The organism is Acinetobacter sp. ANC 4178 (assembly GCF_004331175.1).
Lineage (GTDB): Bacteria > Pseudomonadota > Gammaproteobacteria > Pseudomonadales > Moraxellaceae > Acinetobacter.
In genome coordinates this window covers 57,672-288,357 of the sequence record NZ_SJOD01000005.1, presented here as the reverse complement: position 1 = coordinate 288,357, position 230,686 = coordinate 57,672, and the positions used below count along the sequence as shown (strand labels likewise).

Sequence of the window (230,686 nt, the reverse complement as noted above, 5' to 3'; positions counted from 1 at the left end):
CGCCGTAGGGGGTCGGTTGTTCTAGATTTTTAGCAATAATGGTATCAGGGGTTGAACCTGTATAACGTGCAGCAAAACCAATCGGTTGATTTCGTTGCCAGCCATGTTGTGCTAAATAGTTTGCAATAGAACCAATGGCATCGACGGCTGAATTTCTCAGGTCAATATGACCATTACCATCGTAGTCCACACCATATTTAGGAATGTTACTGGGCATAAATTGTGGATAGCCAATTGCACCAGCATAAGACCCTACAACAGAGTTTGTCGGCACACCGTCTTTATACGTCCATGCAATCAGTGCAGACAGTTCATCTTGGAAATAGGCAGCGCGACGTTCATAGCCAAATGCAAGCGTTGCTAATGCGTCTCGGGTAATGAAATTACCTTTATTGGCACCAAAACCTGTTTCTACGCCTAAAATGCCCAAAATTACCGATTGTGGAACACCAAATTGCTGTTCAGCTCGGTTTAATGTGTCTGCATATTGATTTTTGAATTGAACGCCACGTTGAATGGTGCTTTCCGACATGAAATTGGTTTTATAGTCATACCAGGGTTTACTTTCACCTGGTCGGTTCATAATATTGATAATGTTTGGAAGATTGCGGGAGCCATTCATTGCCCAATCGACTTGCTCAGCAGTTAAACCATAGCTTTGCATGGTTTTTTGTTTAAAACTGGAATATTGAGGATCATTTGCAAAATCATTGGCTTGGCAAAAACTGGTAGCTGAAAATGTACCAATAAGTAAAAATAAACGCTTCAGTTTTTTATTAATAGACAAATGTGTCATATAGGTTAAATCCTAAAAAATTATCGATGTGTATGAATTGACATCACAACGCCAAAAGTGGCCATTAAAGTAATAATTGCAGTACCGCCATAACTCATAAAAGGTAAAGGCACACCCACTACGGGTAAAATACCACTGACCATGCCCGCATTGACAAAGACATATACAAAAAATGACAAAGCAAAACTGCTTGCCACTAAACGGCCAAAGTTATGAAAACTGTTTAATCCAATTTGAAACGTTCGGCTAATGATCGCAAAGTACAATACAATCAATATGATAATACCAATTAGCCCAAATTCCTCAGAAAATGCAGCAATAATAAAATCGGTATGACCTTCTGGTAAAAAATGTAAGTGCGATTGAGTGCCTAATAAATAGCCTTTACCCGAAATGCCGCCAGATCCAATCGCAGTTTCTGATTGAATAATATTCCAACCTGTACCCAGTGCATCGGCTTCGGGATGGATCAAAGTTAACACCCGTTGTCGTTGATAATCATGCAGTAAAAATTGCCAAGCAATAGGAATAATCAGTGCTGCGAGTCCGAATGCAGTTGCAATTAAACGCCAAGATAAGCCACTGAGGAATAAAACAAAGATCCCACTGGAAAGTACCAATAATGACGTACCAAGATCGGGCTGTTCAGCAATTAAAATAAAAGGGATGCCAATAAAGATCAGACAAATGCCAATCTGCCCAATTTTTGGGGGTAGTGGTCGTCTTGCTAAAAACCATGCAATCATCAAGGGCATGGCAATTTTCATAAATTCACTGGGTTGTACGCTACCTAGCCCAGGAATGTCAATCCAGCGTTGTGCACCTAAACGTACTTCGCCAAAGAGTTTGACCCCAATAAGTGACAACAGTGCCACTATATATAGATAAGGTGCAAAAGATTGATAAACCTTTGGTGGAACTTGAGCCAAACCTAACATGGTGAAAAAACCAATGGTGAAACTAATGGCTTGTTTGGACACTAAACCCCAATCTTGCTCTGAAGCGCTATAGAGCACCGTTAAGCCTAATAGTGCAGTGAGCAATAAATAGAGGCATAACCATGGGTCGAGGTGCAATTTGTGCCACTTCGAAGGTAATGAAGTTGTACTTAAGCCGTCACGGGGTGCATGACGTAAGAATTTGGACTGTGGAGGAGTAGTCATGGAAGATATGGATAGAATAAAGTTTTAGACAGTATTTTTCGCCTGCTACCTTATACCTGTGTGTACAGACTGTATATCAATATTTAGCAATAAAAAAACCTAGCAAAAGCTAGGTTTCCGATAGTTTAATTTTCTATCAATGATGGAATAGAGTATCGTGATACTCTGCCAAAATAGTGAGTTCTTCCTTGGTTAAGTGAGGGAAGATTTTATCAATTGCGATATGCACTGCTTTAATAACCGCTGCAGAGCCAATATCCGCTGCTTTACGTTTAATCATGCCTAAATCGAGGGTTTTGTTAAAATCATTCATGAAATGACGTACAGTCGCTTCTGCGAACTGTTTGTACAATTCAACCAAAACGGCTTTATTGGTATCACCACCTGCACGAATATCAGCAAACGAGGTCTTTAAATTAGTCACCAAGCTGGCATCTAAATTTTCACCTACGCGATATTGACCTTGTGCATCTTTGAACAAGCTTTTTTCAGAAAACTCAATCGATTGTTTCACCACATCATTGGACGCTTTACTTAAAAGTTGTTTCAAGAGCACCGCAACAGTTGATTTAATGTAACCTGCCAATTTTTCCGCAGTATCACGTTTATCACTCGGCGGAAAACGACGAACTAACTCCGTTAAAATGGCGTCAATAATTTCATCATTAATCAATAAAGCAGTTTGGTCACGTAAAGGGTAGAGCACTTCACTCGAATTTTTCTTTTGCTGGCCAGTTTGAATACTATTTAATAGTGTTTCAGAAGGGACAAAACCAAAAAAAGGCATTGTTATTTAACCTCAGTATTATTCATTTTATTGTCGCGCCAAGCGAATTGGGCGAGGCATCCATGTTAAATCCGATACTCGACAAGGGTTGATGTCTAAACCACCTCGGCGGGTATAAGCTGCATAAACCATAAGCTTTTCAGGCTGTAGATTTTGCCAGATATCGGCAAACATCTGTTCAACACATTGCTCATGGAAACCATTATGCTGGCGGTAAGAGATAATATAGGCTAAAAGTGAACGATAACAAGGCTTTTTACCCTGATAACGGATAAATACCGTACCCCAATCGGGTTGACCTGTCACAGGGCAGTTACTGCGCAGTAAATGTGAATAGAGTTGTACTTCTAGATTGTCTGTATTTTCACCATCGAAACTGAGCAGGGAAGCATCGGGTTGATTTTCCAAACGTTCAGGGACGAAGTCATCAATACAGATGCCTTCGGGCTGATGAATGGCTAAATCATCCACTTGGAACAATTGAATTGTTACTGTAGCACCTGCTGCCGCAGATAAATCTTTTTCTACAGTAGCTATAAATGTGGCTTCAGAGTCGAATTGGGTAAAGTTAAGACTATTAAAATAAAGTTTGAGTGATTTGGACTCAATTAAATTGGGTGAAGATGCTGGCAGCGTTAAGCGACCAATCGCAACTTGTGGAATACCTTGCGCATTGAGCCAAGAGATTTCAAACACATGCCACCAGTCTTTGCCCTGTTGAATGCCTTCAATATGGGCATAGCTTGAACGTGATTGTGCACGAGCAATCGGAAAAAGAATATCTGGTTGATATGTTGATGGATATTGGGTGTCTTTACCGAGTAAAGAATGTTCTACACTCATTATTCACGCATTCCTGAGCCACGAGAAAGTAAATAATACGCTATACCATAAAGGACAGCGCAACATAAAGTCACTACGGTGAGTGAAATAGAAACGTTCACATCACTATGACCTAGAATTCCGAAACGGAAAGCGTTGACCATATATACAATAGGGTTAATTAAAGAAAGATTCTGCCAAAATGGGCTAAGTGCACTGATGGCATAAAACACACCGCCTAAATAAGTTAAAGGGGTGAGTACAAAAGTTGGAATAATGGAAATATCGTCAAAAGATTTGGCATAAACAGCGTTAATAAAGCCGCCGAGTGAAAAGAGTAATGAGGTCACAATCACTGTATAGATAGTCACAAACCAGTTGGTAATATATAAGTCAGTAAAAAATAAGCTCATGGCGGTGACAATAATACCCACCAATACTCCGCGACATAATCCGCCCAACACATAACCCCAAAGGACTAAATGTAAAGGGACTGGACTCATAATCAATTCTTCAATACTTTTTTGGAATTTGGCACTGAAGAAACTAGAAGAAACGTTGGCATAGCTATTGGTAATCACCGCCATCATAATTAAGCCGGGTACAATAAATTGCATATAGCTAAAGCCGCCCATTGAACCAATCCGTGAACCGACTAAATTACCAAAAATCACAAAATATAGACTCATGGTAATGGCTGGTGGTAATAGGGTTTGCGGCCAAATTCGCATAAAGCGGCGAACTTCTTTATGCACTAATGTGAAAAGGGCAACACGCATTTGAGTCATGTTCATGGTGTCGCTCCTTCCAAATTTTTCTCCACAAGTCTGACAAACAGCTCTTCTAAGCGGTTAGATTTATTTCGCATACTACTCACTTGAATACCTTGTGCTTCAAGTAACTGGAATAATTGATTTAAGGTGTGGGCTTTGTCCATGGTGACTTCAAGGGTGACGGGATCAATTAAATTGAAGCGTACCCCAATAATATCAAGATGTAGGGGTTGAATTGGCTCAGCCAAGTCAAAAATAAAGGATTCTTCGTGTAATTGATTAAGGAAGGCTTTCATTGTGGTGTCTTCTTTAATCACGCCACGGTCAATAATCGCAATGCGACGACACAACATTTCAGCTTCTTCTAAATAGTGTGTCGTTAAAATGATGGACGTCCCATTTTCATTCATTTCAGTCAGAAAGTCCCACATTGAACGACGTAGCTCAATATCGACACCCGCAGTAGGTTCATCCAAAATCAAAAGTTTTGGTTCATGCATCATGGCACGAGCAATCATCAGTCGGCGTTTCATACCACCTGACAACATTCGACCTTGGGTATTACGTTTTTCCCAAAGCCCTAATTTTTCTAAATAATGTTCGGCACGTTGCTCAGCAATTTTACGAGGAATACCGTAATAGCCTGCTTGAGTCACCAAAATATCGAAGGTTTTTTCAAACTGACCAAAGTTAAATTCTTGTGGCACAACACCTAGGCATTGTTTGGCATGTGATGGGTGCGTATCAAGATTATGACCAAAAATTTCGACAGTGCCCGCGGTCTTTTTGGTTAAAGAACTAATGATACCGATGGTCGTCGATTTGCCAGCACCGTTCGGTCCAAGAAGTGCATAAAACTCACCTTCTGGTACGGTTAAATTAATTCCTTTAAGGGCTTGAAAGCCATTACGATAAGTTTTGGACAAATCTCTGATCAGTAATGCATCGGTCATGAAGTTCTCACAGCATATAGAGTGTGACTATTGTGAGCGATCTTGATGAATAAACCAAGTAAATTACAGGGAATACTGCGTTGCATGCTTAGAACATTGATTAAACTCTAAGCATAAAAATGAATGATTTATATATAGTTGCTTTCACTTCTTTATTTTTTTGCTATCATGTGCACGCGCGCTCATAGCTCAGTTGGATAGAGTACAAGTTTCCGAAGCTTGGGGTCGTGGGTTCGATTCCCGCTGAGCGCACCATATATCATTATAAAATCGATAATTTAATACTACTTTGGCGTAGTGGCGTAAAAGTAGCAATAAAAAACCCCGCTAAATTTTGCGAGGTCTTCCAGTCCGTATTTTCAAATCTTACACTTAGCTATTTCAGCCCCTTGAGCTAAATTCCATCATCTGCCTTTTGCTATTTCGGTGATGTACCGTAGTTTTGGAATTCCTTTTAGGCACATAATAGATGTTGTGAGATAACTCATTTCGCAGACTTAAAAGTTTGCTGGATTTAAAAAATAGGCTTAATCATAAATGATTAAGCCTATTTTTTATGTATCAAAGGAAAGTGTAAAACTACTTTGCTTTTTTCTTATTGGTTTTTTTAAATTCTGCATAAGCTTCTTCGGCAAACCGACGTAAAGAGCTTCCAATTGCAGCATATTGAAACTCATTTAAATTTGCCAATGATGCTCGAGCAGATGGATGTTGAACGCCAAAACCAGAACCAGGTAACAGGACTACACCAGTTTCGTCAGCGACACGGAATAATAATTCTGTTGGATTCTTATTTTTCATAATCCACTCAGCAAATTCATCGCCATATAAGGTACGAGAGGTCTTTTCCAAATTCACCAATGTGTAGTAATCGACAGCATTTGGATCCTGTGGAATTTCTACACCAAGTTGACGATACAGGGCGGCATCACGTTCACGAACCACGGATTTAACCGCTTTTTTGTAGTTTTGGCGTGAATCCATCATATTAAATAGTGCAAAAAGCACCATTTGAACTTGTTGTGGTGTTGATAAGCCAGCAGTGTGATTTAATGCGACATTTCGACTATCGGCTACAAGGCGATCAATAAATTTGATACTCGAAGGATCGGTTGTAAGTGAGGAATAACGTTCTTCGAGTTCTAACTTATCTTTTTTAGAGAGGTCGGCAATTTTCTTATCTAAAATATTATTGTTACTGAGTGCAATAACACCAAGTCTCCAGCCTGTAGCTCCGAAATATTTCGAGAATGAATAAACTAGAATGGTGTTGTCAGGGCATATCGCAAATAAGGATTTAAAATTATCTGCAAATGTGCCATAGACGTCATCTGTAAGAATAATCAGGTCAGGTCGTTTTTTGACAATATCCGCCAAAATCGCTAAGCCTTCATCACTCATTTTTACAGATGGTGGGTTACTTGGATTCACTAAAAAGAATGCTTTGATAGACGGATCTTCCAGTTTTCGTAATTCAGACTCTGGATATTGCCAGCCTGCATTTGGATCGGCTTCAATCAGGACTTCTTCCAGTTGGTAATCATTGAGTTTCGGAATTTCAAGATAAGGGGTAAAAATTGGAGTACCAATTGCGATACGGTCTCCTGTAGAAATGATTTTGTTTTCTTTTAAGGAGTTAAAAATATAGGCCATTGCAGCCGTGCCACCTTCAACTGCAAACAAATCTAACCCTTCTTTAGGCATTCCTTGTACGCCCATTTCACGTAACACATATTCTTTAATGATTTCTTCACTAACTCTAAGCATTCGATCTGGCACAGGATAATTACAGCCTAAAATCCCTTCGACCATTTCAAGTAAAAATACATCTGGATCTAGTCCTAACTGATCACGGACATAGGAAATTGCTTTACCTAGAAACACAACACCGGGTTTGTCTCGATTTTCGAGTACGAAATGGTCAAAGCGTGATTGCAAGCCTTCAGATCTAGGAAAACCACCTAAACCTTCTGGCATATAGGAGAATGAAAATTCTGACTCAGTTGCTGAGAACAAGCCAAGCTGAAAAAAAGCACGGCGTGGTACCGTTGCAAGAAAGTTTGGATTTCCGCGCCCCGCATTGAGCATCATACGGTCAGTATGGCTTTGTGCTAAAGCAATGAGTTTATCTTTAAGTTCAAATGGGCTTAGTTTTGCATATTTTGAGTAATCAACATTCCCCATAGGAAGTCTCCTTAATTATCGTGAAGTGTAAACGTTTTAGATATAAAAAATTGTTTAAGCCAAACCTACAATGAGTGGCCCGAGTAAGGTTAAAAATACATTCGCTAGTGCATAGGTAATGGCAAATGGTACGGTTGGAATAGAGTTGCCTGCTTTATCAAGTATTCCACCGAATGCAGGATTGGCACTACGCGCACCTGAAAGAGCACCTGCCATGACTGCCACATTGTCATAACGAAGCACATAGCGTGCAAAGAACATAGAGAGTATTAACGGTACAAGGGTAACAACGACACCAATCATAAATAAAGAAAGACCGCTTTCTTTAATGGTTTGAATGGCTTGTAAGCCAGACTGTAAACCGACTGCGGCAACAAAGCCTGCTAGGCCTAAATCTTTCAGCAATTGTGATGCTGCTAAAGGCATATTGCCGTGAACTTTATTACGACTACGGAGCCATCCAAATAACAAACCAGACAAGAGCGCGCCACCACCTGCACCAAGCGTCAGAGGAATATCGCCAACTCGAACCACAAATAAGCCGATCAGTAAGCCAACGACTAAACCTGCACCATGAAAAATCCAGTCTGTTTTAAGGCTTTCAGGTAATGCTTTACCTGCTTCTTTGATTAAACGTTCTAAATCGCTTTTAGTCCCGTAAACCGTAATAACATCACCTTGTCGAAGAATTGTGTCATCACTTAAAGTTTGGGTTTCTTCGTTGCGCTTAATGCCAAGAATATAAATGCCGTGTTTGAGATAGGCAGGGGTGTTGGCTTTGACATCTCCGAGCGTACGGTCAATATATTTAGAATTTCTAAGAATGACGTCTGTTGTTTCCATGACCATCTCCATTCCTGAAGAGGACTGGAGTTCGCTACCAATATGATCTGCTATAGAAACGACACTGGCACGACGACCAACTATTAGGACCACATCATCAGTTTGAAGTGTAATTTCGGGGCTAACATCAAGCAGCTCATCTTTTCGTTTTAGCCGTTCAATTGTGGTACTTGGCGCTTTGGCTTCAATTTCAGCAACAGTTTGTCCTACACCTTGTTTAACTTTATAAATTCGCCCCACAATTTCTGGCATTGCAAGTTCTTGACCAGGTGCGAGTTCAAAAGCACCTTTTAGACGCTCGGCTTCTGCTTTTAAAGCAGCATCGTGAATTTCTTGCCCCATAAATTTTGGCAAGATATTCACACAGATAATAATTGCGCCCAGTGAGCCAAAAATATAGGTCACGGCATAGCCAATCGCGACATTGGCTTGAAGTTTCTGGATTTCTGCAAGAGGTAAGTCTAGTCGAGACAGGGCATCACCAGCCGTACCAATAATTGCAGATTGAGTCATACCGCCTGCAGCTAAACCTGCGGCTAAGCCTTTATCTAAATTAAAAATCTTTGCCATCAGCAAAACAGTAATCAGTCCACTAATGGCCATAAATACTGCAAGTAAAATTTCTTTTAAGGATTGTGGTCCCAGTGATTTAAAAAATTGAGGTCCACTTTCAAAACCCACGGCATAAATAAATAGTGCGAATAGAATCGCTTTTACGCCATTATCAACGGGTACACCAATTAAACTTAATACAACAGCGACGAGTAAAGAACCAGCCACACCTCCAAATTGGAATTTTCCAAATTGAAACTGACCAATCCAAAAACCAATAGCAAGGGATAAAAACAACAGTATTTCAGGACTATGCTTTAATTCAGTTTGTAACCATTCAATCATGTGGATAGTCTCACTTTATTATTGGGTCAATATACTTCGTTAAAATCTATTTATTTTTCGAGTTTTTTAAAAATACGCTGTGAATAAGATTTCCGCAAATGAATTTCCAGTTACATTTTTTGATTGTGGTTCATATGGGTTTTGATTAATTGTTTATTTTTATTCTACTATTTATTTTAAATGGATGGCTTTTGAAGACCTGTAATTTTTAAATTTATGATTTTAAATGCTTTATTTGATTATATGTTTTAAATTGATTAAATTTTAGGGTTCTAAATTTATTGCGGATTTTTGTTCCATTAATTTTATATTAAATACTTGATATTAAATATTTAATTATTTATTAATGGGTGGTAAAGTATGATGAATTGTTTTAAAAATGTATCATTTAGTAAACAATAGGTAAAAGTGAGTAAATTGAGTATTTTATACTTTATATAATTTGATCTTATTGTAATAAATAAAAAACTTTTATAAATATAAGCATGAATATGAATAAAGTGTAAAAGATGATGCGAAATGTACTTTTGGTCGCTTGAGTTGTAGTTATTTGAAATAAAAAGAGATAAATAACTGAATAAAAAGTTCAGCTCACATATTTTTTATTTTAATTTTGGCGGGGTACTAGTACATGATATTAATTAAAAATTGAATGTGAATGGTAATTTTTGGTAGTGAATTAAATAAAAATCAAAACAATTTAAAGACTTAAGTCATCTGGTGAATGCTGCGAATACAGTTTTGACACCAAATGCCTCAAGTGCAGACAATGAAATCACTTGATTAATAATTATTCAATATGTTTTTAATATGCTCCTTGTAGCTTAATGTCACAGTGACTTGTCAAATAAATGGCATAGACTTATAGTGAAACTACAGTAGCTAGCAACACAAAGAGCTACGAAGTAGTTGGACGGATCATTGACAGCTAATTGAATTTGCAACGTTAAGTTCAAATAAAAAATCAGCACTAGCCATCCAACATAAAAGAACTCGCAGAAATGCGAGTTCTTGCTGTTTTAAGGCTTTATATTTTACAACAGCATGTATTGCATAACTTATAACAGGCATCAATCTTTAATTTTATTCTAACTCAACGTCCACATCATATTTTTTCAGTTCTAAAATCAGACTATTCATCATTGTAACTACATCCGTATGGAATTGTTCAGAATGCAATTCTTTTAAATGTGTTCCATCAAAATAACTGATCGAAATGATTTCCCAATGTTGCATTACTTCAGTTTGTTGAATCTCTAAACTTTGCAGTTGCCACTGTCTGTTCATTTGTGGTGGAACAACACTGCGAATAATCAGTTGTGAAGTGCATTCCAGAGCTGAATCAGCTGGAAAGGTAATAACCCAATTGCCAACTTTTTTAAGATGTGCAGGATGCTCATCTGGATGAAAAACTAAAATGTGTGGCATTATTTTAGAACCTAAATAGCTCTATTTCATCGAAATTTAGGTTTAAAACTATATGACTTAGGTAGGGAAATAACCTACAAATAATCCAAATATTGGACATATCAACTGATTGTTTGGCACCAATTTGTTGATTTATCAGATAATTTTTCAATTCGTTTATTCATAAGTAAAACACTATTTATAATAGCCTAAAACAAAATACGTCTTAGAATTTCACGCTGGGTTAAGTCGTTGCAGTGAAAAATTAATTTGATGCAAAATTCGATTCAGTTCTTTGGGCGGGATGCGAGTTTCCTGTAACTGGGTAATCCATTGCATCTGGCATAATTTGAGCGCACGAATATCCTCTGATCCTTGAATGCGCAGAATCAGTTGTTTTGCCATGAGCCCACAGTATTTTTGCAGTAGTTGCGCCATCAAATATTTAACATCATCAAAATCCAGAGCGACTAAATCTTCAAATTTAACTTCATCTTCTATAGGTAAGTTAGGTTGAACGATTTGCTCTTCACTGAGTTGTACAGTCTGTGGTTTGGGTTCAGTAATTTCTAATTGAATAGGCTGTTGCATTTTTTCAGTTAGACTACGGGTAAACGTATTTTGCTGAGCTGTATGAAGTGTTGTAGTTTGAATTTGATCGGTGGTCTCAGCCAAGGACTGAATACTGGAAGCCATAATTAGCCCCATTTCACTCAACTGTTCAATGAGTTCTGGTGGGGCAAGGCGCTGTTTGAAGATTTCGTTCATGGCGTCAAAATCTTCAGTTCCGATAAGAACCAGCAAGCGACGCTGTCTTGCATTTAATTGCAAGGTACGTTGTTTTAGTGCGGCATGTCCTAGTTGTGTTTTAGAATAGTGAATCATGTCTTAATTTATTCCATGAGATAAATTAAGCAGACTATACTGCGTGAAAATTACACTATTGTTAAAATTTAATTACAAATCATTGATTTATAATGTGACTAAATTCGCATTTTCTAATGCCTTACGTAGGTAGGGATCAAGCTCATCTTGACGGAGTAACCATTGGATATAGTCCGCAGGTAGATCTACAATATTGGTACCGCGATGTTTGCCAAAGTTAATGCTTCGTGGAATTCTCGCATCTTCAGAAGCGGCATAAAGTTCTTCAATACTATTAATATTTAGTTGATGAACAATGTGCATTAAAATGTTGGCAGTCAGAATAATGTCCATATCCGCACGGTGTGCTTTTTTAATCATTTCTCGGGCTTTTTCACTGCCTTTACTGATCATATAAATTAACGCTGAGATATTATGTGCTTCAGCATCCGGCCAGACGCGACGCGCCAGTGCCAATGTACAAATTGCTTTAATTGAACTGGTATCGACACCACATTTTTCAATTGCACGAATATCATAATCAACATTATGACCAATAATATAGTGTGTATCCGTCGGGAGGGTAAAGGAGCTGTAATGAGGGCGATCAATCAGGTCGGATTCTAAAATATGATGCACTGCCATAGCTGCAAAAGAGATTGGCTCATCCACGCTATAGAGTTGGTCGAATAGTTTAGATTTATCTAAAGTCAGTTTTCCATTTTCAACTTCAATAGGCGCATATGCAATTTCAATGGGTTGACCATTTAAGGTATGAGTTTCTGTATCCAAAATAATGGCATGCATATAAAAATCCTAAAGTGCAGCAGAATGCCTCAATTTAACATTTTCAGGACTTATGAAACAAATTTAATATGCCGATGGGCGCGGATCATTTGGGGAAATGTCGAAAATATTTTTAAAATTTAAGTTGTATAACTTGAATAAAAATAAAATTGAACAAGCGGATAAAAAAGAGTAAAAATAAAGGCTTGCTGAGTACCTAGCAAAAACAATAAAAAACTGAATAAGGATATAAATGATGCAGAGAAAAATGCTGATCGCCGTTTTGACCAGTACGGCTATGCTACTAAGCGCATGTCATGATGATGATCATGATACTTATAATTCGGGGGATAATATTCCCAAAAATAACATTGCAAATCCCGTTGTAGCTACACCGACCGCTTATAACCTTACTGACATGTCTGCCACAGCGGGTCAAAGTGTAGTCATGACTTATAAAATGCTCGGTATTAATAATAAAGAAGTGCAGGCCACGGCTTTAGTTTTTACCCCAAAAACAGCACCACCTGCCAAAGGTTGGCCAATTGTGGTGTGGGCGCATGGTACGACGGGCGTTGCGGATATTTGTGCGCCTAGTCGTAGTCAATTAAATAGCTATATTAAAGCGATGATTGATGGTTTGTTAGCAGCAGGTTATGTAGTGGTTGCGCCTGATTACGAAGGTTTGGGTGAGCCAGCAAATAATGAATTACATCCTTTCTTAAATGTAAAAAGTGAGGCATTTTCAATTACCGATGCCGTTGTGGCAGCGCGAAATTATTTAGGCAACAAAGTGTCGAATCGCTGGATGACTGTCGGGCATTCGCAAGGTGGGCACGCTGCTTTGAGTGCAGCGCAATATCAGTCTAGAGCACAACTGGACTATAAAGGAACCGTAGCGGTTGCACCTGCGTCCAATCTTCAATTGATCTTGCTTGCAGGGGAGAGTCTTGCAGCTCAACAAACCGATTTAACCGATAAAATTACCACGCTGGCTTCCTTAGATACTTTTACCGCTTTAATTACTGCGGGCTTACGTAATCCAAATCCAAGCTTGCAATATAGCCAAGTGTTTAAGTCCCCAACCGATAAAATTGCCGACAATGCTGAAACGGATTGTTACCCCTCTTTGGAGCAAGAGTTTGGTGCAGATATGAATACTTATGCAAAAGATAATGCAGATGATATTACCAACTACCCAAGAACACAAAGTGGCTTTATGACCTTATCTCCTGTGAAAAAGTTCTTAGATACAGATTCACAGCCTCTTCAGGTTAAAATAAGTACGCCTATTATTATTTATCAAGGCGTGTTGGATACTACGGTTCCAAAAGTTGCAACCGATACGCTGTTAAGCGGAGAGGCTGCGAAAAACTCATCTATTTCTTATCGGACAGGTGCAACTTGGGATCATGGTACAGCTTATGTGCTAAATATTCCGAATATTTTGACAGATGTACAAACATTAATGCCAATTCAATAAGTTGAGTTGAACAAGAGAAGCTTATGTTTTTTATCGACATGAGCTTTTTTTTATGTAAAACAGAGCAAACATCGTTCTCAATATTTGCAAACTTCGTGCTACAATACGCGCCAATCTTAGCACGGCTTAAAAGCCCTAAATATATAGGACCTCGCTAATGTTTGCCAATATCTCTATTGCTGAATTTGATCCAGAATTAGCTCAAGCAATTTCTAACGAAGACGCTCGTCAGGAAGCTCATATTGAGTTAATCGCATCAGAAAACTATTGCTCACCAGCAGTGATGGAAGCTCAAGGATCAAAACTCACTAACAAATATGCAGAAGGCTACCCAGGCAAACGCTACTATGGCGGTTGTGAATATGTAGACGTGATTGAACAATTAGCAATTGACCGTGCTAAAGAGCTTTTTGGCGCAGATTACGCAAACGTGCAACCACACGCGGGTTCACAAGCAAACTCTGCGGTTTACTTAGCGCTTCTTAACCCAGGCGATACAGTTTTGGGTATGAGCTTGGCTCACGGTGGTCACTTGACTCACGGTGCTAAAGTTAGCTTCTCTGGTAAAACATATAACGCAATTCAGTACGGTTTGAACCCTGAAACTGGCGAGATCGATTACGAAGAAGTTGAGCGTTTAGCTCTTGAACACAAGCCACGTATGATCGTTGCTGGTTTCTCTGCATATAGCCAAATCGTTGATTGGCAGCGTTTCCGTGACATCGCGGACAAAATTGGCGCTTACTTATTTGTAGACATGGCACACGTTGCTGGTCTAGTTGCTGCGGGTGTTTACCCAAGCCCAGTGCAAATTGCTGACGTAACAACAACAACGACGCATAAAACTTTACGTGGTCCACGTTCTGGTTTAATCCTAGCAAAAGCGAATGAAGAAATTGAGAAAAAACTTCAATCAGCTGTATTCCCAGGAAACCAAGGTGGCCCATTAGTTCATGCAATCGCAGCAAAAGCAATTTGCTTTAAAGAAGCGATGGCGCCTGAATACAAAGAATATCAACAACAAGTCGTTAAAAATGCTCAAGCAATGGCTGAAGTATTAATGGCTCGTGGTTATGATGTTGTTTCTGGTGGTACAGAAAACCATTTGTTCTTGTTATCTTTAATTAAACAAGACATTACTGGTAAAGATGCAGATGCTTGGTTGGGTGCTGCTCACATCACTGTGAACAAAAACTCTGTACCAAATGATCCACGCTCTCCGTTTGTTACTTCTGGTATCCGTATTGGTACACCAGCAGTAACAACTCGTGGCTTTGGTGAAGCAGAAGTTCGTGAATTAGCAGGCTGGATTGCTGACATTCTAGATTCAAAAGGTAGCGAAACTGTGATTGCGACAGTTAAAGCGAAAGTTGAAACTGTGTGTGCTAAGTTCCCAGTATATGCAAAATAATTAGCAATATGCTTGAGAAGCCTCCCTCAAGGGGGGCTTTTTTTATATCTATACAAAATGCTTATCATCATCATTCTTCATTTTCTGCTATAAATAAATCAGTAAGTGAAAATAAAGAACAAACAAATCATTACTTCAACATGATTTTTTAAAGAAGGACGGTTTTATGGATAAACCTACCATTATTGTTTCTGAACAAGACCTGAATCGTTTAGAGACCATGTTAGAACACCAATCAAAATTAACGCCAACTATGGAACATTTGGAAGAAGAGTTGGCACGTGCAAATGTTGTCGCTCCCCAAGATGTTCCTGCCAATGTCGTGACGATGAATGCACGTGTGTTGGTAACCATTGCACCAGATACAACGGCTACAGAAATTACCTTGGTTTATCCGCATGATTTTCGTGGCGACAAAGGACAGGTCAATGTGTTGGCGCCAGTAGGTGCAGCAATTTTGGGATTGTCTGAAGGACAGGAAATTCAATGGCCGCAACCTGATGGACATTTAATGAAAGTTAGAATCGAACGTGTATTGTATCAACCTGAACGTGAAGGCGATTATTTATAGGTTTGGTACTCAACGCATGGAATTAGGTCAAATCTGGTCTGTCGAAAAGCCATCATAATGTTATGATGGCTTTTTTATGAAATCTTAGAATTTATCTCTAGATGGATTCTCTAAACAGTTGTGGAAAGGCGTTTTTATGCGTGGTTTATACCTCATTACCAATGATGATCCGTTAAATGTATTGCTAGAAAAATTACACGCAGCTTTGGCAACGGAACAGGTTGCAATTCTTCAGTATCGCCGTAAAAAAATAAGTCAGGCGGATCAGCCTGCAGAAGTTGAGCAAATTAAAGCAGTATGCGAGCAGTACACTGTGCCTTTTGTGATTAATGATGATTTGGCTCTTGCACAACAATACGGATTGGGTGTGCATTTGGGTCAAGATGATGGTGAAATTGCCGATGCAGTTGCTCGTTTGCCACAAGGGGTGATTATTGGGCGTACCTGTTTAAATTCTATGGAATTGGCTGAAAAGGCGATTTCAGAGGGCGCGACATATGTGGCATTTGGTGCTGTCTATGCAACTGCAACCAAGCCAGAAGCAGGTAATGTAGGTATTGAAGTGATTGCACAGGCAAAGCAGAAATTTGCAGTGCCGATTTGTGCAATTGGTGGTTTAACTGTTGAAAATTCAGCACCTGTGATTACTGCGGGCGCAGACCTTTGCGCGGTCATAAGTGATATATTAGCGCTGAATGTAGCTGACATCCCATCCCGTGTGCATGCATGGGCTCAGTTATTTGCGAAAACAGCATAATGTTGTAAGTCGATTATTTTCTATTTAGGTTGAGTAAATTCATGAGTTTATCTCCAAAGCAAGAACAACTATTTAAACAAGCCAGCAAACATATTCCAGGTGGTGTGAATTCTCCTGTACGTGCATTTAATAGCGTGGGCGGTACACCCATCTTTATTGAAAAAGCACAAGGGGCTTATTTGTTTGATGTGGATGGTAAGCGCTATGTGGATTATGTTGGCTCTTGGGGGCCAATGATTCTTGGTCATGCCCATCCCGCTATTATTAAAGCGGTTCAAGAGGCTGCGGTAGATGGTTTGAGTTTTGGTGCACCGACAGTACATGAAACGACTTTGGCTGATGTGATTTGTGAAATTATGCCATCCATTGAAATGGTGCGTATGACCAACTCAGGTACTGAAGCAACCATGACTGCGATTCGTTTGGCACGTGGCTATACAGGTCGTGACAAAATCGTGAAGTTTGAAGGCTGTTACCACGGTCATTCTGACTCATTATTGGTAAAAGCGGGTTCAGGTTTATTAACCACAGGCGAAGGGGAAGCAACCTCTGCGGGCGTACCTGCTGATTTTGCCAAACATACCTTAACCTTACCGTATAACGACATTGCTACCTTAAAAGAATGTTTTGCTAAATTTGGTTCTGAAATTGCTGGAGTAATTGTAGAACCTGTAGCGGGCAACATGAACTTGGTAAAACCTGTGGAAGGTTTCTTACAAGCCATTCGTGAAGTCTGTGATGAACATGGTTCAGTGTTCATTATTGATGAAGTAATGACAGGTTTCCGTGTTGGTTTGGGTGGTGCGCAAGCGCATTATGGTGTAACTCCTGATTTAACCACTTTAGGTAAAATTATTGGTGCGGGTTTGCCAGTAGGTGCTTTTGGCGGTAAACGCGAAGTGATGGAATGTATTGCACCTTTAGGTAAAGTGTACCAAGCGGGTACATTGTCGGGTAATCCACTCGCAATGCGTGCGGGCATTGAAATGTTCAAACATTTACGCCAACCTGGCTTCTATGAAAACTTAATCGCTCAATTAGAAAAGCTTTTGGCAGGATTACAACAAGAAGCTGATGCTGCTGGTATTCCTTTCAAAACTCAACAAGCGGGCGCAATGTTTGGTCTTTACTTTACCGATCAAGAAGACATCACCAGTTTCGATTCAATGCTGAAATGTGATATTGCCGCATTCCGTAAATTCTTCCATGGTATGTTAGACCGTGGCGTGAACTTGGCGCCATCTGCATTTGAAGCGGGCTTCATCTCAAGTGCACATAGCGATGAAGATATTGCATTTACGATTCAAGCTGCAAAAGAAACTTTTGCTGAAATGAAAGCATAAATTGTAGTGAAAGTTGAAAAAGCCTGTAACCCTGTTGCAGGCTTTTTTATGTAAGGAAAATAAATGAAAACAAAATATTGTTTAGAGTTGGCCGATGCTGAATTGATTTTAAATGCAGCCTATGAATATGCCTTACAACATGGCTTTGCGGTCAGCATTGCAGTCGTTGATGAAACAGGTTGTTTATTGAGTATGAAGCGTATGGATGGAGCATCCCCAATGACTGCGCGGCTGTGTCACGAAAAAGCACAATGTTCAGCAGTTAGTCAGCGTCCAACCAAATTGTTTGAAGATTTAATTCGCAACGGACAAGATGGATTTCTGACAGTTGAGAGTCTTTCAGGAATGCTTGAAGGTGGAGAGCCCATTTTATATCAAGGGGAGCTCATTGGTGCCGTAGGTATTTCTGGCGTTAAATCATTTCAGGATGCAGAAATTGCCCAATATGCCATTGAGCAGTTTTTGGCACAGGTTCAGCTTTAAGCTTTTTCACTATTTCCTAAAATGATCCGACTTAAATTTTTTAAAGAGAAATGAACACTGAGCTTTACACAAGATTCTTAGCCATAGATTTTCCCGAGCCAACAATTTTCAGTTAGATAAAGATTTACTAAGAATTAAAGATTCAGTGCTAAATTCCAATCGTTAAGGGATTTGACACGCTTATTGGGGATTTAGACCGGATGCATTTAGTTAGAACTCTTGGATAAGTCACAGCCCACATTGATATATTTTATGGATGAATAAATTTACATCGTGTGCATTGTTGATTGAGATAGGGACGACTGGGCCGACTTTCGAATGAAGTTTGGTTTAATACATGCTTTAAATACCTATGTTGTTGATTCTATAGATGTGATGTCTATAGGAAAATGATGGCAGGTTAATGCTGCCAATCTTCAAGACAAAGATGTGAAGCACAGCCCAAATTTCAAAAAAATGATTTAGTCCCAGACACACAATTCTTATTGTGAGTTAAATCGGGACTTTTTTGAATAAAATCGTAAAAAACGCTGACTTTTGTCGATTTTTGCATTGTAATTTATAAGGGAGCTTCTTATTATTGCCCGCTTGTTTGCACAGTCAGCTTGGAATATCTCTTGAGTCAATTTCTGAATGAACATCTGATCCACCGTGATGAGGATTTTATGGTAATCCATAAACCCGCGGGAATTCTTACAGTGCCAGGGAAAACGGCTGACTTACAAGATTGTGTCATTAATCGGTTGCTCCAAGAAGAGCCGAGAACTTTGCTGATTCATCGTCTAGATCGAGATACCTCAGGTATTTTGGTCTTCGCACTTTCTAAATTCGGACAAAACCGAATTTCGCGTCAGTTTCAAGAACGCCAAACGTCAAAAATTTATCAAGCTGTAGTGGCTGGGCATTTGCAAGGTGAAGGCACTGTGGATGTGCCTGTGATATATGATCCGACACGTCCGCCTTTGCACATGACAGACCCGAGCCACAACAAGCCCGCATTGACACACTGGAGAGTGACGGAGCATTTTGAAATGCAAGGTCAAGCTGTAACTCGTGTTGAACTGACTCCCATTACAGGTCGTTCGCATCAGTTACGTGTACATATGCAGTACTTAGGTCATCCAATCGTAGGGGATACGCTGTATGCCGCACCCGAGCAGCTATTGTTGGATCGTTTATGTCTACATGCAGAGCGTTTGAGCTTTCTACATCCTAAAACAGAGCAGTTAGTAGAATTCTACTGCCCAGTGCCGTTTTAAGTCGAAAAAATTACGCTTCAGATTCGAATAAGCTCACTTTTTTAGTGAGCTTTATGTCAAAATATATTGCTTAAAGCCATGAAAATTTGTTCAAATAATATTCTCTTTTGAGCAATTATTTCTTGGTCTACATTTGAGATAAAGGTGGAAAAATTGCAGCAGTTTGCTATTGGTCAACGTTGGTTATCTGACACAGAAACAGAGCTTGGCTTAGGGGTATTAATTGACGTTGATGAACGATCAATTAGCATCTTATTCCCAAAAAGCGACGAAACGCGAGTATATGCCCGAAACAATGCCCCTTTATCTCGTATCGTATTTAATACGAATGATGAAGTGCATGATCAAGAAGGAACACAATGGCTGGTCGAGTCATTGGAGCATCATCATGGTGTGGTGCGCTATGCTGTCGTGCGTAGCTTAGAAGATGGTACGCAAGAACGTAAAACCCTGAATGAGACTCGTATTGGTGCTCAAATTCAATTATCTAAGCCTTTAGATCGTTTACTAGCAAGCCAAATTGACTATAAAGAATGGTATGACCTGCGTATTGAAGCCATGTTGATGCAAGCCAATATGCAAAGCAGCCCATTACGTGGCTTGGTTGGTGCGCGTGTGGGTTTAATTCCGCATCAACTTTATATCGCGCACGAAGTCGGTAAGCGTTTTGCACCACGTGTTTTACTGGCAGATGAAGTTGGTCTGGGGAAAACCATTGAAGCGGGTCTGATCATTCATCAGCAATTAAAAACGGGTCGCTCTGAACGTATTCTGATTTTAGTCCCTGATTCTTTACAGTATCAGTGGATGATTGAAATGCGCCGTCGTTTCAATTTAGCTTTCTCTATTTTTGATTTAACCCGTACCGCGTCTATTAAAGAACACGACCCTGAACTCAATCCATTCTTAACTGAGCAATGCATTATTGCCAGCGTTGATTTGATGATTGACCATGATGACTTACGTGAACAAGCGTTGGAAGCTGGTTTCGATTTGTTGGTCGTGGACGAAGCTCATCACTTGATGTGGAATGAAGAAGACGGTGGCAACGATCGTTATGATTTGGTCGAAGAATTAGCTGAACAAACACCGGGTGTGTTGTTGTTAACAGCAACCCCAGAGCAACTGGGTGTCGAAAGTCATTTTGCCCGTTTACGTTTACTCGATCCACAACGTTTTAGTTCATTAGAGCGTTTCTTGGATGAAGAAGAAAAGTATCAACATACCGCAAAAATTGCAGAAGTGTTGATGTCGAATTTACCGCTAGAAGACAGCCATTTAGCGGCAATTGAACAGTTATTGGGGCATCGTATTACCGATGAACCAGAACAACGTTTCCGTGCCATTCATGAATTGCTTGACCGTCATGGTACAGGTCGTATTTTATTCCGTAATACCCGTGAAGCCATTCAAGGTTTCCCAGGACGTGATTGCCAACCTGCACCACTTCCAGCACCAGAAAACTGGTCTAAAGATGGCAAATTGCGTGAGCAAATGTGGCCTGAAGAAGCACAGCTTGATGGCGCTTGGATGGAATTCGACCCACGTGTGGGCTGGCTCATGGAAATGCTCCGCACGCAGTTAAAACACAAAAAAGTGTTGCTGATTGCGCGTAGCGGTCCTGTAGTAGAAGCGTTGGAAAATGCGTTGCGTTTACATGCAGGCATTCGCACTGCTATGTTCCATGAAGGTATGAGCTTGCTTGAGCGTGACCAAGCTGCGGCATATTTTGCTGAAGATTCTTATGGTGCGCAGATTTTACTCTGTTCTGAAATTGGTTCAGAAGGGCGTAACTTCCAGTTTGCTTCTGACTTGGTGTTATTTGACTTGCCTGCCAATCCAGACGTATTGGAACAGCGTATTGGTCGTTTAGATCGTATTGGTCAAGAAAACCGGATTCAAATCCATGTGCCATACTTAGAAGGTACTGCGCAAGAGCGTATGTTCCGTTGGTATAACGAAGCACTGAATATTTTTAGTAATATTTCACCGACTGCACAAACGCTACAAGAAAACTTTATTGTCCATTTAAAAGATTGCCTGCTTAGTGATATGGGGCAGCAGTTTGAAGATTTGCTTGAAGAAGTTAGTGTACAACGGGAAGCATTAGAGGCGGAATTACAAGCAGGTCGTGACCGCTTACTAGAATACAATTCATGCCGTCCGATTGTGGCGCAAGAAATTGTACAAGCGCTTGAAGATTATGATGACAACACCACTTTGCCAATGTTTATGAAGCGCTTTATGGCTTCAACCAACATTGATTTTGATGAGCAAAGCAATGGTACAGTCATTATTAAACCGACAGATCAAATGCAAGTTCAAGGTTTAACCTTGGATGAAGAAGGCATGACTGCGACCTTCTACCGTGATCAGGCCCAAGTTCGTGAAGATGCACAATATTTGACTTTAGAGCATCCATTCACTGAAAGTGTTATGGAAATGATCAATACGCAGGCCTTTGGTAGTACCAATGTCGCGATTTTAAAGTCGAATGCATTAAAACAAGGTTCTATTCTGTTAGAAGTTTGGTTTAAGGTCGATGTAATTGCACCGAAAGCATTGAACTTGCCATCAAGCTTGCCACAACAATTGATTCGCGTATTACTCAGTGAAACTGGGCAAGATCTATCGATGAAGATTGAACCAAGCATTCTTAAGCCGTATTTACACCATCTAGACAGCAACAGCTGCCGTCAAGTGGTGAAAGCACGTCGTGATGTGATTGAAGAGCGTTATCAACAAGCCTTGAATATTGCCAAAACTGCTTTACCTGAAATGAAGCAGCAAGCCAAAGAAATCTATGGTGGCAAATGGCAATATGAAATTGACCGTTTAAGTTACTTAAAGCAATTTAATCCAAGTATTCGTGAAGACGAAATTACACGCTTACAAAAATTGCAAAAGGAAGGTATTGGTTTATTGGATGGTTTATCGGTAACGCCAGAAGCTATTCAAGTGTTGGTGGTGGTTAAACCTTAAGGTTTAACTTTCAAGCGAGCAATAAAAAAGCACCATTTGGTGCTTTTTTATTGGGAATTCTAATGGCCAATCTATTTAATGAATTTGCGATTCATCCAAATGACGCGCACCTTCCAAAATCATACGAATCATAATCATGGTTTGTTCCGCCATCGCTTTACGTTCTTCATTCGGTAAATCAATGACTTTGGCCCCCATATTAAATACCAGTTGAGTAATCGCTTTGGCGGCTAAGTCAGGGTGGGCCATTTTACTGTGATTGAGACGTTCTAAACGAATCAGGTCATCTTTCAGTTCTTGCTGAAAATAGTTAAGTTGCCGATCTACTGCAAGTTTATACGAGGCAGAGCCTGTATAACCCTCACGGAGTAACAGACTTAAATTGCCTTCATCAGTATTTAACTGTTCAATAAATACTTCGACCGAACTACGAATAATGCTGCTTTGCTTGATCGCTTTTAAACGTGCTTCATGCAAAATTTGGCGTAACACAATACCTGAACGGTCTATCAGCTCAATGGCAAGCTCATCTATATCTTTGAAATGTCGATAAAAACTATTTGGTGCAATACCTGCTTCACGCGCAACTTCACGTAGACTTAAAGAGGCAATGCTTTTTTGCGGTCCAATCAGTTTGAGCGCTGCTTGGAACAATTCATCTTTCGTAATGGTAGCTTTACGACCGACAGAACGAACTACAACTGGTTCATGCACCGTTTTAAGGTCATGAGTCGTAGTGTCGTGTTTTGTTTTGATCGAAGGCTGGTTCATATTTTTCAATAGATTAAATGCTTTTTTGCATTATAGCCTTTACTGCCTGTGATGTGAAATGAATAAAAAAATACGAATATATATACAAATATATATACATGTGTATAATAATTAAAAGTCAATTGCGTGGTCTTAAAGATGTTCATGCTAAAAAAATCAAATTCTCCCCTTAATTTTTTAGTCGAAAGTGTTGTAGATCAACACTCTTTGAATTTTTGGTTGCAAAAGGTCAATCCACTTTGGTCTGTTGACCAAGCCCTCGGCAAGATTGTTCAAAAAGACAATACCGCTGAAGAGATGGTGAGTTTGAAAATTGCAGTCAACCGTCATTTCAAAATGGGTCAAGCGGGCCAGCATCATCCTGTGATGGTAGATGTTAACGGTGCGCGTTATGAGCGGACTTATAGTTTGACTCAGATTGATGCCCAGCATGTGTTGCTCAGCGTTAAAAAAGTAGAGCAAGGTAAAGTTAGTAACTGGTTAATTAACCAAGCTAAAATTGGTGATGTACTTGAATTTGGTCAGCCTTATGGCGATATGTTGTTGCCTGAACAAAATCAACCATTGATTTTGTTGGCCGCAGGTAGTGGCATTACCCCAATGTACAGTTTATTGACGGCTTTAACTCAGTCAGAGCAATTACGTGAGCGTAAAGTTCATGTGATGTACTGGGTGAAGCACTATGTAGATTTCGCGTTCAAATCTTATTTTGAACAGTGGGCAAAGCAATATCCGCAATTTTCTTATCAAGTGTTTTATACCCAAGAAGAAAATGCAGATGCACGTTTAAATGCGGCTCAGGTTGAGGTATTGACTGATATTGATCAGGCAATCGTGTATGCCTGCGGTCCTTCAGGTTTTGTTCAGCAAGCAGAGCAATTGTTTGCTCAAGCGCAACTGTTCCAAAGTGAAGCATTTAGCATGACGCCTGTGGTAAATGATGATACGGGCTTTGTGAATGTGACTTTAAGCAAATCTAATAAAGTGGTTGCAATTCCACGTGGTCAATCGATTTTAGTTGGGCTAGAACATGCCAACGTGAAACCGACTTATGGCTGCCGTATGGGTGTTTGCCATAAATGTGTATGTAATAAAGTACAAGGCTCAACGCAAGACATGCTGAATGGTCAACAAAATAGCGAGCCAAGTAATCCATTAAAACTGTGTGTAAGTTCTGCCAAAACAGATCTTGTGATTGATTTATAAGAGAGTTCAATATTATGAATATGCCAGTAAAAGCACAATATTTTAAGAACCCAAAAAATCGTGAACTTACTCAATTTGAGTTAGATGAATTGGCACGTGAGTTGGACGCGATCAAACAAGAAGTGTTGGATGATATTGGTGAAAAAGATGCCAAATACATCCGTCGTGTTTATTCAACCGTACAGTACGCTTCAATTGCTGGGCGTGCCTGCTTATTTGCAGGTTGGTTCCCACCAGCATGGATTTTGGGCACAGGCTTATTAGGCTTTGCCAAAATCATGGAAAACATGGAATTAGGGCACAATGTCATGCACGGTCAATATGACTGGATGAATGATCCTAAATTCAGTGGGCAAAATTACGAGTGGGACATTGTCGGTACGTCTGATAACTGGCGTCAAACCCATAATTATAAACATCATACCTATACCAATATTAAGGGTATGGATGATGATATTGGTTACGGTTTGCTGCGTTTATTCCCAGAACAACGTTGGAAACCAGGCTTTTTATTACAGCCTTTGTATAGCATTCCATTCTGCTTAATGTTTCAGTGGGGCGTAGCCATTCAAAATCTTGAAATTGGTAAAGTGTGGTTTGGACGTAAATCTAAACAAGAGCTGAAAGAAGAGTGGAAGCCGTTACAACGTAAAATTGGCAAGCAATTGTTCAAGGATTATGTATTCTTTCCATTGATTGCAGGTCCAGCGGCATTGCCTGTATTTACAGGGAACCTTGTGGCAAACGGGATTCGTAATATCTGGACTTTTAGTGTGATTTTCTGCGGTCACTTTACCAAAGATGTTGAAGTATTCCCGAAAACGGTATTGCAAAATGAAAGCCGTGGTCACTGGTATATGCGTCAGATTCGTGGGTCTTCAAACTTGACGGGTTCAGAAGCATTCCATATTTTGACTGGGCATTTAAGTCATCAAATCGAACATCACTTGTACCCAGATGTACCTGCGCGTCGTTACCGTAAAATGGCGCCTAAAGTACAAGCCGTGTGTGAGAAATATGGTTTGAATTACAGCAATGCCAGTTTGGTCAAACAGTACGGTAGTGTGATTAAACGTATTGTGAAATATGCGTTTCCATTCAAAAAATAATTGAACATACTCAACCACTTCTTCGGAAGTGGTTTTTTTCTGCGCTCTTTTTGACGTGATGTAGATAAAAATACAATAACTTTAACAGATTGAATTTCCAAACCAGATTGAATGATTTAGCATGAGATATCGCAGATTATTGTAGAGTGCAACGATGTTAGAGCGTGGTATATATCAACATTATAAAGGTCAGTTGTATCAGGTATTTTCTGTAGCAACGCATAGTGAAACAGAAGAAAAACTGGTGGTTTATCAATGCTTATATGGCGACTACTCTTTATGGGTACGTCCTTTGAGTATGTTTACTGAGCAAGTGACTTTAGGCGATGGAAAAACAGTTCCTCGCTTTCACTTGATACAAAAAACTGGTATATGAATAGAAAACGAATGAAATAAAAAATGAAAGTTAATATATCGTTAATTTAAAAACAGGGATGTCTCGATGAGTTTGAGCCAACAATTTAAAGCAAGAATAAATGATTTATATGTTTCTTTTAAAAAACATGACGTGACTCAGAAAGACCGATTACAACGTTACCGCAATATTGAACCCGATTCTGCCCAATTTTTAGCGATGCAAATTCGGATTCAGAAATCCAAGAACGTCTTAGAAATTGGAACATCAACGGGTTACTCCACTTTGTGGCTGGCAGATGCTTTGCAGGTCACACAAGGACAGCTCACGACTTTGGAAATTGATGCAGCGCGAAGTCAGCAAGCACAGCAGTTCGCACAGGAATTTGGTTTTGATTCATTGATTCAATTTTGGGTGGGAGATGCCAAAGATTATTTGGCTGAATGTACCGAAAAATATGATTTGATTTTGCTCGATGCAGAACGTGATGCCTATGTGGATTATTGGTCAGATTTAAAACGCTTATTGTCTAAACAAGGCGGAGTTTTGATTGTAGATAATGTAATTTCACATGCGGAAGAAGTGAAAGCATTTACCCATTTGGTAAAAGAAGAAGGTAACTATTTATTATCCACCTTACCTTTAGGTGCAGGTTTATTGGTCATTACTGCTAAAGATTATGATGTTTAAGCGGATACGCAGGCTTCGTATGAAAAATCAGGGCTTACCCTGATTTTTTTGTTGTTATTTATTGGATGGTAATGCGTGTGAAGTGCAAGTCGTATTCTAGGTATTTGTGTACAAAAGCGGCTTTATCACTACAACGTAGCATGTTGGCGTAAACAAATTGGGGCACAGGGTGGTAGAGTTCTCCAGAACCATTATTATAAAAAATTTTTAAGTATCTTGAAGTCGCATTGTATTTCCAAGAAGTCACGGCAAGCATTATTCCCATACATACCTCCTTGAATTTGTGAATAAACTCAATGGACCTTTCTGTTTAATTCAAGGTAAATAAAACAAAAGGCTTACTTCAATGTATAGCAGAAATTACAAGGACTTCAAATATTTTCTAAATAAAATTACATGAAATTAAATTGTAAAAAAACCACGCATAAGGCGTGGTTTTTTTGATTCAATCTAATTTTAAAAAATTAGATTTTACCGACTAGGTCGATAGACGGAGCAAGTGTTGCATCGCCTTCTTTCCATTTAGCAGGGCATACTTCACCTGGGTGAGCATGAACGTATTGAGCTGCTTTAACTTTACGAAGAAGTTCTTGCGCATCACGGCCAATACCACCAGCGTTGATTTCAACGATTTGGATTTTGCCTTCAGGGTCGATAACGAAAGTACCACGGTCAGCAAGACCAGCAGCTTCGATTAATACTTCGAAGTTTTTAGAAAGTGTCCAAGTTGGGTCGCCAACCATTGGGTATTCAATTTTCTTAATTTCAGCAGAAGAATCGTGCCAAGCTTTGTGCGTGAAGTGAGTGTCAGTAGAAACTGCATAAATTTCAACGCCTAATTTTTTGAATTCAGCGTAGTTGTCAGCAAGGTCACCAAGCTCAGTTGGGCATACAAAAGTGAAGTCTGCTGGATAGAAGAAGAATACAGACCATTTGCCTTTAAGATCAGCTTCTGTAACTTCAATGAACTGACCGTTCAAGAAAGCTTGTGCTTTAAATGGTTTAACTTCGGTATTAATTAAGCTCATCATTGTCTCCATGATTGAGGTTAGTCTTTGAATTTGGAAGTAGAATATCGAAATTTTTATTATTGCTGAAACAGTATTTTTACATCACAGGCATCGGAAAAACCGAATTAGAGATTTAAACACCATTTCACCCAATATCACCATGGTTCATTACAAATGAATTTGATGATGAAAAAATGACAATACGTCACAATCAAATTGTCGTATTTAAATCGTTATTCAACATGCAGCCATCTGTCTCGAATTTCAAGGCTAAAATTGAAAAAAGATATTTTAAGTGGATGTAATTGTCTATTTTTCTGACAAATTTAACTTTGCAATGTCGTAAAAAGTGTTTAGTCCACATCTATATTCAGCTTTTAACCTTAGCGATGACTGCATGAAATGGGGTGAAATATAACCATATTTCATGACCAGATTCACGATCGTGTTGAAGAAGCTTTCTCTATGGCAGCTTAAAGCGTAAAATGGGCGATTCAATTTTTACTGGGATAACTCATCTGTGCAAAGTCATTTAAATATCGATCAATGGGTTATGGCCCGCGACCGTCATCGTTTAAATCGACTACGCCGTAGCAAAGATGGTGATCCACAACAATATCAAGAGCTGTTTGAACAGTCTAATCTTAAAGTACGCGCGCGTTTTTCACGTCTTCCACAAATTAAACTGAACCAAGACTTACCAGTTACACAATCTGCTGAACAATTGATGGTTGCAATTCAACAGCATCAGGTGATTATTGTCGCGGGGGAGACAGGTTCGGGTAAAACCACGCAGTTACCCCAAATAGCCATGCTGGCAGGGCGTGGGTTAACAGGTATGATTGGACATACCCAGCCGCGTCGTTTGGCCGCTCGTAGCGTTTCACAGCGTATTGCAGAAGAAGTGGGAGAAAAGCTCGGGGAATCAATCAGTTTTAAAGTCCGTTTTAACGAGCAAGGTTCGCAAGACTCGATTGTGCGCTTAATGACAGATGGTATTTTACTGGCAGAACTTTCGCATGACCGCTATTTAAGTAAATACGATACGATCATTATTGATGAGGCACATGAGCGCTCTCTTAATATTGACTTTATCATGGGTTATTTAAAGCAGTTATTGCCAAAACGCCCTGATTTAAAAGTCATTGTGACTTCTGCAACTTTAGATGTGCAACGCTTTAGCCAATATTTTTATGGCGCGCCTATTTTTGAAGTGGAAGGGCGCAGCTTTCCTGTCGAAGTCCGTTATCGTCCAATTTCCGAGTTAAGCATTGGCGGCAGTGATGATGATGAATTTGATGATTTTGAAGAGAATTTGCCACGTGCGGTGGTGCAAGCGGTAGAAGAATGTTTTCAAGATGCACAGGAAAAAGGTCATCCTGAACATGCCGATATTCTAATTTTTGCCAGTACCGAGCAGGAAATTCGAGAATTACAAGAAACCTTGCAAAAGTATGGTCCACGTCATACCGAAATTTTACCGCTTTATGCGCGTTTGGCTTTGGCAGATCAGCAAAAGATTTTTAATGCTTCAGGCGGTGGTCGACGCATTATTATTGCGACCAACGTAGCTGAAACCGCTTTGACAGTACCGAACATCCGTTATGTGATTGATAGTGGTTTTGCCCGTATTTCGCGTTATAACTATCGTTCACGTGTGCAACGTTTACCGATTGAAGCAATTTCACAGGCTGCAGCCAATCAACGTAAAGGGCGTTGTGGACGTATCGCACCGGGTGTGTGTATTCGTTTATACAGTGAAGAAGATTTTCAAAGTCGTCCTGAATTTACTGAACCTGAAATTAAACGCACCAATTTGGCTTCTGTTATTTTGCAAATGCAAAGTCTGAGGTTAGGTTCGCTCGAAGCCTTCGATTTTATTGAACCGCCAGATCACAGACTTGTGAATGATGGTCGTAAACTCTTGGTTGAACTGGGTGCGATGACTGAGAAAAATCCGCCTAAGGCCTCTTTGGATAAAGAAGGACTTGAAAAAACGCCTCTTTCTAACAAAGGGGGTGAGGGAGATGCGCTCACGAAAATTGGTCAACAAATGGCAAAAATGCCAATTGACCCACGTTTAGCCCGTATGATTTTGGGCGGTGCACATTTTGGGGTTTTAAATGAAGTGCTGATTATTGTCGCGGCTTTGGCAGTACAAGATCCTCGTGAGCGCCCTGCGGATAAGCAAATGCAGGCAGATCAAAAACATGCTTTATTTCGTGAAGCGGACTCTGATTTCCTGTTTTATTTGAAGTTATGGGAAGCGATTCATGACCCTGTAGAGTCCATGAGTGAAAACAAGCGTCGTACTTTCGCGCGGCAGCATTTTTTGAGTTGGTTGCGTCTACGTGAGTGGAAAAAAACTCATGAACAATTGTTGGATTTAGCCAAAGGCTTAAACCTTTCCTTTAATGATAAAAAAGCCAGTTATGAAAACTTGCATCGTGCTTTATTGACGGGTTTATTGTCGTTTATTGCCAATAAAACTGACGAGCGCAACGTTTTTATGGCTGTTCGCCAACAGAAAGCGCGTGTATTTCCTGCTTCAACTCTGCATAAGAGCAATACGCCGTGGATTATGGCGTTTGAAATGGTGGAAACCTCACAGGTTTATTTACGTACCTTAGCCAAAATTGAACCTGAATGGATTCTTTTGGCCGCACGTGATTTATTGAAATACCATTATTTTGAACCGCATTGGTCGAAAAAAGCAGGCATTGTGAATGCTTATGCGCAGATTTCTTTATTTGGTTTGATTATTGAGCCAAAACAAATGATCAATTATGAAAAGGTTGATCATCTTGCTGCGCATGAAATTTTCCTGAGAGATGCATTGACCACGGGTAATCTGGGCATACTTCCGTCATTTTTAAAACATAATTTATTAAAATTGGAAGAAGTAGAGCGGGTTGAAGACAAATTGCGTCGACGTGATTTAGTGGTCGATGAAGAAACCATTTATCAGTTCTATGCGGCTAAAGTCCCAGTTGAAATTGCCAGTCGTCGCAGTTTTGAAGACTGGCGTGCCACCATTGAGCCAACACAGCCACGTTTCTTATATGTAGAAGACGATGCATTGTGGATGAATGATCGTCCAACCACGCAGCAGTTCCCTGATTATTTGCATAATGGCGAGCTACGTTTAGCCGCGAGTTATCGTTTTGACCCAAGTCATGATGAAGATGGGGCTACGGTTAAAATTCCAGTGCAGGCTTTACCACAAGTCGATGAAAACATTTGGTCTTGGGGAATACCAGGTTGGCGACAAGACTTGATTGAAGCCTTATTAAAAGCTTTACCAAAAGATAAACGTCGTAATTTAGTCCCGATTCCAGATACTGCAAAAAAAATCATGCAGCGTATAGATGCGGTACACTTACGCGAGCATTTATTTAGCTTCTTGGCATTTCAACTCCGTGGTGAGCAGATTACCGAAAAAGATTTTTCCTTTGAAAAAATTGATCAATATTTGTTGCCTTTCATTAAAGTGATTGATGAAAAAGGACGTGTGATTGAAAAAGGTCGTAATCTGGCGGAATTAAAAGCACGTTGCCGTACCGAAACCCATAGCCCCGTCAAGCAAGCCAAGGGACAGTTTCAGGTTTTCCCTGAAGATTTTGTGTTTGAAGCTTCGCATAAAGTCACAGGGGTTGTCGTCAAACAATATCAAGCATTGGTTCCTGTTAAAGTTTTTGCAAATTTAGATGCTAAAGATAATTCAGGCATCGTGATACAGACCTTTAATGATCAGAATGAAGCGATTAAGCAGCACCGTGAAGGGATTATTCATCTGATGCATTTACAATTGGGAGACTTGGTCCGTCAATTGAAAAAGCAAATTTCCAAGCCGATGGCGCTGGCATATTCGCCACTAGGTGACAAGGCAAAACTGGAACAGATGTTGGTTTATGCCACGCTACAATTAGCCATTACTGAACTGCCGATTAATCAGGCGGAATTTCAGCAATTACTCTTAACGGTTAAACAAAACTTTTTAACGCACGGTCAACAGGCGTTAAAAATGATGAGTGATATTTTTATTCAGTGGCAGAGCATCCGCCAGAAATTATTAATGCTAGATGCGGATATTTTTGGGCGTAGTATGGATGATATTGAAGATCAGCTAGACCTAATGCAGTTGGCGAATTTTGTCTATAGCAAACCCGTCGATGTGTGGACTGAGTATTCACGATATTTAGCAGCTTTGCTATTGCGTTTGGACCGCTTGCCCAATAATCTCCAACGAGATATTGCTGCCATTGGACAAATTGATCCGTGGATGGATAAATTATTTAAATATAAAAATGACGTTCGTTTGAAAGAATTGTATTTCATGATCGAAGAGTTGCGTATTTCGTTGTTTTCTCAACCGATGAAAACCAAGATGCCTATTTCTGCGACACGGCTACAAAAGCTATGGGAACGTCTTAGTATCGGTTAAAATTGAGCGAATTCAGAGAAGGAGTTTTACATGGGCATCCGTATTACAGGTACAGGCTTGTTCCACCCAGAACACGTCATTACCAATGAAGAGCTAGTCGAAAGTCTAAATGCTTATGTGGAACAGTATAACCAAGACCATGCTGAACAAATTGCAGCAGGCGAGTTAGAAGCACGTCGTGGTTCTAGTGCCGAGTTTATTGAAAAGGCGTCTGGTGTAAAGCGCCGTTACGTTGCTGAAAAAACAGGTGTATTAGATCCTAATCGTTTACGCCCACGTTTAGCTGAGCGTAGCGATGAAGAGTTATCTATTCAGGCAGAGTGGGGCGTGATTGCTGCAAAGCAAGCCATGGAAAATGCAGGTGTAACGGCAGAAGATATTGATGTCGTGATTTTGGCATGTTCAAATTTACAACGTGCCTATCCAGCGGTTGCGATTGAAATTCAGACGGCACTGGGTATTCAAGGTTATGCTTATGACATGAATGTGGCATGTTCTGCGGCAACTTTTGGTTTAAAACAAGCCTATGATGCCATTAAGTCGGGTGCGCGCCGTGTGTTGTTAGTCAACGTTGAGCTAACTTCAGGTCATACGGATTACCGTTCACGTGATTGTCACTTTATTTTTGGTGATGTTGCAACAGCTTCAATTATTGAAAATACAGAGACAAAAACAGGCTTTGAAATTTTAGATACCAACTTATTTACGCAATTTTCAAACAACATTCGTAATAACTTTGGCTTCTTAAACGGTTCTGAACTCACTTCACGTGATGACAAGCAATTCCGTCAAGATGGACGTAAAGTATTTAAAGAAGTTTGTCCACTTGTGGCAAAAATGATTACCAATCAGCTTGAGAAGAATCAGATTAAACCTGAGCAGGTTAAGCGTTTTTGGTTGCATCAAGCCAATCAGAATATGAATGAACTGATTTTAAAATTAGTCGTGGGTAAAGAAGCGGCTGAAGCAGATCCGGCTTTAGTTCCAATTATTCTAGATGAGTTTGCCAATACTTCTTCTGCGGGGGTCATTATTGCATTACATCGTTCTGCACACGAAGTGAACGATGGTGAGTATGGCGTACTGTGTTCGTTCGGTGCGGGTTATTCTGTAGGATCAATTTTGGTTCAAAAGCACGTTGCTTAATGTTGTAGCCTAAAAGCCTGCATTTTTGGCTTAGCGTTATAGACTCGAAAACATCCTCTCATATTCAGGGTTATAGACTTGAAAGATGAGGGGATGTTTTTTTATGTCGAGTTAAAATAGAAAGCAGTAATTTTTATTTTAAATGAATCACATAAGGTTAAAACTTAAAACCATCAAGCAGCCTGAGTCAGTTGAAGGTTTTAAGTTTCACATGAAAATCTTGGTTTAGAATTTTTTCTCTACGCTGAACAATATGCTAGGAATGGCTTGGCTTGTACGTGCTTGATAGAGGCTACCATCGGATTGATAATTCAGGCGTTCTTTGTAGTCGGTACTTAACAGATTGCGCGTGCTTAATGTAGTCGCCCAACCTTTTTTAAAGCGTTTGGTTGCGCTAATGTCCAGATTGACTCTTTCATTACTGGTGCGATCATAAGGTTGATTTTCTAGTACACGAGTAAATTCTGGGGTATAACTGAGGTTGGCACTGGTCGAAAGTTGCCACGGCTGATAGTTATAAGAAAGCCCCATACTGGCTGTATAAGGTGCAACATCGCTGGCTAAACGCTCTTGGTGCGTAATATCATCTTCGACTTTGGCACGAATGGTCGAGAGTTGACTATTGAGCATCCATGAATGTCCTTGAGCATTTTGTTTTAATGCATAACGTCCAGAGAGCTCGACACCATAGGTGGTTGCATGATCTTGGTTTTGTGGACGCTTTACGTAACGTCCATTTTCTTGTTGAATGACCGACTCAATATAGTCATCAATTTGACGATAGAAGCCCGTAACATTAACACCGCCAGCAGATGTATTAAATCCTAAAGTGGATTCATATGCCGTGATTTTTTCTGGGCGTAAAAATGGATTGCCACCACGGTCAGGGTTATTCAAGCTGCCTGCATCACTGTCTGTAGAAATAGATACTGCCGGTAATAAATCGTCAGCCTTCGGACTACGAAATGCTTGACTAATATTGGTTTGAAGTGACCAGCGATCATCAAAATCATAGCGATGTGCAACGACAGGGCTGAGGTTTTGGTCGTCATAATCGACTAAGCCTGTACGATGTACCCATTCTTGACGTAAACCAACAGTCAAAGTTTGTTGGTCGGTAAAACGCCAACTGCCTTCGCTATACAGGGCATAACGTTGCTCATCTAAAGTTTCGGCTGTATTGCTTTCTAAGCTGTTTGAACGTGTATCTAAGCCAAACTTAATTTGACGATTTTCATCAAATTGACGAACACCATCATAAGCTAACCCTAGTTCTTCAATTTGCTGATCGATATATAAGGAAGAAAGTGGAGAGCGGGTAAGTTCAGTTTCATTTTGTTTTTCATAAGACAAACGGACTTTGTCCGAGTTCTTATTCACTTGACGTTCGAAGCGCGTATTTAGGCGCATACTGTCATTTTTGTCTTGCTGAACTTGGTCTAAGCGTGAGCCATCCCGTTCATAATTGCGATAAAACAGCTCTGCCACGACTTTCTTTTCGTCATCAATTTCATACTCAAGGCGTGGGCTGATCATTGATCCTTTACGTTCAGCGACATTTTTTTGTAAACGAGTTTGGTTTGCTGTTTGAGTTTCTGTAATTGAAGTGCTGTCATCCCAATTTTGGTTGGCAGATACGCTGTATAGCCAAGGACTATTACGCCCATCCATTTGTAAAGAGACATTTTTACGCTCTTCTTCTGAGGCTTCAGAGTGGTTAAATCCATAGCCTACACGTGCTGTTCCACTTAAACGCGAACTTTGTAATGGTTCTTTTAAAATAATATTAATCACGGCAGAGGCAGCGACCGAAGCTTGAGTCACACTTGGTTGTTTGGTGATTTCAATCCGTTCAATCATGTCTGGCGTAAGGGTATCAATAATGGACATGCCGCCGCGCGGACCGCCTTGTACAGGTTCACCGTTGATCATGAAAATAGGCGCACCGCCGCCACGGAAGCGCATACCTGATGCACCGCCTAGACCACGCGGGCCAGTAGCAGATGGCATTTGAAAACCTGCTGCGCGTCTTAAAGCATCACTGACAGATTGATCGCCATATTTCAGCATTTCTTCACGATTGATAATGGTTTTGGCAATGGCACTAATATCGTTATTCTTATTTGCTGAGGAGTCTGCTTGGAGCTTTAATGTCTTTAGAACTTGTACAGGTTCTGCTGTAGCGACTTGTGCGTTATCGGCAGCCCAGCCTGTAATTGAGACACCCAAAAGAGCGAAAGTAAGTGCACTAAACTTCCAAGAAGGCTGTAACGCATCCATAACTTTATGTTTCCAAATGTAATGTTGCGTAAGATTAAACTAAAATTATGGAGAAAGATTGTGGAGTTATTGAATTATTCTCTTGGCGAATAAAAAGTTGGCCAGTTTGATGAATGTATAAGTTTAGTTTGTTGTTATTTTCGGGGAATGGTTTTTTTAATCGATTGTAATTTATTTATTGTTTATTTTAGATCCCGACAATTGGCTGCTTTACCTTGATATAAAAAATACAGAGTTGATAATTTTAATGGCTATGATACAACAGAGATGTACTGGTCATGATCTAAATTGCAATGCAAGTTACTGAACTGATTCCTTTATCTGAAATAGAGGTCAATCGACAGGACATTTTAGCTATTCAACGGAATGAATTAGTGCCGATTTTTGATAATCCGGCATTGTTGGCTGGCTACGCTGAACAGATTGTTCAAGCTCAGTCTGTGTTGTTACAAGGCGTCGATCCATTGCTGACCCAGCAGTTTAGGCAAAGTATTGAAGAGCTTATTCAAGCCTTATCTCAATCGAATAAATACCTAAAAAAACGCAGATTTAATGCTTTGCAAAAGTGGCTTGGTATAGACATTGAGCATGGTTCAGGACAAATCGATTACTATAAAAATCTTGATATGTTGTTGGACCGTTGCCAGCATTTAAGTCAAAAATTACGCTTAGAAATACAGAAATCAGAATCGAGATTTCAGCAATTATTGGGCTTACGTTTAAGAATGGCGAATTACGTGGTTGCGGCACAAGAGTTTGTGCAGGAGTATCCTAACATGCTCCGTACGCAGCATCCTTTAGATCAATTTTCTGATCGTTTATCTAAGAAAATTCACAGTTTGCAAACCGTACAAGCCAGCAATGATATTGCCATGCAGCAAATACAGCTTTCTCAGCAATTGTCCTTAGGTTTACTTGACCGTTTTACTGAAGCACAACAGGTGTTAATTCCAGCTTGGCAATATCATGTCAAACAAAGTCAACAGACAGACTCGACTTCCGAGCTATTAAAGCTAGATAATAGCCGTGAAAAATTGATTAAAACTTTAAGAAAATCATTAGAGAAACCTTCGGGAAACTCTTCATAAAATTAGGTGAATTATGACCAAGTCTGAGCAAAACCATTTAAGTGTAATCATGACGCCAGAGATGGCTGAACAACAGTTTCAGCAACTGAATTTAAAAGAGCTAGGTTTGCAGCCTTCAGATTTGGCTGAGGTGATGACTGCAACCAAAGAATTGGAAGAGATGAGTCATCAGAGTGTTGCGGAATATGGTAAGCATATTGCCACGCAAACCTCGACGTATACGGATGAATTGCTAGGTTTGGTACAAAATAAAGATTTAGATGCTACGGGACAAAAACTGAATCAAGTTGTACAAGTGGCACAGCAATTAAACAGCAGCAGTATTTTGAATCAGTCTAAAAGCTCAGGTTTTTTGGGCAGTATTTTAAGTAAATTCAAAGGTGCGAAGCAGAGTTTTGATCAGCACTTTAATACCACCAAGGAGCAAATTGATGCTTTGGTTAAAGAAATCGAAGCGTCACAATCTGGCTTAAAAGACCGAGTTAAAACCCTCGAACACATGTTTGATTCAGTGCAAGATGAATATAAACAGTTAGGCGTTTATGTGGCTGCGGGCAAGATTAAGCAGCATGAAGTTCAGCAGCAAATTGCTCAACTCACCACACAAGAACAAGATCAGACTATTACCCAGAAAATTTACGATCTGAATCATCTATCGAATAATTTGGAGAAACGAGTCAGTGATTTGCAGGTGCTACAGCAATCTGCAATGCAGACTTTGCCTATGATTCGAATTATCCAGTCGAATAATTTAATGCTGGTAGATAAGTTTTATGCCATCAAAAACATTACATTACCCGCATGGAAAAACCAGATTAGTTTGGCTATTTCCTTACAAGAGCAAAAAAATAGTGTGCAGTTGGCAAACACGATTGATGATGCGACCAATGACTTACTGCGCCGTAATGCCGATTTACTCCATCAAAATTCTGTCGATACAGCGCGTGCCAATCAGCGATCGGTGATTGATATTGAAACCCTTGAGCATGTCCAAAATACCTTAATCCAAACGGTGAATGATGTACTTCAAGTGCAAAAAGAAGGGATGAAGAAGCGCGAAGAAGCAGCACAGCGGTTACGTAATTTACAAAGTAATTTGAGTCAGTTGGTATTAGAGTCGAATCAACGCTAAATTGTTATTTTAGAATTTTGCAGGAGGTCCCTTGTCCAAATTAGAAGATGAATATGCAGTCAATACCGCCAATATTCAGCAAGGTGTGCAGACTTTAAAACGTCGGCAAACACATCTGATGCGGTGGTGTATATTCACAACCAGTTTGGCGCTTGTGGCTTTGGTTAGTTATTTTCTACAACAGGAGATACTTTACAGTTGGTTTGGCATTAGCCTTGAGGTCAAACAACTGCATATTCCTGTATCGGCAGATCGTACTTTGATGCAGTTTGGGCAAGCACCAAATTACTTTTTTAATTTATTGTCTTGGTTTGGTTGGTTGTTCTTAAAAATAACCAGTGCTTTTATTGGTGCTTTTTTTGTCATTCACTTTCTCAAGAAAATCCGCTTTTTTGCTATACGCTTTCAATCTTTTGTACTGAAATTTGTAGGCTGGATCATCGCATTTATATGTATTTGGTCCGCTCTGACCTATGTTCAATATGATTGGAATGATGAAGCAGCAGATCCTTATGCAACTGCGATTGAGTATAAAAACAGCTTACATGAAAGTGAATTGGCTCAATATTTAGACCAAACCGAACTTGCACCACCCGTCAAAGCCTACGTACTGGCGCAAATCGCATTGTTGCATGCACCTGCCGATGAAAATGCCGCGATTCCTTATGTCTTAACTTTGGTTGAAGCCGAGCAAAACGATCCCAATTTTATACAATATGGTTTTAGCCCTTCACAAGTGTGGGCGATGCAGCAGCAACTTTATGGCAAAGCGATTACACCCTTAGCAAAATCCATCTCTCCACAAATTGAACAGGCTCAAAAGTGGGGAAATATTTTACAAGTTGTGATTATTTCAGTGTTTATTCTAAACGTCATTTTAAGTTTAATTTTCTATTCATTCTCGCGGTATTTTTCTGCAAGAACACGTAGAATTGAGCAAAATTTAAAAAATGTCAGGTAAGTAATTCATGTTATGTAAGATTTTTATCAATTATCTAATAATTCGATTGTGATTATAAATACAAACTGTTTTACCAATTTTATGTTTTTTACTATGATGTCTTCATCAACTTAATTATCTCTCCACTGGAGTCGTTAGCAATGTTAGATCAAAATACTACTGCTCAATTAAAAACACTTTTAGAACGTCTTGAAAGCCCAATCGAAATTATCGCGTCTTTAGATGCTTCAGAAAAATCTGAAAAAATTAAAGAGCTAGTGACAGAAATTGCGGTGTTATCAGACCAAGTGACAGCACGCTTTGATGGTGAACATACACGCCGTCCAAGCTTTGCAATTGCCAAAGCAGGAGAGCAACCTCGTGTACACTTCGCGGGCTTGCCAATGGGACACGAGTTTACCTCACTCATTCTTGCATTGTTACAAGTATCAGGTTACGCACCAAAAGTTTCTGAAGAGGTGTTAAATCAGGTTAAAGGTTTAAATATTAAATCTAACTTTGATGTGTTTGTATCGTTAAGCTGCCACAACTGTCCAGATGTCGTGCAAGCTTTGAACCTGATTGCCATCTATAATCCAGATTCAACTGCAACCATGATTGATGGTGCGTTCTTCCAAGACGAAGTTGAACAACGCAAAATTATGGCTGTGCCAATGGTTTTCCAAGATGATCAGCATATTGGTCAAGGTCGTATGACGTTGGAAGAAATCATTGCCAAACTGGACACCAATTCTGCTGACAAAGAAGCAGCGAAGTTAAATGCTAAAGATGCTTTTGATGTCTTGGTAATCGGTGGTGGACCTGCGGGTGGTACGGCTGCAATTTATGCGGCTCGTAAAGGGATTAAAACAGGTATTGTGGCTGAACGCTTTGGTGGACAGGTCATGGACACCATGGACATTGAAAACTTTACCACGGTACAGAAAACAGTGGGTCCGAAATTCGCACAGGATATGGAAGCACATGTTCGTGAATACGGTGTGGACATCATGAATTTGCAACGTGTGAATAAAATTACTGGTGCAGATCAAACAGCAAATGGTTTGGTGGCTGTTGAACTTGAAAATGGCGCAAAACTTGAATCGAAAACGGTCATTCTTTCGACTGGTGCGCGTTGGAGAGAAATGAATGTACCCGGCGAAGCAGAATACCGTACTCGTGGGGTTGCATACTGCCCGCACTGTGATGGTCCTTTGTTCAAAGGTAAACGTGTAGCAGTGATTGGTGGAGGTAACTCTGGTGTAGAAGCTGCAATTGACTTGGCAGGTATTGTTGAGCACGTGACTTTGGTGGAGTTTGATACTAAACTGCGTGCCGACCAAGTGTTACAAGACAAGTTAAACAGCTTACCAAATGCCACAGTGATCATGAATGCATTATCTACTGAAGTTATTGGTGATGGTGCTCAAGTGACTGGCTTGAAATATAAAGACCGTGCAACTGATGTAGAACACACTGTTGAGTTATCTGGGATTTTCGTACAAATTGGTTTGTTACCAAATACGGATTTCTTAAAAGAGAGTGCAGTTGAACTCACTCAACGTGGTGAAATTGTGATTAATGAACGCAATGAAACCAATGTGAAAGGTGTGTTTGCTGCGGGTGACTGTACCACTGTTCCATACAAGCAAATTATTATTGCGACGGGTGAAGGTGCAAAAGCGTCACTATCTGCTTTTGATTACATGATCCGTTCAGGTCAGTAATAAAAAAGAGCCAACATACACTGAGTTATGTTGGCTTGCTATTAAACTTTTTACTTTTTATAGGAACTGAGGACGCTAACACCGATGTTCCTTTTTTTATTGTTTATTGTTTTCCCCCAAGACTTGGTTAAAACAGTTTTTATTTTAAATAATATTCAGCGCTTTAAATTTCTCCTCTAATGTCGCTTTGCTTTCAATGTGTTCAGGATGAACTTCAATACAATCGATCGGGCAGACTGCCATACAGGTTTGATGTTCATAAAACCCCACGCACTCTGTACAGCGTGCCACATCTATCTCGTAGATTTTCTGACCTTCATAAATGGCATCATTGGGACATTCTGGTAAGCACATGTCGCAATTGATACAAGCATCCGTGATTCTCAAAGCCATGACTTAACCTGCTACATAGGCCAGTGAAGATGCCGAAATATCGATTTCTGAGTTTGGCAGATTACGGATCAGCAGGGCATATCGCATATCGACATCGGCAGGAATAGGAACATCAACAATATGACCTGAGCCTTTGGCATAGGGAATGGAGTTGCCTTTTTTGTCTAAAATCTCGGTCAGTACAAATTGAATATTGCCTTGTGGGGTCATGAGTTCCAGCGTATCACCCACAACAAAGCGGTTCTTTACATCAATTTTAATGTAGTCCCCTTGACGTTCTAATACTTCACCACAAAACTGTTGATGGTCAAAACGTGAAGAACCTGTTTCATAATTTTGGTATTCGCTATGCACATGGCGACGTAAAAAACCTTCGGTATAACCACGGTTTGCTAAGCCTTCCAGTTGTAGCATGAGTGATGGATCAAAGGGTTTACCTGCCAGTGCATCATCAATGGCTTTGCGATAAATTTGTGCGGTGCGTGCGCAGTAGAAATAAGATTTGGTACGACCTTCAATTTTGAGTGAATGAATACCCATTTGGGTCAAACGCTCAACATGTTGTACTGCGCGTAAGTCTTTAGAATTCATGAAATATGTGCCGTGTTCATCTTCTTCTACGGCAAACATATCTTCTTCATTACGTTGTAACAGTACCGGTTCAGCGCATTGATTTTGCGCTACAGCATGTTGTTCATCTACATCACTATTGCAACACTGGTTTTCTTGGACTTGATGCACAGGAATCACATCACCTGTTTCGTCTTCTTGCGCTTGGTGCAGTTTGTAATCCCAACGACAAGCATTGGTGCAAGCACCTTGGTTGGCATCACGTTTATTCATATAGCCTGAAAGGAGACAACGTCCAGAATAGGCCATGCACAATGCGCCATGCACAAACACTTCAATTTCCATGTCTGGAACATGATTTTTAATCTCTTCAATTTCTTCCAGTGACAGTTCACGCGACAAAATCACGCGAGTGAGCCCCATGTTTTTCCAGAACTTGACGGTTGCCCAGTTCACAGCATTGGCTTGTACTGAAAGATGCACAGGCATGTCTGGAAATTGCTCGCGTACCATCATAATTAAGCCAGGGTCCGACATAATTAATGCATCTGGCTGCATGGCAATGACAGGTGCTAAATCACGAATGAAGTTTTTGAGCTTGCTGTTGTGCGGTTGAATATTGACCACGACATAGAATTTTTTGTTTAAAGCATGTGCTTCCTGAATCCCAATCGCGAGATTGTCATGATCAAACTCATTATTACGAACACGTAAGCTATAGCGCGGTTGTCCTGCATAGACCGCATCGGCTCCATAAGCAAATGCGTAGCGCATGTTTTTTAAAGAACCAGCAGGAGAGAGAAGTTCAGTGACGTGGTGAATGCTCATGACAAAATAAAGGCATACAAATAATATGACTTTATTGTATGGATATAAAAAAAGGATTCAACCCAGTAAATTAGTCGGTTTTATTCTGATAAACCTAGATTTTTCAAAATTTGACAGTGATCAATGGTGGTATTGCTAGAACAGGATTGACGTAGTTCCTGTAATTGACTTTGAAATGAGATCAATTCGGCAATGTTTTTTTCCACTTGTAGAATATGCTGTTCGATCATTTGATCGACAACTTGGCACCCTTGTTGTGGTTGTTTAATGAGATCAATCAATTGTTGAATTTCGGCAAGTGACATATCTAAGCCGCGGCACTGTTTGATAAATTGCAGCCGTTTTAAGGTTGCTTCATCATAATATTTATAATTATTTTCGGCACGGTAGCTAGGAATAATCAGATGCTTTTTTTCATAAAAGCGTACTGTATCAACAGGTAATTGCGTTTTTTTTGCGAGTTGGTGGATTAAATAATGCTGCATGGCTTGACCTTAGAGCGAGTCCATAGTTTTAAATAAGCATAATATAGATCAAGGAGTATGGAAATGGCTTGTAGCTGTAGTCATGAACCCGCACCAGTCAAACCCAATAGTAAATTTAGAACAGCTTTATGGATTGCACTGATTATTAACCTGATGATGTTTTTTGTTGAACTGATCGGTGGGGCTTATGCGCACTCTTCAGCGCTCTGGGCAGATTCACTCGATTTTTTTGGTGATGCAGTCAATTACGCCATTTCACTGGTGGTATTGGGGGCAAGTTTATATTGGCGTGCCACTGTTGCGTTGCTGAAAGGGTTTACCATGGCGAGTTTTGGACTCATCGTCATTGCAAAAACAGGGTATAGCTATAGTCAAGGTATTCCCCCTGAAGCGATTACCATGGGGATGATTGGCATTTTAGCTTTAATTGCTAACGTGATTTCAGCCGTGATTCTTTATGCCTTCCGTGATGGCGATGCCAATATGCAATCGGTTTGGTTGTGTAGCCGTAATGATGCAATTGGCAATATTGCCGTGATTTTTGCTGCGATTGGGGTGTTTGGCACAGGTAGTTTAGTTCCAGATTTAATTGTGGCTTTAATTATGTCAATGCTTGGTTTAACTGGAGGATATCGTGTCATTAAACAGGCATTGGCAGAGCGACAAGCCAGTAAAACTGTAAGTAGTTTGGAAGAGTGTTAATAAGTAACGTCGAATTGAATAGTCGATCTAGTAACTTGTGATGATTGTGGATTTCATCACAAGTTGAATTATGTTGTAAATTTTCTATTAAGATTTATTTATATTTCATTGATTTTTATCTATAATTTCTCAAATTTACTTTTTATAAAACCATAAATTTTTAAATGGTCAGGGATAGAATGTGTGTATTGTTGAGTGAAAAATAAAAAAAATGGAATTTCTTTTTTTATTTAAAGAAGAAAAATTGGTGACATCAATAAAATTTCAAAAAGAGGAAGTATGCCACAAGTTTTTAAAAGTAAAGCTGGTTGTATTTATTTGCTATTTCAAATTATTTTTTGTTTTATTTTTTTTGATAGTTTTAATACATATTTATTAATTTTTAATCTATGTGTATTTTATTCAATTTACTCTTATTCTGAAGATCAGAAATTTCAATTTTTTTTAATATTTATGGTAATGGTTGGGGCATTTATCTATTCATGGGTGTCTTTTTTTTATAAAAATCCCAATCTTTATGTTAAAAATAACAATTATATAGAGGGTTATTATTTGGTTGAAAGAAAAGCAAAGAGTACTCGTTCGGTAGGTGAATTTATGAGTAGGGATAGTTTGATTGAACCTTCATCATTGAGAAGTTTGAGATTGAAAGATGAAAAAACTAATTCAAAAATTATAATTGAATGTTCAATTTCAGAGTTGGGTTGTCCATTTTATAAAGATGTTGGGAGGAAGGTGTATGTGAAATATGTGGTAAGTGAATTTTATTCAAGAAAATATGCATTCTATCTTGATGATGGTGATATTTATAATGAGGATTATTTTAAAGAAAAATATGAGAAAGAGAACTATAAAAAATTATTCTTCATTATTTTTTATATGGGAAGTTGTTTTTCTTTTGTCTTATTTTTTGTTCGAAGGAAAGTTTTAAATTAGCCATATTTAAATCATTAGGGTTTATTTTTATTTATCTAATTAATGAATAATTTTCTAGTTGGCTATTAGTTATTTCATAAATTTATATGAAATAACTGCCTTGTAATAAAAAATGCTCTCTTTTTCTACCGAATAACTTGTGGTGGTAGATAAATGGTGAATTCATTGATCGGTTCAATCAGAACACTATACGGATTTAACTGATCTGCGAAAGAAACCAAATTCAGTCGATCCAGCAAGTCAAATTTTGCATGAAGCAATTGGGCTGGTTTTAACTGAAGTTGATCGTGCCAAACGCGATAAGTCCCTAATTGACCATCACGACGATGATAAAAACCTGCGAGGGGATAGGTGAGATAAACCAAATGACTTTCTAGGTCTGGGAAGCCTGTATAATTCAATTGGTCATCTTTGGATTGCGTGAGTTGTAATTCAGCATTTGCCCATGCTGATTGGGTCTCCATCTTATATTGGCTGTAGTAGCCATGCTCATCTTGATGACAATCAAAATTGAATACTGCGGAATGCCAAGGGAGCTGCCATAAATAGCGAGGAACAATGAGTGTCCATGAATCTAAAGTGGTTCCTAAAAACCAAACGCAACGTTCTTGCGTGTGCAGATCTATGACATAGACGCGGTAATCGGTTTGTCCCATGCTGAAATTGGGAAAAGGAAAAACAGCAGAGCTAAAATCAACATTGATAAATGGCACAACTGACATGAGTACTTGCTCTTTACCTTGATATTCGATGGTATCGAGCTTAAATCGAGGCGGGATAATGTCATTAAACTGTTCTGGATCAATGGCGTAGCTAATGATTGCAAAATGTTGCAACTTACATTGTACATCTATGCCAGTCGGTTTCGGGCGTGGATGTAAAAAATCTTTAAATTTTAGGTATGGAAAAACCATTGAATTTTTTAGAAAGTTTATTGTAATTGTGGTTATTCTAAGTAAAGTCGCTCATGCCGTAAAGCCATCAACCAAAGATAGGTCGACGTGAACATGACATGATAAAATTATGTACTGAGTAGATGCATTTTATTCCAAAACTTTGCCCAAAGATCTAGATATTCCTGTACGACTGTCTGATATTCGTGACTTTGATGGCCTTGGTAACTTTGAGTGAGGAGTGACCAAATATCATCTTCATGATTATCATCATTGGCTAATCTATAACTATGATCAACAATGCCGTGGCAATCATAATAACCTTCTGTTAAACGCGAATCGTATTTCTCTAAATTGATACGTAATGCTTCGCTATATTTAATCACTTGTAATTCTGCACAGGCTAAAATTAACAGTAAGTGTTCATATGAGTTTAAATGTAACTGAATAAACTGATTGAGTTCATATGCTTCCTTGCATACATTCTGTTCATTCAATGGATCAATTTCTAAAGCTTGAAGTAACTCCATGAAATAAACCAAATGCGATTTACTCGGAGAACTGAGTTGTAATTGGTAGGTGTTGAACCCTAACTCATCAATCAGATTCAGCGACAATAAGTAACGTGCATAAGCTTTCGCATGCACACGCTGTTGCATATGAATATTGGGGTGATGCTCTAGTTGGTATGCTTGATAAATAAGCATACTTAACGCATCGGTAAAGACTTTTACAATGGCAGCGAAATAATTGATATGAATCAACTTGAGCTGCTCAAGTGAAAGCGCTTGATGGTGTAAGCGGTCTAGAATTTGTTGTTGAAATAATGGATGTTCAATACTGCGCTGTTTGAGTGTGCTCACTTGCTCGACATGTTGATGCCATAAAGACGCTTCAACTGAATGTCGAATAAAATTTAAAGCTTCCAATCGGGCATTTTCTGATTGTGTAAAAGCAAGTGTACTCATGTTTGAGATGTCAAATTTTGAATAATTTCATCATAGTAAAAAAAAGTTAAATGCGCTATAAAGATTTAAGCAAGATGCTTCACTTTTATTGATTTATTATTATAGAATAGGCACATACGAAACTTTACGTATGAGTTCAATCATCAGATATAAATAATGATATAATATAACTCACCTGTTTCTTTACTTAAAAAAGATGCCCCTTTTTTTATTCCATTTTGAACCACTTCTGCTTAAAGATAAGTTTGGTAGGTAAATAGCATGTCCAAAAAAGACGACATTATTAGTACTGCGCTTCATCTTTTCAATTCTTATAGCTATAACTCGATTGGGATTGATCGAATTATTAGTGAATCGGGTGTCGCTAAAATGACATTCTATAAATATTTTCCGTCCAAAGCTAAACTAATTGAAGAGTGCTTACACCGTAGAAATATGAACTTACAAGAATCTTTAGATGCAGCAATTGCTCAGTGCCAAGCTGAGGAGTATTTAGACCATATTAAAACCATTTTTTACTGGTACCACGCGTGGTTTCAGATGGAAGATTTTAATGGGTGCATGTTTCAAAAAGCTGTTGAGGAAGTCTCTAAGGTTTATCCTTCAACGATGCAACCAGCAATGGAATATAAAGAATGGTTAACTGAACGTATTCGTTTTGCATTGGCAAAATTAGGGGTAACTCAGTCATCTCAGCTGGCCAGTATTTTGGCAAGTATTCTGGATGGTATGACCATACAAGCTCAAATGGACAAGGGACTAGTCAAAATTGATGAGTATTGGAAACGAGTCTATAAACTAATTCAGCTTGAGCTTATGGAAGCCTAAGAGGCTTCCACTGGGCAGATAAGTGAAGGCACTAAAACAGGTATGCAAATAAAAAAGCGTGAATACCGTAACGGTATTCACGCCTCGCTGATAGTTCCCTGATATTAATATTTTAGCCGGCCCCGAGCAGAAGCTGTCTAAAATATTAATGTTTTAGAGGAGCTTGGAATCTCCTTTCTTATATCGTTTATAATAATTATTATAAAGTACCCTCTGGATTGATTATAAATTACATCAGCTCAACAAAGTCACATCTAGAACTAGACAGACCTGTCTGTTCTTGATTCGAATTATAGGGACTTTTATTGATTTCGACAACACATTTTAGTCGATTTATTGGAGTTTATGACGAAATTTTGCGCTTTAGGTTAAAGATTGTACATTTTAAGTAAAAATTAACTCACTGAAAAATAAAAAAAACCGAGGGATTTCCTCGGTTTTAACTTGAAAAGAAGATTACTTCTCAACAAATGCACGTTCAATGACATAATCGCCTAAAACACCCATACGTGGTGATTCTTTAAGACCATGTTGATCTAAAAGTGCAGCGACATCATCAAGGAATGCTGGGCTACCGCAAAGCATTGCACGGTCAGTTTCTGGGTTGAAACGTGGTAAACCAATCTTTTCAAAGATTTCACCCGTTTCAATGACTGTCGTAACACGGCCTTGGTTTGGATATTCTTCACGAGTTACTGTTGGGTAGTAAACTAACTTGTCTTTAATACCAAGTTCTTCGAAAAATTCGTTGTTTGGCAACTCATTTAGAATAAGGTCTTGGTAAGCCAATTCAGAAATGAAACGTGTACCGTGTACAACAATAACTTTTTCAAAGCGTTCGTAGGTTTCAGGGTCACGAATAGTCGACAAGAATGGCGCAAGACCTGTACCTGAAGAAAGAAGATATAAATTCTTACCAGGGTTTAAGTCATCAAGAACCAATGTACCTGTTGGTTTTTTAGAAACCAAAATCTCATCGCCAACTTTAACTTGTTGTAAAATAGAAGTTAAAGGACCATCTGGTACTTTAATTGAGAAAAACTCAAGTTCTTCTTCGTAATTTGCACTTGCAATAGAGTAAGCGCGCATAAGTGGCTTACCATTGACTTCAAGACCAATCATCACAAATTGACCATTTTTAAAACGTAATGCGGTATCACGCGTCGTCTTAAAACTGAAGAGTGTGTCATTCCAGTGGTGTACGTGAGTAATCTTTTCGACGTTAAAAGCAGCCATGAAAGGTCTCAATAAATTATCAAATTAGAACAGCTTGCTATTCTAATCTAAAATCATTCTCGATAAACTGAATATATTTAATTGAACTTATCAGAAAAAGTGATTATGTCTGAAATTCAGCTCCCTATTATTGGAATTATGCATTCACCGTATCAGGAAAAATTTGGAATTCCGCGGCAGCCTAATTTGGTTCAAGTTCAGTCTTATATAGAGATGCAAGCGCCTTATAATGATCTGGCTGCGTTTGAAGGAATTGATGAGTTTAGTCATTTATGGCTGGTCTGGCAGTTTCATGACAATAAGAATCAGCAAAAAAAAGACCAGTTCCGTGCACAAGTCCGTCCACCACGTTTAGGTGGAAATCAAAAAATAGGGGTTTTTGCTACACGTAGTATGTATCGACCTGCGCCAATAGGATTGTCGGTTGTAAAATTACAAGCCGTGAAAAAAGACGGTCGGTCTGTCAGGGTGTATGTCACAGGGAGTGATTTGCTGGATGGAACGCCCATTCTAGATATTAAACCCTATATTCATTATTCTGATGCCGTATTTGAGGCGCAAAGTGGTTATGCACAACAAGAGCCAACCCGAATGAACGTGCATTGGTCAGAGTTCGCTTTATTAGAAAAGCAGCGCTTGTTGGTACAGCAATTGATAGCACAAGCGCGATTTGATGAATTAGATCAGGTATTGTCATTAGACCCACGCCCAGCCTATCAGCAAGATAGTGATCGAATTTATAAAATGAAATTTGCTCAGCTCGATGTGAGCTTTGTCATTCAGGGTCAAAGCTTAGAGGTGATTGCTTTAGAGTCCGTTCACGCAGTCTAGTGGCGCTTTAGTTTATCTAGGTACATGTTTTTGTCGGCTTGTAAGCAAGCAGTAAGAATGCCATCACTTGGCTCGCGTAGTGCAAAGCCAATTGCGGCACTAATTTGTTTTGTTTGTAGGTTTTGAATGATTCGTTCTAGGTGAGTTTGAGAAGATTCTAAGTCATTTTCTACGGTTAATATGGCGAATTCATCTCCACCTAAACGTGCAATGATATCGGTATTACGGCAGCTCTCAGTTAAAACGGCTGCTGTTTGTCGAATCAGTTCATCGCCTGCAGCATGCCCATGTGCATCATTCATGAATTTGAGATCATTTAAATCTAACATAAATACCGTGGCATGATGTCCATAGAATTGGCAGCGCTCTTCCTCGGCAAGGATAAATTGATCCCAAGCCCGACGGTTATATAGCCCTGTAAGTGGATCACGTAGCGCTTCGGCCTGTAAACGTTCATTTTTACGGGTCTGTTCAATTTCTCTCAGTTCGGTTTGTAATATTTGACTGAGTAAATCGCCCAGTAATTCAATTAAACTTTGCTCTTCTTTAAGGCTCTCAGATTTTGGTTCTGGATCAATCGCACATAGTGTTCCAAACAGACTGCCATCTTCTTTGGTCAGTGGTTGACCAATATAGGCTTTAATCTTAAGTTGCTGTGCAATGGGTGCTTGACGATAAGCTGGAACATCATCGGAGGAGGGGGCAATTTTAGGGCCATTGCCCAAGACCATCTGAGAACAAAATGAATCGGCCCAATTAAAGACTTGCCCTGCATGTACATTATAAGCATGATCTTCTGTTTGTAAGATAATCCAGTCTTCGCCTTCAACACGGGTAATCATCCAAAGACCAAAACCGAAGCGTTGATATAAAAAACTAAGAACAGCTTGTCCTGCATCATGAAAGCTTTTAAAACCAATGTCGTTCATTGCACGAACCTTTAACAACAGAAAATAGGGAAATAAGTTCAGGTATTATTCTAAATTATTATTAATTAATAATTGGTTGTATCACATAATAATGTAAAAATGAATCGTTTTAAAATGCGTTTTAAATCTCGTTTTAAATAATTAATGTCAACCATTCTGGTTATTGCTCTTTTTATAGAATAAAGGATTTTGCCAAGTGTGAGTCTCAATCCTGCTTTTAGTGGAAGAGGATAAATCATATAAGCCGAACAATTTAAGAAATCATCCACCATAAAATCGAAATAAAAACCAGCATATGTAAAATCTGAGCAGGCGCAAAGGCAAGGGCATATTGATGTCCTCCAGTGAGGCTAGCATTGATAGATTTGGCGACTGCATGGGCCACCATTCCTAAAATGAGGGCATAGACAAGCGTGTGATTGGTGGGATCCCCTTGTACAATAATTGCAGCCATTGCGGCATGAATTTCAAATAAAGAGGCTAAAAGCGTCCCTATAATTAAGCCTGCATCGCCTAAGAGTAAGCTCAAGCCATAAACGACCGCCTGAATAATTGTTAGTGTTGCTGCAATAATGGCGGCTTCTTTTAGGCTAAACATGCGTCCATCAGGATGTTCTGTTGGAGTAGAGGGTTTAGTTTTACGCATGAGCCAAAGTGCCCACAGTATCAAAATACTCATGGCTGCAAATGCTGGCAGAATAATCAGCTTGAACCAATTTAAATTAATTCCTGCGACAATCAGGAGTAATTGTAAAAGGGTCGCTACACAAGATAATAATGCAGCTCCAGCATTGGGCACAGCTTCGGCACGTCCTGCACGCACCTCCATTCCTAAACTGGCAATAGTGGCTGTACTTGATACAAAACCAGAAGCCAATGCAGATAAAATGAGGGCATTTTTTGCCGAAAGTAAGCGCTTTGCAATATGGGCAAGTGCTTGAACAGCGAGAATTAAAGCCAACAGTTTGAGAATAATGTGAGGGTTTAATACAGTACCCCAAAGTGGCATGTTGGGGGTTAGTGGCAATGCAACCAGAATCAGGGCAAGTAAGAATAAGCCATCTCGAAATTCGCGTTCCGTTATCCATTGGCTAACAAAGCCATGAATTGGATGTTTGAGCATTAAAATGATGGTGAGTATGACTGATAGTCCTGCTGCGAAGGGCGCATGCCAGATACAAAGTGCCCCGATAAAATAGGTCATTACAAAGGCTAATTCAGTTGTTACACCAGGGTCATCTACTTGGTTACGCAGTGAAAATACTGTTATTGCTCCAATAATTATGGCACCCACAATCCCAATAATCGTGCCCAAGGCAAAACATAGCGCACCCATCAAGGCACATATTGCAAAAGAACGTACTCCAGCAAAACTGTTTGGGTTTTCACGTTGTTTACTTCTTTCTCTTTCTAATCCGATCACTAAGCCGCAGCCCAAAGCCACTGCCATTACAGTCAACAGCTCTTGAAAAGAGGCTTGTTCTAAGGTCTGGTTAAAGAGGAGATTGGGCATGAGTCATTTAAAACCTTGTTATTGTGAGTCTCAATTTATGTGAATAATGAATTTTTTTATACTTTTCCCCTTAACTGAGGATATTTTATTCTTTATAGCATAATTCAGACAAAAACTCTGAATTACATCATCAAGATTAAATATTTAAATAGGGAGATATCAATATATTAATCAGTAGTTTTAACGATTTAAGTCGATGAACATCCGAGAAATAAAGTCTGTTATAGTGTCGCTAGAAATTGAGGCTTAGAATAATGAATTTTAATTTTGAAATTGATACGACGTGGTGTTTAGAGCAATTATTTAAAGATGGTCGCATTGATGAGCGTGAAAAATTATTAGTACAAACCACGCACCGTCAACGTGAGCAACTAAAATGGCATCCGTTACAGTGGATTGCCAATTTTAATTTGAAAGATCAGCTTCATCCTCAAGCGACTTTATCCCTGAATCGTTTAATGCAATGGCTGGCAGATAAATCTAATCTCCCTTTATATGTAATCGATCCTCTAAAAGCCGATGTTGGGGCACTGACGAATGTAATGTCGCAAGAGTTTGCGGTTCGCAACAGAATTCTTGCAGTAGAAGTAAAAGCGGATGAAATTTTAATTGCGACAGATCAACCCTATAAAACGGAATGGGTCGGAAATTTAGAGCGCAGTTTGTTGCCTAAAAAGATTCAACGGGTTCTACTCAGCCCAGACCAGTTACAGCGTTATTTGGTTGAATATTATCAAGTCAGTCGTGCTGTATCGAACTCGCAGAAGTCCAGTACTTATGATCGTGAAAATAAAGGGGTGGAAGCCTTATTACAATTAGGGGATACACAAAACCCTGATGCCAATGATCAGCATATTGTGAAATTGGTCGATTGGATTTTACAGTTTGCATTTGAACAAAGTGCCAGTGATATTCACATGGAACCGCGTAAAGATACGGGTAAAGTCCGTTTTCGTATTGATGGCGTGTTACATACCATTTACAACATGCCTGCCAATACCCTGACGGCTGTGATTTCTCGAATTAAGATTTTGGGTCGCATGAATGTTGCGGAAAAGCGTAAACCGCAAGATGGACGTTTAAAAACCCGTACCCCCAAAGGGCAAGAAACAGAGCTACGTTTATCCACTTTGCCTACAGCGTTTGGTGAAAAGTTGGTGATGCGTATTTTTGATCCTGAAGTTTTGGTTCGTAGTTTTGAGCAATTAGGTTTTGAAGGTGGCTTGTTAAGCGATTGGCAAAGTTTAACTTCACATAGTCATGGCATTATTTTGGTGACAGGACCAACAGGTTCGGGTAAAACCACGACGTTATATTCTTCCATGAAGAAATTAGCAACGGATCAAGTGAATGTATGTACCATTGAAGATCCGATTGAAATGCTTGAACCGAGTTTTAACCAAATGCAGGTAAACACTGCCATTGAGCTGGGTTTTGCAGATGGCGTGCGAGCACTTATGCGACAAGACCCTGATATTATTATGGTGGGGGAAATCCGCGATCATGATACAGCCAACATGGCAATTCAGGCAGCATTAACGGGGCATTTGGTGCTTTCAACCCTACATACCAATGATGCGCCATCAAGTTTGACCCGTTTGCATGATTTGGGCATACAACCGTTTTTAACTGCGGCAACCATTTTAGGTGTGTTGGCACAACGTTTGGTGCGTAAACTGTGTCCACATTGCAAAAAAGAAAACCATATTAATGAAAGTGAATGGGAACATTTAACATTCGACTATATTATGGAAATGCCAGAGAAAGTTTATAGTGCTGTAGGTTGTGAAGCGTGCCGTCATACTGGCTATAAAGGGCGTGTCGGTATTTATGAATTTATGCCACTCAGTTTAACTACTAAGCAACTTATTGGTGCAAATGCAAATTTAACCGAGTTACGTCAACAGGCAAAAAAAGAAGGCATTGAACCTTTACGTATTGCAGGTGCACGTAAAGTGATTGCGGGCATGACCACCTTAGAAGAAGTCTTAAGAGTTGTGCCGTTGAATTAACATGTATTTGTGAGTCATTCTATTTAAATGAATGCCTATATTTGATCGTTAGGTACACGTTCTGCTAACTTTATTTGAAGATGCGGTATTGAGAGAATCTTAAGATTCCACTCATGTTATTTTGTTTTAATGGCTTTAATCAAATCAAGACATGAATATGTGAGGGTGAAGTAATGAAGGTAATTTCTAAAATAACGGTAGTTGCAGCTTTGGTGGGCGCAGTGAGTAGTTTTGCATTTGCCAATACAGCAGTAGTGAATCAGCAGGCAATTGCTCCAACACAAATTACCGTTAAGCAGGCATTAACTTTAAAAGATGATACACCTGTAAAACTTAAAGGCTATGTTGTTAAAGCTTTGGGCGATGAAAAATATCAGTTCCAAGACCAGACAGGTAGTATTACGGTCGATATTGATCATAAATTATGGCGTGGTCAGCCTGTATCGGCTAAAACCCCCGTTACACTCACAGGTGAAGTTGATATTGACTATCTGCCAACAAAACGTATTGAAATTGATGTTGATACTTTAACTTTTTAATTAGTCATCTATTGAATAAAAGCCACATGCAAAACATGTGGCTTTTGCATTTTAAATAAGATCAAGGCATGCTGAGATTAAGCACGTAATGTGAGTACATGATGCGAATTTTATTAGCTGAAGACGATCACTCCCAAGCCGAAAGTATTAAAACTTGGCTAGAAATGGACGGTTATAGTGTGGATTGGGTGGATCGTGGAGACTACGCGATTCATGCCATAAAACAGCATCAATATGACTGTATCTTGTTAGACCGAGGTTTACCGCAAGCCACAGGAGATGACATTCTTAAAACCATAAGAACACAACAGCAAGGTATTCCCGTCATTTTCATTACGGCAAGAGATAGCATTCATGACCGTGTTGAAGGTTTAGATTTAGGGGCCAATGACTATTTGGTCAAACCGTTTAGCTTGGAAGAATTATCAGCGCGAGTTCGTACCCAATTACGTTTGCAGCAATCATCGGCGGGTCAGTATTTATCTTTTGCCAACTTGCAACTCGACCCGCAAGCCAAAATTGTTCAGCAAAATGGACAGGTGATTCATCTCACCGCGAAAGAATTTCAGATTTTATATAAATTAATGCAAAAACCTGAACATATTGTGACCCGAGAACAACTCGAAGAGTCGCTGTATGCGTGGGGCGAAGAAATTGAAAGTAATGCCATAGAAGTATTTATTTATCAATTACGGAAGAAAATAGGATCGGATTTGATTAAAACTGTTCGAGGGCTAGGCTATCGTATGAATCAGGATACTTAAATGGCTGCCAAGCATATTTCGATGCAAAAGAGACTGGTTAAGACGTCTGTACTGAGCTCAGTCGCAGCGGGCGCCGTTGCCTTCGTTTTGCTGGTGAGTATTTCAATTTATCAAAGTATGACCATGCAAGACGAAATCATAGATGAAATTGCTGATGCTTTACTGCTTGTTCACCCCAATCAAAATGAAGGAGCACATATTACGCAACTCAGTGATGAATTTGATCTGCAATATCAGTTGATTCATCAGCAAAAGGTTGTGCTTCAATCTGATTCATTTGAATTGGCATCCGTGGTCAACTTTTCAAATATACAGCATGAGCATTTTGATTATGTCTGGGTTCACCATGCCTTATGGCGAAGTTATCAATCCTTTGATCAGGCTACTCAGACGCAGGTGGTGATTTATCAACCCTTAAAAGTTCGTTTTGAAAAAATCTTGAGTAGTTTTGCGATATATGCTGTTTTGTTAATGGTCTTGTGGTTATTACAGTGGTTATTTTCACATTTTGCGATTGCACGTCAGTTCAAAGTTATGCAAATGTTATCTAAAAAAATAGCGGATAAAAGTGCACAGGACTTAACGCCGATTACGCAGAGTGAACCGATCATTGATGAGCTTCAGCCTATAGTTTTACAATTGAATCAGTTGTTACAGCGCCTAGATCAATCCTTGCAAGCAGAGCAGCGCTTTACCGCAGATGCTTCGCATGAATTACGTTCACCACTGTCTGCAATTCAGTTGCGTTTGCAGGTACTCCAACGGAAATATCAAGATCAGCCTCAATTTACGCAGGAATTACAACAAATTCAGCAAGATGTTAGTCGTGGTACACAAGTTTTAGAGAATCTATTGCTGCTCGCACGTTTAGATCCTACGCAAACGACAGATTTACCATTAGCACAGCTGAACTTAGGTCAACTGCTGATGGAGGTGTGGAATAGTCTGGAGATATTTAGGCAGCAGAAGCAGATCCAACTGGTGTCCAATTTGGAGCCTTGTTGGATTGAGGTAAATCCTGAGTTAATGACAGTTTGCTTACGTAATCTTTTGGATAATGCCATACGTTATAGCCAACCTCGTGGGCATGTTTATATACAGGTAACAGCCGAGCAACAACAGGTGTATCTATGTATTGAAAATGAAGGTGAAGGGGTAGATAGCGACACGATCTCGCGTTTGGGTGAGCGTTTTTATCGGGTTTTGGGCAGTAAAACGACAGGTTCTGGCTTAGGGCTTTCGATCTGTAAAAAAATTGTGCAACTACATCACGCGAGCATAGATTTTTCGGTATCTTCTTATGGTGGTTTAAAAGTAGAGTTGTACTTTAGAAAATTTGAAACACCTGAAATTTGAGAGACCGTTATATTCAGTCTGCAAATAAAAAAGCAGTACGCGCTGACATACTGCTAGTTCCCACGTTTATTATTATCAGTTTATTTTGTTTTTATTTCGTGAGAATAAGGCGATTATTCCGAGTTAAACGTAGACGATATTCTTCACCTGCATGCATGATGCGAATTTCACGTCCAAGGGCAAAAAGATTGTTGGAATGTAGCATTGGTAGTGCGTGTGCAGATTCGGTGTGACGTGTAAATAAGCTAAAAGGTGCGTTCATTTTTGTTTGCTCCGTGGTGTATTCTTGAGTGGTTTAAATGATAATCATTATCGAATAGATCTGTCAACGGAAATTTTAGCAATTTATAAAAAAACAAAATTTACTTACACTGACACTAATTTAAAGTGATGGAACCAGTTATGTCCAAGCCGAATATTCATGTCGCTATTGCCTTATTACTGCATCAAAATAAAGTCTTGGTTGGATGGCGCAATGCTGAACAACATCAAGGAAATAAGCATGAATTTCCTGGGGGAAAAGTTGAAGCGAATGAAACACCTTTAGAAGCTTGTCGCCGTGAAGTTTTTGAAGAAGTTGGAGTAGGGCTGAATGACTGGCATACGTTTGATGTGATTTGTCATGAATATGATGATGTAGTGGTAAATTTACATTTATTTCATGTCATTGTGCCTGAAGCATTATTGAATGAAATTCAACAACCATGGACATGGTATAGCCGTGCAGAATTGCTGAGTCTGAATTTTCCGAAAGCCAATTTTAGTATTTTGCAACGCTTGTATTGGCCAAATCAAATTAAAATTTCTGAACATTTGAATGATTTGGAACAACTTAAACCGCAGCAATTACTGTATTGGCGCGTTGAACATACAGCAGCGGATCTGGAAGATTTAGAACAACTTACTGAACAACAAGCAGGTCATTTGATTGTGAATGTACAAGCATGGCAACAATTGACGCTGCCAATGCAGAGCAAAGTAGCGGCAATTCATCTCAAACAGCATCAGTTGATGGCATTGAAGCGTGGAGAACTACCTGTGGGTTTTCGTTTCATCGCAGCTTGTCATGATGTCGTGGCCATACAACATGCGCAAAATATTGGTTGTGATGCCATCATTTTGAGTCCAGTTTTGGCAACAGCGACCCATCCTGATGTAGAACCATTAGGGTGGGAACGGTTTCAAGAATACGCCCAGCAAGTGGATATTCCCGTGTTTGCTTTGGGGGGGATGCATACAGAACTGTTACAACAAGCGCAGTCACATCATGCTTACGGTATTGCAGGGATTCGATATCTTTAAAAAAGCGTTGGCAACTTATTCATAAAATGTAGAACAAGCAGGCATTAAAGTGATTTTAATGCCTGTTGCGCTTGCTGTACGGTTTTGCTGTTATTTTGCTTTTGCCCCGCTTTGGCTACGGCTCCCCAAAGTTGCTTTTTCATGGCTTGGGTTTGCGCATAGCTTAAACCACGACGAGCTAAGGCTTCTGCGTTGGCAGGCTGATTTTTCTGATTTGCAACTAAAGCCAGAAACAAGAAAGTTTCTGCTGACTGCGGTGCTAGACGTTGTGCACGTAAGGCAGCCGCTTCAGCATCATTCCAACGCCCTTGTTTATAAGCTTGCTGTGTTTGTTGCATTAATTGTTTAAAGGCTGGAAGTGAGCGTCCATCTTCAAATTTCTGCTGAGTTTTTTGTTCAGGAACGATGACTTGCACTTGTTGCCGTTTAATTTCTGGTTGATCGTATGGGGTAATGACCACACCAGAAGATTTTGGTTGTTCAGCTTTAGGTTTTTCGGTTGTAACAGCCGGTTTAGCAAGCTCAGGCTCTGGTAGGCTTTGGCAGCCTACTAAAGCCATAACAGCAGCAGAAAGGAGAATGGGTCTCAGCATGTGCAATTAAAATTCCTTAGTTGGCATACGTTCCGCTTGAAATGACACGACCTGAATTTTGATCCAAGTCATTTTGCATGTCACTTTCACTCTCGCGGATATAGTTGTCCATACTATCGGGTTGCGCTGGTTGGTTCTGGTTCATTTCCGTATCAGGTGTGTAAACTGGTTCCACTTGGTAGTGAGGAAAGCCGCATGCTGTAGCACGACGTGGTACAGCACTCCTTAATAACGGTATATACAATGCACCTTCACAACCCTGAGCCGATAAGTTGCCTGAGCCACTATCGATCCATTGCCATTGCACATCGTCGGTTTGACGTAAATTGACTGGTTTTTGACGTAATTGACTCATGACATTGGTCCACACAGGTAAAGCACCTGAAGAACCTGTCAGTCCAGTGACTTTATTGTCATCTAAACCTAGCCAAACCACACTGAGATAATTGCCTGAGTATCCTGCAAACCATGAGTCACGGGTATCATTGGTGGTGCCTGATTTACCAGCAAGCTTTAATGAACTTGGCAAGGTGCTGTAAGCAGAACGACCTGTACCAGAGTTCATCACCTGTTGTAGGCCATAATTCACAATATAGGCCGCCGCAGGATCGATGGTTTGTTGCACGGTTAAACTATAACGCTCTAAAACACGACCATTAGAATCGACCACTGAGCGAATCGATTTAATTGGGTATTTGAAACCACCTGTAGCAAAGTTTCCATAGATGCTCATGACCTCCATTGGAGACATGTCTACCGCACCCAAGAAGATAGAAGGGTAGGTTGGAATGTTGGAAGTGACACCAAATTTTTTCAAATGATTACTAAAGCTGGCCACCCCAAATTCTTGCCCTAGACGAACTGCAGACAAGTTATAAGAGTTAGATAGGGCTTGTACCATTGGTACGACACCATGTTCACCACCACTATAGTTTTTCGGCGTCCAAGATTTACCTTCACTTGGAATGCTAATGCTGCTGTCTTCAATTGGGCTAGCCCAGTTGTAACGTCCAGACTCTATCGCACTGAGATAAATCACTGGTTTGAGTAATGAACCAACTTGGCGTTTAGCATCGAGTGCGCGGTTAAAACCTGTAAAATCTTGGGTTGACCCTACCGCAGCAACCAGTTCACCATTTTCAGGATGAGAAACTAATACCGCACCCTGTAAATCTTTTAATCGATTTGGATTGTTTTTTGTTAAGCGCTCAACTGAATCTTTAAATGCAGTCTGGATGTTGGTTTGTGCAATTGGGTCAAGCGTGGTGAAGATTTTTAAACCTTGGTTGGTTAAATCAGACTCTTGATATTCGGTCCGTAATTGACGACGTACAATATCTAGAAAATCAGGGAAACGCGCAGGTCCTAATGTTGGTTTTGCTAAAACATTCAATGGACGGGCAATTTCACGTTCATATTGTTCTTGCGACAAATAACCCATGACCAACATGTTATTTAACACGATATCACGACGCTTTTTAGCACCTTCAGGGTTACGCCAAGGATTGAATAACGAAGGACCTTGTACTAAACCAACCAAATAGGCTTGTTGTGAGGTATTGAGTTCACGTAGCGGTAAACCAAAATAGAATTGTGAGGCCAAACCATAACCATTAATAGAATAGTTACCATTTTGTCCCAAATTCACTTCATTTAAATATGCTTCGAGAATTTCATCTTTGTTGTAATGTAGTTCAACCAAAAGCGCCATTAAGGCTTCGTTGACTTTACGCTTTAAAGTACGTTCTGGACTTAAATAGAAGTTTTTAACCAACTGTTGCGTAAGCGTAGATCCACCTTGGCGTTTTCCTCCAGTCACATTACTGACCAAAGCACGCGCAGTCCCTCGAACAGAAATACCATGATGCTTATAGAAGTTACGGTCTTCAGTTGCAATTAAGGCTTCAATTAAGGGTTTCGGCACATTGGATAATTTAATCAGGACGCGATCTTCATTGTGCTGCGGGTAAATACCACCAATCAATAAAGGTTCTAAACGCGCAATCCCTGTAGAAGAAGGCTTGGTCGCACTTACTTCACTGATTTGGTCATTCGCAAAACTGACTTTTAAAACTTGTTCAGGTTCGACACTATCACCGAAGTCAAAGCCACGGGTGTGCACATATAAAGTATCTCCCGAGCTAACATAGCTACCCGATTTCGCATAACTATCCGCATTGTTATAGCCCAAAAGTTTCAATTCTTGATTGAAGTCTTTCTGGTTAATCGATGCATTGGTATAGATTTCTAGCGGACGAGCAAAAACCTTCGCAGGAATATCCCAGCGCTTACCTTCAAACTTTTCTCTCACAATATTATCTAGACGAATCAGGTAAAAACTAAATGCTAGAAAAATACCAATGACCAATATGGAGAAAATAAGTGCGAATAATCCTATGCCACGTTCAAACTTCATAAAAAGTGATAAGATCCTGATAAATTTTGCTAATCATGCGAAGCTTTTTCCCAATTTGCAATAATAAATCTGTCACAGATGCGAAAAGCCAGATAAAAGCTTGAGCTAATCAGGCTATTTATAAGGTTTTTTATTTCAATCGGGTTAATGGTATTATAAGTCAGAATCCTAACGGAGCGATCACATAGGTGCAACTTTCACACAAGTCTTTTCGGAATATTGGATTAATTGGTCGACCAGACAAATCTTCTGTTGTTGAAACTTTAAGCCTCATTCACGATCATCTTATGAGCTTGGGCTTACATCCTGTTTTTGATGCAGAAACTGCCGAGCTTGTTCCGTATAAGAATACACAAACGGTCAGCCGAGCATTATTGGGTGAGGTTGTAGATTTGGTCATTGTGGTTGGGGGTGATGGTTCTTTATTGCATGCTGCGCGCTCTTTGGTGAAATACAATACGCCTGTGATTGGTGTAAACCGTGGACGCTTAGGGTTTCTGACCGATATTAAACCGACTGAAGTTATCTATAAGCTTGATCAAGTCTTACAAGGTGAATTTCAGCAAGACCGCCGTTTTTTGTTGGAAATGGAAGTTCGCTCCAAAGGTGAAACGATTCATGATGCAATTGCCTTAAATGATGTTGTGCTACATTCGGGCAAATCTGTACACATGATTGACTTTGATTTAAACATCGATGGGCAATATGTGTACCGTCAGCACAGTGATGGGCTGATTGTTTCTACCCCAACGGGTTCAACTGCCTATGCATTGTCGGGCGGTGGTCCAATTGTACATCCGAGTATGGATGCAATTTCCTTAGTCCCAATGCATCCACATACACTCTCATCACGTCCAATTGTTGTGGGTGGGCATAGTGAAATTAAAATTCTGATTCGTGAAAATCGTGTATTGCCAATGGTCAGCGCCGATGGGCAACATAGTGTTTCACTCAATGTGGGAGATAGTTTGCATATCCGCAAACATCCATTTAAATTAAACCTCTTGCATCCGCCTGGGTATGACTTTTATATGGCTTGTCGTACCAAATTAGGTTGGAATCGTGATTTTGATTCATTGCAACAACAGGATTAAATATGAATATTGAACAAATGCTGGCTGTACTCGATCCTGATATTGTTGGTCGTTTAAAGACTGCGATTGAAATTGGGAAATGGCCAAATGGTGTTGCATTAACCAAAGAGCAACGTGAAATTTGTATGCAAGCCGTGTATGCATGGGAAATGAAGCATTTACCAGAAGCGGAGCGTAGCGGTTATATTGATCGTGGCACCAAAGAAGAAGGTGAAGAGTGTGATGACGATCATCACAAAAATGAGCCTGAATTTAAGCCAATTCGTTTTGTTTAAGCCAAAAAGTTTTGCTAAAACAAGATATATAAAAAAGGACTCTAAATTGAGTCCTTTTTGTTAATTGTCATATTTTTGTCATTACATTGGAATGGCAAAATTAAAAACGATTTAACCAAAGCTTTTTCGCTTTTAGCATCGCGTCAGGGTAACTTTCACAGACTCCCATCGTATACAAAGCAATGCCTATAGTTTCTATGACCGCAGTTTCACCATATTCATGCTGTTGCTGACCTTGCCAGACAGATTTAAACACTGCCAAATCAAGTTCTTCTTCGACAGGACTTCTATTATCTGTCAGTTTAGGAAGCTCGTGTTCATAGAGTTCCCCATTTTTAATGCCACAAATTAAAGTTTTGGCATCAGGGTTGCGCTCGAATTCACCGCCTTCACCTTTAATGACAGCACTATTTTGATAACCAAGTTTAAAAGCAGCCTGTTGATGAGAACTACGATACGCAGGATGGAAAATGGCTTGTAAAGTGGCTTTGGCATTAAACGGATTAATCAGTCGCGCCAAGGTATGAATGGGTGAGCGTAATCCCATGACGTTGCGTAATGCAATCAGTTCACTCAGGATGGGTGAAATAACCTCTAAGGGTAAATAGGCAAAATTACGTTGTTGTAGTTGCTGTTCAACATCATCTTGATTTTGGCAGATGGGGAAATCTAAATATTCAAGCACTTGTTCGGTATACACACGGTTTAAGGTGTGCCCCGCAGCACCATGCATGACAATTTTATAGCCGTGATGCGCTAATGTTAATGCTGCCAATAAGAACCAAGGATAATGTTTACGTTTCCCTGCATACGAAGACCAATCTAAATCGACTTCAAGGGCTTTAAAATTTAACGAGTCACGTGTTGCTTGTACAAAACCAGCCAATTCATCTACAGATTCTTCTTTTACACGTAACAGCATTAAAAAAGCACCCAATTGCACATCTAGGACTTCACCATTCAAAATCATTTTGAATGCTTGATAGGCTTCATCATAAGTGAGTGAACGTGCACCATTCTTGCCTTTACCGACAATACGGACAAATTGGGCAAAAGGATGCTCAAAATCTTTGTATAAATTTCTTTTGGTTGTCATTCGCTCAGATCACTGTGTAATTTCGTATTTTGGGGAGAAAAGTTTAAATTGATAATAGAAAGATTTTGATGTAAAAGAAAGAAAAATGATGGCTTGGATATACGACCAATGTCTAATAAAAAAAGAACATAATTTAATCGAATTTAAAAATATATGTAGATTTACTGTTCAAAAATTCGGTAGAATCCCAACAAATAAGGATGACTGTTAAGTTTTTCTTATGAGTTGTTTTTTCTATCATATTGAAAATACTCATTTTCAATAGTCTAACTGCGACGGAATCGCGGATATTATTATTTAGTTTAATGAGAAGGTATTAAGATTGACTTAATACCTCTAGCCTTTTGTAGTGATTATAAAAGGAATTTTTAAGGGCTGTGTATTCTTAGGAATAGACAAATATTGGATGTTTCTAGTTCTAGAAATATGTTTAGAAGTAACGCTATGGCTAAAAAACCCATCTATAAATCACTGTATTTCCAAGTGATTGTTGCCATCATTGCAGGTATTCTGGTTGGTCATTTCTCTCCAAGTGGAACCCAGATTGTAAATGGTGCTGAACAATATGTCCCAGGTTTAGGCGAACAGCTGAAACCTTTAGGTGATGCATTTATCCGATTGATTAAAATGATCATCGCTCCAGTGATTTTCTGTACAGTTGTTAGCGGTATTGCTGGCATGGAAAGCATGAAATCAGTGGGTAAAACGGGTGGTATTGCTCTCCTTTATTTTGAAATCGTTTCTACTATTGCCTTACTCATTGGTTTATTGGTAATTAACATTGCCAAACCAGGTGTAGGTATGAACATTGACCCTGCATCTTTAGATGTATCGGGTATTTCTAAATATGTAGAATCAGGTCAGTCACAAAGTACTGTCGATTTCTTAATGAATATCATCCCACATACTGTGGTGGGTGCCTTTGCTGAAGGTGAAATTCTTCAAGTATTGTTATTCGCTATTTTGTTTGGATTCGCACTACATAAATTAGGTGATTCTGGTAAACCAGTTCTGAAGCTAATTGACCAAATTTCGCATGTCTTCTTCAATATTGTAAATATGATTATGAAGCTTGCGCCTATTGGTGCTTTCGGTGCAATGGCATTTACCATTGGTAAATATGGTATTGGCAGCCTAGCGCAATTGGCTCAGCTAATTATCTGCTTCTACATTACCTGTTTATTGTTCATTTTTATTGTACTGGGTTCTATCAGCCGTTTTTGTGGTTTCAGTATCTTGAAAATGATTCGCATGATTCGCGAAGAATTATTGATTGTTTTAGGAACATCATCTTCAGAATCAGTATTGCCACGTATGTTGAAGAAGCTTGAAATTGCAGGTTGTGAAAAATCTGTAGTGGGTCTTGTGATTCCAACAGGTTATTCATTTAACCTAGATGGTACTTCAATTTACTTGACTATGGCGGCGGTCTTTATTGCTCAAGCAACCAATACTCAATTAGATATTTCACATCAAATTACTTTGTTATTGGTGTTGTTGATTTCTTCTAAAGGTGCTGCGGGTGTAACGGGTTCAGGCTTTATTGTTATGGCGGCAACTTTGTCTGCGGTAGGTCATATTCCTGTTGCTGGCTTGGCCTTAATTTTAGGTATTGACCGTTTCATGTCTGAAGCACGTGCATTGACAAACTTAGTGGGTAACTCATTGGCAACAATTGTAGTTGCAAAATGGGTGGGTCAATTAGACAAAGACAGACTAGACTTTGCTTTAGCGAATCCTGAAGAAGTGGATAAGCTTATGCTAGAAGAAAATAATCCATCTCATGCTTAATTATGAGTAATTTAAAAAGGAAGCTACGGCTTCCTTTTTTTATGCCTATAGAATTGACCATATTGCTGTAAATAAGACATAACATGTATATGACAGCAATAAGTAAATTGCCTAGCATGGCAACGTATAAAATTTAAAACAACAAAGGAAGAATGATGTTAGCACATGATGCAGATTTGGAACTTTTTAAAGACAATTTCAAGCGATTTATGCAAGAGCATATTGCCCCAGACTATGACCAATGGGAGCGCGAAGGCATTATGCCACGTTCGGTATGGAACAAATTGGGTGAAAATGGCTTTTTATGTGTAGATGTGCCTGAGCAATATGGTGGTTATGGTGTACCGACCCATTATTCTTTGATGTTGGTGGAAGAGTCTGCCCGTGCAGGCTATGGGGCACTTTCTACTGCGATTTCATGTCATTCTGAAATTGCGGCACCTTATATTTTGCATATTGGAACAGAACAGCAAAAACAATATTGGTTACCCAAAATGGTCGCAGGTGAAGTCGTGGGTGCGATCGGAATGACTGAACCTGGTGCTGGCTCAGATTTACAGGCAATACGTACCACTGCAATTTTGCAAGATGACCATTATGTACTAAATGGTTCGAAAACCTTTATTTCAAATGGACAACATGCAGACCTTGTGGTTCTTGCTGTGAAAACCGATCCGCAAGCACGAGCTAAAGGAGTGTCTTTACTTTTATTAGATACCCATTTAGATGGATTTAAGAAAGGAACCAATTTAGACAAGATTGGGTTGCATTCTCAAGATACCTCAGAGTTATTTTTTGATAATGTGAAAGTACCTAAGGATCAATTATTGGGTCAAGCAGGGCATGGATTTAACTCTCTTATGCAAGAGTTGCCGCGTGAAAGAACAGCGATTGCTGCCACAGCTTTAGGTGCTATTCGTGGGGCACTCGATGTGACCACCCAATATGTCCAAGAACGTCAGGCTTTTGGACAAAAGATAGGTCAATTCCAAAATACTCGTTTTGTGCTGGCACAAGCAAAAATTGATGAACTTGCCACAGCAGCCTTTTATAACCAAAATGTAGAACTTTATATGCAAGGCAAACTTGATGTAGAAACGGCCGCAGCACTCAAAAGTTTTTCAACCGACATGCAAATGAAAGTTGCAGACCAATTATTACAATTGTTTGGGGGCTATGGGTATATGACGGAATATCCAATTTCCCGCTTCTTTGTTGATGCTCGAATTCAACGGATTTATGGTGGAACCAACGAAATTATGAAAGAAATTGTCGCACGCGGAATGATTGGGCGTTAACAATATAAAAGAGCCGAAAGGCTCTTTTTAATGACTTAAAGCTTGAGCACAGTCAAACTTTCACGAATAAAGGCGGGTAAATCTTCTGGAGAGCGCGAAGAAATATACAAGTTATTGTCATTTACAACGGCTTCGTCGTAAAACACTGCACCTGCATTGAGTAAATCAATAATGACAGATTTCATGGTGGTCATACGCCGACCTTTTACCACGCCTGCGTTAATCAGTAATTGTGGCCCATGACAAATACTCATAATCGGTTTTTGTGCATTGGCAAAGCGACGTACAAAATCGACATAGCGTTCATCTGCTCTTAAGTGATCTGGTGAATAGCCACCGGGAATAAGCAGGGCATCAAACTCGTGCACAGTCACATCATCGATACTGAGATCAATGGTGACAGAATATCGGCGTTTTTTTCCATAAACAATATTGCCTGCTTTGTTTTCAATATTGATTACACTATGGCTCGCAGCACGAAAGGCTTCAACGGGTTCGACATATTCCATGTCTTCAAAGTCATGCGTGACTAAAACTGCAATTCTTTTTGGCATTTTTATTCTCCGAATAGCGTTTTTAAAATTAAAATAACAGACAAATTGTGAAATACGTCATATTAAATTGTGGTTAAATTGTGATCTAAAGTAATAGGGCTTGATCATGTCATATTCTTAGTGAAATTTTCTAGTGCTATGTTTTAAATAAAAATAATAAAGATAACGTGATTCATCAATTTTCAGGGTTGTGTGGTATTGATGATGACATTTCATGGAGAGTTTCTATCGTATGAGTCCATGTCTTTAAATCATCTTATTCTCTAGATTGCTAAGCCAGATGCTCTATCTATTCTACAACTCAAAACTTTAGTTAGATTTTGGCAAATATTACGGGCTAGTGGCTTGAAAACAGGGTAAATCCAAAGTTTATTGCCTACCATTTAATTGAACTCTTGATATACTGTCGGCATTCACGTTTTCGAAGGGCGAAATAACAATGATCAACGACGATCAAAACACTACGACTTCTCTGGACTTGACCAAGATTCGCGAAGATATTGATTCTGTCGATCAACAGATTCAACAACTGATTAATCGTCGCGCGCGCTTGGCCGAAGCAGTAGCAAAAGCAAAGTTTGCTTCTGAAGAGAATCCAATGTTTTACCGTCCTGAACGTGAAGCACAAGTTCTGCGTAATGTGATGGAGCGTAATGAAGGGCCTTTGTCCGATGTAACAATGGCACGTTTATTCCGTGAAATTATGTCAGCATGTTTAGCACTAGAAGCACCGCAAAGCATTGCTTTCTTGGGTCCTGTGGGAACATTTACACATTCTGCTGTACTGAAGCATTTTGGGCAGGATGCGGTGGTTCGCCCATTGCCAACAATTGATGAAGTATTCCGTGAAGTTGAAGCGGGCAGTGCACACTATGGTCTAGTACCAGTCGAAAACTCATCTGAAGGGGTCGTGAACCATACTTTAGACTGTTTTAAATCATCGACATTAAATGTGATTGGTGAAGTGGAATTACGTATTCATCATCAATTCTTAATTTCTGAAAATACGCGTAAAGACAGTATTAAGCAGATTTATGCGCATCAACAAACCTTGGCACAGTGCCGTAAATGGTTGGATGCACATTACCCAGGTGTAGAACGTGTTGCACTCAATTCAAATGCAGAAGCGGCGCGCCGTATTCGTAATGAATGGCATTCGGCTGCGATTGCATCTGATGTGGCTGCAAGTATTTATGAGCTAGAAATTCTGCACAGCAATATTGAAGATAATCCAGAAAATACCACGCGTTTCTTGGTAATTGGTCGTGAAAAAGTACCACAAAGTGGCAATGACAAAACCTCTTTGTTGATTTCGGCACATGACCGCGCGGGTGCATTACTTGAAATCTTAGCACCTTTTGCAAAACACCAAATTAGTTTGACCAGTATTGAAACGCGTCCTGCTTTACCAGAAAAATGGGCTTATGTGTTCTTCATTGACCTTGAAGGGCATATCGAACAAGAAAATGTGAAGGCGGCAATTGAAGAAATTCGTCCTTTAGTGAAAGAAGTACGTGTATTGGGCTCTTATCCAATCGCTGTGCTATAACATTCGCTATAAAAGATGGTTTGCTGTCTCGCATGATTGAAGCTTAATTTTGATTAGCTCAATAATGTCGAGACTGCTTGCAAAAATCTTTAAGTTAAAAAAACTTAGACATGATCATATCGTTGAAATGCACTTGCCAAAGTGTGGGGTTTAGAGGCGAAAGCATAAAAGATGACACAGCCATTATTTGAAAAAGTTGCATTTATTGGACTTGGCCTGATTGGTTCAAGTCTGGCTCGTGTAATAGTTGCTGAAAAATTGGCGAAACAAATTGTCGCATCAACACGTTCAAGCAAGACCTTGGAAGATGCAAAAGCTTTAGGCTTAATTGCAGAGGGCTTTAGTAATCCAGTCGATGCTGTTCAAGGTGCCGATTTAGTGGTACTTGCTTTGCCTGTACGAGCGACTGAAAAAGCTTTAGCGACGATTAAGCCTTATTTATCTGAAAACTGCATCATTACCGATGTGGGCAGCACTAAAGGAAATGTTGTCGATGCAGCCAAAGCTGTTTATGGCGAAACGCTTCCTGCTGGTTTTGTGCCAGGTCATCCAATTGCGGGTGCGGAACATACAGGTGTTCATGCAGGTAAAGTCGATTTATTTGCACATCATAAAGTTATTCTGACACCACTGCCAAGCAGTGCACCCTGGGCGGTTGAAAAACTAATTACCCTTTGGCAAGCGGCAAAAGCTGAAGTCATTTGCATGGATGTGGAAAAACACGATGAAGTGTTGGCGCATACCAGTCATTTACCGCATTTGATGGCATTTAACTTGGTCGAACAATTGGCCAATCGAGCAGATAATCTGGATATCTTCCGTTATGCTGCGGGTGGATTCCGTGATTTTTCGCGTATTGCGGCCAGTGATCCGCAAATGTGGCATGACATCTTTTTTGCCAATAAAAAAGCTATTTTGAATGCTGTGGATGGCTTTGAACAACAACTTGCTGTACTCAGAAAACTGATTGAAGATGAAGATTCGCCAGCCTTAATGGGTTTGCTTGGCAATGCTCAAGCTGCACGACAACATTTCAATCATATGTTAGCCAAGAAACCCCTGATGGAGAAAAATAAGGTGACACAACAATTTACCATTTTACCAGGCCCTAAAACGTTCCAAGGTAAGTTTACCGTGCCTGGAGACAAGTCTGTGTCTCACCGCTCTATCATGTTTGGTGCGATTGCAGAAGGCACAACCCATGTAACAGGCTTTCTTGAAGGTGAAGATGCTTTGGCAACACTACAAGCCTTCCGTGACATGGGGGTGAGTATTGAAGGTCCTAAAAATGGTGAAGTGACTATTCATGGCGTTGGTATGCAAGGTCTAAAAGCACCTGCAAGCGCGTTGTATATGGGCAACTCAGGCACCTCTATGCGTCTTTTATCAGGAATGCTTTCTGCACAAAAATTTGATTCAGTTATGACGGGTGATGCTTCGTTGTCAAAACGTCCGATGGAACGAATTGCGAAACCCTTACGTGAAATGGGTGCACAAATTCAAACCACAGGTGAACGTGGTACACCGCCAGTTTCGATTACAGGTAGCCAACCGCTAAAAGGTATTCATTACGATTTGCCAATGGCTTCTGCTCAGGTGAAATCAGGTATTCTATTGGCAGGTTTGTGGGCAGCGGGTGAAACGTCTGTGACTGAACCAGAGCCAACACGTGATCATACCGAGCGCATGTTACGTGCTTTTGGTTATGAAGTAAAAACTGAAGGTAATCGTATTTCACTGCAAGGTGGTGGTAAGTTAGTTGGTACTGACATTCAGGTGCCATCTGATATTTCTTCTGCGGCATTCTTTATGGTGGGTGCTGCCATTACCGAAGGTTCAGATGTAACGCTTGAAGCTGTGGGCATTAACCCAACACGTACAGGCGTGATTGAAATTTTGAAACAAATGGGTGCTGATCTCACTGTTGAAAATGAGCGTATTGCAGGTGGCGAACCTATTGCAGATATTCGTATTCGCGGTAGTCGTACTTTAAAAGGTATTCATATGCCTGAAGACCAAGTACCGCTAGCGATTGATGAGTTTCCAGCATTGTTTGTTGCCGCGGCATGTGCCGAAGGTCAAACTGTGCTGACAGGTGCAGCAGAATTGCGTGTGAAAGAATCTGACCGTATTCAAGTCATGGCAGATGGTTTGAAAACCATGGGCATTGATTGCACACCGACTGATGATGGCATCATCATCGAAGGTAAAGGTCAATCTGGAGATTGGTCGGCAATCTTTGCGGGTGGTGAAATTGAATCACATCATGACCACCGTATTGCGATGAGCTTTAGTATGGCTGGTTTACGTAGTTCAGGTGAAATTAAAATTCTGGGTACAGAAACTGTTGCAACCAGTTTTCCGACATTTACAGAACTTGCCAATCAAGCAGGCTTAGCCATTCAGGTGACTGAATAAGTCTTGTGACTCAACAAGTCAATTATTTATGATTCAACAGCCAAGCAAATGCTTGGCTGTTTTGTTTTTATTGCTTATGCTAAACCCATAAAACAAGAATGCCTTTAGGTCGAGCTATGCGAAAATTACAATTCACTGCCAATTGCGAACAGCATCAACATGTCATGGACGCAAAGAACCAATGTCATATTACCCAAGAATATGTGGCGGATTTATTGGTCGGCAAACTCAATCAATATGGCTTCCATACCTTGCCACAAAGTGGTGATCATGTTGCTGTAAGTGTCGATAATCATGCCTTGCCTTTGTCGATTACCTGTCAAAGTTCAGATCAAGAAGGGCATTTGGTTTGTGAGATTACCTCATACCCAACGGAAGATCAGGATTGGCTGGATCGTATCAATGAGCGCAGTTTATTAAATCAATTGGCACAAGCTGTTGAAAATGCATTGAAAACTGATGAGAGTTTCAGCGGATTTGAGTGGTTGTGAAAGCCAAGAGTAAGGTTTGTGTATAACAAGAGACAGTTTGAACCTACTTTAACTCAGTAGTAAGCGGCTTGAACTCGACGGCTTTCAAGAAAAAGATGCATCTGAAGCCTATGCAGCAATTACTCCAAATCTGGCGCGACATATGGCATGGGATGTGCCTGAGTCTGAGGAAAAGTTTCGTGAAGTGTGGCTTTCATGGTTGCATAAGATGCAAACTCAGGATGAATTGGTTTTTGTTATAAGAGATCAAATCACTAGTGAATTTAGAGGTTTATGTGGGTTACATCGTTTAAAGAGTGAAGCACCGACTGTTGGAATTTGGGTGAAAGAGTCGCAGCATGGGCATAAATTTGGACGAGAAGCTGTTGAAACTCTGATTAGATTCGCGTTTGAAGACTTAGGATTATGACAGCTCTATTATCCAGTCGCTGAAGAAAATTGGGCAAGTCGTAAAATTGCGGAAACTCTCGGGGGGAAGATCATCAAGCACTTGGCTCAAAGAAAATATATGGCCGTGATTTATGAAATTCGCCAGCCTTCGATTTAGAGTTTTGCTCGATGAGAAAGCAGAGCTTATTTTCAATTTTTAAAAAATCTGCTGAATGTAAGATTGCTCATTCAGCAGATTGATATTTTTATTGGGTAGACTTCTGAGCTCAAGTCAAAACAACGCAATAAAGTTGAGATTAGACTCTTACTCTACACGTAACCAAGTCTGGCTACGTCCTACAGCAGAAACCCCGAAATAGCCACGTAAAAACAGTTTTTTACTATTCGCGCTGATCTTACCTTTTAAGCTATACATCTTTCCAGAAACAGGATCAAGGATTTTACCGCTGCTGTAATTAATTTCATCTGTAGTTTTTAAACCCGAGATGACTTGCATACCCACAATAGGCTTATTTGTAAAAGGGGGTGGGCAATGAGTACAAAATTCTTTTGGCGTATAACCTGGACGAGGTGTCAGTTTGAGAACAGTACCTACATAAGTGTTATTTGATTGCTTTTCAATTTTCACCAAACCTTTAGGTTCGCCAGTTTTATCATCAATATAACGCCAAGTTCCTGTAATGTCCTGAGCATAAGTAGATGTAGTGACTAAAGCGAACAAAATTGCCCCGAGTATCGTTTTCATAAAATCCTTGAATACAATGTAAAATAATGACGAATGAATAGCCGACCCAAGCTAAGACGTTGATTATATAGTTCATTAGAAAAATGATGATGTACATAAAATGCCAAAAAAATAGCTGAAATAAGTATTTTTATATCAGTTGTCGCCAATGATTTATTGGTGTGAGATTAAAAATTACTTTTTTGGGGGAATAATAAGATTTAGATGAAATATAGAGTCAGGAAAAGTTGATAGTTGTGGTTCGGGCAAAAACAATTTTGCTTAATTTTGAGCTGTATTGGATACTTTATGAATCCAATATTAGTATAAGTATTTGGAAGAAGATGGGTGGTGAAATTAAAATGACTTAGGTAAAAGAGGGGGATTCAAGAAAGAAATCATATGAAATAAGACAATGATCTCTTTCTCGATATTTGTAGATTAAACCAGTAGGAAGCGTGAAATCGCAATACGCAACTGTTTTAAATACCCAGTAAAGAAGTGATTGGCACCAGGTAAAACGGTGACCAAATGACGTTGTGGCTTTGCCCAAGCAATCATATCTGAGAGTAAAGTGACTTCGTCTGCTTCACCATGAATAAATAGAATATCACCTTTAAGATCAGGTGTTTGGTAGTGACGAACACCTGCAACAGTTGCAGTTGGCAGACCACACAAAATGGTTTGAATTGATCTGAGTTCACTTGGTAAAGCATCGTAGCATTTTGCCATGACATGTGCGCCAAAGCTAAAGCCGCCTGCATAAAATGGTAAGCCCACATGTTGTAAACGTGCGTGATGAATGACTTTTAATACATCGTCAGTTTCGCCGTGTCCTTCATTATGAACACCTTCACTTTGACCTGAACCACGGAAGCTTGGACGATAAACCACACAGCCATTTTCAACTAAAATTTGAGCCAAAAGTGCTGGAACTTTATGTTGTGGCGTACCGCCTTGCAATGGATGAGGGTGGCAAATTACCGCGAATCCTTTCACTTCGCCTTGTGGGTAATCAACGAAAACTTCAATTTGACCCACTGGACCGGGAATGAAAATTTGCTCGGACATAAGATAAATGGATTAATAGCAGGAGAATCCGCTATTTTACCGATTATGATCAGTAAAAACACAGATTGGAAAAAAAATAAGTCTACTGTTATAGTTTGTTTAATTATTTTTTAATCAAATTGTATATGCTCGCCTTAATTTCTCCTGCTAAGACTTTAGATTATCAATCTGCACTTCCAACTGATCAACACACTTTACCAAGACTGTTAGAGCATTCACAACAACTTATAGACGTAAGTCGTAAACTATCTGCTTCAGAAATCGCCAGTTTAATGAGTGTGAGTGAAAAAATTGCACAATTGAATGTAGCTCGGTTCAGTGACTGGCAACCTGAATTTAATTTTTCCAATGCCCGTCAGGCTATTTTTGCCTTTAAAGGGGATGTCTATACCGGTTTAGATGCTTACGATTTAACTTTGCAAGACGTTGAATTTGCACAAAACCATTTACGCATGTTGTCGGGGCTTTATGGTTTATTGCGTCCCTTGGACTTGATGATGCCATACCGCTTAGAAATGGGCACTAAATTAGCCAATACACGTGGTCATAATTTATATGAGTTTTGGGGGGATCAGATTACGCAATTGGTCAATGCTGATTTAGCACAGGCGAATTCTGACTTATTGGTGAATTTGGCTTCGGATGAATACTATAAGTCCGTAAAACAAAGCAAAGTTCAAGCGGAAATTATTAAACCTGTATTCCTAGATCAGAAAAATGGCAAATACAAAGTCATTAGTTTTTATGCGAAAAAAGCACGTGGCTTAATGGCGCGTTATATCATTCAGAATCAATTGAATCGTGTAGAAGATTTAAAATCATTTAATACTGATGGTTATTATTTTGATGCAGTGAGCTCAATTCAAGGTGAGTTGGTCTTTAAGCGTGATGAACAGGCAGCTTAAAAAGCTGAGGATCACGTTTGCGTGATTATTGCTGGTTTTTTTATAAATTACTGTTGAAAAATAAGCCCCTTTATCTAGGGGCTTTTTAATTTAACCGACCCAACCACTTGGCGTATCTTGAATAAGCGGTTGTGTAGACGGAGGAGGAGGTGTTACTGCCCCTTGGCAGCCAACCAAGTAATATGATGTAAGTAAGACCACTAGAAATGTACGCATAAGCACCTCATTTAAGGAAACAAAAGAGATTTCATCTACCCCCTAGATTGCCTTGTTCGCTAGATGCTTTATATACAGTTGTACCGATTGATGAAGCTGTAAATGCACTGTTAAGTGCATATAAAACTCACGATTCCGTCAGAGAAGATCTGGTGAAACTCATCACTTACCAAGCGTTTGACCACACGTCATGTTGTTGTATGCGAGCAGAATGCAAGTCTACAAAACAGCATACCTCATATGAAGATCTGACTTTTGGGAGTGGTGGAATATCACCAATCAGAATCTTTGAGCAAGATCATACTTTAGAGAAAGATTTGCTCAATGTAAGTAAAGCAAACTTGATTTGGACTAAGTTTTAGTCTGGGGAGACATCAAGTTGTTTAATCTAGGAATTAACTCAGCACGAATCTAATCGTCGAAAGATTAGATTCGAAAAGAATATAGCTGGGTAGATTAATGAATGAAGTATAACATGAAAATTCATGTATTAATCGTTTATTAATAGAGCGCTTTCATATTGTTTTACATATGATGAGCAACACTTTGAAAATGCTGATAAAGAAACTTTAGCGTACTTGATCAGCTAAATGGATTAGATACCTTTAAAGGCTTCAATTGCCCGCTGACGACTAGATTTTAAATCTACAATAGGATGAGGGTAGTCTAGTTTCAAGTTTGGATTTTTCGCAAATGGTTCATGAATGCTCTTGGCATCAAGATGGGCCAATTCAGGAACCCATTTACGAATATAGTCGCCATTGGCATCAAACTTTTGTGATTGGCTAATCGGGTTAAAGATACGAAAATACGGCACAGCATCTGTACCTGTAGATGCACACCATTGCCAACCACCATTATTTGCGGCTAAATCACCATCAATTAAATGTTGCATAAACCATTGCTCACCCAGACGCCAGTCAATCAGTAAGTTTTTACACAGGAACATTGCTGTGATCATACGGACACGATTGTGCATCCAGCCCGTAGCAAGCAGCTGTCGCATTCCTGCATCGACAATCGGGATACCAGTACGCCCTTGCTGCCATGCAGCTAAATCTTCAGGTGCATCGCGCCATTGAATATATTGTGTACTTACTTTGAAAGGTTGGTGCTTAGAGACTTGTGGAAAGTCATACAGAATATGCTGATAAAACTCACGCCAAAGCAGTTCATCTAACCATGTTTGCTGTCCTAAATTTTCAGGGAGAAAATGTCCGTGTTGCTTACGAAATAAAGCTTGAATGCATTGGCGAATGGAAAGCAAACCAATATTCAGATAAGGAGAGAGCTGACTGGTGCCTCGTAAATTTGGAAAGTCTCTTTCATTATGATAGTGACTAACTTGGTTTTCGATAAAATCGTCTAAGTGTTGTAAGGCATACTCCTCACCAACAGGCCATTGAGTGTCAAAATCAGACTTAAGGGTTTGGCAGCCTAATTCCGCAAGTGTAGGAATATTGCTGTCCACCACGAGATTGATAGGAGCCTGTGCCGTAGGTGTCGGGTAACATTGCGGCAGACTTAGACTGAATTGTTCATAACAATATTTTTTAAATGCACCAAAGACTTGATAGGGGTGCTGTGATTTATTTCGAATGGAACCAATTGGGAAAAGGGTACGATCTTGATACAGCTCTAATGATTTCTTATGTTGTTGGAGTAGATTTTGAGCTGCGCGATCACGCTTTAATTCATTCACACCCAACTCGATATTGGCGTGAATCGTTTGCGCTGCATATGCTGTACTTAAATCCAGTAAGGTTTGCGGAATATCTTTCCATAAGGCCACTTGGTGAATAAGCAGTGGAATATTCAGTTGATGGAGTTGTTGTTTGAGCGCGTGTAATTGGCGTAGATAAAAATCTATTTTTACAGAAGCATCATGGTGAATTGCCCATTGTTCGGGAGACAAGATGACCACCGCAATACAGGAGTCGGTTTGCGTGGCATACCAAAGTGCAGCATGGTCTTGTATACGTAAATCTTGTCGGAACCAAATCAATTGCATGAGCTTAGTGCTTGAATAAACAACTTATCTTGATTCTAAAACGATTTGCTAAAATTCAGTAGAACTAGATGTATAAAAATAAAACACTAGGCATAAAAAAAGGGCAAAGTTAAATTTGCCCTTTTCCGATCGGTCGATCTTAGTGGTGATGACCACCCGCACCGTGTACGTGACCGTGATCTAATTCTTCTTGAGAAGCTTCACGGATTTCTACGATTTCAACTGCGAAAGTTAAGTCTTGACCAGCAAGTGGGAAGTTTGCATCAACAATTACGTTGTCGCCTTCAACTGCTTTAACAGTAACGATTTGAACGCCGTCATCAGTTTGAGCTTGGAATTGCATACCCGCTTGAATGTTGTCAACGCCTTGGAACATTTGCGCTGGAACTTCTTGTACTAGGTCTGGGTTGTATTCGCCATAGCCTTCAGCAGCAGGAACGTTAACAGTGAATTTTTCGCCTACTGTTTTGCCTTCAAGTGCTTTTTCTAAACCTGGGATAATGTTGCCCGCACCGTGCAAATATGCAAGTGGTTCACCTTGAGATTGGTCGAGAGTTTCACCCTCTGCGTTAGTCAATGTGTAGTGGAAAGAAACCACGTGGTTATTTGCAATAGCAGTCATGTTATTGATCCATTCAATTTTTAAGGGTATATCATAAAGTGAAAAGCAGAATTTGTTGACTGTATTTCATCAAAATTCTGCAATTTGTACTTTTTTACGACATTTTTTAGTTAATAAGGGCAATTAAAAAAATTTCAATGCGATTTAATATTAGGTGCCAGTTTTTTGTTCATTGCATCTTTTGCCATAAAATAAGCGGTGCGGGTATATCCATGTATGGTTGCTTGATGCATACGATACAAAGAGATATAGAGTGATTTTGCCACCCAACCTTGCACATTCACTTGCCCGAGCAATTCTCCTACAGCTTTATGATGACTTAATGACACCAATGAGCCTTTATCGGCAAATTTGAACATCGGCTGTGCCTTATTTTTAATGCGTGCAGACATTGCACTGACCAAGAAATGCGCTTGTTGACTGGCGACTTGTGCACGAGGTCCAAGTACAGGTTCATCGGCAATGGGTTGGCAATGTGCGCAATCACCAAAGGCAAAAATATTTGGGTCAGTTTTTGTTTGTAGGGTCGCGTAGACTTTTAAGCGATTCAAATGATCTTTTTCAAATTCCGTCAGTTGTTGAAATACTTTCGGCGCTTGAATCCCTGCACACCAAACGCTTAGGTCTGTGGGAATACTGGCACCATGTGTGAAATAAATCTGTTTTTCATCAATTTTACTGACTCGTTTATGGGTCAAAACTTGAATGTTGGCATGATGGAGTTCACCTAAAGTATGTTGCGATATTTTCTCAGACAGTGCTGGTAAAATTCGGTCAGCGGCTTCAATGAGTGAGATCTTTACACGTTTAGGATCGATTTTATTGAGCCCATATTGATGAAAGCTTTGTGTACTTTGTACCAGTTCTGCCGCCAATTCTACGCCAGTTGCACCCGCGCCAATAACGGCAATATTCAAATCCGTAGGCGAAGATTGGGTTTGCGCGGCCACATATAGGTGCAAAAGTTGTTGCTGAAATTGTTCTGCTTGCACACGATTGTCTAGAAAATGGCAATGTTCACCTACGCCTTCAGTATTGAAATCATTTGAGGTTGAACCAATAGCAAAAATAAGGGTGTCATAGCTAAGGGAATAGTGACGTTGATCTTCATTCACCACAGAAAATGGCTGTTCTAATAAAATGCTTTTTTTGCTTCGATCTAAATCAGTAAACCGGCCTAGAACAAACTCATAATCATGTTGTGCTGCATGAGCATAATAATTCAGTTCTTCGGTGTGGGCATTCAATGCACCAACTGCAATTTCATGTAAAAGCGGTTTCCAGATATGCGTTAGGTTTTGGTCAACCAAAGTAATTTTAGCTTTTGTATGTTTGCCGAAATGTTCTCCCAATAATGTGGCAAGTTCTAATCCTCCAGCGCCACCACCCACAATGACTATTTTATGTAGTTCGTTCATTTTGACGGGCCTATTTTATTATTAAAAAAAAAGAAGATGGCTTAACATGCCATCTTCTTTTATCTGATGTGTTGGAATTTTTTTACAAGTTACAACAACTTACATAAACCAGACTAAAGCATTCAACTTTAATGAAGCGGATAAATTTTCACTTTAAAATCATCTGAACCAAAAAAGGGAAGAATGTGTTTGATCCAGAGCAGAAAGCGTTCAAATACATTGGCTTCTTCAATTTGAACATCGTCTTCAATTGCAATCGTACGGATGAGTTGATTGTTCTGATAAACATGTACAGTTGCCAATTGCATGACTTTCGCCAACGGAGCAGTTAAAGCATGCTCATTCATTTCAATATTTAAATGTGTTTTTGTTTCTGCCAAAGGATCAACGGGGTGTAAGCTGCCATCACCTGTATTGAGCATAATACGCTGATTAATCTTGTCGTAAGTGCTTAAGTCAATTGCATAAGGTTGGTCGTACAAGGATGTTGTAATGAGTTCAGGTGCTTGTGTTTGGACTTTAAACATTTTTAGGGTGGATTTCACCACAGGCAATTCTGCAATGAGTTGCTTGTCTTTAATAGCAATTTCATTACGGGTGTAGGTATAGGCCAAATTCATCAGGTCATAAGCCACTTCAGCACGTTTTGCAGCACTTTTGGTGCCCATAACCACAACCACTAGACGACGATTGGGTGCGTCAGGATTCATGCTTGGGCGGTTCGCCGTTAAGGCAAGGTTATAGCCTGCAGCTTTGGTGTAGCCAGTTTTTAAACCATCAACGGTAGGATCCATTTTCAGGACTAAATTGGTCGCATGGTGATAGCGTTGATTATAGCTAAAGCTTTGTTGCTTGGAATAATAAAAATAGTCTGGCGTTTGCTTACTAATTGCTTGTCCCAATTGTGCTAAGTCATTTGCAGAGGAATAATGCTCAGGCATGGTAATGCCTGCTGGGTTTTGAAAGTGCGTGTCTTTCATACCGAGTGCTTTTGCTTCCTGATTCATGCGCTCTACAAACTTTGGAATACTGCCTGAAATGCGCTCAGCAAGGGTTACGGCAGCATCATTTGCAGACATGACCACTAAGCCTGCCAAAAGTTGATCTACCGAAATTTTCTCGCCTTCTTTTAAGTACATTTGGGATTCATCCCACATGACTGTTTTCACTACGGGCGTTGCAGTGAGTACCTCGTCTTTACGTAAATGACCTGCTTGAATTTCTTTTAACGCAATATAACCAACCATCATTTTGGTTAATGAGGCAGGCGCGCGTTGTGCATGACTATTATGTTCGGCAATGACCTGTCCAGATTGTGTGTCTAAAATCGTCCATGATTCGGCTTGGACACTTTCGGGAACTAAGTTAAGGAGTGTTGCATTTGCGAAAGAAGTGCAGAGCAAAGCAAATAAAGCGACGAGGTAAGTGAAACGTTTCAAAGGTATTCCTATCAAGCTAATCCATCAGCAAGAAACTGACAAAACAAGGGGAATGCTATGCCTTTTTTGAGCAGATGGCTAGTCCGAGTTGCAGACAAATAACACAGTTCTGCATCGACTTTGAAAAAAGTGCTAAGCTAGCTGGCAAGATTATTTATTTTATTTTGAACTGCCTATTATGTTGCATTATCAAATCGAATTTGACGATTATCGTCAGCATCTTGTACATGTCACACTGCGTTTTTTGGCAAACCCAACTCAAGTCCTTTCTCTCCCAACATGGATTCCTGGCAGCTATCTGATTCGTGAATTTTCTAAGCATATTGAATCGGTACGTGCTTATGATGAGTCAGGACGCATTCTGAAAATTCAGAAATTTGAAAAGAATAAATGGCGCCTGTTCAATACGGATCATGAATTTATTACGGTTGAATATGATGTGTATGCCTATGACCTGTCGGTGCGTGGTGCCTACGTCGATCAAAACCGTTTATATGTCAATCCTGCATGTGCCTGTTTAGGTTTGGATGGTCAGGAAGACAAAGAAATTGAAGTTGAACTGTTCCTGCCAGATGAGTTAAAACATTTCCAGTTAGCTACAGGCTTGGCATCTAAAAGTTTGGTCAAAGGCCGCTACACGCTAAAAGCCAAAAATTATGCAGAACTGATTGATGCACCATTTGAGTTGGCAGAGCAAACTCGTTTTAGCTTTAATGCTGAAGGCATCGCACATGAATTTGTGGTTTCAGGGCAACATGCCATGAATGCTGAGCGTATGCAGCAGGACATTGAAAAAATCTGTGCCACTGAAATTAAAATGTTCGGTTCGGCACCGTTTGCCAACTATACCTTTATGACTATGGCCACGGGCAATAGCTATGGTGGGTTAGAACATCCAAATAGCACCAGTTTGATTACGCCGCGTAATGATTTACCAAAAGTTGACGAACCTGTAGAACCGTCTGAAGATTATCAGCGCTTTTTAGGCTTGTGCAGCCATGAATATTTCCACACTTGGTTAGTGAAGTTTATTCGCCCTGAAAATTTGGTCAATTACGATTTAAATAAAGAAAGCTACACCACCTTGCTTTGGGTGTTTGAAGGCTTTACTTCATATTATGATGATTTGATTTTGCTACGCAGTGGCGTGGTATCACAAGAATCTTACTTAAAGTTATTAAAAACTCAGATTGATCGTTACTTGCAGAACCCAGGTCGTCATGTGCAAAGCGTAGCAGAGTCTAGTTTTGATGCGTGGATCAAGTTCTATCGCCAAGATGAAAACTCGAACAACGCAGGCACCAGCTATTACAACAAAGGTTGTTTAGTGGCATTGTGCTTGGACTTAGGTCTGCGTTTACGGGGTTCAAGCTTAGATGCCTTAATGCGCAAATTGTATGAAAATGCGCAAAAGGGTGTACAGGTACACGAACGTACGATTGTTGAACTGTGTAATGAGCTGACAGGTGATAATTGGATTGAGCAGATTAACCATTTAATCAATACAGTTGATGAATTACCGCTCGATCAATTATTCCCAGAATTTGGCTTAAGCTATAGTTTAAAAAATGATAAATCATTGCCATTTGGTATGAAGGTTGTAGACAAGCCAGAAGGTGTGCTGATTCAGCAAACTCGCCGTGATGGTGTCGCTGCAAAAGCAGGACTTTCTGCCAATGATGTCATTCTTGCGATTGATGGTCTAAAAGCCAGTGAAAAGCTCTTGGCGCAATATGCGAAACGTAAAGAGACGTTCACTATCTTTGCTTTCCGTCGTGATGAATTGATGCAATTTGAAGTCCAAGGTAGTGAAACTGGTCTAACCACAGTGGAATTCAAAGTGGAAGATCAGGCAAAAGCAGATGCTTGGTTAAAAGCTTAAGCTGTCGGATTTAAATAGAGTTAAAAAAACGATGCCTTATGGCATCGTTTTTTTATCTTGATGCAGTAAACCTGCTTCGAAGCATCAGTTTCCACGGTAGGTTGAATAACCATAAGGGCTAATCAAGAGTGGAATGTGATAATGCTCAAGTGAACCATCAATCACAAATACTACGGGAACCTCAGGAAAGAACGAACGTTGATTCTTTTGACGGAACCAGTCACCTGTTTTGAAGGTAACTTTATAGATGCCTTTCTGTAAAGCTGTGACCTTGGGATAAAGCTCAGTGATTCGACCCTGTTCGTTGGTCGTGCCTGAATTGATCTCGACCCATTGATTGTTTTGTTGCGTTTCTAGCACAACTTTCACATTCGCAGAGGGTAAGCCATTATCCAAATTGAGTACATGCACACTCAAGGGATTTTGTGCAAAGCAGAAAGTAGAGAAACTGAGTCCAACAAGTGGCAAGAAATATTTAACCATCTGATTGATCCTAAAGCTTAAAAAAGATCGAGTTTAAACAATCAATCAGAAATCAACATTTCATTATGTAACCATAATCCAGCATGACCAAAAGTTGCTAACAATAGTTTTTCAAGAAGCATCTCGCTAAAGCTGTTCTTTTTGAGCAGGAACCAACATGCGCGATACACCTCTGAACTCTGCAATAGTTTCGTGCTTTTGGTTCACTACTTGAATGTCGTAAAATTCGGAACGACCTGCTTGAGAGCGTAACTCCGCAGTTGCAGTGAGGACATCACCTATTCGTCCAGGTTTAATGTAGCTGATATTGCAGTGCTGTCCTACGGCAGGGTAATCGCCTGTATTACAAGCAATGGCAAAAGCACCATCGGCTAACGTGAAGATAATTCCGCCATGACAAGTGCCGTGACCTTGGGTATGTCGTTTTTCGACCAAAAGTTCTACTTTGGCATAGCAGTCTTTGTAGTCGACCAAGCGGGCCCCCATGTCTTGCATGACCTGATCATTGTTAAATAATGTATGTCCTTTTGCGATGTCCATGCCTTGTCCTTTTTTTGATACAGTATTAATAAATATTTATTAAATTTGAATCATAATTAGCATTATCATTGAGCTTGATCAAGTTGTTTTCATAAAAATGAGAAATTTGAAAGTTCAACAAATATTCAAGACTCAGCAGGAAATAGATCATCATTTAAGATGAATTCGCTATAGCATCGCCATATCTTGGATTGCATATGAACATTAGCGATTTGAAAGAATAACGATCAGAATAAAGAGTGCAGGAGATATTTTGTTCTCTATGTAAATGATTGACTTTAAAAAACGTTTAAAAAAACCACATAAGCTGTTGGGTATTTTCTGACGAAATGTCGTTATCACAAGATATATCGTTGACTGATAAGCGTTGAGGGACGATACTCTCAGGGTTTATTCAAGCAATCGGTTCGTAGGACTGGGCCAAAAGTCTGGTTCTCAAAACTCAATTTAACACAAGGGGCTATATATGGCTGGTGGAAAGTCAAACATCATTTACACACTGACTGATGAGGCGCCATTGTTGGCGACTTATTCGCTACTGCCGATCATTGAGACCTTTACTAAATCTGCTGGTGTAGAGATCGTTAAAACGGATATCTCTGTTGCCGCACGTGTTCTTGCAGAATTCTCTGAATGCCTAAAAGAAGAGCAAAAAGTGCCAGACAATCTTGCAGAACTAGGTCGTCTTACACAAGATCCTGACACAAACATCATCAAACTTCCAAATATCAGTGCATCTGTTGCTCAGTTAATAGCATGTATCAAAGAGCTTCAATCAAAAGGCTATGCGATTCCTGACTATCCTGAAAACCCAACCACTGAAGATGAGAAAGCGATTAAAGCACGTTATGGTAAGTGCTTAGGTTCAGCTGTAAACCCTGTCTTACGTGAAGGTAACTCTGACCGTCGTGCACCTGCTGCAGTAAAGAACTATGCTAAAAAACACCCGCATTCTATGAGCGAGTGGAAGCAATGGTCACAAACTCACGTTTCACACATGGAAGAAGGTGACTTCTATCATGGTGAAAAATCGATGACACTTGATCGTGCGCGTAACGTGAAAATGGAATTGATCACCAAGTCTGGTGAAACCATCGTACTTAAGCCAAAAGTTGCGCTTCAAGATGGCGAAATCATCGACTCTATGTTCATGAGCAAGAAAGCGCTTTGCGATTTCTATGAAAAAGAACTAGATGATTGTAAAGAAGCTGGCATTTTGTTCTCTTTGCACGTGAAAGCAACCATGATGAAAGTTTCACACCCGATCGTTTTCGGTCACTGTGTGAAAATTTACTACAAAGATGCTTTTGAAAAACACGGTAAATTGTTCGATGAGTTGGGTATTAACGTAAACAACGGTATGGCTGGTCTTTACGAGAAGATTGCAACTTTACCGACATCTTTACGTGAAGAAATCATTGAAGATTTACACGCTTGCCAAGAACACCGTCCTGCACTTGCAATGGTTGATTCTGCGAAAGGCATCACAAACTTCCATTCACCAAACGACGTGATTGTAGATGCTTCTATGCCTGCAATGATTCGTGGTGGCGGTAAAATGTGGGGCGCTGACGGCAAACCTTATGACTGTAAAGCAGTAATGCCTGAGTCAACTTTTGCACGTATCTACCAAGAAATGATTAATTTCTGTAAATGGAATGGTAACTTTGACCCACGTACGATGGGTACTGTACCTAACGTTGGTTTGATGGCGCAAAAAGCTGAAGAATACGGTTCACACGACAAAACTTTCGAGATTTCTGAAGCCGGTGTTGCAAACATCACTGACTTAGAAACTGGTGAAGTGTTGATGTCACAGAACGTAGAAGAAGGTGATATCTGGCGTATGTGTCAGGTGAAAGACGCACCGATTCGTGACTGGGTAAAACTTGCAGTAAACCGTGCACGTAACTCAGGCATGCCTGCGATCTTCTGGCTTGACCCGTATCGTCCACACGAAAATGAATTGATCAAGAAAGTACAAAAGTACTTGAAAGATTATGACACTGCTGGTTTAGACATTCAGATCATGTCTCAAGTACGTGCAATGCGTTATACACTTGAACGTGTAGCGCGTGGCCTAGATACGATTTCTGTAACAGGTAACATTCTACGTGACTACTTAACTGACTTGTTCCCAATTATGGAATTGGGTACTTCAGCGAAAATGTTGTCTATTGTTCCGTTAATGGCGGGCGGTGGTATGTACGAAACTGGTGCGGGTGGTTCAGCGCCTAAACACGTACAACAACTTGTAGAAGAAAACCACTTACGTTGGGATTCTTTAGGTGAGTTCTTGGCACTTGCTGTCTCGCTTGAAGAGTTAGGCATTAAAGAAGATAACGCTCAGGCTAAACTTCTTGCGAAAACTCTAGACCAAGCAACGGGTCAGTTACTGGACAATGATAAGTCTCCATCACGCCGTACAGGTGAGTTGGACAACCGTGGTAGCCATTTCTACTTAGCGAAGTTCTGGGCTGAAGCTTTGGCTGCTCAGGATGAAGATGCTGAGTTGAAAGCAAAGTTTGCACCACTTGCGAAAACACTTGCTGAAAACGAAGACAAAATCATTGCGGAGCTTTCTGCTGTTCAAGGTAAAGCTGCGGACATCGGTGGTTACTATGCTGTAGATACAGCGAAAGTAAGTGCTGTAATGCGTCCAAGCGAAACTTTAAACGCAGCGCTTGCAGCAGTTTAAGTTGAGCAAAATCGGCTGTTAGTCGATGATGTGAAAAAAGCCGATGCGAATGCATCGGCTTTTTTATTTGCTTATATTCAATATCCTAAAAATTGAACTTTTGTCTTATTATTTAACGTGTTGTAGTCCAATTATTGGATATTAGATTATGTATTTAACCTTCGGTACGAGCTACTTTTGTTTAGGCAAAAGTAGCCAAAACCATCGTCATCTACTGAACTCGTTAAATTACATTTTTGATCGATACTTCGCAGAAACAATCAATATTGTATGCAGCCTGCCTCGAACAGCAGTAGATGACATTGTCGTGTATCGGAATATTTTGTGAAATTTAAGAAAATGAATAAGAAAAGCTTGATCTTTGGGGTAGTCATTACTGCTATTTAGTTTTTAATCTGAGAGTTGCTCATCCTAAATATCAACAAGAATTGATTGAACTCGCAAATTTAAAAGAATCTTCATCTGAAGACTTAAGGATAGAGCTTACACATTTTCAAATAGATGAGTTGAATCAAAGAAAAGAATTAGCAGATATTTTAGATTTTTCTTATGCATGTAAAAATAGTCGTCTAGTTAAAGACAAATTGATTATGGAATTGTATGAGCTACATTATCCTTCTTTTGGACTAAATTTATTTTTAGAGAAAAGCGGCTTGTCGAATGATTAAAATTTAATGAGCACAAAATACTATTTTAATATTCATTTATAAAAAAGCCCACTTTCGTGGGCTTTAAAACAATCAGATCTTAACGACCACTACGTCCGCGACCACGTGGAGCTTTCGTATTTGGGCGAGTAGTACCATTGGTTTTACGTTTTGGCTTTTCGCTTTCGTCCATTTGCCAAATACGCTTTGTACCTGACTTTTTCACAGAACCATCTTTGTTCTTACGAACCATAGGTTTACCGCCTGTACCACCCGGTTTTTTCACATAAGAGCGTGAACGGTAAGGTTCTTCAGCAGGAATATTTTGAAAGTCAGGGTATAAAAGTGGCTCAATTTCTTTGGTCTCGCCAGGTTGTAAGCCCATTTGAACCAAATCAATTGCACCAATTTTGGTACGGATTAAACGTAAAGTCGGGAAGCCTACAGCAGCAGTCATACGACGGACTTGACGGTTACGGCCTTCGCAAATTGAAATTTCGACCCAAGATGTCGGCACAGATGCACGGAAACGTACAGGAGGATCACGATCCCATAACCACTCAGGTTGTTCAACCTTAGATGCTTGGGCAGGTAAAGTCATGCCATCTTTTAATTCAACACCTTTGCGAAGTTGCTCTAAGGCTTCTTCGGTTACATCGCCATCAAGCTGTACTAAATAAGTTTTGTACTTTTTGTTTGCAGGGTTGGTAATGTATTGATTTAAACCACCGTGGTCAGTTAAAAAAACTAAGCCTTCAGAGTCCATATCAAGACGACCAGCCAAACGCAAAGTCGAATCGTCTATAAAATCAGACATCGTCATGTGTGCTTCGTCTTTACGAAACTGCGAGAGCACATCATAAGGCTTGTTAAGAATGACTATTTTCACTTTAACCTACTAGAAAATTTTAAAAATTTGTTTGGACTTTTTGGAATTACCCGTTTGGTTACCCGTATAAGTGGGAGTAGGTCGGGAAGGGTAAAGAAAAAGCCCACTATATTGGCGCTACTATATCAGATTTCGGCTTGCGCTCCTCAATTTTATTCTTTACATAGGATGCACAGCCATTTTCGCTTCGAACCCTGTAAGTATTCGTTGAATCTCTGAACTTCATGTGTCTAGTCAAGTTGTGCACATTGTTCATCCATTTTTTGTTAATGCTTTAATGCAATTGTTGTTGAAGAAGTTCCATAACTATACGGACTTCTTCTTTAGACATAAGATATTAATTGATCATTATCTTTAACCATATCTCCTTGATTTATTTCGTTATTATCAGGGTTCCAATCTTTCGGTCGAATTCATTTCATGTCGGACGCGACTAATCTGGTCATAGATGACTTTGCGCATTCGGTTTACGGCTCCAAGTGGCTTGTGTTCAGCTAACGCATGCCATGGGGTAAAAGAGAGATTTTCACAAAATTTATTTTGCTCTGGGGTATCAAAAACTTGTTGGGGAATACGAATCGTTGCCACCTTGTAGAAAGGGGCTTGGTCTTCTTTCCATTCCGTCATAGAGTCTTCCACAGACATTGAGCTTAATGTCCGAGGTTGTACTAAAAACTCCATACACGCATCACCTTTTTGCAAGCTGGTACGGAGTGCATCTCTTAAGAAATCTTTCTGTGGCGTAGCTGGAATAGGGCTGACAATGGCCGAGCAAGCTCGGACAGAATATTTTACCGCTTGACGATGAGCACCTAATCCCAATTGATAGGGCACCATAGACCAGTATCTAGTTTGCAATGGGTTTGAAATTTTATTTCTCGTGTTAAAGGCGATCCAAGTTCCTTTCATTCCTAATGCAAAAGGGATATGCAGTTTTTTAAGAAATTTGTCACTATTGATATCTTGCATGAATGTTAGATAACGAGCGGGGTCATTGGCAAAAAAGACAGGATGATTGATCATGATGAAATCTTGGGTGGAAGTGGATTCATCGGAAAGATTTTTCCCTGATACCCCTAAAAGTTTGATGGCCATACCACGTGCATCTTTTTTAATATCCGCTTGTTTTGCATTACTTGATCCATTGGAAAAACGAATCCATGCTTGATAGGTTTTGCCCGGAATAAAAACACCATGAATCAGGTTTTGAGGTAATGTTTCATTTATTTTGAATTCTGCACGTACACAACCATGTGCTTTAGGATGTGCATCACGCAGTGCGATATCTGAGACATATTGTTTTCGGATGGACATTTCAATGATGTCTGCAATTTCTTTAGCCGTGGCGGCTTCATTTGGATAAAGGCTTTCACTCAGACCATGATCTACATTTGGATAAACAAGTGCTTTATGGGTATTTATTGCTACAGGTGACGTATTCGCATGTACGGCAGTAGCAATACCTGTGAGCAATATGGTGTGAAAAATTAAACCTAAGCGCATAGGTCTTTTGAAGTTAGGCATTGATTGTCTCCTTGCTTTAAAGCTGGATTTTTTTTAATTTTTAGCCTGATGATGTGAAATTATTTACACTCCTTAAATATATAGAATAATTACAATATCTGCGGCTTTTTTATTGGATCTCGATTAAAAATCTTGATGGTGGCTTGGAAGCATGTAGTCCATTTTAGGGAGAGGGAAGGACATCTTTTGCAGAATCGCTTTAAATACATGCTGAGCAGTTTATTTCTTTGATTTAATTTTTTCTTGAACAGCGTCTAAACCTGAGCAAATTGGGCTTTATCTTCGAATATATGGGTATCTGGAAAAGATACTGCTGGATATTTACCCAAGCCGAAAGTGCCTTCGTAGAAGTCTAAAAGAATGTAATGCTTCACTATGGATTGAGATGTATTTAAAAAATTATAATGAATTTATGTCGATTTATTGAATCAGGGTGATTGGCAGAGAATGAAAATTTTCATAAAAAATGACTTCTATATCTCCGATAATGCGTGAAAACAATACGTTCTATTTAAGCGAGAAATCTAGCCATTTCCCATATAAATCTCAAAAAGGATGTAATTCGATTAAGCTATTAGGCGATAAGAAATGCTGTAAATATCTATCGGCAATTATGTTTAAATCGCTAGAAATTATAATAAAAGAGAGAAGTTAGGCAATGAGTTATAAAAAGATTGTTGTTCCTGCGGATGGCAGCAAAATTACTGTAAATGCAGATTTGTCATTAAATGTTCCGAATCAACCCATTATTCCATTTATTGAAGGTGATGGCATTGGTGTAGATATTACCCCGACGATGCGCGCTGTGGTCAATGCAGCCGTTCAGAAAGCTTATGGTGGTAAACGTTCTATCGAGTGGATGGAAGTCTATTGTGGAGAGAAAGCCAATAAAATTTATGGCACTTATATGCCTGAAGAAACCTTCGATGTTTTACGTGAATTTGTGGTTTCAATAAAAGGCCCACTAACGACGCCTGTTGGTGGTGGTATTCGGTCTTTGAATGTTGCTTTACGTCAAGAATTAGACCTCTATGTTTGTGTGCGTCCTGTACGTTGGTTTGAAGGCGTACCATCACCCGTGCAACATCCTGAACTGACCGATATGGTGATTTTCCGTGAAAACTCTGAAGATATTTATGCAGGGATTGAATGGCAGGCAGATTCGCCAGAAGCGAAGAAAGTGATTAAATTTTTAAAAGAAGAAATGGGCGTTACAAAAATTCGCTTTGAAGATCATTGTGGTATTGGCATTAAACCTGTGTCAAAAGAAGGCACACAGCGCTTGGTACGTAAGGCAATTCAGTTTGCAATTGATAATGATAAACCTTCTGTGACCTTGGTTCACAAAGGTAATATTATGAAATATACCGAAGGTGCATTTAAAGAATGGGGCTATGAGCTTGCTGTGGAGCGATTTGCGGCTGAACTGATCGATGGTGGTCCTTGGGTTAAAATTAAAAATCCTAAAACGGGTAAAGATATTATTATAAAAGATGTGATTGCCGATGCCTTCTTACAGCAAATTTTAATGCGTCCTGCCGACTATTCTGTGATTGCGACTTTAAACTTGAATGGTGACTATATTTCAGATGCACTTGCAGCAGAGGTTGGCGGTATTGGCATTGCCCCCGGTGCAAATATTGGGGGTGCAATTTCCATGTATGAAGCAACACATGGTACTGCGCCAAAATATGCAGGTCTAGACAAAGTAAATCCGGGTTCGATTATTCTTTCAGCAGAAATGATGTTACGAGATATGGGGTGGATTGAAGCTGCTGACTTGATTATTCAGGGTGTGTCAGGTGCAATTGCAAACAAAACGGTTACCTACGACTTTGAGCGCTTAATGCCGAATGCGAAGTTGTTAAGCTGTTCTGAGTTTGGACAAGCGATTATTGGAAACATGCAAGATTAACTTTTTAAAGTGCTCAAAAAGAAAGGTCGGTAAAAGGCCGACTTTTTTGTGATGTTAGGTTTTTGAGCTTAAGTCGAAACTTGGCTTTACTCAAAAAAATATATTGGTTCAAATGAGCGTTATGCTTTTAATCTGAAGTGTGACAACGATGCCTTAATCAGCAAAACATAGTTTGGATCGCTGATGTAAAGTTATAAAAATGAATAGGTAAAGTTGTAAGTCATTTATGAAAAAAAAGGCACTTTTTAACAAATATTTTAAATATATCTTTAACCAAAGTATTGTAAATGGTTCTCAGTTTTGGCAATATTAGCACAAGATTTAAAGCTGATAGTTCCCTGACTTGTTTTAAATTTTTTAAAGCCTACTTAATTCATTTGTAGGCTTTTTTTTTGCTTAAAATTATATTTCATGAGTTGAAACTGTAGTTTTATCTCGTCATGAAGTTGCTTTACTTTCAGTTTTGAAACTGTAGTTATCTTGCGCGATAACCAAATCGCCATAGGGAATTGTGTGACTCACAGTTAGAATGGCGTCAATTGAAAAGACTTAAATCATAAGAATGAAACCTCAATATCAAAGTATTAAAAATTTAGCGATATTACTACCTCTGAGTTGGGTGTTGCTGGCATGTAAACCTCCTGTTTCAGGTGAGTCTACAGGGTGGAAATATCCTGTTTTACAGTTTCAATTGGCTCGTCAAAATCTCTCGACACAATTACCTATGCCTGTTAAAGGCGTTACCTCAAAGCAAATTAATGATACATGGGGTGCTGCAAGAGGTCAGAATCGTAAACATGAAGGCATTGATATTTTTGCTAAACGAGGCACAGAGGTACTGAGTACAACGCAAGGGATCGTTGCAAAAGTTGGTTTAGACAGCTTAGGTGGCAAAGTGGTGTGGGTAATTGGACCAGATTTAAGTCGACATTATTATGCACATTTAGAGGCTTATGCACCGCATATAGGCGAGGGAGATTGGGTGGAGCAAGGGGCAGTGCTGGGTTATGTAGGCAATACTGGCAATGCCAAAAATACACCGCCACATTTACATTATGGTATTTATTTTACTGGGCAAGGGGCTGTGAATCCTTATCCATTTTTAAGCCATAAGGGCTCATAAGGGGATAATCTGCCAAGCTTGGTTAGACACATCAAAAAATGTTCAAATTGCTGCACCAGAAAGATAAAAAGTCTCATGGTGAATATCAGCATGATTAGTCGGTCATTGGTTTACTGTTTTGGCTAGTTTTTGCATGCGGGCGAGTAAACCAAAACAGTTGCAAAGTGCCAAATAAGAGTACCGCAGAGGCTATGCTAAATTGCTGATGGTAGGGCACTCCAAAATGCTGCAAAGTACTAAAGCTAATCCCACCGAGCAGTTGAATGGTGGCAAAACTGAGCGTTGCCATACTCCATAATTTTTTATATGCCAAACTGTACAGTTGCAAAATGGTATAGGAGGTTAGGAAAACCACGGCAGGGTTCAGCAAACCTGTAAGGAATGAAGATACAAACGTAAAAATAGGTGAAAAACTCAGTACTGCAATTAACACAGCAAAGATATAGATGCTATATAACACTTTCAGTGCGGCAAAATTACCGAGCTTTCGGGCTAAGACATAAGCGCTATACGCCCCCAAAGCACTGCCTAAGCCATATAGAATCCAATTGAAATTAATCCAGAATAAATTCAGGGCCAATACATGGCTCAAGTAGTCAATCCAGAATAAAGAATGTGGAATATAGGCAAAGGCACTACAGGCATATGCGATCAACAAGCTGTAGTAAATGAAACTGACTTGATCTGCTTGAGATTGTGTTGCTGGAATGGCTTGTAGTTGAGCTTGAAATGGACTAACAAGCAGCCAGAGCAACGCACTCATGCCAAAGGCGAAAGCACATAAGATTAACCATGCACTTGAGATTGCAATTTGGTCGAGATAGGGCATAAACAGCGTGGCACATAAAACTCCCAAACCGATACCACTAAAACCAATAAAGTTGATTTTAAAGCGATGCTGTAAATCGCTACATTGCGCGACCACACTTGGAGACAGAATCATCAGTAGGCCGCCACTGATACCTGAAATAAAACGCCATGTTAAATACCAAGTTTCTGAAAAACTGGAAAAAGCACAGGCAAATAGACTGATTGAACCCACAAAAGCGGCGCTAATGATATAGATGGGCATTTTAGGATTTTGTGGGATTTTCATGGCCCAATAAGCGCCAACCAAATAACCCAAAAGGTTGGCACTGCCTAAAATACTGGCAAAGTTATGACTCCATTCATAGGCTTCGCGTGTTGAAGGCAATAAGGCCGTATAGGAAAAGCGCAAAATACCAATGCCTAAGCACATACTTAAACAAAGAAATGCGCTGAGTTTGAGGGTATTTGAGAACGTCCTGTTCATAAAATTTGACTAATTGTTTAAAAAATATACTTGAACTATAAGGTGAAAAATAAAGAAAAACAATCGCTGACGTTTCACCTTTAGTCGAGCATCATTCAAGGTTAGGGAAGATTAAAGTCTTAATTTTGTTGGCATCAACAGCATCACCAATGGTGTAGTAATGACCTCCTGCAACATGGTGCACACTTTTCCACGATGGGTCAGCTTCATGGTAATACCAATGTCCATCACGAAACACGCGATTATCTGCATAGGCTGCAACCACTTTCCCTATAAACAGATCATGCGCTTGCTGATTATGAGGTTCAGGAATTAACTCGCATATCAACCAAGCGGCACAACCTTCCACCACAGGTAAGTTAAAACCCTCAAAGTGAAAAAGTGGAGTATGACAATGCTCAAGTTTAGCTGGATCATCAAACTGGCTGATAGAACCTAAGGCTTGTACCAACTCAATTTGCTTCAAGGTTGGAACTTGTAGCGCAAAATAACCAGAACCTTCAATTAATTTTCGAGTTTTGGTGCTTTTATCCAGTACGACAGATACTTTGGCTGGAACCAACTCTAGAGCACATGCCCATGCAGCAGTCATAACATTGGCTTCTTGCTCATGTTGTGCAGAAACCAATACGGTTGGGCCATGATTGAGTAAACGATACGCCTTTGCCAGTTCGACAGGTTGAATGTGTGGATTTAACAGCTCAGCCATATTTAGATTCAATAACATTATTTTCTCGGACATATCATAACTCTGAATGTTGCAGGAGTAGTCTAAATTTGAACACTTGGTGAGTCTGTACAGGTAAAGCCAAAAGTCGAATTGAATTTTGATTTATAATAGGGATTACATTATTTAGGGAAAAAACATGAATATGCCCTTAATCATCAATGTCATCCTGTTTGTGGCATTGCTGTTCTTATTAAGTCGGACACGTCATACCCATTGGAGCCTTGCCAAAAAGGTGCTTGCTGGTCTTTGCTTGGGGGTAGTGTTCGGTTTACTCTTGCACGTGGTATATGGCACAGGTTCAACGGTGCTGCAAGAGTCGGTGCAATGGTTTAACTTGGTGGGTAAAGGCTATGTCAAACTGCTGCAAATGGTGGTCATGCCGTTGGTCTTCGTTTCCATTTTAGGTGCGGTGATTAAACTGCATGATGCAGGTTCACTTGGCAAAATCAGTTTTATTAGTATCGGTACGCTTTTAGTTACAACAGCGATCGCTGCTATTGTCGGTGTGGTGGTGACAAATGCCTTTGGACTCACTGCGGCAGGTTTGGTGCAAGGTACTCAAGAAACTGAGCGTCTGAATGCGATTCAAACCGACTATGTTGGACAAGTGACAGATTTACAAGTTCCAGATCTATTTTTATCGTTCATTCCGAGTAACCCTTTTGCTGAACTGACTGGCGCGCATCCGACTTCAATTATTAGTGTCGTGATCTTTGCAGTATTCCTTGGTATGGCAGGCTTAAACTTAATCAAGGCGGATGCTGAGAAAGGGCAAAAACTGCTTGCTGCAATTGAAATTATGCAAGCATGGGTGATGAAATTAGTTCGCTTAATTATGACCCTTACGCCGTATGGTGTATTTGCCTTAATGACCAATATTGTGGCGAATTCGAAGTTGGCGGACATTCTGAACTTGGGTGGATTCCTTGTCGCATCTTATATTGGTTTAGGCCTTATGTTTGCCGTGCATGCAATCATTTTGTTGCTGACGGGTGTCAATCCAGTTCAATTCTTTAAAAAGGTTTGGCCTGTATTAACTTTTGCATTTACCAGTCGTTCTAGTGCAGCCAGTATTCCACTAAATATTGAGGCACAAACGCGTAGATTGGGTGTGCCTGAGTCGATTGCCAGCTTCTCAGCCTCTTTTGGGACGACCATTGGTCAAAATGGCTGCGCGGGTTTATATCCTGCCATGTTGGCGGTGATGGTGGCACCAACCGTCGGGATTAACCCTCTAGATCCAATCTGGATTCTGACTTTAGTCTGTGTCGTAACGCTAAGTTCTGTTGGTGTTGCAGGTGTGGGTGGTGGTGCAACCTTCGCTGCTTTAATTGTGTTGCCGATGTTGGGCTTACCCGTGACTTTAGTGGCGCTACTCATTTCGATTGAACCATTAATTGATATGGGACGTACGGCTTTGAATGTGAATGGTTCAATGACTGCGGGTATGGTCACCAGTCAAGTCTTGGGGCAAACCGATCAAACCATTTTTAAACAAGAAAATGTTGATTTAACCGAAAATTAAATTCTTTGTTCAGTTGTAAAATTGAAAGTCAGTATTTTTAAATATTGGCTTTCTTTTTTTGCGCGATGAAAAACTGTACCCATAAATCAAATAAATTTGTATCTGTTATTGTTTGACTGTAACGGCATAATAACCATGAAACAATGGAGAAAAATTATGAAAATGTATCAAGTCGATGCTTTTAGCAATGCATTATTTAAGGGTAATCCTGCGGCAGTGATTGTGACTGAGCAATGGTTAGATGAAGCACTCATGCAAAATATTGCTTTGGAAAATAACCTGTCTGAAACTGCTTTTGTAAAAAAGATTGATGCCGAACATTTTGAAATTCGTTGGTTTACACCTACCGCGGAAGTTGATTTTTGTGGGCATGCAACTTTAGCCAGCAGTTTTGTGTTGTTTAAAGATTATACCCAAGCTCAGATCATTCATTTTCATGTGAAAAAATTGGGTGTTTTTGTTGTGAGTCAGGCGGACGATGGCAAAATTTGTATGAATTTTCCAATCCGCCGTGCAGAAAAAGTAGAAGATTACCCTGAACTTTTAATTCAGGCACTCAGCAAGCCATTTAAAAATGTGTATTTGAATCAACAGGCGTTTATTGTTGAGTATGAAAGTGTGCAAGACGTTTTGGATGAGCAACCAAACTTAGAACTGTTAAAACAATTGGGTGCTTTACGTACCGCTATTACCGCACACAGTTCAAGTGTAGATGTTGCCATTACTGCTTCAAATGCAGAATACGATTGTGTGTCACGTTATTTTGCCCCTGCAATAGGCATCGATGAAGATCCAGTCACAGGTTCTATTCACACTGCCATAGCGCCGTTGTGGGCAGAACGATTAAACAAAACGGAGTTGATTGCGTATCAAGCCTCTGTGCGAGGTGGCGAATTGTATTGTAAGGTTTTAGATCAAGACCGTATCGAAATTTCAGGCTATGGCAAACTCTATATGCAAGCAGAATTATTTTTAGATTAAATATATTTGAACAAAGCAACGCTCAAAACTGAGCGTTGCTTTGCAAAACTTCACTATAAATCCCTATTTCTATTCCGTAAGATAGTCAGCTTATAAAATATTTATATGACTGAATATATTGGAATTAACATGTTAATGCGGTTGAAAAAACTTACTTTCTCTCTGTTTTTTGTTGGTTTAAGTTCGGCTGCTTGGGCACAGCCTGTTTTGGTCAAATCAGATCATCAAATTGAAGAATATAAATTAGATAACGGTTTTCGGGTCATTTTGGCGCCGAATGATAAAGAAAATAAAGTCTATATGAGCACCATTTATCTAACAGGATCCTTGAATGATCCGCAAGGTAAAGGGGGATTAGCACATTTATTGGAACATCTTGCATTTAAAGGGACGCAAAATGTTAAAGGTGAAGAATTCCAGCGCAGATTGGATCAATACACCTTAATGACCAATGCCAGTACCGACTATTATTCGACTCGCTATATAAACGTTGTCCGTCCAGAACAAACAGCTTTAAACGAAATTCTGCATTTAGAAGCGGAGCGGATGGATAAATTGGTACTGCAAGAGAAGTTTGTCCCTTCTGAAATTGCCATTGTGAAACGTGAGCGTGAAGTTCGTTTAGATCAACCTTTTGCCGTGTTGATGGATCAGATGTGGAAATCGGCTTATGGAAACCAGTATTTAGGACGTTTACCCATTGGTGATTTAAAAGAATTGCAGTCCATCAAAATGAATGAACTGAATCAGTTCTATCGCACGTGGTATGCACCGAATAATGCAGTAATGGTCATTGCTGGGAAATTTGATCAGTCACAAGTCCTTAAACAGATTGATCAACAGTTTAGTGCAATTCCAGCACGCCAGATTCCTGCTCAGGTTCAAGTGCCACAGCTTGATGCAAGTAAAATTAAACAACGTGAATTTAAAGTCGCGAAGGGCAGTGATTTAGCCAAGTTCAATATTTACTTAAATGGTAAAAATGAGCAGATTAAACCCGCTTTAGCTTTATCTCCATTGTTGTATACCATGCAGCCGAGCGGGCATTTGTATCAAAGTATGGTGGAAACGGGCACCAGTACCATGGTGCAGGCAACCACATGGTTAGATCGTGATTTTAATTTGGTGTTTATGGGCGCAATGTATGCACCGAATCATAATGCCGAGCAAGTCGATCAGGCGCTCGATCAAGGGGTAGAAAAAACGCAAGATTTTAATGAAACTGAATTAAAGCGTGTGAAAAGTCTCATTCAAAATCAGGCGGACAGCATTCAAAGTAATTCAGCCGCATTGGGCTCACGTCTGGCGGATTATTTTGTGGCGAGTCAGGGACGTTGGGATCAATACTATGTCGATCTCAATAATATTCAGAACCTTAGTCTGAATGAAGTGAATCAGACCTTAAAACAATTCTTGGTCAAAGAACACCGTATTTCTGGGGATATTGAGCCTACGCCAGAAGATCAGAAAAAAGCCATGCAACAGCAGCAGGCAAAAGCCCCAAGTAAAACTATTGCTCAGCAGATTCAAGCACCAGAGCCGCTCAAAGATGTGAGTGTGTATAAGCAGGAAGTGACACAATACGTTGCAAGCTCACAACAATATTTGGAAAAGAACGAGAAGAATATTCAACGGGGCGAATTTAAAAATGGGATGAAATATGCACTTTATCCTGTTGCCACTCGAGACAATAAAACCTATGCCACCATTAATGTTGAGTTTGGTACAGCACAAGCGTTAATGAACAAAAGTGAAATTATTGATTTCACATCCTATTTGCTGCTCCGTGCTTCAGATAAATACAGTTTGCAAGACATTGCCGATAAATCGATTGATGCAGGTGGATCTGCAACAGCATCGTCTAATGGCAACGGTATGACCATTCAGATTGTGGCGAAAAAAGAAAAATTTGAAGACTTCTTTAATTATATTGTAGAAGTCATGAAGAACCCGAAGTTTGAACAGTCACAGTTTGATTTAATTAAATCGCAAACATTATCGAGCTTAAACCGCCCCTATACAGAACCTGAAACCGTTGCTGCGCTGACGATTGCACGTTTAATTGAAATTTATCCGCAAGGAGATTTGCGTTATCACTTCGAACCTGAATATGCCAAGAAGCAATTCCAAGCCTCGACCAATGAGCAGGTGAAGCAACTGTATCAACAATACTTTGCCATGAATCATGCACAAATTGCCATTACAGGGGAGTTTGATGACAAGAAAATGTTGCGTACAGTAAAAAAACAGTTTGGCAATTGGAAAGGGGATCAAGCTTATGCGCAACTCACATCTGAATATACGCCGTATAAAGCGCAGAAGAAGCATGTGTTATCGGAACAACGTGAATTTGGTAGTTATCAAAGTTTACTTACTTTCCCATTAGGTGAGGATCATCCTGATGCAGCAGCCATGTTGGTCTTTAGTTATATTCTTGGAGATTCGCAGCTCTCTTCACGTTTAGCTCAGGAATTGCGCGAGAAGAATGCTTTGGTATATGGCTTTGGCAGTGAAATTCAGTTAGATGATTGGGTGAACTCAGGTGCGCTGAGTATTAGTGCCAATTACACCGCGGGTAAAGCTGAGCAAGTGTCTCAATCAGTGCATAAAGTTCTACAAGAATTGCTAGATCATGGTGTTACAGAACAAGAGCTAGAGGCAGCAAAAGCCGATATTCTAAAAAACCGCGTAACGGCTTTGGAAGATGAGCGTAATATTCATCAACTGCTGACTTCGCAATTAGAACGAAACCGCGATTTATTGTTCCGTAAAAAACGTGATCAAGCGATTGCAAACTTGACCAAAGCAGATGTAGACCAAGCCATCAAAAAATACATTCATCTTGATCAATTGGTTGAAGTGATGGCAGACCAATATGGGCAGGCTAAGCCTTAATTTTTCTGAGTTATCAGAATCTTGAATGTTTTAATAAAAAGTCACAATCTTGTGGCTTTTTATTTTAAAACTTGAAGTTAAATTAAACAGATGATAAAAATAAACAAAATTTTATATTACTTCTTAATAACGAAAATATCATGTTGATTGAGTCTATCTATATGAAGAAAATTCTAAAAATTTCTGGTTATCTTCTTTTTATATTTGCAATCGGTACTTCTTACGCTACAGCAGCGACTGAAACACGTACCATCCGTACTGAAAATGGGCAATTGGTATCGCTTGGCGATAGCTATATTCAGTTGGTGCAAAATATGCAGCAATCGCCAATCTCGGTGCGGAATTACGAGTGGAAAGAAGGAAGGAAGCAGCTTACTGCATCAGACTATGTGTATTTGGTGGGAAATACCTATTACACCGTCACCATTGTCGATAACGTAATAAAAAAGATCGTTTGGGATCGTAAAGTTTAAGCAATAAAAAAGCCCTGAGTCTAAGCTGAGGGCTTTTTTATTACACCATCGAATTAATGGTCATGATCATGCTTATTGGCATGGAACTCTTCATTATGACGGAAACGTAAATAGTTCTCGAACTGTTCACAGTATTCGTCATAGTTGTCTTCTAACATCATTTGGAATTGTTGCATGACATAAGACATCACTTGTTCTTTGGCATCACGCATTTCATTGCCATCTTTGAAGTTATTCGCTGCAACCCAAGTATTGAAACGTGCCGTTGCAAACAGCATAGAAGCGCTGACTTGACCACGAATTTCATTGGGTTTGACTTGTTGTCCTTTGGCTGGGCGACAAAATTCATTGGCATGTTTAATAAATTCATCTGCACGTTCAAAAAAAGCAGCATTCAAAGCTTCTTCTTCGGTGACATCAGTAGCGTCAATCTTTTGAACCATGACTGTTCCTAGCTAAAATTTCATTCTGCATTATAGGCAAAGCCTTGCAGAAACAAAACCTTTGACTTAATCTAAAAATAGCCTAAGCATTATTAAAATTGGAACGTGTTATGTCAGATGCTATTGCAATTCAAAATCTTAAACATGATATTGCACTTTTGCGCCAACAAATTTGGCCACCTCAATCTTTGGCAAATGTCGAAGGATTACCCATTTATTATGGTTCGGCAGAGGATGTCGCACACTATTATCAACAATGGCAAGACTTAATTGAGCGGGCGCAACTGTTGAGCCAACCTTTTTTAAGTGATGAGGTCGTGGATGCTATTCACTTACCCAGTCATCTTAATTTACCTTTGTTTTATTTCCATGTAGACCGAATTCGGATTAATAAAACGCGAGCGAAAGAATCAAAGACTTTTAGGGGAATCGCCAGTCTATTAGATAAATGCGGTGAATATTCCGCAGAGCAGGTTGCTGCTATGCAAGCTTGGCTAAATAGCGATGAACAGGCAGCATTGGTGGCACACCGAGAATTCATTGATCTAAGAACCTATGTATTTCAGCATGGGCAAAGTGAATATACACGGACCCGATTTTATGTAAATGGCATTATATTAAGCACGGAAGAGCACTTTAAATTGGTCGATGCACGGGATAAGCCACGTAAGCAACGTAGTGATAGTTATAGTGATCCGCTTGCAGACAATGAGGTCTGGAAAGTCTTTGGAAAATACCGTTAAGTTGGTGTTAAGACCAGAACGGTTTGATTTTTTTAAATGCTTTCAACTGTTTATCAATGTGTTTGAGTTGTTGTTTTTCCTGCTGTTTAAGCCAGTGTATGGCACAGGTGATCTCTTCATTTTCGGGCAGTTCATGGAAGAATTGCTCGGCAACCAAGAGGTCATTATATTGTCCTAAAATCTCTTGAATGGGTTTAATGGCTTGTAAATAGTGCTTAACGGCTTTATTACGGTACAGACTACGCACAAATTCAATGTTGTAACGTAAGTGTTTAAAGCGTTTGCGCAGTTGGTGTTTTTCTTCATCTTCTAGTTGCGAAAAATGTCCAATGTCATCTGCAATGCGCTGATGGGTTCTATTTAAGTTTTTTTCTGCATATTTTAGAAATGGTCTTTTCTTTTTATTTTTAAGATTCGGTTCAGATGTCATGTAGTCCATAAGTTCCAGTATCAATTGATTGGTTTCTACGGATTGGAAAATCCACATGACTTGATTATGAAAGTTCTCTGCTGTAGGAAGGTCTAAATGTGTACAACCTGCCTGTTGCAGTTGTGGGAGTAAAGTTTCACGAATGGCATCGGTATCTCGTGCATGACCTAAAGATTGAAAAATAACACGGAGCTGAGCTGCCCAGTGTGGAGAGACATTATCTACTAAGTTGGTATAACTTTTTAAAGCACTACGCATACGCCGTATTGAGACACGTGCTTGATGTACATGTTCGCTATTATATGACCCACTCGCGAGGGCAGTGGCATTGGGCAAGAAATGCTTAAAGGTGTTATTTAAGATGGTCTGTACGGCATGATTAGCGGTCATCTCCTGATCTAAAAGAATCGGTTCGGCATACTCGGGTAATAACACATCATGGTGTTGTAGATGCAAATCTCCTCGTTGCGATTTGCTGCGCGTATCCAGCCAAAGCTGATATTTATTCATCCATGGTTCTATACAGCGAATTAAGTCATGAATTGAACCTTGGATGAGTTCAAATTCAATTTCAAATATTCTTAATTTTTCATTTTGAAAAACCAAATGGCCGATGTCGAGGCAAACTTCAATTTCAGATTGATTAAACAACAGTATTTTGGAGATTCGTTCGACATCGGTCGAAAATTTAATTTGAAAATTTTGAGCAGCATCAGGAGTGGTGAATAAACTCGGAAGTTCATCAAAGTGGTCCTGATACAGGTTTAAATTGAGTTTAGGCTGCTTTTTTTTACCCAAGTCAGATTCAAACTCAAAACGTTCAATGTGTCGCTCGGTTTTGTATTTTAAGGTTTGAATCCAGTGACCTTGCTCCAAACGTAACCGCAGTGCAATTGACTGTTGAGCCAATTGAAAATCTGGAGTGTCGTAATAATGCGCGATTAGGCGTTGCTTATGTACATTGGATGCACAAAAATCTTGGTAAATCATGTCTTGAAAAGCGACTGGAATTTGAAATTTAAGTTCAATTTCTGACATGTTCTAGCCCTCGCACAGGAGTTTTTAAATTATTTTAATGAAGCTCATTTTTATATCTTGGCTAAAGTAGTTGAAGATGTCTAGTACAAAATGTAGAAGAGGTTATTTCGGCTTTCAAAAAGCTAAAATGAATATATCCACAAAATTACTCGTGGATATATCTCTGAATTTAAAATGGGTAAATTTAAAATTTAAGAAATTTACGACTCACCATAAATTGTTCAGTCGCATCTAAAAGTGCTTGAGCATACACTTCTTGTTTGGCCGTTAACCAACCTAAAACAAACCAGTCACTTGCCTCTAATTCGGTTTGCTGAATATAGGCAGCAGATGAACTGAGCGTTAAGTATTCTTCGGCGGCTTGATGCGCTTCATTTAATGCCTTGCTATATTTTTGCAGGTTTTTTACATCATAAATTGAGGTGAGTATAGGGAAGCTAAATTTGAGTTCACGAATACGTTGCGAAAGTTGCTCAAGGCTTTCAAATTTTGTGACTTCAGTTTCTAAAAGCTGCTCGTGGATCTGTTTATATTGCTGTTGTAAGGTGTTTTGTGCATAAGCTTTTAAGTCCAGCTCTTGCGTAGCCGTGCTGCTTTGCAAGCTAAACATTAAAAGCTCTAAAAAGTGATGGACATTGAGTGTTGAGCGCACCAAATTATTCAGCTTTTCTTGTGCGTATAAAATATCTTGGGTTAGGCTAGCTACAGTTGTTGGGTTTTGAAGTAATGCGCCCAAAGTACTTTGCATGTGCTCAAGCTGCTGTAAATTTTCAAAATGATGTTTAAAAGCCGCCAACTGATAAGCCCATTTATCTGAAACGTCCTTGCTCCACGTTTTAAATAAGGCAGAAGTTAAATAGAGATGATCCAAAGCCAAATACGCTTGTTCAAGATGCTCTTTTTCTGCAACACCAGCAGAGATAGCTGCAATATTTGGAAGTAAGTGCTGTAATTGTTGCGCGATAAGCGAGCGGACATTGCTGTCGGCACTGTCTTTTTTGACTAATTGAAATGTTTTGCTTTGTTGAGCAGGGCTAACGGGTTGCTGAATCGAGAGTAGATGTCCCATTTCAGCTTTACTACGCACATCTAACCAAAGTTGATATTTTTTAACCCATTCAAAACTAAAGGCAAGTAAAGACTGAATAGAGCCTTGTTTCAGCTCAAACTCAACTTCATGCACTTCTCTTTCTTCTGTTTCAGTGGTTAAGCGGCCAATATCGAGGCTGACTTCAATTTCTGCATCTTCGAAGTGAATCACCCGATAGGTACGCTGAATATCAGATTCAAATTGTAATTTTAATGAATCAAGCTGATCACCCAAAGCGTTTTTCAAAATGGCTTGTGCTTCAGGTTCATGTTCATAAATCGTTAAATCTAAAGCAGGGGCATGTTCAGAAACACCGAAATCATGATTGTGCTCGAAACGGTGCAAATGGCTTTTTCCAGCCGTTTTTAAGGTTTGAACCCAGTGCTCACCCTCAAGGCGCAACCGTAGGGCAGCGCCATGTTGTGAAAGTCGTTTATCTGGCGTGTCGAAGTATTTGGCTTGCAGATGAATCAGGTTTGATTTTTTTGGGTCTAAGGCTTTTAGTAGCGTTGTTCTTTTTGCTGTAGGAATTTGAAATTTTAATTCAACTTCAATCATAAATTTGCCTTAGATTATGGTTCAAAAAAAGGGGAAGGTCTTGTTCAGTTTTTGCTAAAACTGATGCGACTCTTTAATATTAAATTCTAGCTGAAAAATTCTATGCTGTACGCGCTTATGAGTGAAATTATCGGCAGTTAATTCATTCTAAGTGTGGAGCGCTGAGAAATGGCATCCAATCAATCTATAAATAGTTTCTATAGGAGTCTGAGACTTGATCTGAGGTTTCAGATTGATTCTGAACTAGCAATATTCAAATTATTTTTGCCCATTTTTAAGCTTGAGCCGGAGCAAAAAAGTAATTGACCAATTTAAAGTAAAGCACAATGATATTGGTGCGAAATCAAAAACCATAATTCAAAGCAATCAGGATGATTTAAAGATGAACGCAACTATTCACGTAAATGGAGATTTGGAGCAGGTTCAAGCGCCACAATTGCCGATTCGAAATTATAATGAATTTTATCGTTTTTATTTAACCGAGCACCGTAATATTACTAGCCGACGTCTACATGTTTTAGGCAGTACTATTGGCGCGTATTGGATAGCGAAAGCAATTCGTCATCGTAAACCTAAATATGTCCTGTATGGTTTGGTGCCAGGTTATGCATGTGCATGGGTTGGGCATTTTCTATATGAAAAGAATAAGCCAGCATCTTTTAAACAACCATTTTATAGCTTTATTTCTGATTGGCGTATGTTGTCTGATATTGCACGAGGTAACTTAAGTTTAAAATGCCGTTCATTAGATAAAATTCCAAGTTGATTTTTGCTTAAGTTAAAGTACATTTGTCCAATAATATTTGATTATAAATTTAATTTAAGTCTATGTTATACATGGTCTTTAATTGCTCAATAAAGTGTAATCTTCAAATATATTGATGAAAATGGCTAGGATGTTCAATCCTTCTGATGTAGTATAAGTTTCAGAATTTTAGATGGTCTTGTGTTTACTCAAGATACAGCAAGTTTCCAATGCCTAGAGTGACCTTTCTCTGGGCTTTTTTTATTTGGGATGTAAATTAAATAAATACCTATAATTAAAAAAATTGGGATTATACATTGAAAGACTCTCTAATTTTTTGCCCACATTGCCCGTGTGGTTAATGCAAAAAATTAGAGAGTCATGTTTATTTTCAGTTGTTATTATAATTATTGAAAATAAACGAAATCTTTCAGTTTTATCGTTGTATTTTATTGCTTTTGTGTCTTTATTAAACCGTGATTTTGCTACTTGCTCTATCCCCAGAACTAGGGATTTTTGTTAAACCTAAAAATTAAAAGTTATCTTTTAATTCACGTAATTTTTGAAACTCTTCGACACTCTGTGCTCTTAAAAAAGGATTGGTTTCGAGTTCAAGTGCAATATTACTAGGGAGGGTCGGTTGACCTACCATCCGCAATGCCTCAACTTGTTCAAAGCGTTGCTGAATTTCTAGATTATGGGGTTCTACATGTAGCGCAAATTTGGCGTTGGAGAGGGTATATTCATGAGTGCAATATACCTGAGTCTGAGGAGGTAATGCCGCCAAACGATTCAAAGAATGATACATCTGTTCAAAAGTTCCTTCAAATACCCGACCACAGCCCATTGCAAATAAAGTGTCCCCACAAAAAACCAGATCAAGCGCATCACTAAAATAGACAATATGGCCTAAGGTGTGTCCAGGAACGGCAATCACATCTATGCGGATGTCATGAAAATTAAAATGGTCACCATCCGCGAGTGGGTGGGTAATAAACGGAATTTTGCTCAGTTCATCGCGAGGGCCATAAATAGGGATATTGCGATTGACCAATAAACCATGAACGCCACCGATATGGTCTTTATGCCAATGCGTAAGCCAAATTTGCTTCAGGTGTAATTGGTGTTCTTGACAATAATCTTCAACCAATTGTGCTTCGGTTGGGTCTACGGCAATCACTTCCTGAGTTTCGGTGTGTTCAAGTAACCAGATATAGTTTTGTAATTGATTTTTTACATCAATGATATGGACTTGATAAGTCATGTCATTCGCTCTTTATCACTTGGCATCAAGTTTAGCATTGAATGCGTTAGGCTCACTATTCCAACGTTGTAATTAATAAATCATGGGTTTGGATAAAGGTAAAAAAGCCGCATCAAAATGCGGCTTTTTTAAACTCTTAGAATTAACGCAACTTTGCTAAGAAACGCCCAACTCGGGTAATGGCTTCACGCAGTTCATTTTCAGCAGGCAAGAATACGACGCGGAAATGGTCGGGTGTTGGCCAGTTAAAACCAGTGCCTTGAACCAATAAAACTTTCTCTGCACGTAGTAAATCAAGCATGAGTTTCTCATCATCTTGAATTGGGTACACATTTGGATCAAGTTTAGGGAAGCAATACATTGCACCTTCAGGTTTGACACACGACACACCTGGAATCTCATTCAGCATTTGCCATGCGATATTACGTTGTTCGTATAAACGACCACCCGGACGGATTAAATCATTAATCGACTGGTAGCCACCTAACGCAGTTTGAATCGCGTATTGTGCTTGATGGTTGGCACACAGACGCATAGACGCAAGCATGTCTAACCCTTCGATGTAATCCATTGCGCGTGATTTATCACCCGTAATGGCCATCCAACCTGAACGATAGCCTGCAATACGGTAAGCTTTAGATAATCCGTTGAATGAGATACACAGTTGATCGCCTGCTAATGCAGCCACGGAAACATGTTCGATACCGTCATAGATAATTTTGTCGTAGATTTCATCAGCAAATAAAATCAGGTCGTATTTCTTCGCTAAAGCGACAATTTGCTCTAAGACATGACGTGGATATACCGCACCCGTTGGATTGTTTGGGTTAATAATCACGATACCACGGGTATTTGATGTGATTTTACTTTCCATATCCGCGATGTCTGGGTACCAGAAATTTTCTTCATCACATTTATAGTGAATTGCAGTACCACCCGATAAGTTCACTGCTGCCGTCCACAGCGGATAATCTGGCATCGGCACCAGCATTTCATCGCCATCATCCAATAAACCTTGCATCGCCATCACAATGAGTTCAGACACACCATTGCCGATATACACATCATTGACGTGCATATCGAAGATGCCTTTTTGCTGGTAATACTGGCAAATGGCTTTACGTGCAGGGAAAATTCCTTTTGAGTCGGTATAACCTACTGCATTTGGCAAGTTTAATGCGACATCATTAATAATTTCTTGTGGGGCTTCAAAGCCAAAGGGAGCAGGGTTGCCAATATTCAGTTTAATAATTTTATGACCAGCTTCTTCCATCTCGATGGCCGCTCGTAACACTGGTCCACGGATGTCGTAGCATACATGCTCGAGCTTAGACGATTTTTTTATTTCGCGTGGAGTTTGGGTAGTGTTCGGCATTTTGATGTTCTCGGAAAGAGTGGAGGTCACTTTTGCATAACGATATAAATAACTTTTAAATGTTTCAGTTGTTACCAAATCGAGATCATGTTCATCTCTGAGTAAAGCAACAATTTTTTCATGCGTAAATCCCGCCTGTTGATATTCTTTAATCACAGGCAGTAGATGTTTAAAAATAACGCTTTTTTTCTGCGACATTTTTTAATCCTGAGTAAGCATGAACACAAGAATAGCACCAATTTTGCTCACAAAAAAGCATTGGATTAATAAAAATGCTTACTAGATTTTGAGTATTTGCTTACTTTTTGCTTTTATTGAAATTATAAGTCTTTTGTAAATTGTTAAGTAAAGACTAGAAATTTTAAGATGAATCACGTAAATATAAGATTATCTTATTTTAAACAGCAAGATAGAAAGGGAAATAATCATGGGAAAACTCAGTAAAACAGACCGAGAATGGCAAAGAGAGTTATCACCAGAAGAATTTCGTATAACTCGACAAAAGGGAACAGAGCCTGCTTTTACGGGGAAATATTGGAATACCAAGCAAGAAGGAACTTACGTGTGTCGTTGCTGTGGTACACCGTTGTTTTCGTCTACGACGAAATTTGACAGTGGTTGTGGCTGGCCAAGTTTTTTTAAGCCAATTGTTGGAGGAGCAATTGATGAATTACAAGATAGTTCACATGGTATGGAAAGAACTGAAATAGTTTGTCATCATTGTGACGCTCATTTAGGGCATGTTTTTGAGGATGGTCCGCAGCCGACAGGATTACGTTATTGCGTAAATTCGGCTTCATTAGAACTACAATCACAAGAAAAAAATGACGAGGAAACCTATCCATGACCAACATTTATCAGTTTGAAGCTGAGTTGTTAGATGGAAAAAATAAAGCTTTTACCGATTACGAAGGTAAAGTTTTATTAATTGTAAATACAGCAAGTAAATGTGGTTTCACGCCGCAATTTGCTGGTTTAGAAAAATTATATGAGAAATATAAGCCACAGGGGTTAGAAGTACTTGGCTTTCCGTGTAATCAATTTGGAGGACAAGATCCGGGTTCAAACGACCAAATTGGGGCTTTTTGCCAGAAAAATTATGGGGTGACTTTTCCAATGTTTGCCAAGGTTGATGTAAAAGGACCTGAAGCCCATGCTATTTTTCGTTATTTAACCAATAACAGTAAAGGTCTTTTAGGCAGTGGTATTAAATGGAATTTTACTAAATTCTTAATTGGCAAAGATGGAATGGTTTTAAACCGTTTTGCTCCAACAACAAAACCTGAAGCCTTAGAAGAAGAAATTGAAAAGGCGCTGCAAAAATAATTGTAATGTTGAAAGAATGAATGAAGCAGCGCAGTTCTTCTAAAATTCAGGTCGAATTTTGGAGTGACCCGAATATGCCTTATGTGGAAACACGTAGGGCATGTGACAGTCGCGCTTGTTATAAGGCACATAGCCACCCGAGCTTCTCTATTGGTGCAGTAGACGGTGGTAAAAGTATATTTAATAGCCATTTTGTGGGAACACAGCCCATAGAATCTGGAACTCTAGTTCTTATCCCTGCGCATGTTGAGCATTCCTGTAACCCTGAACCTAATCAGGCGTGGAGTTATCAAATGATGCATTTGGATATGCAGTGGCTAAAGCATTTGCTAGAAGAAATTGTACAAGATTTTCGCTGTGATGCGATTCCACAATATCAGTCCAAACTCTACAAATCTGAGCAACTTTATCGAAATTTTTCTCATTTAAATAGAAACTTATTTGATCACTCAATATCTTATTCGCAAAAAGAACAATTACTGATTCAAACTTTGACAGCGTTGTTATTTCCGAATTTGCACTTAGACTCGTTGGTAATAAATCGCTATGCACAGCAGGAGTTTCAACAGCTCCTGCGGGAAATAGGTACAAGTGAAGCATTATTCTCCTTGCAAGATTTATCTGAGCAAAGTGGCTTAAGCCGTTATGCGATTATTCGTTTATTTAAGACGAATTTGGGCTTAACCCCCCATGCCTATCAACTGAATTTAAAAATTAACCAGGCGAGAAAGCTCTTAAAGCAGGGGAAGGATATTGCTGAGATGAGTTATCAATTGGGTTTTAGTGATCAAAGTCATTTCCAACGTGTGTTTAAGCAGTTAACAGGCACTACGCCGAAGTTTTATCAAAAGCAGCACCACCGCGCAATTTTATACAAGAATTCAATTTAAGTAACTTTTAGGCTTATCTCAGTTTTCGAGCCGAGCTTAGTCATGGAGTTATTCTTTTTTATTGCGGTTACGCATTTTATTGCTTTACTTTCTCCAGGACCTGATTTTTTTCTTATATTAATTCATTCTATGAAATATAGTTCAAAATTAGCACGGTATACCGTATTTGGAATTGTGATTGGAAATGCACTGATTTTACTGTTGATCTTTGTATTGTTATGGGGCTTAGGTCAAATTCATCCTATTTTATTACAACTCTTAAGCTATTTTGGGATCGCTTATTTGCTTTATTTGGCGTTGCAATGTTTTCGTTATCGTGATGATGAAAACAAGCATGTTACAGATCATGATGAATCCCGAACAAAAACATCAGGTGCTTTATGTTTTGTTCAAGGTTTGCAATCTAGTTTGCTGAACCCGAAAAATGTGATGTTTTATAGTAGCCTTATTTTATTGGTCTACAGCCAATTTAGCGTTAAACAGCTATTTTTGATCTGTCTTTGGATGGTGAGTATTGTGCTATTTTGGAATTTGTTTCTGCTTAAATTATTCAATTTTAGTGGTTGGAGTTTGTTTTTAAAAAGGAATACGAAGACATTATATTGGCTCACGGGCTGCTGTTTTTTGGGGTTTGCCTTTGTTTTGGCAATGCTTTAAGCGATGAATCTACAGATCTATTTTATGTTACGATGAATTTAACTAAGAGTTTGTTTATTGCTATTTTGATACTGAAACAACTGTAGATGTATATGTAACTTATAAATGGTGCGTTATCCAAAAAAATAGATAATTTCAAATCAAGGGCATTTTTAGATGCCCTTGATGCTTTATAAGAGTCTTTTTATGAAATCGTCTGCCTAAATTCTTTAATGAATTGCCAAAAATGCTTCCTATGTATTATGTCCTCAGTTGGTTTTAAGCACTGTTTAAAATAGCAATACAAAGCTTGGTTTTACATGGCATAGATCTCTTGTAAGCTCGTTAAAATTAAACTGTGGCACAGCAGTAAAATTCAATTTTCTTCAAATATGTAAACCATTAACGGGCAAGAAATGTAGCCGCTTCACCAATTAAATCAGCAATCGCCTTGGGTTGAGATGCTAAAGATGCATGGCTGGCATTTAAAGAAATGACCTTTTTAGCATTTAAACGAGAAGACATCATGGTTTGATTTTCTGGATGAATCATGCGGTCTTCGGTCGAAATTTGATACCAAGAGGGTTTTGTTTTCCACGCAGGAGTCGAAATCGTATCGCCAAATGTACCCGCTACAGGCGCTTTTTGAGTGATGCCCATCACCAGACCTTCATTGTGACTTAAATCCTGACAAAAGTTTTCATAATATTTATCGACTTTTATCCAAAGATAACCATCGCTATCGGGCTCTAAATCTGGTGCACCGGCAGGTAAATGCTGTTGGGTAATGCTGCCTGGGCTTTCACCCGTGTCTGGCGCAAAAGCTGCAATATATACCAGCCCTACAACATTGGGTTGGTTGCCAGCTTCGGTAATAACAGCACCACCATAAGAGTGACCGACTAAAAGCACATCTCCTTTCACTTGAGCAATCATTTTTCGGGTGCGTTCAACATCATCGGCTAATGAGGTGAGGGGAAGTTCAATAGCACGCAATGCTGTATAGCCTCGGTCAAATAAATCGATAATAACCTTAGACCAGTGGGCAGCTCCGCCCCAGAATCCGTGGACTAAAATAATGGTAGGCTTATTCTTCATCTTCTATTCCTTGAGATAAAAGATCATATTAGCCTTAAAATTATGACTGTGCCAACTTGGTTTAGACGAGCTGACTCCAAGTTATTTTATTTTGTAAGTTCAATCGAGGCATTTACTCAAGCAAGCCAAGTCTTACGTCAGTTGATCGATTGATCATTTAAACTACAGGCTATTGTGGCTAGTCTATGAAATAAGCACTTCTACGTATTCATGTTTGGTCAATAAGTAGCGAGCCATAAAATACTGGATGTAAGATGCATGCTTTTAAGTATTCGTGTTGGATTCTAAAATCCAGATAAATCGTATTGAACTACTTTAAGCTTAATTTGTTGAGAATATTTAGCCATAGAAAAGCACCCTTTAAATTAAACAAAGACGTGTTCAACTTTTGGGGTGCAGTTCAAGATATAGATTTTTTATGATCTAAAAGATGATTATAGAATCTTCTTTAAGCGGGCGATTGCTTGCTCACATTGTGCAATATCAGCTACCAAAGCCATACGCACATGGTTTTCACCAGGGTTACCCGTCGTCGTATCACGCGATAAATAGCGCCCTGGGAGCACTTTTACATGGGCCTTTTCCATCAGCATTTTGGCAAAAGTTTCATCATTATCTACTTTAAGCCAATAATAAAAGCCAGCATCAGGTTTTTGTAAAGGTAACAGATGTCCCAATTCATTTTGAAATAAATCAAACTTGGCACGGTACTGCACGCGATTTTCTTCAACGTGCGCTTCATCATCCCATGCCGCAATAGAGGCCAACTGATGTTGAACGGGCATTGCTGCACCGTGATAAGTACGATATTGCAAATAAGGTTTTAGTAAGGCTGCATCGCCAGCAACAAAACCAGAACGCATACCCGGTAAGTTTGAACGCTTTGACAATGAATGGAACACAACGCAGTTTTTATAGTCATCACGCCCAATTTCAGCACAGACTTCTAACAGTCCTGTTGGTGCTTGATCAAACCAAAGTTCTGAATAGCATTCATCTGAAGCAATCACAAAACCGTATTGGTCAGATAGTGCAATCAGTTTTTTAAATTGTTCTTTAGACAGTACCGCACCTGTAGGATTGCCTGGTGTACAAACAAACAAGAGTGCTGTTTTTTCCCAGACTTCCGCAGGAACCGCATCAAAATCGCCTAAATAGCCATTTTCTTCAGTACAGTTAATGAAATAAGGTTCTGCACCTGCCAGTAAAGCTGCCCCTTCATAAATTTGATAAAAGGGGTTTGGCATAACGACATAGGGTTTTTCATCACGGTTAATCAGTGCTTGTACAAATGAAAAAATCGCTTCACGTGTACCCGAAACAGGCAAAATTTCTTGATCAGGATTTATTTGGTTCAGATGAAAACGACGTGTTAACCAGTTGGCAATACTCAGACGTAACTCAGGCAGACCTTTGCTATTTGGATAAGTTGATAAATGCTGAAAATTATCAATAATCGCTTGTTTCACAAACTCTGGTGCAGGATGCTTTGGCTCTCCAATCGAAAGAGGAATCAAAGGTAAATCTGCGGGTTGTACATCCTTAAAAAGTTTATTTAACTTTTCAAATGGATAAGGATGCAATAGGGATAAACTAGAGTTCATGAAACGAATACCCGAACGTTAAAAATTAATGTTGACCACAGACCTGATTAGAGGCTTCATCCAAGGCTAACTTCAGTTGATTGGCAAATAATACTGCTTCTTCTTCCGTCATTGGTGAGCCATCTTTTTTGGTCACAAAGAAGATATCTTCGGCGCGTTCGCCTAAAGTGGCAATTTTAGCAGAGTGAATGTCTAAACCCTGCATCATAAACAGACCACCAATTTTCGCAAGTAATCCTGGATGGTCAAGTGTGGAAATTTCAACCATATTTTGCTGTAACGCTTCATTCAAGGTCACGTCCACGGTATTTTCAATATCAAAATGGCGAAGTTGACGTGGAATGCGGCGCTGCATTAATCCCGGATATTTATCAGATTGACTGAGTGCTGAGGTGAGCGAGTGAATCACTGTCGCCTCACGTTCAGGGTCTGTTAATAAGGTGCCAAAACGGTCTAGAACCAAATAGGTATCCAAACTAAATGCGGTAGTCGCGGTAATAATTCGCGCATCCTGAACATCCAGATTCATGCGATCTAAAATGGCCACGGTGGTTGCAAATAAGTTAGGTTGGTCGCGTGTATAAATAAAGATTTGTACTGCATCCTGTGCAGAAATACGGTGTGCACGCATTAACACTAAAGGCGCAGGATTTTCACCGTGTTCTAATATCGCGCGGGTATGCCAAGCAATTTCATCAGCCGATTCTTTGATGAAATATTCATCCCCCAGCTCTTGCCAGACTTTCTCAACATCAGCCAAGGAAAAATCATTGACCAGCATTTCACTGGCTGCAAATTTGGTGTCTTCTATCAGCATTTGGTAGTCGACGGGGCGACCAAGACCCGTACGAATAATGTCGCGAGCATGTGTATACAATTGGCGCATTAAGGATGCGCGCCATGAGTTCCATAATTTTGGATTGGTCGCATTAATATCGGCAACAGTGAGGGTATAGAGATAGTCTAAATGCTCCATATCACCCAGTTTTTCTGCGAAATCTTTCACCACATCGGGGTCAGAAATATCTTTTTTCTGTGCTGTCAGTGACATGAGGAGGTGGTTGTGAATCAGCCAAGCCACCAGTTTGCATTCACGTTCGGTGAACCCATGTACACGGCAGAATTCAATCGCATCTTCTGCACCGAGTTCACTATGGTCACCGCCACGTCCTTTAGCAATGTCATGGAATAAGGCGGCTAAAAATACGATGTCACGTCGCGCTAAACGTTGGAATACTGAACTGACGACAGGGAAATCTTTGGCGAATTCAGGTTCTTTAAAACGATTTAAGTTACGTAATAATAATAAAGTGTGTGCATCGACCGTATAAATATGGAACAAATCATATTGCATGAGTCCCATAATTTGTCCGAAAGCAGGAATATAGTTACCCAGAACGCCATAACGCTTCATCGCGACCATGGTGTCATATAAGCGGTAAGGCGAACGAATAATCGCCATGAACAAGGCCTGGTGTTCAGGATTATCGCGATAAGCTTGATCAATGCGTTTCGCTGCTAGTATGAGTAGACGTAAGGTGCGCGCGCGAATGCCTTCAATTTCTGGACGGTTCGCAAGCAAATAGAATAATTCTAAAATTGCACTGGGTTTTTCAGCGAAAATTTTATGGTGCTGAACTGCCAATTTGCCATCGACCAGTTTGAAATTATCATTAATTTCTACAATTTGACGTTCATATTGTGGCAGTCGAGGGGTAATGACGGATTCACTAAAATACGCCAACAACATTTCATTTAGGGTCGAAACTTGTTGTGCAGTACGGTAGTACCGTTTCATGAATTGTTCAATTGGGTAGTTGGGTGACTTATCTTCTTCACGTACATAACCAAACATGCCAGCAATGTCACGCTGATAGTCAAATAATAAACGGTTCTCGTCACGTTTGGTTAGACGGTGTAAATGATGGCGAATTTCCCATAAGAAACTTTCAGCTTCTTCCAAGACACCGAGTTCAAACTCAGAAATAAAGCCCAAATGGACTAAATCATAAATACGGTTCACTCGGAAATGGCGTTTAGCAATCCAGCCAATTTGGTTAATATCACGGATACCGCCCGGAGCATTTTTAATGTCGGGTTCTAAATTACTTTCAGTATTGTTGTGCTGTGCGTAACGGCGGTGTTGCTCTTCCATTTTCGCATCATAGAAAGTTTTATCGGTCCATGTTTGTGAAACGATACGACGAGGCCAACGTGCGAGATGTTCATAGCCGATAATTAGACGTGCTTCAATGAGGGTGGTGGCAACAGTGAGATCATTGGTGGCTTCTTCGACACATTGGCGAATGCTGCGCACACTGATGCCGGGTTTAAAATTCCCTACATCCCAAAGTGAAGAAATAAAAGTGGAAATCAGTTTCTCTTGATCTGCCGTAATTTCATCTTCCGACAAAATCATAATGTCGACATCTGAATATGGCAGCATTTCATGGCGACCGTAGCCCCCGACCGCAAACAGACCGAGATTGGTTTGATCTAACTCAGCATGTTGCCAGAGAAATTGCAGTGCTTCATCAATCAGATTAGAGCGCGCTAAAATGATTTCACGAATGGGCTGCCCATGTTCAAAACTTTCCTGTAATTGATTTTCTACATCGGTACGCCATTGGTTAATCGCTTGAATATCATGGTTACTTTTGACGTAATTCAACAATGGTGAAGTATTGATCATGAACAGGAGTCCGTAATATGTATAAGTTAGTTCTGATTCACAATGACTTGATCCGCAGCGTGTTGTGCCAGTTCACGTGCTTGATCGGTGGTTTCCGCACGTGCAGTAGTAACACCCATACGGCGGCGTTTAAAACCTTCAGGTTTTCCGAACAGACGTAAATCAGTATTTGGATTTGCCAAAGCAAGATTTAAGCCAGAGAAGGAAAGATTGGTATCATCCACACCTGCGTAAATGACCGCACTTGCAGCGACACTGTGGCGAGCTGTATTGACAGGCAAGCCTAGAATGGCGCGCGCATGTAATTCAAATTCGCTTTGATATTGGGAAGCCAAAGTCACAAGACCTGTATCGTGTGGACGCGGTGAAACCTCACTAAACCACACTTTGTCACCTTTGACAAACAATTCCACGCCAAAAATACCGCAACCGCCTAAGGCTGTAGTGACTTTATGAGAAATCCGTTTTGCTTCTTCCAAAGCCACTGCGGTCATGACTTGAGGTTGCCAGCTTTCTACATAATCACCAGAATCTTGACGATGACCAATCGGGTCGCAGTATTGGGTTTCAATTTCACCAGTTTCTGCATTTTTGGCACGAACAGTGAGTAAGGTAATTTCAAAATCAAAGTCAATTTGTGATTCCACAATGACTTTGCCTTGATTGACGCGACCACCTGTTTGTGCATATTCCCAAGCCGCATCCACTTCGGCAAAGCTTTTTACGCGTGATTGACCTTTGCCCGAAGAGGACATGACCGGTTTCACAAAGTTTGGATAACCAATGTCATCACAAGCAGCACGGAAAGATTCAAGAGAATCAGCAAAACGGTATGCAGAGGTGGGTAAACCGAGCTCTTCCGCAGCCAAACGGCGAATACCTTCACGGTTCATGGTGAGGTTTACTGCTTTTGCAGAAGGAATGATGGTTGCGGCTTGGCTGGCTTCAATTTCAACCAGAACTTCCGTCGCAATCGCTTCAATTTCAGGAACAATAAGATGAGGTTTTACTTGGGCAATCAGTTGTTTTAATTCTTCAGGATTTGCCATATTTAATGTGTATTGATAATGCGCAACTTGCATGGCAGGAGCATGGTCGTATCGGTCAGCTGCGTGTACTTCAACACCCAAACGTTGCAGTGAAATCACCACTTCTTTTCCGAGTTCTCCAGACCCTAATAGTAGAACTTTAAATGCAGAAGATTGAAGGGGAGTACCAATAGTCACGCTCATGTGATTCATCCTTGCGTAAATGGGGTTTTAGCATAGCAGAACTCAGAGCGGTGTTCAGGTCGCTTTCACATAAAATAATAAGATTGTCGAACAATTTTTTTGCAGTTCAGTTGAAAAGATCGATTTGGCGTTTGAATAAAAACTTATTTACTTTCATAAAGTAAGTTTATTTCTTATTTAAAGTTAATCACCTGAAATTTTCTCTCAAGTGATTAACTAGGTTATGAATCATCTGTTCAAAATTATTTAAAAATGAAAGGGTATATAGGTATACACCAGACCATAGGTCAAAGCAGCAGTTAAGGTTGCAGGGACAATTTGCTTAAATTTGAAATATAAGCCTGTTAGTACCAAGAATCCTATCAGCATTGCCAAACTTTTATTGGGTGTTTCTAGCAGCGGGGGAAGCGTTGCAACGACCAACATGGAGCTAATGGCAGAAATACCAATCGAGCCTAAGGCAATTTTTAACCACAATGCACCACGTTTTTGCGAATTTTGTTGAAATTTTTGAATGACAAAAAAAGGACCAAAACGTGAGGCAAAATTTGCAATACCAACCACAATTCCTACCAATATGATTTCAAGATTCATGTGATGCTCCTGTGTGCTCGGCATCTTGTTGTTTGAGGACATAATGCTTAAACAAACCAGCAAATATACCTGATGAAATACCAATAAAAATGGCAGCAGACAGATCAATGAAATAGCAGGCGATCGCAGACACTAAAATGGTCACACTGACCACAAAGGTATGTTTTTTCTCAAAAGCAGCCAAAAGAAAACTGAGGAATAGCGCGGGTAACAAGAAATCGAGTGCAGCCTGCAAAAATTGCGGTAAATGCGTTACCTGATCGGCAAATAGCCCACCCAAGAATGAACCCGTTGCCCAAGACAACCAGCTAAATAAACTGAGCCCTAACATCCAAGATTCAGACCATTCTTGGCGTCTTTGTGACAGTTTGATCATGCCTGAGGCAAAGACTTCATCGGTCAATCCCCAAGCCCAAATCGCAGTTTTTTTCAGGTTTAATCGGTCTTGAATTAAATTCTGTAAGGCAGGTCCATAGAGTAAATGACGAATATCAAGCGCAATAACGGTCAGTGCTGTCATCCAGATTGAGGTTCCACTTCCTAAAAGTGCCACCACCAGAAACTGGCTAGCACCTGCATACATGGTACAAGACAGAAATAGGGCTTCCCAAGCACTAAAGCCAAACTGTGTTGCAGAAACCCCAAAGGCAAAAGATACGGGTAAATAAGTAAAGATAATCGCTTGGCTATCTTTGGCACCTTGCCAAAAACCAGCCGTTTGCGTGGGTGTTAATTTGTGTTGTGACACGACACACCTTGTTAGAGTTAAACGATAGGTCAAATAAGATTGTGTATTGTAGCCGAATTTACTAGCATAGTACCTACTAGATTGTTGCGGTGATTCCCTAGATGCGAATACTTAGAGCGCCTGTTCTTATTGTTTCTGTGTTAAGTAGTGCGGTGCTATTACAAGGTTGTGGTCAATCTTCAGATCATGCTGAAAAGAAAGCAGAAATTAAAGCTGCGCCTAAATTGACCAATGATGCGACTACTTATGCACATGAAGCATGGCGATTCATGAACGAGGCAGATCCTTATGTATATCGTAAGCAACGGAATTTAATTGAAGAAAATGTGCGTAAACCTGCGCGTAAACTGAGTACAGATTGGCGTATTAATGTCAAAATGACGGACTCTGTGACTGAAGGAAAATATGCACTGTGTCGTAAGGCCTTGACTAGTTTAGATGTTTGGGCTCGTGAAACCATGGACAATTCATCCACCATTTCGCAGCGTAAAGCTGATTACGAACGTGATAAGGCACAATGTAAAGATGCAGTAGACAACCCTGCATTGGGTAATACTGACCCTAAACGCTAATAAGAATGTAAAAAAAAGCGAGATCATCTCGCTTTTTTTGTTTTAGATTTTCGTTAAGGTTTGGTTTTAGTATCTGTTTTCGTTGGTGCGCTAGAATGCATTGATTTGGTTTTTTCAGTGGTCATCATCGGTTTTGCTGCTGTTTTTTTACTGCTGACAGCGACACATTTACCACCTTTATGGTGAGGTCCAGTACCACCTTGCATTTCGGTGCCCTTAGGACAAGCAAAAGCAGTAGCGCTTAATAAAGCGAATGTGGTTGCAAGAATTGCTGTTGAAATTTTTTTCATTTTGGATCTTCTATCAGTGCCATGGCTCAAGTGCCTTTATTTAAGTTTAATCTGAACTAGAGGTGAGTAAATTAAAAAATTGTTTATAAATCAGAGTTAATTATTGGATATTTTATACTTTTAGTTTGCTTTTAATATCGGTTTAAGTTTGATCTTGTTATGTGCGCAGTCCACGTTGGGGTTGCTTGAGTCCTTTTTTATCTTCACGTAACTCATGAACTGCGTCTTTTATTGAGTCGAATTGTATACTGTACTGCATTCAAATTTTAACGAGAATGCTGGATCATTTATTCTGATTAAATACAGGTGGTTAAACGATATTGGAAGTCGTATATGCGAGCTGATGCAACTGTTCCTGATCCAAAACTTCAATTTTTTTAAACGCAAGTTTTAATACGCCAAGTTTCTCTAAAGCTTGTAATTCCTGATTCACCGTTTGCCGTGAACAAGTCAACATCTGCGCCAGTTGTTCCTGACTCAGTTGAATGATATTTTTTTCAATCAGCACATGATTGCCATAGCCCTGTAAAATCAGCATTAAGCGTAGAGCTAGCCGTTGTCTGATGGTCTGCGTTTGAATTGAAATTAGCTCTAAAAAAGCAATACGTAGTTTTTGGCTGGTGAGTTGAGCAATATGAAACCAGAATTGAGGCTGTTCAGCCAGTAAAGCGTAGATGGCGGCACTTGGGATATGCAGGATACGTGTTTTTTGAATCGCCGTTGCATCGTGGGAACGCGGTTGCTGATCAATTAACGAGATTTCTCCGAACCACATAATCGGCTCTGCAATTGCGGCGAGTGATTCTGTGCCTTCAATATCGACATAGCCTAAGCGTACTGCACCCTCGAGCACCGCATAGATTCCATCAAAGGCATCTCCAGAATAAAAAATCGCTTGTTCTTTCTGATAGTACCGTATGAGCGCATGTTTCTGAATAAACTGTTGAAAAGGAACAGGTAGCTCAGAATACCAGCGGTTATTGGCAAGATGCTGAAGATCATCCATTTGAAGTGTCATGGGCATCCTTAATTTTGAATTGTCGGCTATCTGACAACTAGAAAAATGAATTTTTTATATAGTGGTTTTATGAATTTTACAAGGACGATCCCGATGAGTAAATTAGAACAGCTTTTAAGTCAGTATGCCACTTATCATCTTGATCATAAAAATATTTTAACGCATTTCGTGGGGATTCCACTGATTGTTTTTTCAATTATGTGTTTGACTGCACGGGTAGGGTTTCATTTTTCAGGATTTGAAATCACCTTAGCATTGGTCTTGATTATATTGAGCTGTGGCTATTATTTGAAATTAGATCTATGGTTTGGTGCGATCATGTTATTGCTTTTTGCGGCTTTCTATCCTTTGGCGTTAAAGATTGCCAGTCTAAGTTTGGTCGTATGGTTAATGCTCAGTATTGGTATTTTTGTGGTGGGTTGGGTATTTCAGTTTGTAGGACATTTTTATGAAAAGAAAAAACCAGCATTTGTCGATGATTTGGTCGGTTTGATCATTGGTCCGTTATTTGTGTTAGCCGAAGCGATATTTATGATGGGCTTTAGACAAGAATTGCAACAACGTATATTGGAACAGGCGCGAAAGCAACGTGCAGCGATGGATGCAAAACCCGCACATGCCACGACATCTTAATACCATTTAAATCTTTATGTATTTTAATCCAATGCTCTACCATATGGAGCATTGGACACAGTTTCTCAAAAGTTAAAATACATATATGGATGTAGCCATTTTATAAATGCAAAGTAGCATACCGCTCATCAGAATCATGAGTCCAAATAGGTAGCGTAGTTGATGAAATGCGGTCATAGGCAATTCGGATACCAGATGCATTATTGGATTACCTGTTCATAAAGACGGTTAACTTCCTGCCAATCGACGACATTAAAAAAAGCAGCAATGTATTCAGGGCGACGGTTTTGATATTGAAGATAATAAGCATGCTCCCAGACATCCAATGCCAAAATTGGTGTATGACCCCACATAAGCGGGGAGTCTTGATTGGCACTGCTTTCTACCAATAGTTTCTGACCAGGGCTAATGGTTAACCATGCCCAACCACTACCAAAGCGAGTGAGTGCGGCTTTGGTAAATGCGTCTTTAAAGTTGTCAAATCCACCCAGTTCAGCCTCTATCGCTGCCGCAATTTTACCTACAGGTTGCCCACCGCATTGAGGACTCATGATTGTCCAGAATAGGCTGTGGTTGGCATGTCCACCTGCGTTGTTGATGACATTGTTTTTAAGTTCTGGGGGGACATCATTCACCTGCGCAACCAATTGCTCCACAGTTAAGCTTTCCCACGGTGTCCCTTCAATGCCTGCATTAATATTATTGATGTAAGTCTGATGATGCTTACTATGATGAATTTCCATGGTTTTCGCATCAATATGTGGTTCGAGTGCATCATAAGCATAGGGTAAATGGGGAAGGGTATAAGCCATAGCATCATCCTTTCAATCTAAGTTTTTAGTTATGCATAGGAGTGTAGGCGATGTTGGGTTTAATGTAAATATAATGATAATTATTATCATTATATTTATCGTATGTCAGGATGGTTATCTATGTTCAGTTTGATTCTGTTCAAATAAAGGATGTATTAAAAGGTGGGTAAAAAGCAGAAGATTAAAGCATAGAGCACATAATGCCCTTAGGTAGATAATGCAAAAAATACAATAATGAAGGCATTACTGTTGAATATCAGCAATAAAAAAGCCAGTGTAATCACTGGCTTTTAGCAATATCTAAGTTAATTAGACATTGAAACGGAAGTGTAAAACGTCGCCGTCTTGTACCACGTAAGTTTTACCTTCAAGGCGCCATTTTCCAGCTTCTTTAGCACCTGCTTCGCCGTTGTATTGGATGAAGTCATCATAAGCAATACATTCAGCACGGATAAAGCCTTTTTCAAAGTCAGTGTGAATGACACCCGCAGCTTGTGGCGCAGTTGCACCAACTTTTACAGTCCAAGCACGTACTTCTTGTACGCCTGCTGTGAAGTAAGTTTGTAAGCCAAGTAGTGCATAACCCGCGCGGATCACCACGTTTAGACCAGGTTCTTCCATGCCCATAGCTTCAAGGAATTCAGCACGGTCTTCATCTTCGAGTAATGAAATTTCGGCTTCGATTTGGTTGCACAGTGGAACCACAATCGCATTTTCTTCTGCAGCAAGTTTTTTCACTGCTTCTAGATGTGGGTTGTTTTCAAAACCATCTTCAGCCACGTTGGCAATGTACATGGTTGGTTTTAAAGTCATTAAACCAAAACCACGCACCAATTTACGCTCATCGTCATCAAGCGTAGCAGCACGAGCTGGTTTTCCTTCGTCTAATAAAGGTAGAATTTTGTCTAGAACTGCTTTCGTTGCAATGGCTTCTTTGTCGCCACTTTTCGCTGATTTTGCTAAACGTGTAACGGCTTTGGTTACAGTTTCTAAGTCAGCCAGTGCAAGTTCAGTATTGATGGTAGAAATATCATCTAAGGGGTCAATTTTACCGTTCACGTGAATAACGTTTTCATCTTCAAAACAACGAACAACGTGTGCAATCGCATCAGTTTCACGGATGTTGGCAAGGAACTGGTTACCAAGACCTTCACCTTTAGATGCGCCAGCAACCAAACCTGCGATGTCTACAAATTCCATCGTGGTTGGAATGACACGTTGTGGTTTTACAATTGCAGTTAATTTGTCTAAACGTGGATCTGGAACAGGAACAATCCCTGTGTTTGGTTCAATGGTACAGAACGGGAAGTTTTCTGCCGCAATTGCTGCTTTAGTTAACGCATTGAAAAGGGTAGATTTACCAACGTTCGGCAAGCCGACAATACCGCAATTAAAACCCATGAAATGACTCACAACGTATTATTTAAAAATTGGCGCTGATTTTACATGAAAGCCATGACAAAGTCAGGTCATGGCTCGTATCTTTCTTTTAGGCACCTTCAAGTGCATGATTGTTAAACTTTTCGTTTGTCCAGTTGTTGTGCAAGTGCATCTCCTGTTGCCTGTACCAACATGACCAGAATCACCAAGACTACAATGACTGCGAGCATCATTTGCATATCAAAGCGTTGATAACCATAACGGTAGGCAATATCACCTAATCCGCCTGCGCCAATTGCACCTGCAATCGCTGAAGAATTAATCATGGTCACAATGGTGACGGTAAAGCCTGCCACAATTCCGGGTAGGGCTTCGGGTAGTAATACATGCCAAATAATTTGTTTACGGTTACAACCAATGGCTTGTGCGGCTTCAATTAGGCCCTGATCGACTTCACGTAGACTGACTTCGGCAATTCGGGCAAAAAATGGCGTTGCAGCTAAGGTCAGAGGAACGACGGCTGCCCAAACGCCATAACTGGTGCCAACAATAAAACGTGTTAAAGGAATCAAGGCTACCATTAGAATCAGGAAAGGCACCGAACGGGTGATATTCACCACCCAGCCCAAAGCTTGGTTAATCGGTTTAGAGGGATAAATGCCGTGTTCACTGGTATTCACTAGTATGACTGCCATAGGTAAACCAATCAGGAAAGCTAAAATAGCCGATACACCGACCATAATCAGCGTATCAACAGTTCCTGTGAGCAAAAGTTCAATGAGTTGGTCGTGCATAGCCCAATACCTCAATTTTGGCAAACTGGTGTTGCAGTTGTTGTTTAAGCTGATTGATATCCAGATCATGGTGTGGCACAGCCACCACGAATTTTCCAATCAAATGTTCCTGAATCGAATCAATATGACTTTGATACAGATGAACAGGGCGATCGATTGCCGAGAATATCGAATTTAGATCGGGTGCATGTTGCAGGGGCGAGGCATAGCTTAATCGCAAAATCACATGACTTGATTCTGCTAGTGGTTGCTCGTGTAACTGAAATGGCAAATCTAATTGTTCTAAATTGAGCAACTCTTGGGTAATTTGCTGCTGAGGTGCTGAAAATACCGACCAGACTTGCCCTGACTCTACAATTTCCCCATGTTCAATCACCACCACTTGATCGCAAATTTCACGGATGACTTGCATTTCATGAGTAATCAGGACAATGGTAATACCAAGAGTTTGATTGATTTCCTTGAGCAGCGATAACACCACTGAGGTACTTTCTGGATCAAGTGCAGAGGTCGCTTCATCACATAACAATATTTCAGGATGATGTACCAACGCTCGAGCAATGCCGACCCGTTGCTTTTGCCCACCGGAGAGTTGGGCAGGATAGTGTTGCGCTTTATCCGCTAAACCAACCAGTTGCAGTACTTCGCTGACGCGTTGCTCAATTTCAGCAGCGCTGTAATGGGCAATTTTAAGTGGTAGCGCGACATTGTCCCACACCGTTTTGGCAGACATTAAATTGAAGTGCTGAAAGATCATACCAATGCGCTGACGTAATTGGATGAGTTCTGCATGATCGAGTTCCGCCAAATTCTGTTGATGAATGTGGATGCTACCGTCACTGACTTTTTCTAAGCCATTCAGGGTACGCAATAGCGAAGATTTACCCGCACCACTTTTGCCAATAATGCCGAAAACCTTACCTTCAGGAATATCCAAATCGATATTTTTTAGTGCATGGACTTGTTGATTTTGTACTGCATAATACTTGTTCAAATTACGGATTTTGATATGTGGAAGGGAAAAATCCACATGAGAACCAAAACTCACCATTGTCTTTCTCCTTATTTCCAGCCTTCAAACCACATTTTGCTGCCAAAATCTCGGTCTAAAATCTCTTGAACTTTTTTAGAGTTTTGGAAAGCTTGAACGAAAGTGGCTAATTTTTGATTGTGATCGCTGTAGTCTTTTCGCGTGACGAACAAAATTGCATATTTTTTATCGATCGGGTCGAGAAACAGCGCGCTATGCGGATCGGTTACTTTCGCCATTTTTAAGTAATGTGGAAAACCAAAGATGAGATCGGCATCGTTATATGCATGTGCAGTTTGTGGTCCTTCAACTTCAATAAATTGCAGTTGTTTCGGGTTCTGTACAATGTCCTGTATGGTCGAAAGTTCATTATTGATATCTTTCAATTGAATTAAACCTGCGCGGTGCAGCAAAATCAGTGCGCGGGCGGAGTTTACAGGATCATTCGGAATGACTACACGGGCTTTGTTTGGAAGTTCCTGTAAGGACTTATACTTTTTTGAATATAGTCCAACATGACTGCCTGTACCTGTGGCAAAGGCATGTAAGTCATATTGAGTTTCACGAATTGCATTGCGTAAAAAGACGCTTTGCTGGAAAAAATTGGCATCAATATCGCCATTTTGTACCGCGACATTGGGTGCACGCCAGTCCGAGAATTCGACCAGTTTTACCTGAATCCCTTGTTTTTTTACATCATCTGCAACACTTTGCAGCAGCTCTGCATAAGGTGGGCTAATGCCAATGGTTAAAACATCTTGTTGGGCCTGACTTTTGCTGTAGCGGTAAACCGCTACAGCAGCAATCAGGATTACAACGGTCAGTCCAATCAGCCACACCTTACGATTTTTGGGCTTAAAAACTGAATCTGTCATCGCTCAATCTCACTTCCAGCCGGGGAACCAAAGTTTTGAGCCAATTTCATCATTCAAAGTCTGTTTAACTTTGGCAGAAGTCTGATAAATTTTAATGAATTTTTCTAACTGTGCTGCTTTTTCAGGGTGCTGCTGTTGGTAATCATCACGCACCACAAATAAAATTGAATATCGGGTATTGGTGTTGTCATCCAAAATCAATGCATCATTCGGGTCAATGGTTTTGGCAAGACGTAAATAATGCGGGTAACTAAATACTAAGTCAGCATCATCCACTGCGCGTGCAGTTTGCGGGCCTTCAACTTCAATAAATTGCAGCTTTTTAGGATTGGCAGCAATGTCTTGTAAGTTAGATAAATGATTCTCTGGATTTTTTAAGGTAATTAGTTTGGCTTGTTGTAACAGCAACAATGCACGACCTTGATTCACAGGATCATTTGGAATGACTACGCGAGCTTGATCTGGTAGTTGATTCAGGGAATGGTATTTCTTGGAGTATAGGCCAACATGGGTGGTGACGCCTTTATCCAATGCTTTCAGCTTGAATTGAGTTTCCTTGATCGCATTGTCCAAGAAGGGTTGATGTTGGAAATAGTTGGCATCAATATCGCCATGATTCAAAGTAATATTCGGCGTATTCCAGTCAGAAAATTCCACCAGTTTGACATTGATGCCTTGTTGTTTCGCTTCTTCGACGGCAACCTTTAATGGGTTAGCAAAGGGTGGGCTAATACCAATGACCAATTCAGTATTACTGGTCTTTTTATGGTAGCTCCACGCTACAAGTCCGATCACCAGTGCAGCGACAATCACCCCCAAGAAGGTGAATTTATTTTTTGCAGTTAAAGCCATGTTATCTCTCATATTTTTAAATTTACAGCAGTTAAGCTGTCTGTTTTTCTGAATGTGTGGTTAAGTCTTGAGTCGAATTTGAGCTTAAACATCGGAACTGCTGCACAGGATGATGGGCTGCAAGATGGTCGCCTTGTTGAAACAGTTTGTGTCTTAAACTGCCTTCGCTATAGCTTGTTTTGTAGCGCCCACGTTGTTGCAATTCAGGAATGACATAGCGAATAAAGTCTTGATGTGATTCTGGGGCAACCGTGCGGGTCAGATTAAAACCGTCAATCCCTATTTCATCGATCCACCGAATCAGTTGTTCTGCCACAGTCGCACCACTTCCAATAATGAGGGGATAACGTCCACCCAAGACATGCTGTGCTTTTAAGTCGTTACGGGTAATGGTTTGTTCTTTAAACTTTTGATTGACCGAGGCAATGCTATTGGTTTTTTGATAGGGAATGGCCTCATCATCTGCAAACTTGGATAAATCGATGCCTACTGAACTGGAGTAATGTGCCAAACCTGCTTCTGGACTGGCGTAGCGGATATATTCAGCCAATTTTTCTTGAGCCAGTGCATCCGTTTCTGCGGTCACAACGGTAATCCCGACAAAGATTTTTACCGTATTGGCATCTCGACCTTGAGCAACTGCGAGGGCACGAATTTTATCCACCTGTTGCTTAATCTTCTCTGGTCGATCTCCACCAATAAAAATACCTTCTGCATGTTGAGTCGCAAATGCTAAACCACGTGGCGAAGCACCTGCTTGATATAAAACAGGGGTACGCTGTGGCGAAGGAGAGACTTGAAACACCCCCTGACTCTGATAGAACTGTCCCTGATGTTGAATTGCATGGACTTTGCATGGATCGGTAAAAATACGCTGTGCTTTATCTTTCAGTACCGCGTCATTTTCCCAAGAGCCTTCCCAAAACTTATAGCAAAGCTCCAGAAATTCTTCGGCTTGGGCATAACGAAGGTCGTGTTCTTTTAAACCTTTTTGTCCCACCAATCGTTCCGCGCTATCTAAATAACCCGTCACAATATTCCAGCCGATACGACCTTGGGTTAGATGGTCTAAACTGGCAAAACGACGGGCAAATTGATAGGGATTTTCATAGCTTAAATTAACCGTGACCCCAAAACCCAAATGTTGAGTTGCAGCAGCCATAGCTGAAACCAAGGTACTTGGATCATGACTAGGCAACTGGATCGATTCTTTCAGGGTTAAATCAATGCCATTCTGATAGACATCATAAACACCCGTAATGTCGGCAATAAATAGACCGTCAAATAAGCCTTGTTCTAAGGTTTGTGCCAATTCAGTCCAATAACTGAGTTCATTAAAACGGTGCGATTGATCTCGCGGATGTGTCCATAAGCCATGATTGATATGTCCAACCGAGTTCATATCAAAAGCATTTAAAATAATCTGTTTAGGTGTTGATGGTTGTGTCATTACAAGGTCCCCCGACGTGGAGGGCGAATGCCATTGAGGGTGTAATTGGCAATGAAGTAATACTTCCAGCGTGCCGCATCATGCAGGGTATGTACGCGGGCGTTACGCCAGAAACGGTCTAAACCATCTGCACGCTGGCTACCACGGCTACCCGCCAGTTCAATCAGTTTGGACGATGCTTTAAGTGCAGTTTCACTGCTATGTGCGCGCACTTTGGCAACATCTAAAGACGCTTGGGTGATGTTGTCTTCAGTGGGTTGTGGTTTGGCGGCATCGATGGAGCGGGCTGCTTGTTTTAATAACACTTCGCTAGCGCGAACGTCTGCCACGACACGACCTAATTCTAATAAGGTGAGTGGGTCTTGGGTTGCAGCATCGACACCTGAATCAATCCAAGGACGGGCTTGACGCACGCGAACCAAGGTTTCTTCAAACGCAGCACGGGCGATGCCTGTTTCAATTGCCGCATGCATAATTTGGGCAAAAGGACCAACCAAGGTGGGTTGTTGAAAGGCTTGATCGAAAGGAATCACATCTTCTGCAGCAACAAAGACTTGATGGAATTTGACGGTACCGCTGCCTGTAGTGCGTTGACCAAACCCCGACCAATCATCAATCAGCTCTAAGCCTTCACTGTTACGTGGAATAAAGGCCAGAAACTCGCGGTCTTGTTCATCTTTGACCAAGGTTGGGATGCGATGTGCAAACAAACTGCCTGTGCAATAGAATTTTTCACCATTTACGATAAAACCATTCGCTGTTGGGGAAATAGCGGTTTGTTTTTGTGTGGCATTCTTGGTTTTAAATTCTGCAAGCGCATTACCAAAGCGCGCACCTTGCAATACTTCCTGATACAGTTTTTGTTTTTGTTGTTCAGTACCTGTGTTACGTAGCACTTCAAGCGCATAGAAGTGATTTTGTGGGATCTGACCAATTGAACCATCTACACCACTCATGAGTGCAATAATGCGCGCCACGGTATAGCTCGAAACGTCAGCACCGCCATATTGTTTAGGTACCGTAATGGCCCAAAGTCCAGACTGGCTATAAGCTTCAATTTCGTCAAAAGGCAAAATGCGCTCAGCATCACGCACGATAGCATTTTGTTTGAATTGTTCTGCTAAGGCGTGTGCAATTTCTAAGGCTTCGGCATCGGACTGAATAATATGGGCAGGGGAAAGTTGCGCTGCCTGTGCAGGGGAAATGCTTTGAAATGAGGTCATGTTATTCTCCTTAAATCCATGCATGGCGGGCAGGTAATTTATGATTCAGGTAATAATCACCTAGCGCATGCAGTTTCCAACGCACAGGATCATGTAAAGTGTGCACACGTGCATTACGCCAGTGCTGATCTAAATTGAATTGACTTAGACTCGAACGACTGCCCCCGAGTTCAAGCAGTTTTTCGGAAATATTCAGTGCTGCATCATTCGCATAAATTTTGGCTTCAGCGACGAGAATAGAGGCACGTGCAGCTTGCTCATCGGTTACGCCATTGAGCTGATCTAACTCATCTAAATACTCTGCGGCGTCATCGAGCAGTAAAATAGCGGCTTCAAGTTGAATTTGCAGTTTGCCTACTTCTTGTAAGGTGTAATGCTCAAAGCTGGCTTTTTCCACTTGGGCATCGACAATTGGACGCGCCTTTTTGATGGTTGCCAACGTGTCTTCAAAGGCAGCCTCAGCAATGCCGACATCAATCGCGACTTGTAACAGTTGCGAATAAGCCCCGCGATAGGTTGGTGCTGCCGTTAAGGGGCGTTCATCAAAGATCAAGAAAGGATCAATTTCCACATGGTTCAGACGGACTGAGCCACTCGATGTAGTTCGTTGCCCAAAACCATCCCAATCATCAATGACTTCAATGCCTTGAGCATCACGATTTACGATCACGAGTACCACATGACCTTCTGGATGAATGGCTTTAATGGCTAACCAATGCGCGAAGCTACTGCCTGTGGAATAGAATTTTTCACCTTGAAGATAGTAGTGCCCATTTTCAATACTCAAAATGGTGTTAAGTGTTTTAGAGTCTTTGGTATGGCGCTCAGGGCCACCATTGGCAAGGCGTTTACCTGCTAAAATTTCCTGAAAAATAAACTGCTTTTGTGCTTCGGTGCCCATCAAATCAATGAGGTAAAGCAAGCTAATTTGATTTTGAGGGATTTGCCCGATGCTCGAATCGGCTTTATTCAAAATACGGAATACGCGTGCCAGTGTTTTATTAGACACATAAGCACCGCCATATTGTTTGGGAATTCTTAAACCGCCTAAGCCTTTTTGGCTAAATTGTTCAATTTCTGCAAAGGGTAATGTACGGGTTTGATCTCGAACATTTCTTTCCTCGAGTGCAAAATCTGCAACTTGGTAAGCTGCATTAATTGCATCCTGATCATTTTTGATGATCTGTATATTTTTAGAATTGAGATAAGCCATGATGACACCTTCGAAACAATGTCAAAACGTTAATATCTCAGCTTTAAAAAATTAACTGATGGATTTCTATGTACTTATGAAAAACAATGTTTAAAACTAAAAATTGTAAAGTTTGAATAAATACTTATAAGCTAAATAATTGATTTTAATTAATAACTATATTTTTTCAATTTTATCTGCCGTTATAAAATAGCGGGTTATATTGTTTAGAGATATTCAAGACAGAAAATTGTATAACCGTACAAGGTTAAGTCGTATTTATTTTGGGATAAAAAGGACATTGTGTTTCTAGCTTTGACTGACTAAAGTAACAGACTGAAAGCGTTGGTTTTCTCAAAAATCAATGTTCCGATCAGCTTTTGGAGTGTTTATGCGAATTTTATACCAGTTTCCTTTATCTCATTATTGTGAGAAAGCTCGCTGGTTACTCGATCATAAACAACTTGATTTTGTTGCGCAGAATTTAATCCCTGGTGTGCATCGAGCTTTTGCTCAACTTAAAACAGGGCAAAATAAACTGCCGATTTTGCGAGACCATGAATATTGGGTTGCAGATTCAACCCAAATTGCACTGTATTTAGACCAAACTTATCCCGAACATGCTTTATTACGTGCAGACCCACATTTAAGAGAAGTTGCGCTAGAAATTAATGCCTTAGCATCCGAGCTTGGCTTTCATGTACGCCGTTGGGGTTTAGCACAAAGTTTATCGGAAAGTGATGAAACTTTAGACATTATGATTGGTGAAAAAGGCTATCTGCGCCAATTTGAGAAATTTTCTAAGCCTATTTTAAGAACGTTGGTGTCTAAGAGCTACCAGCTTGATGCTGAAAAAGTTGAATATTCTAAGCATCAGATGGAACAGCTGATTACGGTATTGAATCAGAAATTATTAGAAAATGATGGGCGTTATTTTGTTGGTGAGCGTTTGGGACTGGCCGATATTTCGGTCTGTTCCATGCTTGCGCCTTTATTAGAAATAGCGGGAACCCCTTGGGAACGTGAAGAAGATTATATTTCAGGCAGTTCTGAAGAGTTTTATGCCTTCAAGCATCAACTTTTAAATTTACCGTTGGGGCAATATGTACAGCGTGTCTATTACACCGAACGCAATGCACGTGTAGACTGGCGAGGTATGTAATCTTTTATGAGCCATTCAAGCAAAAAAGACGCTTAAACATCATCTAAGAATGATATTTAATTTATATTTACGCAGATTTTGTGGACGAAATTCCTGTAAATCTATGGATTGATATAAATAAGTAGCGACGTGACTTTATTTTTAGTGGAATAAACGAAATAATCGTTCTCAGATATTGAGTACGTATCTTGCATAATTCAAATAATTTATACGTGGTTTTTATTTATACCTTATTATTTTGGAGCCAGTGATGGAATTAGACCGCTTTGACAAACAGATTCTGGAAATATTAACCCATGAGGATCTGAACCTAAATGAACTGTCTGAGCGAATTAATCTTTCTGTCAGTTCAGTTCATCGTCGTATTAAACATTTAATAGATACCAATGTTATGACCAATGTACGTCGTGACATTAATTATCAAAAGCTTGGCTTTAGCTTACATGTATTACTGCAAGTTTCTTTAAGTAAGCATGATAGCGATACTTTTTCCAAATTTTTAGAAGAATTAGAAAGCATTCCAGAAGTCATTAATGCTTTTTTGGTCACAGGGCAGTCGGCAGATTTTATTGTGGAAGTGATTGCACGTGATATGGAAAATTACAGTCAGATTCTCCTCAATCGCATAGGTAAGATTGAGCATGTGGTTGCCTTACATTCCAGTTTCGTCATTAAGGAATACAATGTATTTAACTGTCGGGGTTTATTGAATAAGGTTTAGATACTAAATTTTAAAGTCAGACCGATTACTCATCTAAGCAAGGTCATCATCTACATACAGCAATAAAAAAACGCGCTCCTAGGCGCGTTTTTTTTATTTTTTGAAAGATTATTCATCTAGCAGAGCTAAAACTTCTTCTGTGAATTCAACGTTGGTATAAACGTTTTGCACATCATCTAAATCTTCAAACATATCAATCATTTTCACGATTTTTTTCGCTTGATCTACGTCAGAAATCAATGCTTTAGTTGAAGGGTTCATCACCACTTCAGCATTGTCAGATTTTAAACCTGCTGCTGTTAACGCATCTTGAACTTCACCAAAAGTCTCAGGTGTTGTGATGACTAAAATTTCGTCTTCAGCCACTTCAATATCTTCAGCGCCAGCTTCTAAAGCCACGTCCATGATTTTGTCTTCTAAAGAAACGTCTTCAAAAGTAATTTCACCGCGTTTAGTAAACATATACGCTACTGAACCAGCAGTACCTAAGTTACCATCGGTTTTAGAGAAACAGTGACGAACATCTGGCACAGTACGGTTTAAGTTGTCAGTCATTGTTTCTACAATTACCGCAACACCACCCACACCATAACCTTCGTAAGTAACTTCTTTTAAATCAGCATTTTCTTCACCACCAACGCCGCGCTGGATTGCACGGTTGATCGTATCACGTGTCATGTTTGCGACTAATGCTTTCTCAACGACAGCACGTAAACGTGGGTTAGATGCAACATCGCCACCGCCTAAACGGGCAGCTGTAACGATTTCACGAATGAATTTTGTGAATACTTTAGCGCGGCTCGCATCTTGTTTTGCTTTACGATGCTTAGTATTAGCCCACTTGGAATGACCCGCCATGCGAAATATGCTCCTTGTAGATTGGCTTTATGCCAAATCAAATTGAGCAGATTCTACCATAAGCCCTTTTTTCAGAGAAAGGGCTTAAGTTTGAGTTTTTAAACAATTGATAGCAGTTATTTCGGTTCAGGAATAACAATGTCTAAGCCGACATTTTCTTTATACAACTTTTGCATCAGTGCTAGGTCATGGTGCAGCTCAGTAGGGTAAATTTTGCCAAAAATGCCACCTTGCTTGGTTTGTGAGTTGGCATACATCAATACAATAGGGACATTAGCCGCTTTAGCAATATGCCAAAATCCTGTACGAATGGGTTTCCGGACTTCACCATCTTTTGCACGAGTTGCCTCAGGTGCAATCACCAAATTAAATTTTTCGTGAGAGGCAAAAAGGTCGACCATTTGTCCCACAATATCTTGATTCGATTTGCGGTCAACTGGAATTCCGCCAATCGCTTCGAGCAATGGTTTCAAGGGGCCCTTAAACAATTCTTTTTTGATGAGGGTATGGATTTTAATATCATAAATTTGAAACAGTGCTAGAGATAAAACAGCATCCATCATTGAGGTGTGTTCAAAACCTACAATCACTTGTTTGTTTTCGAGGGTATTGGGTTCTACGTGATATTGCCAGCCCGCAAGTTTAAATGCGGATTCGCCAATCATTTTTTTTAACATAGCGGATCTTAATGTTATGGGGTTAATCAAGCTTGCTAATGTCTGCTTATTTCAAAATAAGGTCAATAGCTGGAATGATGTAATTGCATATATAAAATACAAATGTATATTTGGTTTTTTTGTTTTGTGATGGTGTCTCGGTTATAGCAATAAACTGTCATATTTATTAGTTTTATTGATCAACTCATTGAAAAAAAGTCTTAATTTATTGGAAAAATCACTATTCATTGCATTTAAACCATATTAGACTTTTGTCTTAGATGAAATGGAACTTCATTGGATATCTGTCGTTTTACTAAAGCAAGTTTAGGATTGAACAATATGATGTATTTTTCCGCTTTTCTGTTGGTGTTTTTCTTTTTTTTATTGGTCGTGATTTGGTCTTTAATCGAGTTCTATTTAGATTTTCGAAAAAAGAAATCAGTTAAATCATAATGAATTAGACAATTTACTGTATTTTTTGTTTATCCATTTAGTTTTTTATACACTAAACATGGGCTTTAAGACCAACTTTTTAAGTTGAAAAATAAGAATTCTGTTTAAACTAAAGCGTGAAATAAACGTCAAAATATGTCGTTTTAAATTAAAGCTTTGTATATTTTTCCAATAATTTTTTTATACTTATTTTAATTATTACATTTATAGTTTTATAAAAAATGGAACAACTGAATCCATCGGACTTAAAAGCAATTCTTCATTCAAAACGTGCAAATGTCTATTACCTTGAACATGCTCGTGTCATGCAAAAAGATGGTCGGGTGTTTTACCTATGCGTAAATGGTGATAGCTTTGTGCGTTCACTGCCATATATGCAGCTTAGAAAGTAATAACGGTATAGGCAAAAAAGGCTGCACATAGGCAGCCTTTTCTACTAATCATGAAAAATGAATCAGAAAGACACCATTTTCCCTGGATTAATCATCGCGCCAATGCCATACATGCTTTTGGCAATTGGAATTACAATAGGTGCCAATGCACGACCCATCGGAATATTCATGTGCTGAATTTTGGTTAGCATTTCAAAGTCATCCGATTGACCGCAGAAGTCATCTGCAATGGCTTTACCAATCCGTACAGTTTGTGCCACGCCATGTCCACTCCAACCGTGAACTGCATAAATTGGAAATTTATTGCCAGACTTACGGCTATCGGTTGCACCATTCACAGTTAAGTCCGTTTTTCCACTCCAAACAAAGTCAATCTCAACCTGCTTTAATTGAGGGAATACATGCTTAATACGTCCCAATAAATAGTCGTGAGTCTGCTTTGCATCCCAGCACGAACCTGTTCCTTCACCCCCAAACAATAAGCGGTTTTGAGATACACCACGGTAATAGTCAATCTGGAACTGCGTGTCATAAACAGGCATATCGGTTGGTAACAATTCTTTTAAATCAAGTTCCAACGGCGCTGTGGTACATACATAAGTATAAAAAGGGATAGTGGTTTGTTTACGTTCTTCCAATAGTGTAAACGACGCATGATGCACCGCCATCACCACACTTTTACGTGCTTTAATCACGCCATTCGCTGTCGTAACATAAATACCGTCTGCACGTTCCTGAATAGACTGCACTTCAGTTTGCTCATAAATTTTGCCACCATTTTGACAAAAACCATAAGCCAAACCACGGGTTAATGCTAAAGGATGAATATGCCCACCGAGATGGTCTAACAAGCCGCCAAAATAATTTTCAGAATGAATGTGCGTACGCAATTCATCTTGACTGAGCATCGCTGTATTTTTTTCTTCTAAATACTCACGTGCTTGCATTCCGTCACGTAAAGCATCTAAATGTCCAGGATGCACCGCAGCCGTGATATGACCACGTTTGCGTTGCAAGCTTAGGTCATATTTTTCACTGATACCGTCAATTAACGCCATGGCTTCTGTAGAAGTAAAGTGCCATAACTTTTTCGCATCTTCAAAACTAAAGTGCTCTGCCATGGTTTCGGCTTCCCAACGCGCCAATCCAGGAGTCAGTTGCCCGCCATTGCGTCCAGAAGCAGCACTGCCAACGCAGTTTTTTTCAACCAGTACGGTTTCTACACCTTGTTCAGCCAAATGTAGTGCTGTTGAGGTTCCTAATAGTCCACCTCCAATCACAAGCACATCACACTCGATATTTGCATTCAGTACATCGAAAGTATGCCAATCTTGCAATGAGCTTTCATAGTAGTTGGCAGGATGCTCGAACTGACCGCGTGAAGCTGCAATCCAGTTCCATTCTTTACCAGTTTGTTGATATTGACTGGCTTTAAATGCGACATCATTGAGTAAAATGGGTTTAGTCACTTCGATAGACATTTGGAACTCTCTTTTAAATTTGGTGAATAAGCTTAAGCATTGCTAAGGACGATGCTTTGTTTGCGAACTTTCTTGTACACGAACAGCACGATACCTACAGTTAGCCAGCCAAGACCAAAATGTAATGCACTAGGTTCAAGATTGAGCCACATTGCAACAAGGGATAATATTGATAACACGGGTAAACAAAGGTTTAAAAACAAAGAGTTGAAGCCTGAGCGTTGCTTTTCATGTACATAAAACTTCATAAATACAGAGAAGTTCACTGCGGTGAAAGCAATTAAGGCACCAAAACTAATCAGATTGAGTACAGTCGATAAATCTAAAAACATTGCAGTCATAGACACCATACCGATAGTAAGAACTGAATATAAAGGTGTGCCTAATTTTTCATTGATTGAGCCAAAGATACCTTTATGGAAAATACCATCGCGACCCATGATATGGACTAAGCGTGAAGCACTCGCGTGTGACGCTAATCCAGAGGCAACAGTATTCATGATTTGTCCAACCAAGAATAATGATTGGAATAATGCACCACCGACATACAACGCAATTTCGGGTAAAGCTGCTTCAGGGTCTTTAAAGCGTGCGTTATCTGGGAAGTAAAGTTGAATAAACCATGATGCGCCAATAAAGATGAAACCACCCAATAATGTGGTCAACATCACAGCACGTGGGATGGTTTTTTTCGGGTCTTTGGTTTCATGTGATAAAGTTGTTACAGCATCAAAACCTAAGAACGAGAAACATAGAATAGATGCACCCGTAATTAATGGAACAATACTCGTATCACCATTAAATAAAGGTTTTAAGGTCAATACATGTTCATAGCCATTTGAACCAATGCCACTAATTACGAGATAAATAAAGACCACAAGTAAAATTAAAGGCAAAAATACAAAGATTAGGGAGAGGTTGGCTAGAATATGAATTCTAAAACAATTGACGAGTGTGACTAATCCAGCTGCGACAAATACCCACGCAGCATAAGGTACTGCGGGCATTAAGGCATGGAGGTAAATTCCTGCCAGTAACGCATTGATTAACGGAAGCAGAATATAATCTAATAATGAACACCATCCGACAAAGAAACCTGCCGAATTTCCGCAGCTTTCAGCGGTATACGTATAGGCAGAACCAGGACGGTCAGTTTGCTTACTTAATCGAGCATAACTGAATGCTGTGAGTAACATGGCAAAAAGGGCAAACATGTAGGAGAGGGGAACTCGACCATGAGTAATGTCCGATACAATGCCGAAAGTGTCAAAAACAGTCATTGGGGTCATATAAGCAATACCCACAATAATGACTTGTGCTAATGTGAGTTTGCGAACGTTAATACTGCGATTGTCCATTTATTAAAACCTGTAAATCGTTTTAAATCAGTTGGAAAAGTCATCCATGACTTAAAAAGCGGTAGAGAAGGTATAAATGTCGGTAGAGCGTGGTACTCAAAGAATTCAATTCTTTATGCACCACGCTCTTAACATTTGTTTTCAAAGATATGCAAAAACGAGTTTTACAATTGAATGACGAATGTACCTTGCTTCTTATGAAGAGGAATTACGCCGCATTACGCTTTTGGCGTAGTTCAGCAGCATGTGCAATTGCATCATTTTCAGGTGCTTGTGACTTGCCATAAGGTTTAGCAATAAACATGTAAAGCAAACCACTCACAATCACAAAACCTAAACCAAGAAGTACAATCCAACGGTCAAAGAATGAAGGAACATCGGCTGGTTGAGCGAGTAGATAAATAGCAACAACACCATAAACAAGCGCAAGCGCATTGATTGGTAAGCCCCAAGCGCCAACACTCCATTCACCAGCAGGCTTCCAACCTTTTAATCGGTTTTTCAACGCAGCGAATACAACCATTTGGAATGAAACATAAATACCGATAACAGCAAAGGCAGTAATACGAGCCAAGTTATCTGGTGAGAAATACACCACAACACAGAAAATTAAAGGCAATAAGCAGCTTAAAATCATTGCATTATCAGGTACATTTTGTTTAGACAACTTAGAAATCCATTGATTTCCAGGTAGCATTTTGTCACGGGCAAAAGAGAACAACAGACGGCTAAGCGCAGCTTGTAAAGATAAGATACAAGAAAGCATGGCAATGATGGCAACCACAATAAAGATGTTTGCACCAGTTGTACCTAAAGCATCACGCAAAATAAATGGAATTGGATCTGTCACTTTACCGCTTACGATATCTTGTAAGTTAGGTGAAGCAAGGATATAACCCAATACAGAAACCATTGCAGAGATACAACCGAATACAATACTCAAAATCATTGCCACTGGAATTTGGCGACTTGGGTTTTTCACTTCTTCAGCAACGTTACCACAAGCTTCAAAACCAAAGAACATGAATAAGCCAAGCAATGATGCAGAGAAGAAAGCAGTTGCGTAAGAGCCGTCTTGTGCAAATACACCCATCGTATCAAATACGATAGAGAAAGGTTGAGCACGATGGAAAATCAATAAGTAGATCCCCAACGCGATTACGCTCACAATTTCACACCAGAAACCAATTTTAGCAACACGTGCTAGATTCTTAGTACCAGACATGTTCACAACCATACATAAGATTAACAATACGACGGTGGTGATTAAACCGTTCATTGCTGAAGGTTCATAGTGGAATAATGAAGCAGTAAAGCCTGCACAGTATTCAGCAATTGAAGTAACAGTTACGACTAATGCCCAAAGGTAAATCCAAGAAGCCATCCAAGCATATTTTCTTCCCCAAAGACGACGTGCCCAAGGATATAAGCCACCCGTAATCGGGTATTGAGATGCTGTTTCACCAAATACGATAGCAACCAATAATTGACCAAAAGCTGCAACCATAATCCACCAAATTGATGGGGGACCAGCAAGCGTAATAGCAAGAGCAAATAATGAATAAACGGCTGTTAATGGTGATAGATAAGTAAAACCAAGTGAGAAATTCGAGATCAATCCAATTGATCGTTCAAACTGTGAATTTTGGGTAGACGATGAACTCGCCTCTTGCCCAACATTTTCACCTATAGGAAGGTCGTTCATGCAATTTCCTTATTTAGCAATAAAGTTCAATACATAAGTATTAAAAATTTCCCAATCCTGCTGTGGGAGCGTGGGGTATTCTGAGTATAGAAGTCTTCGATTTGAACGCAGAAAATTTAATTCTTTGATGAAGAACAATAAATTTCCTGTTTTGAAATGAAATTCCTTTTTCGCGATTTGAGATTGAATATCATTTATTTTCTGATATGAGTGATTCAAATCGCTATACATTTACGTAGTCTAATTTGTCTTTTTTTATAATTACAAACGAGAGCCAATTTATTAATTTGAGCAGGAGCCAATTTTTTTTAAAATAAATTTTTTACCATTATATTATGCATTTATTTATATATTGTTTTGTGATGCTATTATTTTTAAAATTAATTTAAATTTATATAAATCAATAATTTAAAATATTTAATATTATGTAAAAATGTAAAGTTAAAATAAAAATGTAAAGTTAAAATTAAAAAATGTAAATATATTAATTATAATTAAGGGGTGGTTTTGTTGTGGCTATGTTTTAAAATATTCTTGACAAAAAAAAGCATAAATAATAAATAAGCAGTTGTGGTGAATAGAAAGATATTTTATCTAAATTGTTGAATAAGGAAATTGCATGACAGATCTACATATTGGTGAAAATTTAGAACAGGCGAATGGAAATGTTCAAATGCACGTTAAACAATTAAAGCACTTTATTAACGGTGAATTTGTTCAAACTACAGGCGTTGAATTCTTTGATTTAATTAGCCCTGTTAATGGTCAAATTTATGCGCAATCGCCAAATGCAACACAACAAGATGTGGATTATGCCTATGAGTGTGCAAAAGCTGCATTTAAAGTTTGGAGACGTTCAACGCCATCAGTACGTCAAAAAGCATTATTGGACTTTGCTGATGCATTAGAAAAAAATGCGGATCAACTTGTAGCTGCACAAAGTGTAGAAACAGGTCAGCTTAAACACATGATTGCGGCTGAAGAAATTAAAGGTTCTGTTGATCACATTCGCTTCTTTGCTGGCGCAGCTCGTTGCCTAGAAGGGAAGGCGACTGCTGAGTACTTAGATGGTTTTACATCAAGTATCCGTCGCGAACCGATTGGTGTAGTTGGTCAAGTTGCTCCTTGGAACTACCCATTATTAATGGCGGTTTGGAAAATTGCTCCTGCTTTAGCTGCGGGTAATACCGTTGTATTAAAACCAAGTGATACCACACCAAACAGTACGTTACTCCTTGCTGAAATTGCTGCTCCGTTTTTCCCTAAAGGTGCCATTAATGTCATCTTAGGTTTGGCTGACGCAGGTTCAAAAGTAGTTTCTCATCCTGTACCAGCAATGGTATCGATTACAGGTTCTGTACGTGCGGGTCTGCAAGTGGCTGCTTCAGCTGCAAGCAACTTAGCTAAAGCTCATTTGGAACTTGGTGGTAAAGCACCGGTAGTTGTATTTGAAGATGCTGATCTTGAAAAAGCAACAGATGCAATCAGCGTTGCTGGCTTCTTTAACGCAGGACAAGACTGTACTGCGGCAGCACGCGTTTTAGTGCAAGAAAGCATTTTTGATGAATTTTTGGAAAAAATGGTTGCAAAAACCAAGCAAATTCACTGCGGTTTACCAGATGATGAAACTGCTTTGTTTGGTGCCCTAAACAATCAACGCCAGCTTGTACATGTGAAAGGCTTTTTAGATCGCTTGCCTGCGCATGCCAAAATTGTGACTGGTGGTAAACAAGTGACTCAGTACTCTGGTTACTATTTTGAACCGACTATCATTTGTGGTTTAGAGCAGCATGACGAAGCCATCCAAAATGAAATTTTTGGACCAATCGTGACCATCCAAACGTTTAAAGATGAAGCTGACGCACTAGACAAAGCCAATGATGTTGAATTTGGTCTCGCTTCAAGTGTTTGGACAAATGATCATAGCCGTAGCATGCGCTTTAGCCGTGATTTAGATTTCGGTACGGTTTGGACGAATGCACATATTCCGCTTACTGCCGAAATGCCGCATGGTGGCTTTAAAAAGTCAGGTTATGGCAAAGACTTATCAAGCTATGGCTTTGAAGAATATACCCGTATTAAACATGTGATGAGTGCTTACGAAGATTAATCTTCGGCATGATGCACCTGCAATCATCATTTAACTAACATATTTTTTCAGAAGGGAATATACATGAAAAATATTTTACAAGCGCTTATTTTAGTTCCTGCAATGGCGGGTGTAACAGTTGTTCATGCAGCTGTACCACCTAAGCAAGTTGTTACATCATATATGAAAGCTTGGAATCAACATGATTCTAGCAAAGCAGCCTCTTATTTTGCTAAAGATGGCGTATTTTATGATGCTGCTGTAGGTACGCCACAAAAAGGGCAAGTTGCAGCACGTGATAACGTCATTAGTGTATTTATTAATGCCGTTCCTAACTTGAAATGGGAAATGACGAGTGCTCCAATTGTAAGTAAAGATGGCATTTCTTTCCAATGGCGCTTTACAGGCAATAATACTGGTGCATGGAGCAAAGATACACCTGCAACGAATAAGCCAATTAACTTTGAAGGCGTAAGTTTTGTTCGTGTTAAAAACGACAAAATTGTTTACCAAGGCGACTACTACGATTCTGCTACTTTGAATAAGCAGTTAGGCTGGTAATCCGCTACACATAAGCTCAAACTCTACTGCATGTCATTTATGTTGCTATAAATAGATGCAGTCGGGTTTGGGCATATGTCCTTTTTTATGTTCGATAAATTGCGTCATCAAAATGCTGAAAATATAACTCCGCCTTAAAATTATTAAAAAAAAATGAGACTCGATTTTCTTCTTGCAAGGCTACATAAGCCATAACGCTTTGATAGCGTGCATACGAAACTATCTTATGCTTAAGCCAATGATGATCCATATCTTCCAAAGCATCATTTTTTCATACAGTACGGTTTTTACTCTCTGCTGATAAAAAGCAATATCTCCACCTCCAGATATTTTCTTATACAAGCAAGTTAGTGATAGCTCATAGACTAAAAAAATAGTCTTAGATGTAAATTCAGCTTTTGGAGAGGGCATTAAGAAAACCTTTAATTCATGTCCTTACCTCAGGCTCGGACATTGTGTCAATTTTAGTTAGTCCGAAATACATATTGTAATGATTCTACAAAACCTAAAACCATTCTTGATTTAGACTTAGAGTGAATTATATGTATCGCACTAGGCTCCTGATATAAAAATAAAGTCGGTTTTATTGCTGTCAAACTAATGTGTTTGACTGTTAGATGCTGATTCATACATGCGAATTTCATGCATTAAGTAACGGTTTTATAGGTAAAAGATATAAATTTAGATGCCTTCAGGTGTGTTTCGGTGATTAAAAGTAAAAGGCAGCAATAAACTGAACGAGATTATAGTGCTCAAACAATAAAAGAACAGAGCAGAATACGATTCCAACTAATTATGCTTATTGATTAAATTAATGATTTTATTCGTGATTTGCTTTGCTATAATCCCGAGGCTTTTTAATACATGACAATTTTATGAAATTAAGAATTTTATTTGCTTCGACTTTCTTACTCGGTTCAACTCAATTTTTAGCAGCAATGCCTGTTGATCCACTCTTAGGCTCATGGAAAGTCATTGATGATAAATCAGGTAGTTACATCACAGAAATTGCGATTCGTAAGAATTCAAAGACTCAACAATATAGTGCGGCCATCACTAAATCGTATGCATTACCAGGTGCGGTAGCTACGGATGTCTGTACGAAGTGCACAGGTGCATTAAAAAATAAAGATTTGTTTGGTCTAGAAATTCTCACAAGTATGCTAGAAACATCTAAAAATAAGTTTAACAATGGGGTCTGGGTTAACCCACAAAATGGCCTTGTTTATACTATTAACGCGAATCTAAGTGGAACTGGTGATCAAATGAAGGTCTTTGGCAAGTCAAAGTCTGATAACACAACCACAATGATGACTTGGAAGAAATTCTAAACAAGTATTTGAATGCTGCTTTTGTTTATTTCTAAAAAACCATCAATTGATGGTTTTTTAGATTGGGATTGGTGTGAATGATGATTAACCCATTAGAGGTGCCTTGTGAAGATGTCTACGAGGTGAGGTATTTCAACGATAAGGGGATTTTCTCTTCGCCATATCAATAGTCATTCACGCATTAGCCTATCTGAGGAATGTATTGTTGAATAAACTATTAGGGATAGTTTTAAGCCACCAAAGCCAAGTAAATGCACAAAATTTGATTCAGACTTATATGTCATTATTTAAAAAGAAAATAGACTATCTTGCGAGGATAGTTTTGAAAAAACAAAAGTTATTGGAAATATAAAATCAGGCATCAAATTCTACTTGATCTGATTTTCTACTAAGCGAAGACGGAATTAATTCTGCTTCCAAGTTTTTTTTATAAGCTCCTAAAATAATGCTTTCAATAGCATTCATTGCATCTCTTAATTTTTTTTCGCTTAGCTGAACACTACCCACAGTGAGGTCTCGATCATCATCTTGATGGTTGAGTAGGTGCTTAATTGTGTACTGCCCCAAATCAAGGTTTTCTGCAATAGCGCCAAAGGTTCTACGCAGATCATGGAAGCTAAACTCAATGCCACATGATTTATTGATTTTTTGGCGTACTTTGGAAATATTCACAATATGACCAGAGGTAGATTTGGCAGAAGGAAATACCCATTCATTTGTTGCTTGAGCATAACGTTTTTTCATAAGCATAAAGAGAAAGCCACCCATAGGCAGGGTGTGTGGCGTACTATTCTTTTGATCTATTGAAGTGATTCGACCATATTTTAAGTCGATTCTGGTCCAAGACAAAGATTCACATTCTTCACGGCGAAGTCCAGTGAGAACCAAGGTAAGTAGGAAATCTCGATTGGTTTCTAGCTGCTGACCACGGTCTTTATATTCAAATACGGCTTTAATCCAGTTCGGCAGTTGGTCTTCATGAATATAGGTTTTACGTCTACGAATTTTATTCCAGCCTTGTTTAGCATTTAGCGTATGAATCGGATTATGAGTATCCAGAATAGACCTATCGTTTTCATCCAGATAATACTCAACTGAGTAATTATAGATGGCTCGTAAAACACGCATTGTCATATTGGCTTGAGCCATACTTCGATGTGACAACTCAGAATGCTTGGCCTGAATCATTGATCTGGAAATTTCATCTAGTTTTATGGCATTCCAATCTTTTAGGTAGTCATTCACCACCATGGTGTAGTCTTTAATTGTTCTAGGCTTGAGGGTTTTGTGGGAAAGGTAATTATCAAATGCTTGTTTTAATGTTGGTTTTGTTTGGAATAAATCTGATTTTACTTTTTCTTCAGCAATTGTTTTTCTTTTAACTTGATTGGGATTGATGCCTTGAGACATTTGAGTAAGTTTATCTTTGGCAATATCGCACGCTTGGGCTAGGGTTAAATCGCCATGTAAACCAATTGTAGAGCGTACAGTCTTGCCAAGGACTTTTTTCTCAACGATAAAGGTTTTACAGGTGTTATTCACCCGAATAGCAAAGCCGATCAAGTCACTGTCTCTATAGATAGCAGGCGTCATTTCGAGTTGATCAATAAATGTCTCTGTTAGCTTTACTCTTTGAGATGACATCGCTAGAATCGCTATCAATTGCAATATTTAGCAATATAGCACAATATTTTCTAGCGTCTACTGTGAGTCTACAAGCAAAAAATACTTGCTCAATAAGGAAATGTTAGATAGTATTGCTGCACAGCCAAACTATTGAATACAATGGTTTTGCAATAATATAGGGCCTATAGCTCAGTCGGTTAGAGCAGCGGACTCATAATCCGTTGGTCCCCAGTTCGAGTCTGGGTGGGCCCACCAAATTCAACCTCGTAACTTATTGAGTTATGAGGTTTTTTAATGTCTGCTATTTTTAGACCATCGGATTTTTCGGTCTATTTTGTGGTCCATCCGTTCGATAGTCCGATGGTCTATCTCCAGCATGTAAATCCATCTCTCAATTAACGTTTCCTAGCACTTCGACTTTCCGCTCGATCTACGATGAAGATGAATCTTCTATGATCTAGACCATCGAGGCGTAAAGCGAGTGGAAAACGATTAGGCTTGGGGGATTTTGACTTTCTGCTATTTGGCCTTTTTCCCCTATCTGCATAGGGGATTTCTGATTGAGGTATGGGGAGTTTTGTTAAAATAATCGTAATTTATTGAGTACTGTTAATCAGGTTTCTAGGAGTTAGGTTGTATAATTATACTTAATCTTGTATTAACTTTAATTACGTAATAATCTATTTCAATTACTGTAAATCAACTTGTTAACTCAGTTGAAATGACATACCTCTATCCTTTACTTAGTACTTCTTCATCTATTCGTTATATAAATTTATATGTATTCAAAAAAATAGTAGTATTTTAGTAATTGAAATATTTTAAAAGATTTTTTCCTTTCAATGTAGAATAATTAGTGTCGATAAAAAAAATTGAAAATAAATGCTATACTTTTTGAAAATATAGCTTGTCCTCTAAGAAGGTTGAAATGGAAGGAAATTTAAGTATTAAAGGTATACCAGTTCTGACAATATATTCACAATGTGTCGCTGGAAAATTCATTATTAATAGAAGATATCAAAGAAAGCTAGTTTGGAGCATAGAGGAAAAAGAGAAATTTATTGACTCTCTTCTTAATGGTTTTCCTATACCAATGATTATTGCGGCAAATTATAGAAAATCAAATGATGAAAATGCTTTTGAAATATTAGATGGCATGCAAAGGTTAAATGCAATTATATCATTCATTGAATGTGAATTCTCTGTAAATGGGAAGTATTTCAATTTGGAAACAGTTGCTCAAACTAAAAGTCAGAAAGAAAGTAGTGAAATACTTCAAAAGGAGCCTGTCTTAGATATTGATTCATGCGCAAAAGTTCTTGATTATCCAGTACCATTTTCAGTATGTGATAATAATAATTCTGAAAAAGTTGATGAGAGTTTTAGGAGAATCAATACTGGGGGGCGCACACTTTCTAAGCAAGATGTTAGACAGGCTGGGGCGCTTGGTCAAATTCCAGATTTAATTAGAGATTGTTCAATTTATATTAGAAAAGATAGCTCACATTCGAATATTGTTGATCTTCGGAATATGAGAAATATAAGCCTAAGCAATAAAGGTTTAGGTTATGGTATAGATTTACATGGTATATTTTGGTCAAAGCATGGAATAATTACTACAGAGAATATTAGGATGTCGCGAGATGAAGAGTTGGTAGCTCATCTGGTTTCATACATAATCAACCCCAATCAAGCTCAAACAACTTCTAAATATTTAGATGCTATCTATGATTCAACTTCTCAAGAAAGTGAGAGCCTTAATATAGGCATCAATAAGAAAGGATATGACCCAATATATAAACAATTCTGCTTTGTATTTGAAGAGTTAAAAAAGACATTAGATACTGGAAGTGATAGTTTTAGAAAACTAGTTTTCAAAGAAAGCCCAGCTAAAACAACTAGTGTTTTTCAAGTTGTATATATTGCATTTTATAAAGCATTAATAACTCATAATTTACAAGTTGCAAATTACTTGAATTTAAGAAATTCTCTTGAGAATTTATTTGACATGCATTTAAAAGCTCTTGATTCAGATCTTAAGTGGAGTTCCCAAGATAGAGAGAAGCTTTCTGAATCCATATATGGAGTTATAAAACTCCATTTTAAACCGAAGTCTGGTACGGATAGATACTTGAGCTCTTGGGTTGAAAGTTTAGAAAACATACTTAATGAGTCAAAAACAGAGCAAGTTTGTTATGATTTTAAGATGGGTCTACATCAAATAAGTGATGGGAGCGGAAAATTTCATGAAAGCACAGTCGATAAAATAGTTAAAACTCTTACAGCTATGACTAATTCAAAAGCTGGTGATTGTTTTGTCGTGTTAGGGGTTGCAGATAATGAAAATGCTGCAAAAACCCATAAAAAGCACTATAATTCTGAATATCTTAAATATAACGATTTTTGTATTGTTGGTATTGAATCTGAAGCAGTAATGTATCAAAAATCTATTGAAAATTATGAGAAAAAGATTCTTCAATTAATTGCTAAACAGCCTATATCCGAAAAGTTTAAGCAGGTTATAAAATCAAATATTGTAACTTTCACGTACAATAATAGAGAAATTTTGCTATTTAAAGCTTTTAGATCAGATAATCCTGAAAGATATAATGGAGATATATACAAGAGAAATCTTTCACATCTAGAAATAGTTGATAGAGACTCTGAATTTGATTTTCTTGATTTGTTTCGTAGAGAGTCTAATCACGCTCAAATTTAGTAAATAAGATAAATACTTAACGTTTAACTTAAGTTAAAGCTACTACAATATATAAGTAGCTTAACTTAAGTTGCCTGCTGTTCTATCAGTTTTTAATTGTATCTGCCTGAATTTCAAATACATATTATTTTCATGGTCTTTAACTAATAAAGGAGTGACCATGAAAAAAATACTATCCTAAACTTGAGGCTGTATCTAAAGCCATCGAAGTAATCCCACACCCCCAATGTAAGTCTGTAGCAAAAGCAATTCGTGTCTGCAACGATAAGAAGTCAGACGTAACGACAAAGCTTTGCGCCATTGCACTTGTCTTCGTATAGGAGAGAGGAATCAATCATGTTGATTTTTCAACAATGGCTAGTTCTTCAACGTCAGCAACAAGAATTGACCCAAGAGGCACTTGCTAATCGCTTAGGTAAACCGATGGCATTCAGGCTAAGAACGATGAGGTATTTGTAGATAAACTTGTTGCTAAGTATGATGTACCTCATCATGCAGCTACTGTTGATATTGTGACAAAAATTGCAGTGCTATCTACAGTCATTGGCAATCTAGAGGATATCTACAATATTTTGCAGACCAATCAATATGATAAAGTTCTGACTATAGCCAAAGCTTATTCATCTAATCTTGTTGTGCAGTACTTGTTAAAACGATTCTACACATATAATCCTAAACGCTATATCGGCAAAGGCTATCGCTTAAAGCCAGTCGATGCAGCTATTCTAATCACTGATGCATTTGAATCCATCCATAAAAATACAAGTATTCCCATGAAAACTTTCATGAAGGAAAAGTTGGTTTCAGGAATAAAAGTAGACTTCAAGACCAAAGAAGTCAGTATAGATCCAAGCAAAGCTGCAAATTTCATTACCAAGTTCTTTGCTGTAAGTGACAGAAATGCGAAAAAACCAGAACTGAGATTTCTTGAATTTCGGAATATTGCATACGGAAATTACCAGTATTTGTCTATCGATGAATTACAGAAGTCCTATAAATCTGTACCTCAGGAATTTCAGATTGGAGGGAGTATCTTTGATTCCTTGTCGGGAGAATTGATCTCAGGTCCTGAAATCTCTAAGACAACGTATCAATACCATGATCCAGATGGCATTGATGTGTTCGAAGATGATCCAATTCCACCGCAATCACAGCAGAACATTCAGCTAGACGAAATTGCCTGATATTTCCTAACTAATCTTAGCTTTTTGGTGGGAGGTATTCAGACAGCTCCCGTTTTCTATTTTGCAACGCCATACATCAAGCTCGCTATCTCAGTGTTGTGTGCTCACAATACTGTTTGGCGTTGCAAAATGTTGGTTTGCTTTGGGAGGAAAAATCGAGGGTTGTTGGGCTTCTGATTTTTTTGTTTATTTTCTTTGAATTTCTACACTTGCAAGGTGGTATTTTCATATTTTTTCGGATACTTTTTTCTGCATGGATCATAAATAAACATTTGGCAGATGAGTGTTCCAAGAATTAACTAAAATATTAAGTTAAGGGAGTTATCCCTGTGATTTCTAATGGTTAAAAATGAGTCAATAAATTTGATCAACCTTAAAAAAGTATAGTGATTACCTTTAAACAAATTATAATTACTTCCTATAAGTTGAAAAATTGTAGGTTCATGTGAACAATTTAGAAGGACTAGCAATCTGTGAAGATTGTTTAAATGATAAATATTTAATTGAGCTGATTATTACTACGTCCAGTAAAATAAAAATATGTTGTTGCTGTAAAATGGAAAAGAAATGTGGTCAATATGAGGATTTGGCCAATGAATTAGAAGAAGTAATTTTTGAGCATTACTCATTAGCTTCGAGCGCTGAAAGATGGTGGTCATCGGATAATTATTCTGGGGAAGGAGATGACTTAGAATGTATTATTCAAGAAATTTTAGGACAAGAAATTCCTGAGATTGATGAGATAATATCGTATTTGTGCGAGAAAGATGCATGGAATGTGAGGGACGGCGATACCTCTTTTTTTGACAACACAGAATCTTATGTGTATAGAAAAAGCTATGATGACTACTTTGAAGAGTATTGGAGTTATTTAGTTGACGAGCTTAAAACAAAACGTCGTTTTTTTAGTGATTCTGCAAAGAAACTATTTCAGGAGATCTTCCATGATGTTGAAAATATGTATGCATCCCAAACACACTCAAGTGGACACGGATATTCTAAAAACAAAGTGCCAGTGATACGTACAATAGCGAAGGAAACTCAAATTTTTAGGGCACGAAGGGCCGATACATATGAAGAGTGTATAACATATTTGCAAAATCCTGATAAAGAATTGTCACCACCTCCATCTAAATTTGCTCAGCAGGGGCGAATGAATGCTAAAGGGGTTTCTATTTTTTATGGTGCATTGCATATAGAAACCTGTATTGCAGAAATGCGGCCTTCAATTGGATCTTATTTGGTCTTAGGAACATTTTCTCCGAAAAGAGAGCTTAAAATCTTAGACTTTAAATTATTAGAAAGTTCTTATCCTGTTTTAAGTTATTTTCAACCTGATTTTAAATATCAGTCGATGCATAAAGAATTTTTACGAAAACTGCATAAACTAATAAGTTTACCTGTTATCAATGGGCATGAAGATGAATACTTAATTACACAAGTATTAGCTGAATATTTAGCATACGTGAGAGACAATAACTTTGATGGTATTTCCTTTGAATCTACCCAATTTGATGGTGGTGCTAATATTGTCCTTTTTCCGAAAGATAAATTGAGGGATACAGATAATCTTTTTGCAATTGATGATGATATAACAAAAAGACAAGAATCAATATTAGATGATTTTGGACTCGAATTTATTAGTAATAGTGTCAATGTGCAGAAAACTGAAAAAATTAAATATGAAACATCACCTTTGTATTCTGGGAATTTTTAGTATAACGACTATGGTTGAAATTATCGAAAAGTAAAGGTAATTGGCACTCCTAAAATTTTAGGTATCTGATTGTCAAATTAAAAAAGTTCTTAGTTTTAAATTGATTAATTACTATAGCGATCTTAGTATCTTCTCAACTTAATCATAAGTTTTAAAGTTTTCACAAAAATCAGAGGGTAAGATGAAAAAATTATTATTACTGAGTTTGCTTTGTACAATCGGAATGAATGTTTCTGCTGGTTCTAACTGTTCAATTAGTTATATGTCTGATGACAAACTGATAGATATTCTTAAAAAAAATAATTTTGAATTTGATAATTATCAAGAGGTTTGTGAGTGCTTAAAAAGTGCTAATGCAAAAGTTAACTTACGCTATACCTCAGCTATAAGTAATCAACAAGCTACTGCTGTTGTAATCGCTGTAGTTGAAGATATAAATTTTCCGATAGCTTCAGATCGCTATAAACGATCAATATGGTCAAGTCCAGAACGAACGACAGCCATTGAAGTAAAATTGTTAATAGGTGCAGTTAATGATGCTTTAAATGGCATAGACCAATCAGATATTAAAGGGTTGAATGAAAATCGTAAAAAAATGGGCGTTAAAATTTATCCAGTTTCATCCAACATAAAATAATAATTTGAAATTGTTAAGTTTAACATTTTGAGTGTTCAGTGGATTTGTTCAACTCCTCCTTAACTGGCATATTGGAGATTAGATAGCGTCAAACTATTCAACAATATCCCGTTTTCTATTTTGCAACGCCAAACATCAAGCTCGCTCTTTCAGTGTTGTGTGCTCACAATGCTGTTTGGCGTTGCAAAATGTTGGTTTGCTTTGGGAGGAAAAATCGAGGATTGTTGTGCTTCTGATTTTTTTGTTTATTTTCTTTGAATTTCTACACTTGCAGGGTGGTATTTTCTTTATTTTTTAATTTTTTCTGATGTTGTTTCTGGTCAGACTGCAAATACTTCGGTACATAGAAATCTCCAAACTTCGGTCCAACAACCATTTTAAAATTAACTAGACAAAACATTTGGGTCTAGCACGGTACTTCACTATCAAATTAAAAATCATGGACTTAAGAACCTCGGTCCATCTTTCCGAGTGTCCAAAACCACGGTCTATTTGTGGTACATCACAAAATTGGGCCTTTATTTTTCTTATACTTAGTATTAGTAAAAAATCATAAAAAAGAATTTCAAAAAATAAAATACCTTTTTTTTCATGAGTTTAACTAAAACAGTTCGGTACTGTTATTTTTATTGTATTCCATTGGAAAATGCATCATAAGACATTGTTTTTTATAGTTAAAAAATTAAAAACTGGTCTGACTCATAATCCGTTGGTCCCCAGTTCGAGTCTGGGTGGGCCCACCATATATATCAACCACTTAGGTGTGCTAATCCTAAGTGGTTTTTTATTTTTAGAATCCGTGTAAGCACTACGTAAGTGTAAGTTTTCGGCCTTTTTTGCACTAATTTGCTTCTTATTCTGCACTAAATGAAAATATAACACTTTGGTTAAACGGCAGTAGTGGCAAAGCTATTTGCCATAAGTAGTATGCCCCACAAGAGTGCGCCTATAGCAATCGCTAAGGTATTTTTAACCTGATTATTCTTCATAGACTTTTCTCGTATGAGCATCTATTTCCTTTTAAGTCGCAGCACATAAAAAGGATCATCATCTTTGAGTTTTTTACAATTCAGAATTTTGGGCTTAGACAGGTTCATTCAGATTGCGAAAAGAAAAATTGAACAGTCTGGTAATTAAGATTTTAATTATTTTAAGTTGTTGTAATTATTAAAAATAGTCGTGTATTCCGAAGTTTCTGGGTTTAAGTGCTATAAAAGGGTGTAGAGCATAAAAAGGAAACGCTACATTAGCATTTCCTTTTTTATTTTAGTTATGGTTATCTTTGGTGCTGAAAATATTGCATCACATGAGCCAACTATCTTTAGGGCCATTATCTATATATTCCCAAAATTGATGCACTCCATTATCGTGAAATTTTAGGGTAAAGGGTTTGTCGGTTATGAGTTCGGTTACACAATTTTGATATGAAACAACAACCTTTGCGAAAATTTCATGATCATTATTTTGATAAAAGTTTATTGTTGGGCTTAGGTTTTCTAGGAAATAACAGTTCTCTGGCAAAAATACCATTTGCTTTGCTGTATCAATCGCTTCATGGCGATCTTTGTCTGTGAAGAATACATCGAAATTCATGAGCTTTGAGCCTCTTTTTCTTATCCCTTTCTTTATTTTAGAAGCATATGTAAAAAATGCAAAGTAAATCACATTAAATTAATATAATGATACATAAAACGCATTAATCTGTTAATACATCGAAATGTACCTTTTCTTTGGAATGTGATTTTGTAAAGTTTTAATTAATAAATTAAATTTTTTAGTTAGTTTTTCTTTGTAAAACAGTGATGTAATTATCATTAAATTATCATATGTTGATAAAAATCAACATATGTGTTAAAATTTGAGCTAATCTAGGCAGTTCGAGGTTGTTATGATCTTTTTTGACGGAGAACAAGTTTTCCCTGATCGAGCAAATAACTTTAAAACTTTCTTAAAAAAATATCTTAATGAACAAGATGGCGAATACTTATTAGAAGAAAAATCTTTTGTTTATGATGCTGAAAATGATGAATTTCTTGAGCCCGATATTCAAGCATTCTATTCACTCTGGTCTGCAATTTTAGACTAAAAAAAGCCGCCTTATGAAGGCGGTTTTTTATTGGGCTATAGAGTGTGATAGGAATTAGAAATAGGGGAGTAAAAGCTTAAAATTGTAAATCTCTCTTTTGCGATTTTATAACGCGCCAAGCTGTTGCCAAGTTTCACCATTATGCAACGAGTGATAATAATTCTGTAGTTCAACTAAATCATAGTATTGGCTATAAGCTACGAGCAGTAAACCGAGGATAAGTCCAATTTTAAGATAAACAAGTCGGGTTGAGTTTTTATATAAATTATCCAGTCCAAAAAAGGTCAAAATTAAAGCTGGAATCAATACAATCGTTTTTAAGTGGTTTAAAAAATCGAGCCCATGTGTATATAGTAGCCCAATAATCAGAAGTACAAGCCCTAAACTGGCATAGATACGGCTGTCGAGTGATGTACGTAAAGCAAAAATACATTGAAGCATCAAAATAAAACTGGCAAATAAGTAAAAAGTGGTTCCGCCAATAATCACAGTGTAAATGGCGTTGAGTACACAATACGCCAATATAAGAAAGATAATAAAAAAGTAAATGAGCGTATAAAGTCGATGGGTCAATTCGGTTGTTTTTGCCATAAAAATCAATCCTTATCCAAACTCATTACGCTTAAAATAAGCATAGGCATATTCTCTGTAAGCTTCTATTTTTCTGATGTAAGTATTGTATATTTCTCATGACTTAATGATGCTTTTAGTAAATTTCTAGGACAAAAGAAGCTGATGAAACAGAGGCTTAAACAAATATTTCCACCAATGCATAGGGCTGGAGTAACCGATAAATATCGAGTTGTCAGGTTGCTTTGTAATGCTCCCAATTGATCTCCAATATTCCATTCAGGATAGCAATGCATCCAATAAAAGCAAATTTTGTGTAAGCTGTTATTTTTCATAATGATTAAAAAGGAAAATAAAACAACAGTGGCAGAGTACAACTCCAACAAAAACTGGATTGTAAATTTTCTGACAGTTATAGCGATCTGCCCAATGACTACAAATAAAAGAAAAATCGCGTGAACAAAATGCATCGGAGTGTAATAAGGCATAAATCAAATTTGTAATGGTGTAAGGTCAAAAGGATGAACCTAAGTTCATCCTTTTGTATTTAAGAAAAATTTATTGTGCTTTACTGACAGCGATAGATGAATCATTGGCTGCTTGTGCCATTGGCGTATATTTCAGTCCTAAAGTTTGACTGGTATATTGACGCACTTGATCCAGTAATACAGGGTTTGTGCTTAACTCTTGTTGGTACGATTTTACAATTTCATGTAATTTCGGGTTCCATTCACCTTGTACTTGTTGTGGGAATGCTTTTTCAAGCAAACTCAACATAATGTACGGTGAAGTAGATGCACCAGGTGAAGCACCTAGCAATGCGGTTACGGCACCATCTTTAGACGCGAAAATTTCTGTACCAAACTGAAGTTGGGCTGGTTTACCGTCTTCTTTCTTAATGATTTGAACACGTTGACCACCTTGATTTAAATGCCAGTCTTCTGGTTTTGCATCAGGATAGTATTTTTTCAATTCATTAAAACGATCTTCATCAGACATCATGACCTGACTTACTAAGTATTTGACCAAATCAAGGTTTTCCATGCCTACAGCAGTCATGGGTAATACATTGTTTTTCGTGGTCGATTTTAATAAATCTAGCTGAGAACCTTGTTTTAAGAATTTATTTGAATAGGTCGCAAATGGTCCGAAGAGCACATATTTTTTACCATCAATATAACGGGTATCAATATGTGGAACAGACATTGGTGGAGCACCCAATTCGGCACGACCATAGACTTTCGCAGTATGGCCAGCAGTGACTTTAGGATTGTCTGTCATTAAGAACACGCCACCTACAGGGAAGCCAGCGTATTGTTTAGCTTCAGGCAGACCTGTCATTTGCAAGAGTTTAACTGCTGCACCACCTGCACCAATAAACACAAAACGAGTTTTGACATGGTTGGTTGCGCCTGTTTTCAAATTTTTGAAAGATACAGTCCAAGTTTTGTCATCATTTTGGCTAATGCCAGTCACTTCTGTAGAGGTTTGCAGTTGGAAGTTAGACTGCTTTTTAAGGTGATCGACCAATTGTGTGGTGATTGAACCATAGTTCACATCAGAACCGACATCCATACGTGTTGCAGCTACTTTTTGTGCAGCATCACGGCCATTCATCACCAAAGGTGCCCATTGTTTAATTTCGGCAGGGTTCTCAGTGAACTTCATACCGTAGAACATTGGGTTTTTAACCATAGCAGCATAACGCTTTTCTAAGAAATTCACGTTATCTCCCCATACAAATGCAATATGAGGAACAGGGTTAATAAAGCTAGTTGGCTCGCCTAAAACACCTTGTTTCACTTGGTATGACCAGAATTGCTTTGCGACTTCAAATTGTTCAGCAACTTTTACTGCCTTGGTAATGTCCATTTTGCCATCTTTTTCAGAGGTATAGTTCATTTCCATAAAGCCAGAGTGACCAGTGCCTGCATTATTAAAGCCATTTGAGCTTTCTTGGGCAACTTGATCTAGTCGCTCGTACATGCGAATTTGCCAGTTTGGTTCAAGTTCGGTCAAATAGGTACCTAAGGTGGTACTCATAATTCCGCCACCAACCAAGACAGCATCAACCACTGGTTCATTATTTGAGGTTTGAATTTTTTTAGACACAGTTGGTCGGAATAAAAAAATCAATACTGCAAGCAAAAGCAGTACGACAAATACCGCGAGGTATTTTAAAAAAGTTTTCATGCGATTTTGACCTTGGGAGCAGGTTTTTGCATCGCTTTATAGCGAATGGAGGGTAATAGCAAAAAATAAAAAGAGGTTGACGGAAATGGTGGCAAACTAAAAGTTCAGAAGAGAGGGAGTGAAATACATGAATCCTTAAAACTAAGAAAAAATGTACCTTTTAGTTTAACCACACATTTCCAATCGGTTGCCATTTTAGACGAAATAAGTATTGACTCAGTAATTTTTATTATAAATGTCGATATAATATGTATAAATTTGAGTGATGGTAAATTTATTTTTTATGAATTTCAGTGATTTATGTTAATTTTATTTACCCTATAAATCAATAGGCTAGCGATTTTCTTGAATTTCAGCCCATTTTTTACTATTCATACAGGATAATACTCATCAAAAGATAATGCAGAAGTCGTGAGCAATTAGAATAATGAAAATATATTCAAAATATATCTAATTGTAATACCTAATAAATATAAGGGAATTAAAAGGCCACATGAAGAGCGCTCAATAATGTGGTCTAGTTGCTATTCAATGCATTGGACTAGGCAGTTTCAAGCGCTTGTTAATAGGGTGTAGTAGATCATACTAAAGGTTACAGCCCATGGTTTTGATCCGCAATTTTTCAGCCATCATAATGGTGGTCGCGTTTAAGTTACCCGTGATAATCCGTGGCCTAATCGATGCATCCACTCCACATCAATTCTGCATACTTATGTACACGTCGTTGCCGATCTAACACAGACATTGCAGCTTTACCCATTTTACAATCACAGAATGGATGGTATTTATCCCCATATGTTGTGAAGGTGGCAAATTGGGTAAGCGGTTCTATGACTGCCTTGAAACCTATTTGTATAAAGATTCTTAAGGCAACGACCTTGTCGGATACCAAAGAGCAAATGATTCATGATGTATTCGTTCGTGATCAATACCACATGACCTTCTTACATATCAATCGAATCAGTTTGGGGAATCTGCCCTTATTTCCAGACCCTCAAGAATCATTAGGAGGAACCATGTTGACCTCATATTTACATGCATTTGCTTTGTTTTTCTCATTGCTGAATCCGTTTTTAATGAGTATTTACATGATTGGTATGATTCGCAACTCCGAAGCCAAAGTGTTTAATAAGGCCTTGATTCAGGGCTGTCTCATTGCTTTTGTGGTATTTCTGCTGTTTGCATGGGGCGGAGAAGCAATTTTTAGTAAATATTTAAATGTGCGCTTTGAGGCCTTTCAAATTTTTGGTGGACTGATCTTCTTGGTAATCGGTTATCGCTATGTGTTTCAGGGGGCAGATACGATTGGTGAAATGCGTGGTGCGCCTGAACACTTGGCAGGAACCATTGCCATGCCTTTTATGATTGGGCCGGGAACCATCAGTGCCGCCGTGGTGACAGGTATATCGCTGCCAATTAGCGGCGCAGCCATGATTATTTTTCTGACTTTGGCATTGACCTGTGGTTTGATGATCTTAATGAAATTTGCACATGATCATTTACGTTATAAACATGCCAAATATATAGACCGTTATGTGGATATTGTCGGGCGATTGTCTGCTTTACTGATTGGGACTATTGCGGTAGATATGATTATCAATGGCATTTTGGGCGTTATATCTGAAATGTAAGCGGATTCCAAATCAAAAACCGAATGTTATACATTCGGTTTTTGAGGCTAGAAAAATGATCGTAATTTAGAAAAATAATTTTTGTCTTTTGATTAGGAAGCTAATTGTTGAATAATTTTATCTAATTTTTTATCGATTTGACTACGATAGGTATCTGGTAATAAGCGTGAAAGCTTTGCCAAAATACGAGCTTGCGCACCAGGAATAACCACAAAATTATTTGAAAAAATACCTTGATAAATTTCCTTACATGCTTTGTCTACAGGCATACTGCCGCCCAATTGTTTTAATGCGGCAGTAATAGGTGAGCCATGCTTACGTTCTTCAGTTACAAGCGGTGTGTCTATTTCTGGTGGGCAAACCACAGCCACATCAATTTTTTGACTACGTAATTCCATACGTAAAACTTCAGCTAAACCGACTACACCGAATTTAGAAGCACAGTAACCAGTGTAACCATAGCAGCCCACTAGACCTGCGGCAGATGCTATAAATACAATCTTAGGACGTTTACCTTGTTGGACTGCCTGTTTTAAATGAGGTAGGGCAGCATGGGCTACATTACGGTTACCCACGAGGTTAATATTAATTTGTCGTTCGAATTCTTGTGCTGTCATATCATCGAAACTCTTTGCAATGCTGATTCCTGCTGAGTTAATGAGAAGGTCGGGTGTACCAAATTGAGCAACCGCTTCAGCGAACTTTTCATCCATGGTATTTTCATTTTGCACATCAACTTCAAATCCAGTAACTGTTGCTGAAATCTTGCTAAGTTCTTGAGTTGCTTGCTGAATGCCTGCATGGGCAAAAATACATACTTGATAGTGGTCTTTAAGTAAGTGTTTGGTGAGTTCAAGTCCAATACCACTACTACCACCAGTAACCCATGCTGTTTTAGACATATTGTTTTTCATCTCATTTTCCTTATGAGTGTTGTTTTAAATTATGTGAATCAACTACATATTTTTATTGAAGCTAGAATATTTACTATAATTTAGACAAAAATATCTACGAGTGCAGAATAGATCGTGGTTTTGTAGATGAAGCCGAGTAATATTTTGTGCTTTACTATAATAAATAAAAGTTGCTTCTGATTATATGCTTTTAAAAGTTTTCGCAATGTTGAAATTGGAAATCTTTAATTGATTTTTTGCTTTCATTAGATTGATTCAGCCACGGTGTAGCTGAATCAATGGGTGGCTTATAGCGAAAACTTTTGAATAATTTTGTCTAATTTTTATCGATTTGGCTACGATAAAGACCTGACATGTAGCCGCGGTATTGCTCATTGAGCAAGTATTGAATGAATTCAAGCCCAATACCGCTGCGGTTATCTGTTATCCATGCTAGTTTCAGTGTTGCGTTTTTTAGTTCAAAATCCTTGTGAGAGTGCTTTCAAGGACGAAGTGTTAAACCACTTCGTCTTTAAGCAGAACATCACCAAATTTTGTACGTAATTCAGCTTTGACAATTTTACCTGTGCCATTGATTGGTAGTGCATCTACAAAGATCACGACATCAGGAATCTGCCAACGTGCAATTTTGTTTTCAAAGTAAGCGCGAGCTTCTTCTTCCGTTAAAGTTGCATTTTCTTGCTTCACGGCAATTAAAATTGGACGCTCATCCCATTTGGGGTGACGCGCTGCAATAGCTGCTGCCATACGAATGTCAGGATGACCAACAGCAATATTTTCAAGTTCAACAGATGAAATCCACTCGCCACCAGATTTGATTAAATCTTTTGCACGGTCGCAAATGCTCATATAACCATCGGCATCGATTGTTGCGATATCACCTGTATCGAACCAGCCATCCGCAGTTAAAGCACTTTTTTCTTGATTGAAGTAATTTTCGACAATCCATGGACCACGGATTTGCAGGTTGCCTTGAGTATGCCCATCATTTGGTAATGCAGTTGTGCTATTACCATCGACAATACGTAATTCAACACCAAATGGTGGGCGACCTTGGGTTAAGCGGAGCTTTTCAAATTCTTCTACACTGAGCGCAGAATGCTTTGCTTTTGGTTGGTTTGCAGTACCTAATGGGCTAGTTTCAGACATACCCCAAGCATGAATTGTGTCGCAAGCATAATTATTCTTAAAGTCACGAATAATAGAAGCAGGACAAGCGGCACCACCAACAACGTTGCGGCTCATACTTTCTAATTTTGTGCCGCGTTTTTTTGCTGCAGCAAGAAGACCTTGCCAAATCGTTGGTACACCTAATGCAATCGTTACTTTATAGTCATCAATTAAGCTAACGAGACTATCGCCATCTAAATTTGGTCCTGGAAGCACAATAGTAGAACCAACCATTGCGGCTGCGTACGGGACGCCCCATGCATTGACATGGAACATTGGAACCACTGGTAGCACAATATCATTTGCAGACAAATTTAGTGAGTCTGGAAGGCAAATTGCCATGGTATGTAATAAGGTAGAACGGTGGCTATAGAGTACGCCTTTTGGATTACCAGTAGTCCCTGAGGTGTAGCAAAGCGAGCTCGGTGTTTCTTCGCTAAATTGTGGCCAGTCAAATTCTGTTGATTGATGCTGAATCAATTCATCATAGAAAAGTACATCTGGTAAAGCTTCAACGATTTTTTCGTCATGTGAACCAAGACAGATAAAGCGTTCTACGGTTGGAACTTTACCTTGAATTGCTTGAATTAAAGGTAAGAACGTTGAGTCAAAGAAAATCGCTTTATCTTGCGCATCATTAATGATGAAGACTAATTGTTCAGGGAATAAACGTGGGTTAATGGTATGACATACATAACCACTTCCAGAAATAGCATACCAAGATTCTAAGTGACGATGGTTGTTCCATGCAATGGTAGCAAGACGATCACCAGCTTCTAAACCAAATGAGGTAAATGCATTTGCTAAACGTTTAGCATTTTGCTGAGTTTGTAACCAGTTGGTCGTAGTAATTTGACCATTCACCTCACGTGAAATAATAGAAGTATCTGCATGATATTTTGCTGCATGTTCAATGAGGTTACTAATCAATAAAGATTGATGCATCATTTTGCCAAACATTTTAATCATCCTTGGGGGCTGTTGTTATTCAATATAAAAAGACTTTTAGCTTTTGTTAAAAGTCTTTATGAACTTATTTGTTGTTAAAAGCAACTTCTGAGCCTGGCTTAATATAACGTGGCATTTTTTGCCCCGTTTGCTGAGCTACTGCATGAAGTGTACGCTCAATCCAGCCTGCGTCCATAATAAACATAAGTGAATCATCATCATTGAGGTTAACGTTAGCACCTTCAATGACCATGAAGCCTTCAGCGCCTTCAGGCGTCGTTAAAGTATGAATAGAACCTGCTGGTTCAAACAAATAACTACCAGCAATTTGAACATCTTCAGGATATTCGACATAATGCCAAGAACCCGCTGTTGTATAGAAATGTACAACACCTGTGTGGAAATGGCGCGGTAATGTTACACCTGCATCGAAACGTGCGCGGATGACCCATTTACCATTGTCGGGATCTAAAAAGCATGGCGTAACGTGTACGCCGGGTAATGCATTTTGAATTTCACCATCGTTAACGTTAATGGTTAATAAACGGTCTTGATGTTTAATAGATTGTGCAATGCTCATGACAAACTCCATGTATGTCTTTATTTGAGAGTGAGATATCAGAATGACAAACTGCGGGTATCTGTTATTTCCTTGTACTTGAGCATAGCAACGTTTCATAATAAGCAAACCATTCAAAAGAATGGATTTACCGTTGTTTAATTGTTGCTCAAATGATTCGAGTTTAAAAAATGTATTTAAAATCTGGGTTTTGATGCAATTTAATATTGCTTCATCAGTAACCTTATTCTAGTTTTAGGGCGCTTTAAATGATAAGAAAGAGCCATGTTTTTTGAAAACTTTGCTAATTGGATGTTGAATTTCAGGGAGTGGAAATTTGCTGATGGAACTGAATAAAAAAGATTGGATGAAGTGATATGCAAGTCTTAAAAACCAAGCTCAGCCGTCCAAGTGTTATGAGTGATAAGGCAATGCAACGTCCTGAGTTGTTAAGCCATATGCTGGAATATTGCCAATCTTCTCTTGTGTTTATCCATGCAGCAGCGGGCTATGGAAAAACTACCCTGATGTTTCAAATGAGCGAGAAGCTACTTGCTCAAGATAAAACGGTAAAATGGTTAACACTCGACAGTGATGACAATGATCCGAATCGTCTTTACCAATACCTTTGCTTAGCACTATTGGGTCTAGATCAGTTTAGTTCTATTTCTGATGGGCAAGTCCACAAGCAACATATTATTGAACTCACACAAAAAGTGTCAGATGCAGATACAGACGTTATTCTTTTTATAGATGAATTTGAAACAATTGAAAATCAAGAGTGTTTAAATCTTCTGTGGTGGTTATATCAATATTTGCCTCTAAATTGTCATCTGGTCATTGCTTCCAGAACAAAGCCTAACTGGAGTTTTGCCAAAGAGTATTTATTGGGGCGTTTAAAGCTGGTGACAGAAGTCCAGCTCAGTATTAAAACTGAAGATAGTGCGGCACTCATTCATTTTTTAAAGCAACAGAATTTTGACCACGTTACATTAACCCCTGAGTTAGCTGAGTTACTGATTCATAAAACGGAAGGATGGTTGACAGGGATTCAGCTCACCAATTTATATTTAAAGCAATATCATGATGCTGGGGCGGTCATCCAAAGTTTAAGCGGCGCACATAATCAGATTGTAGATTATCTGAGTGAGCAAGTGTTTTTACAGCTTTCTGAGGAAATGCAAAACTTTTTGATGAATATCAGTATTCTAAGGAAGGTGAGTTTATCCAATACGCTAGAGGTTGCGCAAAATTCTACATCTTCAAAGTTATTGGAGTTGATGATTCAAAAAGGCTTATTTATTCAAGCCTTAGATGAGCAACATATATGGTATCGTATTCATCATTTATTCCGTGAATTTTTGGAAAATCGTTTTAAGACATTAGATATAGAACAATATCGAGCGGTACATTTACGTGCAGCGAATTGGTATCAAAAAAACAATTATTTAATGGAAGCCATTTATCACGCGCAGCATGCTGAAAATCAGGCGTTGGTATTAGATCTGTTAAGTCAAGTGAGTCGTGATTTAATTTTGGGTGGTAGTTACTACAGTTTAATTGAGCTGGTGAAATTAATTCCAGATTCACTTTTAATTCAGAGAGTAGCACTGCTTTACGATATGATTTGGTCTTTAATCATCACGCATCAGCATTTATTAGGTGCTCATTATTTACAATTGTGGCTCAAAATCGATCCGAATGAACGAATTAAAGGCGATGATCAACTAGCATTTGATCCAATGCTTGCTTTGGTCAGTGATGATATGAAACTGGCCTATGAGCTATCCCAGGCGAATATTTCTAAATTATCGGAAAACTCATATTTTGTTCGTGCACCTTTAATTGGTATTGGTGCGCTATATCAAATTTGCTTAGGTAAAATTACTGAGGCACGTAAAATCCTGATTCAGACACGGGCAGCATATATACAAGGTCAAAACGTATTTGGGCTGATTATTTCGGACTGTATAGAGGCACTTTGCGACTACCTAGAAGGGAATGTAGAAAAAACACTGGTGAAATTAGACTACATTGGTCGAAGTGAAGACTATCTAAAACTCGGTTCAAATGAGTTTTTAATGACCATTGCGAAAATGATTACCAGCAGTGTAAAAGCAAGCCTGTATTATGATTTGAACGAAATTACGCGAGCAGAAAATACCCTAAAGCATTTTAATAATGGTGAACAACTGATTATTCCTGATTTGGCTATTATTGGGTATGAGTTGTTGTTGCGCTTGGCTCATATTTCAGGGGATGCACAGGCGGAACAGACCTGTTTGACGCAATCCCAAATTTGTAGCAATGATTGGTCAATGCCACGTTTGAGCCGAACAGTTCAAAATGTTTATCAGCAATATCAGTGGTTTGATAGAAAAAATAAGTTGAATGATATCAATGCCGATGAACTCGAAGCAATCTGTCAAGGTCACATTGAGAAAACATTAAATATTTCCAATGTGATCACTGGTGATGATTTGATGCTCTATAGACAATTGATTTTTTTAGCGCGTGAACCACAGGCCAAAGTACTTCTTGAGCAAGAATTAGATCGTATTGTGACTTATCCATTCCGTCGTGCTCGAATTCTTTTACTATTGGCTCTAGCTGATTATCGTTTAAATCACATTGAATTTGCCTTCACATGGTTTGAACAAGCTTTAGATATTTTAGAGCCAACGAAAGCTGTACGGATTGTATTGGATGAGCATCCGCTCTTATTCCAACTCTTGGCTGATTATATGAGGCATCTTGCAAAGTCCAAGCAGAAAAAAGACCCTTCTGTTTTGGCTTTCACAGAAATGCTGGCTGCAATGTGTAGTGTTCCTTTATCTGAAACATCGGTAGATGATGATCTAGGCGTTATACAGACTGAATTGCTTTCTAAACGTGAATTACAAATTTTACAGAAGGCCAGTGAAGGTTGTACTGATATTGAGCTGGCAGATAAGGTGTTTTTATCGGTGAATACAGTGAAATGGCATTTGCGTAATATTTATAACAAGCTTGGTGTACGTTCTAGACTTGAGGCTGTTACAGAAGCTAAAAAACGAGGTTTAATTCAATAGACGAGAGTCATGTCTTGGTACATATTTGAATGCAAAAAAAAGATGCCCATGTCTAAACGCTAAGACATGGGCAAGATAGGGAACTGAAATTTTTTTCAATTATTATTGGAAGTAATGCTTGAAATCTATGATTAGCCTTTCAGGTAAAAATTTTTGAACTTTGAGAATGAAGATCATGCGTAATAACCTTCATGTTTAAAGTTCGTGCCACTTCCTTAATCAAGGGAAATGGCGAGAATTTCATTTCTAAAGTTGCTTATGTCGACAGCTTAGAAAATTGAATATGCACCATCAACTTTGATAATTGCACCATTTACAAAGCTTGCTGCATCGGATGCCAAGAAAAGAACTACATTGGCAATTTCTTCTGGTTTACCTAAGCGTTGCATTGGTGAACGTGCCATGATACCTCCGAAAACTTCAGGCATATCTTTTAAAGGTTGAATTAATGGAGTATCGATCCAACCAGGTGCTACAGCATTTACCCGAATATTTGCTTGCGCAAAGCTTAACGCATGCGAGAATGTTAATTGGTCAATGGCACCTTTAGAACAAGAGTAAGCAGGTGCAATGCCTGAACCAAATTGTGCATACAGTGAAGAAACGTTAATAATTGATGGATTATCAGACTTTGATAGTGCCTTTGCCGCAACTTCACTGATATAAAATACAGAGGTTAAGTTGACTTCGAGTACTTTTTTATAAGTATCTAATTCGTGTTCTGAAATAGAACCCATGCCCGCGCCATTGAATAATGTATCAATACGATCCACTTTTGCAAAGAATGCATCAATAGCTGCTTTATCCGTTACATCGATTTCAACAGCTTCAATCTCTAAGCCTGCTGGGTAAACTGCTTTGTGTGATTGTAAGCCAAGGGCCCAAACTTTGGCACCTTTTTCAGCAAAGGCAATGGCAACTGCCCGACCAATACCAGAAGTACCACCCGTTACAACAGCTACTTTATTTTCAAACATTTTTGTGTTGAACGCTTCCATGTTTCAATTCCTTTGTTGTGTAGTCAGCTCTATGCTGTTGGAATTTACCTTAACGGTTACACAATAAAATGAAAAGAATAGTTATAAAAAACCATTCTAATGAATGGGGAATACTGGAAAGAAATGGAATGTTCAATGAATTTAGCCCATGTTTTATATGGTTGAAACATGGGCTTGAGTGTATATTTATGGTTTATACAGTCCAAGTTGGACGAGATGCAAACGAAGAATACGTCTTAACTCCAACACGGCTTCTGGCGTTTCTTGAATGGAATGGCCACCTTGAATAATTTTTTCAGATACAGCACCTTCTAGGTGAGCACTCTTGTAAGGCACAATACCATCGGTAATGACATTTGGGTCATCACTCTTGGTTTCATTGCCCATAATTGAATGAAATAACAAGCCTTTACGCGGCATAATATCTGAAGTGATGTGCATAAACTTGGATTTATGACTTAAATCACTTGGACCATTCTGAATGAGCCCTTGGTCAATTTGTTTGGCTAAGTCTGAGAAATCTAAATCTTGGCTTTGTAAAGTGTCACCAACTGCAGTTAAAAATGCGCCTGGAAGTTTAATAACTTTACGCGCAGCACGAGTAAACCAAAGGTCGGCATATGCTGTGCCGTGGTGGGGTGCAGAAATAAAGATGGCGCGGCTAAAATTGGGAATATCTTGTATTTGCATACGCTGTGCAACAATGGGGACATTTTTATATTTACTTAATTGTCGGTTGCTCATCATCGACAGTGCTTTTTTGGTGACATCGGCATCACTGACCAATAGACGGGCAATAATTCCCCCCATACTATGCCCAATGAGCACGGCATCTTTCTTTGCCGAGGCACTTGCATTGACTTGCGCAAAACTCTGTTTAAGAAGTGCATAAATCTGCAAACGACTTTCTATAATGGGCATATTGGTCGAATAGAAAACTTGCCAGACTTGATAGTTTTCTTTTAAGACTTTATCTCCCATAATGTCATTGGTTAGACGAATCCACGCTTCAGGGCTACTGGCTAAACCATGAACCAAGACAATCACTTTCTTATTCGGATTGTAAGGTTCTAACATATATAAATGGGGCATGGTTAAACGGTTGTCGCGGTCAATCAGAGTCAGATAGGCTGCTTTACCCAAGTTATTCTGAGCTAACCATAAACCGTATGGCGTCGAGAAGTTCGCTGCTAAAGGGTATTTATGTCCTGCAAGCTGAATAGATTCATGTTGATACGGATCGTAGGCACGAATCACAAATTCAGGTTTGGTTAAAATATCATTGACTGAGGTGGCTGCTTTAGGTTCGGCTGTAAATGTTGCTGCCAAATAGCGTGCTTGATGAATGTTCGGATTAGTACCACTTTCAAAAGAAAAATTTAAAGGGTCAAGAATGTATTGATTTGACTCTTTTTGTTGTTCATTTGAATTTGGGAGTACCACAACAAATTCAGAACCAAAACCGTCACGACGGTTAATTGAGCGTAAACCTGAAAAATTCAGATTATAACTCGACATGAGCTGCTCGATTTTTTGATCTTTTAGTAAGGGATAATTACTGAAATCAATATGATAAATACTCTGACCAATTTTAATTTGATTCTGAACTTCTTTTTGTGGATAACGAAGACTATAAGCACTAGAAAGTTTTGCAATCGCTAAGTTATAGAAATCGCGTATTTGAACTTGTCGGTTATCAAAAATTCGATCTTCTGGACCCCGTTGGGTTTTGAACATATAGGCATAGCTATAACGAATACTTTTATCCAGCATGTCTAATTCTTGCTCTAGACATTGATTATAAATTTCTTGCTGGATTTTTTGCTTTTCTTCAGATTTATGACTGGTCAGTAATCCAATTTTACAATCTGAAGAGCCTTCCAATGCCAGTGCCCGTGCCAGATACAGCTCACTGGCCGTAGAATATAATTGTTCATCTTGAATCTGTGGAATTTGTTGTAATTCCTGAACGCATTGAGTGGGATGTGCTGTACAGGCTTTAGCCTCTCGTCCTGTCATGGATAAAACATTTAGGCTCGCTTCGCTTAACTTATCACGTGTCAGAATACTCTCACGTTCATTGGTGATGGTGACTTTTACAGCTTGATTTTTGACAGTAACAACTTGGCAACCCGAAAGCAGAGTGGTGACCAGTACAGAAAGCAGGACAATATGGCTAAAGTTCTTTGGCATAGGCTGATCTTAAATTTAATTTTGTTTGTTTTTTTAAATCATACGATAATTGTCAGCTTTTTCAATGCGCAAAAATAGAAATAGACCGTACAGGACGGTCTATTTCATGCAAGGAATTAAATTAAGACGCTTTCGGGGTATTTAATACTTGCCAGACATTCCAGCGCCCTTGAGTTTCAATTTCACTCATTAAGCGATCCGCAACAGCGGCTTCTTGCGGATATTTGAGTTTGTAGTTTTTCAAAATTTGAATGGCACTTTTCTTTTGTTCCATGGCAATGTAGTTATTGGCAGCAGATAAATAAGCTTCCTGAACGCCAGCTTTCATTGCTTTGTCTAAATATGGAATCGCTTCACGTTGACCGCCACCTTCAGATAAACCAAAACCAAACCAGAAGTTTGCTTCAGGATCATCTTGATTAATCTTTAAGATGCGCTGTGCGTAAGTTAAAGATTTGGTGGTATATACAGAGCCTAAATCAAGATTACGCGCCATCACACTGGCTTTAAATGCACGCACTAAAATGTCAAAAGAGGCATCATCGCGGGCAGCAAGCGTATCTAGTTCTTGCGTCACTTGTTTTAATTTTGTTTCGAAACCTTTGCGTTCTTTGCGCTCAGAAAAACGTGGTGGATAATGACGTGCTTTGCCTTCAACTAACTGTAAAAAGTCATCAATATCGGTGATATCAATTTCATTTTCACCTGCCAAGACAGCATATTTCATTGAGCGTTGATTGTTGTTAATCGTAGGAATGATTAAACGATTCGTTTCTAAGGTGATTTTTTCATTTGGATTGGCTGAATTCGTCACCACCATTTTCGTTACGGGTTGAGCCGCAGCTTGCTTTAATGCCAATTCAAATGGAGGTGGTGCCGCATAGTTAAATGGGTTCAGTGCATAAAATGGGGGAGTTGTGTCCGGTTCTGTAAAAATAATCGGTTCTTTAGAGTTCTTATTTTTGGTTGGGGTCGTGCTACACGCCGTTAGAAATGATGCGGCAATTAATGCGATTGCCAGAGGCTTTAACGTCATAGTATTCATCCATTCTTTCTTTTAAAAGTAATAAAAAATTTGCATGTTCGTCAGTCTAAGAAAACTAGGGCGAACATGCAATATAAGGCGTGTTACAGTTGGTTTTTAATTATGTTGTTAAGGCTTCGATTGACTACTTTGTGCTTCACATTCGCGTCGCACATCCTCAATAATTTTCAATTCTTCTTCACTGTACGGTTGTTCATTCAATTGCTGCTTTTTAAATGTTGGATCAAGCAGAGATAAACGTTGGCAAAGCGTATTCATACGTTTTTCATTATTTTGAATACGATCGAGTAAAATACGCATCCCTTCAAGCATTGGGTCTGATTGGTCTTGCGTTGCAGCATAAGCTTGGAATCCAATACTTTCTGCATAATCACGACGACGTGCCTCATCTTGATCTTTTGGTAGGTCTTTACTGATGTAGCGTGCAGGGTTGCCTACCGCAGTCGTACCCGCAGGTACGGCTTTGGTCACTACGGCATTTGACCCAACTTTTGCACCTTTACCTACGGTAAATGGCCCTAAAATTTTTGCACCAGCACCAATAATCACCCCGTCTTCCAGCGTGGGATGGCGTTTGCCTTTATTCCAAGTCGTACCGCCTAGCGTGACACCATGATAGAGTGTGACATCATCACCAATCTCGGCAGTTTCACCAATCACCACACCCATGCCATGGTCGATAAAAAAACGACGACCAATTTTTGCACCTGGATGAATTTCAATACCTGTTGCAAAACGGCTAAATGACGATAGTAGTCGAGCTGAGCCTTTACAGTCTTTTTTCCACAATTCATGTGCCATACGGTGCATGATTAAGGCATGAATGCCAGGATAAGTGGTTAAAACTTCTAAAGTGTTTCGTGCTGCTGGATCGCGCGCGAAGACAGCTTGTATATCCTCTTTTAGCTGTTTAAGCATTAGACGAATCCTCTTTGTCTTTGGTCTTAGGTGTAGATGGTTTCCAAGTGCCTTTATTTAAGGCTTGTACGCGACTAAAAATACCGCGAAGTAAATGGTATTCCATTTTATCTAATTGTATACGCCCAAATAGTCGACGCAAGCGTAAAGGCAGTAATCTTGGATTATTTGGATCTAAAAATTCAATATCTTCAAGCATTTTCTCTAAATGTGGGTAGAACTGCTGCATTTGGTCATGCGTGACCAATGGCTCATCCCAATGCATTTGCGTAGTATCCGTAACTGGCATGGTGGCTTCTGGGTCTTGGGTTTGTTCAATTCGTGCCAATGCAGCCATGCGCATTTCATAACAAATGATTTGGATGGCTTGAGCTACATTCAATACGCCATAATCGATATTGACTGGAATAGTGACATGATAGTTGGCCAATGCCAGTTCTTCATTGGTCAAACCGCGGTCTTCACGACCAAAGATCACGGCAATATTTTGTTGTTGCGTGACCACCGCTTCAAGTGACATTTCTGCTGCAGGGCGCGCATCCAGTAATGGCCAAGGAATAGTTCGGCTGCGTGCACTGGTACCAAATACAATATGACAGTCTTGAATGGCTTGTTCTAAAGTTTCTACAATTTTAATTTGTGGAATTAGATCGACTGCGCCAGCCGCCAGTGCTTCAATGTCTGGATGTGGATAGGTTTTCGGGGCAACCAAGACCAATTGGCTGAGTCCCATGGTTTTCATAGCCCGCAATGCACTCCCAATATTGGCAGGCAAGGTTGTATTCACCATGACAATACGGACATGAGAAAGATGTGCTGCAACCGCAGTATTGTCGAATTGATTCATCGCATTTCCAATTTTGTTAAATCACTGAATTTAGTTAATCGTTATGAATATTGATTAACGTCAGCTTGATATAAATCCATTGCCTCATCCATGCTTAAATTGGCAGGTGGAGGAGGGACTTGTGCAGGTTTGGCTTGCTCGTAATTGACGGCTTTGGCAGCTTTAGATTTCACCTGATATTCAACATAGATGGCTTCTTTACCAAAATAATCGCGCAATTTACTTAAAAGCTCATCTAAAGGTGCAACTTTCCATTGCATGCCAAAATGTAGTTCTGCAGAAGCATAGGCATAATCGAGTTGCAGCAACATCGGAATATGATTGCACAGATCGACATTGCAATAGGGCAATAAGATTTTTTGTAAATCTTGAGTGAGTGTTTTACTTAGATGATCAGCATGTAACTTAACTTGAATGCTATTGGCACGTTTTTGACGAATTTCATTCAGGCTAAAGGCTTTGGTTAAACGTCCCATTGGACGATCATATCCTTCACGCTCATAAATTTCGCCTTCAATCACCACCACACGTTCATTGACAATAATATCTTTAAAGCGTTGGAAACGTTCGTGATTGGCAGACACTTCAATCCGTGATGTGCCATCATCTAAAGTAATCATGACACGGTTCGGGAAGTTAGCAACATCGACCACTAAGCCTGCAAATACCGTAGTGACACCACGACGTGTAGGTGTTAATTCATTAATTTTTGCAGGAACAAAGGATTTTAATTCAGGACGATAGACATCAATCGGGTGCCCTGTTAAATATAAACCCAGCGTGTCTTTTTCACCTTTGAGTCGGACTTCATCTGACCAAGGTTTCACAGGTTTGGCAGGCTTACGTTGAACTTCTTCAACTTCGCCAAATAAATCCATAATACCTGTTTCACGGTTGCTACGTGCTTGATCTGCGGCTTGCACGGCTTCGGGCAATTGTGCCATTAAGCTTGAGCGTTCAATACCAAGACAATCCAAAGCACCTGCACGAATCAGCGCCTCAAGGGTACGTTTATTGATTTTCTTTAAATCAATACGATGGCAAAAATCAAACAGGTCTTTATAAGGACCATTCTGTAAGCGGGAGTCAATAACAGACTGCATCGCCTGTTCACCGACACCTTTAATCGCGCCTAAACCATACACAATGGTTTGTTCATCAGTCGCATGGAAATGATACAGCGACATATTTACAGAGGGAGGTAAAACGTCCAAACCATTATTACGACAGTCATCAATCAAGAAGACCACGTTGTCGGTGTTCTGCATTTCCGAAGACAGTACCGCAGACAAGAATTCGGCAGGGTAATGTGCTTTTAACCAAGCGGTTTGATAGGCAACCAAAGCATAGGCAGCGGCGTGGGATTTGTTAAAACCATAACCTGCGAACTTTTCCATGTAGTCGAAGATATGGTTGGCTGTGGCTTCATCAATGTCTTTTTGTGCAGCACCTTCAATAAAGATCTGGCGCTGTTTTACCATTTCTTCGGGTTTCTTTTTACCCATGGCTCGGCGGAGTAAGTCTGCGCCACCAAGGGTATAGCCTGCACAGTATTGTGCTGCCTGCATCACCTGTTCTTGATAGACCATAATGCCGTACGTCGGTTCAAGTACACCTTCAAGTAAAGGATGTAAGTATTCGAACTCGCCGCCGTGCATACGGTGAATAAAGTCTGGAATCAGATCCATTGGACCTGGGCGGTATAACGATACGAAGGCAATAATTTCCTCAAATTTGCTCGGACGAGCTTCTTTGAGCATTTTTTTCATGCCGACGGATTCAAACTGGAATACCGCGGTGGTATTGGCATCGGCAAAGACCAAGTAGGCATCTTTGTCGTCTAAAGGAATATTGGCAATATCCAGTGGGATTGCAGAAGGATAGTGCTTGTTAATATTTTGCACGGCATCTTCAATAACGGTTAAGTTACGCAAACCCAAGAAGTCGAACTTAACCAGTCCTGCGGCTTCTACATCGTCTTTATCGTATTGTGCAACACGACCTGTACCATCCGCGTCACAAAGTACCGCAGAGAAGTCGGTGATTTTAGTCGGGGCAATAACAACACCGCCCGCATGCTTACCGGTATTACGGGTAATGCCTTCTAACTTGAGTGCCATTTCCCAGATTTCAGCGGCATCGTCATTGTCTGGATTTGAAGGGTTGGTGACAATATCTTTCAGTTGCGGTTCAGCTTCAATCGATTCTTCTAAAGACAAACCCAAAGGTTTGGTTGGAATCATTTTGGAAATACGATCTGCTAAACCATAAGATTTACCCAAGACACGTGCCACATCACGAATGGCACCTTTTGCTGCCATGGTTCCGAAGGTGGCAATCTGAGAAACCGCATCACGTCCATAGTTACGTGCCACGTAGTCAATGACTTTATCTCGCCCAGCAATACAGAAGTCGACGTCAAAGTCGGGCATGGAAACACGTTCTGGGTTTAAGAAGCGTTCAAAAAGCAGGTCATAACGCAGTGGGTCTAGGTCGGTAATTTTTAAACTATAGGCGACTAAAGAGCCTGCACCTGAACCACGACCAGGGCCTACGGGTACGCCATTACTTTTTGACCACTGAATGAAGTCCATGACAATCAAGAAGTAGCCCGGGAACCCCATTGAGTTAATGATGTTAATTTCGTAAGTAATACGGTCATCATAAGGTTTACGGATTTCAGCCCAATCATCGCCGCGTTGTTCCACTGGGTATAAGTGATTGAGGCGTTCTTCTAAACCTTCTTTGGATAAATGTTCAAAGAAGGTATCAATGGTATGACCTTCAGGAATTGGATAGTCAGGTAGGAAGTATTTGCCCAATTGTAGGGTGACATTACAACGTCGAGCAATGTGGAAGCTATTTTCAATGGCAGTCGGTAGGTCAGAAAACAGCTCGGTCATTTCAGCTGCGGTTTTAAAATATTGCTCAGAACTATAAGGTTTTGGGCGACGATTGTCGCCTAGGACATAACCATCGGCAATACAGACACGGGCTTCGTGTGCTTCAAAGTCTTCACGGGTAATAAAGTGCACATCATTGTGTGCGACTACACCAATATTATATTTTTTTGCCAGCTTAACGGCTTCTACAAGGTAATCTTCTTCAAAGGGACGATCAGTTCGGGTGAGTGCTAAATAAACACGGTTGCCAAATTTTTCGATCCATTGTTCGAGTAAGGGTTCAGCTTTTTGCGGATTGGATGAGCAGAGCATTTTGCCGACATCACTGTTGATACCCAATAAGGCAATAATGTCTTGATGTTGTTCTAGAACCCAGTCTTTTTGTACGCAAGGGATATCAAGTTGCTGACCTTCAATAAAACCACGAGATACAATTTCAGTGAGCCCACGCCAACCTTGATTGGTCATGGCCAATAAGGTCACACGATGTTCAGCATCATTCAGGCGAATCACTGAACCTAAAATTGGTTTAATGCCTTTGGATAAGCAAGCACCATAGAATTTCACAGCGGCGTGCAGGTTCGACAAATCCGTCAATGCCAAAGCGGGCATTTCATCATTTACGGCAGCTTTTATTAGATCAGGTATCCGAACGATAGATTCAGTAATAGAAAATTCGGTATGAATACCAAGATGAACAAAGTGCATAAATGAGTTCCTGCAAAAACCACTCATTAGTTTAGCACGCTATGCGCTGAATCTGAGTTTAATTGAAATGAATTGGTTAAGATTTAATAGCTTGATACGCTTAGTTGGTGTTTAAATTTTTCAATCATTAACATCGTCCTCATATTTTATTAGGGACTCGAAGCAATGTTTTGAATGATGAGATGGAATTTAGCAGGCGAGGGCTTGTTGAATTGCGAATTGATTTAACTTTCCATTCTTAAACCTAAAATTGAGATAAGCCGTATAGGGTGGGCTGAAATCTTGAGGCTGATTCAAATAATCTTTGACATGTTTTTTTTCTAATATGAGGACTTGGGCTTCTCCTGAAGAAGATATGCTGAGTGCACTCTGTTTAAAATCATGTTGAAATTGGCTTAGTGTGTATTGAGGTGTGATTTGAATGTTGTTCACAACAATTTGCTCATCCATGTCTTTGCTGTTGTTCCAAGTCATCCAGACACGACCTTTAGTTTGCCCTAATTGTTGGAAACTAGATTTATCTTGATAAAATTGTTGATCTTTAATTTTAGGATTATCTTCTGCAAAAAATTCAAATGTTAGGGTTTTATTGTGTGTGGGATTTAAACTGTATTCATAATTTCCTGTGCATTCTGAATAGATTTTATTGGGTTTAGTCTTCCCAGCTTTAACCAATTTGCTGACTTGATCCGCCGCTACTGGAGCATTCAATTCAATCTGATTGACTTTGACACTGGTGACATAATTATAAGAAATTGCATTTGCATGGCTAATCGTCGAAAGTGCACAGAGGCTTATTAATATCGTGTTTATTTTCATGATTAAGTCTGAATTCGTTTGTTGTTATGTTGATTATATAAATTTTAGACCTGAAAAAAGCTCCCATTTAGGGAGCTTTAAAAGATCTTTTTTATCTTAAGCGGGATAACCAATCACCTAAGCTTTGTACTAACTGAACTAGGATCAGTAGCACAATTACGGTGAGAATCACCACGCTGGTATCAAAACGTTGGTAACCATAAGAAATTGCGAGATCACCAATACCGCCTGCACCTACAGCACCGGCCATGGCAGTCGCACCAATTAAGCTAATGGTTGCAGTGGTTAAATTTAAAATAAGCGAACTGCGCGCTTCAGGCACAATAAACTTGAAAATGATTTGCCAAGGGCTAGCACCCATGGCTTGAGCAGATTCAATAATCCCTTCATTCACTTCTAACAGTGAAGTTTCAATCAGACGACCAATATATGGGCCAACATAAATGGTGAGGGGAACAATGGCAGCCCATGTACCAATAGAAGTCCCTACAAGCACTTTCGTCAGTGGAATGACCGCAATCAGTAAAATAATAAAGGGTAATGAACGTAAGGCATTCACAATTGGATTGAGTAAGTGATACACCACTCGATTTGGTAAAATACCATTTGGACGTGTCACTAATAAGGCAATGGCTTGAATAAAGCCCCAAATAGAACCAAACAACATGGCAAAAAACACCATGTGGAAAGTTTCCTGCATGGCAGTGACAAATTGGTCAATGCTGAGTGAGCTATGCCAAAATGGTGTTGTAAGGTCTGTCAGCCATTGTACGATTAAATCTCTCATTCGCAGACTCCAGATTGTTCAACTTTCACACCATGTTGTTCAAAGAAGGCAATGGTATCTTGAATGATGTTTGGATCACCCAATAATTGAACAAACATTTGCCCAATCACAGAACCATCAATTTCAGTCATGTTGGCAAATAAAATATTCAAACTAATATCAAATTGTTTGATTGCAGCTTGAACCACAGTTTCTTGCGCTGAAGTCCCTAAGAACTGCAAGCTATAAATACTGTGCTGATTTTGATTCTCTAAATTCTTCAGAATGTTGATCGGCAATTGCTGCTGTAAAACAGTTTGAATGAAATTTTTGGTTGTTGGATGTTGCGGCTGACTGAAAATTTCAAGGGTAGGACCTGTTTCAATCACTTTGCCTTGTTCCATGACGGCGACATAGTCACAAACCGATTCAATCACGTCCATTTCATGCGTGACCATCACAATGGTAATGCCTTGTTCCTGATTGATCTTTTTCAGCAAAGCTAAAACAGATTTGGTGGTCTGTGGATCAAGAGCTGACGTTGCTTCATCGCAAAGTAAGATTTTGGGATGATTTGCCAACGCGCGTGCAATACCGACACGTTGCTTTTGACCACCTGAAAGTTCATCGGGATAGGCATCTTTTTTATGCTTGAGATCAATGAAATCAAGGAGTTCATTGAGGCGCTTTTCTCTTTCCGTTTTGGAAAAGCCTAAAAGCTTCAATGGCATTTCAATATTGGCTGCAACTGTTTTGGTTTGCAGTAAATTGAAGTGCTGAAAAATCATGCCTATATTTGCACGTTCTTGACGTAATGAACGTGCATCCAATGCTGTAAAGTCGGTGTCACGAATAATGACCTGACCTTGCGTAGGACGTTCAAGCAAATTAATCAGACGGATTAAGGTACTTTTACCTGCACCACTATAGCCAATAATGCCGAAAATACTGCTATCTGGAATAGTCAGGTTAATGTTATCCAGAGCACGTATGGTCTGACCTTTGAGCTCGTAGTGTTTTGAGATGTCTTTAAATTCAATCATAGCGTCAAGAACTGTACAAAATGAAAAAACAGGCAAAGTCACTTTGCCTGTTTTGTTTACAGCATTATATTACTATTTGCTTTCGGTAAGATAGCTAACAGGTTTGTTTACATCAATTTTAGTACCACCGAAATGTTGTTGAACATATTGTTCTACAGCTTTGGTGTGGTAAAGCTCGCCTACTTTTTTCAAGATTGGGTCATCTTTACGTGATTCAGCTACTGCTAAAATGTTGACATTCATCTTCGTACTTTGGTCAACAGGTTCGTAGAAAATCGCATCTTTCAATACGTTTAATCCACCTTCCATAGCCAATGTGTTACCCAAAACAATTGCATCTACTTCGTCTTTAACACGAACAGCAGTTGCCATTTGGATTGGTTTGATGACAATTTTCTTATTGTTTTCAACGATGTCAGCAGGCGTACCTTTTACATCATCAAAACCAGCTTTTAATTTTACTAAACCAGCAGATTGAAGCAATAATAATGCACGTGATTCGTTAGCACCATCATTAGGAATGGCAATGGTTGCGCCATTCTGGAATTCATCAAGCTTTTTCACTTTGCTTGAGTAAATACCCATTGGTTCAAGGTAAGTCGTCGACACAGGCGCAATCTTGTCTTTATTGTTGGCATTGAAGGCAACAAGGTAAGCGTAAGATTGGAATGCGTTGATGTCGATTTCTTTATTGGCTACAGCAGTGTTCATTGCCACGTAGTCAGTAAAGTTCTTAACTTCAAGCTTAATACCTGCTTGTTTTGTTTCAGGAAGGGTCGCAATGAAACGCCAAATATCAGCGTCAGAACCAGTCGAAGCCATCACTACAGTTTGTTCGGTAGTTGTTGCCGCATCAGTTTTTGTTTCAGTTGCAGGAGCTTCCTGTTTGCTGCAGGCACTGAGTGTTAACACAGATGCACTCAATAAAACGCTAAATAGCTTTTTCATGAATATTTCCTAGTACAGACATGATTTCATCGTTTTTACATTATAAAGACATGCTAAATAAATGTCCGATGCTTACGATGAAAGAAGTTGTCTGATAAAAATTTGGTACTTTGCATTTTCTCGCTATAATTGGAGCAAGAAAAACGCTTCATCCCAACAAGACCAAAATAATTTCGTATTTAGAGAACCAGATTATCGCGTTATGATATTGAAATCATGAGGCATTACTGCAGAGGCAGCTCTGAAGTCTCAAAAAGATACGCTATCATAACAATAAAACTATATTCAATATAGTGAATAAGAATGCAATGTTTATCTGTTTAGTCGCAAAAGAAAGTTCTGCTTTTTTATAAAATAATAGTAAAAACAATGTATTGTTTTAAATAAATATAAATAATCTATTAATTGTGTTGAAAAAATAATCTTTATAAGATTTTATCCAATAGACATACGAAAAATGAATAATTGATGAAAATCGAATGTGTTTAAATTCTTTAAGAGTATGAATTTATTAAATCTTTTCTTTATTTAAATTGATGGTTAGAATATTTGTGATAAGTCTATGTAATTGGTTGTTATATGTGAGACTAAAGTCTAGTTCGTGCCATTAAGCTAAAGTCAGGTAAATAAAGGGATGAATTGCTACATAGAAGAAAGCTAAAGCGACACTTAAGTTGTGTTTGTAAAAATTGGTTTGGAGTATTAGCACAGGGGCATAAAATTAAAGGTTAAAGTTCGCAGTCAATACTGCGACCCACGGAACTAGATGCTACAAAAGAAATAAACTGGCTGAATGAAGCATGACATTTGCTTGAGTTACAACCTTTTTGGGTAATGATAAAATTAAAAAACCCGCCAAATTAGCGGGTTTTTTTGATGCTGTGTTAATGCGAGTTAAGCATTTTCACGTGCAATAGCGCGATAACCAATATCTGTACGATATTGCATACCTTTAAATGTAACTTGACCACAAACTTCTAAAGCGTTGACTTGTGCTTCAAGTACGGTATCGCCAAGTGCTGTTACACATAAAACACGACCACCTGCAGTCAAGATGTGACCGTCGGCACTCATCGTTGTGCCTGCATGGAAGATTTTGGTGTTTTCAGGAGATTGACCAAGACCAGAGATCACGTCACCTTTACGAACTGTTTCAGGATAGCCTTCAGCAGCAAGGACAATACCAATCGATTTACGCTCGTCCCATTCAGCTTCTGCTGGGAGATTACCCGCAATACCAGCTTCAACCAAATCGACCAATGAAGATTTTAAACGCATCATAATCGGTTGTGTTTCAGGGTCACCAAAACGACAGTTAAATTCGATCACACGTGGTTGACCTTGTTCATCAATCATGAGGCCTGCATATAAGAAGCCAGTGTAAACATGACCATCTTTTTTCATGCCTTCCACAGTTGGACGCATAACTTCAGCCATTACACGATCAAATACTTCAGGGGTAACCACTGGAGCAGGTGAGTATGCACCCATACCGCCCGTATTTGGACCTTGATCGCCTTCAAAGATACGCTTGTGATCTTGTGAAGTTGCCATTGGTAAGATGTTGTCGCCATCGATCATACAAATGAAAGAGGCTTCTTCACCAGCGAGGAATTGCTCGATAACAACACGAGAACCTGCATCGCCAAATTTGTTGCCAGCGAGCATGTCATCAATCGCTGCAAAAGCTTCATCGTTTGTCATTGCAACGATAACGCCTTTACCCGCAGCAAGACCGTCCGCTTTAATTACGATAGGAGCGCCGTGCTCTGTCACATAAGCTTTAGCCGCATCAACTTCAGTGAACACATCGTAAAATGCAGTTGGAATATTATGACGCTTTAAGAAGTGTTTAGCGAAAGCTTTTGAACCTTCTAATTGCGCAGCGAATTGTGTAGGGCCCCAAATTTTAAGACCTGCTTCACGACATGCATCAACTACACCATTTACAAGTGGAGCTTCTGGGCCAACCACAATTAAATCAACGGCATTATTTTTAGCAAATTCAATAACTTCAGGATTATTTTGAATATCTAAGGCAACGTTTTCACATTTATCTTCAGTTGCAGTCCCTGCATTACCAGGCGCAACAAATACCTTAGCTACTTTTTCATCTTGAGCGATTTTCCATGACAAAGCATGTTCACGACCACCACTACCCAAAACTAAAATATTCATCGGTTCATACTCCATGAATCGAAATGACATAAAGTCTTCTACGGGAAGGTTGAAGACTTTATGCAAGATTTAGAAATCTGTTTTAATAAATACGAATGACAGGATGATTACCATCAAAATTCGTAATTAGTGACGGAAATGGCGCATACCTGTGAACACCATTGCAATACCAGCTTCATCAGCTGCTGCAATAGTTTCTTCATCACGCATAGAACCGCCCGGTTGGATAATACATTTAATGCCTGCTTTCGCAGCATTATCAATACCATCGCGGAATGGGAAGAATGCATCAGACGCCATGACAGCACCTTCAACTACTAGGCCGGCATGTTCCGCTTTAATCGCAGCAATACGCGCTGAGTTAACACGGCTCATTTGACCTGCGCCTACACCAATCGTTTGGCGATTTTTCGCATAAACAATCGCATTCGACTTCACATATTTTGCAACTTTCCATGCAAAAATTAGATCGTCAATTTCTTGTTCAGTAGGGGCACGCTTAGTTACGACTTTTAGATCATCTTTCGTGATCATGCCCAAGTCTTGGTCTTGAACCAATAAACCACCATTCACACGTTTGTAGTCTAACTGTGGAGCACGGTCATCAATTGCTGGTAATTCACCACAAACTAAGACGCGAACATTTTTCTTCGCGCCAGTTACTTCAAGTACGCCTTCAGCAATACTTGGGGCAATGATCACTTCAACGAATTGACGGTCAACAATTGCTTGTGCAGTTGCAACATCTAACTCACGGTTAAACGCAATAATGCCACCGAAAGCTGATTCAGGGTCAGTTGCATAAGCAAGATCATAAGCTGCTTGAATGCCATCTAATGAAACTGCAACGCCACATGGGTTAGCATGTTTCACAATTACGCACGCTGGTTTAGCAAAAGATTTTACACATTCAAGTGCGGCATCTGTATCTGCGATGTTGTTATAAGAAAGTTCTTTACCTTGAAGCTGTTTTGCAGTTGAAACAGACGCTTCAGTTGCAGCAGGATCAATGTAGAAAGCAGCAGATTGATGCGGGTTTTCACCGTAACGTAAATCTTGTGCTTTATTTAATTGTGTATTGAAGGTACGCGCAAATTTGTCCGCTTCGCCTTCTGCTTTACCTACGCGAGCGCCAAGGTAAGAAGCAATCATACCGTCGTATTGGGCAGTGTGTTCAAATGCTTTAACTGCTAAATCAAAGCGAGTTTCGTAAGACAGAGCACCATCAGCTTTAAGCTCGGCAATTACAGTCGCGTAATCTGCTGCATTTACAACAATACCAACAGAAGCATGGTTTTTTGCAGCAGCACGAACCATTGTAGGACCGCCGATGTCGATGTTTTCAATAGCATCTGCAAGTGAGCAGTTTGGTTTAGCAACTGTCGCAGCGAACGGATAAAGGTTAACAACCACCAAGTCAATTGCATCGATGTTGTGTTCAGCCATTACCGCTTCGTCTAAACCACGACGAGCTAAAATACCGCCATGAATTTTTGGATGTAAAGTTTTTACACGACCATCCATCATTTCTGGGAAACCTGTGTGCTCTGAAACTTCTACAACTGCGATATTGTTGTCTTTAAGCAACTTATATGTACCGCCAGTTGATAAAATTTCTACCCCTAGAGCAGAAAGGTTTTGAGCGAACTCAACAATGCCAGTTTTATCGGAAACAGAGATTAATGCGCGTTTAATGGTCATGATCTTCGTCACAGTTATCAAGGATTAAAACAAAAAAGCTAAAATAGCAGGTAAAAAAAAATGCCCGCGGAAGCCGCAAGCATTTTATCATTTATTCACTCATTAAACCGTGAGCTTTCAACTTTTTACGTAAAGTGCCACGGTTTAGTCCAAGAATCTCGGCAGCACGTGTTTGGTTACCACGTGTATACTCAAGAACTACAGATAAAAGAGGTTTCTCCATTTCTGCTAGCACCATGTCATAGACCTGAGAAGGTTGCTCGCCTTGCAATTGAGCAAAGTAATGGCGAACTGCGCGATCTACGTGAATACGTAGAGCAACATCAGATTGTGCAGTAAAAATAGGAGATTTGCTATTCATGCGAATTAATCCGAAAATCAGATACCACTTGGGTAAAGCGGTATATTAATATTGTCTATAAAAAATAAATGAACTCCGTTTTAGATCCTAAAACGAGGAGTTCTAAAACTCGTACATTTAGCTTGCCACAAATTAGCTACATTGATCAAAAAACATGCGTAACAATAATTTAATATTTGTTACTGATCAAAATCAAAACAAAAAATAGATACCCTACGCATTATCTGGAATAAAGCGCATTGGCAAAACTAGTAGTTGTTGTGAAAATTAGCGAGGAGTTTGCAGCACAAAGCTTTCGTGGCGCGTATGATACCATTGTCTTAGAAAAAGTGAGCAAGAAAACTGCATTTTTTTTACTTTTTTTTTACTTTTTTTGCAGTTTTTACCTTTTTTAAGGTCCAACGATTTCTAAACTATAGTCATCAAAGCTTTTTCGATCGACTGGAAGCTCAAAATGGATTTTAAATGGTCTTTTTTGAGGGATACGCTCAATGCCAACCAAGTTGTCTGCTAAATATTCTTTGGGTTGCATTGTGAAGTTAGCTGTTTCTTCGCCTTGTTCACGTAAAATAACTTTAAGGACAGGTAAAGGAAGACTCTTATCGTAATAATTGATCAATTCACCTGTAAATAGTGTTTTGTTTTTTTCAATACGTTTGGCTTTGACTTTGGTGGCACTAATGAGAGAGTAGTTCTTTTGCTGCATTTCACATTTGAACAAAGCGCAAACTTGATTAAAGCTTGCTGCTAATTTAGGGCTACTTCTTAAGTAATGTGGATTAAACCAAAAGAACTGAAACAATAGTAATAGAATGAGAGCAATATTAATCATGCCCCACATAACATAATACATAGGGCTACGCGGTTTATTCTCTACATCTTTTTCTGCAAGGTTAAGGGCAGGGAAGTTTCCAATTGGATCAGTACTAAAATAATTGAGATTGTTTAAATAGGTTTTTAAGTCAATATTGGAGTGTTCAATTTTTCGATCGAAAATTTCAAGTAATTGTTGACGATTCGACAAAGAATGCTCAAAAGCAATATTGGACATTTGAGGGCGAAAGTCGCCATCTTGATTAGATGAATCAAAATGGTCATCCGAAGCAGGATAAGTCGAAAGCTGACCAAAAGGTTGATTGATCAAATGTGTTAACGCATTAAATGTGGTTGAACACTTTGGGCAACAAACCATGCCCTGAGCAACAGTCAGTTGAGCCACAGAGACTCGATAAATTGTTAGACACTCAGGACAGCTGGTTTGTTTTTCACTCATAGTTTTTAAATTAGATAGTTAGACTTTGTGGCGTTTGCCTGAAATACGGCACCAGTTTTCTTCACGGGTTTCAACTTCTAATATATCAAAAAATTCTGAGTAAATGCTAGAAACATCAGCAACTTGCTCTTCAATTACACCTGCAAGTGCGAACTCTGCCTCATATTTTGTTAAAGTTGCAAACTCAGGTGCAAGTGCCATCAATGGTCCTGCCAAAATATTTGCGACCAATACATCCGCTTTTTGGCTACCAAAGGTTTCATTAAACTCATCAGGTAAGCCTACAAAAATTTTGTCGAGTACACCATTTAGCTCAGCATTTTGTTGAGTCGCCAATATGGCTTGCGGATCAATATCTGTTGCATAAACTTTTTTGGCGCCAAGTAATAATGCAGCAACACCCAGAATTCCTGAACCACATCCGTAATCGATCACGACTTTGTCTTTGAGGTCGGTTTTGCCCAGCCATTGTAAACATAAGAATGTACTGGCGTGGTTACCTGTACCAAATGCTAAACCTGGATCAAGTTTAATATTTACGGCATCTGCTTCAGGTGGCTCTAACCATTCAGGCACAATCCAGAACTTTTCACTAATTTGAATGGGTTCGTAATAGTCCATCCAAGATCTTTCCCAAACTTGATCTTCTAAGTACTCACTACGCAAAGGTGCATCAGGCATTTGTGCGCGAATGAAGGTCTCTAATGCGGCTACATCGATTTCTTCATTTTCATCTTCTGCATAAATACCTGTGACAATGACTTTGTTCCAAAGTGGTGTTTCACCTGGAAGTGGCTCAAGTAAGTCTTGATTTTCAGCATCGTCCAAAGTCACGCTCACAGCGCCCAAAGAACTTAATAAGGTTTCTGTAAAATCGACTTGTGCTTGATCAACAGTAATATGAATTTGTAACCACTTCACGGAATAATCCAAACTTTGCTTTTCTAAAACGCACATTGTAACTGAGAGCAGCACTTACAGCTACACTTTCATACAACTGTAAAAAAGGATGCCGAAGCATCCTTTTTTTATTTTAAGATTTTAGATCGACAGGGTTTTCATCCTGAACAGATTTTGGTGTTCCTTCTAATTTATTTAACAACATGCCAAAACCAGCAGCAATGAAGTACATAAATAAAGAATAAACAGCAGCAGGCATGGCTACAGTGCTATTTCCAATCACAGTCATAGCGATTGTAACGGCAAGTGTTCCGTTGTGTACCCCAATTTCGAAAGCACAAGCACGTGCTTGCGCGTTGCTGACTGAAATAAGTCGAGGTAATACATAACCAAGTGTTAAGCTAATCATACAGAACAGAATAGTAATGCCACCCACTTGAGCGAAATATTGTGCAATGTTGCTTCTTTCTTTAATAAATGCAGCTGCAATAATTAAAATTAAAAACACAACAGAGAAAATGCGAACAGGTCGGTGCATTTTTTCAGTGAATTTTGGCGCAAAGTGACGAATTGTCATACCAATACACACAGGTACAATAATGATACTAAAGACCTGAATGATTTTCCCAAGCTGTAAATTGATCTGCTGACCATCATTAATAAAATGATGAATCGAGAAGTTTACAATTAAAGGTAAGGTAATTGCTGCAAGCACAGAGTTAATTGCTGTAAGGGTAATATTTAATGCGACATCGCCTTTAAATAAGTAACTATATAAATTGGCAGTTGTGCCACCAGGTGAGGCTGCAAGAAGCATTACACCGACAGCAAGCAATGGCGGAAGTGCAAAAAGTTTACAAAGCAAGAATGCGATGCCAACCAGAAGAATGAGTTGTGTGAACAAGGCAATCACAACTGCTTTAGGTTGTTTGGTAACACGCGTGAAATCTTTTGGTGTGAGCTCAAGACCTAAGCCCATCATAATGATTGCTAAAGCTAGAGGTAAAATAACGGTAATCAATCCTGAATCCATCTTTATTCCTATTGTTAAATCAATTTAATTTAAAATCAGTAAAATTCGTCCTGAATTTCTGATTGAGATTGTGGTTATTTTTGTGTGGGGTCTTTCGCCTAAGCGATACACAGTCGTTTTGATCATAATGTATTTATAAAAGTTGCAAATGACATTTATGCACAAGCTGCATGTTTGTGTGGGGAATATTGTTTTTTAATGCAATACGATTAACGTGCTGGTTGTCTCGTTTTTAAAATTGACTTTATGGTTTATTTTTAAAAATAACGATTTGTTTTTTAATATTTTAAATTAATTTTCTACTGTACACCCAGGTTATTTAAAAATGATTTGCAATTGTGGGTCTAGTTGGAATTTTTCGATTTTAAAAAATGGCAAGTGCATTTTATAGTCAAAATGGGCGTAAAGCGTGACCATTCAGTGCTCATCTTATTTATATATAGTTTATTGGTTGCGAACACATGATTTGAGTGGTTTATCACTTATGCATGGTCATAAGAAAAGTGGTCGAAGATGAAACACTTCAACCACTTTGAGGGGGATAACTGAGAATAACTGACGGTTTATTTAGGATAAGGGGCAGTGAAACCTAATGCACATTTTCCTTTCACTTCCATCCCATTGATCATGACAGATTTGGTTGCCATATCAGTTTGGCATGCTGTCATTAATTCGGATTCATTTCCTTTCACGGCTTTATTAGTACTAAAGAATTGTGGTTCGCAGGTACCATTCCAAATAATTCCGCGGTAAGCAAAACTAACCCAAGTTCCTTGGGATTTGCCTTTACAAACCTGCATGTATTTTTGGGCGTTGTAGGTGGTTTCAACTTTATCATTTGCTTGAGTAGCAAATGGAGCGAGACATAAACCGCAGAGAACAGCAGAGAGTAGAATATTTTTATTCATGATGTGTACCTTGTTCCTTTATTTCTAAGGGTGCCTACTAATAGGATAAAAAATAGACAGAATAAAACAGTGTAGATCAGGTAAATAGTGCTGAAAAATTGTGGTAAATTGCTTAATTATTAGGCAGCTCAATGGTGTTTATGTAGCGATATGCAACATTCAATAGGAAATGTTTTAAAAATAAAATTGAGTTGTTTGGTCAACTTATTCAGCAAAATTTGATATAATACTCTGTCATTCTTTTTATTTCTCTCTATACCACTATGCATTATCCTAAAGTTTACGATGTCATTGTTATCGGTGGCGGTCACGCAGGTACGGAAGCAGCGCTTGCTGCGGCGCGTATGGGTCGACAGACTTTACTCCTGACTCATAACATTGAGACTTTAGGGCAGATGAGCTGTAACCCAGCCATTGGTGGCATTGGTAAATCGCACTTAGTTCGTGAAATTGATGCTTTGGGTGGTGCAATGGCACTGGCTGCCGATAAAGGTGGTATTCAATTCCGTATTCTGAATTCACGTAAGGGTGCAGCAGTACGCGCAACACGTGCACAGGCTGACCGTGTACGTTATAAAGCTGCGATTCGTGACACTTTAGAAAACCAAGCCAATTTGGATATTTTCCAACAAGCAGCAGATGACCTCATTGTTGAAGGCGATACTGTAAAAGGTGTTGTGACTCAAATGGGTATTCGCTTTGATGCGAAAACCGTTGTACTTACAGCAGGGACTTTCTTAGGTGGTGTGATCCACGTTGGTTTAGAAAAATCAAGCGGTGGTCGTGCTGGTGATCCACCTTCAATTTCGCTTGCTCACCGTTTACGTGAGTTACAACTTCCTGTAGGTCGTTTAAAAACAGGTACACCACCACGTATTGATGCACGTTCAGTTGATTTTTCTGTGATGACACCACAACCCGGTGATTTCCCATCGCCTGTGATGTCATTTATGGGTGATGCATCTATGCACCCAGAACAAGTGAACTGTTACATTACCCATACCAATGAAAAAACCCACGACATTATCCGTGGTGGTTTAGACCGTTCGCCAATGTACACAGGTGTCATTGAAGGCGTAGGCCCACGTTACTGCCCATCAATTGAAGATAAAATTCACCGTTTTGCCGATAAAGATTCACATCAAGTGTTCTTAGAGCCTGAAGGTTTAGACACACATGAACTTTATCCAAATGGTATTTCAACGTCACTTCCGTTTGATGTGCAGTTTGAATTGGTACGTTCGATTCGTGGTATGGAAAATGCGCATATTTTGCGTCCGGGCTATGCTATTGAGTACGATTACTTCAATCCACAAGCATTGAAATTTACTTTAGAAACCAAAGCGATTAACAACCTGTATTTTGCAGGTCAGATTAATGGTACGACAGGTTATGAAGAAGCGGGTGCACAAGGTTTACTTGCAGGCTTAAATGCTGCGCGTCGTGCTTGGGATCAAGAACAATGGACGCCAAAACGTGATGAAGCGTACATGGGCGTGTTGGTAGATGACTTGATTACGCTAGGTACGAAAGAACCGTACCGTATGTTTACTTCGCGTGCGGAATATCGCTTGATGTTGCGTGAAGACAATGCGGATCAACGTTTAACGCCAGTGGGTCGTGAAATGGGCTTGGTTGATGACGTTCGTTGGGCAGCTTACTGTGAAAAAATGGAAGCCGTTGAACAAGAAACTGGTCGTTTACAACACCTTTGGGCTGCGCCAAATAACCCGATGGGTAAAAAGTTTGTCGAAATGACAGGTGCGGATTTATCGAAAGAGTGTTCTGCGATTGACTTGCTCAAACGTCCAAATATTTCATTTGCTCAAATTGCAGAACTCACAGGTTCTGAAGTGTCTGCGCAAGTCGGCGATCAAATTGAAATTGCGGTGAAATATGCAGGTTATATTAACCGTCAGCATGAAGATGTTGCGCAAATGAAGCGTTTGGAAGAAACCAAAATTCCATCCGACTTTGATTATGATGTGGTTTCAGGTTTATCTCGTGAAATTACTTTAAAATTGAAAGATGTGCGTCCAGATACTTTGGCACAAGCTGGTCGTATTCCGGGTGTAACGCCAGCAGCAATACAGTTGGTGATGATTACAATTCGTAAGAATGCACAAACTAAGAAATCTGCTTAAGCTGATTTGATTTAAAAAAACCCGCTTTAGAGCGGGTTTTTTTAAATTTAAGCAGTTTCTACCATTTGTTCTTGCTCTTTTAAGCGTTCTAAAAGTTCGATAAACCACTGTTCTGTTCGTACATTGTTTAAATCTGAATCTTCATTTAGATGTTTACTTGACGGGAGGGTATTATGCTCCGCCGCATGCAGAAGATTCTCTTTACAGAGTTCTTTATTATTCTTTATCGAGTAGTAACATGCCAAATTGTAAGTATGATTAGGCTGTATTTTTAAAGCACTTTGATATTGCTCAAAAGCATTGTTAAATAGGTTTTCATCATTTTTTAATTTAGCCAAACCTGTAAGTGCGGCACCATAATTATTAATATAATTAGCACGGTTAGGTTGAACTTTTAAAGACTTTTGGAATTGCTCAAAAGCTTTATTAAACAAGCTTTCATCATTCTTTAATCTAGCTGAACCTGCAAGTGAATTACCATAATTATTCAGATAATCAGCATCATCAGGTTGAACATTTAAAGCCATTTGATATTGTTCAATGGCTTTATTAAATAAGTTTTCATTGTTCTGCAATATAGCTAAATCTGCAAGTGCGACACCATAATTATTCAGATAACCTGCATGATCTGGCAGTATTTTTAAAGTCATTTGAAATTGCTCAAAGGCTTTTTCAAATAGAAGTTCATCTTGATTGATTTGAGCTAGATTAGAAAGAGCTAAAGCATAGTTACCAATATTATCTGCATTGTTTGGCTGGAGTTGAAAAGCTTTTTCATTTAAGTTAAATGCTTTTTTAAATAGGGATTGATCAGATTTAATATTTGCATAAACAGCCAAACTTAATGCGTAATTATGTATACATCCATAATGACGTGCTGATATTTCTAAAGCTTGATCATAAATTATATGGCTTTCCTCAAATTTCTCTTGACTCTTCAAGTAGCGAGCCTGTTGGTCATATGCCCACATAATGTCATTAATTGCTTTTTCAGCAAGTCCCTCAGTAGATTCTTTGTTTGGATATTTATGGATGACTGCGGTATATAAGCTTTTATTTAAGGGTTTTTCAGCTTGTTCTTTAAGATAACCAGTTAGATTGGCAAGGATATCTAATCCATCCCCTAATGGGTAGGATTGAATATTTTCAAGTTGTTGGTTTAGGAACCTATAAGGATTTGAAAAAAGTTCTGGAGGAAAACATTCAAGTTCTTTTGCTAACTGAATTAAAAAATCATCTGCAAAAACTTTTCCAATATAATGCGTAATATTTTTATTTTTCTTTAAAAAGTTTTTAACGCTTTCAGCTTCGAGATCATCACTAGTTTCCCTAGTACCTGTCCAAATAAGGCGATGCTGTTCTGAATATTTTTCTTCTAGTAATGGAAAAAATGCATCTGCATTTCCACTGTAACCAATAAATAAACTCGGATTAGAGTTTAAAGTTGCTGCAATAAATTCTCCTAATTTGGCAGTATGTTTTTCTGTTTCTTCGCCTGTATTTAGTTGGATGAAACCAGTTCCTTGCCCATGTAAGTGAACAATAGACGGATCGTTAATCAAATGATAAAGATGTGGGTTGGCAGTTGCAAAATCATAAATAGAGGGATGTAAGCCTAGAAGATTACAAGCACGTGACAGTATGCTGTCAAAATTAAAGGTTAGAACACGTTGGATATATCCGCCTTGCATAAGACACGCGAGGGCGATATGCGCCCAATTAATTTTTTTATTATCGATAATATGTGGTTTAAGTAATCTTCTGCGCTCATCTTTATCTAAAGCAGACATATACTTGCCGTAATTGTATTTGTCTTTCTCAGGATCGAGATTTTTAACTTGGATTGGAAATTTTTCACATATCTCTTGAATTAGACCAGTTGCTGAAGGGACATCTGCTTTCACTGAGCAACCAGCACCCGTAAAGAATACATAAGGCTTTTTATTTTCCTTGGCTTGTTTTAAAAGCTGTGCAACTTCTTGAACGTTAAAACTCATTATCTTTAAGTTATTCAAATTGATGACTTATTCGATTATACGATGAATTTAAATAATAAAAGTAGAATTTAAATAAAGAGATGCAATGTATTGCCAATTTTAGAGAAAAAAAGATAAGTATAGCTAGTTCTAATGGTTCAATAGCCTAAAACTAGCTTAATTATAAATTATTGAAACTTATAATAATAAAATTTGGTGAAGTCTTCTTTTTTCATTTCATTATTGAGTTAGAGTCTTATTTAATAGGTTTGATGTAGTATACCTTGAAGCAATCCCGACCATTGTCGTGCTATTTCTCGCCAGTGATACCTCTCAAAATAGCCCTACAAGTTTTAGCCAACTTGCAAACTATTGATGGAGATCAATTATGGCTCAAACAAACACGGGAAAAATGCAGAAATTCCTCACCGTATTTTTGTGTTTTTGGGTGGCTTTTTTTGAAGGTTTTGACCTACAAGCCCCCGGTATTGCAGCAAAAGGAATCGCAGCAACCTTTGGTTTAGATCAAGTACAAATGGGCTATGTGTTTAGCCTAGGTGTATTTGGCATGCTGTTTGGCGCATTCTTTGGTGGGCGTTTTGCTGATTATTTAGGGCAAAAGAAAGTCCTCATGCTGTCTATTGCAATTTTTGGGGTGTTTTTTAGTATTACCGCAATCGCACCCAATGTAGAAGTTTTATATCTCGCGCGCTTTTTCACAGGGCTGGGTTTGGGTGCGGCTATGCCGACCATGATTTCAGTGGTGGGTGATGAAGCAACGGAAGCCAATCGCGGAAAATTAAACAGTTTGATGTATTGCGGCTTACCTGTTGGCGCAATTTTTGTTGCAGGGCTGGCGATCTATTTTAAAGATATACCATGGCAGACATTGTTCTTGATTGGTGGAATTACACCATTAGCCCTTATTCCATTCATGGCATTTATTTTAAAAGATAAACCGAAGCAAACAATGCTGGTCGAAAATGTTGAACCAGCATCTGTGCCTGCAATGACTGAAGTATTATTTCAGCAGCAAAAATTTAAACAGACGTTACCACTCTGGGTTAGTTTCTTTTTTACCTTGATGGTGAACTATATTTTAATTAGTTGGTTACCGAACTTACTAATGGAACAAGGCTTAGAAAAGCAGCAAGCATTTCTGGTGATGTTGGTTTTTCAGGTGGGTGCAGTGATTGGAACCTTGGGTTTTGGTTACTTGTTAGATCGCCTGAAATTATGGCAGATGGCGGTGATTATCTATTCAGGTTTATTCATTGCTGTATTTTTACTGTTCACCAGTAAAGTAGTCGCTGTATTAATTGTAGCAGGGGTGTTGGGCGGAATTTTCTCTACAGGTGGTCAATCCATTCTCTATGGAATTTCCCCAATCTTTTATTCAGGCTCGGGTAAGGTCACAGGTGTAGGTAGCGCAATCTCTTTAGGACGCCTAGGTGCAATGACAGGTCCATTACTGACGGGTAAAATTTTAGCCTTAGGTTTAGGTACAACGGGTATTTTGGTGGCAAGTGCTCCAGGTATTCTTCTTTCGGCAATTGCAGTGACTGCCTTATCACGTTTTAAAGCGCAACAAGCGCAAAAATAAAATAATATTTTATGTCTCGATCTTAATGAGCTGCGCACAAGTGTAATGATTTACATTTGTGCGTTTGGTGTTTTATGAAAGCCTTTTATGCTGAATATTAATTATCAGCAGTTGGCTTTAAAATTTAGAACAATAATGTGAAGTTTCAAAAAGTGATAAATATCAACTTTTTTAAATGATAAGGGTAAATTAGGGAATAAAATTTGCTACATTAGAGGAAACCATTCTCATTTAGCATTAGGTTAAATATGTCTTACATCGTTCCAGATGAAGAATTATTACAAACGCGAACGAAAAAATTCCTCAAGCGAATTTTCGTTATGCGACAGCTTGGAACGATTTTGTGTTTTTTCCCTATTTTTTCTGTATTACGGGATATGCATTATGAAAGTAGCTATTTCATTTTATTGGCGGTGAATGCTTTTGTTTGGCCAAGTTTTGCTTATTTAATTAGTCAACGATCTGGCGATCCGGTGAAAACTGAACAAACGAGTTTGATCGTAGATACGATGTTTGGTGGGGCTTGGATTGGGGTGATGGGCTTAAGTCCCATGCCGTCTTTTATTATTTTGGCAGTATTTATTGCAGACCGTTATGCTGCGGGGGGATGGAAACTGTTAGCGCCTTCAATTTTAGGATTTACCGTCTCCTTGATTGGCGTTTGGCTATTGGTTGGTATGCCATTGACCCTCACTTTTAGCCCGCATACGGTGTGGCTCACCATTCCATTGGCGACTTTGTACTTAATTGCTTTAAGTATTTTATCTCGGAAGCTCTCGACCAATTTGAGCCAGAAAAATCGGCAGTTTGAACGGATTGCTTTAATGGATCCGCGTTTGCATATTCCGAACCGCCGTTTGTTTGAGCAGCGTTTAGCCAGCACTTTTGTACAGACGCAACGTGGCAATAGTACGGCTCATTTAATGTTAATCGATGTGGATCATTTTAAGGACATTAATGATACCTATGGACATGAAATGGGCGATTATGTCCTGATTGAACTGTCGAATATCTTAAGAGAATCAATTCAAAGTAAAGATATACCTGCCCGATTTGGTGGTGATGAGTTTGCTGTGATTGTGATGGACAGCAGTTCACAGGAAATTATGCAATTGTCTCAAACCATTTTGGATAAAGTCCGACATTTTCGCTTACCGAGTAATCCAGATTTTCGAATGAGTATCAGCATTGGAATTTCTTCGGCAGCCGCAGCAGGTTCTACCACGGACTGGCTGAAGATGGCAGATCAGGCTTTATATGAAGTAAAACGCCAAGGACGTGATGGCGTGCAATATATTTGTGAAATGAGTTAATAGAAATCATTTTAATACAGCCTTTAGGGTGAATTGTTTTAATTCTGGTGCAAAAAAGCACCTTTTTTTATTTTTGCATCATCTTCGCTCAAAAATAGTATTACGAATGATAAAAATCGTAATACTAAATTGGCACAGCCTTTGCTTAATCATGACTATGAAAAATGTGATCTAGGGTTCCGATACGCACGCGTATGTCTGAGACCGAGAGTTCACGGTTCGAAAGAACTACACGGAGGGATAAAAGCCCGGGAGGTCATGCGAATCCACCGAAGAGGTAACAGCAATGGGCTTACAGCAATATCACAATAACCAGACACTATGGACTGAAGTCTTGCCGGGAGGGCATCACTGGTCGGGACGTATTCAAAAAGGTGCAATTCTTCGTTTTAAAGCACTCTCTAAACATGCCAATGTTTCGCTATTTTGTGTCAATGCTGCCGATAAACTAGAACGCTTTAACATGCCAGACAGTTTGAAAGGGCAACATACCGCCTATTTAAGTTCGGGTCATGTGCTGTATTCAGATCTTGGGCGTGTCATGGCTTCAATTGTCACGGATGAACATGGTTGGAATGATGTGCTATGTGGTGCAAGTCGTGCTGAACAGATCATAGCGCAATATGGTCAGCAAAACTTTCAAGCTGCACGTAATGCCATGTATCAAAGTGGCGTCGATGGATTATTGGTGGAAATGGCGAAGAGTTCTCTAGGACAAACCGACTTAAGTGCCACCCTGAATTTATTTTCTAAAGTTGCTCCGAATGATGCGGGCGAACTCTCTTATGTGACTGCTGACAATACTGATCAGGTGATTGAGCTGCGTTTTGAAATGGATTGTTTGGTGTTCTTATCTGCTGCACAACATGCTTTAGACCAAAATCCTACTTATCAACCTGCGGACATTCAGCTTTCTCTGTTTAAAGCCAATCCTTTGAATGAGCATGATATTTGTCGTGATTCATGTGCCCAAAACCAGCGTGCATTCCAAAACAATGCACGCTATTTCGCATTATCTGATGCTTGCTAAGAACTCGGGAGAACAGTCATGACAGTATTACAAAACTTTGAAAAAACAGTGTTAAGTGAAGTGTGCCCTGCGGGTGAAGCATGGATGTGCGAAGTGAAAAAAGGACAGTACTTCCGCATTGTCGATTTAGAAGGCAATCAGGCAGTCGATACTTTATTTATCAGTGCTGAAAACCCAGAAGAACGCTATAGCGCAACTGATACCTTGGCGATGAATCGTCAGATTTATTTAGAAAAAGGCACCACGTTATACAGTAACTTGGCGCGCCCGATGGCGATCATCCACGATGATAACTGTGGTCGGCATGACACACTCGGTGGTGCCTGTTCTTGTGAAAGCAACACAGTTCGTTATGCGCATGACACTTACCCGATGCATAGTTGCCGCAATAATTTTATGTATGCCTTAGCGAAACACCCTGTGGCGTTAAAGCATGGTTTAAATGTGCGTCATATTGGTCCGAACATTAATTTCTTTATGAATGTGCCCGTTACCCCTGAAGGACATTTGAAATTTGAGGATGGTATTTCCGCTGCAGGAAAATATGTGGAAATTCAAGCAGAGATGGATTTGATTGTGCTGATTTCAAATTGCCCACAGCTAAATAATCCGTGTAATGCCTATAACCCAACGCCTATCCAACTGATTGTGCGTGAAGCTGCGGAGTAAGCACCATGTTTAATAAAGTTCTCATTGCCAACCGTGGTGCGATTGCTTGCCGAGTAATCCGCACCCTCAAGAAATTGGGGATTCAATCGGTTGCTGTGTATTCAGAAGCCGACCGTGATTCTTTACATGTGACCATGGCGGATGAAGCGGTATGTATTGGTGCGGCACCTGCCAGTCAAAGTTATTTAAATATTGAAAAAATCCTGCAAGTTGCACAGCAGACTGGAGCAGAAGCGATTCACCCCGGCTATGGTTTTTTATCGGAAAATGCCGAGTTTTGTGACCTATGTGAAGCCGCTGGAATTGCTTTTATTGGCCCGACTTCTACACAAATGCGTAGTTTTGGTTTAAAGCATACTGCACGTGAACTGGCGATTCAGAGTCAAGTGCCACTTTTGCCGGGGAGTAGCTTGTTGGCTGATGAAGCGGAAGCATTGGCAGAAGCAGAAAAGATTGGTTATCCCGTGATGCTTAAAAGTACTGCAGGTGGTGGCGGGATTGGTATGCGGTTGGTTTGGAATGCCGAAGAACTAAAAGATGCTTATCAAACAGTATCTTATTTGGCGCAAGCGAACTTTAAAGATGCAGGCTTATATTTAGAAAAATTTGTGCAAAACGCCCGTCATATTGAAGTGCAAATCTTTGGGGATGGTCAAGGTCAGGTCTTAGCCTTGGGGGAGCGTGATTGTTCGGTACAGCGCCGTAACCAGAAAGTGATTGAAGAAACGCCTGCACCGCATTTGACAGATGAACAGCGCGATTATTTGCAACAGGTGGCGATTCAACTGATGCAATCGGTGCATTACCGTTCTGCGGGTACGGTTGAATTTGTGATGGATACCGATACCCAAGAATTTTATTTCTTGGAAGTGAATACCCGTTTACAAGTGGAACATGGCGTGACAGAACAGGTTTATGCGGTGGACTTGGTCGAATGGATGGTGACTTTAGCCAGTGGTGACTGGGTTGCACCGTCATCGGCTTTACAGTCTAAAGGGCATTCCATTCAAGTGCGTTTATATGCGGAAGACCCGATTAAAAACTTTCAGCCGAGTGCAGGCTTATTAACTGAAGTTGAATTTGATCCAGATTGTCGTGTCGAAACTTGGGTAGAAACAGGCTCAAATGTATCTTCCTATTATGACCCGATGATTGCCAAAATTATTGTGACTGCTACAGATCGTGATGCCGCGATTCAAGCCATGACAGCCAGTTTAGCCAATACCCAAGTGGCAGGAATTGAAACCAATCTTGAGTATTTACAAAACATTGTCGCAGGAGAAGTGTTCCAAGCAGGCACACAAACGACGCGTTTTCTAAATAGCTTTACTTGGAAAACTCAAAAAATTGAGGTACTGCAAGCTGGTATTCAAACTTCGATTCAGGATGTTACGGGGCGCTTGGGATATTGGGATGTCGGAGTCCCGCCATCAGGGGCGATTGATCCCTTTTCTTTGAATGTTGCCAATCAACTGTTGGGTAATGAGAAAAATACTGCGGGTCTGGAATGTACCCTGCAAGGTCCAAGCCTGAAATTTCATTGTGATAGTCAAATTGTGCTCACAGGCGGTGAGATGCCAAGCACACTGGATGGCGTTAGCATTCCAATGTGGCAAACTGTAAATGTGAAAAAAGGGCAAATTTTGAAATGTGGCAAAATGACCACGGGTTGCCGCAGTTATATTGGGATTAAAGGGGGCTTTAAGGTTCCTGAATATTTAGGTTCACAAGCTACATTTACCCTAGGGCAGTTTGGCGGACATGCAGGACGGAATTTATTGGTTGGTGATATGTTGCCAATCACATCTTTTAGCGATCAGCCTGCGAATGCTTTAAATCAGGAGCAAATTCCTGCATTTAATTCGAATTGGGAAATTGCGGTGATGTATGGTCCGCATGGTGCGCCGGATTTTTTCACCAATCAGGATATTGAAACTTTCTTTGAACATGAGTTTGAAATTCATTTTAATTCAAGTCGTACAGGCATTCGTCTGATTGGACCAAAACCTGAATGGGCACGGGAAGATGGTGGTGAGGCGGGCTTACACCCATCCAATATTCACGATAATGCTTATGCCATTGGTGCGATTGATTTCACGGGCGATATGCCAATTATTTTGGGTCCAGATGGTCCGAGTCTAGGCGGTTTTGTTTGTCCTGCGGTGGTGATTCACTCTGAATTGTGGAAGTTGGGACAACTCAAAGCAGGGGATAAAGTGAAATTTATTCCTGTGAGCTACCATCAAGCCAAGCAGCTCAATCAAGACTATCAAGCCATGCTGGATGAGGCATCACCTGAAAGCATTCAGTATGCGCAAGCGATACAAGCCGAACCGATTACCTTAAATCATCTGATTCTGGATACTTGTAAGGGGAATGGAGTACGCCCAGACGTGGTTTATCGTCCTGCGGGGAACCATTACCTGTTGGTCGAATATGGTGAACTGGTGCTGGATTTAAATTTGCGTTTCCGTATTCATGCCTTAATGCAATGGATGAAAGCGCAAAATATCAAGGGCATCATTGATTTAACTCCGGGTATTCGCTCGCTACAAATTCATTACGACTGTTTGGTGCTGGATCAAACCGACTTACTGCGGTTGCTTGAAGTAGCCGAAGAACAAATTCCGAATATTGCAGAAATGCAGGTGCCATCACGGACCGTGTATTTGCCTTTGGCGTGGGAAGATTCGCAAACCCAATTGGCAACTGAACGCTATAGCCAAATTGTGCGTGCCGATGCACCATGGTGCCCAGATAATATCGAGTTTATTCGCCGTATTAATGGCTTGGACTCGAAACAGGCGGTGAAAGATGTGGTTTATAACGCCAGTTATTTGGTGATGGGACTGGGCGATGTGTATTTGGGTGCGCCTGTGGCAACGCCTTTAGACCCACGTCAACGATTAGTGACCACCAAATATAACCCTGCACGAACTTGGACACCTGAAAATGCCGTCGGTATTGGAGGTGCTTATATGTGCGTGTATGGTATGGAAGGCCCGGGCGGTTATCAGTTTGTAGGTCGTACTACGCAAATGTGGAGCCGCTACCGTAAAAATGCCAATTTTGAAGATGGTAAGCCGTGGTTACTGCGCTTTTTTGACCAGATTAAATTCTATGAAGTGTCTGAAGCTGAATTGATGCAGATGCGTGAAGATTTTAAAGCAGGACGTTTAAACCTTCGCGTTGAAGAAGGGGTTTTAAACCTGAAAGAATACAATCAGTTCTTGCAGGAAAATGCCGAAACCATTCAGGCATTTAAGCATACTCAGCAAAGTAACTTTGAAGCTGAACGCCGTCGCTGGCATGAAGCAGGTTTGGCGGAATATGTCTCTGAAAGTTTAGATGCGGTGGATGATGGTGAAGCAGTCTTAATTCCAGATGGTGGTTGTGCCGTGGAATCGCATATGCCCGGTTCGATTTGGAAAATTGAATGTCAGATGGGGGATGTGGTTGAAGAAGGTGCGACTTTGGCGGTGATAGAAGCCATGAAAATTGAGATTCCAATTTTGGCACCTGAACGGATGAAAGTTGAAGCCATTACCATTGAAAAAGGGCAAACCGTGAAAACGGGGCAAGTGTTGTTTACATTGGCACCTGTGGCTTGAAAAATAGTAATTAGAGAACCGTCCGTAAGGGCGGTTTTTTGTTGAAAACTAATAAGTTATATATTATCGTTTTAGTTTAATATTATTGAAAATTTTGTATCGAATGAAAATATCAGAAAAATTTAATTTGGGGTTAACTCAGGCTTATCTTGATTTCGTAGATATAGATTTAGATACTGATTTACTTGTATTTGTCGATCCTACAGCATTGAGATCATTGGACTCACCTTGGGGACATTCTTGTGCTAGTTTAGTACAACAATTTTTTGAATATGTATTAGAAAATATTAAATCTGGAAATGATGATAAAGCAAAACTTCTTTTAAGTAATTTAAGTGAAAGAAATGAATTTCACATTGGTTTTTCAGCAGGAAAATCAAGAGGTAGCGGTTTTGGTAATAAATCAGCAGCTCTTATTTGGGATGCTCTATGTCAAAGTAAAGCTGCAACAACAGGTTTGTTAAGGGATATTGAAGATAGCTGTCTTTCAATTGAAGGAATTGGTTCTGATATGATTTCAGATGCTATATGCAATATTATTAGGTCAAAACTAATTGAATATACACAAGATATGTGTATTTATTATGGTATAGCAACAACTCCTAATGTAAATTCAGGTCCAATTTGGAATCCACAAACAAGAGAGTGGGAGCAAAAGCAGTTAAGTTTACCTATTGCTGAAGGAAAATTATTTTTACTTATCCCTAAAAACATTGTAAGAAGGAAAATTTCTTATGATTATCAAGAATATTATGATCATTACATTTTGCCTGAATTACAACAGGAACATATAAAAGCTAAAAGCCCTTTAGTCCATTATTTAAAAAAGAATGGTGCACCAAGAGTTTATAAGAAAATTTTAAAAGAAGAATATGGAAATACAAAACAATCAGCAATTGATCAGACAATTGGACGTGAACATATTTGGGAAAAATATAAAGAAGAAAAAAATGCTAATCCACAACCGCCCATTTCAAATAACTCTTTTTTAGAGTTGCAGAATCAACCTTTAATAGATTGGTATGATTTAATAAATGAGCTGAAAAATACACCAAAAGGAACTAAAGATGCTGATAAATATGAAAAAATTATCGAGAAAATTTTCTCTGCTCTTTTTTATCCTAATTTAAATTATCCGACTAAACAAGCACGCTTACATGAGGGGAGAAAAAGGGTTGATATTCAATATACTAACGAAGCCAAAAATGGGTTTTTTCATTGGTTAAGCCTTCATTATCCGTGTAGTTATATTTTTGTAGAGTGTAAAAATTATACCAATGAGGTAGCGAATCCGGAGATTGATCAACTTGCTGGCAGATTTTCTCTAAATAGAGGAAAAATTGGTTTGTTACTAATACGTGATTGCGAAAACCAGAAATTACTAGATCAACGTTGTAGGGATACAGCACAAGATAATCGTGGATTTATGATTTCATTGACTGATGAAGATATTATTAAGCTGATAGAAGATTATAAAGTAGCTTCTCCTTATAATAATGGTGTTCAAAGACATCAGTATCCAATTTTAAGAGCAAAATTTAATAATTTAATCAATTAAAATTATAATTATTCATCTAGCCCCATTCTTGCGCATGGGTTTTTTTTGTGCCCAAAAATCATCCAAAAAAAACTTAAAAACTTACTCAAAACCTGACTAAAAATTGGCACGCTTTCTGCATTTAATCGAGTAATACAAAATTCGAATTTGGTAATACCAAAGAGGAGCCGCAGATGCAAAAGCCACATCACAAAGATAAGAAAATGGTACAGCTCTTTAAACAGTTTTTACTGGAGCTAATTAGCGTTCGCGCGGGCTTTTATGTCAAGCAAGACCCTCATCATCCTGAAACATTGCGGAAGTAAATTGTGGCTAAACCTAAACTTGCCCGAATCAGTGTCACTGTACCTGAGAGCACTTTAAGCGCACTGGATCAGAAAATTGTTGATCAATGCTATGAAAGCCGCTCGCAAGCTATTGTCGACATGATTCACAAGCACTTAATTGCAGAAGAAGAGCGGCAAAATTCGGTCATGGTCGGCACATTGACCTTGCTGTATGACGCCAGTTCAATGCCATTGCGAGTTCAGTTGATGGATTTACAACAACAATATTTAGAACAAGTCATTAGCTCGCTACATATCCAATTGGATGAGCAAAAAATTATGGAAGTCATGTTGATGCAGGGCAAAAGCGCAGAACTAAAGTTAATGAGCCAGCAATTTATTGCCTTGAAAGGGGTCATTAACGGACATCTTGAATTGATGGATGCGGTGATGCCACCGATTCCACAAAATATTGAATAATCTAAGGGGAACCTGAAAATGATGAAAAAAGCAGTGTTATCAATGTCGGTTGTTGCGGGTATTTTACTTTCGGGTTGTGACAATACCGCCAAAGTACCTGAAGCTGAAAAGAAGACTGAAACAGCAGCAACACAGGCAATGACCATTGGTTATAGTGACTGGCCGGGTTTTGTGGCTTGGCAAGTTGCCATTGAAAAGGGCTGGTTAAAAGAGGCGGGTTTAAATGTCGAATTTAAATGGTTTGATTATTCAGCATCACTTTCGGCATTTGCGGCGAACCAGTTAGATGCAGTTTTGGTGACCAATGGTGATAATTTAGTGACGGCATCGGGCGGAACCAAAGGCATCATGATTATGGCAACCGATTATTCCGCAGGGAATGACGTGATTATTGCCAAAGAGGGCATAAACAGCATTGCAGATTTAAAAGGAAAATCCATTGCCACTGAAAAAGGTCTGGTGGACCATTTGTTATTATCTACAGCTTTGGATGATGCCAAAATTCCATTGTCAGATGTGAAATTGGTCAATTCCATGACCAATGAATTGCCACAAGTTTTTGCAAGTCATGGTGTAGATGCTATTGCCGTATGGCAACCTGTTGCCAATCAGGCATTAAAATCGGTTGCTGGGTCTAAAATTATTTACACTTCTAAAGATAAACCGGGTCTGATTTATGACACGCTGACCGTGAATATGAGTCATTTGGCTGCCAACAAAGAACAGTGGTCAAAGTTAATTCAGGTTTGGGATAAAACCGTGAAATACATAAATGACCCTGCAACCCATGCAGATGCGGTCAAGATTATGTCGAATCGTGTTGGGGTGGATCCTAAACAGTATGAACAATTTATTGGTGGAACACATTTACTGGATTTAGCCGCAAACAAGAAAGTGTTTACCAAAGGTTCGGGCTTCGATTCCATTTATGGTTCGACTTATCATGTGAATAAATTTAATGTCAGTAATGGTATCTACAAAACTGAAATGAATGTCGATGGTTTAATTTATCCAGCATTGATCGAAGGCTTGAAATAAGTCATCTATACGAGAAAAAGCCCAGATGTGTTCTGGGCTTTTCCATTTTGTGATACAGCATGGCGATGTTTCGGTCATGCTATTTTTATATTAAAGATGGGTGCTTTGTGAAAAGATATTAATCACTAAAATTCCAGAAATCATTAAAGCTAAACCAATCAATGCAGGTACGTCTAATTGCTGCTTAAAGCCAAACCATCCCACCAACGAAATTAAAATAATGCCCGCCCCCGACCAAATCGCATAGGCAATGCCCATAGGAATGGTTTTTAAGGTTAAAGACAGAAAATATAAAGCAATCGCATAGCCCACGACTGTAATTGAAGAAGGAATGAGAATACTAAACCCTTGTGAAGCTTTTAATGCTGAAGTGGCAATCACTTCAGCAATAATGGCAATGCTTAAGTAGATAAATGCAATCAAAATATCACCTACTTAATATGTTGCTTGAGCATGATGTAACAGATGCTCAGCTTCTTGTGTGAGCCAAGTTTGACTGGCTGCTGTTGTAGAGGTTTGCGTTTGGAATAGATAATGGGGTTGATAGATGTCGACTTTGAAATATAAGGCATAGGTTTCACCTTCAATTTCTTTGACTTGCTTAAGCTGATTTTCCCCAATATATTCGAAGCCTTCGAGTGAGAAGGGCTGCTGCAAGCGATGGTTTTGGGTGCTGAATTGTACGCCCGAAGATAACGAACCCACTGAAACTTCAAACTGATTGATTTGCTCTAAATCAATACCTGCTTGGTGTGCTTCAATCAAATTGCCGAAAGGTTGAATGGCTTGCTGGTTTTGCGACAATCGAGATTGTGCATAAGCCACTAAATCACCACAAATAATCAAGCCTGCATCAAGTTGAACTGGAGTATTCGATTCAAGATGAACAGCTTTTTCTAAACGCAATCCAAGGTAAAGCCCTTGACTGGCTTGTTGACGCCAATCCTCCACATAGGCATTGCTAGGAGAGAATTCTAAGATGCAGTTGCCGATGCAATGCAAAGTTGCAGGTTCTGGCCACTGAATATGGTTTTGGTAATTGGAATTTGAATCGACTTGCCAAGATAAAACTCGCTGTTGTTTATTCCAGAGAGTTTGTCCAAGCCAGCCCTGACGTTGTAATACGGGAGTAAGCTCAATATCTTTCAGTCTTAAATCAATGGTAAAAGATCTGGATTGAAACCAATAAACGATGGTTTTTTCATCCGTTTGACCATTAAAAAAACTAATGCTTTTACGTCGGAAAGCACCGAGCAATTCCAAAGGCAGCTCTACAGTGCTCATATCTGTCGGTGAGAGTTTTATTGATAAATCTGCACATAAATCGATTAAATTCATAGCTTTTCCTTGTGTTCATTCAGACCAAAGGAATACAATGGGCGGGCGTTGTTCAGTACAATTTCGCCAGATGCGACTTTTTCTTTTAAATAATGAAAGGTTTGAGCCGTTTGGTTAAACAAGTGTTCTCCACCACTTAAAGGGGCATATTTGGGTTGATCTGTTTCAATCACAGGCTGAATTACATAGTCATAATCGCAAGAGAAAAACAGCGGGAAGGAGTAGCGCTCTTGTTGAACTTTTTTGACGCGATGTTTGGTAGCCAAATAACGCCCATTGGACAGAATTTCCATCATGTCACCAATGTTCATTACCAGTGTGTTTTCGAGTAAGGGAATATCGATCCATTCTCCTTGTTTATTCAGAACTTGTAGACCGGGAGCTGTCGGAAGGAGTAAGGTAAAACATTCATAATCGGTATGTGCTCCCATACCTTCTTGGTCTTGTGCCTGTGGATTGAACGGATAGTGAATCAGTCGCAGTTGACTTGGCGCATGGGCAATATGTGCATCAAAATAGGTTTCCTTTAAACCTAGGGCTAAAGCAAAACACTGGAACAATTGCTGACCAATATCTTTTAGATGTTGATAATACTGCGATACATGTTGTTTAAATTCTGCATCTTCAGGCCATTGGGTTGGTCCCACTAAAGGACGTCGTTGTTCTATCCCCGAATAGTCATAATTCACATCATAAGATTCTTTAAGGTCATAGACATTTTTGACAAATTGTTCCTCTCCAATCGGAACATAGCCACTATGATTTTCGGAAAAACCAATGTAGTGCTGCATTTTAATGTGCTCTTCACGGGCAAAATATTGCGCACTGATCTGGCATAGATTTGCGAACAGTTCAGGTTGGAATTGCTCACCTTTTAAATATAAAAAGCCAACCTCTTTACAAGCTTGATCGAGTGCCTGTGCAACAGTTAGTCGATCTTCCAAATGCGGGCTATTGAGTTTTGAAATTTCTACCAGTGGTAATACATAATCGTTTTGCATGATCATCACCAAAAGTTGGTCGTCCAACGGATTGTTCAACACTTTGGGTCGTCCCAAAGGCTAGAATGATGTGTGTTGTCGTTATTTCTGCGTACTAACTTGTGTCATGCGTGGAATTTTGGGTAGCTCTGCTAAAGCTGGGTCAAGTTCATCTTCCTGCGTATGAACCAAGGCATCGACACGTTCACGTAAGCGTTTAAATTCGGGCGTAAGCATCAGTTCTGCATTGCGTGGGCGAGGTAAATCTACCTCAATAATTTCTTTAATTTCCCCAGGATTGGCTTTTAGCGCGACAATCCGATCTGCCAGTAAAATGGCTTCATCCATGTCATGCGTGACAAAAATAATGGTGATGTCGATGTTCTGCCATAAGTCCATAAGATGCTTTTGCATTTTTTGACGGGTATGCGGATCGAGTGCCCCAAAAGGTTCATCCATCAGTAAAATTTTCGGTTGATTGACCAACGCACGGGCAATTGCAACCCGTTGTTTCATTCCGCCTGAAAGCTGGTGCGGATACTGATTTTCATATTTTTCCAGCCCAATAATGTTGATCCATTCGCGGGCATGCGCTTCTGCGGAGGCATGGCTTGCACCTTTCATGAGCGGACCGAACATGACATTTTCTTTAACCGTTTTCCACGGAAATAGGGTGTAACCTTGAAACACCATGCCACGTTCTGGGCTAGGGCCTGTAATCGGTTGACCATCGACCAGTAGTTCTCCACTGTGATACGGATCGAGTCCCGCCACGACACGGCTAAACGTGGATTTGCCACAACCCGAGGGACCAATCACACAAATAAATTCACGCTTATGAATTTTTAAATCCAGTTGATTCAAGACGGTACGTTGGGTCTTGCCATGTTGAAACACTTGGGTCAGCTTTTTTGCTTCAAGAATTACAGGGCGTTGATAGATTTGTTCAAAATACTGTTTTGCATCATCATTCGTAGTTGTATTCATTATTTTGCTCCTGCTTTCCATGTGAACAGTCGTTCGCCTAATTTCATTAAAATGACATCACAGACCAGTCCAATGACCCCAATAATCAAAATAGCAGCATAGACATTGTCAAAGTTTTGATAGCGCGCTTGTTGGGTAATAAACCATGTGATGCCCGAGGTCGTACCAATCAATTCAGACACAATTAAGTAGGTCCATGCCCAACCCAATAGCACGCGTAAATCACGGTAAATATCTGGCAGGGCAGCGGGAATGACCACATGAAACAGACTTTTCATTTTGTTGGTGCCAAGGGTATAGCCTGCTTCTATCAGCCCGCGATCGACCATCCGTGTGGTGTTGGCAATAATTAAAATTTGTTGAAACAGCGTTCCTATCACAATAATCGCGACTTTCGGCGCATCATTAATGCCTAAGATGGCAACAGCGAGTGCACCGAATGCTGGGGCAGGTAAATAACGGAAGAATTCGACAAAAGGTTCGGTAAGTTTTGAAATTTTGAGTGAGAAGCCACACAAAATCCCCAAAGGAATACCAATTAAGGAAGACAAGAAAAATGCGGTAAAAACCAGTTTAATACTATGCCATAGGCTTTGATGAAACCACGGAGCATCGGGTTGTACAGGTGGTGTCGTAAATGCAGTAATAAGCGCTGTTGCAACTTCATCGGGTGCAGGTAAATAAATTGGGTTGACTAATTTGCCTTGAGGTGGCGCATCCCCATGATTCACGGCATTTTGTGCTTCATTATAGAACAGCGCTTTATCGACCCGACTGTCGACTTGGAAGTAAGGCACACTGCCAGACTCGGTAATTTGGACTTGAGGATGCCAAATAAACGGCAGATAACTAATTGCACACCAAATCAGAATTGGAATGAGAAATGAGCAAAAGCCCAGAATCAGCTTATTTTTTTGGTTGAGTTCATTTGCAACATATCCCATATCGCTTGCCCGCCTAGTATTACGAATTTATAAAACCGTATTACTCATAAGCAAAATGGATGCCAAACAGTGAAAAATAAATCCAGCTGTTTTAACGCATTATTTTCTGAAAATTAAATATTCACCTTGAAAAGATAAATCCTACCGAACAAAAAAATGGTTGAGCTCGTTATAAAGGATATTTGGCTTAAGTAAATCAGTGAATGTATAACCGTCAGAAAACGGTAAACAAGCTGTCATGGAAGTTTCATCAATCCGTTGTATGTTGCCTTGCATCAGTTTGGCGAGGAACGCCGTTAAAGCTGAGCATAAATTGTAAAATTCTAGTTTAAAGATGATGTCATTTTAGTTTGGACAGCACGATGACCCATTTAGACATTCAGTGAGTACGGAGTCGAGCACATGACAGCATTGTTGATTCATCGTGAAACATGGAAAGTACATGGACTGGCTTTGTCTATAGTCACTGCATTGCATGTGGGCGTGCTGTTGTGGTTAAGCATGGGGGGCATGGAACCCACTTTGCAAGCACCGAAGCGTAAACCTCTTCATTTACAGTTTATTCATACATCTCAAGTGCAATCATTGTCGCAAGTCGGGCAGAAAAAAACGAAACAGGAAAAAGTGGCTATACCACAATCCCAGTCCTCTACAAAAACGGATGCTTTAATGCGTGAGGATTCTGTCGCACAGGCCGTGGTTAAGGCATCACGACAAAACCATCAATTGACCAGTGAAGCCTTGAGTAAAATACAAGCGGTTAAACAAATCCAAGCTGAAACAGAGCGTCCCTTAATCGTGAACGATACTGAAATTCTTCAGTCTGTAGCGAATGCCGATAAATTTGATGCCCAAAATTATCAACCCGTTGCAAAAGTTGAACCGTCATATCCAGAGCAAGCCTTAGATCGAGATTTAGAGGGCAATTGTACAGTTGTGTACAATGTGAATGAAAATGGTGGCGTTGAGCTACCGAAAGTCGAAGGGGATTGCCATCCATTATTTGTCGAGTCATTCATAAATGCGGCACTCAATTTCAAATATCAGCCCTATGTGTTTGATGGTCATGCAGTCATGGTGCAGAACATGCGCTATACGTTTCAGTATCAAATTTCCAAAAGTTCATAATTTGGCATCAAACAATATTCTAAGGCTAAGCAGAGTTATAAAATGTTGCGTAACTCACGTGCGGTTTCTTGGAGCAAAGGTAGAATATGCTGAATAAGATATTCTTTGGTGGTACGGGTCGTTGGGGACACAATATTTAGTGCGGCGATGACTTTGGATCTTTGTTGATAAATGGGTACCGCGAGTGCATGAACCCCCAATTCATGCTCCTCACAAGAATAGCACCAGTCTTGTTCTTTAATTTCATGTAGCAAGTTCAAAAATGTTGCATTGTCGGTATGGGTATATTTGGTTAAACGTTGCAGCGGATATTTTTCGAGCCATTCACGTTGCTCATTGGGTTCCAGATGTGCCAATAAAATTTTCCCTGCGGATGTTGCATGTGCGGGTAAGCGGTTACCTAAGTGCAGGCCATAGGGATTGACGCGATCCGTTTGCTGATGTGCAGCACTACGTGCGATAGTAATCGCTTCATATCCATCCAGTACCATCACGGAAAAGATTAAAGATGTTTGATTGGTGAGTAGATTCAATAGAGGCTGAGATATTTTAGGAAGTTGTGCACCACCGAGATAAGCACCTGAGAATTTTAAAATTTTAGGCGTTAAATAAAAATAATGACCATCCGACTCTAAATAGCCCAAATATTCAAGAGTGAGTAAGTGACGCCGTGCTGCCGCGCGGGTCATCCCAGTCCGTTCAGCAGCCATTGAAATATTTAAACGATGACGGTCAGCGCCAAAACAATCCAGAATAGCCATACCTTTACTGATGCCAGCAACAAAATCTTCATGTCGAATGATTTTTTTATTGTCTTTATTTTCAAGCCATCTTTCAGTTTTGTGCAATTCCTCATCCATTTAGATACTTTCCTGATATGTATTGTGTTTATATTTTTACTATAGCGTGAAATCTGACTGAAAAAATCAGGTTTTGTTCGATAATAAGTAAAAATGTTCGATCATCGAACAAAAGCGCATATAACTATCTAGTCCAATGCCAGAAAATGATAAAAAATGAACGCATAAGGAAATCGAACTAAAAGACTAGGGAATGTTGTTTTAGCTGAATCATTGCCCAGTATAAGTTAGGTTTCCGTGCCTTTTCAAATTTTGCATGATGCACAATGGAGTTATCTAATGATAGATAAAAGTGCAGCGACCTTAACGGAAGCGCTCTCCCAGATACAAGACGGCTCAACCATCATGATTGGTGGTTTTGGTACAGCAGGACAACCTGCTGAACTCATTGACGGGCTGATCAAGCTTGGACGTAAAGACCTCACCATCGTCAGCAACAATGCAGGCAATGGCGATTATGGTCTGGCGAAACTGTTGAAGGCTGGTGCCGTCAAAAAAGTCATCTGTTCATTCCCGCGTCAGTCCGACTCTTGGGTCTTCGATGAACTCTATCGTGCAGGCAAAATCGAACTGGAACTGGTGCCTCAAGGCAATTTGGCCTGTCGTATTCAAGCCGCAGGCATGGGACTCGGCGCAGTCTTCACCCCGACAGGCTACGGGACTTTATTGGCCGAAGGCAAAGAAACCCGTCACATCGATGGTAAAGATTATGTACTGGAATACCCGATCAAAGCCGACTTCGCTTTGATTAAAGCGCAGCAAGGCGACCGTTGGGGTAATCTGGTTTACCGTAAATCGGCACGTAACTTCGGCCCGATTATGGCCATGGCAGCAAACGTGACCATTGCGCAAGTTTCTGAAGTGGTGGAACTGGGTGAGTTAGACCCTGAACACATCATCACCGCAGGCATCTTTGTTCAACACGTGGTACAGGTTCAACCTGAACCAGTTGCTGTGTAATCGGGAGAACATCATGAGCTATCAAAAACTCAACCGCAACCAGATTGCTGAACGTGTGGCACAAGATATTCCTGATGGGGCTTATGTCAATTTAGGTATTGGCTTACCCACCAAGATTGCCAGCTATCTACCTTCAGACAAAGAGATCTTCCTGCATTCTGAAAATGGCTTATTGGCTTTTGGTCCACCGCCCGCGGAAGGTGAAGAAGATCCTGAGCTGATCAATGCGGGTAAAGAATATGTGACCATGTTAAAAGGCGGTAGCTTTTTCCATCATGGGGATTCGTTTGCCATGATGCGTGGTGGGCATTTAGATATTGCAGTTCTGGGTGCCTTTCAAGTCGCAGCCAATGGTGACTTGGCCAATTGGCATACTGGTGCACCCGATGCAATTCCATCGGTAGGTGGCGCGATGGATTTGGCTGTCGGCGCTAAAAAAGTGTTTATCACCACCGATCATGTCACCAAAAACGGTGAACCGAAGATTGTGGCAGAGCTGACTTACCCCGCCACAGGACAAAAGTGTGTTGACCGCATTTATACCGATCTGTGTGTGATTGATGTCACCGCGGAAGGCTTAAAAGTGATTGAGAAAGTCGACGGTTTAAGCTTTGCAGAATTGCAGGCGATGACGGGTGCTCCGTTGGTGGATGCGACACAACAGAATTAATGATTTGAATCCCCCTAAATCCCCCTTTGCTAAAGGGGGACTTCTCTAGCATAAAGTGCGGTGGGTCTCCCTCCTTTTTAAAGGAGGGATTAAGGGAGGATTAAGAGAAGAATAGATATGAAAAATGCATATATTATCGATGCCATTCGTACCCCATTTGGTCGTTATGCGGGTGGTTTAGCCCCAGTCCGTGCCGATGACTTGGGTGCCGTGCCGATTCAAGCCTTAATGCAACGTAATCCGAGTGTGGACTGGACCCAAGTCGATGATGTGATCTACGGCTGTGCCAACCAAGCGGGAGAAGATAACCGTAATGTCGGTCGTATGTCAGCATTGCTTGCAGGTTTACCGGTTGAAGTGCCTGCCACGACTGTGAATCGTTTATGTGGTTCATCACTCGATGCGATTGCGATGGCTGCCCGTGCAATTAAAGCGGGTGAAGCGAATCTGGTTATCGCAGGGGGCGTGGAAAGCATGTCTCGTGCTCCCTTTGTGATGGGTAAATCAGAAACAGCTTATGGCCGTAGCCAGAAGATTGAAGACACCACCATGGGATGGCGTTTTATCAATCCGAAGCTGAAGGCCATGTATGGTGTAGAGACCATGCCACAAACTGCAGAGAATGTGGCACAACAGTTTCATATTGATCGTGCAGATCAAGACCAGTTTGCCTTGACGAGTCAACAGCGCACAGCAACCGCGCAAGCTCAAGGCTTTTTTAAACATGAGATCATCCCTGTAACTATTGCACAGCGTAAGGGTGATCCAATTGTGGTGGATACCGATGAACATCCTCGTGCATCGACCACATTAGAAGGTTTGGCGAAACTGAAGCCAGTCGTCACAGCAGAAGGCACCGTCACAGCGGGAAACGCGTCAGGCATCAATGACGGTGCGGCTGCTGTACTGATTGCTTCGGAACAAGCCGTCGAGCAATACCAACTTAAACCACGCGCCAAGATTATTGCCTCTACTGCTGTGGGTGTAGAACCACGCATCATGGGCTTTGCCCCAGCACCTGCGATTAAGAAGCTTCTTAAACAAGCCAATCTCACAATCGAGCAGATGGATGTGATTGAACTGAATGAAGCCTTTGCGGCACAGGCACTAGCAGTGACCCGTGATTTAGGTCTGGCCGATGACACGACCCAAGTGAATCCGAATGGCGGCGCGATTGCGATCGGTCATCCACTGGGTGCATCGGGTGCACGTTTAGTCACCACGGCTTTAAATCAATTGGAACAAACGGGTGGAACCTATGCCTTGTGTTCGATGTGTATTGGGGTCGGTCAAGGTATTGCAATGATTATTCAGCGGGTTTAAAGCAGATTTAAGGATAGCGATCATGAGCCAGTTATATGCCAGCTTATTTTACCAAAACGAGGTGACTGAAATTTTCAGTGATCGCGCGTTGGTGTCTTACATGATTGAGGCGGAAGTTGCCTTGGCACAAGCGCAGGCTCAGGTCGGTGTTATCCCAAAATCTGCGGCAATCGTAATTTCCCAAGTTGCACAGACTGCGCTTGATCGGATTGATTTTGATGCTTTGGCTGTTGCAACAGGCTTGGCCGGCAATATTGCGATTCCTTTTGTGAAGCAATTGACTGCGATTGTGAAACAAAGCAATGAAGATGCTGCGCGCTATGTGCATTGGGGCGCAACCAGTCAAGACATTTTAGACACTGCCTGTATTTTGCAATGTCGTGCTGCAATGACGCATGTTGAAGCTTTAATTCACCAATGTTACCGCACAGCTTTGGCTCAAGCTGAACAGTATCGCTCACAAGTGATGATTGGACGCACATGGTTGCAGCAAGGGTTGCCGATTACTTTGGGGCATAAATTCGCGCGTTGGGCTTCGGCATTTCATCGTGATTTAGCTCGTATTGATGCCATGAAAGCGCGTGTTTTTGCTGCGCAATTAGGCGGTGCGGTCGGTTCATTAGCATCTTTGCAGAATCAAGGCACAGTAGTTGTACAAGCATTTGCAGCGCAGTTACAACTTTCTGTTCCAAGCTGTACTTGGCATGGTGAGCGCGACCGTATTGTTGAAATCGCAAGCGTCTTAGCAATGGTGACAGGTAGTTTGGGCAAAATGGCGCGCGACTGGTCGTTGATGATGCAAACTGAAATTGCAGAAGTATTTGAGCCAGCGGCGAAAGGGCGCGGTGGGTCATCGACGATGCCACATAAACGTAATCCTGTTGCTGCGGCATCGGTTTTGGCAGCAGCCAATCGTGTGCCTGTGCTGATGTCAAGTTTGTACCAAAGCATGGTGCAGGAACATGAGCGTAGTCTAGGTGGATGGCATGCAGAATGGCTGGCATTGCCTGAAATTTTCCAACTCTGTGCAGGCGCTTTAGAGCGGACTTTGGATGTTTTACAAGGCATGCAAGTCAATGCTGAAAATATGCAACGTAATTTGGAATGTACCCAAGGTTTGATTATGGCGGAAGCAGTCATGATGGCTTTGGCACCGCATATGGGACGCTTACAGGCACATCATGTGGTGGAAGCAGCATGCAAAACAGCCGTTGAAAAAGGTGTTCACTTAAAAGAGGTCATTACTGAACTCGATCAAGTGAAAACCTATTTTAGTGCAGCTCAGATTTCAGAAATTTTTAAACCTGCGTCATATCTTGGCAATATTCAAGACCAGATTGATGCGGTGTTGCAAGAAGCAAAAGGAGAGGCAAAGTGAATATCACAATGACCAATCGTCAAGGCAAGACTTTATCCGTTGCGATCAGTGGGCAAGAGAATGCGCCTGTGATTGTATTTTCAAACTCATTGGGTACAGATAAAGGTATGTGGCAGCCACAAGTTGCTGCTTTTGAACAGCAGTTCAAAGTGGTGACTTATGACACGCGTGGTCATGGGCAAAGTGATGTGATTGAGCAGACCACTGTACAAAATCTTGCAGAAGATGTGATTGATATTCTGAACGGTTTAAACATTGAAAAAGCACATTTTTGCGGAATTTCGATGGGCGGCATGACGGCTTTGTGGCTCGGTATTCATCATGCAGATCGTTTTCATAGCATTACCGTGGCGAACTCAGCAGCCAAAATTTGGACTGAAGATGGTTGGAATGCGCGTGCAGATGCTGTGATAGCCAGTGGCTTAGCGGATTTGGTCAAAACTACGCATACCCGTTGGTTCAGCGAACAGTTTGATTATCAACATGATGCTTTAGCACAGCGCACCATTCAGTCTTTAGCGACTACGCCAGCACTGGGGTATGCAGAATCTTGCCGTGCATTGGCTCAAGCAGATTTGAGCGAAGAAATTCAACAGATTCAGATTCCTACTTTAGTGATTGCAGGCGCATTTGATCCAGTTACCACCGTGGCAGATGGCGTCTTTATGCAACAACAGATTCAAAAGAGTGAACTTGCGGTGATTGATGCATCGCATCTTTCCAATATTGAGCAACCTGAGCTGTTTACCCAAACCCTCAGTCAGTTTATTGGATCGATTCAATAGTTTAAGGATTTTAAAAGGACTTTAAGCCCAAGGAGGCAGGTATGGCGTCTCAGGAATACGCTACTCAAAAAACGAGTATAGACGCACAAGCACTGATTAATGATGCACCGATTAGCAAATATCAGTGGTTGATCGCAATTGTATGTTTTCTCATTGTTTTTGTTGACGGTATTGATACGGCGGCAATGGGTTTTATTGCTCCAGCCTTGGCACAAGACTGGGGAATAGACCGTTCGCAACTGGGTCCAGTCATGAGTGCAGCCTTAGGCGGCATGATTATTGGTGCTTTGGTGTCTGGTCCAACCGCTGACCGCTTTGGGCGAAAGATTGTTTTAAGTGTTTCGATGCTGATTTTTGGTGGCTTTACTTTGGCATCGGCATATGCGGGTGACTTAAATACCTTGGTGATACTACGCTTTTTAACGGGTATTGGTTTGGGTGCAGCGATGCCGAATGCAACCACGCTATTTTCTGAATATTGCCCACAACGCTCTCGCTCGTTACTCGTGACTTGCATGTTCTGTGGTTATAACTTGGGGATGGCAACAGGTGGTTTCATCAGTAGTTGGTTAATCCCAACCTTTGGTTGGCACAGCTTGTTTTTACTGGGCGGTTGGTCACCACTGATTTTGATGCTTTTGGTGATTTTCTTCCTGCCAGAATCCTATCGTTTCTTGATTGTGAAAGGTCGTGACAGCGAAAAAGTCCGCAAAATTCTAACGCGTATTGCACCGACGCAAGTACAGGGTGTTACTGAGTTTCATGTACCTGAAGAAAAAACCGAAGGTGGAGAGAAGAAAGGTGTGTTTGGCATGCTGTTCTCTCAGAAATATGTCAAAGGTACGGTTTTATTGTGGCTAACCTATTTCATGGGTTTGGTCATGATTTATCTGCTCACCAGTTGGTTACCAACCTTAATGCGTGAAACAGGCGCAACCATGGAACGTGCTGCATTTATCGGTGGTCTATTCCAGTTTGGCGGTGTCCTCAGTGCTTTATTTATTGGCTGGGCAATGGACCGTTTCAACCCGAACCGCATTATTGCAGGCTTCTACTTTGTCGCTGGAATCTTCGCTTTTGCCGTAGGTCAGAGCTTAGCAAATCCAACCTTACTTGCCATTTTAGTGCTTTGCGCAGGTGTTGCAATTAATGGTGCACAGTCGGCTATGCCAGCACTCAGCGCTCGTTTTTACCCGACGCAATGCCGTGCAACAGGTGTGGCTTGGATGTCTGGAATTGGTCGTTTCGGTGCGGTATTTGGTGCTTGGATTGGTGCGGTATTACTCGGCAATGACTGGTCGTTTACTGCAATTTTGAGCTTGCTCATGATTCCTGCAACAGCAGCGGCTATCGCAATTTTTGTTAAATCACTTGTTGCACATACTGACGCAACTTAATTGAGGATTCTCCCATGAATGATGAACAACGCTATGAACAAGGGATCAAAGTCCGAACTGAAGTGCTAGGTGAAAAGCATGTGAATCGTTCGATCGAGAACCTGAATGATTTCAACGCAGATTTTCAAAATTTTATCAGCCGTTTTGCATGGGGTGAAGTGTGGTCTAGACCAGGTTTGCCCCGCCATACCCGCAGTTTAGTGACGATTGCAATTTTATTGTCTCTAGGGCGTGAAGACGAATTACGTATGCATTTACGTGCTTGTTTTAACAATGGTGTGACTAAGGATGAGTTAAAAGAATTGATTCTGCACTGCTCACTCTATGCAGGTCTACCAGCAGCCAATGCAGCCATGCATATGGCAGAAGAGGTATTTGCAGATTTGGGCATTGCACCAAAAAAACTCAGTGAACTGCAATCTGATTCAGAACAAACCAATCAAGAGTAATGGAACAAGATTAAGAGGGACGTCACATGTCGCAACTTATTTTAGGTGCATACGCACAACGCAAGACCGATGATCATCCGCCAGCATACGCACCTGGCTACAAAACCAGTGTATTACGCTCGCCTAAAAATGCATTGATCTCAATTGCAGAAACTTTAACTGAAGTGACCGCACCGCATTTCAGTGCAGACCAGTTTGGTCCTAAAGATAATGATTTGATCTTGAACTATGCCAAAGAAGGTTTGCCGATTGGTGAGCGCATTATTGTGCATGGTTATGTCCGTGATCAGTTTGGTCGCCCAGTCAAAAATGCTTTGCTCGAAGTTTGGCAAGCCAATGCTTCTGGTCGTTATCGTCATCCAAATGACCAATTTATTGGTGCAATGGACCCGAACTTTGGCGGCTGTGGTCGCATGATGACTGATGCCAATGGTTATTTTGTATTCCGTACCATTAAACCGGGTCCTTATCCTTGGCGTAACCGTATTAATGAATGGCGTCCTGCGCACATCCATTTCTCTTTGATTGCCGATGGTTGGGCGCAACGTCTTATTTCGCAGTTCTACTTTGAAGGCGATACGCTGATTGATTCGTGTCCAATTATTAAAACCATTCCTTCGGAAGAACAACGTCGTGCATTGATTGCCTTGGAAGACAAGAGCAACTTCATTGAAGCAGACAGCCGTTGTTACCGCTTTGACATCACTTTACGTGGTCGTCGTGCGACTTATTTCGAAAATGATTTGACTTAATTCAGGGAGAACAACATGAACAATTGGAACTTTCAAGAATTGCATGAAACTCCATCTCAAACAGGTGGACCATACGTACACATTGGTTTGTTACCACAACAAGCCAATATTGAAGTGTTTGAAAATAACTTTAATAACCAGCTAGTTAAAGAAAACACTTTAGGTGAACGCATTCGCTTAGAAGGTCAAGTGTTTGACGGCTTAGGCTTACCACTACGCGATGTATTAATTGAAATCTGGCAGGCAGATGCCAATGGCGTGTATCCGAGTGCGGCCGATATTCAAGGCAAAGCAGTTGACCCAAATTTCTCTGGTTGGGGGCGTACAGGGGCTGACTTTGAAACTGGTTTTTGGAGTTTTAATACCATTAAACCGGGTGCTGTTCCGGGCCGTAAAGGGACAACTCAGGCACCGCATATTGCACTGATCATCTTTGCTCGCGGGATTAACATTGGCTTGAATACCCGTGTGTATTTTGAAGATGAAGCTGAAGCCAATGCACAAGATCCTGTACTGAAAGGAATTGAGTGGGCACCTCGTCGTCAGACCTTAATTGCTAAGCGCGAAGAACGTGATGGTGAAGTGGTTTATCGTTTCGATATTCGTATACAAGGCGAAGACGAAACGGTGTTTTTAGATATCTAAACTCCCGAAGGCTTGGTGTAGGACATCTTGCACGAGCCGAATAGATAGAAGTTTATACGTGGTGATTGCATGTCCCATTGCATGAATCCCACGTATGTTTGCGGCTGATGATAAAAGTCAGGCAATAGTTTGAAAATACAAGGAACTGTAATGATTACCATCAAAAAAATTGCAATACAACTCTGCTTAAGCAGTGCAGTTATCGCAGCAATGCCAGCGACATTTGCAGCTGAATCGGCTCAATCAAGCGCACAACACTATATGGTCAAAAACCTTAATATTGGTGACTTACCTGTCAAAACCATTGTGCCGATTACCGCGAAAACGGCAGAGCAAGCGATTGCGCAAGCACAAGTGATTGCCAACAACCCAAATGCAGATGTGGCTGAATTTCGCATCGACTTACTCGAGTTTTCTGCCGACACCAAAAAAGTCATCGCACTGGGTCAGCAGTTGAATCAAATTTTAAAAGACAAACCGTTGATCGCGACCATTCGTACCCATAACGAAGGTGGAAAAATGACGGTGTCTGACCAAGACTATGAAAAGATCTATCGTGAATATTTGAAAAAGCCATTTATGCAATTGCTGGATATCGAAATGTTCCGTGATGCTGGCAGTGTAGCGAAATTAACCAAATTGGCGCATGATAAACATGTGTTAGTAATTATGTCGAATCACGATTTTAATAAAACACCAGAACAACAAGAAATTGAAAACCGTTTGCTAAAACAGGATCAAATGGGTGCGGACATTCTAAAAATTGCAGTGATGCCGAAATCTAAACAAGATGTCTTTACCCTGATGAATGCCACGCTGGCAGTCAGCCAAAAAAGTCAAAAACCACTGTTAACCATGTCGATGGGACAGTTGGGCACGATTTCACGTGTGGCAACCGCCAATATGGGCGGCAGTTTAAGTTTCGGCATGATTGGTGAAGCCTCTGCACCGGGTCAAATTGATGTAACTCAACTCAAACAGTTACTGAAAACAGTACAACCGACCCCTTAAATGCACAGTGATATTCATCTTCAAGGATAGAAAAGGATTTAAAATATGAAACCATCAATCTTACGTTTGACCACATTGGTTTTGAGTTTAGCGGCATCAGGTTTTGCCAGTGCAGAAACTTATATTGTGGATCGTTATCAGGACGATAATGCAAAAGGTTCACTGCGTTGGGCGATTGAACAATCCAATGCCAATGCGACGCAAGAAAATGAAATTCACATCCAAGCTGTGGGACAAGCACCCTATGCAATTAAACTGAATCAGCCTTTACCACCAATTAAATCTTCAGTGAAGATTATTGGAACGCAGTGGGATAAAACTGGCGAGTTTATTGCGATTGATGGTTCCAACTATATTAAAGGTGAAGGTGCTAAAGCATGCCCGGGGGCAAATCCTGAACAGTATGGCACCAATGTCCGTACCATGACTTTACCCGGTTTAGTGCTGCAAGATGTGAACGGTGTGACCTTAAAAGGTCTGGATATTCACCGTTTTTGTATTGGCGTTTTGGTGAACCGTTCAAGCAATAACTTGATTCAACATAACCGTATCAGTAATAACTACGGTGGCTCAGGCGTGATGTTGACGGGTGATGACGGTAAGGGCAATCCAACCTCAACCACCACCAATAACAACAAAGTTTTGAACAACTTGTTTGTAGATAATGGCGATGGTTTAGAGCTGACGCGTGGTGCGGCATTTAACCTTGTGGCCAACAATTTATTTACTTCAACCAAAGCCAATCCCGAGCCATCGCAAGGTATCGAAATCCTGTGGGGCAATGACAACGCAGTGGTTGGCAACAAGTTTGAAAACTACTCTGATGGTTTGCAAATCAACTGGGGTAAGCGCAATTACATCGCTTATAACGAACTGACCAATAACTCAATTGGCTTTAACCTCACGGGTGATGGCAACATCTTTGACAGCAATAAAGTTCATGGTAATCGTTTAGGAATCGCCATTCGTTCAGAAAAAGATGCCAATGCCCGCACAACCTTGACCAAAAACTTAATTTGGGACAATGGCAAAGATATTAAACGCTGTGAAGCAGGTGGTTCGTGTGTACCCAATCAGCGTTTAGGCGCCATTGTATTTGCAGTGCCTGCACTTGAACATGCTGGCTTTGTCGGTTCTCGTGGTGGCGGTGTGGTGATTGAAGCAGCAAAACTGCAAAAAACCTGTACACAGCCAAATGAACAGGGCTGTAATGCGATGCCAAACCAAAACATTCAAGCACCACGTTTAAGCTATAGCAAAGGTCAAGTCACCGCTACAGTTCAAGCACAGCCAAATCAACGCTATCAAGTTGAATTCTTTGCCAATCATCAAGCGAAGAGTCAAGAAGCAGAGCAGTATTTAGGTACTCAAGTGGTGACCACGAATGCACAAGGTCAAGGTCAAGCAATGTGGAAAGTAGCCAGTGGTGTGGCGAATGTCACCGCCAATGTTACAGACCGTTTAGGGGCAACTTCTGAACTGAGTCCAGCCGTTCGCATTAAATAATAAAAACCGCATGGAAAGCTCACCTGAGTTGAGCTTTCCTCACAGAAAAGGATGTTTGGTATGCAACAACTATTAAAACTAGGCACATTATCTTTGGCGCTTTTAACTTGCCAATTGGCTTCAGCCAATCAGTTTTATTCGGCAGACCGTCAATGGTTATTGGGTGATTGGAACGGTGAACGGAAGCAACTGGAAGATCAAGGTTATAAATTTACCGCTGCAATTATGAGTCAGGCGGCAACCAATTTGGCAGGTGGTTATAACGATGACAATACTCTGGAAAATGCGGGACAACTGACTTTAGGCGCTAATTTTGATTTAAGTAAAATTGCAGGTTGGGAAAATACCACAGCAGGCTTAATGATTACCAAACGTGATGGTAACGCCCTAACGCTTGAACGCATTAAAGACCCGCGTGCTAGTACTTTGGGCAACAGCCAAGAAATTTATGGTCGTGGCAAAATTTGGCGTTTGACCCAAGCATGGATAAAAACAGGATTTGACGACAACCGCGTCCAATTTAAGATTGGTCGTATGGGCATGTCTGATGACTTTAACAGCTCACAATGTGAATTCCAGAACTTACTTTTGTGTGGTGGTCAGTTAGGTAAATCCATCGGTTCGATTTGGTATAACTGGCCTGTTAGCTTATGGGGCACCAATGTGAAATACCAATTTGCACCAGACTGGTCACTTGGTGTTGGGGTTTATGAAGTCAACCCAGACAATGTGAAAACAGATTCAGACAGTGATGGTTTTAACCTCGATATGGATAATGTTGAAGGGGCCACCATTCCAGTTGAACTGGCATGGAAACCTAAACTTGCTACATTTAACGCTTTGCCGGGTGAATATAAACTGGGTGCGTTGTATTCCACGGCTGAAGCAAAAGACATTCGCAGTGGAGAAATGCAAGATGGCAAGTATAGTTTCTGGTTGAATGCGCAACAGCAACTCACACAGCATGGGGCAGATCCGAAGCGTGGTTTATACATTAGCTTTAATGGCGTCGTGAATGATAAGGCCACAACATTTGTAGAAAGTACACAACAACTCGCGCTTTGGTACAAAGGGCCTCTTGACAGTCGCCCGAATGATTCCATCGGTTTTGGTTTAGCCAATTATGTCGTGAACGATCGTGCGACAGACAAGCAAATCACCACCAATGAAGGTCGTGGGTATTACAGTTACGATGCCATTGCCAGCGACTATGTCCCGATTCAACGTGATGAACTCAATGTAGAACTCAATTACACCTATCAATGGTCACCTGCGGTCATGCTCAGACCAAATTTGCAATACATCTACCAACCGACAGGGGTAAAAGAAGTAGAGGATGCATGGGTGGCTGGTTTAACCATGAAAGTGAATTTTTAACAGTATTTAGATGAAAAATGATTAAAATATAATCAATATTGCTGTCTAGTTTAAATACGTTAGTCAATGCTTTCACAGGTTTAACCTGTGAAAGCATCAGAATTTATTTGTGATGATAAATGATACTCAAAGGAGAGAGGGAGTGGTCATTTAAACTCACGGCACTTGGAGTAAGATGTATGTCTGAAGCTCAATCTAAGCCAGGAGCCATATTTAAAATATGGTGCTTTATCCTTGGTTTGGCCTTATTGTTAACAGGCCTATTTTATTTAATTGGTGGCGGAAAGCTCATCAGTTTAGGTGGCTCTTGGTACTTCTTTATTGCAGGCTTAGTGACGATCGTTTCTGCGATTTTCATTTTTAGAAAAAAAGCCCTTGGGGTTGGATTATTCAGTTTAGTCTTTGTAGGCACTGTCATTTGGGCATTGATTGATACTGGCTTCGAATTTTGGCCACTGCATTCACGCTTAATGTTCCCCGCAGGTTTATTTGCTGCCGTGCTATTCACCTTGCCATCTATTCGTAAATACCAGCAACAAACTACAATGTCTGCACCTGCTTATGTTGTAGGTGGTCTGACTGTCCTAGGCATGTTGGGTGGTATGTACGGTATGTTTATTCCACATCCAACCGTTGAAGCATCGGGTCAGGAATTACCGCTTGTCCCAGTGGCGCCAAATAAGCAGCAAGTGAATTGGGATCATTATGGTAGTGATGCGGGTGGTAGCCGTTTTGCTGCACTCGATCAAATTAACCGTAATAATGTATCCAAGTTAAAAGAAGCTTGGCGCTTTCAAACGGGAGATAAAACCACAGGTTCAGGCAATGGTGCAGAAGATCAGATGACGCCATTGCAGGTCGGCAATAAAGTATTTTTGTGTACCCCGCATAACAATATCATTGCTGTGGATGCGGACTCGGGTAAACAAATCTGGAAAGCTGAAGTCAACTCTAAAGCCGATGCTTGGGAGCGTTGCCGTGGCGTTGCTTATTTTGATTCGACGCAAGCATTGGTACAGCCAACCTTGGCAGGTGCAAACGCGGTCACTGCTGTGGCAACCAATACGGCCTGTCCACGTCGTGTTTATACCAACACACCTGATGGTCGTTTAATTGCAGTGAATGCCGATACTGGTGAGCGTTGTAAAGATTTCGGTGTCGATGGTACTGTCAATTTACTTGAAGGTTTAGGTGATGGCACCAAAGCACCGCGTTTTGAGGTGACTTCTGCACCAACGATTGCAGGTACGTCTATCGTTATTGGTAGCCGTATTGCCGATAACGTCGGGGCTGACATGCCGGGTGGTGTAATTCGTGCATACGATGTCATTACAGGTCAATTGCGTTGGGCATTCGATCCACGGAATCCTAATCCAAACTATGTGCTTAAACCAGGTGAAACTTATAAACGTAGTTCGGCCAACTCATGGGCGGCAATGTCCTATGATCCTCAAATGAATACAGTGTTCTTACCAATGGGAAGTTCATCAGTTGACCTTTGGGGTGCAAACCGTCAACCATTGGATCATAAATACAATACTTCGGTATTGGCACTGGATGCGACCACAGGTAAAGAAAAGTGGGTCTATCAAACCGTTCATAATGATTTATGGGACTTTGACTTGCCAATGCAACCAAGTTTAGTCGATTTTCCACTCAAAGATGGTTCGACTAAACCTGCTGTAGTCATTGGTACGAAGTCTGGTCAGTTCTTTGTACTTGACCGTGTAACAGGTAAACCATTGACCAAAGTCATTGAACAACCTGTTAAAGCCGCAGATATTCCAAATGAACAATACAGTTTGACCCAACCGCGTTCTATTGAAATGCCACAAATTGGTAATCAAATGCTCACTGAATCAGACATGTGGGGTGCTACGCCATTTGATCAATTGATGTGTCGTATCAATTTCAAATCGATGCGTTATGAAGGTCTATTTACTGCACCAGGCACGGATATTTCGTTAAGCTTTCCGGGTTCACTCGGTGGTATGAACTGGGGTTCTATTGCCTTCGATCCAACGCACCGTTATATGTTTGTGAACGACATGCGTTTAGGCCTTTGGATTCAGTTGATCAAACAAACCCCTGAAGATTTGGCGATTCAAGCCAATGGCGGTGAGAAAGTGAATACAGGTATGGGTGCAGTACCAATGAAAGGCACACCATACAAAGTGAACAAAAACCGATTCTGGTCAGCGTTAAGTATTCCTTGTCAAAAACCACCATTTGGTACCATGACTGCAATTGATATGAAAACTCGTCAAATTGCATGGCAGGTTCCTTTGGGTACAGTCGAAGATACAGGTCCAATGGGCATCAAAATGGGCTTAAAAGCACCGATTGGTATGCCAACCATTGGTGGTCCAATGGCAACACAGGGTGGTTTAGTGTTCTTTGCAGCAACACAAGATTACTACTTACGCGCCTTCAATTCATCTAATGGTGAAGAATTGTGGAAAGCCCGTTTACCTGTGGGTAGCCAAGGTACGCCAATGAGCTACATTTCCCCAAAAACGGGTAAACAATATGTGGTTATTTCTGCTGGTGGAGCGCGTCAGTCGCCTGATCATGGTGATTATGTGATTGCTTATAGTTTAGAAGACTAAAACGTATTATTGTTGGGAGAGTCCTTCTATAAAGAGGGGCTTTCTACATTCCTACCAAGATGATAAGAAAAGGATGTTTTGTGAAATTATATAGTTGCAATCCACTTCCCTTTAAATATGCTTTATTAGCCACAGTGATTCTAAAATCGATGGCATTGTATGCGCAAGATACAGCGGCATATCAACTCCCAGTTATTACCGTACAAGCCGTACGTACTGAAAATGAATTGTTACAGGCACCCGCTTCGATACAGAAAGTACAAGCTCCAGAATCACAACGAAACTCAAATGTGAATGTGTCAGAACTATTGCAAGGTGTTGCGGGTTTACAAATCAATAACCGTGAAAATTACGCGCAAGATTTGCAAATTTCCATGCGTGGCTTTGGGGCGCGTTCTACTTTTGGTGTGCGTGGGATACGACTGTATATCGATGGTATTCCTGCAACCATGCCAGATGGTCAGGGGCAAAGCTCTAATATTGACTTAGACAGCTTGGACAATATTGAAGTTTTGACAGGGCCATTTTCTTCACTTTATGGGAATTCATCGGGTGGAACCATTCTAACTCAAACCAAAGAAGGGCAAGGGAAAGACTCGATTCAGGTGGGGCTAAATGCAGGCAGCCACCATAAACAACAAGCCAATATTCAATTACAAGGGGGTTCAGACCAAGCCAATCAACCCGCTTATGTGGTCAGTTCTTCCTATTTTGATACCGATGGTTTTCGTGATCATAGCGCTGCGCGAAAAGTGTTGAATAACGCCAAGCTCACTTGGAATTTGGAGGATGGTAGTAAGATTAATTGGCTCATTAACCGTACAAAAATTGAGGCAGATGATCCTCAAGGCTTAAACCGTGCGCAATGGCAAGCCAATCCGAAGCAAGTGAATGATGCTAAAAATATTTATGATGTACGTAAAGAAATTGAACAAACCCAAACAGGGCTGACATGGAATAAACCACTGAATGATCAGCAAGAGTTGTATGGCATGGTCTATTTGGGGAATCGTCAGGTTGTGCAATATCAGTCGATCCCGAGTAGTGCCCAAAAAAATCCTCGTCATGCAGGCGGTGTGATCGATTTTGATCGAGATTATTATGGTGCAGACTTTCGTTGGACGGGTAAAGAGCTCTTGCCGAATACTACATTTATTGCAGGTTTGGCATTTGATCAGATGCGCGAAGATCGTCAGGGGTATGAAAACTTTGATGCGACAGGGCATTATGGCGTGAAAGGTGATTTACGTCGCGATGAAATCAATACCTTATGGAATCTCGATCCTTATGTGCAAGCTTCATGGCAGTTCTTGCCACAGTGGCACTTAGATGCAGGTTTGCGCTATAGCAATGTACATTATGAGTCTGAAGACCATTACATCACTACAGGTAATGGTGATGACAGTGGTTCAACAGATTATCAAAAGTTACTTCCAACTATCGCTTTGGGATGGGAAATTTTACCCGAGCTTTATGCTTATAGCAGTTATGGTAAAGGCTTCGAAACACCAACCTTTACCGAAATGGCTTATCCTACAGTAGGAACTTCAGGCATTAACTTTAATTTAAAACCTGCGACCAGTGATACCGCAGAACTTGGATTAAAATCGCAGAATAGCTTGGGGCTGTTTACTTTTGCTGTATTTCATACTGAAACTAAAAATGACATTGTTCCTGACGATGCCAATGGCGGGCGTAGCACATTTCGCAATGCGGAAAAAACCTTACGTGAAGGTTTAGAGTTATCGTGGCAAAAACAGCTCTGGCAAGCATTCAATATTCGAACCAGTTATAGTTATTTAGATGCGACTTTTGATGCTGATATTCCAGCGACCACAACCAAGCCGCTGATACAGAAAGGAACATACATTCCTGGGATTGCCAAGAATCAAGCTTTTGTAGGCTTAGCATGGCAACCAGAGCAAGGCTTGCAGGCTGGCTTAGAAGCACGTTATATGGACAAGATTTATGTCGATGATATCAATTCCGATACTGCGCCAAGTTATACCGTAGTGGCGGCAAATGTTGGCTATTTGTGGGTCAATAAAGACTGGAAAGTGAATACTTATGCTCGAGTCGATAATTTGTTTGATCGTAACTATGTGGGTTCTGTGATTGTGAATGATAGCAATAGTCGCTTCTTTGAGCCTGCGGATGGTCGTAATTTCAGTATTGGTATGCGTGTAAATAAGAGCTTTTAACCGAGACCAATGCGCAAGTAAAAAAAGGGGACGAAATCGTCCCTTTTTTACGATGTAAAATCTTTCATGCTTTAACTACTCGTTTTTTTAGCCCAAATTTGCTTAAATACGCCTCGAAAAATAACAAACAGACACTAGGCTTTATATGAATAAATTTGCCAATTCTTTGGTTTTTGCAACATTGTGTAGCAGTATGCTTTTAACAGGTTGTGATTTCTTTAAAGGAAAGAAAGACAGCGCTGAAGCAGAACAAGCAGCACCCGTAGTCAATGAATGGGACTGTAGCAATGAAGCGAAATTAAAAGAGATTAAGATGGCTTTACAGCAAGACTATTTGAAAAAGTTAGATAAAGCCTTACGTAACTCGAGCTATTATCAGGCAGATAAAAACCTGACCGATACCATCACGCAGCATATTCAATTTGAAGTCAAAAGTATTACCACCGTAACCGAACAACCTGACACAGCGAAGCAATTGGAATGTCGTAGCGAGCTGATTGTGAAAATGCCGAAAGGTTTACAACAGCGCGCTGAAAATGGTTATGAAACAGAAAGTTGTGATGAGTGTGATCGCTATGGTACGTTGAACGATTTACTGGAAAGTGAAGCATATGGTTTAACGATGCAAAATGATCAACTTAAAGGATCATTTGATTATCAACTGATTAAAACCGATAAAGAAGGTATTCAACTCCAGCTACCAAAAGAAAATAAAGTGTTAGATGGTCTAGTTTATATCACCGAAAAAGCAGTACAACTCGCCGCTTATGAAGAAGAAAATCAACAGTATGAAAATATGCGGGATACGCAAGATCAAAAACAAGCAGAGCAACAAGAACTCGCTCAGAAATCTATGGATATCCGTCAGAAAGAGCTCAATGCTGATCAGAAAAAAATCGTAGAACGTTTGAATCAAACTTGGGATAATTTCACCAGTGAGCAAAAAGCACAATTGCAACAAGATCAGTCAGATTGGTTTGAAAAGCGTGATGTGGATTGTAAAGTGATTGCGCAAACCAGTATTCATAATATTGCTGAAAAAGATCGTGAAACTTATCAACAGCATTACGATTATTGGGATGAGCAAATGAAAGCACAAAATCAGGACATGCAATACACCAAATGTTTTAATCAAAAAACATCGGAGCGTATTGTTTATTTGAACAATGTCTTTAATTAATCAGAAAGTGGCTTGAAATAAAAAGGACGAATTGATTCGTCCTTTTTTTATTGGCATGCTTAGCGCAGAAATAGAGAGTAAGCGTAGACATGCGAATTAGTTTTATTGGTGCTGGACGTGTTGCCCACCATTTGGCATCTGCTTTAAAGCAACACCATCAAATTGTACAAATTTATAGTCGAACTTGGGAAAAGTCACAACAGTTGGCAGAGCAGATGGCAGCACAAGCATGCCCCTCATTAGCCGATTTATCCTCAGAAATTGATTTACTGATTCTTGCTGTCAGCGATCAATCCATTGCCGCTGTCATCGCTGAAGTTGCGCCGTTATTGCCAGAGGTTCTGATTGTACATACTTCAGGCAGTACTGATCTGCAAATCCTACAGCAACGGCACCCACGTGCGGGCGTGTTTTATCCTTTACAGACCTTTAGTCTAGAACGGGAGATAAATTGGAAACACACCCCATTATTTATTGAAGCTGCAAATGAAGACGATCAAAAACAGTTATTGGATTTGGCTCAACAGTTGAGCGAACGAGTCTATGCTTATAGTTCACAACAACGTTTAAGTCTGCATTTGGCTGCGGTATTTGCCTGTAATTTTGCCAATTACTGTTACGACATGAGCAAGCAAATTGTGGATCAGACGCAAGTTGATTTTAGTTTGTTGTATCCGCTGATCTTGGAAACAGCAGCGAAAGCCACCCAAAATGATCCGAAAGTGGTGCAAACAGGCCCTGCGATGCGTCAGGATCAGAATATTTTACAGATGCATCAGTCAATATTAGAAGATTTAAAACGATCTGATTTGGCGGAGGTTTATACCTTGATGAGTCAGCAAATTATGCAGCGACACAGTTAATCGAAGGATGAATAACTCGTGTACCTGTAATAAAAACAAGAAAAACCGCTGAAAAAGTGGCTTTTTTTATGCATTAGGATTCGGTAGAGTGCTTCTGAAAATAAATACAAACAATTAGAGGGTGTATGCGTTCACATTTATTATTAGAACAGGTGCAGTGGAAAGATCTTGTGCCGTTAGGCCGTACTGATGTCATCAGTGAGTTATTCATTTCTTTACCGTGGTTAGTTGTCTCTTTCATTTTTGCAGGTTTGCAGTGGTATATCTTGGCGCTATTTTGCTCGTTTATGTTTTTCTTAACAGGGCTTAGACAGGTACATAACGCCTTTCATTTTGCTTTAGGTATTAGCCGACCTGCCACACATTGGGTCATGTTTGTCTTAAGCATTATTATGCTTGGTTCAATGCATGCGGTACAAATTAATCATCTTCGACACCATCAGCACTGTATGCAAGAAGAGGATATTGAAGCAAAAAGTGCAACCATGAAGTGGTGGAAAGCTTTGTTATTTGGCCCTATTTTTCCGTGGATGTTGCATAAAAAAGCCTTTGAGGTTGGAACCAAAACACAGAAAAAGTGGATGTCTGCTGAACTTGTTGTCAATGTGGTCGTGCTGTTTTTGGTTTTTGTGATCTTGGATATTGGTATTTTAAAATACCATGTCAGTGCGATGTTGATTGGGCAATGTATGACGGCATTTTTTGCGGTGTGGACGGTGCATCATGACACGGAAGACCATATTTATATGGCACGTACAGTGCGTAATGAGTTCAAACGTGTCGTGACCTACAACATGTTTTATCATGTGGAGCATCATTTGTTTCCCGCAGTGCCGACACGACGTTTACATATTTTGGCAAAACGCTTAGATGAACATGATCCGACAGTTGAAATTCGGCATGTGTTTTAACATTTTAAGCATAAAAAATAGGGCATTAAGCCCTATTTTTTTTTGAAGATCTAAAACTTATTTAATTTTCTTAAATAAGAAGTCGTTAATCTTATGACCTTCTTCAAGTCCACGACGTTCAAATTTAGTTTGTGGACGCCAGTCAGGACGTGGGTAGCTGTTGCCTTTACCTGCCATATTCTCAAGATTTGGACGGTTATCGAGCACATCAAGCATCCATTCTGCATACGGTTCCCAGTCTGTTGCTGCGTGGAATGTTCCACCCATTTCTAACTTCTGTTCAACCAATGGCATACGGTCATGTGACACGAAACGACGTTTGAAGTGGCGTTTTTTCTGCCATGGGTCTGGGAAGTAAAGTTGCACAGCATTGATGCTGTTATCTGGCATTTCACGGAGTACTTGAATTGCATCGGCATCTAAAAGACGAAGGTTAGTTAAACCTGCCATGCCAGCTTCATATACGCACTGCGCAATACCTGGAACATGGACTTCAATCCCGACATAGTTACGTTCAGGATTGGCTTTTGCCATAAGCACCAGTGAACGACCCATACCAAAACCAATTTCAACGGTTAATGGGTGTTCAGGATGTTCAAAATGCTGACGTAAATCACCGACTGGATATTCCAAAATTAAGTGACCATATTGTTCAAGCGCAGTACGTTGAGAAGTATTCAGCGGAGAAGAGCGACGCATAAAAGTCACAATTTCACGATGCTCATTCAAGTTGTCTAGCTCGACGACTTGCGGTTCTAATAGATCGGTTGACATAACTTTGGCAAATGTAAAAATTCAAAAGCGGTATTTTAAATCCTGAGACGGGCAAGTCAAATTTTTTACCATGATTTCGGCAATTAAATTGTTTTTGAGTTTTGCAAATTGATATTTTTCCCACTGATCAAGCCTTCAGTTAAGGAGTTTGAATAGAATCAGGTGGTGTCATAAAAGGTCAATAAAAAAGAGCTGAATGAAACAGCTCTTTTTTATCATGCAGAAATATTAAAGTGGATTATAGCGGTCAATCAACGTACTACTGGCTTCATTTAAACCGAGGACTTCAATTTCAATGCCTTGATCTCGAAATTTTTGTACCACAGTATTTAACATATTCACCGAGGTAATATCCCAAATATGAGCATGGGTCAGATCCAGAATCACATGTTTTACTGAAGTCGTGAAATCAAAAAATTGATAAAATTTTTCCGTACTGCTGAAGAAAATCTGTCCTGAAACTTGATATTGCAAAGTTTCAGCATTCATTAATTGAGATTGAACTTTCACTTCACTTTCCAATTTATTTACAAGAAAGAGCGCAGAAAGACAGACCCCAACAAATACGCCTAAAGCTAAATTATGTGTAGCTAAAACAATAACAACTACACTCAGCATCACAATGTTACTTTGTTTCGGATGTTTACTAAATTGTTTGACTGAGTCCCAGTTAAAGGTGGTAAAGGACACCATAATCATAATCGCAACCAGAGCTGCCATTGGAATATAAGCCAACCAATCTTTTAAAAACACCACCAGACAGAGTAAAAATACACCCGCCACCAAGGTAGAAAGTCGTGTACGAGCCCCAGAACTCACATTGATGATGGATTGACCAATCATGGCACAACCTGCCATACCACCCATAAAGCCACTGACAATATTGGCAAAACCTTGTCCACGGCATTCTTTATGACGATCACCTTCGGTTCCTGTCACTTCATTCACAATGGTGGTGGTCATCATGGTTTCCAGTAAACCAACTGTGGCTAAGGTCATGGCGTAAGGAAAGATGATTTTTAAGGTTTCAAGATCAAGAGGAATGTCTGGAATTAAAAATATAGGCAGCGTATCAGGGAATTGACCTAAATCACTGACAGTGCGCATATCTGCGCCAAAAACGAGAGCGACTAAGCTGAGTAAAATAATACAGACTAATGGGGCGGGCAGTAATTTGCCAATTTTAGGCATATATGGAAATAGATAAACAATAGTTAAACCTAAAGCCACAAAACCATAGCCCATAAAATCCATTTTTTGTATTTCAGGAATTTGTGCCACAAAAATTAAAATAGCGAGCGCATTAACAAAGCCATAGACCACGGATTGAGAGACAAATCGCATCAATTTTGCGACTTTAAAATAGCCCGCAATAATCTGAATACAACCTGTCAAAATGGTGGTGGCAAATAAGTATTGAAGACCATGATCTTTGACCAAGGTAATCATCAGCAATGCCATTGCACCCGTCGCCGCAGAAATCATGGCAGGGCGTCCACCAAAAAATGCAATACTCACTGCAATACAGAATGAGGCATATAAACCGACTTGTGGGTCAACACCTGCAATTGCCGAGAATGCAATCGATTCAGGAATAAGGGCTAAACCAACGACAATACCAGCAAGTACATCTGTACGAATATTGGATAACCATTCTGATCTTTTAAGGCTAATCACTACAACATTTCATAAAATTTAAAGAATGTGTATGTTAAAACATCTAGCAATAAAAAATCACACAGGATTAACTTGAAAAATTGTAGAAATTGAACAATATTCAAAAGGTAATGGTTTTTATATGTTTTATATAGCAGTTACGTTTTTTGCAATTTACAGGTCTGATCGCTTGAAAGTTTGTCAAAAGTAAGTTTAAAAGAAGTAAAGAGTTAGATAACAAGGATCATATATGAAGCTTTATTATTCCCCAGGTGCATGTTCACTGGCATCTCATATTATTCTAAATGAAATTAATGTCGATTTTGATCTGGTTCGCGTAGACCTAAAAACCCATAAAACAGAAAAAGGTGATGATTATTATGCAATTAATCCTAAAGGTTATGTTCCTGCCTTAGAAATTAATCCAGGGTTAATTCTGACCGAAAATGTGGCAATTTTACCTTTCCTTGCTCAGCATGATCCTAAACAAGATTTAATTCCGCCATCAGGTTTAGGACGTGCCAAAGTATTGGAATGGTTGGGTTATCTTAACTCCGAGTTACATGATGCCTATGCTGTATTTTTTGGAGGTCCTTTATCGGAAGATGCTAAAACCAAGGCATATGCAGAAATTGATCGCTTATTAACCTATATTGATACAGCCATTGCAGAATCTGATCATGACTACTTGGTGGATGATAATTTTGGTCCAGCAGATGCGTATTTATTTGTGCTGACAAATTGGTCAAATTCAATTGAGCATGATTTAACGCCTTATACGAATATTATTGGTATACGTCATAAGGTTGCCGAGCGCCAGTCTGTACAAATGG

195 protein-coding genes, 2 tRNA genes, 4 pseudogenes and 1 riboswitch (2 of these 202 only partly in view) are annotated in these 230,686 nt (G+C 39.7%); of the genes and pseudogenes, 98 read left to right on the top strand and 103 right to left on the bottom strand.

The genetic code is table 11. The features are described from left to right. The 6 genes from mltB to E0H87_RS12315 form a co-directional block, all read right to left on the bottom strand. Positions 1–796 carry the 5' portion of a lytic murein transglycosylase B gene (mltB, locus tag E0H87_RS12340; protein ID WP_131323874.1) on the bottom strand. It extends 206 nt beyond the left edge of the window, so only the first 796 of its 1,002 coding nucleotides appear in the window; it begins with the start codon at positions 794–796; the stop codon falls past the left edge of the window. Between the two features lie 20 nt (positions 797–816). After that, positions 817–1,959 (bottom strand): rod shape-determining protein RodA, encoded by a 1,143-nt coding sequence (gene rodA, locus E0H87_RS12335; protein WP_131323873.1) that lies wholly within the window; start codon positions 1,957–1,959, stop codon positions 817–819. A gap of 136 nt (positions 1,960–2,095) precedes the next feature. After that, complete coding sequence (locus E0H87_RS12330; protein ID WP_131323872.1) at positions 2,096–2,746, bottom strand: hypothetical protein; 651 nt, start codon at positions 2,744–2,746, stop codon at positions 2,096–2,098. A gap of 27 nt (positions 2,747–2,773) precedes the next feature. Continuing rightward, entirely contained in the window at positions 2,774–3,589 is an 816-nt protein-coding gene (gene queF / locus E0H87_RS12325; protein ID WP_131323871.1) for an NADPH-dependent 7-cyano-7-deazaguanine reductase QueF, read from the bottom strand. Next, positions 3,589–4,362: an ABC transporter permease gene (locus E0H87_RS12320; RefSeq protein WP_131323870.1), complete on the bottom strand. Its 774-nt coding sequence runs from the start codon at positions 4,360–4,362 to the stop codon at positions 3,589–3,591. Before E0H87_RS12320 ends, queF begins: the two co-directional genes overlap by 1 nt. Further along, on the bottom strand, positions 4,359–5,294 hold the full coding sequence (locus tag E0H87_RS12315) for an ABC transporter ATP-binding protein (protein WP_131263771.1): 936 nt from the start codon (positions 5,292–5,294) through the stop codon (positions 4,359–4,361). Before E0H87_RS12315 ends, E0H87_RS12320 begins: the two co-directional genes overlap by 4 nt. Before the next feature lie 178 nt (positions 5,295–5,472). Here E0H87_RS12315 and E0H87_RS12310 point away from each other — a divergent pair. Continuing rightward, positions 5,473–5,549: transfer RNA gene (locus E0H87_RS12310), tRNA-Arg, on the top strand. Positions 5,550–5,873: 324 nt separating this feature from the next. Here E0H87_RS12310 and E0H87_RS12305 read toward each other — a convergent pair. The 5 genes from E0H87_RS12305 to E0H87_RS12285 all read right to left on the bottom strand — a co-directional run bounded on the left by E0H87_RS12305 (position 5,874) and on the right by E0H87_RS12285 (position 12,296). Then, positions 5,874–7,478 (bottom strand): bifunctional aspartate transaminase/aspartate 4-decarboxylase, encoded by a 1,605-nt coding sequence (locus E0H87_RS12305; protein WP_131323869.1) that lies wholly within the window; start codon positions 7,476–7,478, stop codon positions 5,874–5,876. Between the two features lie 54 nt (positions 7,479–7,532). Further along, on the bottom strand, positions 7,533–9,218 hold the full coding sequence (aspT, locus tag E0H87_RS12300; protein ID WP_131323868.1) for an aspartate-alanine antiporter: 1,686 nt from the start codon (positions 9,216–9,218) through the stop codon (positions 7,533–7,535). A 1,083-nt stretch (positions 9,219–10,301) separates the two neighbouring features. Beyond that, positions 10,302–10,646, bottom strand: coding sequence for a hypothetical protein (locus E0H87_RS12295; protein ID WP_131323867.1), 345 nt, complete (start codon positions 10,644–10,646; stop codon positions 10,302–10,304). A 213-nt stretch (positions 10,647–10,859) separates the two neighbouring features. Next, complete coding sequence (locus tag E0H87_RS12290) at positions 10,860–11,510, bottom strand: hypothetical protein (RefSeq protein ID WP_131323866.1); 651 nt, start codon at positions 11,508–11,510, stop codon at positions 10,860–10,862. A gap of 87 nt (positions 11,511–11,597) precedes the next feature. Then, positions 11,598–12,296, bottom strand: coding sequence for a putative quorum-sensing-regulated virulence factor (locus E0H87_RS12285; protein ID WP_131323865.1), 699 nt, complete (start codon positions 12,294–12,296; stop codon positions 11,598–11,600). Between the two features lie 235 nt (positions 12,297–12,531). Between E0H87_RS12285 and E0H87_RS12280 the strand changes: the two genes are divergently transcribed. The 8 genes from E0H87_RS12280 (at position 12,532) to rapA (ending at position 22,564) form a co-directional block, all read left to right on the top strand. Further along, positions 12,532–13,758, top strand: coding sequence for an alpha/beta hydrolase (locus tag E0H87_RS12280; protein ID WP_131323931.1), 1,227 nt, complete (start codon positions 12,532–12,534; stop codon positions 13,756–13,758). A 157-nt stretch (positions 13,759–13,915) separates the two neighbouring features. Then, positions 13,916–15,169, top strand: a complete 1,254-nt coding sequence (gene glyA, locus E0H87_RS12275) for a serine hydroxymethyltransferase (protein WP_131323864.1) — start codon at positions 13,916–13,918, stop codon at positions 15,167–15,169. A gap of 166 nt (positions 15,170–15,335) precedes the next feature. After that, positions 15,336–15,740 carry a nucleoside diphosphate kinase regulator gene (gene rnk / locus E0H87_RS12270; RefSeq protein WP_131323863.1) on the top strand — a complete coding sequence of 135 codons (405 nt, stop codon included), beginning with the start codon at positions 15,336–15,338 and terminating at the stop codon, positions 15,738–15,740. A gap of 136 nt (positions 15,741–15,876) precedes the next feature. After that, positions 15,877–16,497 (top strand): thiamine phosphate synthase, encoded by a 621-nt coding sequence (gene thiE / locus E0H87_RS12265; protein WP_131323862.1) that lies wholly within the window; start codon positions 15,877–15,879, stop codon positions 16,495–16,497. Between the two features lie 41 nt (positions 16,498–16,538). Next, positions 16,539–17,840 (top strand): glutamate-1-semialdehyde 2,1-aminomutase, encoded by a 1,302-nt coding sequence (gene hemL / locus E0H87_RS12260; RefSeq protein WP_131323861.1) that lies wholly within the window; start codon positions 16,539–16,541, stop codon positions 17,838–17,840. Between the two features lie 63 nt (positions 17,841–17,903). After that, a complete protein-coding gene (locus tag E0H87_RS12255) occupies positions 17,904–18,323 on the top strand; it encodes a GlcG/HbpS family heme-binding protein (RefSeq protein WP_131323860.1) in 420 nt (139 codons plus the stop codon). Positions 18,324–18,940: 617 nt separating this feature from the next. Next, the gene (locus tag E0H87_RS12250; RefSeq protein WP_131323859.1) at positions 18,941–19,582 is read left to right on the top strand and encodes an RluA family pseudouridine synthase; all 642 of its coding nucleotides are present in this window, start codon (positions 18,941–18,943) and stop codon (positions 19,580–19,582) included. Positions 19,583–19,726: 144 nt separating this feature from the next. Further along, positions 19,727–22,564: an RNA polymerase-associated protein RapA gene (gene rapA / locus E0H87_RS12245; RefSeq protein ID WP_131323858.1), complete on the top strand. Its 2,838-nt coding sequence runs from the start codon at positions 19,727–19,729 to the stop codon at positions 22,562–22,564. Positions 22,565–22,639: 75 nt separating this feature from the next. On the opposite strand, the gene fabR is transcribed toward rapA, so the two are convergent. After that, positions 22,640–23,335, bottom strand: a complete 696-nt coding sequence (gene fabR, locus E0H87_RS12240) for an HTH-type transcriptional repressor FabR (protein ID WP_131323857.1) — start codon at positions 23,333–23,335, stop codon at positions 22,640–22,642. A 138-nt stretch (positions 23,336–23,473) separates the two neighbouring features. Between fabR and E0H87_RS12235 the strand changes: the two genes are divergently transcribed. From E0H87_RS12235 to E0H87_RS12220, 4 genes are all read left to right on the top strand, one after another. Continuing rightward, entirely contained in the window at positions 23,474–24,541 is a 1,068-nt protein-coding gene (locus tag E0H87_RS12235; protein WP_131323856.1) for a ferredoxin reductase, read from the top strand. A 14-nt stretch (positions 24,542–24,555) separates the two neighbouring features. Then, on the top strand, positions 24,556–25,650 hold the full coding sequence (locus tag E0H87_RS12230; RefSeq protein ID WP_131323855.1) for a fatty acid desaturase family protein: 1,095 nt from the start codon (positions 24,556–24,558) through the stop codon (positions 25,648–25,650). Between the two features lie 154 nt (positions 25,651–25,804). Further along, positions 25,805–26,026: a DUF1653 domain-containing protein gene (locus E0H87_RS12225; RefSeq protein WP_131323854.1), complete on the top strand. Its 222-nt coding sequence runs from the start codon at positions 25,805–25,807 to the stop codon at positions 26,024–26,026. Positions 26,027–26,092: 66 nt separating this feature from the next. Beyond that, a complete protein-coding gene (locus E0H87_RS12220; RefSeq protein ID WP_131323853.1) occupies positions 26,093–26,695 on the top strand; it encodes an O-methyltransferase in 603 nt (200 codons plus the stop codon). 58 nt (positions 26,696–26,753) lie between these two features. On the opposite strand, the gene E0H87_RS12215 is transcribed toward E0H87_RS12220, so the two are convergent. Then, complete coding sequence (locus E0H87_RS12215; RefSeq protein WP_016167443.1) at positions 26,754–26,960, bottom strand: KTSC domain-containing protein; 207 nt, start codon at positions 26,958–26,960, stop codon at positions 26,754–26,756. 199 nt (positions 26,961–27,159) lie between these two features. Beyond that, positions 27,160–27,723 carry an alkyl hydroperoxide reductase subunit C gene (gene ahpC / locus E0H87_RS12210; protein WP_131323852.1) on the bottom strand — a complete coding sequence of 188 codons (564 nt, stop codon included), beginning with the start codon at positions 27,721–27,723 and terminating at the stop codon, positions 27,160–27,162. Between the two features lie 502 nt (positions 27,724–28,225). On the opposite strand from ahpC, the gene hrpA reads away from it, so the two are divergent. Together hrpA and E0H87_RS12200 are read left to right on the top strand one after the other, a co-directional pair. Beyond that, positions 28,226–32,149, top strand: a complete 3,924-nt coding sequence (gene hrpA, locus E0H87_RS12205) for an ATP-dependent RNA helicase HrpA (protein WP_131323851.1) — start codon at positions 28,226–28,228, stop codon at positions 32,147–32,149. Positions 32,150–32,179: 30 nt separating this feature from the next. Then, positions 32,180–33,295, top strand: coding sequence for a beta-ketoacyl-ACP synthase III (locus E0H87_RS12200; protein WP_131323850.1), 1,116 nt, complete (start codon positions 32,180–32,182; stop codon positions 33,293–33,295). Positions 33,296–33,520: 225 nt separating this feature from the next. Here the strand turns inward: E0H87_RS12200 and E0H87_RS12195 are convergent, their stop codons facing one another. Then, a complete protein-coding gene (locus tag E0H87_RS12195; RefSeq protein ID WP_131323849.1) occupies positions 33,521–35,575 on the bottom strand; it encodes a TonB-dependent receptor plug domain-containing protein in 2,055 nt (684 codons plus the stop codon). Between the two features lie 293 nt (positions 35,576–35,868). Between E0H87_RS12195 and E0H87_RS12190 the strand changes: the two genes are divergently transcribed. The 4 genes from E0H87_RS12190 (at position 35,869) to ahpF (ending at position 40,462) form a co-directional block, all read left to right on the top strand. Next, positions 35,869–36,663, top strand: a complete 795-nt coding sequence (locus E0H87_RS12190) for a tellurium resistance protein (RefSeq protein WP_131323848.1) — start codon at positions 35,869–35,871, stop codon at positions 36,661–36,663. A gap of 13 nt (positions 36,664–36,676) precedes the next feature. Beyond that, positions 36,677–37,795, top strand: coding sequence for a toxic anion resistance protein (locus E0H87_RS12185; RefSeq protein WP_131323847.1), 1,119 nt, complete (start codon positions 36,677–36,679; stop codon positions 37,793–37,795). 31 nt (positions 37,796–37,826) lie between these two features. After that, complete coding sequence (locus E0H87_RS12180; RefSeq protein WP_131323846.1) at positions 37,827–38,756, top strand: hypothetical protein; 930 nt, start codon at positions 37,827–37,829, stop codon at positions 38,754–38,756. A gap of 140 nt (positions 38,757–38,896) precedes the next feature. Beyond that, the gene (ahpF, locus tag E0H87_RS12175) at positions 38,897–40,462 is read left to right on the top strand and encodes an alkyl hydroperoxide reductase subunit F (RefSeq protein ID WP_131323845.1); all 1,566 of its coding nucleotides are present in this window, start codon (positions 38,897–38,899) and stop codon (positions 40,460–40,462) included. A gap of 144 nt (positions 40,463–40,606) precedes the next feature. Here the strand turns inward: ahpF and E0H87_RS12170 are convergent, their stop codons facing one another. The 3 genes from E0H87_RS12170 to E0H87_RS12160 form a co-directional block, all read right to left on the bottom strand. Then, positions 40,607–40,855, bottom strand: a complete 249-nt coding sequence (locus E0H87_RS12170) for a YfhL family 4Fe-4S dicluster ferredoxin (RefSeq protein WP_131323844.1) — start codon at positions 40,853–40,855, stop codon at positions 40,607–40,609. 3 nt (positions 40,856–40,858) lie between these two features. Next, on the bottom strand, positions 40,859–42,253 hold the full coding sequence (gene yegQ / locus E0H87_RS12165; protein ID WP_131323843.1) for a tRNA 5-hydroxyuridine modification protein YegQ: 1,395 nt from the start codon (positions 42,251–42,253) through the stop codon (positions 40,859–40,861). Between the two features lie 80 nt (positions 42,254–42,333). Then, positions 42,334–42,738: a Cd(II)/Pb(II)-responsive transcriptional regulator gene (locus E0H87_RS12160; RefSeq protein WP_044739419.1), complete on the bottom strand. Its 405-nt coding sequence runs from the start codon at positions 42,736–42,738 to the stop codon at positions 42,334–42,336. Positions 42,739–42,801: 63 nt separating this feature from the next. Here E0H87_RS12160 and E0H87_RS12155 point away from each other — a divergent pair, with 63 nt between their 5' ends. Next, on the top strand, positions 42,802–43,440 hold the full coding sequence (locus tag E0H87_RS12155; protein WP_131323842.1) for a cation transporter: 639 nt from the start codon (positions 42,802–42,804) through the stop codon (positions 43,438–43,440). Positions 43,441–43,719: 279 nt separating this feature from the next. Then, positions 43,720–44,376 (top strand): hypothetical protein, encoded by a 657-nt coding sequence (locus E0H87_RS12150; protein WP_131323841.1) that lies wholly within the window; start codon positions 43,720–43,722, stop codon positions 44,374–44,376. Between the two features lie 125 nt (positions 44,377–44,501). On the opposite strand, the gene E0H87_RS12145 is transcribed toward E0H87_RS12150, so the two are convergent. Both E0H87_RS12145 and E0H87_RS12140 read right to left on the bottom strand, forming a co-directional pair. Beyond that, positions 44,502–45,290, bottom strand: a complete 789-nt coding sequence (locus E0H87_RS12145) for a DUF2071 domain-containing protein (RefSeq protein WP_131323840.1) — start codon at positions 45,288–45,290, stop codon at positions 44,502–44,504. A 107-nt stretch (positions 45,291–45,397) separates the two neighbouring features. Then, positions 45,398–46,237, bottom strand: a complete 840-nt coding sequence (locus E0H87_RS12140; protein ID WP_131323839.1) for a hypothetical protein — start codon at positions 46,235–46,237, stop codon at positions 45,398–45,400. Between the two features lie 261 nt (positions 46,238–46,498). On the opposite strand from E0H87_RS12140, the gene E0H87_RS12135 reads away from it, so the two are divergent. Next, on the top strand, positions 46,499–47,065 hold the full coding sequence (locus E0H87_RS12135; protein ID WP_131323838.1) for a TetR/AcrR family transcriptional regulator: 567 nt from the start codon (positions 46,499–46,501) through the stop codon (positions 47,063–47,065). A 456-nt stretch (positions 47,066–47,521) separates the two neighbouring features. On the opposite strand, the gene E0H87_RS12130 is transcribed toward E0H87_RS12135, so the two are convergent. Further along, positions 47,522–48,301: a ferredoxin--NADP reductase gene (locus E0H87_RS12130; RefSeq protein WP_016167459.1), complete on the bottom strand. Its 780-nt coding sequence runs from the start codon at positions 48,299–48,301 to the stop codon at positions 47,522–47,524. A 105-nt stretch (positions 48,302–48,406) separates the two neighbouring features. Here E0H87_RS12130 and tsaA point away from each other — a divergent pair, with 105 nt between their 5' ends. After that, positions 48,407–49,132: a tRNA (N6-threonylcarbamoyladenosine(37)-N6)-methyltransferase TrmO gene (gene tsaA, locus E0H87_RS12125; protein WP_131323837.1), complete on the top strand. Its 726-nt coding sequence runs from the start codon at positions 48,407–48,409 to the stop codon at positions 49,130–49,132. On the opposite strand, the gene E0H87_RS12120 is transcribed toward tsaA, so the two are convergent. Together E0H87_RS12120 and E0H87_RS12115 are read right to left on the bottom strand one after the other, a co-directional pair. Then, on the bottom strand, positions 49,129–50,061 hold the full coding sequence (locus E0H87_RS12120; protein ID WP_131323836.1) for a sensor domain-containing diguanylate cyclase: 933 nt from the start codon (positions 50,059–50,061) through the stop codon (positions 49,129–49,131). The two genes, tsaA and E0H87_RS12120, sit on opposite strands and share 4 nt — an antisense overlap. A gap of 253 nt (positions 50,062–50,314) precedes the next feature. After that, positions 50,315–51,574 (bottom strand): MgtC/SapB family protein, encoded by a 1,260-nt coding sequence (locus E0H87_RS12115; protein WP_131323835.1) that lies wholly within the window; start codon positions 51,572–51,574, stop codon positions 50,315–50,317. Between the two features lie 254 nt (positions 51,575–51,828). On the opposite strand from E0H87_RS12115, the gene E0H87_RS12110 reads away from it, so the two are divergent. The 4 genes from E0H87_RS12110 to E0H87_RS12095 all read left to right on the top strand — a co-directional run bounded on the left by E0H87_RS12110 (position 51,829) and on the right by E0H87_RS12095 (position 56,245). Then, the gene (locus tag E0H87_RS12110) at positions 51,829–53,586 is read left to right on the top strand and encodes a GspE/PulE family protein (protein WP_131323834.1); all 1,758 of its coding nucleotides are present in this window, start codon (positions 51,829–51,831) and stop codon (positions 53,584–53,586) included. 173 nt (positions 53,587–53,759) lie between these two features. Then, positions 53,760–54,125, top strand: a complete 366-nt coding sequence (locus E0H87_RS12105) for a NirD/YgiW/YdeI family stress tolerance protein (RefSeq protein WP_131323833.1) — start codon at positions 53,760–53,762, stop codon at positions 54,123–54,125. 101 nt (positions 54,126–54,226) lie between these two features. Then, on the top strand, positions 54,227–54,889 hold the full coding sequence (locus E0H87_RS12100) for a response regulator transcription factor (protein WP_131323832.1): 663 nt from the start codon (positions 54,227–54,229) through the stop codon (positions 54,887–54,889). Beyond that, entirely contained in the window at positions 54,890–56,245 is a 1,356-nt protein-coding gene (locus E0H87_RS12095; RefSeq protein ID WP_131323831.1) for a sensor histidine kinase, read from the top strand. It begins immediately after the preceding gene. A gap of 91 nt (positions 56,246–56,336) precedes the next feature. Here E0H87_RS12095 and hemP read toward each other — a convergent pair whose 3' ends face one another. After that, positions 56,337–56,507 carry a hemin uptake protein HemP gene (gene hemP, locus E0H87_RS12090; protein ID WP_044739433.1) on the bottom strand — a complete coding sequence of 57 codons (171 nt, stop codon included), beginning with the start codon at positions 56,505–56,507 and terminating at the stop codon, positions 56,337–56,339. Between the two features lie 140 nt (positions 56,508–56,647). Between hemP and E0H87_RS12085 the strand changes: the two genes are divergently transcribed. Continuing rightward, positions 56,648–57,547 carry a thiamine phosphate synthase gene (locus E0H87_RS12085; protein WP_131323830.1) on the top strand — a complete coding sequence of 300 codons (900 nt, stop codon included), beginning with the start codon at positions 56,648–56,650 and terminating at the stop codon, positions 57,545–57,547. Between the two features lie 44 nt (positions 57,548–57,591). On the opposite strand, the gene E0H87_RS12080 is transcribed toward E0H87_RS12085, so the two are convergent. Then, positions 57,592–58,140: a tetratricopeptide repeat protein gene (locus tag E0H87_RS12080; protein WP_131323829.1), complete on the bottom strand. Its 549-nt coding sequence runs from the start codon at positions 58,138–58,140 to the stop codon at positions 57,592–57,594. Positions 58,141–58,156: 16 nt separating this feature from the next. Then, positions 58,157–60,556 carry a penicillin-binding protein 1B gene (gene mrcB, locus E0H87_RS12075; RefSeq protein ID WP_131323828.1) on the bottom strand — a complete coding sequence of 800 codons (2,400 nt, stop codon included), beginning with the start codon at positions 60,554–60,556 and terminating at the stop codon, positions 58,157–58,159. 188 nt (positions 60,557–60,744) lie between these two features. Here mrcB and E0H87_RS12070 point away from each other — a divergent pair, with 188 nt between their 5' ends. Both E0H87_RS12070 and E0H87_RS12065 read left to right on the top strand, forming a co-directional pair. Further along, entirely contained in the window at positions 60,745–61,650 is a 906-nt protein-coding gene (locus E0H87_RS12070) for an NAD(+) kinase (RefSeq protein ID WP_131323827.1), read from the top strand. A gap of 2 nt (positions 61,651–61,652) precedes the next feature. Beyond that, entirely contained in the window at positions 61,653–61,925 is a 273-nt protein-coding gene (locus E0H87_RS12065; protein ID WP_131323826.1) for a YeaC family protein, read from the top strand. A 100-nt stretch (positions 61,926–62,025) separates the two neighbouring features. Here E0H87_RS12065 and E0H87_RS12060 read toward each other — a convergent pair whose 3' ends face one another. Continuing rightward, positions 62,026–63,021, bottom strand: a complete 996-nt coding sequence (locus E0H87_RS12060) for a glycosyl transferase family protein (protein ID WP_131323825.1) — start codon at positions 63,019–63,021, stop codon at positions 62,026–62,028. 444 nt (positions 63,022–63,465) lie between these two features. Here E0H87_RS12060 and E0H87_RS12055 point away from each other — a divergent pair, with 444 nt between their 5' ends. Both E0H87_RS12055 and E0H87_RS12050 read left to right on the top strand, forming a co-directional pair. Further along, on the top strand, positions 63,466–64,812 hold the full coding sequence (locus E0H87_RS12055) for a dicarboxylate/amino acid:cation symporter (RefSeq protein WP_131263722.1): 1,347 nt from the start codon (positions 63,466–63,468) through the stop codon (positions 64,810–64,812). 155 nt (positions 64,813–64,967) lie between these two features. Continuing rightward, on the top strand, positions 64,968–66,110 hold the full coding sequence (locus tag E0H87_RS12050) for an acyl-CoA dehydrogenase family protein (RefSeq protein ID WP_131323824.1): 1,143 nt from the start codon (positions 64,968–64,970) through the stop codon (positions 66,108–66,110). 35 nt (positions 66,111–66,145) lie between these two features. Here the strand turns inward: E0H87_RS12050 and E0H87_RS12045 are convergent, their stop codons facing one another. Continuing rightward, positions 66,146–66,664, bottom strand: a complete 519-nt coding sequence (locus tag E0H87_RS12045) for a type 1 glutamine amidotransferase domain-containing protein (protein ID WP_131323823.1) — start codon at positions 66,662–66,664, stop codon at positions 66,146–66,148. 439 nt (positions 66,665–67,103) lie between these two features. Here E0H87_RS12045 and pheA point away from each other — a divergent pair, with 439 nt between their 5' ends. The 4 genes and pseudogenes from pheA to E0H87_RS16215 all read left to right on the top strand — a co-directional run. Then, the gene (gene pheA / locus E0H87_RS12040) at positions 67,104–68,213 is read left to right on the top strand and encodes a prephenate dehydratase (RefSeq protein WP_016167477.1); all 1,110 of its coding nucleotides are present in this window, start codon (positions 67,104–67,106) and stop codon (positions 68,211–68,213) included. 171 nt (positions 68,214–68,384) lie between these two features. Next, positions 68,385–70,631, top strand: a complete 2,247-nt coding sequence (locus E0H87_RS12035; protein ID WP_131323822.1) for a bifunctional prephenate dehydrogenase/3-phosphoshikimate 1-carboxyvinyltransferase — start codon at positions 68,385–68,387, stop codon at positions 70,629–70,631. Positions 70,632–70,747: 116 nt separating this feature from the next. Beyond that, complete coding sequence (locus tag E0H87_RS12030; RefSeq protein ID WP_131323821.1) at positions 70,748–71,122, top strand: hypothetical protein; 375 nt, start codon at positions 70,748–70,750, stop codon at positions 71,120–71,122. Positions 71,123–71,198: 76 nt separating this feature from the next. Beyond that, positions 71,199–71,531: pseudogene (locus tag E0H87_RS16215) on the top strand (GNAT family N-acetyltransferase); the annotation flags it as partial. 285 nt (positions 71,532–71,816) lie between these two features. Here E0H87_RS16215 and E0H87_RS12020 read toward each other — a convergent pair. Continuing rightward, positions 71,817–72,257 (bottom strand): DUF2147 domain-containing protein, encoded by a 441-nt coding sequence (locus E0H87_RS12020; RefSeq protein WP_131323820.1) that lies wholly within the window; start codon positions 72,255–72,257, stop codon positions 71,817–71,819. Positions 72,258–72,677: 420 nt separating this feature from the next. Beyond that, a complete protein-coding gene (locus tag E0H87_RS12015; protein ID WP_131323819.1) occupies positions 72,678–73,307 on the bottom strand; it encodes an alpha/beta hydrolase in 630 nt (209 codons plus the stop codon). 125 nt (positions 73,308–73,432) lie between these two features. Here E0H87_RS12015 and yaaA point away from each other — a divergent pair, with 125 nt between their 5' ends. Next, a complete protein-coding gene (gene yaaA, locus E0H87_RS12010) occupies positions 73,433–74,212 on the top strand; it encodes a peroxide stress protein YaaA (RefSeq protein WP_131323818.1) in 780 nt (259 codons plus the stop codon). Between the two features lie 90 nt (positions 74,213–74,302). Here the strand turns inward: yaaA and E0H87_RS16260 are convergent, their stop codons facing one another. The 5 genes from E0H87_RS16260 to E0H87_RS11990 all read right to left on the bottom strand — a co-directional run bounded on the left by E0H87_RS16260 (position 74,303) and on the right by E0H87_RS11990 (position 79,918). Then, positions 74,303–74,428, bottom strand: coding sequence for a hypothetical protein (locus tag E0H87_RS16260; protein WP_264757391.1), 126 nt, complete (start codon positions 74,426–74,428; stop codon positions 74,303–74,305). 595 nt (positions 74,429–75,023) lie between these two features. Then, positions 75,024–76,439, bottom strand: a complete 1,416-nt coding sequence (locus E0H87_RS12005) for a cryptochrome/photolyase family protein (RefSeq protein WP_131323817.1) — start codon at positions 76,437–76,439, stop codon at positions 75,024–75,026. A 139-nt stretch (positions 76,440–76,578) separates the two neighbouring features. After that, the gene (slyD, locus tag E0H87_RS12000; RefSeq protein WP_116761623.1) at positions 76,579–77,061 is read right to left on the bottom strand and encodes a peptidylprolyl isomerase; all 483 of its coding nucleotides are present in this window, start codon (positions 77,059–77,061) and stop codon (positions 76,579–76,581) included. Between the two features lie 134 nt (positions 77,062–77,195). Then, positions 77,196–78,479, bottom strand: a complete 1,284-nt coding sequence (locus E0H87_RS11995; protein ID WP_131323816.1) for an NAD(P)/FAD-dependent oxidoreductase — start codon at positions 78,477–78,479, stop codon at positions 77,196–77,198. Positions 78,480–78,607: 128 nt separating this feature from the next. Further along, positions 78,608–79,918 carry a D-alanyl-D-alanine carboxypeptidase PBP6B gene (locus E0H87_RS11990; RefSeq protein ID WP_131323815.1) on the bottom strand — a complete coding sequence of 437 codons (1,311 nt, stop codon included), beginning with the start codon at positions 79,916–79,918 and terminating at the stop codon, positions 78,608–78,610. A gap of 178 nt (positions 79,919–80,096) precedes the next feature. Between E0H87_RS11990 and E0H87_RS11985 the strand changes: the two genes are divergently transcribed. Then, positions 80,097–81,800, top strand: coding sequence for a M61 family metallopeptidase (locus tag E0H87_RS11985; RefSeq protein ID WP_131323814.1), 1,704 nt, complete (start codon positions 80,097–80,099; stop codon positions 81,798–81,800). 84 nt (positions 81,801–81,884) lie between these two features. Here the strand turns inward: E0H87_RS11985 and uraH are convergent, their stop codons facing one another. Continuing rightward, positions 81,885–82,283 carry a hydroxyisourate hydrolase gene (uraH, locus tag E0H87_RS11980; protein ID WP_131323813.1) on the bottom strand — a complete coding sequence of 133 codons (399 nt, stop codon included), beginning with the start codon at positions 82,281–82,283 and terminating at the stop codon, positions 81,885–81,887. 126 nt (positions 82,284–82,409) lie between these two features. Next, positions 82,410–82,823 (bottom strand): hydroxyphenylacetyl-CoA thioesterase PaaI, encoded by a 414-nt coding sequence (gene paaI / locus E0H87_RS11975; protein WP_131323812.1) that lies wholly within the window; start codon positions 82,821–82,823, stop codon positions 82,410–82,412. Between the two features lie 466 nt (positions 82,824–83,289). Here paaI and E0H87_RS11970 point away from each other — a divergent pair, with 466 nt between their 5' ends. Together E0H87_RS11970 and E0H87_RS11965 are read left to right on the top strand one after the other, a co-directional pair. After that, positions 83,290–85,521 (top strand): NADP-dependent isocitrate dehydrogenase, encoded by a 2,232-nt coding sequence (locus E0H87_RS11970; protein WP_131323811.1) that lies wholly within the window; start codon positions 83,290–83,292, stop codon positions 85,519–85,521. 428 nt (positions 85,522–85,949) lie between these two features. Then, entirely contained in the window at positions 85,950–86,189 is a 240-nt protein-coding gene (locus E0H87_RS11965) for a hypothetical protein (protein ID WP_131323810.1), read from the top strand. A 79-nt stretch (positions 86,190–86,268) separates the two neighbouring features. Here the strand turns inward: E0H87_RS11965 and E0H87_RS11960 are convergent, their stop codons facing one another. Continuing rightward, positions 86,269–87,057, bottom strand: coding sequence for a pseudouridine synthase (locus tag E0H87_RS11960; RefSeq protein ID WP_131323809.1), 789 nt, complete (start codon positions 87,055–87,057; stop codon positions 86,269–86,271). 387 nt (positions 87,058–87,444) lie between these two features. Beyond that, complete coding sequence (locus E0H87_RS11955; RefSeq protein WP_131323808.1) at positions 87,445–88,581, bottom strand: catalase family protein; 1,137 nt, start codon at positions 88,579–88,581, stop codon at positions 87,445–87,447. Positions 88,582–89,239: 658 nt separating this feature from the next. On the opposite strand from E0H87_RS11955, the gene icd reads away from it, so the two are divergent. Continuing rightward, positions 89,240–90,496: an NADP-dependent isocitrate dehydrogenase gene (gene icd, locus E0H87_RS11950; protein WP_131323807.1), complete on the top strand. Its 1,257-nt coding sequence runs from the start codon at positions 89,240–89,242 to the stop codon at positions 90,494–90,496. Between the two features lie 562 nt (positions 90,497–91,058). Continuing rightward, positions 91,059–91,619, top strand: coding sequence for a M23 family metallopeptidase (locus tag E0H87_RS11945; RefSeq protein ID WP_131323806.1), 561 nt, complete (start codon positions 91,059–91,061; stop codon positions 91,617–91,619). 94 nt (positions 91,620–91,713) lie between these two features. Here E0H87_RS11945 and E0H87_RS11940 read toward each other — a convergent pair whose 3' ends face one another. Together E0H87_RS11940 and E0H87_RS11935 are read right to left on the bottom strand one after the other, a co-directional pair. Next, positions 91,714–92,913: a YbfB/YjiJ family MFS transporter gene (locus E0H87_RS11940; protein WP_205677755.1), complete on the bottom strand. Its 1,200-nt coding sequence runs from the start codon at positions 92,911–92,913 to the stop codon at positions 91,714–91,716. Between the two features lie 91 nt (positions 92,914–93,004). Continuing rightward, positions 93,005–93,622: a flavin reductase family protein gene (locus E0H87_RS11935; RefSeq protein ID WP_131323805.1), complete on the bottom strand. Its 618-nt coding sequence runs from the start codon at positions 93,620–93,622 to the stop codon at positions 93,005–93,007. Positions 93,623–93,779: 157 nt separating this feature from the next. Between E0H87_RS11935 and E0H87_RS11930 the strand changes: the two genes are divergently transcribed. The 4 genes from E0H87_RS11930 to E0H87_RS11915 all read left to right on the top strand — a co-directional run bounded on the left by E0H87_RS11930 (position 93,780) and on the right by E0H87_RS11915 (position 99,517). Further along, entirely contained in the window at positions 93,780–95,168 is a 1,389-nt protein-coding gene (locus E0H87_RS11930) for an L-cystine transporter (protein ID WP_131323804.1), read from the top strand. A gap of 156 nt (positions 95,169–95,324) precedes the next feature. After that, complete coding sequence (locus E0H87_RS11925) at positions 95,325–96,149, top strand: PhzF family phenazine biosynthesis protein (RefSeq protein ID WP_131323803.1); 825 nt, start codon at positions 95,325–95,327, stop codon at positions 96,147–96,149. 129 nt (positions 96,150–96,278) lie between these two features. Next, a complete protein-coding gene (locus E0H87_RS11920; protein WP_131323802.1) occupies positions 96,279–99,044 on the top strand; it encodes a M16 family metallopeptidase in 2,766 nt (921 codons plus the stop codon). A 140-nt stretch (positions 99,045–99,184) separates the two neighbouring features. Further along, positions 99,185–99,517 carry a hypothetical protein gene (locus E0H87_RS11915; RefSeq protein WP_227547358.1) on the top strand — a complete coding sequence of 111 codons (333 nt, stop codon included), beginning with the start codon at positions 99,185–99,187 and terminating at the stop codon, positions 99,515–99,517. 53 nt (positions 99,518–99,570) lie between these two features. Here the strand turns inward: E0H87_RS11915 and E0H87_RS11910 are convergent, their stop codons facing one another. After that, positions 99,571–99,960: a DUF3144 domain-containing protein gene (locus tag E0H87_RS11910; protein WP_116762576.1), complete on the bottom strand. Its 390-nt coding sequence runs from the start codon at positions 99,958–99,960 to the stop codon at positions 99,571–99,573. Positions 99,961–100,070: 110 nt separating this feature from the next. Here E0H87_RS11910 and E0H87_RS11905 point away from each other — a divergent pair, with 110 nt between their 5' ends. Then, entirely contained in the window at positions 100,071–100,703 is a 633-nt protein-coding gene (locus E0H87_RS11905; protein ID WP_131323801.1) for a hypothetical protein, read from the top strand. Between the two features lie 7 nt (positions 100,704–100,710). On the opposite strand, the gene E0H87_RS11900 is transcribed toward E0H87_RS11905, so the two are convergent. Continuing rightward, entirely contained in the window at positions 100,711–102,171 is a 1,461-nt protein-coding gene (locus E0H87_RS11900) for a CHAD domain-containing protein (RefSeq protein ID WP_131323800.1), read from the bottom strand. A 184-nt stretch (positions 102,172–102,355) separates the two neighbouring features. Further along, positions 102,356–103,819, bottom strand: coding sequence for an inorganic triphosphatase (locus tag E0H87_RS11895; protein ID WP_131323799.1), 1,464 nt, complete (start codon positions 103,817–103,819; stop codon positions 102,356–102,358). A 382-nt stretch (positions 103,820–104,201) separates the two neighbouring features. Between E0H87_RS11895 and E0H87_RS11890 the strand changes: the two genes are divergently transcribed. Next, positions 104,202–104,585: a DUF962 domain-containing protein gene (locus E0H87_RS11890; protein WP_131323798.1), complete on the top strand. Its 384-nt coding sequence runs from the start codon at positions 104,202–104,204 to the stop codon at positions 104,583–104,585. A gap of 511 nt (positions 104,586–105,096) precedes the next feature. Here the strand turns inward: E0H87_RS11890 and gloB are convergent. Both gloB and E0H87_RS11880 read right to left on the bottom strand, forming a co-directional pair. Next, positions 105,097–105,828 carry a hydroxyacylglutathione hydrolase gene (gloB, locus tag E0H87_RS11885; protein WP_131323797.1) on the bottom strand — a complete coding sequence of 244 codons (732 nt, stop codon included), beginning with the start codon at positions 105,826–105,828 and terminating at the stop codon, positions 105,097–105,099. Positions 105,829–105,970: 142 nt separating this feature from the next. Then, positions 105,971–107,401, bottom strand: coding sequence for a pyridoxal phosphate-dependent aminotransferase (locus E0H87_RS11880; RefSeq protein ID WP_131323796.1), 1,431 nt, complete (start codon positions 107,399–107,401; stop codon positions 105,971–105,973). 229 nt (positions 107,402–107,630) lie between these two features. Between E0H87_RS11880 and msrB the strand changes: the two genes are divergently transcribed. Genes msrB through E0H87_RS11860 form a run of 4 tightly spaced genes read left to right on the top strand, consistent with a single transcriptional unit; the run spans position 107,631 to position 110,076 of the window. Continuing rightward, entirely contained in the window at positions 107,631–108,050 is a 420-nt protein-coding gene (gene msrB, locus E0H87_RS11875; protein ID WP_116762589.1) for a peptide-methionine (R)-S-oxide reductase MsrB, read from the top strand. After that, complete coding sequence (locus tag E0H87_RS11870; RefSeq protein ID WP_131323795.1) at positions 108,047–108,529, top strand: glutathione peroxidase; 483 nt, start codon at positions 108,047–108,049, stop codon at positions 108,527–108,529. Before msrB ends, E0H87_RS11870 begins: the two co-directional genes overlap by 4 nt. A gap of 20 nt (positions 108,530–108,549) precedes the next feature. Next, positions 108,550–109,419 (top strand): AraC family transcriptional regulator, encoded by an 870-nt coding sequence (locus E0H87_RS11865; protein ID WP_205677754.1) that lies wholly within the window; start codon positions 108,550–108,552, stop codon positions 109,417–109,419. 42 nt (positions 109,420–109,461) lie between these two features. Further along, complete coding sequence (locus E0H87_RS11860; protein WP_131323794.1) at positions 109,462–110,076, top strand: LysE family translocator; 615 nt, start codon at positions 109,462–109,464, stop codon at positions 110,074–110,076. Between the two features lie 381 nt (positions 110,077–110,457). Here E0H87_RS11860 and E0H87_RS11855 read toward each other — a convergent pair whose 3' ends face one another. From E0H87_RS11855 to E0H87_RS11830, 6 genes are all read right to left on the bottom strand, one after another. Beyond that, complete coding sequence (locus E0H87_RS11855) at positions 110,458–111,153, bottom strand: alpha/beta hydrolase (protein WP_131323793.1); 696 nt, start codon at positions 111,151–111,153, stop codon at positions 110,458–110,460. 434 nt (positions 111,154–111,587) lie between these two features. Next, complete coding sequence (gene dapC / locus E0H87_RS11850) at positions 111,588–112,757, bottom strand: succinyldiaminopimelate transaminase (RefSeq protein WP_131323792.1); 1,170 nt, start codon at positions 112,755–112,757, stop codon at positions 111,588–111,590. 25 nt (positions 112,758–112,782) lie between these two features. After that, positions 112,783–115,449, bottom strand: a complete 2,667-nt coding sequence (glnD, locus tag E0H87_RS11845; protein WP_131323791.1) for a [protein-PII] uridylyltransferase — start codon at positions 115,447–115,449, stop codon at positions 112,783–112,785. 26 nt (positions 115,450–115,475) lie between these two features. Continuing rightward, the gene (gene purT, locus E0H87_RS11840) at positions 115,476–116,690 is read right to left on the bottom strand and encodes a formate-dependent phosphoribosylglycinamide formyltransferase (protein WP_171458375.1); all 1,215 of its coding nucleotides are present in this window, start codon (positions 116,688–116,690) and stop codon (positions 115,476–115,478) included. Between the two features lie 237 nt (positions 116,691–116,927). Further along, on the bottom strand, positions 116,928–117,275 hold the full coding sequence (gene ygaH, locus E0H87_RS11835) for an L-valine transporter subunit YgaH (protein ID WP_131323789.1): 348 nt from the start codon (positions 117,273–117,275) through the stop codon (positions 116,928–116,930). After that, positions 117,265–118,023 (bottom strand): AzlC family ABC transporter permease, encoded by a 759-nt coding sequence (locus E0H87_RS11830; RefSeq protein WP_131323788.1) that lies wholly within the window; start codon positions 118,021–118,023, stop codon positions 117,265–117,267. The genes ygaH and E0H87_RS11830 overlap by 11 nt, the downstream gene beginning before the upstream one ends. Before the next feature lie 101 nt (positions 118,024–118,124). Here E0H87_RS11830 and E0H87_RS11825 point away from each other — a divergent pair, with 101 nt between their 5' ends. Next, the gene (locus E0H87_RS11825) at positions 118,125–118,595 is read left to right on the top strand and encodes a hypothetical protein (RefSeq protein ID WP_131323787.1); all 471 of its coding nucleotides are present in this window, start codon (positions 118,125–118,127) and stop codon (positions 118,593–118,595) included. A 53-nt stretch (positions 118,596–118,648) separates the two neighbouring features. Here the strand turns inward: E0H87_RS11825 and E0H87_RS11820 are convergent, their stop codons facing one another. Both E0H87_RS11820 and E0H87_RS11815 read right to left on the bottom strand, forming a co-directional pair. After that, entirely contained in the window at positions 118,649–118,885 is a 237-nt protein-coding gene (locus E0H87_RS11820; protein ID WP_131323786.1) for a hypothetical protein, read from the bottom strand. Between the two features lie 310 nt (positions 118,886–119,195). Further along, on the bottom strand, positions 119,196–119,903 hold the full coding sequence (locus E0H87_RS11815) for a Crp/Fnr family transcriptional regulator (RefSeq protein WP_227547357.1): 708 nt from the start codon (positions 119,901–119,903) through the stop codon (positions 119,196–119,198). A 93-nt stretch (positions 119,904–119,996) separates the two neighbouring features. Here E0H87_RS11815 and E0H87_RS11810 point away from each other — a divergent pair, with 93 nt between their 5' ends. Then, positions 119,997–120,536, top strand: coding sequence for a DUF962 domain-containing protein (locus E0H87_RS11810; RefSeq protein WP_131323784.1), 540 nt, complete (start codon positions 119,997–119,999; stop codon positions 120,534–120,536). Positions 120,537–120,736: 200 nt separating this feature from the next. Here the strand turns inward: E0H87_RS11810 and E0H87_RS11805 are convergent, their stop codons facing one another. The 9 genes from E0H87_RS11805 to E0H87_RS11765 all read right to left on the bottom strand — a co-directional run bounded on the left by E0H87_RS11805 (position 120,737) and on the right by E0H87_RS11765 (position 130,165). Further along, positions 120,737–121,348 (bottom strand): superoxide dismutase, encoded by a 612-nt coding sequence (locus tag E0H87_RS11805; protein ID WP_131323783.1) that lies wholly within the window; start codon positions 121,346–121,348, stop codon positions 120,737–120,739. Between the two features lie 309 nt (positions 121,349–121,657). Further along, positions 121,658–122,749: a redox-regulated ATPase YchF gene (gene ychF, locus E0H87_RS11800; protein WP_131323782.1), complete on the bottom strand. Its 1,092-nt coding sequence runs from the start codon at positions 122,747–122,749 to the stop codon at positions 121,658–121,660. A gap of 113 nt (positions 122,750–122,862) precedes the next feature. Further along, positions 122,863–123,522, bottom strand: a complete 660-nt coding sequence (locus E0H87_RS11795) for a methionine ABC transporter permease (RefSeq protein ID WP_131263675.1) — start codon at positions 123,520–123,522, stop codon at positions 122,863–122,865. Continuing rightward, the gene (locus E0H87_RS11790) at positions 123,503–124,573 is read right to left on the bottom strand and encodes a methionine ABC transporter ATP-binding protein (RefSeq protein WP_131323781.1); all 1,071 of its coding nucleotides are present in this window, start codon (positions 124,571–124,573) and stop codon (positions 123,503–123,505) included. The genes E0H87_RS11795 and E0H87_RS11790 overlap by 20 nt, the downstream gene beginning before the upstream one ends. Before the next feature lie 11 nt (positions 124,574–124,584). Continuing rightward, positions 124,585–125,427 (bottom strand): MetQ/NlpA family ABC transporter substrate-binding protein, encoded by an 843-nt coding sequence (locus tag E0H87_RS11785; RefSeq protein ID WP_131323780.1) that lies wholly within the window; start codon positions 125,425–125,427, stop codon positions 124,585–124,587. A gap of 9 nt (positions 125,428–125,436) precedes the next feature. Then, a complete protein-coding gene (locus tag E0H87_RS11780) occupies positions 125,437–126,279 on the bottom strand; it encodes a MetQ/NlpA family ABC transporter substrate-binding protein (protein WP_131323779.1) in 843 nt (280 codons plus the stop codon). A gap of 31 nt (positions 126,280–126,310) precedes the next feature. Beyond that, positions 126,311–127,729: an LLM class flavin-dependent oxidoreductase gene (locus tag E0H87_RS11775; protein ID WP_131323778.1), complete on the bottom strand. Its 1,419-nt coding sequence runs from the start codon at positions 127,727–127,729 to the stop codon at positions 126,311–126,313. After that, complete coding sequence (locus E0H87_RS11770; RefSeq protein ID WP_131323777.1) at positions 127,729–128,952, bottom strand: SfnB family sulfur acquisition oxidoreductase; 1,224 nt, start codon at positions 128,950–128,952, stop codon at positions 127,729–127,731. Before E0H87_RS11770 ends, E0H87_RS11775 begins: the two co-directional genes overlap by 1 nt. 10 nt (positions 128,953–128,962) lie before the next feature. Then, positions 128,963–130,165, bottom strand: a complete 1,203-nt coding sequence (locus E0H87_RS11765) for an SfnB family sulfur acquisition oxidoreductase (RefSeq protein WP_131323776.1) — start codon at positions 130,163–130,165, stop codon at positions 128,963–128,965. Positions 130,166–130,535: 370 nt separating this feature from the next. Here E0H87_RS11765 and E0H87_RS11760 point away from each other — a divergent pair, with 370 nt between their 5' ends. After that, entirely contained in the window at positions 130,536–131,306 is a 771-nt protein-coding gene (locus tag E0H87_RS11760) for a glutathione S-transferase family protein (protein WP_131323775.1), read from the top strand. A 250-nt stretch (positions 131,307–131,556) separates the two neighbouring features. Then, complete coding sequence (locus tag E0H87_RS11755; protein WP_131323774.1) at positions 131,557–132,027, top strand: Lrp/AsnC family transcriptional regulator; 471 nt, start codon at positions 131,557–131,559, stop codon at positions 132,025–132,027. Between the two features lie 108 nt (positions 132,028–132,135). Here the strand turns inward: E0H87_RS11755 and E0H87_RS11750 are convergent, their stop codons facing one another. Together E0H87_RS11750 and E0H87_RS11745 are read right to left on the bottom strand one after the other, a co-directional pair. Beyond that, positions 132,136–132,885, bottom strand: a complete 750-nt coding sequence (locus E0H87_RS11750) for a YebC/PmpR family DNA-binding transcriptional regulator (protein WP_131323773.1) — start codon at positions 132,883–132,885, stop codon at positions 132,136–132,138. A gap of 116 nt (positions 132,886–133,001) precedes the next feature. Next, positions 133,002–133,562, bottom strand: coding sequence for a 1-acyl-sn-glycerol-3-phosphate acyltransferase (locus tag E0H87_RS11745; RefSeq protein WP_131323772.1), 561 nt, complete (start codon positions 133,560–133,562; stop codon positions 133,002–133,004). A gap of 656 nt (positions 133,563–134,218) precedes the next feature. Here E0H87_RS11745 and E0H87_RS11740 point away from each other — a divergent pair. Continuing rightward, positions 134,219–134,332: pseudogene (locus E0H87_RS11740) on the top strand (subtype I-F CRISPR-associated endonuclease Cas1); the annotation flags it as partial. Positions 134,333–134,451: 119 nt separating this feature from the next. Here E0H87_RS11740 and E0H87_RS11735 read toward each other — a convergent pair. From E0H87_RS11735 to E0H87_RS11725, 3 genes are all read right to left on the bottom strand, one after another. After that, positions 134,452–135,870, bottom strand: coding sequence for an NAD(P)/FAD-dependent oxidoreductase (locus E0H87_RS11735; protein ID WP_171458374.1), 1,419 nt, complete (start codon positions 135,868–135,870; stop codon positions 134,452–134,454). A 32-nt stretch (positions 135,871–135,902) separates the two neighbouring features. Continuing rightward, the gene (locus tag E0H87_RS11730) at positions 135,903–137,228 is read right to left on the bottom strand and encodes an APC family permease (RefSeq protein ID WP_131323771.1); all 1,326 of its coding nucleotides are present in this window, start codon (positions 137,226–137,228) and stop codon (positions 135,903–135,905) included. A 208-nt stretch (positions 137,229–137,436) separates the two neighbouring features. Next, positions 137,437–138,933, bottom strand: a complete 1,497-nt coding sequence (locus tag E0H87_RS11725) for an APC family permease (protein WP_131323770.1) — start codon at positions 138,931–138,933, stop codon at positions 137,437–137,439. A 673-nt stretch (positions 138,934–139,606) separates the two neighbouring features. Here E0H87_RS11725 and E0H87_RS11720 point away from each other — a divergent pair. The 3 genes from E0H87_RS11720 (at position 139,607) to E0H87_RS11710 (ending at position 142,914) form a co-directional block, all read left to right on the top strand. Continuing rightward, positions 139,607–141,043, top strand: coding sequence for a gamma-aminobutyraldehyde dehydrogenase (locus E0H87_RS11720; protein ID WP_131323926.1), 1,437 nt, complete (start codon positions 139,607–139,609; stop codon positions 141,041–141,043). 63 nt (positions 141,044–141,106) lie between these two features. Further along, positions 141,107–141,583 (top strand): ester cyclase, encoded by a 477-nt coding sequence (locus E0H87_RS11715; protein ID WP_131323769.1) that lies wholly within the window; start codon positions 141,107–141,109, stop codon positions 141,581–141,583. Positions 141,584–142,458: 875 nt separating this feature from the next. Continuing rightward, positions 142,459–142,914 carry a DUF2147 domain-containing protein gene (locus E0H87_RS11710; RefSeq protein ID WP_131323768.1) on the top strand — a complete coding sequence of 152 codons (456 nt, stop codon included), beginning with the start codon at positions 142,459–142,461 and terminating at the stop codon, positions 142,912–142,914. Positions 142,915–143,268: 354 nt separating this feature from the next. Here the strand turns inward: E0H87_RS11710 and E0H87_RS11705 are convergent, their stop codons facing one another. Then, positions 143,269–144,558, bottom strand: coding sequence for a tyrosine-type recombinase/integrase (locus E0H87_RS11705; RefSeq protein ID WP_131323767.1), 1,290 nt, complete (start codon positions 144,556–144,558; stop codon positions 143,269–143,271). 160 nt (positions 144,559–144,718) lie between these two features. Between E0H87_RS11705 and E0H87_RS11700 the strand changes: the two genes are divergently transcribed. Next, positions 144,719–144,795, top strand: a tRNA-Ile gene (locus E0H87_RS11700). A gap of 673 nt (positions 144,796–145,468) precedes the next feature. Further along, complete coding sequence (locus E0H87_RS11695) at positions 145,469–147,259, top strand: DUF262 domain-containing protein (protein WP_131323766.1); 1,791 nt, start codon at positions 145,469–145,471, stop codon at positions 147,257–147,259. A 172-nt stretch (positions 147,260–147,431) separates the two neighbouring features. On the opposite strand, the gene E0H87_RS16255 is transcribed toward E0H87_RS11695, so the two are convergent. Beyond that, positions 147,432–147,560 (bottom strand): hypothetical protein, encoded by a 129-nt coding sequence (locus E0H87_RS16255; RefSeq protein ID WP_264757390.1) that lies wholly within the window; start codon positions 147,558–147,560, stop codon positions 147,432–147,434. 211 nt (positions 147,561–147,771) lie between these two features. On the opposite strand from E0H87_RS16255, the gene E0H87_RS11685 reads away from it, so the two are divergent. The 3 genes from E0H87_RS11685 to E0H87_RS11675 all read left to right on the top strand — a co-directional run bounded on the left by E0H87_RS11685 (position 147,772) and on the right by E0H87_RS11675 (position 150,797). Next, positions 147,772–148,443: a hypothetical protein gene (locus tag E0H87_RS11685; protein ID WP_131323765.1), complete on the top strand. Its 672-nt coding sequence runs from the start codon at positions 147,772–147,774 to the stop codon at positions 148,441–148,443. Positions 148,444–148,888: 445 nt separating this feature from the next. Further along, positions 148,889–150,160 (top strand): RES family NAD+ phosphorylase, encoded by a 1,272-nt coding sequence (locus E0H87_RS11680; RefSeq protein WP_131323764.1) that lies wholly within the window; start codon positions 148,889–148,891, stop codon positions 150,158–150,160. Between the two features lie 181 nt (positions 150,161–150,341). Then, positions 150,342–150,797 carry a hypothetical protein gene (locus E0H87_RS11675; protein ID WP_131323763.1) on the top strand — a complete coding sequence of 152 codons (456 nt, stop codon included), beginning with the start codon at positions 150,342–150,344 and terminating at the stop codon, positions 150,795–150,797. A 1,302-nt stretch (positions 150,798–152,099) separates the two neighbouring features. On the opposite strand, the gene E0H87_RS11670 is transcribed toward E0H87_RS11675, so the two are convergent. Then, positions 152,100–152,390, bottom strand: a complete 291-nt coding sequence (locus tag E0H87_RS11670) for a hypothetical protein (RefSeq protein WP_131323762.1) — start codon at positions 152,388–152,390, stop codon at positions 152,100–152,102. 295 nt (positions 152,391–152,685) lie between these two features. On the opposite strand from E0H87_RS11670, the gene E0H87_RS11665 reads away from it, so the two are divergent. Next, positions 152,686–152,883, top strand: a complete 198-nt coding sequence (locus tag E0H87_RS11665; protein WP_131323761.1) for a hypothetical protein — start codon at positions 152,686–152,688, stop codon at positions 152,881–152,883. 105 nt (positions 152,884–152,988) lie between these two features. Here the strand turns inward: E0H87_RS11665 and E0H87_RS11660 are convergent, their stop codons facing one another. The 3 genes and pseudogenes from E0H87_RS11660 to E0H87_RS16210 all read right to left on the bottom strand — a co-directional run. Then, positions 152,989–153,474, bottom strand: coding sequence for a hypothetical protein (locus E0H87_RS11660; protein ID WP_131323760.1), 486 nt, complete (start codon positions 153,472–153,474; stop codon positions 152,989–152,991). A 537-nt stretch (positions 153,475–154,011) separates the two neighbouring features. Then, positions 154,012–155,646: a malate dehydrogenase (quinone) gene (mqo, locus tag E0H87_RS11655; RefSeq protein ID WP_131323759.1), complete on the bottom strand. Its 1,635-nt coding sequence runs from the start codon at positions 155,644–155,646 to the stop codon at positions 154,012–154,014. Between the two features lie 585 nt (positions 155,647–156,231). Continuing rightward, positions 156,232–156,430 (bottom strand): annotated as a pseudogene (locus tag E0H87_RS16210) (GMC oxidoreductase); the annotation flags it as partial. Between the two features lie 27 nt (positions 156,431–156,457). On the opposite strand from E0H87_RS16210, the pseudogene E0H87_RS16250 reads away from it, so the two are divergent. Further along, positions 156,458–156,644: pseudogene (locus E0H87_RS16250) on the top strand (hypothetical protein); the annotation flags it as partial. Positions 156,645–156,662: 18 nt separating this feature from the next. After that, positions 156,663–157,277, top strand: coding sequence for a MarC family protein (locus E0H87_RS11640; protein ID WP_131323925.1), 615 nt, complete (start codon positions 156,663–156,665; stop codon positions 157,275–157,277). Between the two features lie 92 nt (positions 157,278–157,369). Here the strand turns inward: E0H87_RS11640 and E0H87_RS11635 are convergent, their stop codons facing one another. From E0H87_RS11635 to E0H87_RS11625, 3 genes are all read right to left on the bottom strand, one after another. Next, a complete protein-coding gene (locus E0H87_RS11635) occupies positions 157,370–158,191 on the bottom strand; it encodes an SDR family NAD(P)-dependent oxidoreductase (RefSeq protein WP_131323758.1) in 822 nt (273 codons plus the stop codon). A gap of 495 nt (positions 158,192–158,686) precedes the next feature. Then, a complete protein-coding gene (locus E0H87_RS11630) occupies positions 158,687–160,321 on the bottom strand; it encodes a long-chain fatty acid--CoA ligase (protein WP_131323757.1) in 1,635 nt (544 codons plus the stop codon). Between the two features lie 73 nt (positions 160,322–160,394). Then, on the bottom strand, positions 160,395–160,889 hold the full coding sequence (locus E0H87_RS11625) for a 2,4'-dihydroxyacetophenone dioxygenase family protein (RefSeq protein ID WP_131323756.1): 495 nt from the start codon (positions 160,887–160,889) through the stop codon (positions 160,395–160,397). 356 nt (positions 160,890–161,245) lie between these two features. Here E0H87_RS11625 and E0H87_RS11620 point away from each other — a divergent pair, with 356 nt between their 5' ends. Continuing rightward, positions 161,246–163,939, top strand: coding sequence for a helix-turn-helix transcriptional regulator (locus E0H87_RS11620; protein WP_131323755.1), 2,694 nt, complete (start codon positions 161,246–161,248; stop codon positions 163,937–163,939). A gap of 269 nt (positions 163,940–164,208) precedes the next feature. Here the strand turns inward: E0H87_RS11620 and E0H87_RS11615 are convergent, their stop codons facing one another. The 17 genes from E0H87_RS11615 to E0H87_RS11535 all read right to left on the bottom strand — a co-directional run bounded on the left by E0H87_RS11615 (position 164,209) and on the right by E0H87_RS11535 (position 185,481). Then, on the bottom strand, positions 164,209–164,937 hold the full coding sequence (locus E0H87_RS11615) for an SDR family NAD(P)-dependent oxidoreductase (protein WP_205677753.1): 729 nt from the start codon (positions 164,935–164,937) through the stop codon (positions 164,209–164,211). A 186-nt stretch (positions 164,938–165,123) separates the two neighbouring features. Next, on the bottom strand, positions 165,124–167,130 hold the full coding sequence (locus E0H87_RS11610; RefSeq protein ID WP_131323754.1) for an esterase/lipase family protein: 2,007 nt from the start codon (positions 167,128–167,130) through the stop codon (positions 165,124–165,126). Positions 167,131–167,251: 121 nt separating this feature from the next. After that, positions 167,252–168,166 carry an ABUW_2363 family tetratricopeptide repeat lipoprotein gene (locus tag E0H87_RS11605; protein ID WP_131323753.1) on the bottom strand — a complete coding sequence of 305 codons (915 nt, stop codon included), beginning with the start codon at positions 168,164–168,166 and terminating at the stop codon, positions 167,252–167,254. A 117-nt stretch (positions 168,167–168,283) separates the two neighbouring features. Beyond that, the gene (gene cysE, locus E0H87_RS11600) at positions 168,284–169,093 is read right to left on the bottom strand and encodes a serine O-acetyltransferase (RefSeq protein ID WP_131323752.1); all 810 of its coding nucleotides are present in this window, start codon (positions 169,091–169,093) and stop codon (positions 168,284–168,286) included. Next, positions 169,086–169,940 (bottom strand): RNA methyltransferase, encoded by an 855-nt coding sequence (locus E0H87_RS11595; RefSeq protein ID WP_131323751.1) that lies wholly within the window; start codon positions 169,938–169,940, stop codon positions 169,086–169,088. The genes cysE and E0H87_RS11595 overlap by 8 nt, the downstream gene beginning before the upstream one ends. 41 nt (positions 169,941–169,981) lie before the next feature. Further along, positions 169,982–173,551: a DNA polymerase III subunit alpha gene (dnaE, locus tag E0H87_RS11590; RefSeq protein ID WP_131323750.1), complete on the bottom strand. Its 3,570-nt coding sequence runs from the start codon at positions 173,549–173,551 to the stop codon at positions 169,982–169,984. 189 nt (positions 173,552–173,740) lie between these two features. Further along, a complete protein-coding gene (locus tag E0H87_RS11585) occupies positions 173,741–174,370 on the bottom strand; it encodes a hypothetical protein (protein WP_131323749.1) in 630 nt (209 codons plus the stop codon). 91 nt (positions 174,371–174,461) lie between these two features. Further along, positions 174,462–175,157, bottom strand: a complete 696-nt coding sequence (locus tag E0H87_RS11580) for a methionine ABC transporter permease (RefSeq protein ID WP_131323748.1) — start codon at positions 175,155–175,157, stop codon at positions 174,462–174,464. Beyond that, positions 175,154–176,179 (bottom strand): methionine ABC transporter ATP-binding protein, encoded by a 1,026-nt coding sequence (locus E0H87_RS11575; RefSeq protein ID WP_131323747.1) that lies wholly within the window; start codon positions 176,177–176,179, stop codon positions 175,154–175,156. The genes E0H87_RS11580 and E0H87_RS11575 overlap by 4 nt, the downstream gene beginning before the upstream one ends. A 72-nt stretch (positions 176,180–176,251) precedes the next feature. After that, entirely contained in the window at positions 176,252–177,127 is an 876-nt protein-coding gene (locus E0H87_RS11570) for a MetQ/NlpA family ABC transporter substrate-binding protein (protein WP_131323746.1), read from the bottom strand. An 894-nt stretch (positions 177,128–178,021) separates the two neighbouring features. Next, positions 178,022–179,305: a phosphoribosylamine--glycine ligase gene (purD, locus tag E0H87_RS11565; RefSeq protein WP_131323745.1), complete on the bottom strand. Its 1,284-nt coding sequence runs from the start codon at positions 179,303–179,305 to the stop codon at positions 178,022–178,024. A 126-nt stretch (positions 179,306–179,431) separates the two neighbouring features. Then, positions 179,432–181,006 carry a bifunctional phosphoribosylaminoimidazolecarboxamide formyltransferase/IMP cyclohydrolase gene (gene purH, locus E0H87_RS11560; RefSeq protein WP_131323744.1) on the bottom strand — a complete coding sequence of 525 codons (1,575 nt, stop codon included), beginning with the start codon at positions 181,004–181,006 and terminating at the stop codon, positions 179,432–179,434. Positions 181,007–181,097: 91 nt separating this feature from the next. Then, the gene (fis, locus tag E0H87_RS11555) at positions 181,098–181,367 is read right to left on the bottom strand and encodes a DNA-binding transcriptional regulator Fis (RefSeq protein ID WP_001086304.1); all 270 of its coding nucleotides are present in this window, start codon (positions 181,365–181,367) and stop codon (positions 181,098–181,100) included. A 391-nt stretch (positions 181,368–181,758) separates the two neighbouring features. Beyond that, positions 181,759–182,640, bottom strand: a complete 882-nt coding sequence (locus E0H87_RS11550; RefSeq protein ID WP_131323743.1) for a DUF3426 domain-containing protein — start codon at positions 182,638–182,640, stop codon at positions 181,759–181,761. An 18-nt stretch (positions 182,641–182,658) separates the two neighbouring features. Next, positions 182,659–183,561: a 50S ribosomal protein L11 methyltransferase gene (gene prmA, locus E0H87_RS11545; RefSeq protein ID WP_131323742.1), complete on the bottom strand. Its 903-nt coding sequence runs from the start codon at positions 183,559–183,561 to the stop codon at positions 182,659–182,661. A 112-nt stretch (positions 183,562–183,673) separates the two neighbouring features. Beyond that, entirely contained in the window at positions 183,674–184,573 is a 900-nt protein-coding gene (locus E0H87_RS11540; RefSeq protein WP_131323741.1) for a bile acid:sodium symporter family protein, read from the bottom strand. A gap of 563 nt (positions 184,574–185,136) precedes the next feature. Continuing rightward, a complete protein-coding gene (locus tag E0H87_RS11535) occupies positions 185,137–185,481 on the bottom strand; it encodes a hypothetical protein (RefSeq protein WP_131323740.1) in 345 nt (114 codons plus the stop codon). Between the two features lie 263 nt (positions 185,482–185,744). On the opposite strand from E0H87_RS11535, the gene mnmG reads away from it, so the two are divergent. Further along, the gene (gene mnmG, locus E0H87_RS11530) at positions 185,745–187,625 is read left to right on the top strand and encodes a tRNA uridine-5-carboxymethylaminomethyl(34) synthesis enzyme MnmG (protein ID WP_131323739.1); all 1,881 of its coding nucleotides are present in this window, start codon (positions 185,745–185,747) and stop codon (positions 187,623–187,625) included. Positions 187,626–187,672: 47 nt separating this feature from the next. On the opposite strand, the gene E0H87_RS11525 is transcribed toward mnmG, so the two are convergent. Further along, complete coding sequence (locus E0H87_RS11525) at positions 187,673–189,622, bottom strand: TPR end-of-group domain-containing protein (protein ID WP_131323738.1); 1,950 nt, start codon at positions 189,620–189,622, stop codon at positions 187,673–187,675. A gap of 367 nt (positions 189,623–189,989) precedes the next feature. Between E0H87_RS11525 and mhpT the strand changes: the two genes are divergently transcribed. The 9 genes from mhpT to E0H87_RS11485 all read left to right on the top strand — a co-directional run bounded on the left by mhpT (position 189,990) and on the right by E0H87_RS11485 (position 201,169). After that, positions 189,990–191,204: a 3-(3-hydroxy-phenyl)propionate transporter MhpT gene (mhpT, locus tag E0H87_RS11520; RefSeq protein WP_131323737.1), complete on the top strand. Its 1,215-nt coding sequence runs from the start codon at positions 189,990–189,992 to the stop codon at positions 191,202–191,204. Between the two features lie 248 nt (positions 191,205–191,452). Next, complete coding sequence (locus E0H87_RS11515; RefSeq protein WP_131323736.1) at positions 191,453–192,517, top strand: diguanylate cyclase; 1,065 nt, start codon at positions 191,453–191,455, stop codon at positions 192,515–192,517. Between the two features lie 160 nt (positions 192,518–192,677). After that, a riboswitch (guanidine-I (ykkC/yxkD leader) is annotated at positions 192,678–192,774 on the top strand. Between the two features lie 29 nt (positions 192,775–192,803). Beyond that, positions 192,804–193,547 (top strand): urea amidolyase associated protein UAAP1, encoded by a 744-nt coding sequence (locus E0H87_RS11510; RefSeq protein WP_131323735.1) that lies wholly within the window; start codon positions 192,804–192,806, stop codon positions 193,545–193,547. A gap of 18 nt (positions 193,548–193,565) precedes the next feature. Next, positions 193,566–194,216, top strand: a complete 651-nt coding sequence (locus tag E0H87_RS11505; RefSeq protein WP_131323734.1) for an urea amidolyase associated protein UAAP2 — start codon at positions 193,566–193,568, stop codon at positions 194,214–194,216. Between the two features lie 5 nt (positions 194,217–194,221). Continuing rightward, positions 194,222–197,827, top strand: coding sequence for an urea carboxylase (gene uca / locus E0H87_RS11500; protein ID WP_131323733.1), 3,606 nt, complete (start codon positions 194,222–194,224; stop codon positions 197,825–197,827). Positions 197,828–197,930: 103 nt separating this feature from the next. Then, positions 197,931–199,385: a hypothetical protein gene (locus E0H87_RS11495; protein ID WP_205677752.1), complete on the top strand. Its 1,455-nt coding sequence runs from the start codon at positions 197,931–197,933 to the stop codon at positions 199,383–199,385. A 203-nt stretch (positions 199,386–199,588) separates the two neighbouring features. Continuing rightward, positions 199,589–199,690 (top strand): hypothetical protein, encoded by a 102-nt coding sequence (locus tag E0H87_RS16205; RefSeq protein WP_227547360.1) that lies wholly within the window; start codon positions 199,589–199,591, stop codon positions 199,688–199,690. A 3-nt stretch (positions 199,691–199,693) separates the two neighbouring features. Continuing rightward, positions 199,694–200,131, top strand: coding sequence for a CopG family ribbon-helix-helix protein (locus tag E0H87_RS11490; RefSeq protein ID WP_131323732.1), 438 nt, complete (start codon positions 199,694–199,696; stop codon positions 200,129–200,131). A gap of 18 nt (positions 200,132–200,149) precedes the next feature. Then, positions 200,150–201,169 (top strand): ABC transporter substrate-binding protein, encoded by a 1,020-nt coding sequence (locus E0H87_RS11485; RefSeq protein ID WP_131323731.1) that lies wholly within the window; start codon positions 200,150–200,152, stop codon positions 201,167–201,169. A gap of 90 nt (positions 201,170–201,259) precedes the next feature. Here the strand turns inward: E0H87_RS11485 and E0H87_RS11480 are convergent, their stop codons facing one another. From E0H87_RS11480 to E0H87_RS11460, 5 genes are all read right to left on the bottom strand, one after another. After that, complete coding sequence (locus E0H87_RS11480; protein WP_026440964.1) at positions 201,260–201,589, bottom strand: SMR family transporter; 330 nt, start codon at positions 201,587–201,589, stop codon at positions 201,260–201,262. Positions 201,590–201,604: 15 nt separating this feature from the next. After that, on the bottom strand, positions 201,605–202,507 hold the full coding sequence (locus E0H87_RS11475; RefSeq protein WP_131323730.1) for a hypothetical protein: 903 nt from the start codon (positions 202,505–202,507) through the stop codon (positions 201,605–201,607). Continuing rightward, the gene (locus E0H87_RS11470) at positions 202,504–203,508 is read right to left on the bottom strand and encodes an isopenicillin N synthase family dioxygenase (RefSeq protein WP_131323729.1); all 1,005 of its coding nucleotides are present in this window, start codon (positions 203,506–203,508) and stop codon (positions 202,504–202,506) included. The genes E0H87_RS11475 and E0H87_RS11470 overlap by 4 nt, the downstream gene beginning before the upstream one ends. Positions 203,509–203,589: 81 nt before the next feature. Beyond that, the gene (locus tag E0H87_RS11465; protein WP_131323728.1) at positions 203,590–204,474 is read right to left on the bottom strand and encodes an ABC transporter ATP-binding protein; all 885 of its coding nucleotides are present in this window, start codon (positions 204,472–204,474) and stop codon (positions 203,590–203,592) included. After that, complete coding sequence (locus E0H87_RS11460; protein WP_131323727.1) at positions 204,474–205,418, bottom strand: ABC transporter permease; 945 nt, start codon at positions 205,416–205,418, stop codon at positions 204,474–204,476. The genes E0H87_RS11465 and E0H87_RS11460 overlap by 1 nt, the downstream gene beginning before the upstream one ends. Positions 205,419–205,820: 402 nt before the next feature. Here E0H87_RS11460 and E0H87_RS16200 point away from each other — a divergent pair, with 402 nt between their 5' ends. Continuing rightward, on the top strand, positions 205,821–206,546 hold the full coding sequence (locus E0H87_RS16200; protein WP_227547356.1) for an energy transducer TonB: 726 nt from the start codon (positions 205,821–205,823) through the stop codon (positions 206,544–206,546). A gap of 35 nt (positions 206,547–206,581) precedes the next feature. Here E0H87_RS16200 and pcaU read toward each other — a convergent pair whose 3' ends face one another. After that, positions 206,582–207,394, bottom strand: a complete 813-nt coding sequence (gene pcaU / locus E0H87_RS11450) for an IclR family transcriptional regulator PcaU (RefSeq protein ID WP_165493966.1) — start codon at positions 207,392–207,394, stop codon at positions 206,582–206,584. A gap of 291 nt (positions 207,395–207,685) precedes the next feature. On the opposite strand from pcaU, the gene E0H87_RS11445 reads away from it, so the two are divergent. The 17 genes from E0H87_RS11445 to E0H87_RS11365 all read left to right on the top strand — a co-directional run bounded on the left by E0H87_RS11445 (position 207,686) and on the right by E0H87_RS11365 (position 227,423). Next, positions 207,686–208,366, top strand: coding sequence for a 3-oxoacid CoA-transferase subunit A (locus E0H87_RS11445; RefSeq protein ID WP_131323726.1), 681 nt, complete (start codon positions 207,686–207,688; stop codon positions 208,364–208,366). A gap of 13 nt (positions 208,367–208,379) precedes the next feature. Next, complete coding sequence (locus E0H87_RS11440) at positions 208,380–209,036, top strand: 3-oxoacid CoA-transferase subunit B (RefSeq protein WP_131323725.1); 657 nt, start codon at positions 208,380–208,382, stop codon at positions 209,034–209,036. A 117-nt stretch (positions 209,037–209,153) separates the two neighbouring features. Beyond that, positions 209,154–210,359, top strand: coding sequence for a 3-oxoadipyl-CoA thiolase (pcaF, locus tag E0H87_RS11435; RefSeq protein ID WP_131323724.1), 1,206 nt, complete (start codon positions 209,154–209,156; stop codon positions 210,357–210,359). A 22-nt stretch (positions 210,360–210,381) separates the two neighbouring features. Beyond that, positions 210,382–211,737 carry a 3-carboxy-cis,cis-muconate cycloisomerase gene (gene pcaB / locus E0H87_RS11430; protein WP_131323723.1) on the top strand — a complete coding sequence of 452 codons (1,356 nt, stop codon included), beginning with the start codon at positions 210,382–210,384 and terminating at the stop codon, positions 211,735–211,737. Further along, positions 211,734–212,522, top strand: a complete 789-nt coding sequence (pcaD, locus tag E0H87_RS11425; RefSeq protein ID WP_131323722.1) for a 3-oxoadipate enol-lactonase — start codon at positions 211,734–211,736, stop codon at positions 212,520–212,522. The genes pcaB and pcaD overlap by 4 nt, the downstream gene beginning before the upstream one ends. Positions 212,523–212,563: 41 nt before the next feature. After that, positions 212,564–213,919, top strand: coding sequence for an MFS transporter (locus tag E0H87_RS11420; RefSeq protein ID WP_131323721.1), 1,356 nt, complete (start codon positions 212,564–212,566; stop codon positions 213,917–213,919). A 14-nt stretch (positions 213,920–213,933) separates the two neighbouring features. Beyond that, positions 213,934–214,368: a 4-carboxymuconolactone decarboxylase gene (pcaC, locus tag E0H87_RS11415; protein ID WP_044740783.1), complete on the top strand. Its 435-nt coding sequence runs from the start codon at positions 213,934–213,936 to the stop codon at positions 214,366–214,368. A gap of 26 nt (positions 214,369–214,394) precedes the next feature. Beyond that, a complete protein-coding gene (gene pcaH, locus E0H87_RS11410; protein ID WP_131323720.1) occupies positions 214,395–215,120 on the top strand; it encodes a protocatechuate 3,4-dioxygenase subunit beta in 726 nt (241 codons plus the stop codon). 15 nt (positions 215,121–215,135) lie between these two features. Beyond that, positions 215,136–215,765, top strand: coding sequence for a protocatechuate 3,4-dioxygenase subunit alpha (gene pcaG, locus E0H87_RS11405; protein WP_131323719.1), 630 nt, complete (start codon positions 215,136–215,138; stop codon positions 215,763–215,765). 150 nt (positions 215,766–215,915) lie between these two features. Next, positions 215,916–216,776: a type I 3-dehydroquinate dehydratase gene (gene aroD / locus E0H87_RS11400; protein WP_131323718.1), complete on the top strand. Its 861-nt coding sequence runs from the start codon at positions 215,916–215,918 to the stop codon at positions 216,774–216,776. A gap of 45 nt (positions 216,777–216,821) precedes the next feature. After that, positions 216,822–218,282, top strand: a complete 1,461-nt coding sequence (locus E0H87_RS11395) for a NosD domain-containing protein (RefSeq protein WP_131323717.1) — start codon at positions 216,822–216,824, stop codon at positions 218,280–218,282. A 60-nt stretch (positions 218,283–218,342) separates the two neighbouring features. Beyond that, on the top strand, positions 218,343–219,659 hold the full coding sequence (locus tag E0H87_RS11390) for a carbohydrate porin (protein ID WP_131323716.1): 1,317 nt from the start codon (positions 218,343–218,345) through the stop codon (positions 219,657–219,659). A gap of 179 nt (positions 219,660–219,838) precedes the next feature. Then, the gene (locus E0H87_RS11385) at positions 219,839–222,268 is read left to right on the top strand and encodes a glucose/quinate/shikimate family membrane-bound PQQ-dependent dehydrogenase (protein WP_131323715.1); all 2,430 of its coding nucleotides are present in this window, start codon (positions 219,839–219,841) and stop codon (positions 222,266–222,268) included. A gap of 149 nt (positions 222,269–222,417) precedes the next feature. Beyond that, positions 222,418–224,469, top strand: coding sequence for a TonB-dependent receptor (locus tag E0H87_RS11380; RefSeq protein WP_165493965.1), 2,052 nt, complete (start codon positions 222,418–222,420; stop codon positions 224,467–224,469). 145 nt (positions 224,470–224,614) lie between these two features. Further along, positions 224,615–225,649: a DUF1311 domain-containing protein gene (locus tag E0H87_RS11375; protein ID WP_131323713.1), complete on the top strand. Its 1,035-nt coding sequence runs from the start codon at positions 224,615–224,617 to the stop codon at positions 225,647–225,649. Between the two features lie 89 nt (positions 225,650–225,738). After that, positions 225,739–226,512, top strand: coding sequence for a Rossmann-like and DUF2520 domain-containing protein (locus tag E0H87_RS11370; RefSeq protein WP_131323712.1), 774 nt, complete (start codon positions 225,739–225,741; stop codon positions 226,510–226,512). Positions 226,513–226,637: 125 nt separating this feature from the next. Then, positions 226,638–227,423, top strand: coding sequence for a fatty acid desaturase (locus E0H87_RS11365; protein ID WP_131323711.1), 786 nt, complete (start codon positions 226,638–226,640; stop codon positions 227,421–227,423). Between the two features lie 57 nt (positions 227,424–227,480). On the opposite strand, the gene trmB is transcribed toward E0H87_RS11365, so the two are convergent. Together trmB and E0H87_RS11355 are read right to left on the bottom strand one after the other, a co-directional pair. Continuing rightward, positions 227,481–228,197 (bottom strand): tRNA (guanosine(46)-N7)-methyltransferase TrmB, encoded by a 717-nt coding sequence (gene trmB / locus E0H87_RS11360; protein WP_131323710.1) that lies wholly within the window; start codon positions 228,195–228,197, stop codon positions 227,481–227,483. A gap of 228 nt (positions 228,198–228,425) precedes the next feature. Beyond that, positions 228,426–229,874 carry a SulP family inorganic anion transporter gene (locus tag E0H87_RS11355; protein ID WP_131323709.1) on the bottom strand — a complete coding sequence of 483 codons (1,449 nt, stop codon included), beginning with the start codon at positions 229,872–229,874 and terminating at the stop codon, positions 228,426–228,428. Between the two features lie 229 nt (positions 229,875–230,103). On the opposite strand from E0H87_RS11355, the gene gstA reads away from it, so the two are divergent. Further along, positions 230,104–230,686, top strand: partial view of a glutathione transferase GstA gene (gene gstA / locus E0H87_RS11350; RefSeq protein WP_131323708.1) — the 5' portion only. The gene runs 29 nt beyond the window's last position; 583 of the gene's 612 nt are visible here — the first part of the coding sequence; its start codon is at positions 230,104–230,106; the stop codon falls past the right edge of the window.

Bases quoted from the DNA above. Each gene is read 5' to 3' on its own strand.
- rodA (WP_131323873.1), bottom strand. From the start codon at position 1,959: ATGACTACTCCTCCACAGTCCAAATTCTTACGTCATGCACCCCGTGAC.
- E0H87_RS12330 (WP_131323872.1), bottom strand. From the start codon at position 2,746: ATGCCTTTTTTTGGTTTTGTCCCTTCTGAAACACTATTAAATAGTATT.
- queF (WP_131323871.1), bottom strand. From the start codon at position 3,589: ATGAGTGTAGAACATTCTTTACTCGGTAAAGACACCCAATATCCATCA.
- E0H87_RS12320 (WP_131323870.1), bottom strand. From the start codon at position 4,362: ATGAACATGACTCAAATGCGTGTTGCCCTTTTCACATTAGTGCATAAA.
- E0H87_RS12315 (WP_131263771.1), bottom strand. From the start codon at position 5,294: ATGACCGATGCATTACTGATCAGAGATTTGTCCAAAACTTATCGTAAT.
- E0H87_RS12305 (WP_131323869.1), bottom strand. From the start codon at position 7,478: ATGGGGAATGTTGATTACTCAAAATATGCAAAACTAAGCCCATTTGAA.
- aspT (WP_131323868.1), bottom strand. From the start codon at position 9,218: ATGATTGAATGGTTACAAACTGAATTAAAGCATAGTCCTGAAATACTG.
- E0H87_RS12295 (WP_131323867.1), bottom strand. From the start codon at position 10,646: ATGCCACACATTTTAGTTTTTCATCCAGATGAGCATCCTGCACATCTT.
- E0H87_RS12290 (WP_131323866.1), bottom strand. From the start codon at position 11,510: ATGATTCACTATTCTAAAACACAACTAGGACATGCCGCACTAAAACAA.
- E0H87_RS12285 (WP_131323865.1), bottom strand. From the start codon at position 12,296: ATGCATGCCATTATTTTGGATACAGAAACTCATACCTTAAATGGTCAA.
- E0H87_RS12280 (WP_131323931.1), top strand. From the start codon at position 12,532: ATGCAGAGAAAAATGCTGATCGCCGTTTTGACCAGTACGGCTATGCTA.
- glyA (WP_131323864.1), top strand. From the start codon at position 13,916: ATGTTTGCCAATATCTCTATTGCTGAATTTGATCCAGAATTAGCTCAA.
- rnk (WP_131323863.1), top strand. From the start codon at position 15,336: ATGGATAAACCTACCATTATTGTTTCTGAACAAGACCTGAATCGTTTA.
- thiE (WP_131323862.1), top strand. From the start codon at position 15,877: ATGCGTGGTTTATACCTCATTACCAATGATGATCCGTTAAATGTATTG.
- hemL (WP_131323861.1), top strand. From the start codon at position 16,539: ATGAGTTTATCTCCAAAGCAAGAACAACTATTTAAACAAGCCAGCAAA.
- E0H87_RS12255 (WP_131323860.1), top strand. From the start codon at position 17,904: ATGAAAACAAAATATTGTTTAGAGTTGGCCGATGCTGAATTGATTTTA.
- fabR (WP_131323857.1), bottom strand. From the start codon at position 23,335: ATGAACCAGCCTTCGATCAAAACAAAACACGACACTACGACTCATGAC.
- E0H87_RS12235 (WP_131323856.1), top strand. From the start codon at position 23,474: ATGTTCATGCTAAAAAAATCAAATTCTCCCCTTAATTTTTTAGTCGAA.
- E0H87_RS12230 (WP_131323855.1), top strand. From the start codon at position 24,556: ATGAATATGCCAGTAAAAGCACAATATTTTAAGAACCCAAAAAATCGT.
- E0H87_RS12225 (WP_131323854.1), top strand. From the start codon at position 25,805: ATGTTAGAGCGTGGTATATATCAACATTATAAAGGTCAGTTGTATCAG.
- E0H87_RS12220 (WP_131323853.1), top strand. From the start codon at position 26,093: ATGAGTTTGAGCCAACAATTTAAAGCAAGAATAAATGATTTATATGTT.
- E0H87_RS12215 (WP_016167443.1), bottom strand. From the start codon at position 26,960: ATGGGAATAATGCTTGCCGTGACTTCTTGGAAATACAATGCGACTTCA.
- ahpC (WP_131323852.1), bottom strand. From the start codon at position 27,723: ATGAGCTTAATTAATACCGAAGTTAAACCATTTAAAGCACAAGCTTTC.
- E0H87_RS12200 (WP_131323850.1), top strand. From the start codon at position 32,180: ATGGGCATCCGTATTACAGGTACAGGCTTGTTCCACCCAGAACACGTC.
- E0H87_RS12195 (WP_131323849.1), bottom strand. From the start codon at position 35,575: ATGGATGCGTTACAGCCTTCTTGGAAGTTTAGTGCACTTACTTTCGCT.
- E0H87_RS12190 (WP_131323848.1), top strand. From the start codon at position 35,869: ATGCAAGTTACTGAACTGATTCCTTTATCTGAAATAGAGGTCAATCGA.
- E0H87_RS12185 (WP_131323847.1), top strand. From the start codon at position 36,677: ATGACCAAGTCTGAGCAAAACCATTTAAGTGTAATCATGACGCCAGAG.
- ahpF (WP_131323845.1), top strand. From the start codon at position 38,897: ATGTTAGATCAAAATACTACTGCTCAATTAAAAACACTTTTAGAACGT.
- E0H87_RS12170 (WP_131323844.1), bottom strand. From the start codon at position 40,855: ATGGCTTTGAGAATCACGGATGCTTGTATCAATTGCGACATGTGCTTA.
- yegQ (WP_131323843.1), bottom strand. From the start codon at position 42,253: ATGAGCATTCACCACGTCACTGAACTTCTCTCTCCTGCTGGTTCTTTA.
- E0H87_RS12160 (WP_044739419.1), bottom strand. From the start codon at position 42,738: ATGCAGCATTATTTAATCCACCAACTCGCAAAAAAAACGCAATTACCT.
- E0H87_RS12155 (WP_131323842.1), top strand. From the start codon at position 42,802: ATGGCTTGTAGCTGTAGTCATGAACCCGCACCAGTCAAACCCAATAGT.
- E0H87_RS12150 (WP_131323841.1), top strand. From the start codon at position 43,720: ATGCCACAAGTTTTTAAAAGTAAAGCTGGTTGTATTTATTTGCTATTT.
- E0H87_RS12145 (WP_131323840.1), bottom strand. From the start codon at position 45,290: ATGGTTTTTCCATACCTAAAATTTAAAGATTTTTTACATCCACGCCCG.
- E0H87_RS12140 (WP_131323839.1), bottom strand. From the start codon at position 46,237: ATGAGTACACTTGCTTTTACACAATCAGAAAATGCCCGATTGGAAGCT.
- E0H87_RS12135 (WP_131323838.1), top strand. From the start codon at position 46,499: ATGTCCAAAAAAGACGACATTATTAGTACTGCGCTTCATCTTTTCAAT.
- E0H87_RS12130 (WP_016167459.1), bottom strand. From the start codon at position 48,301: ATGGCTGCTTTTAACGTCGAAAAGATTACTCACGTACACCACTGGAAT.
- tsaA (WP_131323837.1), top strand. From the start codon at position 48,407: ATGTCTGAAATTCAGCTCCCTATTATTGGAATTATGCATTCACCGTAT.
- E0H87_RS12120 (WP_131323836.1), bottom strand. From the start codon at position 50,061: ATGAACGACATTGGTTTTAAAAGCTTTCATGATGCAGGACAAGCTGTT.
- E0H87_RS12115 (WP_131323835.1), bottom strand. From the start codon at position 51,574: ATGCCCAATCTCCTCTTTAACCAGACCTTAGAACAAGCCTCTTTTCAA.
- E0H87_RS12110 (WP_131323834.1), top strand. From the start codon at position 51,829: ATGAATTTTAATTTTGAAATTGATACGACGTGGTGTTTAGAGCAATTA.
- E0H87_RS12105 (WP_131323833.1), top strand. From the start codon at position 53,760: ATGAAGGTAATTTCTAAAATAACGGTAGTTGCAGCTTTGGTGGGCGCA.
- E0H87_RS12100 (WP_131323832.1), top strand. From the start codon at position 54,227: ATGCGAATTTTATTAGCTGAAGACGATCACTCCCAAGCCGAAAGTATT.
- E0H87_RS12095 (WP_131323831.1), top strand. From the start codon at position 54,890: ATGGCTGCCAAGCATATTTCGATGCAAAAGAGACTGGTTAAGACGTCT.
- hemP (WP_044739433.1), bottom strand. From the start codon at position 56,507: ATGAACGCACCTTTTAGCTTATTTACACGTCACACCGAATCTGCACAC.
- E0H87_RS12085 (WP_131323830.1), top strand. From the start codon at position 56,648: ATGTCCAAGCCGAATATTCATGTCGCTATTGCCTTATTACTGCATCAA.
- E0H87_RS12080 (WP_131323829.1), bottom strand. From the start codon at position 58,140: ATGCTGAGACCCATTCTCCTTTCTGCTGCTGTTATGGCTTTAGTAGGC.
- mrcB (WP_131323828.1), bottom strand. From the start codon at position 60,556: ATGAAGTTTGAACGTGGCATAGGATTATTCGCACTTATTTTCTCCATA.
- E0H87_RS12065 (WP_131323826.1), top strand. From the start codon at position 61,653: ATGAATATTGAACAAATGCTGGCTGTACTCGATCCTGATATTGTTGGT.
- E0H87_RS12060 (WP_131323825.1), bottom strand. From the start codon at position 63,021: ATGACAACCAAAAGAAATTTATACAAAGATTTTGAGCATCCTTTTGCC.
- E0H87_RS12055 (WP_131263722.1), top strand. From the start codon at position 63,466: ATGGCTAAAAAACCCATCTATAAATCACTGTATTTCCAAGTGATTGTT.
- E0H87_RS12050 (WP_131323824.1), top strand. From the start codon at position 64,968: ATGTTAGCACATGATGCAGATTTGGAACTTTTTAAAGACAATTTCAAG.
- E0H87_RS12045 (WP_131323823.1), bottom strand. From the start codon at position 66,664: ATGCCAAAAAGAATTGCAGTTTTAGTCACGCATGACTTTGAAGACATG.
- pheA (WP_016167477.1), top strand. From the start codon at position 67,104: ATGATCAACGACGATCAAAACACTACGACTTCTCTGGACTTGACCAAG.
- E0H87_RS12035 (WP_131323822.1), top strand. From the start codon at position 68,385: ATGACACAGCCATTATTTGAAAAAGTTGCATTTATTGGACTTGGCCTG.
- E0H87_RS12030 (WP_131323821.1), top strand. From the start codon at position 70,748: ATGCGAAAATTACAATTCACTGCCAATTGCGAACAGCATCAACATGTC.
- E0H87_RS12020 (WP_131323820.1), bottom strand. From the start codon at position 72,257: ATGAAAACGATACTCGGGGCAATTTTGTTCGCTTTAGTCACTACATCT.
- E0H87_RS12015 (WP_131323819.1), bottom strand. From the start codon at position 73,307: ATGTCCGAGCAAATTTTCATTCCCGGTCCAGTGGGTCAAATTGAAGTT.
- yaaA (WP_131323818.1), top strand. From the start codon at position 73,433: ATGCTCGCCTTAATTTCTCCTGCTAAGACTTTAGATTATCAATCTGCA.
- E0H87_RS16260 (WP_264757391.1), bottom strand. From the start codon at position 74,428: ATGCGTACATTTCTAGTGGTCTTACTTACATCATATTACTTGGTTGGC.
- E0H87_RS12005 (WP_131323817.1), bottom strand. From the start codon at position 76,439: ATGCAATTGATTTGGTTCCGACAAGATTTACGTATACAAGACCATGCT.
- slyD (WP_116761623.1), bottom strand. From the start codon at position 77,061: ATGACTGCTATTGCAAATAACCACGTGGTTTCTTTCCACTACACATTG.
- E0H87_RS11995 (WP_131323816.1), bottom strand. From the start codon at position 78,479: ATGAACGAACTACATAAAATAGTCATTGTGGGTGGTGGCGCTGGAGGA.
- E0H87_RS11985 (WP_131323814.1), top strand. From the start codon at position 80,097: ATGTTGCATTATCAAATCGAATTTGACGATTATCGTCAGCATCTTGTA.
- uraH (WP_131323813.1), bottom strand. From the start codon at position 82,283: ATGGTTAAATATTTCTTGCCACTTGTTGGACTCAGTTTCTCTACTTTC.
- paaI (WP_131323812.1), bottom strand. From the start codon at position 82,823: ATGGACATCGCAAAAGGACATACATTATTTAACAATGATCAGGTCATG.
- E0H87_RS11970 (WP_131323811.1), top strand. From the start codon at position 83,290: ATGGCTGGTGGAAAGTCAAACATCATTTACACACTGACTGATGAGGCG.
- E0H87_RS11955 (WP_131323808.1), bottom strand. From the start codon at position 88,581: ATGCCTAACTTCAAAAGACCTATGCGCTTAGGTTTAATTTTTCACACC.
- icd (WP_131323807.1), top strand. From the start codon at position 89,240: ATGAGTTATAAAAAGATTGTTGTTCCTGCGGATGGCAGCAAAATTACT.
- E0H87_RS11945 (WP_131323806.1), top strand. From the start codon at position 91,059: ATGAAACCTCAATATCAAAGTATTAAAAATTTAGCGATATTACTACCT.
- E0H87_RS11940 (WP_205677755.1), bottom strand. From the start codon at position 92,913: ATGAACAGGACGTTCTCAAATACCCTCAAACTCAGCGCATTTCTTTGT.
- E0H87_RS11935 (WP_131323805.1), bottom strand. From the start codon at position 93,622: ATGGCTGAGCTGTTAAATCCACACATTCAACCTGTCGAACTGGCAAAG.
- E0H87_RS11930 (WP_131323804.1), top strand. From the start codon at position 93,780: ATGAATATGCCCTTAATCATCAATGTCATCCTGTTTGTGGCATTGCTG.
- E0H87_RS11925 (WP_131323803.1), top strand. From the start codon at position 95,325: ATGAAAATGTATCAAGTCGATGCTTTTAGCAATGCATTATTTAAGGGT.
- E0H87_RS11920 (WP_131323802.1), top strand. From the start codon at position 96,279: ATGTTAATGCGGTTGAAAAAACTTACTTTCTCTCTGTTTTTTGTTGGT.
- E0H87_RS11915 (WP_227547358.1), top strand. From the start codon at position 99,185: ATGTTGATTGAGTCTATCTATATGAAGAAAATTCTAAAAATTTCTGGT.
- E0H87_RS11910 (WP_116762576.1), bottom strand. From the start codon at position 99,960: ATGGTTCAAAAGATTGACGCTACTGATGTCACCGAAGAAGAAGCTTTG.
- E0H87_RS11905 (WP_131323801.1), top strand. From the start codon at position 100,071: ATGTCAGATGCTATTGCAATTCAAAATCTTAAACATGATATTGCACTT.
- E0H87_RS11900 (WP_131323800.1), bottom strand. From the start codon at position 102,171: ATGTCAGAAATTGAACTTAAATTTCAAATTCCAGTCGCTTTTCAAGAC.
- E0H87_RS11895 (WP_131323799.1), bottom strand. From the start codon at position 103,819: ATGATTGAAGTTGAATTAAAATTTCAAATTCCTACAGCAAAAAGAACA.
- E0H87_RS11890 (WP_131323798.1), top strand. From the start codon at position 104,202: ATGAACGCAACTATTCACGTAAATGGAGATTTGGAGCAGGTTCAAGCG.
- gloB (WP_131323797.1), bottom strand. From the start codon at position 105,828: ATGACTTATCAAGTCCATATCATTGATGTAAAAAATCAATTACAAAAC.
- E0H87_RS11880 (WP_131323796.1), bottom strand. From the start codon at position 107,401: ATGTCGCAGAAAAAAAGCGTTATTTTTAAACATCTACTGCCTGTGATT.
- msrB (WP_116762589.1), top strand. From the start codon at position 107,631: ATGGGAAAACTCAGTAAAACAGACCGAGAATGGCAAAGAGAGTTATCA.
- E0H87_RS11870 (WP_131323795.1), top strand. From the start codon at position 108,047: ATGACCAACATTTATCAGTTTGAAGCTGAGTTGTTAGATGGAAAAAAT.
- E0H87_RS11865 (WP_205677754.1), top strand. From the start codon at position 108,550: ATGAAGCAGCGCAGTTCTTCTAAAATTCAGGTCGAATTTTGGAGTGAC.
- E0H87_RS11860 (WP_131323794.1), top strand. From the start codon at position 109,462: ATGGAGTTATTCTTTTTTATTGCGGTTACGCATTTTATTGCTTTACTT.
- E0H87_RS11855 (WP_131323793.1), bottom strand. From the start codon at position 111,153: ATGAAGAATAAGCCTACCATTATTTTAGTCCACGGATTCTGGGGCGGA.
- dapC (WP_131323792.1), bottom strand. From the start codon at position 112,757: ATGAACTCTAGTTTATCCCTATTGCATCCTTATCCATTTGAAAAGTTA.
- glnD (WP_131323791.1), bottom strand. From the start codon at position 115,449: ATGATCAATACTTCACCATTGTTGAATTACGTCAAAAGTAACCATGAT.
- purT (WP_171458375.1), bottom strand. From the start codon at position 116,690: ATGAATCACATGAGCGTGACTATTGGTACTCCCCTTCAATCTTCTGCA.
- ygaH (WP_131323789.1), bottom strand. From the start codon at position 117,275: ATGAATCTTGAAATCATATTGGTAGGAATTGTGGTTGGTATTGCAAAT.
- E0H87_RS11825 (WP_131323787.1), top strand. From the start codon at position 118,125: ATGCGAATACTTAGAGCGCCTGTTCTTATTGTTTCTGTGTTAAGTAGT.
- E0H87_RS11820 (WP_131323786.1), bottom strand. From the start codon at position 118,885: ATGAAAAAAATTTCAACAGCAATTCTTGCAACCACATTCGCTTTATTA.
- E0H87_RS11815 (WP_227547357.1), bottom strand. From the start codon at position 119,903: ATGACACTTCAAATGGATGATCTTCAGCATCTTGCCAATAACCGCTGG.
- E0H87_RS11810 (WP_131323784.1), top strand. From the start codon at position 119,997: ATGAGTAAATTAGAACAGCTTTTAAGTCAGTATGCCACTTATCATCTT.
- E0H87_RS11805 (WP_131323783.1), bottom strand. From the start codon at position 121,348: ATGGCTTATACCCTTCCCCATTTACCCTATGCTTATGATGCACTCGAA.
- ychF (WP_131323782.1), bottom strand. From the start codon at position 122,749: ATGGGTTTTAATTGCGGTATTGTCGGCTTGCCGAACGTTGGTAAATCT.
- E0H87_RS11795 (WP_131263675.1), bottom strand. From the start codon at position 123,522: ATGCACGACCAACTCATTGAACTTTTGCTCACAGGAACTGTTGATACG.
- E0H87_RS11790 (WP_131323781.1), bottom strand. From the start codon at position 124,573: ATGGTGAGTTTTGGTTCTCATGTGGATTTTTCCCTTCCACATATCAAA.
- E0H87_RS11785 (WP_131323780.1), bottom strand. From the start codon at position 125,427: ATGACAGATTCAGTTTTTAAGCCCAAAAATCGTAAGGTGTGGCTGATT.
- E0H87_RS11780 (WP_131323779.1), bottom strand. From the start codon at position 126,279: ATGGCTTTAACTGCAAAAAATAAATTCACCTTCTTGGGGGTGATTGTC.
- E0H87_RS11775 (WP_131323778.1), bottom strand. From the start codon at position 127,729: ATGACACAACCATCAACACCTAAACAGATTATTTTAAATGCTTTTGAT.
- E0H87_RS11770 (WP_131323777.1), bottom strand. From the start codon at position 128,952: ATGACCTCATTTCAAAGCATTTCCCCTGCACAGGCAGCGCAACTTTCC.
- E0H87_RS11765 (WP_131323776.1), bottom strand. From the start codon at position 130,165: ATGGCTTATCTCAATTCTAAAAATATACAGATCATCAAAAATGATCAG.
- E0H87_RS11760 (WP_131323775.1), top strand. From the start codon at position 130,536: ATGCGAATTTTATACCAGTTTCCTTTATCTCATTATTGTGAGAAAGCT.
- E0H87_RS11755 (WP_131323774.1), top strand. From the start codon at position 131,557: ATGGAATTAGACCGCTTTGACAAACAGATTCTGGAAATATTAACCCAT.
- E0H87_RS11750 (WP_131323773.1), bottom strand. From the start codon at position 132,885: ATGGCGGGTCATTCCAAGTGGGCTAATACTAAGCATCGTAAAGCAAAA.
- E0H87_RS11745 (WP_131323772.1), bottom strand. From the start codon at position 133,562: ATGTTAAAAAAAATGATTGGCGAATCCGCATTTAAACTTGCGGGCTGG.
- E0H87_RS11735 (WP_171458374.1), bottom strand. From the start codon at position 135,870: ATGTCTATCGAAGTGACTAAACCCATTTTACTCAATGATGTCGCATTT.
- E0H87_RS11730 (WP_131323771.1), bottom strand. From the start codon at position 137,228: ATGGACAATCGCAGTATTAACGTTCGCAAACTCACATTAGCACAAGTC.
- E0H87_RS11725 (WP_131323770.1), bottom strand. From the start codon at position 138,933: ATGAACGACCTTCCTATAGGTGAAAATGTTGGGCAAGAGGCGAGTTCA.
- E0H87_RS11720 (WP_131323926.1), top strand. From the start codon at position 139,607: ATGCACGTTAAACAATTAAAGCACTTTATTAACGGTGAATTTGTTCAA.
- E0H87_RS11715 (WP_131323769.1), top strand. From the start codon at position 141,107: ATGAAAAATATTTTACAAGCGCTTATTTTAGTTCCTGCAATGGCGGGT.
- E0H87_RS11710 (WP_131323768.1), top strand. From the start codon at position 142,459: ATGAAATTAAGAATTTTATTTGCTTCGACTTTCTTACTCGGTTCAACT.
- E0H87_RS11705 (WP_131323767.1), bottom strand. From the start codon at position 144,558: ATGTCATCTCAAAGAGTAAAGCTAACAGAGACATTTATTGATCAACTC.
- E0H87_RS11695 (WP_131323766.1), top strand. From the start codon at position 145,469: ATGGAAGGAAATTTAAGTATTAAAGGTATACCAGTTCTGACAATATAT.
- E0H87_RS16255 (WP_264757390.1), bottom strand. From the start codon at position 147,560: ATGGCGCAAAGCTTTGTCGTTACGTCTGACTTCTTATCGTTGCAGACA.
- E0H87_RS11675 (WP_131323763.1), top strand. From the start codon at position 150,342: ATGAAAAAATTATTATTACTGAGTTTGCTTTGTACAATCGGAATGAAT.
- E0H87_RS11670 (WP_131323762.1), bottom strand. From the start codon at position 152,390: ATGAATTTCGATGTATTCTTCACAGACAAAGATCGCCATGAAGCGATT.
- E0H87_RS11665 (WP_131323761.1), top strand. From the start codon at position 152,686: ATGATCTTTTTTGACGGAGAACAAGTTTTCCCTGATCGAGCAAATAAC.
- E0H87_RS11660 (WP_131323760.1), bottom strand. From the start codon at position 153,474: ATGGCAAAAACAACCGAATTGACCCATCGACTTTATACGCTCATTTAC.
- mqo (WP_131323759.1), bottom strand. From the start codon at position 155,646: ATGAAAACTTTTTTAAAATACCTCGCGGTATTTGTCGTACTGCTTTTG.
- E0H87_RS11640 (WP_131323925.1), top strand. From the start codon at position 156,663: ATGTTGACCTCATATTTACATGCATTTGCTTTGTTTTTCTCATTGCTG.
- E0H87_RS11635 (WP_131323758.1), bottom strand. From the start codon at position 158,191: ATGAAAAACAATATGTCTAAAACAGCATGGGTTACTGGTGGTAGTAGT.
- E0H87_RS11630 (WP_131323757.1), bottom strand. From the start codon at position 160,321: ATGTTTGGCAAAATGATGCATCAATCTTTATTGATTAGTAACCTCATT.
- E0H87_RS11625 (WP_131323756.1), bottom strand. From the start codon at position 160,889: ATGAGCATTGCACAATCTATTAAACATCAAGACCGTTTATTAACCATT.
- E0H87_RS11620 (WP_131323755.1), top strand. From the start codon at position 161,246: ATGCAAGTCTTAAAAACCAAGCTCAGCCGTCCAAGTGTTATGAGTGAT.
- E0H87_RS11615 (WP_205677753.1), bottom strand. From the start codon at position 164,937: ATGGAAGCGTTCAACACAAAAATGTTTGAAAATAAAGTAGCTGTTGTA.
- E0H87_RS11610 (WP_131323754.1), bottom strand. From the start codon at position 167,130: ATGCCAAAGAACTTTAGCCATATTGTCCTGCTTTCTGTACTGGTCACC.
- E0H87_RS11605 (WP_131323753.1), bottom strand. From the start codon at position 168,166: ATGACGTTAAAGCCTCTGGCAATCGCATTAATTGCCGCATCATTTCTA.
- cysE (WP_131323752.1), bottom strand. From the start codon at position 169,093: ATGCTTAAACAGCTAAAAGAGGATATACAAGCTGTCTTCGCGCGCGAT.
- E0H87_RS11595 (WP_131323751.1), bottom strand. From the start codon at position 169,940: ATGAATCAATTCGACAATACTGCGGTTGCAGCACATCTTTCTCATGTC.
- dnaE (WP_131323750.1), bottom strand. From the start codon at position 173,551: ATGCACTTTGTTCATCTTGGTATTCATACCGAATTTTCTATTACTGAA.
- E0H87_RS11585 (WP_131323749.1), bottom strand. From the start codon at position 174,370: ATGAAAATAAACACGATATTAATAAGCCTCTGTGCACTTTCGACGATT.
- E0H87_RS11580 (WP_131323748.1), bottom strand. From the start codon at position 175,157: ATGAGAGATTTAATCGTACAATGGCTGACAGACCTTACAACACCATTT.
- E0H87_RS11575 (WP_131323747.1), bottom strand. From the start codon at position 176,179: ATGATTGAATTTAAAGACATCTCAAAACACTACGAGCTCAAAGGTCAG.
- E0H87_RS11570 (WP_131323746.1), bottom strand. From the start codon at position 177,127: ATGAAAAAGCTATTTAGCGTTTTATTGAGTGCATCTGTGTTAACACTC.
- purD (WP_131323745.1), bottom strand. From the start codon at position 179,305: ATGAATATTTTAGTTTTGGGTAGTGGTGGTCGTGAACATGCTTTGTCA.
- purH (WP_131323744.1), bottom strand. From the start codon at position 181,006: ATGACCATTAAACGCGCATTAATCTCTGTTTCCGATAAAACTGGCATT.
- fis (WP_001086304.1), bottom strand. From the start codon at position 181,367: ATGAATAGCAAATCTCCTATTTTTACTGCACAATCTGATGTTGCTCTA.
- E0H87_RS11550 (WP_131323743.1), bottom strand. From the start codon at position 182,640: ATGAGTGAAAAACAAACCAGCTGTCCTGAGTGTCTAACAATTTATCGA.
- E0H87_RS11540 (WP_131323741.1), bottom strand. From the start codon at position 184,573: ATGGATTCAGGATTGATTACCGTTATTTTACCTCTAGCTTTAGCAATC.
- E0H87_RS11535 (WP_131323740.1), bottom strand. From the start codon at position 185,481: ATGAATAAAAATATTCTACTCTCTGCTGTTCTCTGCGGTTTATGTCTC.
- mnmG (WP_131323739.1), top strand. From the start codon at position 185,745: ATGCATTATCCTAAAGTTTACGATGTCATTGTTATCGGTGGCGGTCAC.
- E0H87_RS11525 (WP_131323738.1), bottom strand. From the start codon at position 189,622: ATGAGTTTTAACGTTCAAGAAGTTGCACAGCTTTTAAAACAAGCCAAG.
- mhpT (WP_131323737.1), top strand. From the start codon at position 189,990: ATGGCTCAAACAAACACGGGAAAAATGCAGAAATTCCTCACCGTATTT.
- E0H87_RS11515 (WP_131323736.1), top strand. From the start codon at position 191,453: ATGTCTTACATCGTTCCAGATGAAGAATTATTACAAACGCGAACGAAA.
- E0H87_RS11510 (WP_131323735.1), top strand. From the start codon at position 192,804: ATGGGCTTACAGCAATATCACAATAACCAGACACTATGGACTGAAGTC.
- E0H87_RS11505 (WP_131323734.1), top strand. From the start codon at position 193,566: ATGACAGTATTACAAAACTTTGAAAAAACAGTGTTAAGTGAAGTGTGC.
- uca (WP_131323733.1), top strand. From the start codon at position 194,222: ATGTTTAATAAAGTTCTCATTGCCAACCGTGGTGCGATTGCTTGCCGA.
- E0H87_RS11495 (WP_205677752.1), top strand. From the start codon at position 197,931: ATGAAAATATCAGAAAAATTTAATTTGGGGTTAACTCAGGCTTATCTT.
- E0H87_RS16205 (WP_227547360.1), top strand. From the start codon at position 199,589: ATGGTACAGCTCTTTAAACAGTTTTTACTGGAGCTAATTAGCGTTCGC.
- E0H87_RS11485 (WP_131323731.1), top strand. From the start codon at position 200,150: ATGATGAAAAAAGCAGTGTTATCAATGTCGGTTGTTGCGGGTATTTTA.
- E0H87_RS11475 (WP_131323730.1), bottom strand. From the start codon at position 202,507: ATGAATTTAATCGATTTATGTGCAGATTTATCAATAAAACTCTCACCG.
- E0H87_RS11470 (WP_131323729.1), bottom strand. From the start codon at position 203,508: ATGCAAAACGATTATGTATTACCACTGGTAGAAATTTCAAAACTCAAT.
- E0H87_RS11465 (WP_131323728.1), bottom strand. From the start codon at position 204,474: ATGAATACAACTACGAATGATGATGCAAAACAGTATTTTGAACAAATC.
- E0H87_RS11460 (WP_131323727.1), bottom strand. From the start codon at position 205,418: ATGGGATATGTTGCAAATGAACTCAACCAAAAAAATAAGCTGATTCTG.
- E0H87_RS16200 (WP_227547356.1), top strand. From the start codon at position 205,821: ATGACAGCATTGTTGATTCATCGTGAAACATGGAAAGTACATGGACTG.
- E0H87_RS11445 (WP_131323726.1), top strand. From the start codon at position 207,686: ATGATAGATAAAAGTGCAGCGACCTTAACGGAAGCGCTCTCCCAGATA.
- E0H87_RS11440 (WP_131323725.1), top strand. From the start codon at position 208,380: ATGAGCTATCAAAAACTCAACCGCAACCAGATTGCTGAACGTGTGGCA.
- pcaF (WP_131323724.1), top strand. From the start codon at position 209,154: ATGAAAAATGCATATATTATCGATGCCATTCGTACCCCATTTGGTCGT.
- pcaB (WP_131323723.1), top strand. From the start codon at position 210,382: ATGAGCCAGTTATATGCCAGCTTATTTTACCAAAACGAGGTGACTGAA.
- E0H87_RS11420 (WP_131323721.1), top strand. From the start codon at position 212,564: ATGGCGTCTCAGGAATACGCTACTCAAAAAACGAGTATAGACGCACAA.
- pcaC (WP_044740783.1), top strand. From the start codon at position 213,934: ATGAATGATGAACAACGCTATGAACAAGGGATCAAAGTCCGAACTGAA.
- pcaH (WP_131323720.1), top strand. From the start codon at position 214,395: ATGTCGCAACTTATTTTAGGTGCATACGCACAACGCAAGACCGATGAT.
- pcaG (WP_131323719.1), top strand. From the start codon at position 215,136: ATGAACAATTGGAACTTTCAAGAATTGCATGAAACTCCATCTCAAACA.
- aroD (WP_131323718.1), top strand. From the start codon at position 215,916: ATGATTACCATCAAAAAAATTGCAATACAACTCTGCTTAAGCAGTGCA.
- E0H87_RS11395 (WP_131323717.1), top strand. From the start codon at position 216,822: ATGAAACCATCAATCTTACGTTTGACCACATTGGTTTTGAGTTTAGCG.
- E0H87_RS11390 (WP_131323716.1), top strand. From the start codon at position 218,343: ATGCAACAACTATTAAAACTAGGCACATTATCTTTGGCGCTTTTAACT.
- E0H87_RS11385 (WP_131323715.1), top strand. From the start codon at position 219,839: ATGTCTGAAGCTCAATCTAAGCCAGGAGCCATATTTAAAATATGGTGC.
- E0H87_RS11380 (WP_165493965.1), top strand. From the start codon at position 222,418: ATGGCATTGTATGCGCAAGATACAGCGGCATATCAACTCCCAGTTATT.
- E0H87_RS11375 (WP_131323713.1), top strand. From the start codon at position 224,615: ATGAATAAATTTGCCAATTCTTTGGTTTTTGCAACATTGTGTAGCAGT.
- E0H87_RS11370 (WP_131323712.1), top strand. From the start codon at position 225,739: ATGCGAATTAGTTTTATTGGTGCTGGACGTGTTGCCCACCATTTGGCA.
- E0H87_RS11365 (WP_131323711.1), top strand. From the start codon at position 226,638: ATGCGTTCACATTTATTATTAGAACAGGTGCAGTGGAAAGATCTTGTG.
- trmB (WP_131323710.1), bottom strand. From the start codon at position 228,197: ATGTCAACCGATCTATTAGAACCGCAAGTCGTCGAGCTAGACAACTTG.